Raw genomic sequence first — 216,153 nt, forward strand, 5'->3', positions numbered from 1 at the left:
CATCAGACACTACGGATAGGAGATTTCAATAAAAAAACCCGGGGCAAGCCCGGGCCAGGTGATGGGGATTGGCGCAGCAAAGCCAGAGCTGAGGGCTTTGACAACGGCTTGCGCTGAAAGTTATTTGGACTCAGCCTTCGCTTTTCTGGACGCTTTGCCTTCGAGAAGTTCCAGCAGGGCTTCCATTTGTGCCATCACCCCGCGAACTTCGCCGGCTTCGGGAAGAAGGCCGTCTTCCATGACTCCTTGGTGCATCTCGCGCAGCTCTTGGCGGATGTAGCGCAGGTGGCTCACGACCTGCTCGCGCTTCGATTGCGACATCGGCTACGGGGGAGTTCAACACCCCTTTTACCTCATGGGGGGTCAGCTGCGGCGCGATGGGGCGCGACTTATCGCACCGGCTGCAGCCAGGAGTGTGAAGGTGAGCAGGGCTGAAGGTCGTGCCACGGTGCTGAAAACCACAAGGACAAACAGGCCAATGAGTGGCAGGCGACGCTGCAAAAGCGCAGTGGAGAATAGGGGATTCGAACCCCTGACCTCTGCGGTGCGATCGCAGCGCTCTACCAACTGAGCTAATTCCCCGGTCAGACAACGCTAGCCGGCACGGCCTGCGTCAAACTGCCATGAATGGGGTCTGAGGACGGCTCGATGCTTACGCAGGAACGGCTCGAAGCTTTTGACGAGGCCTCGACGGCCGAACTCGCCCGCCGGCTTGAAGAGGACGATTACCCCTCTCCTTTCGACAGCCTTTCGGATTGGCACCTGCTTCGGGCGCTGGCCATTCACCGGCCTGAACTGATCCTTCCGTACCACCATTTGGTGGACCAAGAACCTTTTGATGAAGACTGAGCAGGCGTCGCCACTGTCGTCGCCACTGTCGTCACCACTGTGCGGGCGGCGTGTTCTAGTGGCCGTCAGCGGCAGCATTGCTGCTGTTAAGACGCCCTTGCTCGTCAGCGCGCTGATTAAGGCCGGCGCTGAGGTGCGCTGTCTTGTGACCACCAGTGGTGCTGCCTTGGTGAGTCCCGTGGCGCTCGCCAGCCTCAGTCGCCATCGCTGCTATCTCGAGGCCGACCAGTGGGACTCCGCCTCATCCAGGCCCTTGCACATCGAGTTGGCGGAGTGGGCGGAGTTGGCCATCGTTGCGCCCCTGAGTGCCAGCAGCCTGTCCCGCTGGAGCCAGGGTTCAGCCGACGGTCTGCTCGCCAGTGTTCTGCTGGCCATGGAAGCTCCTGTCATCGCGGCTCCGGCGATGAATACGGCCATGTGGCGTCACCCTGCGGTGCAACGCAACTGGCAGCAGGTTCAATCCTTCCCTGGGGTGATCCCCCTCGTGCCGGCGTCCGGTCTCTTGGCCTGTGATCGCGTCGGCGATGGGCGCATGGCTGATCCGCTGTTGATTGAGTTGGCGGCTTCGTCTGTATTCAGCCGCGGTTCGGGAATTCCTGACGTGACCCTTGATTGCTCGGGGATGACCGTTCTTGTTTCGGCTGGACCGACGCAAGAGTCGATTGATCCGGCCCGTTTCCTGAGCAACCGCAGCAGCGGCCGCATGGGTGTGTTGCTGGCGCAGGCGGCACGCTTCCGGGGTGCCACCGTTCATCTGGTGCATGGTCCATTGGATCTCCCCGACGCCTGGCTTGAAGGCCTGGAGTGCACTGCGGTGGAGAGTGCCGCCGAACTCGGTTCAACTCTGCAGTTGGCTCAGCCCGGAGCCGATGTGCTCGTCATGGCTGCTGCCGTCGCTGACCTGCGGCGCGATGCCGCTCCCTCAAACAAACTGGCCAAGCAGGATCTTCAGCAGGCTCTTGTCTCCGGTTGGGCAGAAGTGCCTGATTTGCTGTCGAATCTGACCCGCCAACGCTGCCCCGGACAGTTGGTTCTCGGCTTCTCAGCGCTCACAGGCAGCGATGCCCATTTGCTGGAGCGGGCTGAAAGCAAGCGGCTGGCGAAGGGCTGCGATCTGATGATGGTGAATCCCGTGGACCGAGATGGTCAGGGTTTCGGGGACCAACCCAATGGAGGCTGGTTGCTTGGAGATGGCTGGAGACGGGAGCTGCCTGTGACGGCAAAGCTCTCTCTGGCCCATCAATTGGTTGATGCTCTGGTTGAGGCTCGGGATCAGGCCGCGGCGTCGATGGAGTCCTGACCGAGCAGGTCGATGAAGGTGCGCAGCTGAAGACGAGGGATGTAGGGCCAGCCTCCGTTTTTCTCCATTCCCTGCAGAAGTGTGAACAATTTCTGGCGGTTTTCTGGAAGGCTTTGACGAAACGGACCGTCCTGAACGTCGCGATGCAGGGCCTCCAGCTCACGCAGCAGGGTGAGCAGTGCTTCGGGATTTCCCCTCAACTCCTCTGCCAGCTCGCCTAGGGCGGCCATCGCCGGAGCCATCCGTGCCTGGGTCGAATCGGGATCGTTGGATGTCACGCGCTTTCGACAAGTTGTTGAGAGCTGCAAAAGGCTAGCCCTGACGTCATTTTTCGCCCTGTAAGATCCAGATCTGACGGCATTCCGTCCCCATTAGCGTTCAGCCGATCGGCTCCTTCCATGCGCATTCGTCCTCTGCTGGCCGTCGTGCTGGCGCTCTGCCTCGCGTTCTTCACCACGGCCTGCAGTGGCGACAGTGATGCAGTTCAGCGTGGTGGATCCAACGTCACCTACGACGACATCCACAACACCGGCAAGGCCAACGATTGCCCCACGATCGGGGACTCAGCCCGGGGCTCGATTCCTCTGACGGCCGGTGGCAGCTACGAGCTGCGTGAGATCTGCATGCACCCCGTGCAGGTTTATGCCAAGGAGGAGCCCAAGAACATTCGTCAGCAAGCTGAGTTTGTTGAGGGCAAGATCCTCACCCGTTACACCTCCAGCCTCGACTCCGTTTTTGGCGATCTGAAGGTGACGGAATCAGGCCTGCAATTCCAGGAGAAAGGTGGCATCGACTTCCAGCCGATCACCGTTCTGGTGCCCGGTGGCGAAGAGTTCCCCTTCACGTTCTCCAGCAAGTCCCTCAATGCCACTGCTGAGGGCTCGGCTCTGACCACCAGCACCGACTTTGAAGGCACCTATCGCACCCCCAGCTACCGCACCAGCAACTTCATTGATCCCAAGGGTCGGGCTCTGACGACTGGTGTTCAGTACGCCCAGGGTCTTGTGGCACTTGGTGGTGATGACGAACAGCTCGAGAAGGACAACAACAAGCGCTACATCGATGGTGTGGGAACCATGAGCCTCTCCATCACCAAGGTTGATCCTGAAACCGGAGAATTCGCTGGTGTGTTCAGCGCCATCCAGCCCTCCGACTCCGACATGGGTGGTCGTGAAGTGGTCGACATCAAGATCACTGGCGATCTCTACGGCCGTCTTGAAGAGGCTTGATCGAAGTCATCACAACAGGTTGTAAGGGGGCTTAGGCCCCCTTTTTTGTGGCCCATTGCAATCCTCCGGCGATCTGGGAGAATCGCCCGATCTTTCCATGCAGCCATGACCGCCAGTGCTTCAGCTCCTGCCCAGCGATCCGGTGTGATTGCTCCCTACGGCGGAACGCTGGTTGATCTGATGGTGGCCGAGGCGGATCGTGCCGCTGTGAAAGCCACGGCGACCAAAACGATCGAGTGTTCCGATCGCAACGCCTGTGATGTGGAGCTGCTGTGTGTTGGTGGCTTCTCTCCCTTGCGTGGCTTCATGCACCAGGAGGACTACGACGCCGTGGTCAGTGGGCATCGTCTGGCTGCTGGCCAGCTGTTCGGCCTGCCGATCGTGATGGACACCGACCGCGATGACGTGGTGGTGGGCGACAAGCTGCTGCTCACCTACAAGGGTCAGGACTTGGCCGTCCTCGAGGTGGAGGACAAGTGGGAACCCAACAAAGTGGCTGAAGCCAAGGGCTGCTACGGCACCACCTCCATTGAGCACCCTGCGGTTCGGATGATCACGATGGAGCGCAAGCGCTTCTATCTGGGTGGAAGCCTCCAGGGTCTTGCTCTGCCCGAGCGGGTGTTCCCCTGCAAGACCCCTGCTGAGGTGCGTGCAGGCCTGCCCGAAGGTGAGGACGTGGTGGCGTTCCAGTGCCGTAACCCCATTCACCGCGCGCACTACGAACTGTTCACCCGTGCCCTGCATGCACAGAACGTCAGTGACAACGCTGTGGTGCTCGTTCATCCCACCTGCGGTCCCACTCAGCAGGACGACATCCCTGGTGCCGTTCGCTTCCAGACCTATGAACGTCTGGCGGCCGAAGTGAACAACGACAGCATTCGCTGGGCCTACCTGCCCTACGCCATGCACATGGCCGGTCCGCGTGAAGCGCTGCAGCACATGATCATCCGCCGCAACTACGGATGCACCCACTTCATCATTGGCCGCGATATGGCCGGCTGCAAATCGTCTCTCACCGGTGACGATTTCTATGGCCCTTACGACGCTCAGAACTTCGCGAAGGAGTGTGCCCCCGAGCTCACGATGGAAACCGTTCCCTCCCTGAACCTCGTTTACACCCAGGAAGAGGGCTATGTGACGGCCGAGCATGCTGAAGCGCGTGGCCTGCACGTGAAGAAGCTGAGCGGCACCCAGTTCCGCAAGATGCTGCGCGGTGGTGAGGAGATTCCCGAGTGGTTCGCCTTCAAGAGCGTGGTTGAGGTGCTCCGCGCCGCCTGAAGACTGAGAACCCGTTTAACATTCCTTCATCTACGAGGCGACCTGTGAACAAGCGTTGGCGAAATATCGGTCTCGGGGCCCTCTTGGTTCTGGCGATCGTTGTGATTGCACCAGCGTTCTTTGGTGGCGGCGGTGGCAGCCAGCCCCAGGTGAACACCATCCGCTACAGCGAGTTCGTTGAGGCGGTGAAGGATGACCAAATCAGCCGTGTGCTGATTTCTCCTGATCAAGGCACCGCCCAGGTGGTTGAAAACGACGGCCGTCGTGCCCAGGTCAACCTGGCCCCCGATCGTGAGCTGCTCGGTTTGCTGACCGAACACAGCGTTGATATCGCCGTGCAGCCCTCCCGTCAGACCCCTGGCTGGCAGCAGGCTGCTGGAAGTCTGATCTTCCCTCTGCTGCTGCTTGGTGGTCTGTTCTTCCTCTTCCGGCGCGCCCAGGGTGGAGGTGGCGGCAACCCAGCCATGCAGTTCGGCAAGAGCAAAGCCCGGGTTCAGATGGAGCCCTCCACCCAGGTGACCTTCACCGATGTGGCCGGCATTGAAGGGGCGAAGCTTGAGCTGACCGAGGTGGTCGACTTCCTCAAGAACCCCGATCGCTTCACGGCCGTCGGCGCCAAGATCCCCAAGGGTGTTCTGCTTGTGGGGCCTCCTGGCACCGGTAAGACCCTGCTCGCCAAGGCTGTGGCGGGTGAAGCAGGTGTTCCCTTCTTCTCGATCTCTGGTTCTGAGTTCGTTGAGATGTTTGTTGGTGTTGGTGCCAGCCGCGTTCGCGACCTCTTCGAGCAAGCCAAGAAAAACGCTCCCTGCATCGTCTTCATCGACGAGATCGATGCCGTTGGCCGTCAGCGGGGTGCAGGCCTCGGCGGTGGTAACGACGAGCGTGAGCAAACGCTGAACCAGCTCCTGACGGAGATGGATGGTTTCGAGGGCAACACCGGAATCATCATCGTGGCGGCCACCAACCGCCCGGACGTTCTCGATGCCGCTCTGATGCGCCCCGGACGTTTCGATCGTCAGGTCACCGTTGATCGGCCTGACTATTCCGGACGTCTACAAATTCTTGGCGTTCACGCTCGCGGCAAGACCCTCGCCAAGGACGTCGATCTCGACAAGGTTGCCCGCCGGACACCTGGTTACACCGGTGCCGATCTCGCCAACCTTCTCAACGAAGCCGCCATCCTTGCGGCCCGTCGCGAGCTCACCGAAGTGAGCAACGATGAGATCAGCGATGCCATTGAACGGGTGATGGCTGGCCCGGAGAAGAAGGACCGTGTGATGAGCGAGCGTCGCGCTCGCCTGGTGGCCTATCACGAGGCTGGTCATGCCCTTGTGGGCGCTCTGATGCCGGACTATGACCCGGTGCAGAAGATCTCGATCATTCCCCGCGGTAATGCTGGTGGTCTGACCTTCTTCACCCCCAGTGAAGAGCGAATGGAATCAGGTCTCTACTCCCGGGCCTACCTTCAGAACCAGATGGCTGTTGCCCTTGGCGGTCGGGTGGCTGAAGAGATTGTCTACGGCGAAGATGAGGTCACCACTGGTGCATCCAACGACCTCCAGCAGGTTGCGTCCACCGCGCGTCAGATGATCACCCGCTTCGGCATGAGCGATGAGCTGGGTCCTGTTGCCTTGGGGCGCGCGCAGGGTGGCATGTTCCTTGGCCGCGACATCGCTGCGGAGCGTGACTTCTCCGAGGAAACCGCCGCCATGATCGATAAAGAGGTCTCTGAGCTGGTTGATGTGGCCTACAAGCGCGCCACCAAGGTTCTGGTCGACAACCGAGCCGTTCTGGATGAATTGGCTGAGATGCTCGTTGAGCAGGAGACTGTTGATGCTGAAGAGCTTCAGGAGCTGCTGATTAAACGTGACGTCCGGGTCGCCGAATACGTCTGATTTCGATTCGTCTTCCAACCCTTGGCTGGTGCGGCAGGAGCTCTTGGTGGCATCCCTGCAGCATCAGCCTCTTTTGTTGGTGATTCGGCCAGAGCCCGACGACCTCGCGGCTTCAGGCTCTGGTTTGTTGGGCCAGGTGAAGCAGCTTCACGCTGCAGGACTTCGACATCTCGAAGTGGCCTGGGTTGACCAGCCAGGCTGGATGGGGTTCATGCAACGGGTGCAAGACCAATTCCCTGGTCTGAATCTTGGGGCGGCTTCGGTGACGGTCTCCAAGTCGCTCAACGATCTATCGCGGCTTGATCTCAGCTACGCCATGGCACCGTGCTGGTGCCCTGAGCTCGTGGAGCAGGCCAGAGAGCTTGGTGTCTTGCTGGTGCCTGGGGTCTTCAGCCCCACGGAGGTTCACCAGGCCATGCGGTTCGGCTGTCGTGTCGTCAAGCTGTTTCCCGCTGCCAATCTGGGGCCTGGTTACTGGAGCCGCTTGCAGGCGCCCCTTGGCCCCCTGCCCTTCGTGATTGCCGCTGGTGGTCTCGAGGTAAGCGACCTCCCCGTATGGCTGGAGGCTGGGCATGGCGCTGTGGCTCTGGGCCGCAGGGTGGTGGGATCGCCGCCTGCCTTCCAGGCACTTCTCGACTGGTTGCGTCAATCGACAAGCCAGCGTTGACGCCAACGGCTGGTCGACATGCGTCCAAAATGCTACAGATGAGATAGCTATCCAACTGCGTCATGTCGCAGCTCACGATCAAGCTCAGCGACAAGGCCGATGCCCTGATCGCTCAGCTTCAGAAGGAGATTTTCAATCGTCGGCGCAAGAAGGTTTCGGCTGCTGGAGTCGTGGAGACCCTGGTGGAGAGCGGAGCAAAATCGCAGTCTGACAAGCGTTTTGCCACGTCCTGGACGAACCTGATCAAGGACATTGAAAAGGCGGCCAAGCTCTCCTACGCCCATGGCAGCAAGCCATCCACCCTCAGTGATGAGGAGTGGGCCCTGGTGTTGAGTCATCGCAGCCGTGGGAGCACCGGTCGTGCACGCCGGACGGTGAAGAAAACGTTGGCTGCCAAGAAACCAGCTTCAGCCAAGGCTCAGGCCAGCAAAAAGCCCGCCCGCCGCACCCGGACCCGCAGCGCGGCAAAGACGAAAACGGCCGCAGCGGCGGTGAGCTCTAGCTCAGCGGTGAGTTCCGTCTGAACTGATTCAAGGGTGGTGCTCACCAAAGGCTGCATTGCCCCTGCTGCCTCAGCAGGTGATCAGCCAGAACGAGTGCCACCATCGCTTCCACCATCGGTACGGCCCGCGGCAGAACGCACGGGTCGTGCCGTCCTTTCCCAGCGAGTGTGGTGGCCTTGCCATCGGAATCGATGGTCTGCTGCTCTTTGCGGATCGTGGCCGTTGGCTTGAAGGCCACTCGGATCACAATCGGCTCACCATTGCTGATTCCTCCCTGGATGCCCCCGGAGTTGTTGGTGGCGGTCTTCAGCCGTCCATCGTCGGTCGGCACAAAGGCGTCGTTGTGCTCGCTGCCTTTCAACAGCGTTCCATCGAAACCGGACCCAATTTCAAATCCTTTGGTGGCCGGCAACGACATCACAGCTTTGGCGAGGTCGGCTTCGAGTTTGTCGAACACCGGCATGCCCAGACCAATGGCGGGATGGCGCACCACGCATTCGATCACCCCGCCGCAGGAATCACCTTCGCGGCCAATGGCTTCGATGCGCTCAATCATCCGCTCGGCGATCGCTGGCTCGGGACACCGAACGATGTTGGCCTCCACATCACTCAGCTGAACCTGCTGTGGGTCGATGCCGGAGGCTTCGATGGTGTGGATCCGCTTCACCCAGGCCAGGATTTCAGTTCCTGCTGCTTGTTTCAGCAGTTGTTTGGCGATCGCACCTGCAGCGACACGGCCGATGGTTTCCCGCGCTGATGCACGTCCACCACCGCTGCGGGCCTGGATTCCATACTTCGCCTGGTAGGTGGCATCGGCATGGGAGGGCCGAAAGGCGACCGCCATGTCCTTGTAATCCCCGGGCCGTTGGTCCTTGTTCCGCACGACCATGGCAATCGGGGTGCCAAGCGTGGTTTCGCCATCCAGCAGGCCACTGAGAATTTCCACCTGGTCCGCTTCCTTGCGCGGTGTGGTGATGTGGCTTTGGCCTGGCTTGCGTCGGTCCAGTTCGGCCTGAATCGACTCGACGCTGAGGTTGAGCCGTGGTGGACAGCCCTCAACGATGACCCCCACCCCTCCCCCGTGGGATTCACCGAAGGTGCTGATCCGGAAGAGGTCGCCGAAGCTGCTGCCCATGGCCATTGATCGATGCAGTGAGGCTACGAAGCCATCGGTTCAGATCAACTCCGGATGGGGCAATTTCGGACGTTCTGTCGTGGGATGCTGCCGGGCCATTTCGAAATCACAGAACTCAAATCCCGGCCCGACACAACAGCTCATCAACGAGTAGTCACCAAGACTCCGCGCCGCCTGCCAGGTGTTGGCGGGAACCACCTGGATGGGGTTGGACGCCTGCAGAGCATCACGTTGCAGCCCTGTGCCATCGCCCTGGCATTGAAAGAGCTCCAGCGTGGCCCCATCAATGTGCGTCCAGACTTCGTCTCCACCGATCACCCGATGCCAGCAACTGACGGCACCGGCGGGCAGCAAAAACAGAATGGCCGTCAAGGCAGATCGCTCGGCACCGTCCTGTCGTTGAACTTGGTCTGGACTGCGATGCAGCTCTCGGTACCAGCCCCCCTCTGGATGGGGCTTTAAGCCGAGGTGCTGGATCAGGGTTTGCGTTTTTGTCATGGACGTACAGGGCGTCGTCTCATCCGTTTTGGTTGCTTCTTGGCCCGGCTAGTCCACAGGACTGTTCAGTCAATGCCGACCAGCAAAAGCGGTTGATTCTTGTGATGTCGAAGTTGCTTCGCTCCCACACTGCTGAGTTGTAGTAGAGCGTTGCCGAGGTTCAGATCACACTGAGTTGTGCAGAGAGGACCACAGATGGCTCCTCTCTGTTGATGGTTGATTGGATCTCAATTCTGAAAGCACAACAAAAAGCCCCCTCCGAGGAGGGGGCTTTCCGATTCAGTTGATCTGAATCGTTTTGGCTGTTCCAAAGGGAACAGGGTGATTCCAGATCAACCGATGGCAGGAGCCTGCAGAGCCACAGGAGTGGACTCAGCAGCAGCCAGGTCGAGGGGGAAGTTGTGAGCATTGCGCTCGTGCATCACCTCCATGCCGAGGCCGGCACGGTTCAGCACATCAGCCCAGGTGTTCAGGACGCGGCCCTGACCATCAAGGATGGACTGGTTGAAGTTGAAGCCGTTCAGGTTGAAGGCCATGGTTGACACGCCGAGGGCGGTGAACCAGATGCCGACAACAGGCCAGGCAGCCAGGAAGAAGTGAAGGCTACGGCTGTTGTTGAAGGAGGCGTATTGGAAGATCAGGCGACCGAAGTAACCGTGGGCAGCCACGATGTTGTAGGTCTCTTCCTCTTGGCCGAACTTGTAGCCGTAGTTCTGGGACTCAGCCTCGGTGGTTTCACGCACCAAGGAGGAGGTCACCAGGGAGCCGTGCATGGCGGAGAACAGGCTGCCGCCGAAAACACCTGCGACGCCCAGCATGTGGAAGGGGTGCATCAGGATGTTGTGCTCAGCCTGGAACACCAGCATGTAGTTGAAGGTGCCAGAAATGCCCAGGGGCATTGCGTCAGAGAAGGAACCCTGACCGAAGGGGTAAACCAGGAAGACAGCGGAGGCTGCAGCGACAGGTGCGCTGTAGGCAACGCAGATCCAGGGGCGCATGCCCAGGCGGTAGGAGAGTTCCCACTCACGACCCATGTAGGCGTAGATGCCGATGAGGAAGTGGAAAACAACCAGCTGGAAGGGGCCGCCGTTGTACAGCCACTCATCGAGGGAAGCAGCTTCCCAGATGGGGTAGAAGTGCAGGCCGATGGCGTTGCTGGAAGGAACAACAGCACCGGAGATGATGTTGTTGCCGTAGATCAGGGAGCCAGCGACGGGCTCACGGATGCCATCGATGTCGACCGGAGGAGCGGCGACGAAAGCGATGACGAAGCAGATGGTGGCAGCCAGCAGTGTGGGGATCATCAGCACACCGAACCAACCGACATACAGACGGTTGTTGGTGGAGGTGACCCACTCACAGAAGGCCTGCCAGCTGGAAGCGCCGGAGCGCTGCTGGAGGGTGGTGGTCATGAGAACGGAAAGAAATGTTCCCGGAGGAACGGTTTAAGGAAGGGCAGGAGAGCCCTGCCTGATCGGGAGTGTAAAGGAAGTTTGCGCTGTGTGTCGCTGGCTTGATGAAGTTGTTGTGAAGAGGCCCTACGCCCCTTTGGCGGCAGCGCTTGTTAGCGTCCCGAAAGCCTCATGGCAGCTGACGTGGCACCACAACAAGAACGGGTGTTGCTGGTGCGGCTGCCCTGCAATCCGATCTTTCCGATCGGGCCGATCTATCTCGCCGACCATCTGCACAAATGCTTCCCGGAGATGCCTCAGCGCATCCTGGATCTCGCTGCTCTGCCGGTGCTGGATGTCCATCGCGTGCTGGACGCCACAGTTGACCAGTTCCAGCCGACGCTGCTGGTCTTCTCGTGGAGAGACATCCAGATCTATGCGCCGGTCGATGGGCGGGGGGGCAACCCTCTTCAGAATTCGTTCGAGGTCTTCTACGCCCGTAACCCTCTGAAGCGTCTGCATGGAGCCTTGGGTGGGCTGCAGTTAATGAGCAGTCATTACGGCGAGCTGCGCAGGAACCAGCGTCTGGTGCGTCAAGGTTTGAAACGTGCACGCCGCCACCAGCCGACGGCCAGAGCTGTGCTGGGCGGTGGAGCTGTCAGTGTGTTTTACGAGCAACTCGGCAAATCGCTCCCCAAAGGAACGGTGGTCTCTATCGGTGAGGGGGAGCCGCTGCTCGAGAAGTTGATTCAGGGTCACTCTCTCGAGGGCGAACGATGCTTCGTGGTTGGCGAGAAGCCGCGTTCAGGCCTGATCCATGAGCAGCCGGAAAGTCGGCCCAAAACCGCCTGCAATTACGACTACATCGCTTCGATCTGGCCCCAGCTCGACTGGTACCTCGAAGGCGGTGACTTTTACGTAGGAGTTCAGACCAAGCGCGGTTGCCCCCACAACTGTTGTTACTGCGTCTACACGGTGGTGGAAGGCAAGCAGGTGCGCCTTAACCCCGTGGATGAGGTGGTGAAAGAGATGCGCCAGCTGTACGACCGCGGTGTTCGTGGTTTCTGGTTCACCGATGCCCAGTTCATACCGGCGCGGCGCTACATCGAAGACGCCAAGGAACTGCTGCGGGCGATCAAGGCTGAAGGGCTGACCGGCATTCGTTGGGCCGCCTATATCCGCGCCGACAATCTGGACCCCGAATTGGCCCAGCTCATGGTGGAGACGGGCATGAGCTATTTCGAGATCGGCATTACATCCGGCTCGCAGGAGCTCGTTCGCAAGATGCGCATGGGCTACAACCTCCGCACCGTCCTGGAGAGTTGCCGGATGCTGGCGGATGCGGGCTTCCGGGATCACGTGTCGGTGAACTACTCCTTCAACGTGATCGATGAACGACCGGAAACGATCCGGCAGACCGTGGCTTATCACCGAGAGCTGGAGGCCATTTTTGGCGCTGATTTGGTGGAGCCAGCGATCTTTTTCATCGGTTTGCAGCCCCACACCCACCTTGAGCAGTACGGGTTTGATCAGGGTCTGATCAAACCGGGTTACAACCCGATGAGCATGATGCCTTGGACGGCACGCAAGCTGCTCTGGAACCCCGAGCCGATGGGGAGCACCTTTGGCCGGGTGTGTCTTGAGGCCTTTGATTGCAATCCTGCGGATTTCGGTCGCACGGTGATGTCACTCCTCGAAAGGGATTACGGAGTGGCTTCGCTTCAGGACGCTCTTCGTGCTCCGGTGGAAGGCCGCAAGGCGTTGGCAACGGCTGTTCGCTGAATCAGCAGAAGGATCAGCAAACTGAGGATTCCGATGAGTCCGCCCAGAGGATTCGGGGAATGGCCTCCTGGCCCCACCAACCACGGGGGGGCATTGGGCGATAGCTGAAGCAAGCCGTTCTGAAGCAGAAACCATCCAGCGACAAGCCCGCCATGCAGACCGATGCAGCCCCAAAGTGACCCCCGGTCCGATTGACGCTGTCTGGCCAGCACCATTCCCAGTAGAAAAAGGCCGATCAGCAGGCCACCCATGGCCCCCAGCCCCAGGTTGAAGCGTGTGTGAACGAGGCTGAAGATGCCTGCTTGAGCCCAAGCTGCACGACGCGAGCCAATTATTTCTTGCAGTTCCGTCCAGAGCCAGCTGCGGAAAATCAATTCTTCTGCGAAGCCAACGCCGAGGCAGAGCAACACGGCATTCGTCAGCTGAGTTGCATCCACTTCGCCCCGCCAATTTCCCGATCCATCGATCAGAACAACACTCGTGATCACCATCAGCAGCCCTGCGGCAATGAGCAGACCCTTGAGAAGAGCAGCTGCTGGCGCGGGTTGTTTCTGTGGTTTGGCTCCGCGGATGCCCAGGGCCGCCCAAGGCCGTGATTCGGACCACCGCAAGGCTGCCCATCGGGGCATCACCAGGAGGAACAGCACAAAACTCAGCACCGTTCCGGTGAGTGAGAGCTGATCCGTTGGAAGGCCAAGCAGCGTCAGCGGAACAGCGGCAAGCCAGCCCATTGCATAGAGCAGAGGGATGAACAGAACCGTGGGCAGCCAGGCTGGCTGAAGCAGGAGGAACTTGTTCAGCGGTTGCTGCATCGCTCTAGTTCTCAGGCTCGATGGAGCTGGTCAAGCCTTTTGATTTCAGCGTCTCGCAATAGAACTCAGCCGGTTCGATGTCGCAGACGATCACCAATCCCACTCCAGTGTTGTGGGCTTCCAGCATCACGGCCATGCAGTCCTGCTCGCTGAGTTGAGGCACAACCTGCTGCAGGGTGGCCACCACGTATTCCATGGAGTTCACCGGATCGTTGTGGAGCAGCACCTTGTAGCGAGGCGAGCGCTTGCGAACCCGTTCCGGCGCTTTGTCCAGAACAGCTGCACCACCTGGTTTTTGGCTGGGAGAGTCCACCGCCATGGGCATTGATCCGAAGCGGTTGAAATCTAAAGGCAATGCGAACGGGGAGCGGCTCACAGGGCTTTGATGCGGGCCATGGCCTCATCCACATTGGCCCGGCTGTTGAAGGCCGACAAGCGGAAATACCCCTCGCCAGCGGCGCCGAAACCGCTGCCGGGTGTGCCCACCACGTTGGCTTTGTTGAGCAGATGGTCGAAGAAGCCCCAGGAATCCATGCCCTCAGGGGTCTTGATCCAGACGTAGGGAGCGTGTTCGCCGCCATAGACGGTGAGGCCTGCAGCACTGAGTTCGCGACGAATGATCGCGGCGTTCTCCATGTAGAAGCGCACCAAGGCCTTCACTTCGGCCTGACCGGCTTCGGAGTAGACAGCCTCAGCTCCGCGCTGAATGATGTAGCTCACACCGTTGAACTTGGTGCTCTGACGTCGGTTCCACAGGCCCCAGAGTTCCACCGCTTCGCCGTTGGCCGCTTTGCCTTTCAGCCCTTTGGGCACCACGGTGAAAGCACAGCGGGTGCCGGTGAAGCCAGCATTTTTGGAGAAGGAGCGGAATTCGATGGCACAGTCACGGGCTCCTTCGATCTCGAAGATGGAGTGAGGGAGTTCCGGGTCCTGGATGAAGGCCTCATAGGCAGCATCGAAGAGGATCAGTGCGCCATTGGCGCGGGCGTAGTTCACCCAGGCCTGGAGTTGTTGCCGGGTGGCGACGGCACCGGTGGGGTTGTTGGGGAAGCAGAGGTAGATCAGGTCGACCGGTTCACTGGGAATCTGCGCTGCAAAGCCGTTGTCTGCGCTGATCGGTAGGTAGGTCAGTCCCGCGTAGCGACCGATCTCTCCGGCTTCCCCGGTGCGGCCAGCCATCACGTTGCTGTCCACGTACACCGGGTAGACGGGGTCCGTGACGGCCACCTTGTTGCCCTCGCCAAGGATGTCGAGGATGTTGCTGCTGTCGCACTTGGAGCCGTCGGAAACAAAAATTTCCTCGGCATTGATGTCGCAGCCTCGGGCTTGGAAGTCGTTTTTGGCGATGGCCTCCCGCAGCCAGCCGTAGCCCTGTTCCGGGCCATAGCCGTGGAAGCCTTCGGCGGTGCCCATCGCATCGATGGCGGTTTTCATGGCTTCACGGCAGGCCAGCGGCAGGGGTTCCGTGACATCACCGATGCCCAGGCGGATCAGCGCTGCGTCGGGATTGGCGCTGCTGAACGCTTTGACGCGCCGGCCGATCTCAGGGAACAGGTAACCCGCCTTGAGCTTGAGGTAATTGCCGTTGACCTGAACCACGGAACCGGAAGCTATTTCTGCGGGGCATCCTGCCGTGTCGGCAGCTCCATACGATGACCTCAGGAGTCAGGACATCCGACGTGGTCGTCTCATCCCTGGATCAGCCGGTTGATTTCCATGCCCTGGTGGACAGCGGCATCAACAAACCGGCCCGCTACATGGGGCACGAGTTAGGGGTTGAACCACGGGATTGGCAGGCAGCGTCGGTTCGCTGGGCGCTCACCTATCCCGAGATCTATGAGGTGGGCTCCAGCAACCTCGGCCACATCATTCTCTATTCGATCCTCAATGCCGTCCCTGGGCAGTTGTGTGATCGCGCCTATCTCCCGGCGGCCGATCTGGCTGGCCGCTTGCGGGAGCGCTCCCAGGCATTGTTTGCGGTGGAAAGCCGTCGGCCCCTGCCCGCTTTCGACATCCTGGGCTTCAGCCTCAGTTACGAACTGGGCGCCACCAACATCCTTGAGATGCTGGACCTGGCGCAGGTGCCCATCCGCGCCGCTGATCGGGGCGACTTGCCCCTGAGTGATCCTGCAGCACCTCCTCTGATTTTCGCTGGTGGGCCCACCGCCACCAGCAATCCAGAGCCCTATGCCCCGTTTTTCGACTTCATCGCTCTGGGTGACGGTGAGGAGCTGTTGCCTGAAATCGGTCTGGTGGTAGCGCAAGCCAAAGCGGATGGATTGACGCGATCGCAATTGCTGCGGGATCTGGCCCAGGTTCCCGGCGTTTACGTGCCTGCGCTCTATGGAACTGGCGCCGATGGGGTCACCCTCGAGCCGCTTCATCCTGATTTCCCGGCACGGGTTCTTCGCCGTGTGGCGACGCCAATGCCCCACTACGCCATGGGTCTCGTGCCCCATGTGGAAACGGTGCATGACCGTCTCACGGTGGAGATTCGCCGCGGTTGCACCCGGGGTTGTCGCTTCTGCCAGCCCGGAATGTTGACGCGACCGGCTCGGGATGTGGAACCCGAAGCGGTGATCGAGGCAGTGGAGACCGGCATGAAACAAACCGGCTACAGCGATTTCTCACTGCTCTCCTTGAGCTGCAGCGACTATCTGGCGCTGCCGGCGGTGGGGGTGGAGTTGCGCAACCGCTTGGCGGATCAGAACGTCACGCTTCAACTGCCCAGCCAGCGGGTGGATCGCTTCGATGAAGACATTGCCCACATCCTTGGCGGCACGCGGAAAGCGGGCCTCACCTTCGCCCCGGAGGCCGGGACACAGCGCCTTCGCGACATCGTCAACAAGGGCCTCACCGATGACGACCTGCTGCATGGCATCCGCACGGCTATGCAGAACGGCTACCGCAAGGTGAAGCTGTACTTCATGATCGGCCTCCCCGGTGAGACGGATGCCGATGTTCTCGGCATTGCCGAGACCTGCGTGATGCTCCAGCAGCGCTGCCGTGACCTGGGTCGGCTGAACCTGAACATCACGATCAGCAATTTCACGCCCAAGCCCCACACCCCTTTTCAGTGGCACAGCGTCTCCACGGCTGAGTTTGAGCGGCGCCAGGTGCTGCTCAAGGAGGCCTTCAGGCGTTTGCGCGGTGTGAAGGTGAATTTCACCGATGTGCGGCTTTCGGCCATGGAGGATTTTGTGGGCCGCAGCGATCGGCGCCTTGCTCCTGTGATCGAGGCGGCCTGGCGGGCCGGTGCCGGCATGGATGCCTGGTTCGAGTCGCTGGATCGCACCTACGCCGCCTGGACCGGAGCCATCGCGGATGCCGGCCTGGAGGGGCGTTACCGGGAGATGGAGGTGGGGGGCTGGAGTGCTGTGGCTGCGCTGGATCGGGAGGATCTGGAAGCGTTCTGTGCTCAGCCGCTCCCCTGGGATCACATCGACACCGGCATCGACAAAGCCTGGCTGGCGGACGATCTGCAACGGGCTCTGGCAGCGGCGGTTGTGCCCGACTGCTCCTTTGATGGTTGCAGCAGTTGTGGGGTCTGCGGCCCGGATCTCGGGCACAACGTGGTGGTTCCCGCTCCTGAGGTGCCAACCCAGGTGCCGACCCAGGCGCCGCCCAGTGACCGGGTGTGCCGGATCCGGGTGCAATTCGCCAAAACGGGATCGATGGCGCTGCTCAGCCATCTTGATCTGATGCGCATGCTGGAGCGGGCCCTGCGTCGCAGTGCGCTTCCGATCAGCTTCACCGGTGGGTTTCATCCACTGCCGCGGGTTCAGATCGCTTTGGCACTTCCCCTCGGTGCTGAGGCCCAGAGCGAGTGGATGGATCTGGAATTCACCGAGGCCCTGGATCCCAACCACTTCCGCAAGACGCTTCAGCCGTTACTGCCGGAGGGCATTCAGCTGCTGGCGGCAGGCGAGGTCCCCGTCAGTGGCAAGAGCCTTTCGCAAGAACTGACGGGGGCCATTTGGTGTTTTGATCTCGTGCCGCAGGAGCAGGACCCAGCGTCATTGGATTGGAATGCGGCGGTGGATCAGCTCCTGCAGGCCACAACCTTGGTGTGGCACGACACCGATAAGAAGGGCCGCCCTCGGGAACGGGATTGCCGCCCCGCCTTGAAGGCGCTGCAGGTGACGGATCAGAACGCCAATGGATCCGTTCGGCTTCGCTTGGAAGCGGCGGTGGATGAGATGGGTCGAAGCTTGCGCCCTGCTCAGATTCAGTACTGGCTGGCTGAGACCGTTGGTCAGCCCTTGCAGGTGCAACGCTTGGCGCGAGAGGCCCTGCTCCTCAGTGCGCAGTGCTAATTTGGCTACAGAACCGGTGTTTAGTCCATCGGGACCAACCTTGTTCCGGTCTTGTCTGATCCAACACGGATATCGAGGTCCACATCACGGCTTGCACGGTGGTCTTTTTTGGAACCCCCAAGCCTGAGTCATAGGAGTTCTTGCTCCGCAACCTTTTGGTCTTGCTGACCAGCTCAGATCTTTCCATCAACCCGTGAGGGAGAACCGGCAGGTTCCTCAACGGATTTGGCCCTCAATCGGGCTCAACCAGTCCTGTTATGCCCCAGCAAATTGTCATCGCGGAGCAGCTGCGCATCGCAGCAGTGCTGACCGATGAACGCGTTGATGAACTCATCGTCGCGCAGGGTCGTTATCAGATCGGAGATGTCTATTTAGGAACGGTAGAAAATGTTCTGCCAGGTATTGATGCCGCCTTCGTCAATATCGGTGAGAGTGAGAAAAACGGGTTCATCCATGTCACCGATCTTGGGCCGCTGCGTCTGAAGAAAGGTTCAGCAGGGATCACTGAACTTCTGGAGCCTCGCCAGAAGGTTCTGGTTCAGGTGATGAAAGAACCGACCGGCACCAAAGGCCCACGGTTGACCGGAAATCTTGCTCTGCCAGGTCGCTACCTGGTGCTTCAGCCCCATGGCCAGGGGGTCAACATCTCCCGGCGCATCAGTTCCGATGCAGAACGGAACCGACTGCGTGCCCTTGGTGTTCTGATCAAGCCGCCTGGAGCCGGTCTGCTGATCCGTACGGAAGCCGACGGCATCAGCGAAGAGCTGTTGATTGAGGATCTGGAATCCTTGCTGCGCCAGTGGGAGGCGATTCAGCAAGCCGCTGAAACGGCTGCACCGCCGGTGCTGCTCAACCGCGATGAAGACTTCATCCATCGGATTCTGCGGGACCACATGGGTCCGGATCTGGCCCGGGTTGTGGTGGACGATGCCGCCGCTGTGAACCGTGTGAGCAGTTTCCTTGGTGCCGAAGCCGGCAATGTGCTGGTGGAAGCCCACAGTGAACCAAGCGAGTTGCTGGAGCACTACAAGGTCAATGCCGCCATCCGCGATGCGCTGAAGCCGCGGGTTGATCTGCCCTCCGGTGGCTACGTGATCATCGAGCCCACCGAAGCACTCACGGTGATCGATGTGAACTCGGGCTCGTTCACACGATCGGCCAATGCGCGAGAAACCGTTCTGTGGACCAACTGTGAGGCGGCGATCGAAATTGCTCGCCAGCTCAAGCTTCGCAACATCGGTGGGGTGATCATCATCGACTTCATCGATATGGATTCCCGTCGTGATCAGCTCCAGCTGCTGGAGCATTTCACGACAGCCGTCCGTGACGACTCAGCCCGCCCGCAGATCGCACAGCTCAGCGAACTGGGCCTGGTGGAACTCACCCGCAAGCGTCAAGGGCAGAACATCTATGAACTGTTTGGTCGGGCTTGCCCCAGCTGTGGTGGTCTGGGCCATGTGGCCGTTCTTCCCGGCAAAGACCTGCTTCAACCTCTGGCAACGGCCACAGGATTGGTTCGCTCGGCGGCCTCTGCCCGCGCCGAAGTTGTTGCGCCCGGAGAGAGCGGTGGCAATGGCCGGCGGCGGCGCGGTGGTCGAGGGCGTGGCAGTCAGGATGCCGTCCTTCCTGTCGAGACGACCGACACCACTGCCCCTGAGGTGTCGACCCAAGAGGCTCAGGAGCCAGCGACCGCCCGTCGTCAGGACCCTGAATTGGTTGCCGTCCCGATGACCGACGAGCAACAGCAGCTGTTTGGTTGGCTGGGATTGAACCCTGCCCTGTTGCTGGAGGAGCCCCCTGCATCCGACAACGTCGTGGTCCGGGTTGTGCGTCCTGGCGAGGACGAGCAGGAGGTGCTGGAGGCGGCGCGTCAGCAATTGGCGGCCAGTTCCGGACGCCGCCGCCGTCGTGGCGCACGGGGTGGTCGTTCAGGGTCACGCAACGGGGCGAGTCAGCCCACTGCGACTCCTGCCGCTGAGACGCCTGTTGTCGTCACCTCATCCGCCCCGGATGAGTCGGCTCCCCTGATGGTGGAGATCACCCCCTTGGAGGCGGTGACCAACCTGACGATCACCGAGCCAGAACCTGCCCCCATCAGCGAACCGGCTGAGCCCGAGCCTGTGGCCGTGGCGGAAACAGCTGAGCCTGATGAGCCTCGCCGTCGCCGTCGCCGCTCCTCGGCTGTCGCCACGGTCTGAGTCGGATGACCGCGCAGGACTCCCTCCCCCTCGGGCGGGACGTGGCTGGTGTGGACGAAGTTGGTCGCGGTTGCTTGTTCGGTCCTGTGTTTGCGGCTGCTGTTGTGCTCGAAGGCTCAGCCGCTGAAGAGCTGTTGAAGGCAGGGCTGACCGATAGCAAAAAACTGTCAGCCAAGCGTCGGGCTGCTCTGGTTCCGGTGATCCAGTCGCTGTGTGTGGCATCCGGTCTGGGCCAAGCGTCAGCGCGCGAAATTGACGCCTGCGGCATCCGTGTTGCCACGGAACGCGCCATGTTGCGGGCGCTGCAGCGATTGCCGCAGCGCCCTGGGCTCGTGCTGGTGGATGGAAACCTTCCTCTTCGGCTGTGGCAGGGCCAGCAGCGTACGGTGATCGCAGGGGACAGCCGATCAGCGGCCATTGCTGCGGCGAGTGTTCTGGCCAAGGAGGCCAGGGATGCACTCATCCGGCGCTTATCAGCTCGCTTTCCTGGTTACGGCCTTGAGCGCCATGCGGGCTATGGCACGGCGCAACATCGTCAGAGCTTGATGGCCTCAGGCCCCACGCCCCTGCATCGGCACACGTTCTTGAGGCGTCTGCTCGGTTGAGCCTTGCCCGTCGGTTTCCCGGCACCAGCTGCGGTAGTCGTCGATCAGTTGCTGGCCAACCCGGGCTTTGATGCCGATGAGGATGCCACTCAAGATTGATTCGCCCGTTGATTCCAGCACCCGTTTGGGGATCAGCTTGAGCAGCGATGGCTGGCTGACGCTTACCGAAAGATGGGCATGTCCCTGAAGTCCGTCGGGTGTGGACGTCAGCCGTGCTTCCAGGTTCAGGGCGAAGTCATCAACAATCCCCAGACCCTCCAGTTCGCAGTCGAGGGCCTGCATCACCAATGTGTCGCCTTCCATGTGGATCTGGAGAGACACCACGGGTTTCACGTGGAGCTGGAAGACCTGAAGGCTGGTCACCACATAGCGGTAGCGCCCTGACTGCAGGCGTGTGAGCTGTTTGGCGTCCAGCAGGGCCCCGAGGACGCGCTCCTCCTCCAGCAGGTAAGTGGGAAGCCGCTCTGCTCCGGTTCGGACAGGCAGATCAAGCTTTTGACTGGCTTCGAAGGCCAGGGGCATGGTCTTCACCTGACGCGGCATGATCTTATCGAGTCCATCCAGTGCGGCTTCGATGCCTACACGTCTCGCATTCCTTGGCCCAGTCGGGACCTATGGCGAGCAGGCCGCCCGGGTGTTGATCGAACAGGATGCTCTCGAGGATGTCCAGCTCGTTCCCTGCGTGGGGCTCCGATCGGTGGTGGAACAGCTGGCCGGAGGGCAGTGTGATGCAGCCGTTGTCCCGATCGAGAACTCGGTTGAAGGGGGGGTGACAGCGACCCTCGATGCGCTGTGGTCCCATCCGGAGCTTTGTATCCGCAGGGCTTTGGTGCTGCCGATTCAGCACGCTCTGCTGGGGAGTGGGCCGCTCAGCAGAGTCACCGAAGTGCTCTCCCACCCGCAGGCTCTGGCCCAGTGCAGTGGCTGGTTGGCCCAGCATCTGCCCGACGCCTTGCAACTGCCCACCTCATCCACGGCTGAAGCAGCTCGCATGGTGGCGGGCAGTCCCTTCCGTGCTGCGATCGCCTCCCAGACCGCTGCCCGTGAACACGGGTTGGATCAGCTGGCGTTCCCTGTGAACGATGTTGCGGGCAACCGCACCCGTTTTCTGCTGTTGCGTCGTGGCCAGCGAAGTGAGCATGGCGATGTGGCCAGTCTGGCGTTCTCGCTGCATCGCAATGCTCCGGGGGCTTTGCTGGAGGCTCTGGCCTGTTTGGCTGAGCGGGGCTTGAACATGAGCCGGATTGAATCGCGACCCTCCAAACGGGAGCTGGGGGAATACGTGTTCTTTGTGGATGTGGATCTTCCGCCGGCTCCGTCAACGGCTCTGCAGGATCTGATCGCCCAGTTGCAGCCTCTGTGTGAACATCTCGCCCATTTTGGTGCCTACCCCAGCAGTGATTTGAGCGGCTGTTGAGGATCAGCCCTTTCTGATCCGGAAGACGCCGAATTGCATCAGACCGGTGGCGAAGGCCCAGTGCATCAGCAGCAAGGTCGGCGTTTCTCTCAGGCCTTGCAGGACCGCTTTCGGTCCCAGGCTGAGCACCGCCCAGGGGCGTCGGACGCCCTCGATGATCGAGTCAATCCATGAGGGGAGCGTGGCCTGGGTCCAGTCAGCGGTGACGATCTCGCCACGGTTGTGCACGCTGTTGTCGAGGTTCTGGCGGAACCCCTTGATGCTGGCGAATTCAGGGTGGGCCCATTGGTTGAGCAGCTGACGCATTACCCAGCGTTCGGTTCGCGTCATGCCGCCGTCAGATGGATCCCGGCGGTTCCAGTCGGCCACTGCAAGCAGACCCCCGGGTCGCATCACCCGCAGCAGCTCATCGGCATAACGCTGCTTGTCTGGCATGTGGGGACCGGCCTCCACACTCCAAACCGCATCAAAGCTCTGATCGGGCAGTTGAAGATCCAAGGCGTCCATCACCTGGAAGCGGCAGCTCAGGCCTGATGGGGTGAGTTGTGTGGCTCGTTCCACTTGGGCAGGGCTGATGCTGATGCCGAGAACGTTCAATCCGTAATCCCGCGCCAGGATTCGGGCACTGCCACCGATGCCGCATCCGACATCCAGCACCCGGCTGCCGGCGGGGAGTTGGTCCAGACCGCTCCATCGCACCAGCTCGTGGACGAAGGCTTCCTTGGCTTCGCGGAAGTCGCAGGAGCCGGGCGGGGTCCCGTAATGACCGAGATGGACATGCTCTCCCCAGAGCTGCTCCAGCAAACGGTCCTCCGTCCAGGCGTCGTAGGCGGAGGCGACACTCTCCGACGATTCGTAGCGCCGGTCGCGGCGAAGCCAAAGTGCAACTCCGGTGGCGCCAACGGCGCCGGCTACCACTAACAGAGATCCCAACATCACTTCAGATCCATCAACACAGTGCGGGCTGCCAGTTGGCGTCGGGTGTGATCCAACATTTCAAATTGCTGACTCAACCGTTCGTGGGTGTCGGTTAGTTCCAGAAGACTCTGTTGCTCCGAGGCGGCCTGATCCAGATGGGCGCTGATCCAGAAGGAGAGCTCCCGCGGCAGATCAGGCAGATCGTCAGGCAGTTCCACCTCTCGGTTTTGCAGTTTGCTGGTCAGCTGAACGACGTCGCTCAAGGCTTCGCTCACCTTGTCCCGCAGGCTGTTGAGCTGGTCGGTGTCGGCCACGGGCTCATCCTCCAGCCAGCTCACCATCCCTGTTCGGTAGGGCGTTTCCCGCGTGATGTTGAGCAGCCGGAACCGCTGTTGGCCCAGCGAAACGATGTAGCTGCGACCGTCTTCGGTTGTTTGGTGCTGAAGCACCTCAGCGCAGCAACCGATTTCGGCCATTTCGCCGTTCTCGGGGTTGATGCGAACGATGCCGAATCGTTTGTCGGTCTCCAGAACCGTCTGGAGAAGCATCCGATAACGCGATTCAAAAATGTGCAGCGGCAGGAGCTGCTGCGGGAACAACACGACGTCCGGCAGGGGGAACAGGGGAAGCTCCCTCACAGAAAAATCGGACACGAACGCCGTGTTGTAGGCAACTGAATCCTAGGAAAATGAAGTTCTGATCGAACGGATCAGAGCTTCACTTCGATGTCCACACCACTGGGGAGATCAAGCTTCATCAGCGCATCGATGGTTTTGGCCGAGGGGCTGTAGATGTCGATGATCCGACGGTGGGTGCGGGTCTCGAAGTGCTCGCGGGAGTCCTTGTCCACGTGGGGAGAGCGCAGAACGCAGTAGATCTTGCGTTTCGTGGGCAGGGGGATCGGACCGATCGCGGTTGCAGCGGTGTTATCGGCCGTTTCAATGATTTTCTCGCAAGAAAGATCGAGCATGCGGCGGTCGAACGCCTTCAGGCGGATGCGGATCTTCTGCTGAGCGATGGCAGTGGACATAGGAAGGGAGCGAAAAAGCTTCTAGATCGAAGCAGGACTTCAGTTGTCGAGGTTCTGAGAAATGTAGGAGATGGGGGGCTGAGCCCCCCATCTCCTGCCGTGTGGTTCAGCTTGCGCTGATCACTCGATGATCTTGGAGACCACGCCAGCACCGATGGTGCGGCCGCCTTCGCGAATAGCGAAGCGCATGCCTTGCTCGATGGCGACGGGGCAGATCAGCTCACCGGTCATCTGGATGTTGTCACCAGGCATCACCATTTCCACGTTGGAACCGTCTTCCGCGGTGAAGGCAGTGATTTGGCCGGTCACGTCCGTTGTACGGATGTAGAACTGCGGGCGGTAGCCAGCGAAGAAGGGAGTGTGGCGGCCGCCTTCTTCCTTCTTGAGCACGTACACCTGACCCTCGAACTTGGTGTGAGGGGTGATGGAACCGGGCTTCACGAGCACCATGCCGCGCTCGATGTCTTCCTTCTGGATGCCGCGCAGCAGCAGACCAACGTTGTCGCCAGCCATGCCCTCATCGAGCAGCTTGCGGAACATTTCCACACCGGTGACGGTGGTCTTGCGAGTGTCTTTGATGCCGACGATTTCGATCTCTTCGCCGACCTTGACGATGCCGCGCTCGATACGGCCGGTGGCCACGGTGCCGCGACCGGTGATGGAGAAGACGTCTTCCACTGCCATCAGGAAGGGCTTGTCCACTTCCCGCTCAGGCTCAGGGATGCTGGCGTCAACAGCCGCCATCAGTTCCTCGATCTTGGCTTCCCACTCAGCCTCGCCCTCGATGGCCTTCAGGCCGGAGACCTGAACCACGGGGATGTCGTCGCCGGGGAAGTCGTAGCTGGAGAGCAGTTCGCGGATCTCCATCTCCACCAGTTCGATGATCTCTTCGTCATCGACCATGTCGCACTTGTTGAGTGCAACCACCAGAGCGGGAACGCCCACCTGCTTGGCCAGAAGGATGTGCTCCTTGGTCTGGGCCATGGGGCCGTCGGTGGCGGCACACACCAGGATGGCGCCGTCCATCTGAGCGGCACCGGTGATCATGTTCTTCACATAGTCCGCGTGGCCAGGGCAGTCCACGTGGGCGTAGTGACGAGTCTCGGTCTCGTACTCAACGTGAGCGGTGTTGATGGTGATGCCGCGCTCACGCTCTTCAGGGGCGCCGTCGATGTCGGCGTAGTTCTGAACTTCAGCCTGACCCTTCTTGGCGAGCACGTTGGTGATCGCAGCGGTGAGGGTGGTCTTGCCGTGGTCAACGTGGCCGATGGTGCCGATGTTGACGTGGGGCTTGTTCCTTTCGAACTTCTCGCGTGCCATGGGTGTTTAAAGAATCGAGGGTTGGATTTGGAGGAGTTTAGAGATCAGGAATTGCCCTGATTCTTGGAAATGATGGCCTCGGCCACATTGCGAGGAACTTCGGCGTAATTGTCGAATTCCATCGAGAAAATGCCCCGGCCCTGGGTCATGGAGCGGAGCTCGGTGGCGTAACCGAACATCTCGGCAAGGGGCACCTTGGCCGAGATTTTGGACGTGCCGTCTTCGACGGACTGGCCCTCAACCTGACCTCGACGGGAGGACAGGTCGCCGATGATCGAACCGAGGAAATCCTCGGGAGCTTCGACCTCGACCTTCATCATCGGCTCAAGCAGCACAGGGTTGCACTTCTTGACGCCGTCCTTGAAGGCCATGGATCCGGCGATCTTGAACGCCATCTCCGAGGAGTCGACGTCGTGATAGGAGCCATGCACCAGGGTGCATTTCACATCGATGAGGGGGTATCCGGCGATCACACCGGATTCGCAGGTCTCCTTCATGCCCTGCTCGGCGGGCTTGATGTATTCCTTCGGAACGACACCGCCCACGATCTTGTTGACGAATTCGAAGCCGGAGCCGGGCTCGCCCGGTTCCATCTCGATCACAACGTGGCCGTACTGGCCCTTACCACCGGTCTGACGGGAGAACTTGCCCTCGCCACCTGCGGAACCACGGATGGTTTCGCGGTAGGACACCTGAGGTGCGCCGATGTTGGCTTCCACCTTGAACTCACGCAGCATGCGGTCCACCAGGATTTCCAGGTGGAGTTCGCCCATGCCGGCGATCACGGTCTGGCCGGTCTCGGCGTCAGTGTTGACGCGGAAGGTGGGGTCCTCTTCAGCCAGAGCTACCAGGGCCTTGGAGAGCTTCTCCATGTCGCCCTTGGTCTTCGGCTCAACAGCCACGGAGATCACCGGTTCAGGGATGAACAGGGTCTCGAGAACGATGGGATCGTCCTGGGTGCAGAGGGTGTCACCCGTGGTGGTGTTCTTCAGTCCGAGCACCGCACCGAGGTCGCCGGCACGTAGTGCGTCGACTTCCTCACGGTCGTCAGCCTTGAGCACCACGAGGCGGGAGATGCGCTCCTTCTCGCCTTTGGTGGAGTTGAGCACGTAGCTGCCCTTCTCGAGGATGCCGGAATACATCCGAACGAAGGTGAGCTTGCCGTAGGGATCCGCCATCACCTTGAAGGCGAGGGCGCTGAAGGGGGCGTTGTCGTCGGACGGACGCACCGCTTCGCTGCCGTCGGGGAGCACACCCTGGATGGGGGGAACGTCGACGGGGGCAGGGAGGTAGTCGATCACAGCGTCGAGCACCAGCTGCACACCTTTGTTCTTGAAGGCGGAGCCGCAGAGCATGGGCACCAGGCCGTGCTTGAGCACGCCCTCACGGATGCCTTTCTTGAGCTCGTCAACGCTGAGTTCGCCGGTTTCGAGGAAATTCTCGATCAGCGCCTCATCGGTTTCGGCGACGGTCTCCATCAAGGTGTTCCGCCATTCGGCCACCTCATCGGCCATGTCGGCCGGCACCTCGGCTTCTTCGATGTCGGTGCCGAGATCGTTCTTATAGATGTAGGCCTTGTTGGCAACGAGATCGATGATGCCGCTCAGCTCACCTTCAGCACCGATCGGAAGCTGGATCGGAACAGCGTTGGCCTTGAGGCGATCCTTGATCTGGCCGTGAACCTTGAGGAAGTCCGCACCGGTGCGGTCCATCTTGTTCACGAACACCATCCGGGGAACCGAATAGCGATCGGCCTGACGCCAGACGGTTTCCGATTGGGGCTGAACGCCACCAACGGCGCAGAAGACGGCGATCACACCATCCAGCACACGCATGGAGCGCTCCACCTCAATGGTGAAGTCCACGTGGCCAGGCGTGTCGATGATGTTGATCCGATGGTCCTGCCAGGACGTCGAAATGGCAGCTGCGGTGATCGTGATGCCACGCTCCCGTTCCTGGGCCATCCAGTCGGTCACGGCGGCGCCGTCATGCACCTCGCCGATTTTGTGAACCACACCGGAATAGAACAGGATCCGTTCTGTCGTGGTGGTTTTGCCGGCATCGATGTGAGCAGCGATACCAATATTTCTGACGCGTTCCAGGGGGAAGTCGCGGGCCACAGGAAATTCTCCGGGGGTGGGGCGTGAAAAGGCGGGGAGACTCTACAGGCCAGCCATGAACATCTGTGTTGATGGCTGGCCTACGAGGCTCAGTAGCGGTAGTGGGCGAAAGCCTTGTTGGCTTCGGCCATCTTGTGGGTTTCTTCGCGCTTGCGAACGGCGTTGCCAGCCTCGTTGGCGGCATCCATCAGTTCGCCAGCCAACTTCTGGGCCATGCTCCGGCCGTTGCGGGCACGGGAGAAGCTCACCAGCCAGCGCAGAGCCATAGCGGTGCCGCGCTCCTGGCGCACTTCCATGGGCACCTGATAGGTGGCACCACCAACACGGCGGGCGCGCACCTCCACCAGGGGGGTGGCGTTCTTGACCGCTGTTTCGAACAGTTCGAGCGGATCTCCGCCGGTGCGCTCGTTGATCAGGCCGAACGCGTCGGACAGGATCCGTTGCGCTGTCGACTTCTTGCCGTGCTGCATCAGGCGCACCACCATCATCGTGGCGAGGCGGCTGTTGAACTGCGGGTCGGGAAGAATCGGGCGCTTCTCAGCGGCGTTGCGGCGTGACATTAGGGATCAGAACTTGATGGGGATGGGGAAGAAACCGGTGATCACTCCTTCGGAGCCTTGGCGCCGTACTTGGAGCGGGACTGACGCCGGTCTTTCACGCCAGCGGTATCCAGGGTTCCGCGGATGATGTGGTAGCGGACGCCAGGGAGGTCTTTGACACGACCGCCGCGGATCAACACCACCGAGTGCTCCTGCAGGTTGTGACCGACACCGCCGATGTAGGCCGTGACCTCAAAGCCGGAGGTCAGGCGCACACGAGCCACCTTGCGCAGCGCCGAATTCGGCTTTTTGGGCGTTGAGGTGTAAACGCGGGTGCAAACACCGCGACGCTCAGGGCAGGACTTCAAAGCCGGCGACTTGGTCTTGGCCTTGAGGCGTGAGCGCTCAGTGCGGATCAGCTGTTGGATGGTTGGCATCGATGGTCGGTGAGCGGTCGGACTCCCGACCTGATTCGACAATCGACCACGATACCGGGTGACGGTCCCCCCTCAAAGGCGGCTGAATGCACTGCCGCAGGCACAGGGTTCAACCCCATCGCTGTTGCGGATCAGAAAACCACCACCACTGAGGTCGCCGCGGTAGTCCAGGCAAAGGCCTTCAAGCAATTTGAGCTGTTCTGCGGGGGCGTGCAGGGTCACGCCATCGGCCCTTGCGATCGCAACGCCGGCCAGATGTCCTGCCCGGATGCGCAGCACATGTTGTGCGCACTCGCCGGGCGTGAGATCGAGATGCATCTGCCCCGGTGTTCCCGCAACGGCCGCCTGTCGCCCAAGCTCAGCAGCAGCGGCAGCGGTCAGCCGCAGATTGGCAGCCATGCTCAGTTCCTCGGGGCCCCCACTGTCGCAGGTCTCAGAGGGGGATGAGCCCCAGGCCGTTGTGGACTCTCGGGGTGCTGCTTCGGCCATTCATCACGGTGCGTCCGGCCACCACGAGGGTGGTGGAGCTGCCGCCATCCATGTTCAAGGCATCGCGCAGCCCCAGTTGCTGGGCTGCCAGGGCTGTTTCCACAAGGGTGGGATCACTGCCGGCAGCGCCACGCAAGGTCATCAGCCACTGACCGCTCGGCCCCTGGGCCACCACCGTTCTTGGTGCCGCCAAGCTCATGAAGCCCGGGCTGAATCCCTCCTGACGTCCATTCAGCACCACGTTGCCGTTCTGCATCAGCAGTGGACCGCCGCCGAGAACATTGGGTTGTTGCGCGAGGGGGGAGAGTGATCTTTCTGTCACCTGGATCCGATCACCAGGCCGTGCTGGCAGTGGCGTGCGTCCCCGGGCCACCACCAATTCAGCGTCTTTGGGGATGGCGATGCCGCGTTGCAGGCTGTTCTTGTCGACCGTTGCTTCGACGCGGCCGCCGCGAATCAACAGTGCTTCCTCCTCGCCGCTCAGGGCCCGGTAGCGGGGCCCCCATGCAGGTGTGTAGAGGCTCAGCCCCTTCTGGACGTAGCCGCTGTTGAGTGCCATGAGGCTCCAACGGCGACCGTTGTTCACCTGCAGCGTCTGATTCAGACGCAGCCGGCCGAACTGCAGATCCCCTGAGGATCCCCAAGCGATCACACCGCGGTTCAGGATCGGACCGGATAGCCAGACCCCCTGATGCCGCACGGCCCCCAAGGGGAGTTGGTTGATCCGGTTGAAAAAGCCTCCGTTCACTGCGACCAGTGCCCCGGCGGGTTGGGAGAGCTGAGGTAGAAAACGCAGCCCCTGTTGCTGCTCGGCTTTGACCAGAGGCTGAAGGGTGATGCCGAGACGGCTCAGCCGTCCGCCGGCACGGAACACCTGAATGGGTTTCACCCCCACCTTGATGGTGCGTTGCTCCAGGACGAAGCCCCGCCTCAGCCATTCGGCCACAGCTGGGTTGCGGAGGGGGAGACGTGCGCGCTGGACCGGGCGGCGACCACCGGTCTGCACACCATCCAGCACCACCCGCCAAGGGGACGCCAGGCTCAGGCTCCTCAGCTTGGTGGCTTGTCCCTTCAGCACAAGGCCGCCGTGGCGATGCAGCTGTGGCGAGAGCCCCCATGCCTTGAGTTGACGTTGCTGGGTCCGCGACAGCTTGAGCTCCAGCAACAGGTCGTCGTTCAAGCGCTGCACCAGGGCGGGACCGTTCAGGTCCAGCACCAACCGATCGGCGGTTGAACCCTTGCCGCGGCGCAGGTTGTTCACCGTTGGTGGGGGCAGCCGAAGCTCCAAGGTGTTTCCCCTCACTTGGGCGCGGACGCCAGTCGCGGCCAGCCAGTCGCTCACTTCGAGGCCGACTTCATCGCCGAGTGAACGGGTCGCCAATGCGGTCAATGCGACCGTTCGACCAAACCATTCCAGTGCTTCTCCATCGAGACGGGACACCCGCCGGAAACCCAGACGGGATTCCAGAACCTCCAAGGGCAGCCAAAGTTCCTCCGGTTCTGCGTCGCTGCCCCGCCAGAGCCATACCGCTTTGCTGCGCTCTCTCCCGATCAGCACCTCCTCACCGCTCTGGTTCGGCACAGGGCGAAGCTCAGGCGGTGGCGCGGGAAGTGGGGCAAAGGCCAGCATGAAATGCCTTGGCGGAGAGGCGCCTGCCTAGGATCGTCCCTCGAGATGGATTCTGCAGAGCTCGAAGCTGCAGGCCCATGCGATCGTCCGGTTGAGTTCCCTATGTCTGACGCCATCCGTTCCGCTGTCTGGCCTTACTGCGACAGCCCTGCACCCGAGGTTGTTGCGGGCGAGAAGGATGCGTGTGGCGTTGGTTTCCTGGCCCAGCTCCAGGGGCAGGCCAGTCACTGGGTGCTGGAGCAGGCCCTGCGTGGTCTGGGATGCATGGAGCACCGTGGCGGTTGCGGGGGAGATGGCGACTCCGGAGACGGCGCGGGGGTGCTGTGTGAAATTCCCTGGTCGTATCTGAAAGCCGTCTGGCCCGAGGCGGCTGCAGCACGGGGCCTCGGCATGATGTTCATGCCGACCGATGCCAGCCGTCGTGCTGAGGTTCGGGGCCTGTGTGATGAAGAGGCCAAAGCCCTTGGCTTGCAGCCTCTGGGGTGGCGAACGGTGCCCGTCGACCCTGCGGTTCTCGGTCCTTTGGCTCGTGCCACAGCCCCAGTGATCGAGCAGTGGGTGCTGAATGGTGATGCCGACGACGCAAGCTTTGATGGCCAGCTGCTGCGGTTGCGGCGCCGTATCGGTGCCCGTGTGCGGGCCGCTCTGGGTGCTGAGGTGGCCCAGGACGTTTATGTCGCCTCCCTGAGCAGCCGGACGGTTGTCTACAAGGGAATGGTGCGATCCGAGGTGCTGGCGCAGTTCTACGCCGACCTGCAGGACCCACGATTTGAGGTGAGCTTTGCGGTGTATCACCGCCGTTTCAGCACCAACACCCTGCCGCGCTGGCCCCTGGCTCAGCCGATGCGGCTTCTGGGGCACAACGGCGAAATCAACACGCTGCTGGGCAACCTCAACTGGGCCAAGGCTTCAGAAGCCAGCCTCGAGAACGTCTGGGGTGAGGCGGCTGATGACCTGATTCCGGTGGTGAACCCTGCCTTCAGCGATTCCGCCAACCTGGACGCCACTCTGGAATTGATGGTGCGCAGTGGGCGGTCGATCACCGACAGCCTGATCACACTGGTGCCCGAAGCGTTTCGCAATCAGCCCGATCTCGACAGCCGTCCTGATGTGACGGCGATGTACGAATTCAACGCGGGAATTCAGGAACCCTGGGACGGCCCGGCCCTGTTGGTGTTCGCCGACGGCAAGCGAGTGGGTGCAACGCTTGATCGCAATGGGCTGCGTCCGGCGCGTTGGTGCACCACTGCTGACGGCTTCGTGATCATGGGATCGGAGACCGGCGTGGTGGATCTCAGCGGCAAGACGATTGTTCAGAAAGGTCGTCTTGGTCCGGGTCAGATGGTGGCCGTCGATCTTGAACGCGGCGAGTTGCTCGACAACTGGTCGGTGAAGGAAGACGCGGCGCAGCGATTCCCTTATGCCGATTGGCTGCAGAAGCATCGCCGCGGCGTGGCCCCCCAGCCCTGGACCCAGGAACGGCAGGTGGGTGAACTCGATCTGCTGCGGTTGCAGACCGCGATGGGGTTCACCGCCGAAGACTTCGATCTGATCATCGAGGACATGGCTGCCCTCGGCAAGGAGCCGACCTACTGCATGGGCGATGACATCCCCCTGGCGGTGCTCTCCGACAAGCCCCACCTGCTTTACGACTATTTCAAGCAGCGTTTCGCCCAGGTCACCAACCCTCCGATCGATCCCCTGCGGGAAAAGCTGGTGATGAGTCTGGAGATGCACCTGGGTGAGCGCCGGCCCGCCCTGAAGCCCCAGCCGGAAGCTGCCTCCGTCATCCATCTGGAGACGCCCGTTCTGAACGAGGCGGAACTGGCGGCCATCAGTGAGCAGGGTTTGCCCGTCAAGACGGTCTCCACCCAGGTGGCTGTGGAGTCGTGTGCGGGAGGCCTGCAACAGGCCATCGCGGCGCTGTGCAGCGTTGCGGAACAGGTGGTGCGTGACGGAGCCCAAGTTCTGGTGCTGTCCGACCGGGTCGATGGCACGGGGGCGGCTGCCCCGCTGACCCCCACAACGGTGGCGATGCCTGCCTTGCTGGCCGTGGGTGCTGTTCATCACCATCTGCTGCGCCAGAAGCTGCGGCTGCAGTGCTCTCTGGTGGTGGATACGGCCCAGTGCTGGAGCACCCATCACATGGCCTGCCTGATCGGTTACGGCGCCAGTGCCGTCTGCCCCTGGCTCACCTGGGAGACCACCCGCCACTGGCTGGATCACCCCAAGACCAAGAAGCGGATCGAACAGGGCAAGTTGCCCGCCCTGGATGCCAATCAAGCCCAGGCCAATGTTCGTGAGTCGCTGGAGAACGGCCTGCGCAAGATCCTCTCCAAGATCGGAATTTCATTGCTGGCCAGCTACCACGGCGCTCAGATCTTTGAAGCGATCGGCCTGGGAGCGGATGTGGTGGAGACCGCCTTCACCGGAACGACCAGCCGTGTTGCCGGCATGACTTTGGCCGAGCTGGCGAACGAAACGCTCTCGATGCACGCCAAGGCTTTCCCTGAGCTCAACCGCAGCAAGCTCGAATTCATGGGCTTCGTTCAGTACCGCAGTGGTGCTGAGTACCACCGCAACAATCCCGAGCTGTCGAAGGCGCTGCACAAGGCGGTGGCTCAGGGCCCTGGTTACGACCACTTCTCCACTTACCAGGCCTTGTTGGAGAACCGACCGGTGATGGCCCTGCGGGACCTGCTGGAGTTCAAGTTGGCTCCTACCCCAGTGCCCCTGGATCAGGTGGAGAGCGTCGAGAGCATCTGCACCCGCTTCTGCACGGGCGGCATGAGCCTGGGCGCTTTGTCCCGCGAAGCCCATGAAGTGTTGGCCGTGGCGATGAATCGCATCGGCGGCAAGAGCAACAGCGGTGAAGGCGGCGAAGACCCTGCCCGCTTCCAGATCCTCAAGGATGTGGATGGCGAGGGCCGTTCCGCTTCATTCCCCAGCATTGGGGGTTTGCGCAATGGGGACACCGCCTGCTCGGCAATCAAGCAGGTGGCTTCAGGTCGTTTCGGTGTGACGGCGGAATACCTCCGCAGCGGCAAGCAGCTGGAGATCAAGGTGGCCCAGGGCGCCAAGCCCGGTGAAGGTGGTCAGCTGCCAGGACCCAAGGTCGATAAGTACATCGCCTGGTTGCGCAACAGCAAGCCAGGTGTGGCCTTGATTTCACCGCCGCCACACCACGACATCTATTCGATTGAAGACCTGGCGCAGTTGATCCATGACCTGCATCAGGTGCATCCCGCTGCTCCCGTGAGCGTGAAGCTGGTGGCCGAGATCGGGATTGGCACCATCGCTGCTGGTGTGGCCAAGGCCAACGCCGATGTGATCCAGATCTCCGGTCACGACGGTGGCACCGGTGCCTCTCCCCTGAGTTCGATCAAGCACGCCGGCAGCCCCTGGGAACTGGGCCTCACCGAGGTGCATCGTTCCCTGGTGGAAAACGGTTTGCGCGATCGGGTTCTGTTGCGCGCCGATGGAGGCCTAAAAACAGGCTGGGATGTGGTGATCGCTGCCTTGCTGGGGGCGGAGGAATACGGCTTCGGCTCGATCGCGATGATCGCCGAGGGCTGCGTCATGGCTCGCGTCTGTCACACCAATAACTGCCCTGTGGGAGTGGCCACGCAGAAGGAGAACCTGCGCAAGCGTTTCACCGGCATTCCTGAGCACGTCGTGAATTTCTTCTGGTACGTCGCCGAGGAAGTGCGTCAGCTGATGAGCCTGCTCGGCGTCAGCCGTCTCGAGGAGCTGATTGGTCGCACCGATCTGCTCCAGGCCCGCTCGGTTGATCTGGCCAAGACCAAGGGTGTGGATCTCTCCAGCCTGCTGGCCCCGATCAGCGGCGCCGAAGATCGCTCCTGGCTTCGCCACAGCGACGAGGCCCACGGCAATGGACCGATCCTTGAGGATCAGCTCCTGGCTGACGCTGAGCTGATGGCTGCCTTGGAGAACCACGGTTCCATCAGCCGCAGCATCGAGATCATCAACACCGATCGCAGTGTCTGTGCTCGTCTGGCCGGTGAAATCGCCCAGCGCCATGGCAACCGCGGCTTCAAGGGACAGCTCGATCTCACCTTCCGGGGTGCGGCAGGCCAGAGCTTCGGGGCCTTCCTGGTGCAGGGCATGCAGGTTCGTCTGGAAGGCGAGGCCAACGACTACGTGGGCAAGGGCATGAACAGTGGTTGCATCACCCTGGTGCCATCAGACGGTTGTGCTTCTCCGGGTGACCAGGTGATCCTTGGCAACACCTGTCTCTACGGGGCCACCGGCGGTGAGTTGTTTGCCCATGGCCGGGCTGGTGAGCGCTTCGGTGTTCGCAACAGTGGCGCCCGCACGGTTGTGGAGGGAGCTGGTGACCACTGCTGTGAGTACATGACCGGTGGCGTTGTGGTGGTGCTTGGCAGCACCGGCCGCAATGTCGGCGCTGGTATGACCGGTGGAGTGACCTTCCTGATGGATGAGGAGGGGCGTGTCGCTCCTCGGGTGAACCCGGAGATTGTTGAGGTCTGCACCATCACCACCCATGAGCAGGAGTCGCTGCTGAAGGGTCTGCTGGAACGGCATGTGGCGCTCACGGGAAGCGAGAAGGCTGCTGCTCTCCTGGCCGATTGGTCTGCGGCGAAGGGTCGCTTCAAGGTGTTGGTCCCCCCCAGTGAGCGGGAGGCGATGGGATTGGCTGACAAGCAGGCTGTGGCGGCCTAGCGCCGTCCCCAGTCCGTGGCCTGGTTCGTCAAGACCGAAACCTTCACGGCCGTCGCCGCCGCTCTCTCCGTTGAGCAGCGGCGATCCACCCTGGAGGCTCACCGCCATTGGGTTTCAGAGGAAGCTGCAGCAGGCCGCCGTCTACGCAGCGGCTACCTGGTGGATGGTGATCGGCGTCCGGGCGGCGGGGGTTTGTTGATCTTTGAAGCGTCGTCCTATGCCGATGCTCTGGCGTGGGTGCAGAACGACCCGATGATCCGCGATGGCCTCGTGGACTGGCAGGTGCAGGAATGGATCCCCGTCAGCGGGGATGGCTGGCCATGAGCCGTTGCACTTCGCCGGCGTGGTAGCTGCTGCGGGTGAGTGGTGTGCTGACCACCTGGAGGAAGCCCAGCTCCTTTTCGCCCACGGTTCTGTAGGTCTCGAATTGCTCCGGGGTGACAAAGCGGTCGACGGCCAGGTGCTTGGGGCCAGGTGAGAGGTACTGACCGATGGTGACGATGTCGACCTTGTGTTTGCGCAGATCCCGGAGCGTCTCGATCACCTCTTCATCGGTTTCCCCGAGCCCCACCATCAGGCCCGACTTGCTGTAGGCCTTGGGCCATTGGTCCCGCACCCGTTGCAGCAGCTCGAGGGAGCGTTCATAGATTCCCTGGGGCCGCGCCAGGCGGTACATCCGCGGCACCGTTTCAATGTTGTGGTTCAGCACGTGGGGGGCGGCGGCCATCACCGTTTCCAGGGCATCCCAGTTGCCGCAGAAGTCGGGAATCAGCAGCTCAATCGTGGTGAGAGGTGAGCGTTGCTTCACCTGTTCGATGCAGGCCACGAACTGGGACGCTCCACCATCGGCGAGATCGTCGCGGTTCACTGAGGTGATCACCACGTGCTTCAGGCCCAGACGGGCCACTGCCTCCCCAAGCCGTTGCGGCTCGGTGGGATCGAGCTCCCGCACGCTCTTGTCGAAGTCGATGTCGCAGTAGGGGCAGGCGCGGGTGCAGCCGGGCCCCATGATCAAAAACGTGGCGGTGCCGCCTGCAAAGCATTCGCCGATGTTGGGGCAGCTGGCCTCCTGGCAGACCGTGTTCAGGTTCAAGTCCAGCAGCAGGTCGGCCACGGCGCCGATTCGCTCGCGCTGTGGAGCCTTAACGCGCAACCACTCCGGCTTGAGCACGGCGAAGCATCTTCAATCCATGACCCTAGTCGCTGCTGAGATCTGCCTGGATTTCGCTTCACTGCGATCTTTTAAGATTGCAGAGCCGGGATGTGGCGCAGTTTGGTAGCGCACTTCGTTCGGGACGAAGGGGCCGCAGGTTCGAATCCTGTCATCCCGATTCTTGGTTTGCATGGCACTGCCTGGTCTTGATGGAGGCCTGAGCTAGGCCGAAAAAGACCTGGCGCTCATTGGAGACTCGCCCCGGGGTAGCCCCGCGGCGTCACCATCCAGCCATCCTCTGCACGGCTGCTGCTGTTCCCGATCAGAACCAGCGTGAGCATGTCCACGGATTCCGGCTTCAAGCGCTCAAGGCTCGTGAGCTCACGGGATTCCTCTGCGCGGCCCAGCTGCCGCGCCAGCGTCACCGGGGTTGTGGGGGGGCGGTGTTTCAGCAGGATGTCCTTGGCCTGTCCCAGCTGCCAGTCCCGGCCCTTGGAGCGTGGGTTGTACAGAGCGAGCACAAAATCTCCAGCGCCGGCGGCCTCCAGTCGCTTTTCGATCAGGGCCCATGGCGTGAGGCGATCGCTGAGGCTCACGCAGCAGAAGTCATGCATCAGTGGCGCTCCGGCCCGGGCGGCGGCCAGCTGGAAGGCTGAAATGCCGGGATGCACCGCGAAGCTGGGCCGCTCCTGCTCGGGTTGCTGAAGCAGCAGCTCGAGGGCCAATCCCGCCATGCCGTAGATGCCGCTGTCGCCGGAGGAGATCAGAGCAACCTTGGCCCCTTGTTGGGCCAAGCGCAGCGCTTCGGCACAGCGGTCCCATTCCCGGGTGAGCTGGCCATCGAATCGGACCTGATCCGGCCGGCGCAGGGGCTCCAGAAGATCGAGGTAGAGGCTGTAGCCAACCCAGGCGCAGCAATGGGAGAGGGCCGCTTTGGCGTCTCCGCTGAGCAGGGACAGATCCCCTGGACCACTCCCCACCAGGTGCAGCTCGCCCCTCTCTGGCGCGTGGGGGAGGGCCGCCTCGGCAATGGCCACCGTCACGGCACCCTGCTCCCCTGCTGCCGGACGGCTGATTCGCTTGGGCTGGATCAGATGAGCTTGTTCGCCCGCAGCCAGCAAGGCCGCTGCTTCAGCCACCGACGCAGTCCCCATTTCTTGGCGCACCACTTCGGAGGGGTTCGGCACGTCGATGGATGCAAGGGCATGCTCCGCAAAGGTTCGGAACGGCCATGCCCTGGTGCGGCTTAGCTCTTGCAGGGCCGGTTCATCGGATTTCCGCGTTGCGCTGGCGATGCCGGCGATCGCCTCCTCCGCCAGTCCTGCTGTTGCCAAGGCCTCGGCAATGGCCTTCTCCACCAGCGAAACACTGGTGTTGCGTTCACAGCCGATGCCGATCCAGAGCGTTGCTGGATGCCACTGGCAATCACCCTGACGGCGCGCTCCGATCACTAGATCAGCGGCGTCTGGCACCCCCTTGGGATCGATATTGTGCAGCAGGGGATGGCCTTCAGGGCCTCGCCAGGCGGTGGATCCACTGCTCTGGTGAACGCTGATGCTGGATCCCTGGGATTGCCGCACCATCAGATCGCGCCAATGGGCCACCGATCCGCTGCGTTTCCAGCCCCAGCTCTCGCCAAAGGCATCCAAGGGGAGACGTCCCTCATGGGCGCAGGCGCCCGTGATCACCGCCTGCCCGCCGAGATCCATGGCGATTTCCCGGGCGCGTTGTTCGGCCCCTGCGGAATGGCTTCCCAACAGCGGAATGATGAATTCTCCTTTCGGGTCAAGCACCAGAACGGCTGGATCCTTCTCCTTGTCTTGGATCCGAGCTGCAATCAGGCGCGTCACTGCTCCCACGGCGCCCACGAACAACACGACGTTCTCTGCCGTCCAGTGCCCATCAAGGGCGATGCTGATGTCTTGATCGGCTGGCTTGATCCGGTCGATGTGGCCGCGCAGCAGCAAACGCTCCAACAGCGGCATGGCGCTGGGGCTCAGTCCTAGGCCCAGAGCGGGAGCGGCAGATGTGGGGTTCAGGGCAGGAAATCCGGATCAGGGCTTGCGCAAGCGCCCATCGCTGTTGAGCAACTCACGGGCTGATCCTCCCAGGCTGCTGCTTGGCTTCAGCTTGGGTTCCTCGTCGGCTGGCTGCTGAGGCTCCGCTGGCTCCTTCGGGGCGGGAGTGGGAGGAGTGGGCCGAGCAGCTTCTGATTTGGATGGCTTTTCAGCAGGTGGCTGCTCAGCAAGCGGCTGTTCAACAAGGGGTGGCTCAGGATCCTGCTCTTCGTTTTCCTCTGGTGCTGCGGGCTGGGGGGTGGCCTCGGGCTTGGTTTCAACCTCGTCCTTGACGACGGCCTCGGCTTTGAGCTCAGCCTGAGGAAGGTCTCGGGGCTGTTCTGTCGTCTCCTGTTGTTTCTCCTCAGTCTTTTGAGGAGGCTCTGTCGAGGATTCGACCACCTCCAGAACGTCAGGCTCAGGGGAGCCGCTCAGGCGCGCGAGCTGGCTTTCGGTGAGTCGTGGGCGCATCCAGCCCGGCTTGGCACCGTATGCGGCTTTCAGATGAATCAGCTGGTTGTTGAAGACCGGTGTAATTGGCTCGCCCAGCCCATTCAGCAGTTCCATCTGAATGTCGTGGCTGCCTGAGCCGTTCGATCCTTTGAGCCAAAGGGCTTCCTGGTGATCAACCAAAAAGCTGTCCCCATCAATGCTGATGCGGAGTCGCCAGCGTCCATCGCCCTCCCGCAGGTTTTGCAGCGGAGCATTCCAGATCAGCCAATCCACCAACAGGGGTTGCGGGCCCTGCTCTCCGGCTGGTGAGACAGGGACCAGCCAGGGGGCATCACGTTCGGGTTGTGTGCCCTGCAGTTTTTGCCAGAGGTGCACGCGTCCCTGGACTGAGGCCCCCGGTGCTTGAACGGCTTCTCCCCAGGGGTAAGCGGCCCAGGCGCTGAACCGGTGACTGCCCGCCTCCAGGTCATCGATGCGGACCTTCAGGCGGTTTCCATCGCTTTCGCTCAGTCGTAGGGGAGCGCGGTTGTCGATTTGGAGCACCACATGGGGCCCCAGGCCCAATTCGGGGTCGCTGCTGAGGGGCCAGTCGTCGATTTCGAAACGCAGCTCAAGGGCGTCAGAAGAAATGATGCTGTCGTTGCTTGGATCGATCAGTCGCAGGGAGGGGCGGTGCTGTTGCAGGTTCTGGCGCAGCTGTTGCACTGCCCCTGGAGGAGCCACTTCCTGGAGCTTCCCGCTGGGGGCTGAACTCGGCAGCAGTTTGGCAGCGGAACCTGCATCGCGATTGAAGAATCCAGGGCGCGCATGAACAGGTAAGCCGGCACCAAGAAGCAGCACTGCTGCCAGCAGAACAGCCCATATCGACTTCAGGCCAGGGCGACGCATCGGGCATGAACAGATCCGATCATTCTGAACAATCCGCCCTTCACTGTCAGAGTTTTAGTTATTTAGGAAGGAAATATGCGTGAAATTGTATTGCTTACTGCCTGAGATCTTTGTTGTTTCGCTGATTCTCAGCCTTCTGCAGACGCCTGTCGCTGACTGGCTCGCCACGGGATTGAACCTTTGTAACTCAGGGCCCTTTAACCCCCTTCTCCGCCCCTATGCTTCCGCCAGCGGTCCCCTCTTTGGGGCCCCAGCTTCAGTGCAGGCAAGGGGTTTCGACCCCTTTCCAGTACTGACGCCCGAACGCCGATTCCTTGCGAATCCTTGTTCGGGGCCCCGATTGGCTTCGGCCCTTCGGAGGGGTGGCCCACCACCTCGAAACCCGTCCCTCGAGGAACGACTCGATGACCATCAGCCCACCTGAGCGTGGGAGTGACGCGAAAAGCCAGGTCGAGAAGGTTGACAATCCAGCAACCTTCGAGCTGTTCGGTAAGCCCGGACACTTCGACCGAGCTCTCGCGAAAGGTCCCAAAACCACTACCTGGGTTTGGAACCTTCACGCCAACGCTCACGACTTCGACGCTCACACGAGCGACCTTCAAGAGGTCTCTCGGCGGATCTTCTCCGCCCATTTCGGCCACCTGGCCGTCATCTTCATCTGGCTCAGCGGTGCCTTCTTCCATGGCGCCCGCTTCTCCAACTATTCCGGTTGGCTTGCTGATCCCACCCATGTGAAGCCAAGCGCCCAGCAGGTCTGGGCCGTCTTCGGCCAAGAAGTCCTCAACGGCGACATGGGTGCCGGTTTCCAAGGCATCCAAATCACCTCAGGCCTCTTCCAGATGTGGCGGGCCTGGGGCATCACCAGTGAAACCCAGCTCATGGCTCTGGCCATCGGTGCCCTGGTGATGGCCGGCCTCATGCTCAACGCCGGTGTTTTCCACTACCACAAGGCTGCGCCGAAGCTGGAGTGGTTCCAGAACGTTGAGTCGATGCTGAACCACCACCTGGCAGGTCTGCTGGGTCTCGGTTCACTGTCCTGGGCTGGTCACGTCATCCACGTGTCTGCCCCTGTCACCAAGTTGATGGACGCCATCGACGCCGGCCAACCGCTGGTGCTGAATGGCAAGACCATCGCTTCGGCTGCAGACATTCCGCTGCCCCACGAGTTCTTCAATCAGGACCTGCTGGCGCAGCTGTATCCCGGCTTCAGTGCTGGTGTCGGTGCCTTCTTCTCCGGCAACTGGGCTGCCTACAGCGATTTCCTCACCTTCAAGGGTGGTTTGAATCCTGTAACGGGAAGCCTTTGGATGACCGACATCGCCCATCACCATGTGGCGATTGCCGTGATGTTCATCGTTGCCGGTCACATGTACCGGACCAACTGGGGCATCGGTCACTCCATCAAGGAGATCCATGAAGGTCAGAAGGGTGATCCCCTGCTGTTCCCTGCCACCAACGGTCACGACGGTCTTTACGACTTCATGACCAATTCCTGGCATGCCCAGCTGGCGGTCAACCTCGCCATCGGCGGTTCAGTGAGCATCATCGTTGCTCAGCACATGTACGCGATGCCTCCGTATCCGTACCAAGCGATCGATTACCCCACCCAGATCGGGCTCTTCACCCATCACATCTGGATCGGCGGCTTCCTGATCGTTGGTGCCGGCGCTCACGCCGCCATCGCCATGGTTCGCGATTACGACCCCGCCAAGCACATCGACAACGTGCTGGATCGGGTGCTCAAGGCTCGCGACGCCATCATTAGTCACCTCAACTGGGTCTGCATCTGGCTCGGAGCCCACAGCTTCGGCCTGTACATCCACAACGACACCATGCGTGCCCTGGGTCGTCCCCAGGACATGTTCAGCGATTCGGCGATCTCCATTCAGCCGATCTTTGCTCAGTGGATTCAGAACGTGCACGCCGCAGCTGCTGGCAGCACAGCTCCCAACGCCCTCGCGGGTGTGAGTGAAGTGTTCAACGGTTCCGTTGTCGCCGTCGGCGGCAAGGTTGCCGCTGCTCCCATGCCGCTCGGCACCGCCGACTTCATGGTTCACCACATCCACGCCTTCACGATTCACGTGACGGTGCTGATCCTGCTGAAGGGTGTCCTGTACGCCCGTAGCTCCCGCCTCATCCCTGATAAGGCCAACCTGGGCTTCCGCTTCTCCTGCGATGGTCCTGGTCGTGGTGGCACCTGCCAGGTTTCCGCTTGGGACCACGTGTTCCTGGGCCTGTTCTGGATGTACAACTCCCTGTCTGTTGTGATCTTCCACTTCTCCTGGAAGATGCAGAGCGACATCTGGGGAACGGTGAATGCCGACGGTTCCGTCGCGCACATCACCAACGGCAACTTTGCCCAAAGCGCCATCACCATCAATGGCTGGCTGCGTGACTTCCTGTGGGCTCAGGCCGTTCAGGTGATCAACAGCTATGGCTCGAACACGGCCGCCTACGGAATCATGTTCCTCGGCGCCCACTTCGTGTTCGCCTTCAGCCTGATGTTCCTCTTCAGCGGCCGCGGCTACTGGCAGGAACTGATTGAGTCCATCGTCTGGGCTCACAACAAGCTGAAGGTGGCTCCCGCCATCCAGCCCCGTGCTCTTTCCATCATCCAAGGCCGTGCCGTGGGTGTTGCCCATTACCTCTTGGGCGGAATTGCGACCACGTGGGCCTTCTTCCACGCCCACATTCTTGTGGTCGGCTGACCTCACCTGACCTCTCCCTCTAATGGCAACGAAATTCCCTTCGTTCAGCCAGGGTCTGGCCCAGGACCCGACAACCCGCCGTATTTGGTACGGGATCGCCACGGCTCACGACTTCGAGAGCCATGACGGAATGACGGAGGAGCGCCTCTACCAGAAGCTCTTCTCCACTCATTTCGGTCACCTCGCGATCATCGGCCTGTGGGTTTCGGGAAACCTGTTCCACATCGCCTGGCAGGGCAACTTCGAGCAGTGGGTCGCCGACCCCCTGCACGTGCGCCCCATCGCTCACGCAATCTGGGATCCCCACTTCGGTCAAGGCGCCATTGACGCCTTCACCCAAGCGGGTGCTTCCTCCCCGGTGAACATCGCCTACTCAGGCCTTTATCACTGGTTCTACACAATCGGCATGAAGACGAATGCCGAGCTGTATCAGGGTTCCATCTTCATGATGATCCTTTCGGCTTGGGCCCTCTTCGCCGGCTGGTTGCACCTGCAGCCCAAGTTCCGTCCTTCCCTGGCCTGGTTCAAAAACGCTGAATCGCGTCTGAACCACCACCTGGCTGTTCTCTTCGGCTTCAGCTCCATCGCCTGGACCGGTCACCTGGTTCACGTTGCGATTCCCGAAGCCCGCGGTCAGCACGTTGGTTGGGACAACTTCCTCAACGTTCTGCCTCACCCCGCCGGTCTTGGACCCTTCTTCACCGGCAACTGGGGTGTGTATGCCGAAAACCCCGATTCTCTGAATCAGGTCTTCGGTAGTTCCGAAGGTGCCGGCACCGCCATCCTCACCTTCCTCGGTGGTTTCCACCCTCAGACAGAAGCCCTCTGGCTGACGGACATCGCCCACCACCACCTGGCCATCGGTTGCCTCTTCGTGATCGCCGGCCACATGTACCGGACCAACTTCGGTATCGGTCACTCCATCAAGGAGATCCTCGAAACCCACAACCCCCCGAAGGGCACCCCTGGTGACCTCGGCGCTGGCCACAAGGGTCTCTACGACACCATCAACAACAGCCTGCACTTCCAGCTTGGTCTGGCTCTCGCCTCCCTCGGCGTGGTCACCAGCCTCGTGGCGCAGCACATGTACTCGATGCCGTCGTATGCCTTCATCGCGAAGGACTACACGACTCAGGCAGCCCTGTACACCCACCACCAGTACATCGCCATCGCGCTGATGTGTGGTGCCTTCGCCCACGGTGCGATCTTCTTCATCCGTGACTACGACCCCGAAGCCAACAAGGACAACGTCCTGGCCCGGATGCTCGAGCACAAGGAAGCGATCATCAGTCACCTGAGCTGGGTCTCCCTGTTCCTCGGTTTCCACACCCTCGGCCTCTACGTCCACAACGATGTGGTCGTTGCCTTCGGTACCCCCGAGAAGCAGATCCTGGTTGAGCCCGTTTTCGCCCAGTTCGTTCAGGCCGCCTCTGGTAAGGCCATGTACGGAATGGACGTGCTGCTCTCCAACGCCTCCAGCTCCGCCAGCCTTGCTGCCCAGAACATTCCTGGTGAGCACTACTGGCTGGACGCGATCAATGGCAACACCGATGTGTTCCTGCCCATCGGCCCTGGTGACTTCCTGGTTCACCACGCCATTGCTCTGGGTCTGCACACCACCACCCTGATCCTTGTGAAGGGTGCCCTGGATGCCCGCGGCTCCAAGCTGATGCCCGACAAGAAGGACTTCGGCTACTCCTTCCCCTGCGACGGCCCCGGCCGTGGCGGCACCTGCGACATCTCTGCCTGGGACGCCTTCTACCTGGCTGTCTTCTGGGCTCTGAACACCGTGGGTTGGCTCACCTTCTACTGGCACTGGAAGCACCTGGCCATCTGGTCCGGCAACGTGGCCCAGTTCAACGAATCCAGCACCTACCTGATGGGCTGGTTCCGCGACTACCTGTGGCTCAACTCCTCCCAGTTGATCAACGGCTACAACCCTTTCGGCAGCAACAACCTCGCCGTCTGGGCTTGGATGTTCCTCTTCGGACACCTGGTTTGGGCCACCGGCTTCATGTTCCTGATCTCCTGGAGGGGTTACTGGCAGGAACTGATCGAGACCATTGTCTGGGCTCACCAGCGCAGCCCCATCGCCAACATGATGGGTTACCGCGACAAGCCTGTGGCACTGTCCATCGTTCAGGCCCGTGTTGTCGGCTTGGCTCACTTCACGGTTGGCTATGTCCTGACGTACGCCGCCTTCCTGATTGCCTCGACTTCAGGGAAATTCGGTTGATTCCTTCCTGAATTAACCCGCGACGAGTCGTTCCTCGTTTCAAACGTCCCCATCCGGTTCGCCGGGTGGGGATTTTTGTTGTCTGTGCTTCGCAGTGGTTCTGTTGGACCGCGTTGTTGTTCTCGTCTTGCTCTGGGCCTTCTCTAACCTCAGGCCTCGATCGGGATCGGGCTGAACGTGGGCGAATGGGAGCACCTGCAGCGCAACGTTGGTGAGTGGCGCGGCTGGTTCGACAGCCTGGACCGGACACTTCAACGCACCAAGCGTCAGCCCTCCCTGCTCACGCTTAAACCGGCTCCCTCCGGTGTGCCACTGAATCTGACCCTGCTGCTCTGGCCTGAGGGAGCGGGATCGAGTTCTCCCCATCAACCGCCGACCGGCGAGCCTGAAAAGCGGATCGTTCAATGCTTCACGCGGCTGGATCCCGACATGGGGGTCTTCGGTACCGGTAGTTTTTCAAGGGGGACGCTGCACCGCTCCACCTGGACCAAGCTCTATGCCGAGTTCGGGTTCTTGCATGAGCAACGCCGTCATCGCTTGGTGCTGCTTTGGGATGGTGCGGGGCAATTGGATCGGATTGTGCTGATCCGTGAGTTCCTCGTTGGAAGTTCAGCCCTGGAACGTCCATCCCTGGAGCCAGATCAGCTGATCGGCGACTGGCGCTGCGACCACCCTTCGCCAGGGGACAACATCTGTTTTGCCGCAGGCGATCTTGATCGCTGGATCTTTTTGCCGGATGGAGGCGCTTTTCTGGCGCCGGCCCAGATCGATCCGCACCAGCCCTTCAACATCGAAGCGCTTTGGCTGTCGAGTGAAACGCGCCTCGAGCGCATGTCACGTCGCTATTCAGAACTCGGTGCCCTCAGCTCGGTGAACCATCAATTGCTCACCCGTTGAGGTTGGGTTGGCTAGGGGGTGTTGCTTAAGTCAGCCCGGCCTCTGTTGCTGAAGGCAATGTCGAGAGTGCGCAGATAGGTGTGCAGGCCGGCATCCTGAATGGGCAGCACGTAGGCGTCGGCGCCGGATTCGTTGTGGTGGGAGTGCCAGTAGCCGGGTGGGGTCACGAAGGCTGCGCCGGCTGCCCAGTCTTCCCGGTGCCCTTTGCGGATCATTCCGTTCTCATCCAGCTCGGTGCCGATCATCGTGTAGCAACCCGGTTGGCAGGCCACCGCAAAATCAAGGGCGATCGACTGGTGTCGGTGGGGCCGCTGCACCTGGCCTGCGGGGAGGATTCCCAACATGGCCCAGAGGGTGTGGGTGACGGTGCGCGTCTGAGGGAAGGCGTTGTTTCCCAACAGCACACTCACGCGATTGGCGTTGGCTCCGCGGGGATTGCTGGCGATGGCATCCAACTGCGCGCGAGCATCCTCATGGCTGTAGAAGCAGGGTTCGAACACCGGTTTCACGGTGCTCACCCCCAGATAACGAAGCAAGGGGGCATCGTGCACCCAATACAGGCCTGCGTGGGTGTCGCTGATGTGAATGGCTTCACCGCCCGCCGGAAGCACGAACGTGTCTCCCTCGCTCCAGTGAAAAACCTGACCACAGGCTTCAGTTTGTCCATGGCCTCGGGCCACGAAGAACAGCTGACTGGTCGCATCCGCATGGGTGCGCAGGGATCCCTGATCCAGTCGGATGAAGTTGCCGCAGAGCGATGGACCGGTGGCCGGGCCTTCGCAGTGCAAGTCGGCACTTAAATCAAGAGGTTGCAGGGCCGTTCCGGCTTGATCAAAAAAACTGGCCGAAAAGCTGCGGTAGGGGATCGTGCTGATCAGCCCCTGTTGCAGGGGATTGGCTGCTGAGGCGTAATCGAAGAACTGCGCCTGGGAACTGGTTGCCGTTGTCGCCCGTGGGGTGATGGTCATCGTTCCCTCCAGCAGCAGAACCATTGGATCGAGAGCGCACCCTACGCGGTGGGCCTTCGATCGCGTTTCAGCATCAGATAAACGGCAGGGATGGCAAACAGGGACAGCAACGAGGCCACCAGCAGTCCGCTGAACACCACAGTGCCAATGCTGACCCTGCTGGCGGCTCCAGTGCCCTGGGCAAACAGAAGGGGCAGGAAACCCGCCAGAGATGTGACCGCTGTCAGCAGGATTGGGCGCATCCGGTTCACGGCTGCATCCACAACGGCCTCGCGCAGGGCCAGGCCTGCCGCCACCCGCTGGTTGGCGAACTCCACGATCAGAATTCCGTTCTTGGCCGCCAGGCTCACCAGCACCAGGAGTCCCATCTGGCCGTAAACATCCAGTGGAAGGCCCCGCAATTTCAAGCCGATCAGAGCCCCGAGCAGGGCCATCGGCACCGTGAGCAGGATGATCAACGGGTCAATGAAACTCTCGTAGAGAGCGGCCAGCAGCAGATAGACCACCGTCACGCCGAGGGTGAACAGCACCCAGGTCACCTGCTCAGCCCGTTGTTCCTCCAACGCCAGGCCCGTGAAGGCCAGGCCGATGTTGCTGCCTCCAATGCGATCACCGGCCTGGGTGAGGGCATCGATGGCTTCACCGCTGCTCACCGTTGGCGCCGGGATGGCCGTGATACGGATGGCCCGGTTGAGTCCGAAGTGGCGAATGTTGTTAACGCCCTCCTCACGGGTCAGTTTGGCCACGCTGGCCACTGACACCAGCTCACCGCTGCGGTTGCGCACCATCAGCCCGGTGAGGTCTTCCGGCCGACGTCGCTCGCTGCCTTCCAGCTGCAGAACAATCGAGCGGATGCGACCGTCGTTGTAGGTGTCATCGATGTAGCGGCCCCCGAAGGCGGTGCCGATCTCCCGCAGGGTTGCGCCGTAGTCGAGGTCGAGAGCAGCCAGTTGGTCGCGGTCGAGCTCAAGCCGCCAGCGGGGGAAGCTGGCATCAAAGCGGGAGCTCACCCGTTCAAATCGGTCCGTCGCCTTGGCCGTCTGGATGAAAGCGTCGGCGACTTGGCCGAATTGCTCCAGGCTGAGTTGCCCTCCGCTGCGGTCCAGCAGTTCCAGCGAAAGTCCTGATTCACTGCTGAAGCCCCGCACGGTTGGTGGGGTGATCAGCACGACCCTGGCCTCACCAACCCGTTGTTGAATCTTGCGATTGAGACGGCGTTTGATGGCGTTGCTGCTCTGCTCTTTGCCAGGTCGATCCTTGAGTGGCTGGAGGCGCAGGTAAAACGAGCCACGGTCTTCTCCGCTCTGTCCGAAGGAGCTGCCGGCATAAAAGTTGCCGGTGCGCACCAGGGGCTCTTCGCTGACGACCCGTCGGATGTCGTCCATCACAGCCACGCTGCGCTCAAGGCTGGCGCCATCGGGGAGGGTGAAGTAGCCGCGGATCTGGCCTTGGTCGTCATCGGGGATGAACGCCGTTGGCATCACCGCCAAGCCTGAGGCTGTGATGACAAGGCCGCTCAGCAGCACAAGGGCGATGCGTCGCTTGTGCTGCAGCCAGTGCTCGAGTTGTTTCGCGTATCGGGATTGCAGGGTTTGCATGCCCTGCCGAAGCCAACGGCTGAGCTTGCCGATGGCCCCAGGAAGACGGCCGCCCCCTGGGCCCAACACCCGGGCACAGGCCATTGGGGTGAAGCTGAGCGCATTCAGGGTGGAGAACAGGATCGCTCCGCTGATGGCCAGGGCGATCGGTTGATAGAGGCGTCCGATCGATCCAGGAATGAGCAGCACGGGGAGGAACACTGCTGCCACCACCAATGAGGTGGCCACAACGGCCGTTGCCAACTCAGTCATGGCGTCTTCGGCCGCCTGTTCGGGGGGTGTGCCCCGTTCGATGCGTCCGGCGATGTCTTCGCTCACGACGATGGCGTCATCCACAACGATCCCGGTGGCCAACACCAGGCCAAACAGGATCAGGCTGTTGAGATTGGAACCGCTCAGTTTCACCAGGCTGAGGCTTCCCACCAGCGCCACCGGCACGGCAAGGGCAGGGATCAGGGCGAGACGCCAGCGGCCCAGAAACAGCACCAGCACCACCAGCACCAGCAGCACGGCATCGCGCAAGGTGATGAAGGTGCGATCGAGGTTGGCCTGAACCGTGTCGGCCACATCCACGATCATTGAGACCTCGATGCCCGGAGGAAAGCTCGCTTCCAACTGCTTCAGCTTGCGCTTGATCGCCCTGCTCACCTCAAGGGCATTGGCCCCATCGCGCTGGTAGATGCCCACGGCCACCGAACGCTCGCCAGCCAGATTCATGGCCTCGCGTCCGTAGTTGCGCTGTCCGAGGGCAACCCGTCCCACATCCTTCAGGCGCAGCAGCCCGCCGTTGTCGAGCCGGCGCAAGACGAGATTCTCGAAATCCGATTGGCTGCGAAGACGTCCTTCCGCTTCCACCGGAAGGCTCAGCACTTGGCCCTTTGGAACTGGGGCAGCTCCGATGCTGCCAACGGCAGCCAAAACGTTTTGTTCAGCCAGGGCTCGGCTGACATCGCCAAGGGTGAGGTTGGTCTGTTCGAGGCGTTGCGGATCCAACCAGAGGCGATAAGAGAGTTCACTGCTGCCGAAGATCCGCACATCTCCGATGCCTGGTGTGCTGAGCAGCGCGTCGCGAAGGGTCTGGTCCAGCCAGCCCGTGAGAAAGGTGGGGACGTATTGATCCGGCGGGTGGTTGAACCCCAGGATCATCAACAGGTCTTCCGAGGAGCGCCGCACCTGGAGCCCCTGGCGCGTCACGGCCTGGGGCAACCGGCGGCTGGCCAGGTTCACCTCGTTCTGAACCTTGATCGCATTCAGCTCGGGATCACCCGCGTTGAAGCGCAACGAGATGCTGGCGCCGCCCTGCCTGCTGGTTGAGCTGATGCTTTCGACCCCTTCCAGGCCATTCAGCTGTTGTTCCAATACCCGGGTCACGCTCTGCTCCACCACCTCCGGTGAAGCCGCCGGGAAGCTGGCGCTAACACTCACGCGGGTGGGAGCGAGGGGCGGAAGATCCTCCAGTCCCAGGCCGAACAACGCCGTGCAGCCCGCCAAAAGGATCAGCAGGCTGCAGACGACCGTCAGGACCGGCCGCCGAAGAAACGGCTGGGAGATCGACCGCACCGGGGCGTCTCAAATGTGAATGAATCCTGCCAGGAAAAATCCCCCGATCGCCTGCAATCAGGCAACCGGGGGATGAATGATTTTGGTTGGCTGTTTTATTGGATGGTTTCAGCCCACGCTCCAGACACCAGCAGCAATCTTGAACAGTTCCTGCACGTGAACGGTGTTGCAGAGGAACCAGGCGAAAACGGCACCGCCGCAACCACCCAGCCAGAACCCACTGGTGAAGTCAGCCCAGCCGGTGCGGGTGAACAGGTCGGCGGGGGGATTCTCAACCGTCACATCTGCAGGGGGGATGTTGGGTTGCTTGCCTGGCTGGTTGTAGAGCAGGAACAGCAGGCTGAGGATGTGCACGGCGCCGATGGCAGCCAGCAGACCAGCGGTTTGCTGGTACTCAGTGGCACGCAGGGGACCACAGATGGTGAAGGGGCCGTAGAGCAGATAGCCGAAGGCTGCACCAGTTTCCAGACCCCGGAAGTTCGGAGAAATTCCGGGGCGGTACAGGGGCAGGTTGTTGATCAGGCCCTTGATGAAATAGCCGCTGTTGACGGGTGTCGCAAGGTTGCCGACGCAGGGATCAGCAGCAGGAGTGACGGTCATGAGGTACGAGTGCTGAGGGGTTGAAACGGTCCGCAGGTCGCGGTCACTCGGCAGCGGTGATCACTCGACCAACAAGGACGATGAACACTGCGGGGAACACGATTCCGGTGATGGGCACGAAAATCGCAGGCAGCCAGGCAGCAGCGAAATCTCCAGTCATGTCGAGGCCAAAAGCTTCGCAGCTACTGTAAGTAGGACCGTTCTGACGGCCTGCTCTAGGCCCCGACGGCGACATAAAAGTTCAATCCGCATGCAGAACGTTCTCCTCCCCGGTGCCGTCGTGCTGCTCACGGTGGTGCTCTGGTTGCGCAGGAAGCCGGTGAAGCCGATGCTTTCCAGCACGGATGCCAGCCGTGTCGCACAGATCAATCGTGCCCAGTTGGAACTGGTGATTGAGCCCGCTGCTGATGGGGAATTCGCCGATGCTTCCCTGGAGTCCTGGACGGCGCCGAGCAGTCCCTTGGAGCGTCTTGCCCTGGAGCGTCGTCTCAAGGCTGATATGGAGGCTGGACCCGAGGAGCGTTTGCGCGCTGTTCGTTTGGCCGCCCGATGGGGACACCGTTCGGCGCTGCCCCTGCTGCGCCTGGCGCTGCGGGACAGCGATGCGCGAGTGGTGGAAGCAGCTGCCGCTGCGATCGCACCGTTCCGCGGCGCGCCGGCCGCTGCCCCGATCCGTCAGCTGGCTCGGCCGCCGCGCAATGTTTCGCGGATGCGATAAATCGGGCGATTCTGGCTTTCGTGGTAGGTGCGGATCAGTAGTTCGCCCAGCAGTCCGAAGCAGAACAGTTGAATGCCAGCCAAGCCAAGCACCACCGCCAAGGTGAGCAGTGGGCGATTGGCAATGTCGCCTCCCATCACCTTGATCACCAGCAGATAGGTGCTGGTGATCAGGCTTGCGGCGATGGCCAGCAGCCCCCCGAAGCCGAACACGTACATCGGCCGGGTCAGAAAACGCTTCATGAACCAGACGGTGAGCAGATCCATCAGCACACGGAAGGTGCGATCGATCCCGTACTTGCTGCTGCCGAACTGACGCGCCCGGTGGTTCACCTTCACTTCGGTGATCCGTGCACCCTCGATGAAGGCCAGGGCGGGAAGAAAGCGATGCAGCTCCCCATAGAGCCGCATGTCTGAGAGCACCTCGCGGCGGTAGGCCTTGAGGGAGCAGCCGTAGTCATGCAGCCGCACACCGGTTACCCGGCCGATCAAGCGGTTGGCGATCCGGGAGGGAAGTTTGCGCTGGAGGGCGGCGTCCTGGCGCTGATGGCGCCAGCCACTGACGAGGTCATACCCCTCTCGCAGTTTGGCCAGCAGCATGGGGATGTCGGCTGGATCGTTCTGCAGATCTCCATCGAGGCTGACGATCACCTCTCCGCCAGCCACATCAAACCCAGCCGCCATGGCTGCGGTCTGGCCATAGTTCTTGCGCAGCAGTACAGCCACCACTTCGGGCACTTCGGCGCTGAGCTTTGCCAGCACTTTCGCGGTGCGGTCGCTGGATCCGTCGTCGACCAGAACCAGCTCAAACGCCTCATCGGTTGGACGCAGCGCTGAAAGGAGCTGCTCGACCAGATGAGGCAGGCTTTCCTCTTCGTTGTACAGCGGCACCACCACCGAGAGATTCAGGGGTGCACTCATGCCGGTCGCGCTGCGAGTCGCTCAACTTAAGCAGGGGCCCGGTTCATCCGGCAGCCAGCGTCAGGAGAGATGCGATCCGTCATGGCAACGCACCACACGGCCTGCGCCGCGGAATTCAGCCCTGTAGTGGCAAGCCACCGGGTGTTGATCGCTGCTGTGCAAGCTGTCGATGCCGATCCCATTGCGCCCATGGTCCTGGCCTGAGCTGTGGCGGTAGCGGCCCTCGCCGAGATGGATCCCCACATGGGTGCAACGCCGCTGTGTGCCAAAAAACAGCAGATCTCCAGGGCGCAGCAGGCTGTGATCGTCGGGCAGAGCTGCAACAGGTTGGCAGAACCGCTCCTGTTGATAGGCATCTCGCGGAATCCAAATGTCCTGGCTGGCGAAGGCCATCTGCATCAGACCGGAACAATCCATGTCCGGTTCTGTGGTGCCTCCCCAGAGGTAGACATTGGGGCGCTGCTGGGCGGTTTCGCTCCAGGCGAGCACGCTGGGCAGACGTCGTTCAATCTCCGTCGCGCTCAGCGGCGACGGTCGCCAGGCTGCGCATCGCTCAGCTCGCCCCAGAACCGCCTCGAGTTCGAGCCAGCAGCGGTAGCCATCCTCCAGCAGCTGAACAGCGATCCTCTTGGGCTGCCTCTCCAGAATGCGAAAACGGCGTCCACGACAGGCCTGGGTGGTCAGACTCGCGCCGTCAGATCGCGAATAACCATTCACGTCAGCGCACAGCTGCCAACTGGAGCCTGTCTGAATGAGGTCCGGGGCCAGCAGGGTGCCTAACGTCGCCATGGCCCAATCGAATCGCTATGGCGTTCTACCGTCCCGATCCCGCAATGGCGGCTCGGCTTGAGGCGGCCCTCGATGGGCTCGATGCCGACGGTCGCCCGGGGCTGCGCAACAGCCTGGCGATCACCTGGGTGCGGTACGACGAAGCTGCACCGGAGGCGGGTCAGGGCCGTGGTGCTTCCTGGAACCAAGATCGGATCCTCTATCCGGCCAGCGTGGTGAAGCTGTTCTATGCCGTCGCCGTTGAGCAGTGGCTGCAACGGGACCTGATCCCTGAGAGCGACGAATTGCGGCGCGCGATGCGCGACATGATCGGTGATTCCAGCAACGATGCCACGGGGCTTGTGGTGGATCTGCTCACAGGCACCACCAGCGGCCCTGCCCTCCATGGCGAACGCTGGGAGCTTTGGACGCAGCAGCGTCGCTTGATCAATGGCTGGTTGCAGAGCCTGGCCTGGCCGGAACTTGAGGCGGTGAATTGCTGCCAGAAGACCTGGGGTGATGGTCCCTATGGCCGGGAGAAAATGTTCTATGGGGCCGACAACGGCAACCGCAATGGCTTGTCCACGGTTGCGACAGCCCGAATGCTGGAGGCGGTGATGACCGGTGCGGTGGTGTCGCCACCGGCCTGTCGTCGGCTGCAGGGTCTGTTGCGGCGCTCGCTCGATCAAAAGCAGCGTCGCGCTGATCCTGAAAACCAGGTGGATGGCTTCCTCGGCGAAGGCCTACCTGAGGACGCTCTGCTGTGGAGCAAAGCCGGCTGGATGAGTCAGGCCCGTCATGACGCCGCCTGGTTCCGGGAGTCTGAACAGCAGCCGCCCAGCTTGCTGGTGGTGTTCACCACGGGGCCTGATCGCGCCAGGGACGCATCCCTTTTGCCGGAGCTGGCACGGCAACTCAACCTGTTCACCATCTCAGAGGAGCCGGCGGATTGAGTTGATGGACTTGGAACGGAGAGGGAGGGATTCGAACCCTCGACAGAAGTTGCCTCCTGTAACTCCTTAGCAGGGAGCCGCTTTCAACCACTCAGCCACCTCTCCAGCGGCGCACCCAGAGTACCAAGTGCTGGGCAGGTAGTCAGACTTCAACGCGGGGCAGACGTCGTTTGAAACCACAGAGGATCTCCCAGGGAATCGAGCCGCAGTGGTTGCTCCAGCTTTGAGGGCTTAATTCCAGGTCGCCGTCCTGGCCCAGCAGAGTGACGATGTCGCCTTGCTCCAGCTCAGCTGCATCGGTGGCATCCAGCAGGAGCTGGTCCATGGTGATGGCTCCCACCTGAGGCAGCTGGCGATTGCGATGCAAGGCGTGGATGTGCCCGCTGAGGGACCGCAGAACACCATCGGCATAGCCGATCCCCACCACCGCAAGCCGCGTGGGGCGCTGGGTGATGAAGCGATGGCCGTAGCTGACTCCAGTGCCGGCGGGCACGTCGCGGATCAGGCTGACCCGGGCACGAACCGCCAGGGCGGGTTGCAGGGGAATGACGTTGCTCAGATGACTGGCGGGGGCATGGCCGTACAGGGCCAATCCAACGCGCACGAGGTCGTGGTGCAGCTCTCGGTTGAGCAGGGTCCCTGCCGAGTTGGCCAGATGGCGGGTGATGCCGGCACCCGCTTCAGGCAGGGCCGAGAGCATGCTCACGAAGCGCTCCTGCTGGAGGCTGGTCAAGGCATCGTTCGGCTCATCGGCACAGGCCAGGTGGCTGTAGATGCCCTCCAGATTGAGATGTTCCAGGCTCTTCAGCTCCGCCGCGGTCTGATGTCCCTCGCTGAGGGAGCAGCCCAGCCGTGCCATGCCGGTGTCGATCTTCAATTGCACGTCGAAACATCGACCGCTGTCGGCAGCCAGAGCGTTGCAGAGCTGGGCATCCCTGAGGCTGCTCAGGGTGGGCATCAACCGCCAGTGCAGGCAAGTGCGCAGGTCGTCCGGTTCATTGAGGTTGCTTAGCAACAGCACTGGTGCTTCCAGGCCGGCTCGCCGCAGCTCAAGGCCTTCCTGCAGCGTGGCTACGCCAAGGCTGGTGGCTCCCCCCTGAAGGGCAGCCCGTGCCACCGTCTCGGCGCCGTGGCCGTAGCCATCGGCCTTCACCACCGCCATCAGTTGGGTACGAGCACCGAGGTGTTGGCAGAGCGCCCTGGCGTTGGCCCGAATCGCTGCAGGTGAAACCTCCACCCAGGCGCGCTGACGTGGATTCAGCTCCGGAATCACAGGCGGTGCTCGGCGCTACCGAGACAGCTTCACATCGCCGATAGCATGACCATTATTGAGTGAGCTGGCATGGGCCAGGTTCTCGTTCTCAATGCGTCCTACGAGCCGCTCAATATCACCACCTGGAGACGGGCTGTGGTGATGATGCTGAAGGGCAAGGCCGAGAGTCTGGAACACGACCCCTGTCGGCAACTGCGTCAGGGCACCCACCTGCCAACGGTGATCCGCCTGCGCCAGTACGTTCGCGTTCCCTTTCGTCAGCTGCCCCTGACGCGTCGCAACCTCTTCCAGCGGGACAACCACACCTGCCAGTACTGCGGCAGTCGTGACAATCAGTTGTCCATCGACCATGTGATGCCTCGCAGTCGGGGAGGTAGCGACACCTGGGAGAACGTGACCACGGCTTGCCTCAGCTGCAATGTGCGCAAAGGCAATCGAACTCCGAAGGAAGCCGCCATGCCTCTGCGCCATGTGCCGCGGCGACCGGCCAGCAGCCTCAGTTTTGAGGCCCGGCGCCAGATCCATTCCGGTCATCACCAGGAATGGGCGAAGTACGTGATCGGTGCTTGACCGTCAGGCCTCGGCCTGATCGCTCAGCGCTTCGAGTTTCTGACGTTGCTCTTCGGCGATGCAGGCACCAATCAGGTCTTCTAGCTGGCCCTCCAACACAGGTTCCAGGGTGAAGTTTCGGCCCAGTCGGTGATCTGTGGTTCGGTTGTCTTTGTAGTTGTAGGTGCGGATTTTTTCAGAGCGGTCACCACTGCCCACTTGGGCGCGTCGGTCGCTGCTTTCGCGTTCTGCGGCAGCCGCCTGCTCCCGCTCCAACAATTTGGCGCGCAGGATCTCTAGGGCCCGTTCCCGGTTCTGCAGCTGGGAGCGTTCCTGGGTGCAGAACACGCGGATGCCCGTGGGTTTGTGGAGAAGGTCCACAGCTGTTTCCACCTTGTTGACGTTCTGCCCCCCAGCACCGCCTGAACGCGCGGTGCTGATATCGAGATCCTTCGGGTCGAGCTGAACTTCCACGGCATCGGCTTCGGGCATCACGGCCACCGTGGCTGTTGAGGTGTGGACCCGACCCTGGGATTCCGTGGCCGGGACCCGTTGCACCCGATGCACTCCCGCTTCAAATTTCAGTTGGCTGTAGACGCTGTCGCCACGCACCGACAGGATCAGTTCGCGAAACCCGCCCAGGTCGGCCTCGGTGCAGCTGATGGATTGCACGGCCCAGCCCACTTTTTGGCTGTACCGCTCATACATCCGTGCCAGATCACCGGCCCAGAGACAGGCCTCGTCGCCGCCTGCGCCGGCACGAATTTCCAGCATCACACTGCGCTCATCGCGGGGATCCCGCGGCAGCAGAGCCAGGGTGAGCCGCTCTGTCAGCGTTGAGTGCTGTTCCTGGAGGCTGGCCAACTCATCCTGCGCCAGTTCCTCCATTGCAGCGTCACCGCGACTGTCTTTCAGCAGCTGACGTGCGGAATCACGCTCGGATTCGAGCTTCTGGAGTTCCTCGAAGTCGAGCACGAGTGGCTCAAGTCTTGATCGCTCCCGTGCGATCGATTCAAGCCGCTTCGGATCAGCGGCCACATCAGGATCAGCCAGCTGCCGCTCGAGGTTGCGGAAGCTGGCTGTGGCTGTTTCCAGCCGTGTGAACAAGGTCGAGGCGTCCATGCCCCGTTCTCACCCTCAGGCCTTTGACTCGGCCTTGGCAGAGTCGGCACCTTTTTTCTTGGTGCCCATGCCGTACTTCTTCATGAAGCGGTCCACACGACCCTCGGTGTCGAGGATCTTCTGGGTGCCGGTGAAGAAGGGGTGGTTGCCACTCCAGACGTCGACGTGGATCTCCGGCTGGGTGGCGCCTGTGGTCATGACCACTTCGCCGTTGCAGATCACCTTGGCGTCGGGATACCAGGTGGGATGAATGTCGGGCTTTGGCATCGGTAAAAAAATCAGCGCTTGGAGAACTGAGGAGCCTTACGGGCTTTCTTGAGGCCGTACTTGCGGCGTTCCTTGGCACGGGGGTCGCGGCTGAGGTGACCTTCCGTCTTCAGCGGCTTGCGGTTGTCGGCAGACAATTCACACAGGGCGCGGGCTGCACCTTGCTTGATGGCGCCGGACTGACCGGTGAGTCCACCACCGTGAACGTTGACGAGGATGTCGTACTCGCTGCTGAGGCCGAGGGTCTCCAAGGGAGCCTTCACCGCTGCGATGTACGAGGGGTTGTAGTTCAGATAGTTGTCACCGGGACGACCATTGATGGTGATCGTTCCATTGCCGGGGACGAGACGAACACGGGCGACAGAGGTCTTGCGACGACCGGTGCCCCAGTAGACGACGGAGTTGTTGCTCATTGGGCGGATGCGGAGGGGTTGAGCTGAAGAGGCTGGGGCTTTTGAGCGGCGTGGGGATGCTCGGTGCCTTTGTAGACCTTGAGCTTGCGGAACATCTGGCGGCCCAGGGCGTTGTGGGGGAGCATGCCTTTGATGGCCTTCTCCACGATCCGCTCGGGGATCCGTTCCTGCAGAGCTTCGAAGGTTTCCACCTTCATGCCGCCGGGACGACCGGAGTGACGGCGGTACAGCTTCTGCTGGGGCTTACGGCCGGAGACTTTGATCTTCTCGGCGTTCACGACGACGACAAAATCACCGGTGTCCAGATGGGGGGTGAAGCTGGGGTTGTTCTTGCCACGCAGCACGGCGGCCACTTCAGTGGCCAGACGGCCGAGGGTTTGATTCTCAGCGTCCACCACGTACCACTGGCGGTCGATCGAATCAATCGGGGGGAGAGAGGTCTTGTTCATCGCGCCGGCATGCCGGTTCGGTTATGTCCCGCCTGAAGAAGCGGAACTGGGCAAAGGGGTCGGTCCAGAACTGGACCTGACGGGGCTAAAGATCGAGCTTACTCTTCGGCCCTCCAGCTCCAGTGAGTTGGGCAGCTTTCGAAGTAGAGGCCCGTTTATCCCGGCGTTGAGGGTGGACCCGGAGGCGGATCGCTCTCGGCCAGAAAAAACCACGGCTGACAATCGTACCAGCCGGCTTTGGTGAAGATGGGCTCGGCATAGCCAGCCCGAAGCAGGCAGAGGCCCGTGGCCGGCGCCGCCTCTTTCACCTCATGGCGTCGTCGTTCCCTCCAGCGCTGTTCAAAGGCGGCAACACTGAGACGGTGCTCGCCAACGGCCACCAACTGGGCCATCAGCAGGCGAACCATGCCGTACAGAAAACCACTGGCCTGAATCTCAACCCGCAGAAGATCGCCTTGGCGCTCCACGAGCACCTCCTGCACGGTGGTTCGGGCATGGGCGCGACGGCTGCCTGCCTTCATGAAGGCGCTGAAGTCGTGCAGACCAAGCATGCTGCTCAAAGCGTCCCGCATGCGGGACTCATCCAGTCTGTGTTGGTAACGGTGCCAGCTCCAGGGGCTTAAAAACAAATTCGGGCGGCGCCCGTTGTGAATCGTGTACCGGTATCGCCTGTAGGTGGCGGAGTAACAGGCATGCCAATCCAGGGGACGGGCGACGGATTCGCGCACACGAATGGTGCTCGGCAGGCGTCCGTTCAAAGCCGGGGCCCATTTGCGAGCTGGGATCGGGCCACTGCAGTCGAAGTGCACCACCTGACCGGCGGCATGAACGCCTGCATCGGTGCGACCGGCGGCAAAGGTCTGCACCGGTCGGTGCGGATCAAGCTGGGCGATGGCGTCCTCCAGCACGGCCTGAACACTGCGACCGTTGCGTTGGCGCTGCCACCCACAAAACGAAGAACCCTCGTACTGAAGGCTGAGCGCGATCCGCTGAAGGGACGCTGGCTCAGGACCTGCAGACGAGGGTTGGGTGTTCAAACGTCAGAACTGACGTGAGGTCTGATCAGACCAGTTCAATGATGGCCATCTCGGCGTTGTCGCCACGACGGGGAACGGTGCGGGTGATGCGGGTGTAGCCACCCTTGCGATCGCTGTAGCGGTTGGGAGCCTTGTCGAACAGGGCATGCACCAGCTGCTTGTCGTAGATGTAACCCATGGCCCGGCGACGGGAGGCGAGGCTGCCGTCCTTGGCCAGGGTGATCATGCGCTCGGCTTGGTCGCGAAGCGCTTTGGCCCGTGCCTTGGTGGTGGTGACCCGACCTTCGCGAATCAGCTGGGTGGTCAGGGCGCGCAGCATTGCCTTGCGCTGGTCAGCTGGACGTCCCAGCTGAGGAACTCGGCATTGATGACGCATGGTTCTGTCGGTGACGAAGACGAAAAAGGACGTTCAGGCCGTTCTGCAGTTATGCAGAAGTGCGGCTCTGGGGGATGGAGATGCCGATGCGCTCGAGGGCTTCGATCACTTCATCAGCGGATTTGGAACCGAAGTTCTTGATCTCCAGAAGATCCTCGTAGCTGAAGCCCATCAGGTCAGACACGGAGTTGACCTGGGCCCGCTTGAGGCAGTTGTAGGCGCGAACCGAAAGGTTCAGTTCCTCAAGAGGAATCTGTGCTTCCGCCGAGGGCTCGGGTTCAGCAGGAACTTCCTCCACGAGAGTGACCGTGGCCAGCGGCTGGAACAGCTCAATCAATTGATTGGCTGATTGAGCCAGGGCGTCGTCGGGGGTAATGGAGCCGTCGGTGACGATCTCCATCCGCAGGCGCTCGCGGGCCGAACCGCCTTCGGCAACGGCGGTTTCGTCGATGGTGAAGTTGACCCGGGTCACGGGCATGAACACGGCATCGATCTGGAGCAGATCGATGGCACTGGTTTCTTCGTTGTGACGATCCACCGGGCGATAGCCAACGCCGCGCTCGACGTGCACTTCCAGCTCGAGGCTGTGGCCGTCGGCCACGGTGGCGATCGGACGATCGGCGTCCACCACCTGCACCTGAGAGGAGAACTGAAGATCTCCAGCTTTCACTTCAGCGGGACCAGCCACCACGAGACGACCGATCTCGAGTTCGGCCGAACGGCTGTTGACGGTGAGCTCCTTGCAGTTCAGCAGGATGTCGAGAACGTCTTCACGGACCCCAGGAACCGTGGCGTATTCGTGATTGACACCGGCAATCCGGATGGCGGTGACAGCACTGCCTTCCAGCCCACCCATCAGCACGCGACGCAGCGCGTTGCCCAGGGTCGTGGCCTGGCCACGCTCGAGGGGACCGATCAGGAAAACGCCGGACTGGGCGCGATCCTCGGCCACCTGATGCTCAATGCGATCAATCTGGTACTGCAACACGGTCTGAATCGGGGTAAGGGGAGAAACCGGACGGAAATCAGCTCGGTTCAGACGCGGCGGCGCTTGGGCCGGCGGCAACCGTTATGGGGCAGGGGGGTGACGTCGCGAATCAGGGTGATTTCGAGGCCAGCAACCTGGAGAGCACGGATAGCGGTCTCACGGCCTGAGCCAGGACCCCTCACCAGCACTTCGATCTGACGCATGCCTTGGTCAAGGGCGCGACGTGCTGCTGCTTCTGCAGCTGTTTGAGCCGCGAAGGGGGTGCCTTTGCGAGCACCTTTGAAGCCACTGGCACCTGCAGACGACCAGGAAATCACCTCACCGGCGGTGTCGGTGATGGACACGATGGTGTTGTTGAAGGTGCTCTGGATGTGAGCGACGCCGTTCGGGACGTTGCGCTTGGCCTTCTTGGGGCCGGATTTTTTGACGGTTTTAGCCATGGCCGTATGCAGTCAGGGATAAGGATGTAGAGGACTTACTTCTTCTTGCCGGCCACAGTTTTCCGCGCGCCGCGGCGAGTGCGGGCGTTTGTGCGGGTGCGTTGGCCACGAACGGGAAGGCTCATGCGGTGGCGACGGCCACGGACGCAGCCGATGTCCTGCAGGCGCTTGAGGGCCATGCCCTCCTGACGGCGCAGATCGCCTTCGAGGGTGTACTCCTCCATGGCGTTGCGGAGCTTCTGAAGATCTCCGTCCTCCAGATCTTTCACCCGGATGTCGGGGTTCACGCCGGTTTTGGCCAGGATGGCCTGTGAGCGGGTGAGACCAACTCCGTAGATGTAAGTGAGGGACACTTCGATCCGCTTGTCGCGGGGAATGTCAACGCCGGCGATCCGTGCCACGTTCGTTTAGTTGAAAAGGACAGATGCCTCCGAAGTCCTGGAGGCGAGGAATGTTTCAGAACAGCGGGGGATCAGCCCTGGCGCTGTTTGTGCTTGGGGTTGGCGCAAATGACCATGACCTTGCCGTGGCGACGGATCACCCGGCACTTGTCACACATTTTTTTCACTGAGCTGCGCACCTTCATGAGGCGTGGCTCTCCAAATTTCCAAACGGCAACGTTACCATGCCGGTCAACCGAGAACGGAGTCGATCCGCTTGGTGATCTCCTCGACTGTGCCCTGGGCGGGGACGGAAACGAGGAGACCCTTGTCGCTGTAGAAGCGAATCAGGGGTGCGGTTTTCTCGCGGTAAACCTCCAGGCGATTGCGGATCACCGTTTCGTTGTCGTCGGCGCGACCGCGGGCCAACAGCCGTTCAATCAAAACGGCGTCATCCAGCTCCAGCAGAACCACGGCCTGGATGGGTTGCTGTAATTCGGCCAGCAGGGGTTCGAGTGCTTCAGCCTGGGGCACCGTGCGCGGGAACCCATCCAGTAGCCAGCCATCGGTGGTGAGAGCTTTCATCTGGCTTTCCACAATCGCCAGCACAAGGGCGTCGCTCACCAGTTCGCCGCGGTTCATCACCGCTTCAGCTTCTTTGCCCAGATCGCTGCCGGCTGCTACTTCAGAGCGCAGCAGATCGCCTGTGGACAGATGCTTCATGCTGTTGGCATCGCACAGCCGAGCGGCTTGGGTGCCTTTGCCGGCTCCGGGAGGGCCAAGAAAGAGCAAGCGATTTTTCATGGTTGCGTAAGCGTGAGGTGACGTGAACGGAAGGTGCGCTGCCCAGCAGCGCTCACTGGCGAACGAGGCCTTCGTAGCGTTGTGAGATCACATAGGTCTGCACCTGCTTGGCCGTGTCGATGGCCACACCGACAAGGATCAGCAGCGATGTGGCGCCAAGCCCCTGGAAGGTCTGCACATTCGTGGCGCGTTCGACGGCCGCGGGAATGATGGCGACGGCGCCGAGGAACAGACCACCCAGCAAGGTAAGGCGGTTCTGGACTCCTGAGAGATAAGTGGCCGTGGCGCTGCCGGGGCGAACGCCTGGAATCGCCACACCACCCCGTTTCAGGTTGGTGGCGATGTCAGCGGGATTCACCGTGAGAGAGGCATAGAAATAGGAGAAGCCCAGGATCAACGCAAAAAATGTGAGTGCGTATGGCCAGGGGTTCGCTGCCCCAGGATTCAGGGCACTGGCCGCACGGATCAACCACTCACTCTTGGTGAGGTTGGCGATGGTGACCGGCAGGAAAATCAGGGCTGAAGCGAAAATGATCGGCATCACACCGCCGGCATTCAGCTTGAGCGGCAGATAGCTCTGACGCGTGGGGAGCACACCTGCTCCACCCACCTGGCGCTTGGCGCTGACGATGGGGATACGGCGAGCTCCCTCCTGCACGAAGATGATTCCAACGATCGTGGCCAGGAACACCAGCACCAGAACAATGATGCCCAGCACGGTGTCGCGGTCACCGGTTTGAGCGGCTTCGATCGTGGCGCCGAGGGTGCGCGGCAGGGTGGCGACGATGTTCAGAAAAATCACAAGGGAAGCCCCCTGGCCGATGCCTCGCTCCGTGATCACTTCACTCAGCCACATCACCACCATCGAGCCGGTGACCAGGGCCAGTGCCGTCTGAACCACGAAGGTCACTTCGCTCAGACCTTCCACGGCGTATTGGCGCAGGATCATGGCGAAGACGACGCTCTGGACGAGACCCCAACCGAGCGCCACATAACGGGTGATCTGGGCGATTTTGCGTCGGCCAGCCTCGCCTTCATTCTTCTGGAGGTCTTCCAGCTGCGGCAGCGCTGCGGTCAGCAGCTGGAGGATGATCGAGGCGTTGATGAAAGGCAGGATCCCCAGGGCAAAGATGCCCAGGGTGGAGATCCCGCCGCCGGTGAAGATGTCGAGAAAACCGATCAGCTGTCCGCCTTGATCGATGAATTGCTTGAACGCTTCCCGATCGATTCCGGGCATTGGGATGTAAATCCCAAGACGCACCAACAACAGCAGGCCGAGTGTGGTGAGCACGCGACTGCGGAGCCCAGGGTTGGTGATCAGCTGGCCGATCACTTCGGAGGCGTTGGGGTTGCGACCCCGACTGACGAGCATGTCCGGAAGAAAGTGAAGTTGGGCGAAAAGCCAAGAAGCCGCCCGTGGATCGAAATCCAGCGGACGGCTCAGACCCTAGGGCTGACTTGGGGACGAGCCCTTGATTAGTCGAGAATTTCGCAGGTGCCGCCTGCGGCTTCGATCTTGGTGCGGGCCGAGGCGGTGAACGCCGCGGCTTGCACTGTCAGCTTTTTGGCTTTCAGTTCACCGTTGCCGAGCATCTTCAGAGGATGCTTGGGGCTGGTCACGATGCCGTCCTTGACCAGGGAATCCAAGTTGACGGTGCTGCCGTCCTTCAGGTCGTTCAACGCAGAAACGTTGAGCACGGTGAAGAACTTGGGATTCACCAGGGGGAAGTGCTTCAGCTTCGGCACCCGGCGGTACAGAGGCATTTGGCCACCCTCGAAGCCGGGGCGCGTGGGGCGACCCGAACGGGATTTCTGGCCGCGCATACCGAAGCCGCAGCTGGCACCCTGACCAGCGGCGATGCCGCGGCCCTTGCGCAATTTGCGGCGACGAGCGCCCTTGTTGGATTTGAGGGAATCGAGTCGGAGAGTCATCGCGAATCAGGAATAGATCTGTTCGAGGGAGATTCCCCGTTCCTTCGCCGTCTCCTTGTGGGTGCGGAGAAGCGACAGGGCCACCATGGCAGCCCGTGCATTGTTCAGGGGGGTCTTGCTGCCCAGGCGCTTGGCCAGGACATTCTTGATGCCGGCGAGTTCGAGCACTGTGCGGATGGAACCGCCAGCGATCACACCGGTACCAGGGGCTGCAGGGCGGATGAGCACGCTGGCAGCACCATCACGACCATTGGAGAGGGTCGGGATGGAGTTGTGGCGGGTCAACGGCACTTTGACCAGGTGCTTCTTGCCATCGGCAACACCCTTGCGGACGGCACCGATCACATCACCGGCCTTGCCGACGCCAACGCCGACCTGGCCTTTCTCGTTGCCGACAACCACGATGGCCCGGAAGCTCATCTTCTTGCCGCCTTTCACGGTCTTGGAGACGCGGCGGATCTGAACCACGCGCTCTTGCCATTCGGAATCGCGCTCCTGGCCGCGACGGCCACCACGCCGGTCGCCACGACGACCATCACGGTCGCCACGGCCGCGGCGCTGTTCCTGTTGCTGCTGCCCTTCGGCTGCCGCTGGAACGTCGGCCGCACCCGGCACGGCGTTGGGATTGGATTGGGGGGAGGAATCTGTCATGGGTTGAGCAGGAATCAGAACTGAAGGCCCGCTTCCCGGGCGGCATCGGCGAGGGCTTTAATCCGGCCGTGGTACAGATTTCCGCCGCGGTCGAACACCACCTGCTGGATGCCTTTGGCGATGGCGCGCTTGGCGACCAGTTCGCCGACGGCGACAGAGGCGTCGCAGCTGCCAGCCGGAGCCTTGAGGCCGGCGCGCAGCTCCTTGTCAACGGTGGAGGCGGAGCAGAGTGTGCTCTGGGCCGCGTCGTCGATGACCTGGGCGTAGATGTGGTTGTTGGAGCGGAACACGGCCAGACGCGGACGGTCTGAGGTTCCGGTGATGTGACGACGCAGACGCCGGTGGCGTTTTTGCGTCTGCTGTTTGCGGGACAGTTGGGACATGGTGGGTGAAGGGAAGGAACGTCAGGACAAGGCTTATTTCTTGCCGGACTTGCCTGCCTTGCGCAGGATGCGCTCGCCCTCGTACTTGATGCCTTTGCCCTTGTAGGGCTCGGGCGGACGGATGGCGCGGACCTTGGCGGCTTCGTTGCCCACCAGCTCCTTGTCGATGCCGGAGACGATCACCTTGGTGTTGTTCTCCACCTTGAAGGTGATGCCTTCAGGGGCTTCCATCTCGACGGGGTGGCTGTAGCCAGCACTCACTACGAGAGTTTTGCCTTTGACCTGGGCACGGGAGCCCACACCAACGATCTCCAGGGCTTTGCTGTAGCCGTTGCTGACACCCTCGATCATGTTGGCGACGAGGGTGCGGCTCAGGCCGTGGCGCTCACGGGAGATGCGCTTGGTGCTCGTGGGGGAGACCACGATGGTGTTGTTGTCCTGGCTGACGCTGACGCCTTCAGGAAGGGTGCGCTCCAGTTCGCCTTTGGGTCCTTTCACCTTGACGGTGAGACCGTCGAGGGAAACCGTGACCTTTTCAGGGACGGGAACAGGGTTTTTGCCGATTCGTGACATGGTTCAGCTCCGGATCAGTAGACGTAACAGAGCACTTCGCCACCGACGCCCTCACGACGGGCGTCGCGGTCGCTCATCACACCTTTGGAGGTGGAGATGATCGCCACACCCAGTCCGCCGAGGACTTTGGGCAGGCCGCGAGTGTTCTTGTAGATGCGGAGACCGGGCTTGCTGACCCGCTGCATGGAGCGGATGGTGGGCAGCCTGTGCTTGCCGCTGTACTTGAGGGCGAGCACCAGTTCGGTGCGAACGCCTTCACCCTGCTCGCTGATCTCGGAGATGAAGCCCTCCTGCTGCAGCACCTTGGCGATGCTGCGGGTCATCCGCGAAGCGGGGATCTTGGTGGTTTCGTGACGTTTCTCACTCGCATTGCGAATGCGGGTGAGCATGTCGGAAATGGGGTCGTGGTTGGCCATAGGTGTCGACGGGGAGGGCTCAGTTGCTCTGGAACGGCATTCCCATCTCGCGGAGGAGGGCCCGGCCCTCTTCGTCCGAACGGGCAGTGGTCACGATGGTGATGTCCATGCCCCGGATCGCATCGATCTTGTCGAAGGAGATCTCAGGGAAAATGATTTGTTCGCGCACCCCAAGGGTGTAGTTGCCGCGGCCATCGAAACTCTTGGGGCTGACCCCGCGGAAGTCGCGGATGCGGGGCAGCGCCAGGTTGATCAGGCGCTCGAGGAAGGCATACATCCGATCACCACGGAGGGTGACGGCACAGCCGATCGGCATGCCCTGCCGAATCTTGAAGCCGGCGATGGCTTTTTTGGCACGGGTCACAACGACCTTCTGGCCGGTGATCTGCGCCAGCTCATTCACCGAAGCCTCGAGGGACTTGGCATTAGCGGCGGCTTCGCCGAGACCCCGGTTGACGGTGACTTTCACCACCTTGGGGACTTCATGGATGTTGGTGAGGGAGAGATCCTTCTGCAGCTTGGGCTGGATGGTCTCCCGGTAGCGCTTCTTGAGTGACATAACGGGTTGGGGTGCTTCTGGGCGTGGTCAGAAGTCGGGATCAGTCGAGGACTTCACCGGTTTTCTTCAGCCGGCGCTTCTTGGTGCCGTCCTTCTCGACGACGATTTCAACGCGGCTGGCCACCTTTTTGTCGGTGGAATACAGCATCACGTTGGAGGCATGCAGGGATGCTTCCTCCGTCACGATGCGGCCGGTCTCGCCCTCCTGGGTGGGCTTTTCGTGGCGGGTGCGCATGTTCACGCCCTCCACGACGACACGGTTTTCGTTGGGCAGGGTGCGCAGAACGGCACCGGTCTTGCCCTTGTCCTTGCCGGCGATCACCTGAACGGTGTCGCCTTTGCGGATGCGCATCTTGATGCGCTCGGTGGCCTTGGCCTTGGTGGTTGCAGTCGCCATGGTCAGATCACCTCCGGAGCGAGGGACACGATTTTGGTGAAGCTGCGCTCACGCAGCTCACGGGCCACCGGTCCGAAGACGCGGGTGCCTTTCGGGTTTTTGTCGTCGTTGATGATGACGGCGGCGTTGTCGTCGAAACGGATCGAGTTTCCGGTTTCACGACGCATGGTGGCTTTGGTGCGCACCACAACGGCCTTCACCACGTCGGACTTTTTGACGCCCATGTTGGGGGCGGCATCCTTCACGGCGGCAACGATCACGTCGCCCACGTGGGCATAGCGACGGTTGGTGCCGAGGACGCGAATGCACTGAATGCGCTTGGCGCCGCTGTTGTCGGCAACGGTGAGATAGGACTCCTGCTGGATCACTGCTTCACCTCCTGAGCTTCAGCCTTGTTGGCTTCCTCAGCCGCAGCTTTCGGGCTGTGGCTGAGGACCTCGGCGATGGCCCACCGCTTTTGGCGGCTCATCGGACGGGTTTCAGTGATGCGAACGCGGTCACCGACGCGACAGGTGTTGTCTTCGTCGTGAGCCTTGTAACGGGTGGTACGGCTGACCGTCTTTTGATAGATGGGGTGTGGGAAGCGGCTTTCCACCGCGACCACCACCGTTTTTTCCATCTTGTCGCTGACGACGGTGCCGATCCTTTCCTTGACTGCCATGGTTACGGAGTGGGGGATCAGGAGGCGGTGGAGCGCTGGCGCTCCGACTGCACCGTCAGCAGCTGGGCCAGCTTGATGCGGACCTCTTTGAAACGGTGCGTGTTAGCGAGCTGGCGCGTGGCCTGCTGGAAACGGAGTTGGAACAGCTCGCGGCGCAGGCCGTCGATCTGTTCGTTGATGTCCGAATCGGACAGGCTGCGCACATCGGCGGCGTTGGGACGGGCCATGGTCAGGACTCCACGGTGACGGCTTCAGAAGCTGCCGGAGCCTTGGCACCAGCTGACTTCTCCTGCTCATCCAGTTGGATGAACTTGGTCTTCACGGGAAGCTTGTACTGCGCGAGGCGCATGGCTTCCTTGGCGATTTCGGGGGTGATTTCATCACCGCCCATCTCGAACAGGATCCTGCCGGGCTTGATCACCGCCACCCAGAATTCTGGGTTGCCCTTACCGGAACCCATCCGGGTTTCGGCAGCGCGCATGGTGACCGGCTTGTCGGGGAAGATCCGGATCCAGATTTTTCCGCCACGCTTGACGTAGCGGGTCATGGCACGACGGCTGGCCTCGATCTGGCGCGAGGTGATCCAGCCACATTCCTGTGCCTGCAGCGCGAATTGTCCGAAGGCAATGGTGTTGCCCCGGGTGGCGACGCCGCGCATGCGGCCTCGCTGCTGCTTACGGAATTTGACGCGTTTTGGACTCAGCATGGTTCAGGCCTCCTGTTCAACCCTCGTTTGAGCGGTCTTCGAACTGTTGGGGCCGACGGCTGGCCCGGCGCCGGGGGGCGGCACCCACCGGCATGGGCTGAGCCTGTTCGCTCAGCACTTCGCCCTTGAACACCCAAACCTTGATGCCGAGCACGCCGTAGGTCGTGCTGGCCACCTTGGTGGCGTAGTCGATGTCGGCACGCAGGGTGTGAAGGGGCACCCGACCCTCGCGGGTCCATTCCGTCCGGGCGATCTCAGCACCGTTCAGGCGACCGGACACCTGGATCTTCAGACCCAGAACGCCGGCACGCTGAGCGCGCTGCACAGCCATGCGAATGGTGCGGCGGAAGGCCACACGCTTCTCCAGCTGCTGGGCGATGTACTCGGCAAGGAGGAAGGCATCACCGTCGACGCGTTCGACCTCGACAACATTGATCCGCACCTGACGACTGGTGTCGCCGACGGTCTTCTGAATGCCGGAGCGAAGCTCTTCGATGCCGCTGCCTTGACGGCCGACCAGCACGCCGGGGCGTGCGGTCTTGAGTTCAACTTCCAGTTGATCGGCCTTACGGGCGATCAGCACATCGCTGATGCCGGCGGAGCCGTACTTCTTGTGGATGAACTTGCGAATCCGGTCGTCCTCCTGGAGGAGGGCCGGATAGTTCTTGCTGGAGGCGTACCAGCGTGACCGGTGTTCCTGGGTGATCCCCAGGCGCAGACCGGTTGGGTTGATTTTGTGTCCCATTGGGTCAGAGTCCTCGGGGGTCAGGAATCGGTCTGAGCCGCCACAGCAATGCTGATGTGGCAGGTCTGTTTCTTGATCTGGTAAGCCCGGCCCTGGGCGCGGGGGCGATAGCGCTTCATGGAGGGGCCCATGTCAGCGGTCGCGCTCGAGATCACCAGAGATGAGGGGTCGAGACCGAGGTTGTGCTCAGCGTTGGCCACCGCAGACCGGAGCACCTTGGTGATCGGGCCGGTGGAGCGGTAGGGCATGAACTCGAGCATGATCAGCGCGTCGCGATAGGTGCGGCCACGGATTTGGTCGAGCACACGGCGCACCTTCGACACGGAGCCTCGGATGAAGCGACCGTGAGCCTGGGCGGTGGGTGCCGTTTGGGTTGACGATGTCATGGTTTAGCGGCCTCCTTTCTTGTCTCTGATGTGGCCCTTGAAGGTGCGGGTGGGAGCGAACTCTCCCAGCTTGTGGCCCACCATCTGCTCGGTGATGAACACCGGCACATGGGTGCGGCCGTTGTGAACCGCGATCGTGTGGCCGATCATCATCGGCAGGATCGTGGAGGCCCGTGACCAGGTCTTGATCACAGACTTGTCGTCGTTGTCGTTCTGCTTTTCAACCTTGCGAAGCAGGCTGTCGGCAATAAACGGACCTTTTTTGAGTGAACGTCCCATAACGGTTTAAGCAAGCGGATAAGTGATGGTTTGCATCAGGAATCGCGTCCGCCACGGCTCCGCTTGGAGGTCTTGCGACGCTTCCGGAGCACGTATTGGTTGCTGGGTTTGTTCCGCTTGCGGGTCTTGAGACCGAGGGCGGGTTTGCCCCAGGGGGTCACCGGGCCGGAACGGCCGATCGGTGCACGACCCTCACCACCACCGTGGGGGTGATCGCAGGGGTTCATCACACTGCCTCGAACCTGAGGACGGCGACCGAGCCAGCGGCGACGACCGGCCTTACCCAGGCTGGTGTTGCGCATCTCGGAGTTACCGACCTCGCCGAGGGTGGCGTAGCACTCGCGGCGAACCAGGCGAACCTCGGTGGAGGGCAGCTTCAGAGCGACGTAGTCGCCTTCTTTCGCCATCACCTGGGCACTGGCACCGGCGGTACGGACCATCTGGCCACCACGACCGGCGTAGAGCTCAACGCAGTGAACCGCCGAACCGAGGGGCACCGAGGACAACGGCATGGCATTGCCGTTTTCGATCGGGGCATCAGGGCCGGAGACTACGGTCTGGCCCACCTGAACTCCTGCAGGAGCAAGGATGTAGCGCTTCTCGCCATCGGCGTAGAAGAGCAGTGCCAGACGCGCGTTGCGGTGCGGGTCGTAGTGAATCGCGGCCACCTTGGCGGGGACACCGTGCTTGTTGCGACGGAAATCCACCACGCGATAGAGGCGCTTGTGGCCACCACCGCGGTGGCGGCAGGTGATCACACCGCGGTTGTTGCGGCCCTTGCGGCGGTGTTTGGCCACCACCAGGGTCCGCTCCGGCTTGCGGCTGGTGATCTCACTGAAATCAGTGACCACCCGGGTGCGGGTACCGGGGGTGTAGGGGCGGAAATTACGGATTGCCATGACGATTCAGACCCCTCAGGACTCAGGGAAGAGTTGGATCGAGTTGCCCTCCGCCAGGCGCACCACGGCTTTCTTCACCTGGGCACGTTTGCCGGCGAAGCGACCCATGCGACGGGAGCGTCGCGGAGGATTCATGGTGCTGATGCCGGTGACCTTCACATCGAAGAGCTGCTCAATGGCGGCCTTGATGTCGGGCTTTGCGGCGCGGTGGTCCACCTCGAAGGTGTACTGGTTGATTTCGAGGGCGCGGGTGGCCTTCTCGGTGATCAGGGGACGGCGGATCACATCCGCCAGGCGTCCTTGGAAACGTTCAGTCATCGCCGTAGACCTCCTGGATGGTTGCGAGAGCTTCCTCGCCCAGCACCAGAGCATTGGCGTGGAGCAGGTCGAAGACGTTCAGCTGATCTGCGGAGATCAACTTGACTTTCTCCAGGTTGCGCACGGAACGGCGCACAACATCGGAGGGGTTTGTCAGAACGATGAGCACCTTGGAGCCGGCAGCAACACCGAGGCGACCCAGAGCATCTGTGATCTCACGGGTCTTGGGGGCCTCCAGCGAAGCACCGAAGTCCTTCACGACGGTCACATCGTCAATGCGGGCCATCAGCGCGGTGCGCAGGGCCAGACGACGCTCCTTGCGGTTCATCGCAAGGTTGTACGTGCGGGGCTTGGGTCCAAAGATGATGCCGCCGCCGGGTTTCAGAGGAGTGCGGATCGATCCCTGACGGGCCCGACCAGTTCCTTTCTGCTTGTAGGGCTTGCGACCACCACCGCGCACTTCTGAGCGGGTGAGGGTGCTGGCGGTTCCTTGGCGTGCATGGGCCTGCTGACGCAGAACGGCCCGATGCATCAGGTCAACGGCGGTGGTCTCTTTGGCCACCTTCAGGTCCAGGGTTGCCTTGCCGGCTTCCTTGCCCTGCCAATCACGAACGACACAACTGGCCATCACTTACCTCCTTTGGCGGGCTTGGCGCCCACGCGCAAGGCCGGGCGGATGTTGAGCAGCGCACCAGGCTTGCCGGGCACGGATCCCTTCACCACCAGCAGGTTGTGCTCGCTGTCCACCTTGAGGATGGTCAGGCCGCGGGTGGTGATTTTCTTGCCGCCGTAGCGACCGGCCATCCGCTTTCCGGGATAGATGCGGCCCGGGGTCGTACCGGCACCGGTCGAACCGGGCTCGCGGTGGTTCTTCGAACCGTGGGTCATCGGACCCCGGCTGAAGCCGTGGCGCTTCTGGTAGCCAGCGAAGCCGCGGCCGACGGTGTCACCGCTGACGTCCACCTTTTGGCCGGCTTCGAAATCGCCGACGGTGATGGCGCCACCGAGTTCGAGACCTTCAACGCTCTCGACGCGGTATTCGCGCAGATGACGAAGAAGGCCCTCACCGGATTTGTTGAGGTGACCCTGGGCGGGCTTGTTGATCAGCTTCTCGCGGGTTTCGCCAAAGCCGATCTGCACTGCGGAATAACCGTCAGTGTCGTCGTTTTTGAGTTGGGTGATGCGGCAGGGGCCGGCTTCGATCAAGGTGACCGGAACAGCTCTGCCCTGCTCGTCGAAGAACTGGGACATACCCAGCTTCTTCCCGAGGATGCCGATGGACATGGATGGGGAGGAAGCGCCAGCGTGGACAACCACCAGGCGGAGAACCGCATGGGGTCAGGTGCTGATCGATTGGACGCAGACGTGGTTCGAAGCGGAACTCCCGAAGGAGTGGATTCGAATGGGCTAGCGAACGATTCAGCGAGGCTGGGACTTGCATCTGCACGATGTGCTGTTGCAGTTTCCCGACGGAGATCTCCGAAGAAAGCTTCCGTACTGGCCTGGGGATTCGACGCAATCGTCGAATCTGTTCTGCCGACTGGAGGCCCGGCTAGCGGACGGGCACAGAAACACAGAACAAACATCGAACCTACAACACCGACCTTCCCTCTCCCCTGATCCCTCTGCCTGCTGCCAGAATCTCCTCCAATCCCTGTAGCTGCCATGCCTCTGCTTCTCACCGGTCAGGCATTTCGCCGTGATCTCGAAGCCAATGGCTGTCTGGCGGTGCAGGCTCCGCTCGAAGGCGGTGCAGAAACCCGTCTATTAAGACGTCTGCGCGGCGCCGGTTACAGCACCCGCATGACTTCGGCCCGTGGTCTTGGTGATCCGGAGGTGTTTCTCACCCAGAAGCACGGCATTCGTCCGCCCCATCTCGGCCATCAAAGTGTTGGTCGTGGTGCTGCTGTGGGAGAAGTGCAGGAGGTGGCTCCCCAGCTCGGCGACCTGTTTGAAGGTGATGCTCCCGTGGCTCTCTGGCTGCTGGAAGGCCAGGTGCTCTCGCGCTCCGAACTTCTTTCGCTCTGCGATCTCTGCAAGCGCGAACCGCGTTTGCGCATCATCGTGGAGATGGGTGGTGCTCGCAGCCTGCAGTGGGAACCGATGACCACATATCTGAAGGTCTGACGCCTGACGACGCCCTCGTTCAGGGCCGCTGGGTCAAGCTGATCTGTGGAGCAAGCAACCAGGATCTGCCGGCCATTGCCGACCTGACCGCAGTCTTTGCGGCTGTTGGTGTTCATTGCGTTGATGTGGCGGCCGATCCAGCGGTTGCCCTGGCAGCGCGTCGCGGCCTGGACTGGGCTGAGGCGCAAACAGGGCGTCGCCCCTGGCTGATGGTGAGCCTCAGCGATGGCACCGATGCTCACTTCCGCAAGGCCTGGTTCGATCCTGGCCGCTGCCCTGTGGACTGTCCGCGGCCCTGCGAAAGGATTTGTCCGGCGTCAGCGATTCCGCCCGCTGCTGGCATCGACCAGCAGCGTTGTTATGGCTGCGGCCGCTGCCTGCCGGCTTGCCCCCATGGGCTGATTGAGGAGCGCGACCACCGCTTGGCGCCCGAACAGGTGATCTCCCTGCTCCAATCGATTCAGCCCGATGCTGTGGAGATTCACACCGCATCTGGGCATGACGAGGGCTTCGCAACGCTGATCCAAAGCCTTCAGCAGCACAAGGTTCCCTTGCGGCGCTTGGCTGTGAGCTCCGGCTTGGAGGGCCACGGCGTGAAGGCCGATCAGTTGGCTGATTTGCTTTGGCGTCGCTACTCCCGCCTGCGGCAAGCCGGTTACAGACCCCTCTGGCAGCTGGATGGGCGTCCGATGAGCGGTGATGTGGGGGCTGGCACCGCGCGGGCTGCAGTTCAGCTCTGGCGTGCCATGCGAAGTCTGGCCCCGCCGGGCCCGCTGCAGCTGGCCGGTGGTACCAACGCCGCAACGCTGGAGTTCCTGCGTCCGACGGAGCGGCCGGCTGGCATCGCCTTTGGTGGTGTGGCCCGTCGCTTGCTGATGCCTGTGCTGGATGAGGCGCAAACCCGTGGCCTTGCCCTGTGGCAATGGCCCGAGGGTTGGAAGCGTGCCCTCTCCCTCGCGCGTCCATTGGTTGCGCCATGGCTGCAGCGCTCTTGCTAGAAGGCTGAAACGCGCAGATCCCATGGGCACGCAACGGGTCACCGACGATCTGGATCGCCTTCTCGAGCTCCTGCCGGATGCGGTGCAGGAGCAGTTGCGGCCGGAAGAAGCGCGAGAGCAGTTGCTTGAGGTGGTGCTCGATCTGGGTCGGGTTCCAGAAGCTCGTTATCCGGGCCGTGCCCTGGCGTTGGGTTCCACGCCTTTGTCCCGCCAGGATCTAACGGCTGTGGTGGCCAGGCTCGGTCAGTTCGGTGGCGACAACCGGGCGGGAATTGAACGAACGCTTCACCGGATCAGTGCGATTCGCAACCGTCAGGGTGAGGTGGTCGGTTTGACCTGCCGGGTGGGCCGAGCCGTGTTCGGCACCGTTGCCATGGTGCGGGACCTCCTGGATGGAGGGCAGTCCCTGTTGTTGATGGGGCGCCCGGGTGTTGGCAAGACAACGGCGTTGCGCGAGATCGCCAGGGTGCTTGCCGATGAGCTGGAGCGGCGCGTTGTTGTGATCGACACGAGCAATGAGATCGCCGGTGATGGCGACATCCCCCACCCCGCGATTGGTCGGGCCCGCCGCATGCAGGTGGCCAGGCCTGAGCTGCAGCACCAAACCATGATCGAGGCGGTGGAAAACCACATGCCCGAAGTCATCGTGATCGATGAGATCGGCACGGAGCTGGAGGCGCAGGCCGCGCGCACCATCGCTGAACGTGGTGTGGTTCTCGTCGCCACAGCCCACGGCAATGCTTTGGCCAACCTGATCAAGAACCCCACCCTCAGCGATCTGGTGGGGGGCATTCAGGCGGTCACCCTCGGGGATGAGGAGGCCCGGCGGCGGCGCAGTCAGAAAACGGTGTTGGAGCGCGCCGCCGAACCAACGTTTCCGGTGGCGGTTGAAATGCACAGCCGGCAGCGCTGGGCCGTTCACACCGACGTTGCCGCCACCGTGGATCAACTGCTCCGGGGCCTGAAGCCAAGGGTTCAGGAGCGCGAGCTGACGCCTGAGGGGGGCGTTCAGTTGGTGGACCCGCCTCAGGCTTCCGGTTTGCTGCGGCCTCCGTCTCAACGGTCGTTTGCGGATCAGCCGGTTTCCGCTCCCGTGCCCATGCCTGCAGCCAGTGCCCGAGGGGCCAGTGCGGCAGAGGAACCACCTCCGCCGGAGACCAGCGCCGAGCATCTGCAGGTTCTCTGTTGCGGGGTTCCACCTCGTGTTGTGGAGGAGGCCATCCGTTCCCACGGTTGGAAGGCGCGGGTTGTGGAGGACTTGAGTGAGGCTGATGTGGTGTTGAGCGTTCGGCTGGGCCTCAGTCGTCAACCATCACTGCGCCGTCAGGTCAGGGATCTGGGGATCCCGATCTTGGTGATCAAGTCCGACACCCTGCCCCAGGTGACCCGTGCCATGGCACGTCTTCTGCGCCGTCAGGCCACCGAAACAGCCGCAGAGGTCACTCCGCCAGATCGGGCGTCTCAAGATGATGAATTGGCCGCTCTCGAGGAATGCCGGCTTGCGGTGGAACAGGTGGTGATGCCGCAAGGCAGGCCAGTGGAGTTGCTGCCCCGCAGTGAGCGTGTTCTCCGGATGCAGGCCGACCTTGTGCGCCGTTACAGACTGCGCAGTGATGTCTTCGGTGAGGCTGAAATGTCGCGCCTAAGGGTTTTCCCCCGCTGATCGACCGTCGGTTGGTTCGCCCGGTGGATTGACGAAGGGTTGGCTGCTGTGGGTAACTATGTGTACTCCGGTGATCCGCAGGTCGCGGTTCAAACGGATTAATGGGCCGTCGCCAAGTGGTAAGGCAGCGGGTTTTGGTCCCGCCATTCCTAGGTTCGAATCCTAGCGGCCCAGTTTTTGTCCATGAATGATCGCCCCCTCCTGGTCTTCGACTTCGACGGGGTCATCGTTGATGGCATGGCGGAGTACTGGTGGAGTGCTTGGCATGCCTGTCGTCGCCTTGAGGCTGCTCCAGAGGGCTTGACGCCTGATCAGGTCCCTGACGCCTTCCGTCAGCTGCGGCCGTGGGTGCATCACGGTTGGGAGATGGTTCTGCTGGCCGCGGAGCTGCCGGTGCTGAAGCTTCAGGATTGGCTGGACTCCTATGGGGAGGCGCAGGCTTCGGCACTGCAACGGCGTGGATGGCGGCCGGAGCAGCTGCAGGCGGCCCTCGATGACGCCAGAGATCAAGCCGTTCAGCAGAACCGTTCGGCTTGGTTGGCGCTGCATCGACCTTTCCCCGGTCTGGTGGAGCGGCTGCAGCAGTTGGAGGCTGAGGGGGTGGACTGGTCCGTTCTGACCACCAAAACCCAGGCCTTCACAGCTGAACTGCTGAACAGCCTTGGCCTGCATCCTTGGCGCCTGGATGGCCGTGAGGCTGGCGCCAAGCCTCAGGTGCTGCTTCAGCTTCAGCAGCAGCGAAGGCTGTGTGGCTTCGTGGAAGACCGCCGGGCGACGCTGGAGGCGGTGCGCTCAACCCCAGGGTTAGAAAAGTTGCCCTGTTTTCTGGTGAGTTGGGGCTATCTTCGCCCGCAGGATCAGAGCGGTCTTCCGCCTGGGATTGCGTTGCTCCATCCGGATCGCTTTCGGGCCCCCCTGGCGCAATGGCCCTGATTCGTTACGGTACGCTTGTACTACTTGAGACGATTCGGCGCTTCTGTGGCATTGGATCTCTCGTTCCTTAGTTTCAGGTCCTTTTCATGCCTGCAGATATGAAATCCGGAGCTTCCGATCCCCGTTCCTCCGGCGAGAGGGACAAGGCGCTGAATCTGGTGCTGGGTCAGATCGAGCGCAACTTCGGCAAGGGATCGATCATGCGGCTGGGCGATGCCTCCCGCATGCGGGTGGAGACGATTTCCACCGGTGCGCTGACCCTTGATCTCGCTTTGGGTGGTGGATACCCGAAGGGCCGCGTGGTGGAGATCTACGGCCCGGAAAGTTCCGGTAAAACCACGCTCACGCTGCACGCGATCGCTGAAGTGCAGAAGCGTGGTGGTGTGGCGGCCTTCGTGGATGCGGAGCATGCTCTGGATCCCGTTTATGCCGCTTCGCTGGGCGTTGATGTGGAGAACCTGCTGGTCTCTCAGCCCGACACCGGCGAGATGGCGCTGGAGATCGTTGATCAACTGGTGCGATCGGCGGCGGTGGATCTGGTCGTTGTCGACTCGGTGGCTGCCCTCACCCCCCGCGCTGAGATCGAAGGTGAGATGGGAGATCTGGCGGTTGGCGCCCAGGCGCGTCTGATGAGTCAGGCGATGCGGAAGATCACCGGCAACATCGGCAAGTCGGGTTGCACCGTCATCTTCCTCAACCAGCTGCGTCTCAAGATTGGTGTGACCTACGGCAATCCAGAGACCACCACTGGAGGCAACGCGCTCAAGTTCTATGCCTCGGTTCGCCTCGACATCCGTCGGATTCAGACCCTCAAGAAGGGAACAGAGGAATTCGGCATCAGGGCCAAGGTGAAAGTGGCGAAAAACAAGGTGGCGCCACCCTTCCGCATTGCCGAATTCGACATTCTCTTTGGCCGCGGCATCAGCACCTTGGGTTGTCTGCTGGATCTCGCCGAAGAGACAGGCGTTGTTGTCCGTAAGGGCGCCTGGTACAGCTACGAGGGAGACAACATCGGTCAGGGTCGCGACAACACCATCACCTGGATGGAGGAGAACCCGGATGCAACGGCCACCATCGAAACGCTGGTGCGTCAAAAGCTGACGGAGGGCTCTGAGGTGAAGTCGAATTCCATGCGGCCTTTGGCCGCCGCTGCGAAGGCGGCTGCTGACAAGCCCGTTGTGGCAAAGGCTCCGGAAGCCGCCGCCTGATCTCAGGCGGCCTGGGCCAGGGACTGCATGGCGCGGACCTGGCTTTCCTGGGCCAAATCAGCCATCCGCTGCAATTCCTGGATGGCTTCTGCTCCCTCCAGCTTCACCAGTTCTCGGCCGTTGCGGGATTCCACCCAGCTGATGCCGAAGTCGGAGACAAGAAAGCGCACCATGTGGCCATCGCCGATGTCAGCCACAAAAGAAGCTCCATGGCCATCGCGGCCGTCGCCACAGGAATAGCAAGTGGCTGTGAAGCCCGCGCTTTGAAGGCTGCTGGCGAGGGCCTGCAGGCTCATCACCAGGTCTTCAACAACGGATCGATAGTGCTCTGCGAGGCGCGGAAACATAACTGAGTCTCCAATGAGGCCCAGTCTAAAGGTTTTCTTTTGTTTTCGTTTGTTGGTTGAGCCGGTTGCTCAGGGGGTATCCGCAAGCGTCCACCAACCGGCCGCTGGGCCGATGAAGCGCACCGTCACCCAAAGCACCACCATCCCTCCGATTCCAATCCAGGCGCCGCGGGTGGTCACCGCCATGAACTGCTGCGTCTGATTGCGGGTGAGCGGAAGCCAGGACACGACCCGTGGGGAGGTGTCCACAGCTTTGGTGCTGGCTTTGGGTTGACGAGGGGGTAAGCCTTGGGCAGCCCGGCGGCGTGCTTCTCCCATGCACTTCTAAGCGTTGCAGGGAGGCTAAGCGTTGTTCACTCCGGCAGCAGTCGCTGCAATGGAATCCAAGGTTCCAGTCGGTGCAGCACCTGATCACCCCAGCTGCGCCCTCGCAGGCGGCCATCGAGAATGGCCAGGCGACCACCGCTGCGGCGCAGCGGCGCAATGGCGGCAGGGATCAGGCTCAGAGCTTCTGGCAGCAGCAGGGTGCGGAACCAGTCCTCTCCCTGCTGTTTCAGTCGCTCCACCCGAGCCGAGGTGAGCGGATTGTCCAGGCTGGCGATGGGGAGCATGCCGACAATCAGCTGTGCTGGGGCCGGCAGTTGCTCCTGATGCTCCAGCCACCAGTCCCAGTTGCAGGTCACCACGCCATTGCTTTCGGGTGCTGTCGACTCATGCACCACACGGCGTCCGAATTCCGCAGCCAGGGAGCTGGTCAGTTGCCGACGCAGCTGGTCGTCATTGATCAGAACAAGGGTGAGCCCAGCCTGGCCAAGGATGAGCCTTCTGCTCTCCTCCAAGAGATGTTGGGCGTAGATCCGGGTGTTCGGTAGGGGCTGGCGACGCGGGGCATAGACGGGGAGCGGTTCATTCAGCTCCCGTTCCCGCAGTGTTGCCCGCACGTCGGGGACAACGCCGGCCTGTTCAAATTCCAGATCAAGCCTGGCGTTGTCTCCATTGCTGCTGAACATCAGGCAGGGGTGATCCAGCAGAACCCCCCGCAGCAGTTGGAGTGGTTCGAGGGGGGCCAGCTTCCAGCGCCACTGGAGCAGCCGGTGATCCAGTTCAGCCCATTGACTCCACTCAGCCGGGTTGATGCTGCGGAGGTTGTTCCACGGTTCAGGGCTGGCTGGCATCAGCTGGAGCAGGTCACGCAGGGCCTGCCCGGCTGAGCCTTCGAGTCGAACGGCGCCATCGGGCCTCGTGGCATCAGCGAACATCTGCCGGCTCATCCGGTCATGCAGTTCCAGCAATCCGGATTCCGCCTGGGGACAGGCCTGGCGCAGCTCATCCCAGTGCTGATGCTCGATCTCCAAAGTGAGAGCGTTGCGCATCCGCCGGCTCAACTGATCCATCTCCGGGATCAGCAGTTGCCGTTGGCCCAAGTGCCCGTCGCGATGGGCCTGAATCAGCTCGCCAACATCCATCAGCCAGAGCTGTGGTCCCTCCGGAGGGGTCGGTCCCTGCCAGCAGGGGAGCCTCAGGCCCTGGTTACGGAGACGGGGCAATTCCAGCTGGAGCAGACGCCGGCGCTGGGGGGCCGTCAGCACCAGCGCCCCCGCTTCGGGAGCCAGACACAGCGGCACCAGTAGACCGAGCCACCAGCGTTCGCTGCTGCTGGGGGGGAGCTGAACGAGTGTTGTGTCGCGACGCCTCAGGCTTCGTGCCACCAGCCGGCTCAGGGTCAGGTGGTGGGGCCAGTCCGATTCCTCCTGACGAAGCAGGGTTTTGATCTGGTGGTGGGCCTGGGCTTCCAACATCGTCAAACCCTAAGCAGGGTTCCCCTGGCGATTGGTTCATGGCAATCGATCCATCAACATGGCTTCACGACCCTGCGGGAGAGATGGCGTTGCAACCGGGACGTGTGGGGATCGTTGGCCTTGGATTGATCGGGGGATCCCTTGGTCTGGATCTGCAGGCTCGGGGCTGGTCGGTGCAGGGCCTTGTGCATCGTCAGGCCACGGCGGATCGCGCCATGGCCCGAGGGCTGGTGGGTGCGGTGTCGACCGATCCCAGCTGCCTCTCGGATTGCGACCTGGTGATCCTGGCGTTGCCTATTCCCTTGCTGCTGAACCCACCGGATGAGCTCATTGCGGCCCTGCCTGAAGCAGCGGTGATCACCGATGTTGGTTCGGTCAAACAACCTGTGTTGGAGGCTTGGCGCCAGCGGCATCCGCGCTTTGTGGCCAGTCACCCCATGGCAGGTACAGCTCAGGCGGGCGTTGAGGCCGGTGTGCTGGATCTGTTCCGCGGCCGCCCTTGGATCGCGACTCCCGATGCGGCAACAGATCCATCTGCTCTGGCCCAGGTTCGTGATCTGGCCGTCAGCGTGGGCGGCCATTGGCTGACGGCCACCGCGTCCCAGCACGACCAGGCTGTGGCTCTGATTTCCCACATGCCGGTGCTGGTGAGTGCCGCACTGCTGCGGGCAGTGGGCGATGAACGGGATCCGGAGATCCGGCAGCTGGCCATGGTGCTGGCGTCCAGTGGCTTTGCCGACACCAGTCGTGTGGGTGGAGGGAATCCTGAGCTGGGGGTAGCGATGGCATCCACCAACAGGGATGCGGTGTTGCGCGGCTTGGCGGCCTACCGCTGGAGCCTTGAGCAGCTCGAAGATGCCGTGCTCCAGCAAAACTGGTCTCAGCTCGCGTTGGAACTGCGCCGAACGCAGACCCTGCGCCCGGATTTTTTGAGGGCACCTGGGGAAGTCAGCTCCGAAAACTGAGGGGTTGACCCCGTTCGGCCTTGAGCTGCCGGCAGGCATTGAGGGCTGACAGGCTCACCCCCGCTGTGCCCTCGCCCGGATGGAGGCTGTCGCCGCAGAGCCAAAGCCCCGGCATGGGCGTTCGACCTGCCAGGCCGAAGGGGCCGAACCGGCTTGGATGCTGTCCAAGGCCCCCGACCATGCCGTTGGGACGACCCGTCCAGCCGGCAAAGCCCCGTGGTGTTGCAAGTTCAGCGTGCAACCAGGCGTCGTCTTCGAGCGAGAGCCAGCGGTTCAATTCGGCTTGGATCAGGTTCAGCATCTCTGTTTTGCGCTGCTGGTACTCCGGCTCCGGCAAGCGGCACCAGTCACCTGTTGGGGTGAACACGCTGGCAATCAAGGTGGCCTGCCCCTGGGGCGCACGCCCATCGCCCTCGCGGCTGATGGAGACAAACAGAGGCCCTGGGGATGCGCAGCCCCGCTGGAGATGGCCTGGGCAGGAATGTGGCAGTGCATCACGCCGCACCGCTCCGTAGAGCACCAGCGCACCACTCGGTTCATGCAGGTTGTCCAGTCGCTTGCGGTACCCCTGGGGCAGTTGATCCGGTTCGATCAACTCCTGCAGGCACTGGGGCGGCAGGCTGCAGACCACATCACGGCTGCTGCGTTGGTGTTCCGTGCCCTTGCCGGTGCTGATCGTCACCTGCCAACCGGATGAGCTGGGCTGCAGCTTGGTGACCCGATGCTTCATCAGCACCGTTCCGCCGTCGCGCTCAATGGCCGCCACCAGCTGATTGCTCAACACCTGCATCGATCCCTCCAGATGCCAGAGCCCGAGTGGTGCTTGGGCCATATGCAGGACGGTTGCGCCGTACAGCGCCGCCGTGCGATCGGCCGGTTCCTGGGAGTACAGCTTCAGCTGGAGGTCGAGAAAGCGCCGCAGCCGTTGATCATCACCGCAACCGCACAGCCGCAACAGATCGGCGATGGTCAGACCTGTGAACAGTCCCGATGCCAGCGTTGCGGGCCGAAGTGCCCGCAGCAATGTGCCGAGATCCCAGAGGGAGCGCGGCGTCACCACAGGGTCCTGGCTGGCGAACTGCCAGTTGCTGGAATGCAACTGATGGCAAAGGCTCCAGAAGCGCTGGCTGCCGGGGAATTGACGTTCACGCTCGGCGGCCCAGGCGTCCGGGTCATGCCAGAGCGAAATGGGAGGGGAGCCATCGCCCAGGTCGACCACACAACCTGGGTCCAAAAGCTCTGCGCTGGGCAGAGGCATGTCCAGATGCTTCAGCAGTCGCGCATGACTGCCTCCGGGCTCCAATCCAGCCACCTGGGTCGCCCCAACATCGAACACCCATGGACCACGCCGGAATGTTCCCGCACATCCCCCCGGTTGTTGATGCGCTTCCAGCAGCGTGACCTTGACGCCATCGCGGGCCAGGAGTGCCGCTGCGGTTAAGCCAGCGATCCCACCGCCCACCACGATCACGCTGGAATCGCTCACGACGCCCTGAAGAATCGGGCCATGCTGGCAAGACAGGGGGCCTGCTGAGGATGAACAGCGAACTGCGCCGGGATCTCACCGCGAAGGATGGGCCATTGGCGGGGGCTGTGATCACAGACGTCTCCCCTGTTGGTGGGGGCTGCATCCATCAGGCCTGGAAACTTCGCCTCCGTGATGGCCAGGTGTTGTTTGCCAAAATTGGTGGCGCCAGCGCCCTACCCCTGTTTGAGGTGGAGGCGGAGGCCCTCGAGGCCCTGCATGCCCAAGCTGATGCCTCGTTCCTGGTTGTGCCGCAGCCCATCGCTCTGGCAGCACTGCCCCACGGTGCGGTGCTGCTGTTGCCTTGGCTGGATTTTGGTGGCAGCGACCAAACAGCCCTTGGCCGGGGTTTGGCCTTGCTGCACCAGTCGTCGATGGCCTCCAGCCCAGCTCGTTTCGGCTGGCACCGGGATGGCTTCATCGGCGCTGGGACTCAACCCGGTGGGTGGCGTGATGACTGGGGATCGGCCTTCGTGGAGCTCAGGCTGCGCCCGCAGCTCGACATCCTTGATGGGTTGCAGCAGGATTCAACGGACCTCAATCCGTTGTTGCTGCGCCTCGCCGAGCACTTGAACGAGCATCAACCGTGTCCTGCGTTGGTACACGGCGATCTCTGGGGTGGGAATGCTGCCAGCCTCAGCGATGGACGGGGGAGCATTTTTGATCCCGCCAGCTGGTGGGCTGATCGGGAAGTTGATCTGGCCATGACCCGGCTATTCGGCGGCTTCGGTGAAGCCTTCCGCTCGGGTTATCGGGAGGTGATTCCCGAGGCTTCAGGCGCTGACGGTCGGGTGGAGATCTACAACCTGTACCACCTGCTCAACCACGCCAATTTGTTTGGGGGGAGTTATCTGAGCCAATGCCGAGCCAGTCTCAAAGATCTGGCTCGGCGGCTTTGAGGCTCAGCCCAGGTACTCCTTCCGGAGGGTTTGAACACGCTGAACCAGTGCATTGCGCTTGTCGCTGGTGGTGAGGTTCTTCCAGCTCCATTGGCCCACCACGACCACGCCGAGCAGTTCCAGCAGGCCCGGAACGATCGGCAACAGGTTGATCGTGTCGAGGATTCCCTTGATCAGGATCTGGGCAATGATCACGGCAGCAAAGATGCCTACGATCTTGCCGATGCGTCCCATCTGGCTCCAGTCGACCTGATCGAGCGTGTCGTTCACCTTGCCCAGTACGTCGCTGTAGCGCTCAGCGAAGGAGGTGGTGTCCTCCTGCTCAGGGGTTTCGAGAGGTGTCGTCACGGTTGTGGCGGCATCCTTAACTTCAGTGGTGGCGTCACTCATGAGAACGACTAAATCCTTCACAATTTCAGCTGAGCGTATCGGTGCGACGGGGTCTACGCCATCCGTGCTGCAAATTGATCACCGATGCCACACGGATCTGGCCCGGATTTTGTTGGCGCCCCACCCCGAAGAAGGCTGCGCCTTGCTGCTGGGACAACGGACGAATTCAGGCTGTTTGAGGCTGACCACGACCTGGCCCTGTTGCAATGTCTGGGGACGAGGTGCATCCGGTCAGCAGCCTGTCCACGACCGTCGCAGCAGGTTTCTGGTGGATCCGAGGGAGCAGTTGGCAGCCCAGCGATGGGCGCGGGACCGCCATCAACGTTGTCTTGGCGTGGCCCATTCCCATCCGGCGTCGGCCCCCGTTCCCTCGCCCCAGGATCGGCGCTTGGGACAAGCGGAGAGTCTGATGTTGATCCTCTCTGCCTCGCTTGGCCTGCGGGCCTGGTGGCTGCATGGGGACCGCAGCGTGGATGAAATCCCGATTCAGCTCTGGGACACTCAAAACCATGCATGACCACGCGATGCTGAGTGCTGATGAGCGGGGGCGCTACGCCCGCCATCTGATCCTTCCCGAGGTTGGTGCTGCCGGTCAGCTCCGGTTGAAGTCTGCTTCTGTGCTTTGTGTTGGCAGCGGTGGGCTGGGATCCCCTCTGTTGCTGTATCTGGCCGCGGCAGGGGTTGGTCGTATTGGAATCGTGGATGGAGATGTGGTGGAGCTGTCCAATCTCCAGCGGCAGGTGATCCACAGCTCCAGCGGGGTTGGCGGCTCCAAGGCCCGCTCAGCCGCAGCGCGGATCCACGACCTCAATCCCCACTGCAAGGTGGAGGTGCATGAACACATGCTGGATGTGGGCAATGCTTTGGATCTCATCGGTGCCTATGACCTGGTCTGTGACGGCACCGACAACTTCCCCAGCCGGTATCTGATCAACGACGCCTGTGTGTTGCTCGGCAAGCCCCTCGTCTACGGCTCCGTGCAGCGCTTTGACGGCCAGGTCAGCGTGTTCAACCGCACGCCGATGAGCCCCAATTACCGCGATCTGCTGCCGGAACCCCCTCCCCCGGACGCTGTTCCGTCTTGCTCGGATGCTGGGGTGATGGGTGTGATGCCGGGGTTGATCGGTCTGCTTCAGGCCACCGAGGCGATCAAACTGATCACCGGTATTGGTGAGTGCCTGGACGGTCGGCTGTTGGTGGTCGACGCCTTGGCGATGCGATTTCGCGAACTCACCCTCCGCGTTGATCCCGACCGACCAAAGGTCGAGAGCCTGATTGACTACCGCCAGTTCTGCCGTCCGGCGTCATCGGAGATGGAAGCCATCACTGTCATGGAGCTGAAGGCCCTGCTCGACTCCGCTCCAGACGAGATTGCGCTGGTTGATGTGCGCAATCCTTCTGAAGCAGAGGTGGCTTCGATTGAAGGAAGCCACTTGGTGCCGTTGGCTTCGCTGGAGAGTGGTGAGGCGATCGATCGCATTCGCGCATTGGCAGAGGGACGGCGCCTTTTGGTGCACTGCAAGCTCGGGGGGCGCTCTGCCAGGGCCGTTGAGCTGTTGGCCCAGCAGGGCATCGCGGCAACGAATGTGACCGGTGGAATTGATGCCTGGTCTCAGCAGGTCGATCCTGCAATCCCTCGCTACTGAACCTGAGGGTTAGTAATCCACCCCTCGCTTCAGGTCGACGCCCTGTTCGGCGTAGTGCTTGTGGCACACCATTTCGGAATGGATGCTGGCCAGATCGAAATAGGCCGGAGGGTTCTTGCAGCGCCCCGTGATGATCACCTCGGTTTCCGCCGGTTTACGCAGCAGGGTCTGCAGGATCGGTTCGACGGGTAGTAGTTCCAGGTCGACTGTGGGGTTCAACTCGTCGAGGATCACGGTCTTGTAGAGGCCGCTGGAGATGGCGGCCCGTGCGATCTCCCAGGCCCGCTCGGCTTCCACGTAGTCAATCGGCTCCTGCTGGCCCCGCCAGACGATGGCATCGCGGCCGGAGCGGAGGTGGTCCACCAAATGGGGATAGCTCTCGCGAAGGGCAGCGATGGCTGCATCTTCGGTGTAGCCGCTGCCGCCTTTGAGCCACTGCAGGATCAAGACCCGATGGCTCTTGTCCTGGCTGATGCCCCGCCCGATGGCCTGCAGCGCTTTCCCAAGCGCACTGGTTGATTTGCCTTTGCCTTCACCGGTGTAGATCTCAATGCCGCTGCTCACATTGAGAGGCACCACCCGGGTGTCGTTCATGCCCGGACGGCGATGGGCCCGCATCTCGGAGTGGAGGTCGGCCTCACGCACCAACGGGGCGGGTGCAGCCCGACCGGTGATGATGATTTCCATCCCCTCCGGCCGGTTGCTGAGGGTGCGCACCACGTCCTCCAGGTCAAGAAGGCCGAGATCGAGCACAGGATTCAGTTCGTCCAGAACCACCACCGAGTAGAGGGCACTGGCGATCGCGCCCTTGGCGATCACCCAGCCCCGCTGGGCTTCGTCGCGGTCGAACCGGGTGGCTTCATCAGCGGTGAAGTGATCGGCCCTTCCGGTGCGCAGATGGTCGATCAGATGGGGGAAGCCCTGCTGCAGGGCCTCGATAGCTGCGTCCTCGTCGTAGGCCCGTCCGGGGCCTTTGAGAAAGCGCAACAGCAGCACCCTGGTCTGGCGCTGTTCGCATATGCCGAGGCCGATGGTGCGCAGCACAACTCCAAGGGCTGCCTGGCTTTTGCCCTTGCCCTCGCCGTCATAGATGTGCAGCTGTCCATGGCTGCGCTCGCGGCTGTCCGCTGCGGTGACGATGCCGATGCTTCGAGGCATTGGGACAGCTCTTACCGTTGGAGCCTACCTAGCTCAACTGGTTTTCCCCGCTGATGTTTCGGTTGCAGGAGCCTTTGGCGGATCGAGAGCAGCAGCTGCTGGCGAACCTGCGGCAGTGGATGGCAGACCAATCTGCCCTTTGTGTGGCCTATTCCGGTGGAGTCGACAGCACCCTGGTGGCGGCGATGGCTTACGAAGCCCATGGCGATGCCGCTCTGGCGGTAACGGGTGTCTCCCCGGCCCTGGCGCCGCATCTGTTGCGGGAAGCCCGTGATCAAGCCTCCTGGATCGGCATCCCGCATCGGGAGTGTGCGACGGCCGAGTTGAACGACCTTGACTACAGCAGCAACCCCGTGGATCGCTGCTTTGCCTGCAAGCGTGAACTGCACCAGCACCTTCAGCCCATTGCCGCGGCGGCTGGAGACGCGTTGGTGATTGATGGAGTCAACCTTGATGACCTAGGTGATCACCGGCCCGGCATTGAAGCGGCCCGACAGGCGGGGGTTCGCTCCCCCCTGGCGGAATTGTCGATCGACAAAGCAGCGATCCGTGCCCTGTCGAGGGCCCTTGGTTTTCCCTGGTGGGACAAACCGGCGCAGCCCTGCCTGGCCTCCCGTTTTCCCTATGGCGAAAGCATCAGCGCCGAGCGGTTGAAGCGGGTGGGTCAGGCGGAAGCCTGGTTGATCGCCAGGGGATTCAGCTCCGTTCGTGTGCGCTCCCACGGGTTGGCAGCACGGATTGAGGTGCCCAGCGAGCAGATCCGCGCTGTGCTCGCGCTGGCGGAAAGCGAGCCTTTGGTGGAGGCTTTTCGCTCCCTTGGCTTCACCTCCGTCAACCTGGATCTTGAAGGTCTGGTCAGCGGCAAGTTGAACCGCCGCTGATTTCGCCTGGGCCGGATCAGCTGGGGAGCTGGCTTGGCGTTTCCACAGGCTCTCTCACCCCAGTGGCAATGGCCGCAGGTGTTTCACGCAGAAAGCTCTTCAACGCATGGCGTTTCGCTTGAAGCTCACTGCAGAGAATCGCGCAGGCCTGTTCCGGCATGGTGTGGTCACCACAGGTGAACACATCAACCGCGGCGTAGCCGGATTCCGGCCAGGTGTGGATGGAAATGTGGGATTCAGCCAGCAGGGCAAGGCCCGTGACGCCCTGGGGTTGAAATTGATGGGTGATCAGGTTCAGCAGCGTCGCACCAGCGCCTTTGGCTGCTGAGGTGATCGTTGTGCGGATGAATGCTTCGTCGTCGAGCCGGCTCGGATCGCAGTCGTAGAGCTCGAGAATGCAGTGTTTACCGACCATGTCGGTGGCATGAATCTCAGGTGCCCCCCATCCCGGGTTGGGATGCAGTTCAGAGAGGGTCTGCTCCATCAGGCGATGAGAGAAAAACAGGTCCGCCACCTTATCCGATCTTCAGATCGGGTCTCAGGTCTCTTGCGCCGAGAATTTGGGCCTGCTGCTGCCATCCCCCGCCAAAGCCCTCGAGGTGGGTGGCGCTCACCAGGCATTGATGCGATTCGCCCACGGCCTCAAGCAGAAGCTGCTGGCGGGTTGGATCCAGTTCGGCGAGTACATCATCAAGAAGCAGCAGGGGTGGCTCCCCACAGAGCTGGGTCACCAGCTCCAGTTCGGCGAGCTTCAGGCCCAGCACCAGCGACCTCTGCTGGCCTGCGGAGCCAAACCGTCGTGCCGGGCTGCCCCCTAGCAGCAGGGCGATCTCATCGCGGTGCGGGCCCACGCGGCAGCTGCCGAGCCGTTCCTCCTCTCCCCGCTGCTGGCGCAGTTGCTCCTCGATGGCGAGTCGCCAGGGTTCTTCGGCATCCTCCCCGTCGAGCTTGCTGCCGGGTTTGTAGTGCAGTTCCAAGGCTTCTGTGCCCCCGCTGAGGTGGGCCTGCCAGCGTTGGGCGATCGGTTCCAGCCGATGCAGGGCCCGTTGCCGCCGCCGGTGAATTCGGGTGCTCACCAGCGCCATCTGAACGTCAAACGCGTCGAGCAGTGCATGGCGTTCGCCACTGGAGACCTGCCGCTGGCGCCAGAGCTGGCTGCGCTGCCGCAACAACCGGTTCAGCCGTGCCATCAGATCGGCATACACCGGTTCGAGCTGCAGCACGACGCGGTCCAGCCACTGGCGTCGTAGGGCGGGTTCGCCCCGCACCAGATCAAGATCCAGGGCGCTGAAGCCGATGCAGCGCAGCGGACCAATCAGGTCCAGCTGCCGATCCAGCAGCTTGCCGTTCCGTTTGGCCTGACGGCCACCTTGGCGGCGCAGTTCCAGCTCTAGACGATCCCCATCCCCCACGTCGGCCCGGATCAGGGCCTGTGGAGCGTCCCACTGGATCAGATCGCGATCATTGCTGCAGCGATGGGAGCGCAGGCTGCCCAGCAGCTCAACCGCCTCGAGCAGGTTGGACTTGCCAATGCCATTGGGCCCGATCACCAAAAGGCGTGGCTGTGTCAGTTCCAGCTGCAGAACGGTGTGGTTCCGGAAGCCCTGCAGTTGGAGCCTGTGGAGCCGGATGGGTGCTGGGGCGACCAGTGAGTAAGGTACCTGTATCGGGACGGTTGCCGCTCGATATCACTGCGGCTTAAGGCCGATCAGTGGGCATGTAGCTCAGTTGGATAGAGCATCAGATTCCGGTTCTGAGGGTCGGGGGTTCGAGTCCCTCCATGCTCGTGTTTGAACTCAATGTCTCAGCTCAGGCTGAGGCCCATGGCGCGAATGCCATTCGGATCAATCAGGAAACCCTGCTGTTTAAGAGCTTCCAGTGCATCCGCAGGGGCCGAGATTGAAAGGCTGCAGCCCGGCAGATCCCGGCGCAGAATCTGCAGGGCACGATGCACCAGAACGGCGAAAAGGGCCCCTTGGTTCGGCCCTGGTTTGGCGGCGAGGTTCCAAAGATTGGCGTTGAGGGCCAGATCACTGGTGGCCCGCACAAATCCGATCAGTTCCCCTGTTGATTCCTCCAGGATGCTGATCTGCCACAGGCTGCGCTGAAGGGCGAGCTCCCAGCGTTCCTCAGGGTGGGTTGATTCCCCGCAGGACATCAGCAACGTGTTGATCTGCTGGGAGGTGGGAGGGGTTGATGTTTCGAGTCGCGTTCCCTCGGGCAAGGGTGGAATCGAGGGTTGTTGAAGGAACGACAGCACTGTGGATCAGCCGGTGTTGCGCATGCCGGCTGCAATGCCGTTGAGGGTGAGCAAGGCTCCCCGCAGCAGTTCACTGCGGCTGTAGGTGCGGGTGTCTTCGGGGGCGCCTGGCGTCTCACTCATGGGCGGTTGCCGGTTCTGATCCCGCAGCCGCTTCAGCAGCGCAACCTGCAGGAAGCCCAGGGGAACGATGGTGCGGTTGCGCAGATCAACCGACAACTGCAGCCCTTGATCAGCGCCTAGCAGTCTGTTTTGGCCTGTGATTTCCAGAACCAGTTTTCGGGTGAGTTCGTATTCCTTGGCGATCACCTGGAAGATCGCTTCAAAGGCCTCCCGCTGTTCCGGGTGCCCCAGGCTGTTCATGTAGTGATGTGCCAGGTCGAGATCCACCTTGGAGAGGGTCATTTCCACTTTGGAAATGAGCATCCGGAAGAACGGCCAACGTTGATGGAGGCGCCGCAGCAGGTCGAGCTGTTCGGAGTCGCCGCCCACTTCTTCCGATAGCGCCGTGCCGAAGCCGAACCAGCTCGGCAGCAGGAACCGACTCTGGGTCCAGCCGAAGACCCAGGGAATGGCCCGCAGGCTGGAGAGGTCCTTGGCACCGGTTTTGCGTCGGGCTGGTCGACTGGAGATCTGCAGCTTGCTGATTTCCTCGATCGGTGTGACCTGCTGGAAAAACGCCACCAGATCAGGATTGTCGTGAACCAGAGCCCGGTAATGGTCCCGTGAGCGGGTGGCAAGGCGACTCATCAGCTGGTTCCAGCTGGGTGTCGCATCAAGCTGGTTGGTTACCAGGCTGTTCTGCACCACGGCCGTGGTGACGGTCTCCAGGTTGTAGAGCGCCAACTCGGGCAGGCTGTACTTCGAGGCCAGCACTTCACCCTGTTCGGTGATTTTGATTCGCCCCTGCAGTGTGCCGCTGGGTTGGGCCAGGATCGCCTGATAGGCCGGCCCACCACCACGACTGACGGATCCACCGCGGCCGTGGAAGAGGCGAAGCGCCACGTCCTGGCGGCTGGCGAGTTCCTGAAGGGCGATCTGGGCCTGATGAATCTCCCAGTTGCTGGAAAGGAAGCCGGAATCCTTGTTGCTGTCGGAGTAGCCCAGCATCAGCTCCTGCAGCGGCTGCTTTTGCTGCCCCACAACGGGGAGGAGTTCGCGGTAGAGCGGCGTCTTGAACAGACCCTCCATCACCTCAGGGGCCCGTTGGAGATCCTCCACGGTTTCGAACAGCGGCACCACCAACAGGGAGGCCCGTTTGTTGGGCGGGTCTACGAGACCCGCCTCCTTGGCCAGCAGCAAGACCTCCAACAGATCCGATGCCGTGTGGCTCATGGAGATCACGTAGGAGTTGCAGATCCGCGGACCGAACTCCTCCTGGAGGCGCTGCAGCATTCGGAACACCGCCAGCGTCTCGGCCGTCGCTGCCGACCAGCTGGCGGCAGGCGGGATCAGGGGGCGACGGGTCTGTAGTTCCTGCAGGAGCCACGCCATCCGCTCCGTCTCGTCCATGTCCCCATAGGCCTGAGGCAGTTCAAGGCTGCGGGTGAGCTCGTCGATGGCATCGCTGTGGCGGGTGCTCTCCTGACGGATGTCCAGGCTGGCCAGTGAGAACCCGAAGATGTGCACCTGGTGCAGCAGGGTGTCGAGCTGTTCGCAGCTCAGTTCGGTGCTGACGAGGCTGTTGCGCACCAACTCCAGATCGCTGCGGAACTGGTCCACCGAGGTGTAGTGGAGAACCTCAGCGTTACCGAGCCCATCCTTGGGATCGGCCAGCGCCTCACAGGGCATCTGCCAGCCCGCTTCCGACAGTTGGTTGTTGCGGGCGAGGGTGCGCTCCAGTTTTTCGAGCACGTAGCAGAGCTTCAGCCGGTAGGGCTCCAGTCGGTATCGCGCTGCTCTGCGCTCGTAGATCTCAGGGAACCGGAGCCGATCCATCTCGAGCGACTCCAGCAGTGATGGAGCCACCTGACTCCACTGCATGGAGATGCTCAGCTGCTGCCGGAGCGACTGCACAGAACTGATGTAGAGCTCCAGCATCAACTGTCGCTGGTAACAGGCGGTTCGCCAGGTGATCTCGGGTGTGACCGAAGGATTGCCGTCCCGATCGGAACCCACCCAGGAGCCGAAGGTGCAGAACGACGCCTGGGGGACTTGGACATCGGGGTAGTGGCGATGCAGGGCGGAGATCAGCCTCCGGCGCAGTTGCGGCATCGCGTCAAACAACACCTGCTGGAAGTAGTGCAGGGTTGAATCCACCTCGTCGATGACGGTGGGCTTGAACTGGTGGAGTTCATCGGTGCGCCACCACAGGCGGATTTCCTCCTCCAGTTGGTCGCGGCAGTCCTCCCGCAGCTGATGCGCCAGAGGGGCGTCGGATTGAAGTTGCTGGAGCAGGTTGGCCACCCGCCTTTGTTTGTGCCGCACCGTGTGCCGCACGATCTCCGTCGGGTGCGCGGTGAAGACCAGCCGTATATCCAGTTCCCGCAGCAGTTGTTCCACCTGCGCGGGGGGGACGTTCATCCGCCGCAGCCGCTCGAACACCTCTCCAAAGGTGGCTGGATCGGTCTGGTTGGCGAGGGGTGGAGCGAAGGGATCAAAGGCGTCCCGTTGGGCCGCGTCAGCGCTGGAATTGGGTCTAAGGCTGTCGAGATAGCTGTCTTCCTCGATCCGTTGCTCAAGGATGTTGATGAGCTGGAAATACAGCGAAAAGGCACGGGCGGCCGAGATGGCCTCTGAAAGGTCCATGGCCTTGATCAGCTCGACGATCGCCTCGCTCGTGCTGTCGCCATCTCGCCCTCCCATCGAGACGGGGTCGCTGAGTTGTTTGAGCCTCAGCAGGCGTTCGCTCTGCTCCGGTGGGCACTCGCTGCGCAGCACCGACTTCCAGAGGTCTTCAATCAGGTCCAGCCGGTGCTGAAGAAGCTGTCCTGCGCCGGATCCGCCACCGTTCAAACGTGCAGTCTCTTGCTCGGAGACAGGGGTGGTGGACTCGGGCATGAAGTCTCCACGCTGCGACGAACTCGACATGATCATCCCAAACAGGCTTCCCCGGTGGAGATCCGTTCCTCCTCCTCCATCCGCTGGATGCCTTCCTGAAGCAGGTTCTCGATGGATTGCCCCTGGCCATGGGCCGCTTCCCAGCGCATGGCCTGATTGCCATCAACAAGCAGGGAATCCAAGGGCTTCAAGCAGGCGCTGAGCTTGAGCGATTCGGCCAGGGGAGTGAGCTGATCAATCAGCTCCAGCAGCCAGTCTTTGCAGTTGATGGCACGGCCGTCCTGCCAATGCCTGAGTTCAGCATTCAGGCTGGATCGGGCCACAGCGGCGTCGTTGCTGTCGGCGAGCTGGACCAGTTCAGCGGTGCTCAGCGAACTGCTGCTGAGTGGATCGAGGCTTTCGATGTTGTTTTTGAGGGCCAGCAGCCGCAGCTCCAGCAGACAGGTGATCGCCAGCAGCTGATCCGGATTGGTGACCAGATCACAGATCCTTAATTCCAACCGGTTGAGGTCGTAGGGGCGCCGCGGACCATTGGGCCGAACCGACGTCCACAGGTGACGCTCGTTGCGCATGGCACCAGTGTCCAGTTGCTCCTCCACCCACTCGATGTAGTGCTGGTGATCCCTAAAGAGAGGAACCGCAGCGGGGGTGAGCGGGAATTGATGCCATCGCTGGGAGTGGTGGCTTGTGCTCTGCCCATCCAAGAATGGAGAACTGGCACTCAGAGCAAGCAGCAGAGCCGCTTCGCAGCGCACGAGCCGGACCGCTGCAAACAACCAGTTGAGATCGGTGATCCCAAGGTTGATATGGATGCTGGCTGTCACGACCCTGGTGCCATACAGCTGTTCAATCAGCGCGTGATAGGCGTTCTCGGGGTCGGAGCGTTCGAATCGTCTGCTGTCACCCAGGCTCATGGTGCTGCCGGGGAGAAGCGTCAGCTCCCGCTTCTGCAGCCACCGCCGCAGTGTGCGACGGGGAGCGAGCAGCGCCTCGGGCAGTTCGGCGTAATCCCGGATCGGGTCGGTGACGTATTCGAGGTTGCGACTGTCCGGTTCCGTCACAAAGCCAGGCAGGTCCCTGGCCACGTCGGGGGCGACGCCCACGTTGGCTCCATTGCTTCGACCGGTGAACAGTTCAACCTCGAAGCCTTTCAGCAGAAGGGAGTGCGCGGTCATCCCGGTGGATTCAGGCACGCCAGTGCTGTGAGCATTCCCCGGGCTTTGTTGAGGGTCTCCTCAAACTCCGCCGTCGGCTGTGAATCGGCCACAACGCCGGCCCCGGCCTGCACTTTCACCCGGCATCCCCCGCCATCACGGGGTTGCACCACCATGGTGCGGATCGTGATCGCGGTGTTGAGGGCCCCGGCCAGATCAACGGATCCGTACACCCCGGAATAGGGGCCACGGGCGTCGGGCTCCAGCTCGTGGATGAGTTGCATCGCCCGGATTTTCGGTGCGCCGCTCACGGTGCCGGCGGGGAACGCCGCCATCAGCAGATCCCACACGTCGTGCGTCGGGCCCAGGCGTCCTTCGACTTGGCTGACGATGTGCATCACGTGGGAGTAGCGCTCGATCACCATCAGGTCCTGCACGGCCACGCTTCCGGGCTGACAGACCCGGCCGAGGTCATTGCGGCCCAGATCAACAAGCATCACGTGCTCAGCCCTTTCCTTGGGGTCGGCCAGCAGGTCAGCTTCCAGTTCGCGGTCTTCCAGGGGCGTGGCGCCGCGCGGCCGTGTTCCGGCGATGGGGCGAAGGCTGGCGTGGATGCCATCAGCAGCGGGTTCGGCTTGAACCATCACTTCCGGACTGGAGCCAATCAGTTGCCAGTCCCCAAAGTCGAAGAACGCCATATACGGGGAAGGATTCACCATCCGCAAACTGCGGTACAGCTCAAGGGGCGATTGAGGCACCTCGGTTTCCAGGCGCTGACTGATCACCAGTTGGAACACATCGCCAGCTGCGATGTGTTCCTTGGCGGTGTCGACGGCGGCTTCGAATTCATCGCGGCTGCGGTTGGAGCGCACCGCGGGAAGCTCTTTGCTTCTTGCGTCCCAGGTCAGTGGTTTGACGGCCGGCAGAGGTGCGTCCATCCGCTGGCGCAGGGCCTCAATCCGTCCGATTGCGGTTTGCCAGGCCTGCTCCTCATCCGCTCCGTTGGAGAGGTCGCCAAAGGCGACAGCGGTGATCTGGCGTTTCACCTGGTCAAAGATCAGGATCGCGTCCATCAACATCCAGATCCCATCCGGGGGATCGGCAGCAGCGCGGGGATGAACGGCGACGGTGGGTTCGATCCACTGGATGAGTTCGTAACCCCAAACGCCATAGAGCTGCCCAAGCGGAGGGAGGCCCGGCAGGTTGACGCAAGAGTACGGCGCCAGGCAGTCGCGCAGTGATTCGAATGGATTGCCGTTGAAGGTCTCTTCACGACCATCTCGCCAGGTGCGCGTCAGACGATCGTTGCGGGCTGACGCCGTCCAGAGCGGATCGCAGGCGATCACGCTCCAACGCCCCAAGGTTTCACCACCCTCGACCGACTCCAGCAGCACGCCAGGAGGTCTTCCGTCACCCACCTTGATCCAGGTGGTGAGGGGTGTTTCAAGATCTGCGGGCCAACTCTGAGCCAGAGGAATCAGGTTGGCGCCACTGCAAACAGCCTGATGAAAGGCGTCGCGATCGGGACTGAACATGACCTGATCATCGCAGCCGGGACCCGGAGATCATGACCTCCGGGCGTCGGTTTTGAGAGATCAGGCGTCGAAGGTGTTGCGGCCGCTGAACTTGATGTTGGCCGGGTTGACGTTCTGGCCAATTCGACGGGGGTTGTGGCCCACCATGGGACGACCTTCGTTCACCTTTTCGGAGAACACACCATCCTTGGGATGCAGGAACTCGGTGTCACCACCGGGGTAGATCCGGTAGATCTTGTAGTCCTCGATCCGGGGCTTGAATTTCGTGCGCAGCTGGGTGCCGAGGGCGAGGCACTGTTCCTTGCGAGCGAAATACATCAGGTTCTCGCCTGAGTTCATCAGAGCGGCGCCACCGGTGGGCAGCTCAAAAGCTTGCTCTGTCTTGCTGGTCCAGGTGATTGCGTATTTCTCTTCAGTCTCCGCTGAATTCAGAAGGCCGCCAGTGCTGGCGATGTGCTGGGGAAGTTGACCGTTCAACGCCGTTGCTGCCATGGCTGAAAGAATCCACAAGAGCCGTTATGGCTGGAAAGTAGCACCGTCATTGGGGCCTGTTTTGAGCTCCGACAGCAAGCTTCACACCCGTCAACAAACCCATCACTCTGCGGGCGTATGCACCGGGAAAAAAACGGTGATGTCGCGGTCGCGCCTGGGCTGATAGCGGCCTCCCAGGCTGGCCATCATCTGGCGGGTCGCATCCTGGCTTAACTGCAGGCTCCCGGTGCTGGGATCCCAGCTCAGGACGGTGCCCACGTCCTCGCGTTGGGGAGACGGGCCGGCCTCCGTGGCCTGGCTCCTGTCGGGATGCTCCACATGCAGCTGAAGCTTCACCCGTGGACCGGCTGCCTGGAGGTGAAGCGTGAGCTGACTGCCGGAGGGGAGCCCCCTGGTGCTGCGGTCGATCAGACCCCCCAGCATCGGTTCCAGTCGACGGGAGTCACTGAGGATCGCCGGTAGGTCGGCGCTGAGATCCAGCTCCAAGGCGATCCCGCGACGGTTCAGCTGCTTCGTCCAGCTGGGTGCAAGGGCGCTCAGCATGGCCTGCAAATCCGTGCGGGCCAGATTGGCCTCGTTGGGCTCCCGTTGCAGTTCAGCGGCATGGAAGATCAGGCCAAATCGATCGATCTGCTCGCTGCATTCCACATCGATCTGCCGCAAGCGATTCACAACGACATCAGCCAGATCCTTTCGCCGCAGAAGAGAGCGGATCAGTGTTCGGATCGTGGCCAGCGGGGTGCGCACCTCATGGGTGATCGCTTCCAGCAAATTCAGATCTCCATGGCTGGGCGCTTCCGGTGGGCGCTCAGCCTGGATGGGTTGCAGCATCAGCCCAGGGGCTGTGCCGGTGAGCCGCTCCGTCAGACGGGGCCAGAACTGTTCTGACCAGGCTGCATTGCTCTGCAGGGAGCCGATCGATTCGAGCGCTTGGCGCAGCTGCTCGGCCTGCGCTGGTGACTGGTGCTCAAGCCGCCCCCCCAGCTGCACCAGCACATCACTGAGCGTGGCCGGGTCGCATCGCATCAGCAGCTGCCGCTTCTGGGGCGGCCCATGCAGGGCAAGTGCCACCTGGACCTCGGGCGTGATCACCAGCAGCAGTGGGTCATCTCCGTCGTCGGGGCGCAGGGACAAGCGTTGGAATCCCCGCAGGGAACCGGACTCATCGCTGCTGGACCGTCCCGGCAGTGCCGTTGGATGCGGACTCAGTTGATCCAGTTGATCTGGAGCCCACACCCATCCCTGCAGATGTTTCAGCAACTCCGGCTCATAGAGGGCTGGCAGGGGGGCAGCCAGCCAGATGCCGCGTTCCAGGCCTCGCTCAAGCAGGTCCTGTTGCAGGGTTTCCAGGGCAGCCCACCAAAGCCGCCGCACACCAATCTCATCGCAGCGGCCCTGGGGCACGTCCTGTGCCAGCCGTTGCCGCAGGTTGGTGAAGGAGGGGCCGGTCAACGGAGGTGCGACAAGGAGCGACGGCTTTGCCGGACCACCGACAGGCAGAGGCCGAGCGCGATGAAGTTCACCACCATGGCTGAGCGCCCATAACTGAGGAAGGGCAGGGGGATTCCTGTGACGGGGCCCAAGCCGATGGTCATGAAGATGTTGACCACCACCTGGAACATCAGCATCGTGCCGATCCCGATCACCACGAGTGATTCGAAGTCGGTGCGGGCATTGCGTGCGATCTGGAGCAGCCGTGCCATCAACGCGGCAAAGCCAAGAACCACCAAAAGGCAGCCAATAAAGCCGGTTTCCTCACCGAGGGCGCTGAAGATGAAATCGGTGTGTTGTTCAGGGATGAAACGAAGCTTGGTCAGTTGTCCTTGAAGAAGACCTGTGCCCAAGACGCCGCCTGAACCGATGCCAACGGTGCTCTGGAGCAGGTGATAGCCCCCGCCCAATGGATCCTGACTGGGGTCGAGGAACAGCACCAAACGGTCCCGTTGATAGTCCTTCAAACCATGCATCCAGAGCCATGGCGTCACAGCAGCCATGGCGCCGTGGATGGCCAGGGTTGCTGTGGCTGCCAGACGTTTCCAGGGCAAGGAGCGGTATGCGAGAACTCCCATCAGCGGGATCCAGATGGCCATGGCCCAGGGGAGAAGGCCTGAGAGCAGGGCCGTCACCAGCGGTGACAACAACAGAATCACCCACTCGACCGGCATCCCCGACCAATAGAGCATCGTGAGCATCAGGGCGCCGAATACAAGCGATGTGCCGAGATCAGGCTGGATGAACACCAACAGCCAAGGCACTGCAATCACCCCGAGCGGGCGCATCAGATCAACCGGTCGTTCCACCGGGTGTCGCGACAAGACTGCTGCCACGAGCAGGATCGCCGCGATCTTGGCGAACTCCGATGGCTGAACATGAACCCCACCAATGCTGATCCAGCGTTGGGCACCCAGCGCTGTGGTCCCAATCACACGCACCGCCACCAGGCTGATCACCGTGAGGGCGTAGACGGGAACCAAAAGAGGCCGGAGACGCTGCAACGGCAGCCGTTCCAGCCCCAGCGCCAGCAGCACTCCGAAGGCCGCGGTGACCCAGTGGTGATACCAGTCGGCATAGTCCGCCTGGCGTTGGGTGCTGGCGATCAGCACCCCGGCGATGGTGATCATTCCGAGCGGAACACCCCAGAGCACCCACTCCCGGTGCGATCTGCGGCGGTCACGTCGGCTGAACATCGTCAGACGGGCTGGGTGACGGCCTTGAGCACCGCTTCAGCAAGGTTCTTGAACTCAGCGGCGCTGGCGGAGTCGCTGCGGTTGATCACGATCGGTCGTCCCGTGTCACCGCCTTCCTGCACGGGCATTTCCATGGGGATCTGAGCCAGCAGGGGTACGTCGTAATCCGCAGCGAGTTGGGCGCCGCCGCCACTGCCGAAGAGGGCGTAGCGGCAGTCGGGACGGTCCGGAGGAATGAAGGTGCTCATGTTCTCCACCACGCCCAGAACGGGAATGCCCATCTGCCGGAACATGGCGAGCCCCCGTCGCGCATCCTGCAGCGACACCTGTTGTGGGGTGGTCACGATCACAACGCCCGCCATCGGCACTGCCTGGGCCAGGGAGAGCTGTGCATCACCGGTGCCCGGCGGCAGATCAACGATGAGAACGTCCCGCTCACCCCATTCGGCCTGATACAGGAACTGCCGAATGATGCCGTTGAGCATCGGGCCGCGCCAGATCACAGGCTGGTGATCATCGATCAGCAGACCCATCGACACCATGGCGATGCCGCAGGTCTCGATCGGGACAATCCGCTGCTGATCGCCGCTGCCCTGCACCTCAGGTGTTTGGTCAGCGACGCCCAGCATGGTGGGTGCGTTAGGCCCGTAAATATCGGCGTCCAGAAGTCCGACCCGCAGGCCGGTCTGGGCGAGGGCGCAGGCCAGATTGACCGCGACGGTGCTCTTGCCGACGCCGCCCTTGCCGCTGCTCACGGCAATCACCTGGCGCACGCCGGGGATCGACTGGCGTTCCGCCGGCTGACCATGGCCAGCCTGGCCAATGCCCCCTTGGCTTGGCGGTTGGCCGACCTCGATCTGCACGTCGTCAATGCCATCGAGGGCCATCAGAGCTCCCCTTGCTTCGGCCACGATGCGGTCTCGCTGGCTTTGGGCGAAGCCTGGAAGGCTGAGGCGAAACACAGCCCTCGGCGGGGTGATGCGGATTTGTTCGATCCAGCCAAGCTCCAGGGCCGTTTTGCCACTGCCGGCATCTTTGACTTGCTGGAGGGCTTGGTTGGCCTGCTCGACCGGGGTCATCCGTTTCATCAAGGCAAGCCGGATCCTAGGGGCGCCGCCCGTGACAGTCCCTGACGGATGCTTGTCCAGGCCTGGGGTGACCTGGTTAGGTTTCGATGTCTTCAGTCTCTGACACATGGTCCGCTCCCTGATTCGCCGCGTCCTCGGACGCCAGGACGTGGGTGTCAGCAAGGCTCCCCTTGAGCTGCCCCCCAGCGATTCCAGAGAGCGGGCCCGGTCGATGGTGATGGGGCTGCAGGACGAAATCTGTGCGGGCCTGGAAGCCCTCGACGGTGAAGGTCGCTTCGTTGAGGAGAGTTGGGTCAGGCCTGAAGGGGGTGGTGGGCGCTCCCGGGTGATGCGTGAGGGGCGCGTCTTTGAACAGGGCGGCGTGAATTTCTCCGAGGTTCAAGGCGAAGAACTGCCCCCGTCGATCCTCAAGCAGCGTCCTGAGGCCAAGGGGCATCCCTGGTTCGCCACGGGAACCTCGATGGTGCTGCATCCCCGCAACCCCTACATCCCGACCGTTCACCTCAATTACCGCTATTTCGAGGCTGGCCCGGTGTGGTGGTTCGGCGGTGGTGCCGACCTCACGCCCTACTACCCGTTCCTCGACGACGCCCGTCATTTCCATCGCACCCACCAGGCGGCCTGTGATTCAGTTCACCCGGATCTGCACAAGGTGTTCAAGCCCTGGTGCGATGAATACTTTTATTTGAAGCACCGTGGTGAAACCCGCGGCGTTGGCGGCATCTTTTACGACTACCAAGACGCCAACGGCACCCTCTACAAGGGTCAGGATCCCTGCGGGTCTGCTGCTCAGGTGTCGGCTCGCTTGGGAGCTCGGCCGTTGAGCTGGGAGCAGCTGTTCTCCTTGGGGCAGGCCAATGGCAGAGCCTTTCTTCCCGCCTATGCCCCCATCGTGGAGAAGCGCCACCCGATGGCCTATGGCGATCGCGAAAGGGACTTTCAGCTCTATCGCCGGGGACGTTATGTGGAGTTCAACCTGGTGTGGGATCGCGGCACGATCTTCGGCCTGCAGACCAATGGACGCACGGAGTCGATCCTGATGTCTCTGCCCCCGCTGGTGCGTTGGGAGTACGGCTACACCGCCGAGGCCGGATCAAGGGAAGCCCTGCTGACCGAACTGTTCACCAAGCCGCAGGACTGGCTCGGTGATGCCTCGCTGGATGAGCGCTGCCGCCCCCATGGAGCGATCAACTAACTGACGCCTTGAACGAGCGCGTTCACCACGCGCTCGGCCAGGCAATTCACCGTGTGATCTCTGGAGCGTGGATCCCTCAGTTTCGTCTCGAGAGGGGGCTCCAGCATGGCGATTTCAAGAATTCCGATCCCGCGCCGAGGACCGCCAAGGCCTCCGCGGAACAGGCGTGGGTAGCGCCCAAATGCCTGGGCCAGGTTTTCATCGACGACATTCAGTTCGCGCACATTTGGGAGCACCGGAATCAGACCGGAGCCGAAGCCATGGGGCCGGTAGGCATCGAAATGGATCTCCAGGACATATTCACCACGCTCTGAAAAGACCTTGGCCTTCGACCAGTTGGTGCTGGGGTCGTCATCGTTCGAGATGCTGATGGACGGCGGGGTGTAGGCGCGGATGTTCAAGCCACGGGCCTGGCCTTGGCTCACCACAGCGGCCTGAACTTCGCGGTTCCAGAACAGCTCATCGCGAATGCCCGGTTGCATCGGCGGTCGCGTCTGCTGATCCACGGCATATCCAGGGGTTCCTGGACTAGCAGTGCCCTGGGAGTCGGCATGTCCTGCCATGACGACGATTGGCAGGTTGCTCTGCACAGGGCTTCTGCCAACCCAGCTCCCGGGTTTCTTTGTGCGTGGGCCGAGCAAGGGATCTGGCGTGGCGGGCTCAGGACAGGGGGCTGGCTGTTTCGGTGCTGGTTTTTTGCTGGGTTCGGCTGTGCCAAGCCAGTTGTGCTGTTCCGCAGCCTTGGTCATCGCCAGGGTTGCCAGTGACAGGCCTGCGATGGCAAGTCCTGAGGCAAAGCGACGCCGTCGCATCCAGGCCGGCAGACCCATTGTTCAGATGGGGGAGGAGAGCAGGGATCCGTCACTGGCGAGTTGCAGGGTCTCAGCCAGTTCCAGTTCGATGGCGATCAATTCGTCCCGATGAGCCCGCAGACGAATGGCGCTGCCGTCTCCCTCGGGAGCAGGAAGGAGTTGCAGTTCAAGGGCTTCTGTGCGAGCTGCCCGCCGTGTGTAGACAGCTCCTGCCAGAGGGCCGAGGCCAATCAGCAGCAGAGGCCACCAGTGCAGTTGGGGTGCCAGCTGACGCAGGACCAGGCCGAAGCAGGCGGAGCCAGTGGCCGCCAGCACTGACAGCAATACGGCAAGGGGTTGGCTGGAGGCCACTTTCCCCTTGAAGCGGAGCACCTGGCGCTCAGCATCGCCGCCATCCCGGCTCCAGCCGCGCTCTTCCAGCCAAGTGCTGAGCCCGTCAAGCACGGTGATGGGGGGTTGGGGGGACATCACGTCCACCACTGTGGTTCGGTCTTTGCTGGCTGCACGAAGAAAGAAGACCAGACCAATCGCCAGCAGAACAGTCAGCAGGAGGGTGGATTGAAATCCTGCAGGCATGGCATCCCGGTGGTGTTCAACCTTTTTAAGCCTTGCGCCGGCTGAATCGCTTAGTTCAAGGCGAACCGGTGGGAGTCCAGCCAGCTGCGCCAGGGGTGCATCAGTCGCTCGGCTTCGCCGCGTGCATCGGATTCAAGGTGCAGCATGCGCCGCGGCCGTCCGCGGCTCGGGCAGCGTTGGGTGTAACAGCTGATCGAGCCCTGTTGCTCAAGGAACTCCAGGGCCTGTTGCAGCACGGTTTCAGAAAGCCGCAGTTGCGGCTCCTCCTGGATCAGTTTCTGCAGGAGTCCGGAGGGGTAGTTGTCGTCTTTGAGCAAGCACTCGAGGATCCAGCAGACAGCCAGCTCCAGGTCGAGGAACTGCGGCGGCGGCTGATGGAAGTACTGCTCGATGTCTGCCAGACAGGTGCGCGAAGGCTTTCTGCGAGAGAACACAGGCGCGGGACGACTTCACCAATCAAAAGCGATCTCATTTCGAGATTCAAGAGGAGAGTCTTGAGACTTGCTGTGGAGGTGATTGGCCACACTGGCCCTATCCCTTCCTGAAGTCATGGCTGAGAAGTCGTCATCCCCAGCGGAATTCGCCGTCTTTGATCGCGACCTCGATGCAGCTTGGACGGAGCGCTATCTGCAGTCCCCGCGGCTTGCGGTTGATACCGAAGCGATGGGGCTGATCCATGGGCGTGATCGGCTTTGCCTGGTTCAGATCGCCGACGCCGAAGACCGTGTGGCCTGCGTCCGCATTGGCCTGGGCCAGACCGAGGCGCCGAATCTCAAGCGCCTGTTTGAGGCGCTCACGGTGGAGAAGGTGTTTCACTTCGCCCGTTTTGATGTGGCTGCGCTTGCCGCCGGTTTGGGGATCGACGTGAACCCCGTGTTCTGCACCAAGGTCGGCAGTCGGCTCGGCCGCACGTACACCCCCCGCCATGGCCTCAAGGATCTGGTGATGGAATTGGTCGGCGTTGAGCTGGACAAGGGCGCCCAGAGCAGTGACTGGGGCCGGGTGGACGAACTCACGGATGCCCAGCTGGCCTACGCCGCCAACGATGTGCGCTATCTGCTGCCAGCCCGTGAGCGCCTGGAGCAGATGTTGCGGCGGGAAGGGCGCTGGGATCTGGCGCAACGCTGCTTCCAGTGCGTTCCGGTGGTAGCCGAGCTGGATCGGCTGCGCTTTCACCAGATCTTTGAGCACTGAGGTTGGGGCTCAGTCTTCCAGCATGAAATTGCCGTCGCCTTCGCTGTTCTCGAGCAACGCGTCCAGCTGACGGGCGTGGTCACCGTTGTCCTTGTCGAGGGCGGCCAGCATGGATTCAGCCATGGCTCGCCGTCCCTCCACATCGCGATGTCCTTCTCGGGCCGCGGCTTGTTCCACCTGGCGCCGGGCACTGGCGAGGCTGATGCTCAGTCGACTCGCCAACTGGGCACAAAGTTTGACGAGGGTGGGGTCTTGAATCGCGGCCATCGCAACCAACCGAAGATCTTCAGTATCCGTTGAAGCGATCCAGGATCAGGCGTGCCAGCTGATCGCTCCCGCCTGCCGGCCCCATCCGCTGCGTGCCGATTCGTCCCAGGTGGGAGCGGAGTGTCGGGTCGTCCAGGAGGAATTCGAGCCGTCTCGTGAGCTCGGATTCATCAGAGCAGGGACGAACCGCACCCCCCAGCAGGCGGCTCTGACGGCGAGCGAAGCCCGGCTTGAACTGCGGTCCTGGTCCCGGCAGGGACAGGGCCGGAATGCCCAGCCCCACCAGTTGTTCTGTCGCCGTTCCGGCAGTGGCGATGCCGGCTTCTGCCCAGCCAGCCCATTGGTCAAAGCAACCTCGCCCGATCAGCACCAGGCAGGCTCCTTTCACCCAGCAGGCTTCGGCACCCAGTTGGTCTGAAGGCGGAAGGCTGCGTCGAAACCCCAGTTGTTCAAGACTGTTGCTCAGGGCCTTTGCATCGGGTTGGGCGCCCACGGCCACGAGCAGTGCCATCGGCACACGGCCGGGCAGCGCTATGGCACTGCGAACCAACCGCTGCAGGTTTCGCTGGGCCTCCGGCATGCGACTTCCGCAGAGCAGGAGCACTCGGCGGCAGCGGTCCAGGGCTGATGGCAGTGGTTGGACCTGAAGGCCATCCATCATCGGATTGCCCGGCGCAAGGGCGCCCACGCCCTTGCGTTGCAAGCCTCGGGCCGTGAGCCGATCACGCATGGCCACCAGCTGACAACGGCGCGAGCGCATCAGGCGCCATTCCCATGGATCCCACTCACTGCCTTTGAGCCGGTGGTAGCAGTCGCTCTTGGACCGTCCGGGACCGCTGAGCCAGGTGTAGTCGCTTTTGGGAGTGCCGATGAAGCCAAAGGGGGCACCACTGCTCCAGGCCATCAGCAGCGGCAGCAAATCACCCACGGCAACGATGGGTTGGCGCTCATGTCCTAGGCGGCGTACCAACTGCCATTGACTCCAGCTCAGGCTGGGGAGCCCAGCTCTGACGTCTGCCAGCAGACCTCTCAGGCTTTGGTTGCTGAAGCCACCACTGGGCAGGGCCGCTTTTGGCCCCAGGCGTGTCAACCATCCCTGCTGAACAGCAGCATCAAACACCCGTCCGGCACCCACCAGAGGAAGCACGGTCAGGGGGCGTCGCGGTGCGCGCCGATGCACGGCCTGGATGATCCGCAGGGTGATCAGGTCTTCGCCGTGCCCGTTGCAGAGAAACAGCAGTGAGCCAGGGGCGTGGCTGATACGATCCCCTGATGGGGACAGCTGTTCCCGGGCGGCGGCATGGCCAAGTGGTAAGGCAGAGGATTGCAAATCCTTTATCCCCAGTTCGAATCTGGGTGCCGCCTTTGAATCCTCATCACAGTTGAGCCTCCGCGCTCATAGCGGCAACGTTGCGTGAGTGACTCTTGCAGCTCACGGTGTTCGCATCAATCCAGCAACGCCCCTGGGCCATGCGGGTTGCAGGAAGGCCCTTGGGGAGGCCTCTGGCATCAAAGCGAACCCATGACGTGCTGAGCAGGGTTGCGCTCCAGAGGCGTGAATCCACGCGGCAGCCTGAGTTATCGCAGCTGAGCGGACTGCCTTGATCTCCATCCAGGCTGACGAAGCTCAACTGGTAGCTGCCCCCCGTTTCTTGATCGTCTCCGATGAATCGAAGCCGCAGGCCACGGCTTCCGTTCGCGCTGATCTGCAGGCGCTCGCAGGCCAAAGAACGCCCACCGACGACGACGCGGCAATGCGCAGGCCTGTGCTCCAGACGGCCAAAAGCCTGGGCTGGATTGACCGTTGCTGGCACGGCAAGCAGCAGTGGCGCCATCCAGAGATGAATCATCAGTAATCGCTGTCGGCAACGCACATGCCCAGGCAGCGAATGCCATTGCTGGCGGTTCTGCGGCAGTGGTTGCAGAGGATGCGTTCCGCGTCCGCAGTCGATCCCTCCACGGCTTGATCGGTCGATCGCGCAGGTTCCTGCGCGGGGGATGCGGTCATGACGCAACGGGACGGGCTGGTGGCGATCATGGCTGGCAGCAGCATCGCCCTGTTGAACGGCATCGGTTTCGGCACCTGGGCCTGGGGCAACAAGGCGGTTTGGGGATACGACGCCCAGCGGGACGACGCTCGCCTTCGTGCCACGTTTCGTCAGGCCCTCAGCTCTGGGCTCAACTTGATCGACACGGCGGATTCCTATGGAACGGGGAGCCTGAGTGGACGCAGTGAAGCGTTGCTTGGCGACTTCATGGCCGAGTTGCCATCCCTGCGTCGATCCCAGTTGACGGTGGCCACGAAGTTGGCCCCATTCCCCTGGCGATGGGGGCGTCGGGGCTTTGATGCCGCCTTTGAGGCCAGTCGAACGCGGCTTAAGGGGCAGCTTCGGCGGGTGCAGCTGCACTGGAGTACAGCGCGCTACGCGCCCTGGCAGGAGACAGGCCTTCTTGATGGCTTGGCTGATCTTGTTCTGTCTGGCCGGGTTGAGGAGTTGGGCCTGTCCAACCTGGGTCCCCAACGCCTGCTGTTGATCCATCGCCGTCTGTTGGAGCGGGGCGTTTCCCTACGCAGCGTTCAGGTGCAGTGCTCGCTCTTGGCACCTGCGGATGATCAGCTGCGCGAGTTGATTGCCGTCAGCAGGGAGCTTGGCGTGGAGGTGTTGGCCTACAGCCCTCTGGCTTTCGGCGTGCTGGGTTGTGCTCCAGGGTCTGAGGAGAGGCGTCCTGTCACCTGGTTGAGACAACGCCTGTTCCAGCGCCTGCTTCCGGCAAGTCTTGAGTTGCGCAGTGCGATGCAGGCCATCGCGATCGATCGCGGGGCATCGATGGTTCAAGTCGCTTTGAACTGGTGCAGAGCTCTTGGCACAACGCCGATCCCGGGGCTGCGAACTCCAGAGCAGGCCAGGGATGTCGCCGCTGCGCTGCAGTGGTCATTGTCACCGCAGGAGTTTCAGCGGTTGAATGCGGCCCGGCTCCATTGCAGCGAGCGGATGCCCGCCAATCCCTTCCAGAGCCGCTGAGTGTTGTGCTCAGGCCTCTGAGGCGGATTCAGGGGCTGGACTCACCACCACCGGGAGGCTGTCTCCGTCATTGCGAATCGGAACGACTTTGTCTTGCGAGGGTTCCAGGCGAGTGGGGGCTGGGGCAGTGTCCTGCTGTTGGGCACAGGCGGCGAGGGCTTCCTGCAGCAAGGAATCAAAGGTTGCCCCAGGCAGTCGATGCCGGGCGACCTCCAGAAAGGTGCGCGGAAGCGATTCGCCAGCAGCGCTCCTCAGAGCGGGGTTGTTCTGGCGATGTTCCTGCTCGTCCTGAATGGCGCGGATGAACCTGCGCGTGACGTCGCGCTTGGTGGACGCCTTGATCAGGGTGTCGCGCTCCTGAGGACCATGACTGAGCTCCTGCTCCATGTCTTGAATACGCCGTTCGAGGCTTTCCAAAACCTCCTGGGCTTCCTTGCCGATGTGAGCCAGTTGCCCATCCGAAAGGTGGGGCATGTCGGCCACGAACACCTTGCCGTGATCCCGGAGCGTGAGAAAAGTTGGTCGTGGACCCTGCCTGTAGCCCTGTTGCCTGTCCTGGCCTGAAGGCAAAGGACGCCTCGGAGGAACAGGACCTGCAGACGATCGACGGCGCGTAATGCGCTGGGGCTTATCAAAAGGCATTGAAAAAAGATGTATTGACGCCGCTATCGGAAAAGGTTCCGATGTGCTTCAGGCACCCTATTCGATCCCTTCTGGGGTGTGGCCGACTGCATTAAACCTGTCTGAAACTGACGTAATCAGGCGGGAACACCGTCCAGAACAGCGGCGCTGCCTGGGGTGTTGGAGGTCACGTTGCCAATCACCCAAGCCCGATGGTTCTTGCCGCGGCAATGCTCGATCACAGCGGTTTCGCTCCCAGCCGGCACCACCAGGCAGAAACCGATGCCGAGGTTGAACGTGTGCCAAAGGTCTCTTTCGGGAATGTCTCCGGCCTCCTGCAGCCATCGGAACAGGGGTGGTCTTGTCCAGCTGGAGGCATCGATGCGCGCAGAGCAGCCATCCGGCAGGCAGCGCGGCAGGTTTTCCGGGAGTCCTCCGCCGGTGATATGGGCCATGCCGTGGAGCTCGCATCCGCTCTGCAGCAGGTGCTGCACCAGGTCGGCATAAAGGGTTGTCGGCGCCAGCAGGTCGCCGATGAGAGGGCGCTGGTCGTCGCCATACAAGGTGTTCGCTTTGGCGTTGGCCTTCTCCAGCACCTTGCGCACCAGGCTGAAGCCGTTGCTGTGCACGCCGCTGCTGGCCACACCGATCACGCTGTCGCCAGGTTGGATGCGCTGGCCGTCAATGAGCTCGTCCTCTTCAACGACGGCCACACAAAAGCCGGCGAGGTCGTAGCGCCCCTTCGGGTAAAACCCCGGCATCTCGGCCGTTTCGCCGCCGAGTAGGGCGCAGCCGCTCTGCCTGCAGCCATCGGCGATTCCTTCAACGACCTCGGCCATTGCCGATGGCGCTAAGGCCCCGGTGGCCATGTAATCCAAGAAGAAGAGCGGCGCGGCTCCTGAGGTGATCACGTCGTTGACGCACATCGCCACCAGGTCGATGCCCACGCCGTGATGGCTGCCATGCTCCTGGGCCAGCTCAAGTTTGGTTCCGACGCCATCGGTGCCTGAGACCAGAAGGGGCTTGCGCAATCCGGCTGGAAGACGCATCAGCCCGCCAAAGCCGCCAAGGCCGCCGATGACCTCCGGTCGGTGGGTGGCTTCCACAGACGCCTTGATGCGTTGCACGAACGCGCGCCCGGCCTCAACGTCAACTCCAGCGCTCTTGTAATCCATGGAACGAATCCGATGCATTGATCCTGCAATGCCGCGGAACCTGTGCTGATTGGCTTGTCGGCACAGCAGCTGATTGGCTGTGCTTATCGACTGTTCTCTCTCGGCTTATGCCCGGGGGCTTGCGTTCCGGCGTTGATCTGCCAGTCGGCACGCGGTTTAGCGCAAGAGGCGGGCCTGGGTGGCTGTGCCGATCGCTCTGATGGCGCCCAGTTTCTTTCCAAGAGCACCCTTTTTAAGTTCACAACATTCTTTTTTGTGAGGCCTGCCAACGGCCGAGAACTGCGCGCTCAGTTCCCAGTCCTTGGCAACGCCGTTCTGCATGCGAGTCCTCCTGACGTTGGCCACGCTCTCCGGAGCGATCTCAGGCAGTGCGGCCCTCCTGCCGGTCGTGGCCAGTGATTTCCTCTCGGTCAACGGTGCAGAGCCGCTTGACCCTCTGGATCTGGTGGTCGAGCCCCAGGCTTCTGGGCTGCAGGCAACGCTTACTCCGGCGGAGGTCAAACCGGTTCTTGCACCTCCTTCCCCTGAACTCCCCAAGCCGAAGCTGAAGGTCGTTCCAGAAGTGGTGAAGGTCATCACTGGTGAGGCCAGTTGGTACGGCCCCGGTTTTTACGGCAACCTCACGGCCAACGGTGAGGTTTACAAGCGCGGCACGATGACGGCGGCCCACCGCACGCTTCCCTTTGGAACAAAAGTGCGCGTCACCAACCTCTGGAACGGGCGCACGGCCGTGATCCGCATCAACGATCGCGGACCTTTCATTGATCACCGGGTGATCGACCTGGGCCACGGCGCCGCCTCTGACCTGGGACTGACTGCCTCTGGAATTGCCCAGGTCAAGCTTGAGGTGCTGCGCTGAGCTGCGTCGTTCTCTCCACCCAGGCCGAGCTGGAACGCTTCCGGGCCAACCTCGGTGGACCTCTGCAATTCGTGCCCACCATGGGGGGGTTGCACCAGGGTCACGGTGAGCTGATCCGCCTCGCTGCAGGACGGGGTCCTGTGCTCGTGAGTGTGTTCGTTAACCCACTCCAATTCGGGCCAGCTGAAGACTTTGATCGCTACCCGCGAACCCTCGAAGCGGATCGCGATTTAGCCGAACGTTGTGGCGCCCATGCCCTTTGGGCCCCGAGTGTCGTCGCCATTTATCCAAGTGGCCTCCAGTCAGCGGTGACGCGTTCTGCACCTGCTGACCTGCAGCCCCATCTTTGTGGAGCCTCCCGTCCCGGTCACTTTGATGGTGTGGTCACGGTCGTGGCCCGACTGCTGCAGCTGGTGGAGCCGTCCTGCCTTTGGCTGGGTGAGAAGGACTGGCAGCAGCTGGTGATCCTGCGCCGGCTCGTGGCCGATCTTGATCTGGGCGTGGCGGTGCAGGGCGTTCCCACCGTTCGTGAATCCGATGGTTTGGCGTTGAGTTCCCGTAACCAATACCTCTCTTCTGTTGATCGGGCTCGAGCCGCTGCTCTGCCGGCGGCACTGCGTCATGCCGATCCCAGTGATCCTGAGACTTCGGTGCGACAGAGCCTCGCTGAAGCAGGACTTGAAGTGGAGTATGTAGAGAGGGTCGATCCCCGCACCCTTCAGCCCTGTGGCGCTGAAACGGCCATCTCACTGTTGGCCGCGGCGGTGCGTTGCGGGACGACCCGTTTGATTGATCACGTCTTCCTGATGACCCGCCAGCCTCTTGTTGCCATTGATGGCCCTGCCGGTGCTGGCAAAAGCACCGTGACCCGGGCCTTTGCTGAGCGGATGGGGCTGGTTTACCTCGATACCGGTGCGATGTATCGGTCGGTGACCTGGTTGGTGCAACAGAACGGTGTGGACCCGCAGGATGCGGCGTCGATTGCACCGCTGTTGAACGACCTCGACCTTCAGCTGCGGTCGCTGCCCGGTGGTGGCCAGCAGGTGTTGGTGAATGGGCAGGACGTGAGTGACGCGATTCGCTCGCCGGAGGTCACCGCGTCGGTTTCGGCCGTGGCCGCCCACCGTTGCGTCAGGCAAGCGCTGACCGCTCAACAGAAAGCGATGGGTGCCAAGGGTGGTTTGGTGGCAGAAGGCCGCGACATCGGCACCGCTGTTTTCCCGGATGCGGATTTGAAGGTGTTCCTTACGGCCACGGTGGGCGAACGGGCCCGGCGCCGGGCTCTGGATCTGGACCAGCGGGGCTTCCCGGTGCCTGAGCGATCTGAGCTTGAAGCACAGATCGCCGAACGGGATCACCTCGACAGCACCCGTGAAGAGGCTCCTCTGGTGCAGGCGGACGATGCCGTTGAGCTCGTGACCGATGGCATGAGCATCGAGGCTGTGATCGATGCCCTGGTGGGGCAGTTCCGGTCTCGGGTGGCTGAAGAAGCCTGGCCTACGCCGGCGGGCTGAGCTCGTCGAGCAGGTTGGCGCAGGCATCCTCGAGCAGGTCGAGCACATGCTCGAAGCCCGCCTCGCCCCCGTAATAGGGATCCGGCACTTCCGTTTCAGAGAACCGGCCGGCGTAGCTGAGCATGGGCTTGATGCTGGCCGTTGCTCGGGGCCCGGCTTCGCGAGCCAGTCCCTGGACGGCCGCGAGATTGTCGTCGTCCATGGTCAGCATCAGATCGAAACTCGAAAAATCGTCGAGGCTGATCTGCCTTGCTCGGCTGGGGAGGTTGATGCCGCGGCGGTTGGCGGCAGCCTGCATGCGTCGGTCTGCCGGGTTGCCCACATGCCATCCGCCCGTTCCGGCGGAATCCACCAGGAACTGATCACTGAGGCCACGCTCTTCAAGCAGATGCAGGAAGACGCCTTCGGCTGCCGGTGAGCGGCAGATGTTGCCGAGGCAGACGAACAACAGTTTCTGGGTCATCCGGCGTTGAGGCGTTGGAGGGCTTTCAGCGCCCGCAGCTGCACCACCCTGACACCTTCCGCATCGGATGCGAGCTGGTTTAGTGCGGCCCGGCCCTGTTCGGCGAGGTGCGCTGACAAAGCTGCGCTGTTCAAGCGTTGCTCGAGTCCGTAGGCCGCTGCATAACGCACCACCCACTCGTCGTCTCGCACGGCTTTGAGCAGTCCCTCGAAACAGCGCACAAGCTGATCGTGCGCTGCGTCTTCACTGAACTCCAAGTCCGCCAGGCCACGGGTTGCGGAGCGCCGCACGCTCGGAGCGATGTCGGCCTGAAGGGCATGCTCCAGGAGGTCAAGACCCCGTGGATCCCGCAGGGCGGCAATCACCTTCACCACCCATGCCCGTGCGCCGTAATTGCGGGCATCCAGGCTCACCAGAAGGATGGGAATGGTGTCCCGTCCCAGTTGGATCAGCCCCTGTGTTGCCACTGCTGCCACCGCTGGATTGTTGAACCCCAGCACTTTCACGAGCGGCTTGGCGGCCTCAAGGTCGTTCAGTGCACAAAGGGCTTGCGTTGCTTTAACCAGCTCAGGAGTGCTGGTGGCCCGCTCGAGCGTCTGAAGCGCCTGGTCCAATGCTGTGTTGGTCATCAGAGCAGTCCGTCCATTGCGTCGAGAACGTCATTGGGGTCGACGTTGCGTTCCGCCACCTCTCGGAGTGCAACCAACTTGAGGCTGGGTTCCACCGCAGCCGTGCGGATCGAGGGCACGGCGGCAAGCCAGCCGGTGGCGCCGAGGTCGAGCAGCGCGCCGCGGCGCACCAGGGGTTCTGGATGGTTCAGCAGCTTTTTCAGTTCCATACCCCATTGATCAAGTCCGGTCAGCTGCAGCAATGCTCGGCAGGCCGCTGAACGGATCAAGGGCCGAGGGTGCTCCGTGAACGGATGAATCACAGCGAGATTGCTACTGCTGCCATCACCGATGTCACCCAGGGCTTCCAGCAACGCTTCACAGGGTTCATTGAGCAAGGGGGATGAGGGTTGCTCAGCTCCTGCTCCCTCCAATCCACTGGCAAGCAAGGCCCGGATGCCCTCAACAGCCCCACAGCTGCCCATGGCACCAAGCGTGCGGACCACCTCCTCTCGCACGGTGTAATCGTTGGAGTGCAGCAGCGCCAGAAGAGGTTGTTCCGCTCTCATGTCCCTGAGCAGACCGAGGGCACGGATTGCGTTGAGAGCGACACCGCGCTGCTCTGGATCAATCGGCGTGGCATCCAGTGCTTCAAGAGCCCTGAGCAGAAGAGGGATGGCATCGGGATGCTGGCTGCGCATTTTTCCGAGCCACCAGGCGGCGTAGTACTGCGCCGAAGGGTCCTCCGTTTGGCGGAGGTTTTTGATCACCTGCGTTTCACTCAGCGGTTCCATCACACCCAGGCCGATGCCATATCGGCTGTCCAGCTTTCAGTTCGTTTGAACCGGAACGGTCCCGCCACCGAGCCCCAGCAACGCTCATTGGTTTCCGGGTCATGACCGCGATCGAGGGTCGCAAGGGAGTCTCCTTCCAAATGAAAGCTGCTCACCAGCACGGTGTCTTTGCCATTCCGTTGCACGATGCATTTGCAGCCTGGTTCCATGGCGCCGTGGTAGCCGTCTGGCTGTTCGAGCACTTGGTAGTGGCACTCATCCAGGCTGATCAGGTCGCTGTCCTGAATGGCAAGGCGCAGTTGTGGATCAAACGTGGCTCCAGCGAAGCGTTCCGGATCACGGAAGGTGTGATTCCAGAGCTTGATGGCGCCGGAGGCCTGCTCTTCAGCGCGGATCATGCGCAACCGATAGGGATGCTTGGGATCAACGGCATAGGTCTGTTCGAGCAGAATTGACCCTGGATGGAGCTGTATGAGCGGGCGATACCTCAGAAAGATGTGGGCATAGAGGGGTGGATTGTCGAAGGCTTGCTGCTGGTTGCTGTATTCGCCGCAGAGCAGGTTGAGAAAACGCCGAACGTTGGGGGTGATCACAGCGCTCTTATGGGGCCGAAAAAGAACAATAAAAAAAGCCCCCCGAGGGGGGCTTGGAACGCAACGTCGGCTGATCAGATCAGGGCGTTGATGGCGTAATCGATGTAGCTGTTGGCTTCAGTAGCAGCATCGCCGCTGAGGCCGTGGTTGGCCTTGATGTGCTTCAGAGCTTCCACGTACCAGGACGGGGAGAGCTCGAAGGTGCGATTGATCTCGTCGAGACCAGCGATCAGGTAGTCGTCCATGGGGCCGGTGCCACCTGCCACGAGGCAGTAGGTGATCATGCGCAGGTAGTAGCCCACGTCACGGGAGCACTTGGCTTTGCCTTCCGCAGTGGCGGAGTAGTTGGACCCCTCCATCTGGGTGGTGTAGGGGAACTTGGTGTACACGGCCTGGGCAGCGCCGTTCACCAGGGAATCAGCCTTGCTGGTGAGAGCCTTGGCAGCCTCGAGGCTGGCCTTGGCACGGTTGAAGCGACCGGAGGCAGCCTGAACTTCGGTGTTGCTCAGGAAGCGGCCCTGGGAATCAGCTGCTGCAACAGCTTCGGTGAGGGGAGTTTTCATTGATCGTTATGGGAATGAAAGACGTCGAATCCAGGCGCCGATCAGGCGACGGAGGCGGCGGCGCGGTCGAAGTAGGTGCCGATTTCGCTGCTCAGGGAGGCGCAGTCACCAGCTGCGATGCCAGCTTTGTCGTTGACGATGGCCAGAGCGGCGTCCTTCATCAGGTTCACGCCGGCGGCGACAGAAGCACCGGGGGTGCCGAGGGCCAGGTAGGTCTCACGCAGGCCGTTCAGGCAGCGGTCTTCCATCACGGAAGCGTCGCCGGTGAAAGCGGAGTAGGTGACGTAGCGAAGGATGATCTCCATGTCGCGCAGGCAAGCGGCCATGCGGCGGGAGGTGTAAGCGTTGCCGCCGGGGGCGATCAGAGCAGGCTGCTGAGCGAACAGCTGGCGGGCAGCGGAAGCAACGATGGTGGAAGCGTTGCTGGAGATGCGGTTAACGGCATCCAGACGCTTGTTGCTGTCGGAAACCATGGCAGCGAGGGCGTCGATCTCGCTGGTGCTGATGAATTGTCCCCGGGCATCGGCCTGGGCGACAACCTTGGTGAAGGCGTCGAACATGGTTGTTGTTCCTGTGAACTACGTCTGGAAGGGAATTTCAGACTTGGAGGGATGGCAGAAGGCTATTGCCTCGATCCCGACGTCCGCGATTCTGACCAACTGCTCGGGAGCCTCCCGAAAGCTGTTCATAATGCTTAACTCCCTTGCGGCGACAAGGAAGTGGCGGCGGCTTCTTCGAGGTCAAACAGCACGCCGTGGATGTATGACTCCGTCCATTCGCTGCCGTAGAAGCGGGTCAACATGCCGCGAGCCGGATCTTTCTCGGCGCGATAGGCCGTGTAGCGCTTCTGGCCCGAGAGCAGGAGTGCCGCACGCTCATCGTTTACAGCCTGCGCCTCCTCCACCAGCGCTAGGTAGAGCTGGAGGTAGTCCGCGAAGGCCGGACGGATCACGCGGTCAATCAGCGCATCACCTTCTTCCCCCAGCGGGATCCGGGTCCAGAGAAAGGCAGGTGAGAAATACGGCTGTGCCTCGTCAGGGATGGGGCCACCGTCGGGTAGTTCGGCGCGCCAGCGCTCGAACAACGGCATCAGTCGCTGCCAAACCGGTCCCGTGTGATCGGGGTCTGTCTTGTCGACAGGTTGCAGGTCAAGAGCGAGCAGGTGCCCGTTGGGCAGCGTCACCAGATCGGCTCCGAAGAACGGAAGATCAAAACGGCTGCTGGGGTTGATCACGAAATTGAGCACCGATGCAGCGGCACCGGCTTCCACGCAGGCACAGCGCACCTGGCGCAGCTTCTCGGTTGAGCAGGCCCAGGTGGCCGTGCTGACGGGGACGGGTTTCGCCTTGGATCCCGTGCTCCCCTCTTTCTGCAGGAATCGTTCTGCCATCGGATAAGGCTTCGGCTGCAGAGGGGCCAGAGCAGCGACGGCGGTGTCGAGAAAAGGTTGCCAGCGCCATCCAGGGATCTGGACAGGATCAAGACTCGATGTGCGGAGGGGGAGGCTCATGCGGGCTGACTGGCGGGGAAGAGGAATTCGTGCAGGAATCGGTCGGACCAGTCCTTGCCGAAGTGACTGGTGAACAAACCGTGGGCTGGATCGCGTTCAGCGCTGTAGACGTCGTAGGCGTTCTGGAGTCGTTCCACCTCGGATGCCGCCAGTGCTGAATGCCCTTTGGCCTGGTCATGCATTGACCAATAGGCCGAGAGAAAGGCATCGAAAGCTTGGGGAAGCGATCCCTCCGCTTCGTCGGCACCGCCGCGGCAGAACAGCAACCAAGGGGAGAAGTATTGGTTGGGATCGAAGGAGCGCATGGTTTCCTCACCGTTCAGCTCGGGGAACTGCTCGTGCAGCGCCCTGAGTCCTGTGAAGTGCCGCTCCAGGTACTCCTTGTCCTGAATCAGCGGTTGAAAGTCGAGAACGGCCACCAATTTCTGACGGGCGCCGAACCAGAGCAGGTCCACCCCCATGAGCGGGTGGTCAAGGCCGTGTTCGGGATAGGCCACTGAGTTGAGAACCTGCAGGCTGTCGCCGGCATCGAGCCTGGTGACGCGCCAGCGGCGGAAGCCTGGAACATTCCAGAGCCAGCTTTCGATCTTGCCGCCGCTTTTGCTGGATTGGCAGTGTTGCAATCCCTCGGGCACAGCAGAAGGTTGCCCCCCCCGCTCCTGAATGCCCTGATGCAGTTGGTTGAGGAAGGAATCGAACATCAGTGTGTGGTCTCCAGCACGGGTGAGTCAGCGACCTGGCGGGCCTTGTCGGCCATGGCCTTGATGTCGTCGTCGCTGGGGCAGCGCAGTTCAGTGCAGTAAGTCGTCATCGACACCCCATCGAGGCACTGCACGGAACTCACGCGCATGCGCACCTGATCGGTCACGAACCAGCAACGCTCGGTTCCCACGTTCGTGTCGTAGCGCGTCGTGATGGTGAGAACGCCGTCGTCGGCAAAGGCGTAAGTGCTCACCACGGATTTCTTCTCGACGTAACCGACGTCTCGAAGCAAAAAGCCCTTGCGGGGGTTGCCCTGTTCAGGCACATCGACGATCACGGCGGCGTAGTCGTCGTTTCGAACCGCTTTTTTGAGGTTGCTTTCCCACCAGAAGCGGCCTCCACCGGCGGCGCGGTCTGTCGCCACCTGCAGTGCGTCACAGACGCGCTGCACAACGGGGTCGGAGGCATCGAATGGCTCGATCACCAGATTGGAATCAGCCGCTTCATCGTCCTGATGGTCGAGGTGATGAATCGAGCGGCGGTTCAACCAGGTGCCGCGGCTGGCCTTGAGGAAGTCCGCCATGGTCATTGGCGGCTCAAACGACGTCATCGCTCAGGCGTTGGTCATGATCTTTTGCTGCTTGAGCAGTTGCTCCAGCACCTCTTCCAGCCGTTGCAGCTCAGCATGCTCCGCAACAGTGGCGTCAATTCGCTTCTGCGGCAGCTTCAGCTTTTTCCCCATGGCGATCACGTCATCGCGCAGGCGGTTGCGGTACGCCTCGAGTTCGGCAATCGAATCGTTCAGTTCTTGCAGCGTGGGTTCGGCCATCGGTGCTCAGCGGTGGCAAGAGGGTAAGCCGCATCAGGGATCTGCTGGTGATGCCTTTCCTGTGGCCTACTTATTAATAGACGTGGGTTGAAAAACCTGAATGCAAGCCGGAACAGCGCTCTGCTTCCTTGCCAGATGGCCCTATCGCCGCTGGAGAGTTCTGCATCAACTCGCAATATTTGTCGGCTAAGTGACGAACCGTTGCGTGAACAGCCCCCTTCCGCAGGGGTGGACTGTTGACCCAGTTATTTTTTTTGAGCGCTTCGCAGGCCAAGCCTGAAACGTTCAGCTCGATTCTCTTTTTGAGAAAAACGCCGTCGTTTCGCGCCTGGTAGTCGAGAAGCATTCCCTCCCCCTTGTCTGGCTTTCCAATGCTCGACGCATTCTCCCGTTCCGTCGTCAGTGCTGACGCCAAAACTGCGGCTGTCGGTGCTGGCGATATCGCCGCCCTCCGTCAGTACGTTGCTGAAGGCAACAAGCGTCTGGACGCTGTCAACGCCATCACCTCCAATGCCTCCTGCATCGTGTCCGATGCAGTCACCGGCATGATCTGCGAGAACACTGGCCTGATCCAGGCTGGTGGTAACTGCTACCCCAACCGCCGCATGGCTGCTTGCCTGCGTGACGGTGAAATCGTTCTTCGTTACATCTCCTACGCCCTGCTGGCTGGCGATGCATCCGTGCTGGATGACCGCTGCCTGAACGGCCTCAAGGAGACCTACATCGCTCTGGGCGTTCCCACCCAGTCCGCTGCCCGCGCTGTGGCCATCATGAAGGCCTCCGCCACTGCTCACATTGGTGAGACCAACACCCCTGCACTGGGTGGCACCAAGTTCCGCAAGATGGAGACCGCTCAAGGCGATTGCTCCGCTCTTGTTGCTGAGGCTGCCTCTTATTTCGATCGCGTGATTAGCGCCGTCGCCTGAGTCAATCGGGTTTTCCCATTTCCTCAACACCAACCTCCATCTAAAGGATCTCCACGATGAAATCCGTCGTCACCACCGTTGTGACCGCTGCTGACGCAGCCGGTCGCTTCCCCTCCCAGAACGACCTCGAGGCCGTCCAGGGCAACATCCAACGCGCCGCCGCTCGCCTGGAAGCCGCTGAAAAGCTGGCTGCTGGCCTCGACGCCGTGACCAAGGAAGCTGGCGATGCCTGCTTCAACAAGTACCCCTACCTCAAGCAGCCCGGTGAGGCTGGTGAGAACCAGACCAAGGTGGACAAGTGCTACCGCGATCTGGGCCACTACCTGCGCCTGATCAACTACTGCCTGGTTGTCGGCGGCACCGGCCCTCTGGACGAGTGGGGCATCGCCGGCGCTCGTGAGGTGTACCGCACCCTGGGTCTGCCCACCGGTCCTTACGTCGAAGCTCTGACCTACACCCGCGATCGCGCTTGCGCTCCTCGCGACATGAGCCCCCAGGCTCTGAACGAGTTCAAGTCCTACCTGGACTACGTGATCAACGCTCTTTCCTGAGCATCTGTTTCGCGTCACTCATTCATAGGAATCAGGAGGCCGAAAGGCCTCCTTTTTTAATGCTCATGTCGACGGATGTCGTTCAACTTGAATGATGTTCATTGGCAGCAGTGCTCCACTTAGGCTGCAAATAACCCTGCTGTTCAGGGGGCTTTGCAGTTTTTAAGTTCTGATGACTTCGCAGTCGCAGGTTGAACGTCCGGATCTGGATGCGTTGTTCGCGGATCTGGCCCATCCCAACCCCCATCTGCAGACCCAGGCCTATTTGGCGATGGTTGACCATTGGCCAAACGAGTCGATGCCACGCCTAATCTCGCTGTTGGATCAACCCGATGTGTCCTTGCGTCGCGCTGCTGTGCGAGGGCTCGGAGCCTTTGGTGCGACAGCACTGCAACCCCTGGCGGAGCTGTTTGAAGCCAGTACGGATGGCACGGTGCGCGCCAGCTGCGTGAAGGCCTACGCCCAGATTGCATCCAACTACCCGGATCAGACCTTCTCTCCTGCCGCGATGGCTGTGCTGGAGAAGGCACTGTCGGACGACTCTCCCGTGGTGTCGCAGTCGGCGGTGATGGCTCTTGGCCAGGTGGGTGTTCAAGCGCTTCCGTTGCTGATTCAGATCTGCAAGGGAGACAACATCGCCCATGTGCAGTCAGCTGCCATGGCGTTGGCTGAAATTCCCGATCCCAGTGCGGAAGCCTGTCTCAGAGAGGTGCTGGCTGATCCCTCCACCGATCCGCTGTGCCGGCAGATGGTGGAAGCTTCCCTCGGCCGTCTGGAGAGCAGCCGATAAGCAAAAAATACGGGACGAAGGCCCCTCAGCCTTCGTCCCGTAGTTGCGCATGCAGTGCTCGACGCGAACACCACGGATGTGACATTACGTGAACGACGCACGCGTCTGGGTTCAATCGTCGCGGCTGAGCTGATTCACAGCAAGTTTCAGCACCACAGCGACTGACGGGTCGCTTTCCGTCTCCATGCACTCCTCGAGTTGGCTGATCACGGAAGGGTCCTCCAGTTTCATCAGCGATAACGCAGCATTTTTGCGAACCAGTGCCGCTTCGTCCCGCAGGTTCGGCAGCAGCAGTGGGGTGGCCCATTCGCTTTCGTTGAGCTTGCCCATCAGGGTTGTCGCTTCAGCCCGCACGTCTTCATCTGGATCCCTCAGGGCATTGGTGAGCAGTTGACGCGCATCCTCATCACCAAGGTTCTGTATTTGATCCCCGAGGGCGGCGATGGCTGCCGTGCGGATCTGGGCATGGGGTGATTGGGCCGCCTTGCGTAAGGCCTCCGGGGCCCGTGCGCCCACAAAAGCCAGGCCCCAGCTGGCCAGGCCCGTCTGCATCGGGGTGCTTCCGGTGTCCACCAGGATGTCGAGCAATCCGTCAACGGCAGCGGGGCCAATCGCTGCCATGGCGCCAACGGCCGATCCCTGGACGACCGGATCGGCATCGTTAAGCAGGGCCTTCAGGAGAAATGGAAGGGCGCGTTGATCGGAAATCAACGTCAGTGTCTTGGCGGCCGCGCGGCGCACCGTCACGTTCTCGTGGTCGCACATCGCGGTGCAAAGGGCTGGAACGGCAGCACCGCCAACGGTGCCGAGGCTTTCGGCAAAGGTGAGGCGCAGCAGTCCACGCCGGTCTCCCAGGCCGGCCACCATGCGCTCGATTGCCTGGGTGTCACCAGCGAGACGCTCACCCTGACGCAGTTGTTGCTTCAGCTCCTCAGCCAGTTGCTCGGCTTCCTCTTCGCTCAGCTGAATCGTTTCAGGGCTGCTTACGGGAGACATCGATTCGGTCACGGCAAGGCTGAAGCAGCCATTCATTATCCGTTTCTCCCATCGCTAAGGTCACCGGACTGCACTGTTTGTTGTGACCCGATTCGTCCTTTCCCACAACCTGCAGATCCAGGATTCCGCCGTGCCTCCTCTCGCCTTTGATGCCCTGGCCAAGGCGTTGGCGGAGCAGTGCAATTCGGTGACAGCGTCGGAAGCGCTCAGCCACCCGCATTGGAAGATCAGCCTCGAGTCCACGGCGACTCCAGGACAGTTGGCTGAAGAGATCAGTCAGGCCTGGCGAAAGATCCGCGCTGATCAGGGGCAATCCACCGACCATGCCGTCATGGCTCTTGGTGGTCGTAAGGATTCTGAGGGAACGCCCGGCGCCCCGCTTCAGCAGGGCGGCTGGGGTGTGGATGTGGTGGAAACCCGCGATCCAGACGGTTTCCTGCAGGCGATCAATTGGAGTGGACTCACGGCCGGCCGGCCGGCCGATGGCATCTTCCAGGTGATTGATCGCCCGGGCTGACTTCAGCCGCGCTTGCGACGTCCGGCGCGTCTGGCTGGCTTCTTGGCCGCAGCTTTGGGAGCCTCCTCTGTAACGGCGGCCACGGGTGCGGCTGCTGGGGCCGGTGCGCTGGCTTCACCGGAGGCGTAGGAGAACGCCACCGAGTCAATGGCAAGGCCACGGTTGTGCATCGACTGCATGCTGCGGCAGAGCTGTGCAAACGGCACCCGCACTGAGCGTGCCGTCCAAGGGCGCGAACCGGGCTCAATCCCTGTTCGTACAGCAATTGATGTGGCGAGGGTGGGTCCCATGGCAGGCGATGTGACTGCGTTGAAGATGCCGCAGCTGCTGGGATTTTCGAGACTTTCGCAATCTTCCTTACGAGAGCAGTTCCACGCCCTGCGGCCTGTGGGGTCCTGCAGAATTAACCCCCCCAAGAGCGTGCTGCCTTGACCGGAGCTTTTGACAACATCCATCCGGGGCTGTCCCAAGGCGATGCGATCCGCCTGCTGAGCACTCCGCTGGAGGAGCTGGAGTCACAGAGTGATCCCTACATGGCGGCGGCCCATCTGATCAACTTTCCGGGCCCCGAAACGGAAACGGCGTTGATCGCCTTGGTGATGGATCCGGAGCAAGCGCAACCACGCAAATTGGCGCGGCGGAAGGCTGTGGAAGTGCTGGGACGGCTGGGCTGTCAGGAGGCCATGGCTGCCATCGCCAACTGCCTGAACAGCGACGACCCCTATCTGGTTGAGAACTCTGCTTTTGCGCTTCAACAGCTGAACTGCCAAGACGCCTCCGTTCATGAGGCGTTGCAGCAGCTGTTGTCAGACCCCGCCCAGAACCGACGGGTGTTGATTCAGAGCCTTGCCGCGTTGAACGTCTCCGAAGCGGAGCCGTTGATTGCGAGCTTCCAAACGGCTGATCAGCCGGGGGTTCGCGGTGCGGCCATCAGTGCCAGCATCCGTCTGGGTGGCAGCCGTGACCAAGTCTCCGTTCTTGGCGAGCAGACGTTGTTGCCCAATCAGATGGATCGCCAGTCGGCGATTCAGGATGCGATCAATGCAGGAGCAAGGGAGCTTCTGCCTCAGATCCTGCGCGCACCTGTTTCGCCGGTGTTTCGGATGCGGGCGTTGCGTGCGCTCTGGCCTGAGGGTCGGCTGCAGAACGATGGTCTTGATCTGATCGACCTGCTTGATGGCTTGATCGTCGATCGACCGGAAGCCTTGGAACTGGTGCACGCCTACGACCAGCCGCCTTCAGCCGATTTCCTGATTCAGGAATTCTTCGGCACGGATTTCAGTCGTAGTTACCTCGCGCTCCAGACCTTGCAGGACCATTCAGCGGAGCAGCTCTGGCCGGCTCTGGAGCAGCGATGGCATGCCGAGGCCCACAACGACTATGGGGCGCATTACTTTTTCATCCGCCTGTTTTCAAGGATCGGTCCCTGGCCTGATGAGGCCCTCAGCCTGATCGAATTCATCCTTGCGGAGGCCATCACCACACGCCGGCCGCAATTCATGAAATCCAAGCCGGCAGCTGTGTTGGCCATGGCCGGTTTGAAGCTCGTGAAGGATCCAGACACAACGGTGGCGTCATGGCTTGATCCACAAGTGACGCCGTTCTGGGAAGCCCGCTATGCCGCTGCGATGGTGGCGTCTCCCGCGCAGTTGGCGTCGGCCCTGGATGACCCTGAGCCCTTCGTGGCGATGCGTGCGCGAGCCGCCCGCAACGCCACCGCTGGTTGAGCATGAAAAAAGGGGGCGGATGAACCGCCCCCTGCAATGGAGTTCGAATCGAATCTCTCGGCTGAGAATCAGGCGAGGGAGTTGATCACGTAGTCCAGAGCAGCGTTGTACTCGGTCAGAGCCTGGGGGCTCAGGTCACGAGGAGCGCAGCCGTCGTTACGCATTTGGGTGAAACCAGCAACGTAGGTGCCGGGGTCGATGCTGAGGGCCTTGTAGACCTCACGCTGACCGTTGATGGCCAGTTCGTCCAGAGGGCCGGTGCCGCCAACAACCAGGGAGTAGTTGATCAGACGCAGGTAGTGGACGAAGTCGCGCTTGCACTTCTCCTTGCCTTCGGTGGCGCACTGGCGGGGCTGACGGCCGGTGGCACCGTTGGGGTACTGGGTGTAGACGGCGTCGACAGCGCGCTGAGCGATGGCGTCGTAGTTTTGAGCGATCTTCTCAGCAGCCTCGAGACGGGCGGCTGCACGCTGCAGGGAACCCTGCACAGACTCCAGGTCGGAGCTGGTGGGGAAACGGGAGCCGCTGTCTGCGGCGCCGATGACGGTGGTGAGAACGGACTTCATTGATTTAAAAGAAGGTTGTGCTTGAAAATCTCAGGCGGTTCAGCTGATGGCGCTGATCACCATGTCGAAGTAGGAAGCAGCCTCAGCGGAGAGTGCGTTGCAGTCGCCGTCGGTCACAGGCATCTTGCGCTTCTCACCAGTGGTGTTGTTGGTGTTGGTGATGTGCGCACAGGCGGAGGCCTTCATGATGGCCACGGCGCGGGAAGCGGAACCGGAAGGAACGCCCAGAGCGGCATAGGTCTCGCGCAGACCGTTCAGGCAGCGGTCCTGCAGCACGGAAGCGTCACCAGCCAGCAGGGCGTAGGAGACGTAGCGCATGATGATCTCAGCATCACGCAGGCAAGCAGCCATCTTGCGGTTGGTGTACACACCACCGTTGGGGGCGGTCAGGCCGGTGTTCTCGCAGCAGATGCCTGCAACGGAGTCGGACACCACGCAGGAAGCGTTGGCGGTGATGGCGTTCACGGCGTCCAAACGCTTGTTGCCTGCGGCGATGAAAGCCTTCAGGTCGTTCAGCTGAGCGCCACCGATGAAGCTGCCGCTGGAATCAGCGGAAACAGCCTGCCTAGAGAATGCGTCGAGCATAATCAAATGCTTAGGAGAGGGGGGTAGATGCGATGCATCACCCCGGGACCGTACGCCGCCTGCCAAGGCATGGGGGCAATTGCTTCAGGCTTCTCAATACAAATTTGCACTGCAAAAAGAAAGAAAAACGAAAGTGCGAAGTGGCTTCGATTTAAGAAAGAAGGAGTGCCACTTCACGGCAGCTCCACTGCAGCGGCTGCCACGGATGGCTGCGGCCAACCTCCTCCAACATTGATGTTTGATCCCTCAGCTTCAGCCGCAGGCAGCTCCAGGCGCCCGCGATTCGGGACTTCGCATATTGCGGTGCTGTTTCCGCCAGTGCCTCTCGCACCAGGTCGCTGCGTTCATGCAGCTCCAGCAGCCCGGTGCAGCTCGCCAGCAGGTAGTGGACGCCGTAGTCGCTGCCGAGGCTGGAGCGCAACGCATCGATCTGATCGAGTTGCGCTGCCCTGGGCATAGCCATCAAGGCCTTGGCGGCGGCGTACTGGCGGGCTTCGTCCCGATGCTGCAGTCCCTCCTTGATCGCTTCGGGTTCGGCAGCGGTTTCTGGAATGCCGTCCAGATTCAACTGTCTTGGATCGTCCTGAAGCAGCTCCTTCAACAGATCTGACGCATCAGGATCAATGGCGCCCGCTTGGCTGGTGGCCATCTGAAACGCACTCTTGGCGCGCAGGGGCATCGAGACCGGGCAACGGATCAACGGAGCCAGGGCTTCGATCCTGCCCGCATCTCCCAGATCGATCACGGCGGCCCGTCGTCGCCCGGGGTTGTCATCCCGGAGCTGCTCCATAAGCGGTTGGAGGCCTTGCTGGTCGCCCAGCACCCGAACGGCATAGGCATGGGCCGCTCCCGCCACCAGGGGATTGATGTCGTTGCGGCAACGATCGATCTGGCCGCTGGCATCGTTCATGCCCAGGCGGCAGAAGGCCTGAAGCACCGCCCGGCGTTGGTTGTCGGGGCCCTGAAGCGCTTGCAGCAGTGCCGTTTGCTCTTCCTTATTAAGAGGTGTGCCGAGCCGGGCGATGGCATCAGCCGCATTGACGACGGTGGGTTCGTCATCGGCCTGTAGGGCAGCAAGAAGAACAGGAAGTGCTGAGCGGTCTTTGCGTCGGCCCAGGGCTTCGAGGGCCTTGCGCCGGGTGATGCGCTCGTAGAGGTCGTCGGAATCGTTGGCTCCGGCTGCCAGGAGTCTCTGAAGGGACTCGGGGGATTGGCAGGCCCCTAGACGGGTCGCGGCGAGATATTTAAGGCCGGGATTCTTCAGCTCGGCAGGCGGCTTGAGCAACGTTTCCATCGCCGTCTCTTCACTCATTCCAGCGAAAAGAGTGTCGAAGCGTTCGCTCATTGCCGATCAAGAATTTGAAAAATCTGAGGATGGTTCATTTGGCTTATGATCCCGTCCAGCCAAAGCTTAAGCCGAATGGCCGTTGCCGAAAGCGCAGCTCAAGAGATCCGTCGATTTGTTGAATTGCATCAATCCGGATCGGCATTGAATCAAATTGCCTCGCTTGATGATCTCAATGCATTGTTGAAGCAGGCTGAAAGCCCTTTGGCTGCCTCGCTTATCCCGCTTGAGCAGGCGACGCGTCCCCCCAAGATTCTGGTGGACTCGGGCGTAACAGAATCAAAGGTGCCCTGGCGAATTCTTCAGTGCCCGGGCGGTCCTTTGGTGCTGCAGATGATCTGTGAAAAGATTAATTTTGCCCTCTGGATTCAGGAGTGTTGATGATGGCTAACTCTGAACTTGAGCGTTTCGTCCAGGCAATTGCTGATGATCACGGGCTAGCAACGGGAATCAAGACGCTTGGCTCCCATTACGACATCGTTGCCTACGCCAACATCCGTGGATACTCGATCACCTTGGCGGAATGGGGGAGATATCTGGCCATGGATTGGTTGCAGACCTCCGATGCCGATCTGGCCTCCGTTCACCGGGCCGATTCAGCCCATTGGAGCTGGGCGTTCCGTCAATTGTCCCGCTGGCGAGCGCTGTTGATGGATGGTGCTGAATCTGAGGGCATGCTTGGCCCCGCAGATTTTGCAGTGACCCGGGATCAGTCCGTTGCCCAGCCGGCCAGTGTCCCGGCACCCACCCTGACGGATGCAGAGAAAGATGCGGCTTTGGCGTCGTTCATCCAGCTGGTGAAAACACGGCCTGATCTCAAGGACCAGGTGAAATCAGCACGGAACCAAGATGAGGTGATTGGCTTGGCCCAAGCCCAGGGTTTTGCGATTGATTCGCTCACGCTGTTGCGGAGTTGGAGTCAGGTGTCTGACTTCAGCAAACCCACCTGGTTTGGCTGGTTTGATGATTGATCGCTTCAGCTGATCTCCGCATAGCGGGTGCGCGTGGTGCCGCGTTTGGCCCAATAGGTCACCAATGACTCACCACCGGGCCTGGGAACTGATGCTGTGGCGCGAAGGATTTTGAAGGTGCGCCTTGGCCCCATCGGCCAGTTCCCGGCAGCTGCAATTTTTCGCACGCGTCCACCGATGGCTTCAATGCAACGCTCGAATTTTTCGAGGTGGGTTTGATCCACCGTTTCAAAGATGAAATCGGTTCCTTCGCAAATCAGATGCTGCGACCGGATCCAGGTTTTCAGTTGTTTCTCGGCCTCAATTGCAGACATCGTCTAGCCGCTCAGACGAGGAGGTTGCTCACCACTGGAGCCAGTTCTGGTCCAGCTCGTTTCCGAGGTGAGCCACACGTTTGAACCGCAGCGGCCCGTGTTCGGAGCCCCAGCGCTGCTCTTCCGTGTCGGGGTCAAAGCCTCGATCGCGACTGATCCAGTCTGTGGCGTTGACATCCACTTCACTGACCAAATACGTCAGCCGGCCATCCCGGGGAACCATGCAGTTCTTGCCGGGCTCCACTTCACCCAGGTATCGACCGGACTCAACCTCACGAAAGTGCATCCCACAGCCACAACGTGGTTTCAGGGACTCAGGCTTGAGGCTGTTGAGGAGTTCAGGGCGTTGGCCTGCACCCGCCAGCCGGATGGGATCAGCGAATCCGTAGTTCTCAACGATGAACGTCTCACCCTCGGCCGGGAGCAATCGATGAATGCCTTGGCGGTAGGGCCGCCAAGGATCATGGTCATAACTTTGCTCTGAATAAAATCCAGGTGCCTTCAACACATCCCAGGGAAGCGGGCGAAAAAAGATATTGATATGAGCGAAATCCTTGGGATTCTCCTGAGACTGTTGAAGATTGCTGTAATGCCCTGCGAGCGTCTTGGCGAAGAGGAGCAGAGCATCGTTGTTGTCTGACATTGGCGTGGGATCAGTTGCTCAGGCGCCGCACTTCAGAAGCGAAGGACGTTTGCAACACACCTGATCCAGCCGATGTGCGCAGCACGGAGGAGCGGCAGCGAACATGCTCCGAGACAAACCAGATGCGTTCCTCGGCGATGGATTGCTCGTATTGGGTGGTGAGCAGAAATGTTCCGTCGCTGAGAAAGCTGTAGCTCGATTCTGCTGGCGCTGCTTCTGCATAGCCAACACTCCGCAGCAGAACTCCTTTGCTGTCATCGCTTGGAATGGGCACAATCAGGCATGAACCGGATGACACCTCATTGGGATCATCAGGTTCCCAATCGCTTTCGGCGGCCCAGGTCATTCGAAATGGTGCCGAAACCTCTGATCCTTCACTCAGGCTCGACGATTGAATTAAGTCGTTGATCTCTTTATCGGAAGCGTCAATCCGTGATATCTGAACTTCACTGAGGACTTCTTCAAATTGCTGAAAAGCGAGGGAGTGGCCGGATCGCATCGATCGCCACGTTCCCTCGCTTTGAGCAACAAATTGCTCGATGTTCATTTGGTGCTGGAGTCGGTCTCAGCCTTCAGATCAGGACGGCTGTTCTGCACCATGTTCACCATGGAGTCGATCATCATCGACATGGCAACAGGAACGGAGGACAGGGAAGACTGAAAGCCCTGATTCGATCCCGGCTGGCTGTTGGTGGGTTGACGAAGGATGGGCATGATTCAAATGCTGGCGGTTTCAGGAGACGAAATCTCCCTGGATTCACCGATTGGGTCCAGACGTTTCAGGCACCAATCATGACGGACTGATCCGGCCGAAAGGGCCGGATCAGCACAAGGATTAAGCGTTCGCAATAGAAAGAATGTTCCCGCCCTGAGCCTGGATGCTCTGAATGGTGCGGGACAGGGAGGCGTAGCTCACCACCGAGCGCTGGGAAGAGCGACGCACGGCACCCAGTTGAACGCGGGAGGTCCAGAGGATGGTGAAGCTGTTGCCGCCGCCCACCACTTTTCTGGTGCCAGCTGCCGAGGGATTCGTATTGGAGGCCAGGCTCACCTGCAGCACAGAGGCTTGATTGGCATCGAAGCCAGCGAAGCCAGGATCCATGGCCTGGTTGCGCTGGTAGGCCACGGTGCTTTCGCCGTCCACGCTCGTTTGGGTACGGGCGTAGGGAACCGAGTCGATGCCGAAGTTGTTCAGATACTCGTCGCTGTAGGTGTAGCTGGCGATTTCGGCTTCGAAACCTTCGTCGGCCAGGCGACGCACGTGCTCACTGATTTCAGCCTGATCCCGGGGAGGACGGCCCAGCAGGTGCTTGAAGTTCAGTTCAACGAAGCGGTAGGGGTTGTTCGTCTCAAGGAACAGCCGCCGGTAGCTTTCCGACTGAGCCAGTGCTGTGACCAGACCCTGAACAGTGAGGTCGCCGTTGATGAAGAGAGCTTCGATGGAGGGCTGAACGTCCAGCTCCATCAGGTGGCGGTTGCCGAAGACCTGCCGGTACACGGCACGAATGATGTCTTCAGCGTGGCTGCGATCTTGGTTGGCGGGTGTGGCCAGGGTGGCAGTGGTCATGGGTTGAGGGGAGTTGCGTCGAAAGGGGCCGGCACCGGAGTGAGGGTGATGGGCCCCTTGAGGGAAGGGGTGGTGTGAAGCGGGTCGTGATGACCCGCGCCATCACATCACTTCGGTAATGGAGACGATCCGGCCGCCGCGGGCGTGGATGTACTTCATCTGGCTGCTCATGTCCTTACCGGAGACGAGATAACTCGCATTCGGCGTGCGCTGGCGTCCGCCGCGCGGCTGAGCTTCCACCACGATGCGGAAGCGCTTCGTGGTGGCGGCAGGAGATCCGGCCACAGCGCCGTTCCGGTTGGTCCGGGTCGTGGTGGTTCTCCAGCCACTGGGGACGGAGTTGGTGGCCACGGAGGTGACCAGGGATGCGCTGTTGAGGACGGAGTCGCTGGCTGCGAAGCCTTCTGCCAGGGAGAGGTGGCGGTTGAAGGCCACCTGAGCTCTGCCTTGTTCGCTGAGGATGCGCATGTAGGGCACCGTGTCTTCACCGAAGGTGTTCTGGTACTCAGCGCTGTCGAGGTAGCTGTTGATCTCTGCCTCGTAGCCGTCGTTGGCCAGGATCTGGATGTGCTCACTCAGTTCCGCCTGAGACTTGGGTGCCCGGCCCAGGAAGTGCTTGAAGTTGAGCTCAACGAAGCGGTAAGGGGCGTTCGTTTCAAAGAAACGGCGGCTGTACTCGGGGGAGAGAGCGATGGCGCGTACTAGCTCTCTGGTGCTCAGATAGCCCTCGGCGAAACGGCTCTCAGCCGACATCGCCCGTTCGGACTCCATCAGATGGGGGTTGCCCATCACCTGGCGGTAGGTGGCGCGAATCAGACCATTGATCTGATCGGCGGTGTCACCCGGGCAGCGCTGGAACACTTCCTGTTCCCGTTGACCCAGGCCGAAACCGACGTAAGCGTCGTTGCGGATCGGGGTGGAATCTCCACCATCACTGCTGGTCCGCTTCTTGGCAGCGAATTGCGCATTGCTGCCCAGGCCGCTGGGCTGAGCGCCGCCGGTGAAGCTGGCTCCGGAAGGCAGCTGGATGTAGGCCGTGGTGTTGCGTGCCAAGCCATTGGCAAGCTGGCTGCGGCTGCCGACGGCGCTGTCGCTGATGGCGAAGCCGCGCTCGAGCGTCGCCATGCGGGCGAAGCTGTTGTTGGGGATGCCAGCGGCGGACGTGAACGAGCGGGTGTAAGGCACCACGTCGTCACCGAACACTTCCGCGTATTCAGCCCCATCGACGATGAAATCGATCACGGCCTCGTGGCCACCACTCGCCAGCAGTGAAATGTGAGCCGACATCTCGGCCTGATCCACGGGTGGCCGGCCCAGCAGGTGCTTGAGGTTCAGTTCGATGCCGCGCTGAGGCGCAACACCCTCGAAAAAGCGGGCTTTGTAGAAGGAGGTTTTGGCCAGGCCGCGAACGAAATCGCGGGTGCTGAGCTCGCCATTGCCATAACGGGCTTCCAGCTCAGCGGAACGCTCGTTGTCCATCACATGGGCGTTGCCGTAAACCTGGCGGTAGGCAGCACTGATGGCTGTGGCCAGGGCTGCGGAGTCGTCCGGTGCGTAGCGCTGAGCAGTCACGCCATGGGGGCAATCCTCATGATTGCGAGGCCCGATGGCGATCTTCATCGAAGCGCAGGATTGGCGCAGGAATTCACCGTTGCTCAGGGCCGCTTTGGCAGATGCGTTGCGGGTCCGGCTGAAGGAGACGGGAGCATCGTTGAGGGAAGCGGCGCCGAAGCCTTGTGAGGCAGACATTGGGAGGGGGGAGGTGAGGGGAGGGAAGGTGTTGCCGAATGCGGTTTGATCAGAGGCGGTGTGCTGGCGTCATGCGCGAACGCGCTTGCACCCGCCTGCTGAACAGGAAGCAGCGTCAGTTCACGGGAGTGATGCTGGCGATCTTGCCGCCTTCGGCATGGATGCGTTTGAACTGCTCAGAGAGCTTGTCGAAGGGCACGAAGTACACCCGGTTGGAGCGGGTGTAGCGGGAGATCCGGCGCACGTTGTTGGCGCTGTAGCCGGTGACTTCCACCCTGTAGGTCTTGCCCTGTTCGCCTGCACCCACGCCATGGCGGGTGGGGGCGTCCTGCAGGTTCTTGGAGGGACGGAAGCTCCAGCCGGTGGCTTCGATGGAGGAGGGGGGAACCACCGCCATCGGACGGTTCTGGTAGGCGTTGCCGCCGAGCTTGCTGCTGATCCCGGAAAGATCGCCTTTCAGGCTGCTGCTGCTGTTACCGCGCAGAAGCTGGAAGCTCCAGGTGAATTCCTGCAGGGTGGTGCAGGATTCGGTCTTCCAGCCCCGCTGGAAGGGAACGGTCCATTCGCCGAACGTGTCCTGGTAGTCGGAGCAATCCAAGAAGCTGTCGATGTCGGCTTCGTAGCCGTGGCTGTCGAGCCGTTCGGCGTGAGCACGCATCTCATCGAAGTCCACCGGGGCGCGACCCAGCAGGTGGCGGAAGGCCAGCTCGATGTAGCGGTAGCGGGAGCAGGCGTCGAAGAAGCGATCGCGGTACAGCTCGCTCTTGGCGATGCGGCGCACCAGCTCTCTCACGCTGATCTCACCCAGCTTGAACTGGGATTCGGCGACGAGCTGTCGCTCGCTCTCCATCACGTAGGCATTTCCCAGCACCTGCTTGTAGACGGCGCGGATGATTTGTTCCTTCTTGGCGTCGTCATCACCAGGGATGAGTTCAAGAGGAGCTTCGCTCTCTTGCGAGAAACGCTCGACCCCGAGAAGAGAGGCAGGACCGAAGGGCATGGACAACCTGACGTGTGCGTCACGCCATGGTCATTCAGAAGTGGTGGCCTGGAACGGGTTCTTTATAAAGCTCAATCAAATGTGTCCGAATGTTGCGTGACATGACGATTCGGTCCCTGGTGTTCGGGTGGTGGATCGGCGTAATCCGCTTCAGGACAGGGATTCGAGGCTGTCGCGGGTCGTGCTCCGCGTCAGGGCGTTCCAACAGTCGAGTTCTTCGAAGGAGCGGGCCAGAAGCGCATCACGCTGCCCGCTCAGCCCAGTCGTGAGCGAGAAATCGGCGCCTTTGATCGATTCCGCGCTCTCCAGGCCTGCCTCGGAGAGGTCAGCACCACGAAAGTCGGTGAAATCCAGCTGGCATGTGCCAAAGCGGGCCCCACGGCACATGGCGCCTCGCAGGATCGCGTGGCGGAGATCCGATCCCACCAGGCGAACGTTGTCCAGCAGGGCGCCACTCAGGTCAGCCCCACTCAGATAGGCCCCCATCAGCACGGCACCGCGTAGATCCATCCCCCGCAGATCGGTGCTGTTCAAGAAGACGCCACTCAGCTTGGCTTTGGGGCCAACGGCCCCGCTGCTGAGCAGATCAAAGCCCTCCGGCACGCGGGTGCTGGCGTCGTAGCGCGCCAGGCGCAGGTCGGCTCCTTCCAGCTGGCAGCTGGAGAGGTCGGCGCCCCTGAGATCAGCGCGACAGAGGTTGGCGCCCCGCAGGTCGCCCTTTTCAACGGTCACCCCCCTCCAATCGGCGCCCCGGGCATCAACCGCGCCATCCAGGGACCCTGAGGCCAGGGTTTGTTCCGGCGGCTGCCAGCTGTCCAGATTCAGGGGGGTGGAAAGCGCCGTCAAGGAAATCAGCTGCGAAGCATCGAGAAGGCGATGGTAAGGACCACACGGCCCAGCTCGAATCCGCCGACAACAGCCAGGCCCAGCCAGAGCTTGAGGGCGAAGGCAGGAGGTTGGCCATTGACCCAGGCCGATGACATCTCCAGCTGCTGCATCTGAGCGGCCTGGTCGCTGGGAGCTCGATCCTGCAAGGCATCGCGCCAGTCGGCCCCGTAGCGCGGGAATTGCTGGTAAATCGGGGTCTCGCCCAGGGATCGACCCGGCAACACCCGCGAGCGTTGCTGAGGAACCAGGTCGTAGCCGAAGCTCTCCATGTATTCAGGGCTGTCGAGCACCGCGTCGACAAAGGCTGTGAAGCCCTTTTCGCCGATCACGATCGACCAGGCGCGGCGTTCGGCGTCGCCATGGGTCGGGCGGCCGAGCACCCGTCCCACCACCTGATCCACCATCCGGTAGTTGGAGCTGCACTGGTAATAGCCCTGCTGGAAGCGTTCCGAGAGCAGCAGGCCTCGGATGAAATCCCGCACCGTGATGTTGCCGCTGCGGAGTTGTGATTCCAGGAATGGTTCGCGATCACTGCGCATTGCATGGAAGAAGACCTGGCGGTAGGCCTGTTCGATCACGGCATCCATGTCGCTGCGGTTGGTGTCGTCACCTGCAGCAGAGGAGGGATAGAGCTGGCTCTGAACGGTGCTGTTGTCTCCGGCGAGATTGCTCACCCGACCGTTCTGCGTGCTGAGCGGGTACCCAAGGAGCGGGATGGCCATGGCGTGCGCCGTGAGTAGAAATACTTGCCGGAAATCTTCCCTTGAACAAACCGTTTTCAGGCCAGCCGCTTATCAGCTCTTAACTGCAGTTTTGTTGAGCTGATCTCTCAGGTGTTGGAAGCAGTCGCTGATCAGCTGCTGTTCGTTCGATCGTGAGACCCCTTCCAGCCCAAGCTTTTTGAGCTGAACGAGGGCGATGTTCATCCCCTCGATGGGCACGTTCATTCGTCTGTACAGCTCTCTCAGGGCGGCCATGCCGCTCGGGTTTGTAAAGCAGCTCTGGTTGCAGGCCACCGCGTAGATGACCACGCGTAGAAAGTTCCAGCAGTCCCGCCAGCAGGCCTCTGCCCTGTCCTGAGGGTGAAGAGCTCCGCCCGGTTGCACCAGATGCGGTTGGGTTGCAAGCAGCTGTGCCCGGGCCTGGTTCACCAGGTGATCCGATCGTTGGATCAGGCTGCTGGGGAGCGACTGATCAATGCCGGAGGCCTGGCAGATCGTGGCGAGCTCCTCACTCGTGAGCTGGCGTTGGGCTTGATCAGCACGCTCAAGAATGCGGCGTGTGGCCTGCGGCAAATCTTGGTTGAGGCTCAGCCCTTGAACCTGGGCGGTCTGCACCAGGGTTTTGAAGTCGGTGTTTTGAAGGTTCAAGGTTTAACGCTGGCCACCGGTGTGGCAATCAGCCAGCCGTGGCGTTCCAGGTAAAAAGCCCACACCAGGTCGTCCCCCAGGCCAGGACAACGGCTGATGGCTGCTTCCGTGAGTTCAGTTGGTACCCCCAACTGCGTTAACAGCCAGCCGACGGCGTCTGGGCTTGATGCCGTCGCTGTGCGGATGGCAGATCCCACCACCCAGGTCAGGCGGGTGTCCTTGAGGTCTCCATTGCTTTCTTCGCAAGCCAGCAGAAGGTTGGCCGCCGTGGTGTGTTGATCAAATGTCTCCTGCCAGAGCGCGATGTTTTCATCTCGGAGGTTGATCCGAAAACAACCGTCTCCCACCGGTAGATCCAGCTCACCGCTGCTGCCGGCCTGGTTCTGCAGGGTGGCAATTCTCGGATCTGCCAGTGCGCTCATCGAGAAACGCCGATCAACTCGAATGTAACCAGTGTCCAGGAATTTCCTCGACCCAGTCAGCGGTTCGTGGGAATCGACATGGATCGGCTGTCATCCCCCAGGGCTCCTGTCAGGAGTGGGTGTTGGAGGGCGCCTCTGAGGATTTCTTTTTCAGCACACCGGTGATGGTGGCTAGAGCAAACATTGCCAGCAGAGCCAAGCCCAAGGTAAGGCTGGCGCCCTGAGCGGCGCCTGCTCCGACGGCCACGAGGATCGAATCGCTGATCAGCACGCTGATCAGCAGTGCCGGAGCGAATAGACGCCAGTGGGTGCGGCTGATTCCGATCGCATAGCTGAGGAAATCAAACAGCCCGGTCATCAGCAGGCCTGTCATCAAGAAGAAGTTGCCCTCAAGCTGGTTCTTGCTGAAGCCATCGATGCGTTTCATCGCGCTTGCCCCCACCAGACGGCTCACCGGTCCGCGTCCCCAGCGGCGGGCAATGAAGAAAGCCGCGCTGCAGAACACCAGGTCCGAAAGGATGATCGTGAGGTAGCCCGCTTTGAAGCCCAGCAGCGAGCCGGCCAGGAGGGAATACACCGAACTGGGCAGCGCTGGCAGGATGATGCTCACGCCCCGCAGCAGGAACAGGCCGAGTGGGGCCCAGATGCCCATGTCATTCACGGCGCTTTGCAGCGGTGCGATGCCGTATCGCTGCAGATAAACGACGGCAACAATGAAGATGGCGATCCAGGCGCTGACCTTCAGCCCCGTCTTCAGCCTGGACATCTCTTCAACCGCTCGAAAGCCCTGGGGAATGTAGGCCAGTCGTGGCTTTTCCCAGAGCCGTGGACACGAAGCTCAGCATCGATACCATCAGCGAAATTTCTCAACACGAGGCCAGCCCGGTGACCACCACCTCCCCGCGCACCGCGTTCGAGCAACAGCTGTGCACCCATCTGCTCAGTCTCAGTGAGGTGGTGGAAACGCTGGCGGATCGGTTGATGGAGCTGGAGACGCGGTTGGTCGCCGTTGAGGGCCAGCAGCTGGAAGATGCGGAGATCGCCGCGGTCAGTGATGACGCCGGTGAACTGCTCCTGGCCAGCGAAGAAAAGGTGCGGATGCTTCGGGATCGTCTGAGCCCAGGCGAGGTGGTGGAGCTTCACGCTGATTCCCACGCCGAGGAGGCCTCAGCAGAGCACGATCACGACACTCCAGAAGCTCCTGAAATGGAGATGGGGGGGATAGATGACGACCGAGTCGAGGATGAGGCCTTCAGTGATGAGCCCCTCAGCGATGACACGGAATATGTGGATGATCCCCAGATCGATTTGCTCTCCGCCTGATCAGGCCAGTTCCAGCAACCTGATCCGGAAGGCAGCCACCTGGCGTGCCATGTCTGGGGAACTGATCAGGAAGGGGTGATCAGCCATCGCCTCGAGCACGGCTTCGAGATGCTCTTCCTGGCTGAGTTCAGCCTTGTTGCTGCTTCGCAGTTGCTTCCAGGTGCGGTCAAACACCATGGCAAAACTGTCCGCGTTATCGAAAACCCGATCTGTGCCTGCATCTGGAGAGATGAATGACACGGCAGTTTTGGCATCAATGTGATGCCAGGACCCAGATTTGAACTGGGGGCGTTGCGACAATTTGCCCCTTTAAGCGCTCAATCTGTATAGCAGCGATACTAAAAATGCCCTTTTTGGGCGTTTTTGCTTGCTGCTCCCATACCGCTCCCATACCATCGGGATGATTTGCGGTAGGTCCGAACCACTCCTGGAAGGTGTTTCGGTAGGGGAACTCTATGGGACGGTCGCTGCCACAGGAATGGATAGACGGCACCCTTCACACCCTCAACGTGGTGCGCGACCTGGGGGGCAAAGGGAACATCCCCCACACCTCTCTATCGATCGTCCGTCAGAAACCCAGCGCGAACAGCAGAAAGACCAAGAACCTCCAGTGGCGCTTCCTGCCGGAGAAAGCAGATGACCCTCGTCCGTTTGCTGGCAAAACCAATCGGGGGCGGGGAAAGCGCATTTATATAGAAGGCACTTGCGGGACCACCGACCCCTGGGAAGCAGCAAAGGTCGCGGTTGCTGCCTCTCAAAAGAAGTGGCAGGACCTCCTCTCACAGTCCCAAGTGCGGGAAGTGGAGAAGCAACACGCTCTGTCGGTCTATTGGGAGCGTTGGTATGCCAAGGCGGAACTGGAACCACGGAACAACCGAAGTCGTTGGTTGAGCGATAAGCGGAACCTTTGGAACGGGACCACAGGCATAGGCGTTCAACCCTGGGCGACGGTCAAAAGCATTCAGGCGATCACGAGCAACGACTTTTTGGAGTTCTTCCGTCTCGTCAGGGAGAACTGTGAAGCGAAGGGCAACTCAGGAGAAGAGACCAGAAGGCAATACAAGACCCTTATCCGCAACCTGTTCAAAGAGGCGAAGGCAGATTTTCCCGCTCTGTCATGCCCTGAGTTCCCTGCGATAAAGAAGAGCGTGCGTCAGAAGAGGCACTTCACCCATCAGGAGTGGGAGCAATTGGTTCGCGTTGCCGCCGAACTGTCTGGTGGTGCTGCTCGCCGGTCTCTGACGGCGGAGGAATATCGGGAACTGCCTTGGACCCCGACGAACCGTCAGAACTCACGCAACTGGGTTGATTTGTATGACGCGCTCCACTTGGAGTGGTTCTATTACCTCCGAAGTGAAGATGCTCCTCGGTTGAGAAGTGAGTGGTTCAGCGAGCAACTGACCGATGCGGGAGAACCACAAGTCATCTGCTTCCTTGAGAAAACGAAGGGTGACAGGGACAAGCACGACACCTATGCCTACCGACCAGATGCGTTGGAGAACATCCGCCGCATTCTCAAGAGGAAACCACAGGGGTGGTTGAACTTTCCCCACATCAAGAGAACGGAAGGCAGCGAAAACGAAAGCAACGTTGGAGAGACGATCAACTTCCTTCTCAAGAAGGTGTGTGAGAAGGCAGGAATCTCAACCAAAGGGATTGATTGGACTACCTGTCGCCATACCGCATTCCGGTTGACCTTGGAGGACTACCCAGAACTCGGGACCACGCAATACATCCGGGATTTTGCGGACAACGGGCATACGTCGCCAAAGATGCTGGAGGAGCGTTATTTGCGCTTTATCCAGCGTGAGAAGACAGCAGCAAAGGCGCGGGCAGCAATCACTCCAGGAAAGTGGTCGCTAATCAGCAGAAAGAAGAATTAAGAGCAATTAATTTAATTACGCTCTGGCGCCAATTAAAACTTGACTCGATATTAATTAACCTGTAGAATTACCTTTGTAGAGGTTGATGGGGAGTTTCTAGGTTCTTGTGTCCTTTATGTCTCAATTGTTACGTTAGATGTTAGTCAAACTTCTTAGATACATAACTAGGTTTGTGACCTTTGATCTCAAGGGTGTGTCTAAATAGGTTCTAAAGGGATGCAAACACACTGGAGACCATGAACGAAGTGAGTATTCCCTGAAGGGGAATGAATTAAATGTCCAAATAAATATAGTTGGGTTCTCCATTTAAGACTGCAAGAGAACTGAAAACCCGACCACGACTAGGAGGTCCCAATAAATCAACCACCAACGCAACGCCTAATTGCCCCCAGACGAACATGATGCGTAAACCAAATAGTCAGAGATTTAACATGACCTATACCAAGAGAGAAGCACCAATCTTGGTTCCAATTGAGCACAAACTTTGTTCTGAACTGGGACTTGATCGCTCTGAACTCCATAAGACGGCAATCAAGGAGTTCTGGAACCGCCGTCAGCAATCCACCTTGGCGTTGATTTGAGGTGGGTATGGCGAAGTCAGTGAAAGTCAGCGATGTCCATTACCAGATGCTTGTCGATGTCGGGAAGCGTTGGCGGATGAAACCAGATGACCTGGTGAAGGAACTGATCCAGGAGACCTACACAAACAAGACCAAGAGGAAGTGATGAATGGCATTCACAAGAGGTATTTGGATCGCACTACAAGAAGGACCTTCGATAGGTCCACGGAGATCTACGGGCAGACGCTTTGGTGATTAAGCACCACCGATATTTGCCGTAGGCGCTTTTTTAATCACTGCCTTCCAGTGATCGAGATGTAATTACATCAAACTCCTGAAGAAGAGCGTACGCATCCTCGAACCGCTCAGCATCTCTGAGTTCTTGGACCTTGTGATTCCACCAGATTCCAGTGTCGATAATTGCTTGGAGTTGTTCAGGTGAGGGGTTAAACCCTGATCCTCCAGACATAAAAGTCCTTCTGATTTCACGGAAGAGTATCTGCTGAGAGAAGAAAAGCAAGTAAATGAGGATAAAGGAAGATTTACCTATGGATCTAATCTTTGGGATGGATATGATCGGTTTCTTCTGCTTAATTTTGGGTCCTGTGCTGCCTCCAGAGGAGGTGCATTCATAAGAGGTATTGGACCACTCCCAATGTTGAATTTAAGAGATCTGAAGGAGTTGGATTAGGTCTGATAATTCGTCTATCTGAGCAGGTTGTTTGTCCCTGTTATCAACAAAGGTCACCTCATACCCCTCGTAGTTCTTCATTAAATCCAGTTCGACGACGTCTCCGTTCAGGAACATCCGTACGTTGATCCCCCAGTCAGCGCACTGAACCAGGAGTGACTCCACCTTGTCCTCCTTCAAGTCGGTTAGGAGAGAGCGGATGGTTTCTTCGGTTTGCGCTGCGTCCATTGGTCCCTCGGGTGTCAGGGAATATCCGCGGAGTCTGAATCCAGAGGCAGGGGACTGGAGTTCATAGTCGTTCCGTCTGCCCCTTTTGACTCCTTTTCTGCTCTGGTCAATCTCTCCACCAGGTTCAGGGTGTCGTGAGGGGACAAATCACCGTCATCGCCCCACTTGAGACTGGAAAGGTCAGGCGGGCACATGAGGGGTAAGGCAACTATGTGCGCAACCTAAGGACGTGAGATCCCTGTTGTGCCAATGCTCCCCGAAGATTCATGGAAGAAATGCTGAATTGAGTGTCCTTGCGATACCGAACTGGTTGGGGATGGTTTTAACCGCGCAGAACCCGACCACCCAGGCATTGCGCAGAGATGGTCCAGAACCCCGCCGCTGCTTTCAGGAGTTCTCGATTTGGAGCGAACTCCTCTGTTCGCCAAAAAAAGAGCGCATTGTCTAACCCAACAAAAATCACTCGATTGACGTCCTGGGGTTTGGGGACTCGCTTGTGTGGGTTCCATACAAGGTCGTTCTCAAACAGCAGAGCAGTGCCTGAATTGGCGGCGTCCTGGGTGAAGAACGACCAAGTGGTTTGGCGGTATTGCTTGGGTTTGCTGGACATAAATATTCCAAGTCGTTTGTCGTCCTGGATCAGAACTCCTCGAAGTGCAGTAGGGGTTCGCTCTTCCAATCGAATGGAAATGGTGGGGACCTCTTCGCTGATTACTTCGCAGACCAAGGGCAGTGGTACTGCACTCGCAGGCATCGCTGACAGAAGCAGAAGGAGTAACGCCCTCATTCGCTGCCCTCTTGGGATGCTCAGTACGTAAGTTGTAACCCCCACTACAACGTTCTTTACACTTCTCCACACCTTTTTCCACAGAAACTCTTAACGCCAAGATTTGCTCTGATGGTGCTCTGAGGCACAGATCCTTCCGGTCGTCAGGCGAAGACTGAGCGCCGCATCTTTTGGTTAATGAGGGATGGGCACTGGAGAGAAGGTGATCACGCACATCCCTTCAGTAGTACGCAATGTGTGATCTGCGGTAGGGCATTGCAGTTGCCTTCATCGTTTGCCCTTGATGAGGTGACTTGTACGAACTGCCGCCTAAGGCAAAAAAAAGTCGTTGAGGAGTGGGGCGACTAGTCACCTGCCAGCACCTCGTTGATTCGGTCTTCGAGCGTCCTGTCCTCATCGGCAGGAGCAATGGCATCACCAGTTGCCCTGAGTAGGTCAGCAGTTATCTGCCTCGCGTCTTGGTTGGTGAAGAGGAGGAACCCCAGACCAACACCCAAAAGAATCTTCAGCACGGCACCTCTTCCTGTTGCTGAATGATCCGACGAACCATCGATGTCGTCATCCCCATTACTGACGCGATGGTTCCGTATCCATCTCCTCTCTGGCGCATCTCCACCACTGCTGCCGCCTGTTGTGGCGTGTAGTTCCTCTTCCTGCCGAACTTCACCCCTCTGTTCTTGGCGACTTCTCTGCCTTCGGCAGTGCGTTTTTTGATGCCCTTGAGTTCCATTTCAGCGGCGTAACCCATTACGCCCACCACCAACTTCACCAACTCCTCAGGCATCGAGGCAGTGTCCAGGCGTCCATCCAGGGTCTTGATCGCCACCCCGCGTTCGATCAGACCGTTGACCTGAACAAGCATTTCGACCATTGAGCGCCCAAGACGATCCAGTTCGTGGATCACCAGGGTGTCCCCATCACGGAGACCGTCCAGGCACTTGCTCAGTTCAGGTCGATCTCCATAAGCGGAGGTTCCAGTGATCTGGTCCCCGTAAATCCGATCGCACCCTGCTTCCTTCAGCGACTTCTGCTGCCGCTCGCTGTCCTGCTCAGTAGTGCTGGTCCTCCAGTAACCCCAGATCGCCATGACTGCCCTGTCGAATCTCTGCTGAAATTATAGAGCAATTCGACAGGGTATTTCGACAGGGTAAGAACGTAGTTGTGATGGTTTTTCGTCTGATCTGTCGGAACTTGTAAGTTTCGACACCCATCAGGACTTCTTCCGTTTTCGCGCTTGACCAAGCCCGGTCATCCGTGACTAAAACAGATGTACTACTAACGGAGGGTTCATGGCAGAGGGTTGGTTGATCGACGCCAATGACCATTGGGTCTGGCGCTTCCACAGGGACAACTCCGCTTGGGTCAGAGATCCGAAGGTCTTCATTGACCGAGGGCGATCAATGCCTGAAGGACCACCACTGCTCAAGGAGCGTCGGTATCTGAGGAAAGATGCCGCAGAGCAGTTGTGGAAGTCACTCCAGACCCAGGGATGGAAGAAGACGACTCCCTTATGGGGTGCGACTGTCGAACCCTGAAGGTGTCTCCGCCACCTAAATCCCAATCCAGTAAAAATTGCTGCCGCTACCCATATGGCGGGTGCCTACAACCTCAAAAAGGTGTTGCCCCGCCATGTCTTACAGAGACGCCAACCACCTCAAATCAACCTTCCAGCGGGAACTTTGGAGTGAAGCGGGGACTTGGTTGCTGGAGAGGACGCAAACGCTTTGGGATGGCGGGATGCCCGATGAAGCATCGGCGCTCTATTCAGAGTTCTCCAGAGGTCCTGCTCTGGGCGAATGACTGTGTGCCTTAGGGGATACATAAAGCGGTAGTTCCGCTCATGCCCAGGTGCTCTGACCCGCCTTAGAATAGGGATGAGGTCAGAGACCGCTGAAGCAGTAAAACCAGGTCTCAACGACCTTCAGGGGGGCACCGCTTGCCCCCCTTTCAAATGCGCTCTTCTACGGATGGCAGCAGGTCCGTAGCGGGGCGAGCATCCGTTCAACCTTCTTCGGAAGGGTGAATGCGTCATCGAGGGAGGGACTAGGGAACCCTCCTTTTTCTTGGTTGCCTCACGCCAGGGACTTTTTGTCGTGACGGCGACGACCCGTAGGTATTTATTCCGTCATCTTCGGTTCGTTCCCTTCGGTGAGGGGACGATGCGTCGTACGGGGAGGGATTAGGGACCCTCCTTTTTTTTGGCAGTTCGTAAACGGCGCCCACGGCACCGCCGTTGGTTTTAAGAGGGTGTTTTCGCTGGAACGACAGCACCTTCGACGCATACGTCCCCTTTAGTGGCGGCATTCCCTGCCGCCTTTTTTATTGCTTGCGGGCGACCGAACCATGAACGGTCCTCACCACCTCTTCTGACGGTTCTCCTGCTCCTCCTTAAGAGTCCTTAGGCAAGGGAATCACTCCTCCTCATCAAGGATTCCTTGTAGAGCAAACAACTTGTCTTGCTCCTCTTCCCCGACAATCACATGGACTGATGTGCCGTCAGGTAGGGAGTAGTCCGCAGTAATAACGGCATCGGGGTGGACTCCCAAAGAGACCTTCTGACCTTCCAAAAGCATGTAGCAGTGGGAGTTCATGCCTGGAAGGGGAGTTGCTCCACATGCTTGGTGGAGATAGGAAATGGAGCACCCAAAGCACAAACAACTTCACAGGTGTTCGCAACGAACAGCACGGGTCGTTGGGGAATCTGTGTCTGACCGTCCCCTTTCTCAATGCTTACGGGGGACCGAACCATGAACGGTCGCCACTACCTCTTCTGACGGTTCTCCTACTCCTCACGGGAGAGCACCAGGAGGAAGGTGATGGGGAGAAGAACGAGAGGGCGGGACCTCTGGGGTGGGTTGGCACTCCAGGGGTCTTTTTTTGCCCTTGGGTAGGGGAAATCTGGGGACCTTTCCCCGCCCGACCGAAAGGACGTGCTCCCCTGCTGCTCCCCTACCGTTTCGGCAAAATCCAATTGGGTGCTTGAGGCACTAAAAAGGCACGTAACAACATCAGATATGGTGCTTTCACGTGCCTTTTAAGGCGTTTTCGGGAAATGCCAGGACCCAGATTTGAACTGGGGACACGGCGATTTTCAGTCGCCTGCTCTACCAACTGAGCTATCCCGGCGCGCCGCCGAAGCGACATCGGAATCTTAAATCACCGCCTGCGCTCCCTTGCGGGGGTTCGTCCCAGGCAGATCAATCCAGCCACGCGGTGGCCAGCAGCTTCAAGGGCCTGACGGGCAGCCAAAGCGGTGGACCCGGTCGTGAGGATGTCGTCAACGAGCCAGACCGAGCTGTGGGGTCCTTGATTGTCCATGGGGAAGGCCTGGAACGCCCCGATCAGGTTGGTTTGGCGTTGGCGTCTGTTCAGATGGTGTTGGCTCAACCCGGCACGGGTGCGCTGCAGCAGCTCTGCCGTCGGCCGGCCCAATCCCAGGGCCATGCGCTGCGGCAGGGGGTTGGATCGTTGCTGCTTCCAGCTTGGAATCGGCACCAGCACGGCTGTTGCAGGCAGGGTGAAGCGCTCAGGCAGCAGCTCAACCAAGGCCGCAAGCGCTTTGCCTTGGTGCTGTTGACGCAGCTTCAGCAGCAGCTGGCGCAAGTGGCCTGCGTAAGGCCCGAGAGCGCACCACGGCAAGGGCAGCAAGCCCTTGAGCCCCTCACAAGGGAGAGCAAGGGCATCGAGGCACGTGGTGCAGGGAGCCGTCGGCGGCAGTGGGCTGTCCCAAGGTCCATCGCAGATCGGGCAGCGGGGCTCGATCAGAAGGGTTTGGGCAAAGCTCAGGAGCGCGCGATGCACAGCAGGTGGGTCGCTGCAACGAGCGTTCCCCTGTTGGGCTGAATCCCTCCGAGATCAAGCGCCTTCTTTGGGCATCGCCCGCAGCATGGCCACCAAGGTGCGGTGGGCGTCTTCGCTGTCGGTGAGGGTGTGATCAAAGGCAATGCTGACGCTGGCGCCATCCACCTCCAGTTCCATGGTTTCTGCTTTTACAGACACCATGCGCGCTGCAGCGGGATTGCTGACGCCGCCGTAGTGCTTGGCGTAGGCGAGCACCGCTTCGGCATGGTCGTCGTTCATGTGTTTGCAGATCCGTGTGCTGACGGCATCAGTGAGGGGGTCTGCAGGCATTGGGATCAAACAGGTGAGTGCAATCTTTGCAGTGATCGGCTCAAGCGAAGCGCTCGATCAACAAAAGGCCGAGGCGAATACCACTGAATCCCACGTACCCGGCCAGAACGACGAAAAGGCCGATGGCCAGACCATCGCGGAGCTTGGTGGGCATGGGGGTGGGGCGTGATGCCGGAATTCTCACCCGACCAGGGCCTGTTGGGCCAGTCGCGCCACCCCTGCAGCAGGGGGAGTTTGGCAACTCGTTACGGCGCAGCCGAGGCGGCGTTCCCGCAGCCGTCGCCATTGGGGATTGCGCGCTCCACCGCCGATGCTGATGATCCGCCTGGGTGCAGCAGCACCCAGCTCGTTCAGGCGCTGCCAACCCTGCGCTTCGATCTCGGCGAGACCTTCCAGCAGTCCATGCAGATAAAGGGCATCGCTCACCGGCCGTGGTTCAAGCACCGGCAGCAGCTCTGGATCATCCACAGGGAAACGTTCCCCCGGGGCGGGAAGCGGCCGCAGGCGGAGTCCGCTGTCGGTGTTCGGGTTGATCTGGCGGCTCAGTTCGCTGAGTTGGTCGTCGCTGTAAAAACGCCGCAGCACACCGGCCCCTGCATTGGAGGCACCTCCACAGAGCCAGCGTCCCCCCACGCGATGGCTGGTGACGCCCGGGGCGTGCAGGGGCGTCTCGGTGAAGCACTTCATCACCAGGGTGGTGCCCAGCACGGTGATCCCATCTTCGGGACCGGGATCGGCGGCGAGCACGGCGGCATTGGAATCCGTTGTGCCAGCAACGACGATCAGATCGTTCTCCAGGCCCAAGGCCTTGGCCTGCTCCGGTGCGATCGTCCCGAGAATGCTGCCGCTAGGACGGATTTCAGGCAGTGCCTGCCGCCAGGGCTGTTCGGCAAAACGGTCTGGCCAGCTGTTCGTGATCAGATCCCAACCCAGGCGCAGGTTGTTGCCTTCTTCTCCCCAGCGCCAATCGTTCAACAGCCATCCGCTGATCCAGTCGGCCTGATGCCGCAGCAGGATCGCCTCGCCATGGCAGTTGAGGAGCCGCAAGGCCCGGGCCAAGCTGCCGCTGCAGCTGGCGGCCGGACTACCGGGATCCACCAAAGGCTGCAGGGCTGACTGCAGCTCAGGGCAGCTCTGGGAGTAGGCCAGTGCTTTCCCCAGTGGGGAACCATCGCGATCACAGGCCAGCAGCGTGCCGGAGGTGCCATCCACGGCGAGTGCTTGCAGCCGGGATCGCAGCTGGGCTGGGATTGCCCTGATCAGATCCCCACAGCCTTCGCGCCAGCTGTGGGGGTTGGCGAAGTCTCCGCCGTAGGCCTGGGATCGGCTGTCGAGAACCGCGCCGTTAGCGGCAACAACGGCTGTGCGGATTCCGCTGGTGCCCAGGTCGATTCCGAGCACCAGCGGTGAATCCGTCATGGCTTCAGGCCGCGGCGACCTGCTTCAGCTCCTGGCTTTTCGCTGTCACGTCTTCCCAGGGGGCGTTGAGGTCGTTGCGCCCGAAATGGCCGTAAGCCGCAGTGTCCTGATAGAAACGGCCGCCCCGTTGCTGGGGCAGGTTGCGCAGGCCGAAGGTCTCGATGATGGCGCCGGGGCGCAGATCGAAGTGCTCCTGCACTAAGGCGGTGAGCGCATCGTTGGCCAGTGCGCTGGTGCCGAAGGATTCCACCAGGATCGAAACGGGCTTGGCCACGCCGATGGCGTAGCTCAGCTGCACTTCGGCCCGTTCGGCGAGCCCTGCGGCCACAAGGCACTTGGCCACGTAGCGCGCGGCGTAGGCGGCCGAACGGTCCACTTTGGTGGGGTCCTTGCCGGAGAAAGCACCACCGCCGTGGCGGGCATAGCCGCCGTAGGTGTCCACGATGATCTTGCGGCCGGTGAGACCGGCATCGCCCTGAGGGCCGCCCACCACGAACTTGCCGGTGGGGTTCACCAGATACTTGGTGGCCTCGCGGGAGGGCTTGAGGGCCAGATCGGCGGTCGCCGGCTCCACCACATGGGTCCAGAGGTCTTCGGTGATGCGCTCGCGGATGCCCTGCTCATCACTGATCCCGTCCACTTCAGCGGTGTGCTGGGTGGAGATCAGGATCGTGTCGATCGAGACGGGCTTGGCGTTTTCGTAGACGACGCTCACCTGGGTTTTGCCATCGGGAAGCAGGTAACCCAGGGTTCCGTTGTGGCGCACTTCGGCCAGGCGGCGCGACAGCCTGTGGGCCAGGCTGATCGGCAACGGCATCAGCTCGGGCGTCTCGTTGCAGGCGTAGCCGAACATGATTCCCTGGTCGCCGGCTCCCACCAGATCAAGGGGATCACCGGCGTGGTCGTCGGCCTCGTTCACGCCCTGGGCGATGTCGGGGGACTGTTGGTCGAGGGCCACCAGCACCGCACAGCTGTTGGCATCGAAGCCACCGGCCCGGGCGCCGCTATAACCGATCTCCTTGATCACGTTGCGCACCAGGTGGATGAAATCCACCTGCGCCTTGGAGGTCACCTCACCGGTGATCATGCAGAGGCCGGTGTTCACAACGGTCTCGCAGGCCACACGGCTGGCGGGATCCTGGGCCAGCAGAGCATCCAGAACGGCGTCGCTCACCTGGTCGCAGATCTTGTCGGGATGCCCTTCGGTTACGGACTCAGACGTAAAGACGTAACGGCTCATTCGGCGCTCCAGATCGGGCGACTTTACGAGTTGGTGCTTACGGAGAGGTGATCCCAGCTGTGGAGGAGATGCTGGGCTGATGGCAGTTCCGGAGCACGCTTCCAGCCATCGGTGAAGCCGATCACGCCGCCGATACCGGCTTCGAGGGCCATCTGAAGGTCGGTCTCCGCATCGCCAACCAAGGCACACCGTTGGGGTGGCAGGCCAAGCCTGTCGCACAGCTCCAGAACAGCCTGTGGATCGGGTTTGCGCGGATGGTCATCAGCACTCCAGATGCCAGCAACGCCTGCGCCGAGCTGATGGTGACCCAGGAAGTCTTCAATGCCTGAATGGGTGTCGTTGCTGATCACAGCAGCGATGACGCCCTGCTGGTGCAGGTTCCGCAGCAGTTGCCCAGCCCCGTTGATCAACGGGCTTGGGGTTGTGTCGATCAGGCCCTCCTGGTCAACTGCGTCGAAGCAGGTGTGGGCCAGGGAGAGAGCCTGGGGCCATGAGCAGCCCAACAGGCAGAACACCGTTGCAGTCGAGGCGATGTTGTCCTGCCTGGAGGCAACCGCCAGTGTTCCGCCGGGATCGAGCATGCCGTGGTCAACACCAAACGCTCTGCTCAGGGTGTGGCTCAGCTCAGAGGGGTTCATCGCAGGTGCTTGTTCCTTAGCAACCTTGACGGCTTTGTTGATGCGTGCGTCTGCTAAGGCCAGCAGATGCGGCTCGCTATGGGAAAGGGTGCCGTCCTTATCGAACAGCACCCCTTGGAAATTGCCGATGGGATGTCCCTTCAGCAGCAGTTGGGCCATCAGGCTCAGATCATCATGGAGCTGATCGGATCTTCGCCCTCTTCGGCCTGCTCCATCAGCATCTGCTTGTAGCGAGCAGCCATTTCCTCGGCTTTTTCGAACACCTTCTGGGGGTCGGTCAGCATGTCGCCGGGTTCGGGCTCAAGAGCCTTCGTGGACAACGAAATCCGGCCGCGCTCGGCATCCAGATCGATGATCATCACTTTCATCTGATCATTCACGTTCAGCACCGAGTGGGGGGTCTCGATGTGCTCGTGGCTGATCTCGGAAATGTGCAGCAGACCGCTCACACCACCGATGTCGATGAAGGCGCCGTAGGGCTTGATGCCGCGGACGGTACCCACCACAACTTCGCCCACTTCCAGGCGATTCATCTTCCGCTCCACCAGGGCGCGGCGGTGGCTGAGCACCAGGCGGTTGCGCTCTTCGTCCACCTCGAGGAACTTCAGAGGCAGGAAGTCGGCAACCAGTTCTTCCTTCGGCTTGCGGGTGCTGATGTGGGATCCGGGGATGAAGCCCCGCAGACCTTCAACACGTACCAAGGCACCACCACGGTTGGTGGCAAACACTTCGGAGTAGATGGTGGCGTCTTCCTTCTGGAGCTGGCGGACCCGCTCCCATGCCCGCTGGTATTCGATCCGACGGATCGACAGCGCCAGCTGACCATCCTCGTTCTCCTCACTCATGATGAAGAACTCACGGATTTCGCCGGGGGCGAGCACGTCGCTCAGACCCTCGACCCGGTTGATCGACACCTCTTGCAGAGGCATGAAGGCAGCCGTCTTGGCGCCGATGTCGATCATGGCGCCCTTCGATTCCAGGGCGAAGACCGTGCCGTTGACGATGTCGCCAGGCTTGAAGTTGTAGTCGTACTTGCTGAGGAGAGCCGCGAACTCATCCAGGGTGAATCCGGCGTCGTCCAGGCTGCGGCTGGCGGCGCGGCTGCTTGGATCATCCGCGGTGGGGACGTCTTCAGGAATGCTCAGATCCTCACCTTCAAACGCCTGTTCGGCGGCGGCGGTTTCTGCAGAGGCTTCTGTGGCGTTCGCGTCCTGAACCTGATCCTGGATCTGATCTTCTGTCGGAGTCGCAGACATGGGGGGCTGGCGGTCTACCTCAGGTGGGTAGTTCGAAAAAAATCGCATGGAACGCCCGCCGACGTTTCACGGAGAACTACTGACTTTACAGACCGGACCGACGGCGTTTTCAGCGCAGCGATGCTGCGCATTGCTTCAACGATCCGATTCAGTGCACTAGTTCAACGAACTGTGGCCAGATGGTTCTGTTCCTGATCGGCGTTCATTGTTTCCAGGGTCGACACGAAGTCGTCAATCCCACGGAACTGGCGGTAGACGGATGCGAACCGGATGTAGGCCACTTCGCTGATCTGTTTGAGATCCCTCAGCACGAATTCACCGATCTCGGTGCTGCTCACTTCCTTGCCGGTGCGTTGCTGAAGTTTCAGTTCGAGTTCTTCCACGAGGGATTCGAGCCGAGAGGTGTCCAAGCCCGTTTTCTCGCAAGCCCGATTCAAGCCGTGCAGCAACTTGCTGCGACTGAAGATTTCCCGGTTGCCGTTGCGTTTGATCACCGTGATCGGAACGGTCTCCACCCGTTCATAGGTGGTGAAGCGAAATTCACAGTTGAGGCATTCACGCCGTCGTCTCACGCTGCGTCCACCATCCGCTGCCCTGGATTCGAGAACGCGACTATCTGTGTTTTGGCAGGAGGGGCACTGCATCCCCGATGGCATCTATTAGTTGCACCAACTGTAGACACTGATTTGAGACTTGAGAAGGGCCTTGTGGACATCAGTCTCATTTGAGGATTGCGTCCACGGCTGTTGCTGACGTGAGACTGCTGTGATCCGCTCGCACAGACGAGACCGGCTTGCGACGGTGGGTGATGGAAAGCATGAAAAAACCCCGCCGAGGCGGGGTTTTGGGAGATCAAATCACTTACCGATTTTCGGCGGATCGCGGAAGGCGATTGCGAAGAAGAGGGTGGCAATCGCAAGGGTAAGGATGAGGACGTAAGCGAAGCTTTCCATCGTGTTGTTCCTAGAGGGCGATCAGTTGAGGGGAGTTCCAGCGGGGGGAACGTAGCCCTCGGGCAGGCGACGGGTGGACTTGTCGCCCAGTTTTTGGAACAGGCCGAATTCCACCTGATCGCCGAGGTCGGGATCAATACCAGCGAACACGTCGCGGTACAGGGTGCGGGCACCGTGCCAGATGTGGCCGAAGAAGAACAGCAGCGCGAAGGTGGCGTGGCCAAAGGTGAACCAGCCGCGTGGCGAGCTGCGGAACGTGCCGTCAGAGTTGTAGGTCTCACGGTCGAAGTCGAAGGCTTCACCCAGCTGAGCCTTACGGGCGAGACGCTTCACGTCGGCAGGGTCAGTGAAGGTCTGGCCATCCAGTGCTCCACCGAACACCTTGGCGGTCACGCCCTGTTGTTCGAAGGAGAACTTTGCTTCCGCACGACGGTAGGGAATGTCGGCACGGACGATGCCTTGCTCGTCTTGCAGAACGACAGGGAAGTTTTCGAAGAAGTTCGGCAGACGGCGGACTTCGAGGTTGCGACCTTCTTTGTCGCTGAATGCGATGTGACCAACCCAAGCGGTTGCCAGACCATCACCGTTCACCATCGGACCCACACGGAACAGACCGCCCTTGGCAGGGCTGTTGCCGACGTAGTCGTAGAAGGCGAGCTTCTCAGGGATGGCCTCGAAGGCTTCTTCCTGGGTAGCGCCATCGTCCATCGCGGTTTGTACGCGACGGTTGATCTCAGTCTTGAAGTAGCTCTGATCCCACTGGTAACGGGTGGGGCCAAACAGCTCGACAGGAGTCGCAGCAGAGCCGTACCACATGGTTCCAGCCACGATGAAAGCGGCGAAGAACACAGCTGCGATGGCGCTGGCCAGAACGGTTTCGATGTTGCCCATCCGGAGCGCTTTGTAGAGACGCTCGGGCGGACGCGTGGTGATGTGGAAGATGCCGGCAATGATGCCGACGATGCCAGCAGCAATGTGGTGGGCAACGATTCCACCGGGATTGAAGGGGTTGAAACCTTCGGGTCCCCAAGACGGTTGAACCGCCTCTAGATGACCGGTAAGTGCATAAGGGTCAGAGATCCACATTCCTGGACCGAAGACGCCAGTGAGGTGGAAAGCGCCGAAGCCGAAGCAGCCGAGTCCAGCGAGAAGCAGGTGGATGCCGAAGATCTTCGGCAGGTCGAGAGCAGGCTCGCCGGTGCGCGGGTCCTGCCAGATCTCAAGATCCCAGTAGGTCCAGTGCCAGATGGCGGCCAGCATCATCAGGCCGGAGAAAACGATGTGAGCGGCAGCGACGCCCTCGAAACTCCAGAAGCCGGGATCAACACCCGTTTCACCGGTGATGCTCCATCCACCCCAGCTGCCAGTCACGCCCAGGCGGGACATGAAAGGCATCACGAACATGCCCTGACGCCACATCGGGTTCAGGACAGGATCAGACGGATCGAAAATGGCCAGCTCATAGAGAGCCATGGAGCCGGCCCAGCCGGCTACGAGGGCTGTATGCATGAGGTGCACAGCCAGAAGGCGGCCCGGGTCATTAATGACAACGGTGTGCACCCGATACCAGGGCAATCCCATGGGTCAGGTTCGGGGGACAAGACTGCTTATGCAGTCAGACATGGGCGATCGTAAGGGCTTCAGTCCATAGGGCGGGGGAAAAGTGACCTGCCCGCAACGGTCAGTGACATGAAAGTCTGGACCCTGCTGTTCACAAAACGCAATGCTTCAGCCCATGATGGGGATTGGTTGCTTGTGAGCTCATGCCCGTTATCCGGTTTGTTCGCGAAGGGCGTGATGTGGAGTGTTACCCCGGTGAGAATCTGCGTGAGGTGGCCCGTCGCGAGGGGATCGAGCTCTACGGCCTGAAGGGGCAGCTGGGCAATTGCGGAGGGTGTGGTCAGTGCATTACCTGCTTCGTTTCCGTGGTGGACGAAGACAACGCCGATGCGCTGACGGCACGCACTGCCGTCGAAGACAGCAAGTTGCGCCGTCGACCCCAGGAGTGGCGTCTGGCATGCCAGGCCCTGGTGGAGAAGTCCGTCATGGTTCTCACCCGGCCTCAGGTGAGGCTCGCCAATGCCGATTCGAGATTGGCTGCGGCCAGGCAGGCCCCGCTGCCGGCGGGTCCCACGGCATGGCCAGCGCCTCCGGCCAGTGAGCTCGATGAGGAGGAGCAGGATGGGGGCGATGGCGACGGCCGAGATGCCAAGGCTGCTACCGCCGGTGACGAGGCCTAGGGCAGACGCTCCCCAGGCCTCTTGTCGGTGATACCTTCGCCTGGATCCCTCCAACGGCCATGGAAACCAACGATCTCGGATTCGTCGCCAGCCTCCTCTTCATCCTGGTTCCGGCGATCTTCCTGATCGTGCTCTACATCGGCACGCAGAACAACGAGGCCTGATTCAGCCTTGTTCAGGCTCACGCACCAGCAGCACAGGGGCTGGTGCGTGCACTCGGATGTAGTCGCTGACTGATCCGCCCAGAAGCTTGTCCAAATCCACCAGTCCTCTGGCGACAAGAGGACGTCGGTCCTGAGAGGCGATGACCACCAGGTCGGCGTTGCATTCCGATGCAGCCAGGCAAACGCTGCGACCGATGTCCTTCCCTTCGGTGTGGATAGCTTTCATGTCGACGCCGAAACCCCTGGCCCGCTGAACAGCGGAGTCAAGAACCTCGTCTGCTTTTGTGCGGCCTCCCCGGGACGGTGCTGACTCCTGACGTACGACATGGACACCGGTGAGGGTGCCGCCGGGGATTTCACGCACCAGTTCGCAGGCCGTGCGTAGAGCGTCGTCCCCAACGCCTGTTCCGTCGATCGTCACCATCACGCGGTTGACATGCTTGACGTAGAGGTCATCCCGCACCAGCAGCATCGGCCGCGTGGACAGTTGAAAGACGTATTGGCTGGTGCTGTTGGCCAGGATCGATTGAAGCCGTCCCAGGCCGCGGGATCCCATCACGATCAGGTCGGCCTGAACCTCATCGGCAACCTTGAGCACGGTCTGCTTGGTGTCGCCCTCGCGAATCAAGGTGCTCACGCTTGATGGGCTCAGGCCCATGCGCGTGATTGCGCTGTTCAAGAGGTTTTCTGCTTCGTCGCGATGGCCGTCGGATTGCGACTTGCTTTGCTCCGACACCACATGCAGCAAATTGATTTTTGCGGCCTTCAGGCTGGGAATGTCCTGGAGCATCCGGATCATTTCCTCGACGTGACCCTTGCCCGAGTCGGCAATTAGAAGGTTCCTGAACACAGGGAGATGAAGCAGCCTCTGCGGAAGCCTATGGGTGGTTGCCTCCGTGGAGAGAAGCTGATGTCACAGCGTTACGCGGATCATGTACACCCTGAACAAGCGTGTGCTGCCACAGCACACCGATTACGCCGGTGTGATGTGGCATGGGGCCTATGTGCAGTGGCTTGAGGAGGCCAGGGTTGAGGCCCTCCAGGCTGCGGGCCTTGGCTATGCCGCCATGACCGCGATGGGTGTCGATATGCCGGTGGTGTCCCTTCACCTGGATTACCGCAAGCCACTCCGGCACGGCGACGAAGTGTGTGTTGAAAGCCGATGCCCTGGTCAGCAGGGGGTGCGCTGGCCATGGATCTCACGCTTTGTCTGCGGAGACGCGGTGGTTGCGGAGGCGTCGGTGAATCTGGTGATGGTGCGTGAGGGGCGCGTGCTCAGGCGCGTGCCGGCGCAGCTGCAGGAGGTGATGGATCAGCTGGTGCGCCAATCGCTCTGAATCGAACCCTGAGCCACCGCTGCCGTGCTAGTGCACATGTACTTGCTCGAGGCTGGTGCGGGGGTGGTGGCTCTGGACCTGTTGCCCTGGCTTGGGCAACGCCCGCATGGCTGATCTGCGCAGGCTTTGCCGCGACCAAGCCATCGGCCCTGATCAGCTCTGGGGGTGGCCGATCGAACGCTTGGGCCAGGCGCTGGCTTGGCCGGCGCACTGTTTGCGCGACGTTGAGCGTTACAGGTTCGAGCACGGGGCTGCTCCGAAGCTTGACGTGCCTGCTTGTGCCCTTTTGCCGGGTGATCCTGGTTGGCCTCCTGGCTTGGATGATGTGCACTCACCCCCTTCCGGGCTCTACGTCGAAGGGGATCGATCGCTGCTTCGGCACATCCATGCCCGCACAGCCATCGCAGTGGTGGGCACGCGTTCCGCCTCGGACCATGGTCTTTCCATGGCTGAAGAACTGGGCCGTGGTCTGGCCGAGGCGGGTTGGCCCGTCCTTAGTGGTCTTGCGGAAGGGATTGATGCTGCAGCCCATCGCGGCTGTTTGGCCAGAAACGGTGCACCCATCGCGGTGTTGGGGACACCCTTGGACCGTGTCTATCCAGCCCACCACCGATCGTTGCAACAGCAGGTCGGCAGGCAAGGGCTGTTGATCAGTCCGAGTCGGTCCGGCTGCCGTGTGCGCCCAGGGCACTTCGCAGCGCGGAACCGTTGGTTGGTGGCCTTTGCCCAGGCGCTCGTGGTGGTGGAGTGTCCGCAACGCAGCGGAGCATTGATTTCGGCCCGCTGGGCGAGCCGGATGCAGTGCCCTATATGGGTGGTTCCGGGGGATGCCCGCCGTTGGTCCTCTCGGGGCAGCAATGCCCTGCTTCGCGATGGTGCGACTGCCTTGATTCACCCTGAGGATCTGCTCGCTTCCATTGGCGAGGGCCCGTTGAGGTCAGAGGAGTCACGCGGCAAGCATCAACGGTTGATGAAGGCCATTGGCTCAGGGGCGACCTTTGATCAGCTGGTGCTTCTTTTGCAGTGCTCCCCCGCTGAGCTGGCCCCCCAGCTTTTGGCGCTCGAATGTCGGCGCGAACTGCTGTGTGAATCTGGATTGCATTGGCGCAAGCCTCGGCCTTGAGAGACTGCACAACCGTTGCCGGCACTGATGTGTTGCAGTGGCGGCGCCGACAACTCGCCCGGGGTGGCACCGCGGCTGATCTGGATTGGCTGCTTGATCTGGCCGCTGGTCTTCGTTGGGCCAGCCTGCAACGGCTGTTGCTGGACCCCACGCGCACCGTCGCCCTGGAGCAGTCCCTTGAGGTGCTCTCTGAGCTGTGGGAGCGTCACCTTCATGGGAATGTTCCCCTCCAGCACCTGGTTGGGCTCTGTCCCTGGCGGGATGTGCTGCTTGAGTCGTCGCCTGCCGCCTTGATTCCCCGTCAGGAAACGGAACTGCTGGTGGATCTGGCCATGAGCCAGTTTAAAGCCACCCCTCCCGCTCGTTGGGCTGACCTCGGCACTGGTTCAGGAGCCATCGCTGTGGCTCTGGCCCGTGCCTGGCCCACGGCACCAGGGCATGGCGTTGACCTCAGTTCCGATGCCTTGCAGTTGGCAGAACGCAATCTTGAGCGTTGCGCCCCGCATCACAACTGTTCGCTGCACCTCGGGTCGTGGTGGTCTCCCCTCAAGAGCTGGTGGGGAAGCCTGGATTTGGTGGTCAGCAATCCTCCATACATCCCCAGTGCTGTGGTTGACGGTCTTGAGGCTGTGGTGCGTGACCACGAACCTCACTTGGCGTTGCTTGGGGGAGCAGATGGCTTGGATGCGATCCGCACGGTGGTGGATGGCGCCCTAATGGGGCTGTCGCCCGGAGGTTGGCTTCTGCTCGAACACCACCACGACCAGAGCGCTCAGGTGACGCAGCTGCTGCGGGATGCCGGCTTGGTGGAGGTCAGAGCGGCCGCTGATCTTGAGGGGACCCTCCGCTTTGCGCTTGCTTGCAAACCTGCCGCATCAAGCTGATGCAACGCCTGCGATGAAGGAAGGATTCATGCCTGCTCCGGTTCTGGCCGCCTCCGACCTGGCGCTGCTGCTTCGTGCCGGTGAAGCCGCCATCATTCCCACCGACACGCTGCCGGGCCTGGCGGTGCTTCCCGATCAAGCCCAGACCCTCTGGCTCTTGAAATGCCGACCAGCCGATAAGCCCCTCATTTTGATGGGTGCATCCGTCAATGACTTGCTCCAAGAGGTTGAGGGGCCCTGCCATCGGGAGGTTGAAGCTTTGGCTGAGCGCTATTGGCCTGGAGCGCTCACGCTGGTGTTGCCTGCCCGTGATGGTGGTGCGGGCCGGTATCTCAACCCAGGTGGAACAACCCTGGGCTGCCGCATTCCGGCCTGTGAGCAGACCCGCGCGCTGCTTCAGATCAGCGGGCCGTTGGCCACCACCAGTGCCAATCGCTCCGGTGAACCCGCCAGCACGACCGCAGCAGAGGCGGCTCTGGTTTTCCCTGATGTCGCGCAGCTGGGTCCCCAGCCCTGGCCTCAACCCTCGGGCCAGGCCAGCACGGTGTTGGTCTGGGTGGAGGAAGGACGCTGGCGCCTGGTGCGCCGGGGTGCTGTGATTCCAGCAGGGGTTGAGGTGCTCGAGTGATCTCGCTTGTTGGGTTCTGCCTGCTGGTGATGGCCTTGCTTCATTGGGTGCTGGAACCCCTTGAAGCGGTCTTCACCTGGACGCTTCAACTGAATCTTCTCCCCTGGTTGTTGGGGGTGTTCTTCATCTGGCTGCTGGCGGGCGAATCAGACCGCAGTACGTCGCCCTGATCCAGATCAAGCCGGCTAACGGATTTGAACCGATGGCCTTCGCTTTACAAAAGCGCTGCTCTACCGCTGAGCTAAGCCGGCATGGGCTGCATCGTACCGGCTGCCAGGCGATTCAAGGCGGGGTCTTGATCGCTAATCAGCCAAAGCACCAGCTCGAGTCGATTGCGACATCCGCTTTTCCGGAGTGCCCTGCTGATGTGGCATTCAACGGTGCGATGACTGATCACCAACCGCTGGGCGATGGCTCGGTTGTTGAGGCCTTCGAGGAACAACAGCACCACCCGCTGTTCAGCGGGGGTGAGGAGGTTCGGGATTCGAGGTTTCAAGCTTGAGCAGGTTGCTGCTCAGAGGGTTCCACCTTGGCGGGTTGGGCGATCGGGCGACGGATCGGCAGGTTCGCCACCAGGGCGGTGACGCGATCTTCCGTCTCGAGGCTCACATCACCTTCAGCGAGGTCGATCTCCACGTAGCGGGCCACCACTTCGAGGATCTCGCGCCGCATTTGTTCGAGCAGCTCCGGATTGAGGTCGCTGCGGTCGTGGGCCAGCACCAACTGCAGCCGCTCTTTGGCTGTTTCTGCACTGGCGGGCTGACGGCGCAGGAGTTTGTCGATGAATTCCTTGAGTGTCATCGCCTCAGAAAATCCGGGTTTGCATCAGCTTGCGCATCCTGGCGCGGAGGCCGCGGCGGGCCTGGGAGGGGTCCATCAGAGGAATGTCTTCACCCTGAAGCCGTTGAGCGATGTTGCCGTAGGCCTGGGCCGCTGGGGACGACGAATCACTCAGGGTCAAGGGTTCACCGCGGTTGGTGCTCACGATCACCTGTTCGTCTTCAAAAACAAGCCCCAGAAGAGGTAACGCCAGGATGTCGGTGACGTCGTCCACCGAAAGCATTTCCTGATTCGACATCATCTTCGGCCGCACCCTGTTGAGCACGAGCTGCACAGGCTGCACGCCCTGGGTGTTTAGAAGCCCGATCACCCGATCAGCGTCCCGCACGGCGGCCACTTCCGGGGTGGTGATCACCACTGCTTCTCGAGCTGCGGCCGCGGCATTTTTGAATCCGTCCTCGATGCCTGCCGGGCAGTCGATCAACACGTAATCGAACTGGCGTTCCAGCAGCGCAACGATGGCCTGCATGTCCTTGGGCTTGAGCCACTCGAGCATCCGAGGGTTGCCCGCAGGGAGCAGGGCCAGATTGGGCTCCTGCTTGTGCTTCACCAGGGCTTGCTCCAGCCGGCAGGTCTCGGCCAACACCTCCTGAGCGGTGTAGACGATGCGGTTCTCCAGGCCCAGGAGCAGATCGAGGTTCCTCAGACCGAAGTCCGCGTCAAGAACCACGGTCTTGGCGCCTTGGCGGGCAAGTGCGATCCCAAGGTTTGCCGTGGTCGTTGTTTTTCCGACACCGCCTTTGCCAGAACAGATGAGGATGGTTCGGGTCGTCGACACCAGGGTTCTGCTTTGGTGCGGCCAGAATAATCTGGCTTTTGGGCCTGACAACGACGTCAGCGTTTTTGAAAGCTCTGGATGACGGCGGGTTCAATGGCGATCACGCCATCCTTGAGCTCGGCCTGTTCGGCCAAACCCGCCTGGGGCAGATCCTCGGGGCCTCGGGCGACAACGTCAGCAATCCTCAGTTGCAGTGGCCGCAGCTGCAGGGCAACGATTTTCGCGGTTGTTGACCCCTCACATCCGGCATGGGCCACGCCCCGCAGGCGACCCCACACCAAAACATCAGCGGCTGAACTGATCCGCGCTCCGGGATTCACATCGCCATAGAGAAGGATGGTGCGCTCGCTTTGGAGATGGTCGCCGGAGCGCAGGGTTCCGTGATGAAACAACAGCTCGGAAGGGGCTGCCGTCACAGGATTGGGCTGGAGTTCACGGCTGGACGGCGTGTTGGACCGGCTTGCGTCCAGTCCCAAGGCTGAAGCACTCACAACCGTCTCGGCGGCCTGGCCGGTGATGCGTCCGAGTTGATGGCCTGCCTCGCTCACGGCGGCGCACAAATCAGCGAGGTCGCTGCAGGTCAATACCCAGTCCCCGCAATCGAGATCAACAATCGGCTGGGAACACCTGCTCAGCAGATCCGGCAAACGATCCCTCCAGTGATCCAGGCGCTGGTCGGGAAGCCTCAAGGTCATGGCTGCTTCACGCTGCTGCTGCTCGGGGCCATTCAACGTCCATCTCCTGCCTTAGTTCGTTGCTGATGTCGCGGGGGTGAATCAACCAGGAGGTTGCCGCCGGGGTCGCCAGACTTGCGACAAGGGGAGAGGCTTTCTCCAGGGCTTGGAGTTGTTGCCCGTCCCAGAGGCGCAAGCCGCCTCGATAGGGGTGGTACCCGCGCAGCTGTTGATGACGCAATCCGCAGCAGAGTTCAGGGTCGTGGCCATGACGATCGGCCAGACGCCTTGCTGTTGCGAGCAATTGCAGTTGATCCGCCGGGGAAAGATGTTCAACGGCCGTTGCTTTGAGCAGGCGTCGATCCAGGAAACGCCCACTCAGTTCAGCCAGGGCTGCTGGCGCTTCGGCTTGCCAACGCTGGAGGTGGTAGCCGGTGCGTTGGTCATCGTTAGCGAGGAAGTCCTCCAAGCGGATCTGGTCTGGTTGCCAGAGCCAGGTGGCCATCACCTCATCAGCCCACACCTGGTCAGGACCCAGTTGTCGTGCCGTCAGGATCAGTTTTTCCAGCAGCCAGTTGCACACCACATTCAACCGGTGGTTGTAGACGCTCCTGTACATGAGGTTTCTCACCACCAGGTAGTGCTCCACAGCCATCAGACCCTTGGGATGAATGGCCATGTCCCCGTCAGGGGCCAGGGTCAGTGCTCCCAGGATGCGGTCGAGATCCAGTTGCCCGTAGCGCGTTCCGGTGCTGTAGCTGTCGCGCAGGAGGTAATCCAGTCGGTCGCAATCCAGCTGACTGCTGACCAGGTGTTTGATCAGGGGGTGAGGGCTGCGTCCATGCTCCAGCAGGTTCGCCACCGCCTCAGCCGTGCCGGATGCATGGCTCTCCAGACAGTCATGGATCTCTGGGTGATGCCGGATCACCCGCGCTGACCACGCTTCATGGTGCAGGCCAAACATCTCTTCGCCGGTGTGGCTGAGGGGGCCATGGCCAATGTCATGGAGCAAAGCAGCTCCGTAGAGCAGCCCCCGATACGTCTCCAACTCGGGTGCCAACGGCAGCATCCGCTCAAACGCACGGCGTGCCAGATGAAAGACCCCCAGCGAGTGGGTGAATCGACTGGATTCAGCGCTGTGAAAGGTGAGGTAGGCCGGACCCAGCTGGCGGATGCGTCGCAGGCGCTGGAATGGCGCCGTGTCCACCAGGTCCATCACGATTCCCTCGGCTGGGGCTTGGCGGTCAAGACCAATGCCGCGATGCAGAGGGTCGTGATAGGTCCGCTGACTCATGCCTCGGTCTCGTCAGCGGGTTGTTCCAGCAGGGCCTCCATCCATTGCTCAGCTTCCGAGAGCCAGCGATCACCGTCACCGCCGGGGTTCAGGGGTTCCGGATCTGACAACCCACGATCGGGAGCGATGCCTTCCCCTTGAATGTCCCGTCCACTCGGTGTCACGTAGCCAGCAACGGTCACGGCGAGACCGCTGCCATCACTGAGGTTTGTCAGCGTTTGAATCAGCCCTTTGCCGAACGTCTGTCCTCCGAGAAGCGTGGCGCGTTCGTTGTCCTGGAGGGCGCCAGCCAGGATTTCACTCGCACTGGCCGTCCCTCCGTTCACGAGGGTGACCATCGGTCCGTCGTACACCGTCTGGAGACTGGCCTGGATGGTGTCATTGATGCCCTCGCGGTTGCGGGTTTCAACGATGGCGCCACCGGAAAGGAAGTCGTCGGCGACCGCCAATCCAGCGCTCACCAAGCCGCCTGAGTTGTTGCGGAGGTCGAGCACCAATCCTTCGATCTCCTTGTTCTGCAGCTCTGTGATGGCTTCTTTCACCTGTTCGGGAACTCCCTCGCTGAACTGGGTGATCCGCAGATAGCCAAGGGTGTGACTGCCGCTGCGCAAGCGCCTTGTGCGCACCGGTCTGAGGTCCACGCTGCGGCGTTCCAGGGTCAGCTCGTTTGTTTCTCCGCTGCCGTTGTCCAGCGTCAGCACCACCTGCGAACCCACGTCTCCGCGCAGCGCTGCCACGGTTCCCTCCAGACCCAGATCCACCACGTCCTTGCCGTCAACAGACAGCAATTGCGTGCCACTGGTGATCTCCGCCTCGCCGGCGGGTGAACCCTCGAGGGCAGATATCACCACAACACCATTGCTGCTTTCATCCGGCCCGAGTTGCAAGCCCACACCACTGAGGCTGCCGTTGGTGCTGTTCTTCAGCGCCGTGTAGTCCTCTGGACGAAGCAGCCGCGTGTAGGGGTCGCCCAGCTGAGCCAGCATCGATTCGATGGCTTCATAGGCATCGTTGCTGCTCTCGATACTGCGTTCCATGGCCTTCTGCCGTTGACGCTTCCAACGCACCGCATCAAGTTGCTCTGGGTTCCAAAAGCCCTGGTTCACAAGCCGCCAGCTGTCCACCACGAGCTGTTGTGTGTCGCTAAGTGCAACGGCTGTGCAGGCGCTGCCCAGCACCAAAAAGCAGCAAAGAGACGCTGCGATCAGTTGCCTCAGCACCTGAAAACCTTTGCGCCGCAGCCAGTCTGAAAGATCGTTAACAGTTGGATACATCGCGGTGGGTTCGCCTCAGTGGCAGAAGCGTGCTCAGTAGACTTTCGCAACTCGAGCCCGCTTGTGCATGGCGAACTCATCACCGGTTTACGACTGGTTCCAGGAACGTCTGGAAATCCAGGACATTGCTGACGACATTGGTTCCAAGTACGTGCCCCCCCACGTCAACATCTTTTATTGCCTGGGGGGCATCACGTTGGTGTGCTTCCTGATCCAGTTCGCGACTGGGTTCGCGATGACCTTCTATTACAAGCCCACTGTTGCTGAGGCTTACAAGTCGGTCGAATACCTGATGACCGACGTCAGCTTCGGTTGGCTGATCCGCTCTGTGCACCGCTGGAGCGCATCAATGATGGTGTTGATGCTCATCCTGCACGTGTTCCGTGTGTACCTCACCGGCGGCTTCAAGCGTCCCCGTGAGCTCACTTGGGTCACCGGTGTGACCATGGCAGTCATCACCGTGTCCTTCGGTGTGACCGGTTACTCCCTTCCCTGGGACCAGGTTGGTTACTGGGCAGTGAAGATCGTTTCCGGCGTCCCTGCTGCCATCCCTGTTGTTGGCGATTTCATGGTGGAACTGCTTCGCGGTGGCGAAAGCGTTGGCCAGGCCACGCTTACTCGCTTCTACAGCCTTCACACCTTCGTGATGCCCTGGCTGCTGGCGGTGTTCATGCTCATGCACTTCCTGATGATTCGGAAGCAGGGCATTTCTGGTCCCTTGTGATCTGCGTTCCTACTGTTCCCTCAACACCTGGACTAAACGATGCACATTCTCAAGAAGCCTGATCTCTCTGATCCCAAGATGCGGGCCAAGCTCGCCAAGGGCATGGGTCACAACTATTACGGCGAGCCTGCCTGGCCTAACGATCTCCTCTACATCTTCCCGGTGGTGATCCTCGGCACCATCGCCTGCGTGGTTGGTCTGGCCGTCCTGGATCCAGCCATGCTCGCTGACAAAGCTGATCCTTTCGCCACCCCTCTGGAAATTCTTCCTGAGTGGTACCTCTACCCCGTTTTCCAGATTCTGCGGGTTGTTCCCAACAAGCTTCTGGGTATTGCTCTGCAAACCCTCGTTCCCCTGGGTCTGATGCTTGTTCCTTTCATCGAAAGCTTCAACAAGTTCCAGAACCCTTTCCGTCGTCCCGTGGCGATGACTGTCTTCTTGACCGGAACCCTGGTCACCATCTACCTCGGTATTGGTGCAGCACTTCCGATCGATAAGTCCCTCACCCTCGGACTGTTCTGATCCGTTCTTCGAGAACAGCTCATGGACCCCGGCTCGTCGAGCTGGGGTTTTTTTGTGCCATGGCTGCGGTGGTTCGTCAGTGACCCATCGATTCGTCGAGGTTGAGCATCAGCACGTCGTCTGGGTTGACGTGGAGAAAGTGGTGCATCAACAGAAAACCAACGATGGTCCAGGTCTGATAGGTGCGTGATTGCTGTCCAACCCAGGTTCCTGTGGGGCCATCGAAATATTCAGCCCACTGCTGACGTGGCAGTTGGTTGAGATGGCTCCAGTAGCACTCGTCCAACAGCGTTTTCATTTGCCCCATCAGCAACACGTCGGCCTGTGGATTCAGCCGTTCGTGCAGAAGGATGGATGCACCAAAAAACCAGAGCAGGCTCGGCCAGTGGCCACCGTTGTGATAACTCCAGGGCCAGTTCTTGGGGTCGGAGCCCGTTTTGTTCTCCCATTCCACGCCCTCCATGGGGGGATGACAGATGCGCATCGGCATCTGGGCCATGAGGTGGTCACGGTTGTGCAGCACCAGTCGGAACAGGGCCCGTTGCTGTGGCGCGGTCAGCAACCCGAACAGCGATGCCAGGGAATTTCCTAAGGAGTAGAAGCGGAAATCCGGGCGTCCGGTCCGCATGTTGCCGATCATGTAACCGCCACGGTTCTCGAGCCAGTCCTGCAACCAGTCGGGGATGACCTGGGGTTGAACGTTGAATTCGTTGTGGTGCTGGTTTTCGCCGTACTGCTCCGTGGGGCGTCGCCGAAGCACTTGCATCGTTTTGCTGGTCACCCAGTAGTGCTTCAGCAGGAACTGCCGCAAGTCATGGGTCCATTGCCGGCTCAGCCGCAATCGTTCCCCCAGAAGAACGCTGTTCTCGTGGCGTTGGCAGAGTTCCATCAGCCCAACGCAGCTGCGCAGCGCTGCGAAGAGCAGCACCTCCACTTCCAGTGGAGCGCCCCACACGTCCATGGGGCGATCAATCATGAACGCGCAGTCGGGAACGAACAGCACCGGTGTGCCCTCGAAGCTGGGGTGAAGAACCAGATCGAGCAGCAGTTGCAAACCGCGTTGCACTTCCGGACTGCGACCGAAGTCGACGTCCCCACTGCGTTTGACGTAGATCCAGCAGAGAATTGGCCACCAGAGGCTTGCATCCACCGAGGTGATGCGACCGATCGAGCGCTGGCCATAGTCAGCAACCAGTTCTCCCTCTTCCTCCACAAAGCTGGTGGGGAAGACACCGCGGGTTTGAACGTTGGTGCTTTGGAGCTGAAGGCTGACGCTCAAAAACTGCTTCACGATGGCGAAGCGGCCTTCCAGCATCAGGTAGATCATCACGGGAACGTTGTCCCGCAGGAAGATCTCGCCGTAGTTGAGGGCGTCGTCAGCGCGGCGATGTTCCATCGCGGCAACGCTGCCGGCGAGTTCCCCTTGTACGCCAATGAGCGTGGCTTCGAAGTGTTCCCGTGCTTTTTGCAGCACTTGCTCTTCGTTTGAGTTGGGGCGGAAACGCTGGCTTTGTTCGGTGAAACGCGTTGGCATCGCGGTGACCTCCAACTGAAACGTAGTTCTGGCAATGGGTTTCGCCAGTGGAAGCAACCCTTCAGATCTTCAAGGGGGCTTGCCCATTGCGACAGCGGGGGATGTGGTGTTATGGTTTTGTCTTGCGCGGGAGCCGAGAGGCGAGCGCGCAAGCCGAAGCGCTTGAGGCGAAAGTCTTGATGTGTCTGAGGCGGCTTACGAGACCAAGAGGGAGCGATCCCACGGTGTTGTAAGTTCTTCAAGCGGTCGCGAGAGGCCGCGATGACCAACCAACCGATCTCCTGAGAGGGAGTGAGGAACAGTCTGGTCGCACCTGGACAATTGAAAAGTTTAGGAACTGACGCTTTCATCGCGTTTGGTTCTGAGCCGAACCGAGAGGTGAGGTGAGGAGCCGAATGAAAGAGCGATGAAGGTGTGAGGTCCCGTCAAAAAATTTCGTTGCGCTGAAGCAATTCGCTGCAACGAGAGGGTTTTCACGAGCTCTCTTGTTGCCGGTGTGCGAATTGTGGAGCAACAACCGGATCTGAGATCCCGGAAAGTCATTGATAGAGAAATCTAGAGATGCACTCTTAAGAACCCTTTTGTGTCAGCGAAAGGAGGCCTCAACTGTTGCCAGTTTTAACTGAGTAATGGGTGACGCAAATCATTTTGAGGACGTGAAAACGTCTAAGAGGAAATGATCTACAACGGAGAGTTTGATCCTGGCTCAGGATGAACGCTGGCGGCGTGCTTAACACATGCAAGTCGAACGAACCTTCGGGTTAGTGGCGGACGGGTGAGTAACGCGTGAGAATCTGCCCTCAGGAGGGGGACAACAGCTGGAAACGGCTGCTAATACCCCATATGCCGCGAGGTGAAATGAATTTCGCCTGAGGATGAGCTCGCGTCTGATTAGCTAGTTGGTGTAGGTAATGGCTCACCAAGGCATCGATCAGTAGCTGGTCTGAGAGGATGATCAGCCACACTGGGACTGAGACACGGCCCAGACTCCTACGGGAGGCAGCAGTGGGGAATTTTCCGCAATGGGCGAAAGCCTGACGGAGCAACGCCGCGTGAGGGATGAAGGCCTCTGGGCTGTAAACCTCTTTTATCAAGGAAGAAGATCTGACGGTACTTGATGAATAAGCCACGGCTAATTCCGTGCCAGCAGCCGCGGTAATACGGGAGTGGCAAGCGTTATCCGGAATTATTGGGCGTAAAGCGTCCGCAGGCGGCCCTTCAAGTCTGCTGTTAAAAAGTGGAGCTTAACTCCATCATGGCAGTGGAAACTGTTGGGCTTGAGTGTGGTAGGGGCAGAGGGAATTCCCGGTGTAGCGGTGAAATGCGTAGATATCGGGAAGAACACCAGTGGCGAAGGCGCTCTGCTGGGCCATCACTGACGCTCATGGACGAAAGCCAGGGGAGCGAAAGGGATTAGATACCCCTGTAGTCCTGGCCGTAAACGATGAACACTAGGTGTCGGGGGAATCGACCCCCTCGGTGTCGTAGCCAACGCGTTAAGTGTTCCGCCTGGGGAGTACGCACGCAAGTGTGAAACTCAAAGGAATTGACGGGGGCCCGCACAAGCGGTGGAGTATGTGGTTTAATTCGATGCAACGCGAAGAACCTTACCAGGGTTTGACATCCTGCGAATCTCTTGGAAACAGGAGAGTGCCTTCGGGAACGCAGTGACAGGTGGTGCATGGCTGTCGTCAGCTCGTGTCGTGAGATGTTGGGTTAAGTCCCGCAACGAGCGCAACCCACGTCTTTAGTTGCCAGCATTTAGTTGGGCACTCTAGAGAGACTGCCGGTGATAAACCGGAGGAAGGTGTGGATGACGTCAAGTCATCATGCCCCTTACATCCTGGGCTACACACGTACTACAATGCTACGGACAAAGGGCAGCAAGTTCGCGAGGACAAGCAAATCCCATAAACCGTGGCTCAGTTCAGATCGTAGGCTGCAACTCGCCTACGTGAAGGCGGAATCGCTAGTAATCGCAGGTCAGCATACTGCGGTGAATACGTTCCCGGGCCTTGTACACACCGCCCGTCACACCATGGAAGTTGGCCACGCCCGAAGCCGTTACTCCAACCCTTGTGGAGGAGGACGTCGAAGGTGGGGCTGATGACTGGGGTGAAGTCGTAACAAGGTATCCGTACCGGAAGGTGCGGATGGATCACCTCCTAACAGGGAGACAACACAATGATTTTGATGCCTGAGTGCTTTTATTCTTAGGCCGAAATCCTGTCACCTTAGGTCGATCGGTACCTCAGCTTTGAAGTCAAGGATCAGCAGCAATGTTGATTGCTTGATGGAGATTTTCAGTTCCTAAACTTTGTCTAGGTCACACCCCAAAAGGGATGAGACTCCTGGGCCATTAGCTCAGGTGGTTAGAGCGCACCCCTGATAAGGGTGAGGTCCCTGGTTCAAGTCCAGGATGGCCCATTCGGTGTTGGGGGTTTAGCTCAGTTGGTAGAGCGCCTGCTTTGCAAGCAGGATGTCAGGAGTTCGAGTCTCCTAACCTCCACTGACCGAACTTGATTCCCATCTCCAATTTTTTGGAGTTGAGCTCGATTGGAGTGTGATTTAGATGTGTCCGCTGGATGACCCCAGCTTCCTGTCATTCCAAGTTTCAGATTTTAAGTCTTGAATTTGGTTGATAAGATGCTGGGCTCGGATCAAATGATCAAGCAATTGATGATTTGATTTGAAGTTCTAGCAGAACCTTGACAACTGCATAGGTGAGTCTGGAAAAAACAAAGCATCTTACAGATGCATTGTTTTGAATCTGATCTTCCGAAAGGGAGATTGGATCTAGAACAATGAAAATTCTTTTGAGCAAGAGCCGAGACTCTTAAACGTTCTTTGGTTGGTGTCGAGCCAATCAGAGTTTGATCTTGTTTTTAGCAATAAAAACTTGAGAATCTGCTTTCAACGGCGGTAAGCGTTTAGGAGGTTAATTGGTCAAGCTACAAAGGGCTCACGGCGGATACCTTGGCACACAGAGGCGATGAAGGACGTGGTTACCTGCGATAAGTCTCGGGGAGCTGGAAGCACGCTTTGATCCGGGAATTTCCGAATGGGGCAACCCTTAATACGGCCAGCTGAATCCATAGGCTGGCACGAGCCAACCCAGCGAACTGAAACATCTTAGTAGCTGGAGGAAAGGAAAGTAAAAACGACTCCCTAAGTAGCGGCGAGCGAACGGGGAAGAGCCTAAACCGATACTTTCGAGTATCGGGGTTGTGGGACAGCAACGTGTATCAGGGAAGTTAGGAGAAGTGCTTGAATGGCACGCCACAGAGGGTGAAAGCCCCGTAACCGAAAACTGAACTGAGCTAGCTGTATCCCGAGTAGCACGGAGCACGTGAAATTCCGTGTGAATCCGCGAGGACCACCTCGTAAGGCTAAGTACTACTGTGTGACCGATAGCGAAACAGTACCGCGAGGGAAAGGTGAAAAGAACCCCGGGAGGGGAGTGAAATAGAACATGAAACCGTGAGCCTACAAGCAATGGGAGCCCTACTTATAGGGTGACCGTGTGCCTGTTGAAGAATGAGCCGGCGACTTATAGGCACTGGCGGGTTAAACCGGAAATGGTGGAGCCATAGCGAAAGCGAGTCTGAATAGGGCGTTTGTCAGTGTTTATAGACCCGAACCCGGGTGATCTAACCATGGCCAGGATGAAGCTTGGGTGATACCAAGTGGAGGTCCGAACCGACTGACGTTGAAAAGTCAGCGGATGAGCTGTGGTTAGGGGTGAAATGCCAATCGAACCCGGAGCTAGCTGGTTCTCCCCGAAATACGTTGAGGCGTAGCGTCTCGTGCTCCAGCAGGGGGGTAAAGCCACCATTTCGGTGCGGGCTGCGAGAGCGGTACCAAATCGAGATGAACTCTGAATACCCTGTGTGTAGCGAGGCAGTCAGACTGTGGGGGATAAGCTCCATGGTCGAGAGGGAAACAGCCCAGACCGCCAGCTAAGGTCCCCAAATCAACACTAAGTGATAAAGGAGGTGGGATTGCATAGACAACCAGGAGGTTTGCCTAGAAGCAGCCATCCTCAAAGGAGTGCGTAATAGCTCACTGGTCGAGCGATCCTGCGCCGAAAATGAACGGGGCTAAGTGTTGTACCGAAGCTGCGGATTTTTATGGTAGGGGAGCGTTCTATGTGGGGCGAAGCGTTAGCGTGAGCGGGCGTGGACTGCATAGAAGTGAGAATGTCGGCTTGAGTAGCGAAAACATGGGTGAGAATCCCATGCACCGAAACCCTAAGGGTTCCTCCGGCAGGCTCGTCCGCGGAGGGTTAGTCTGGACCTAAGGCGAGGCCGAAAGGCGTAGTCGATGGATAACAGGTCAACATTCCTGTACCGGTCATGTTTTGGGAAGAGGGACGGAGAAGGCTAGCCAAGCCAGATGTTGGTTACTGGTTCAAGCGTTCGAGGCGTTGAGGAGCGGTGAAAACGTTCCGAGCTGAGGCGTGAGTACGAGCTGCTACGGCAGCGAAGTTGGTGACGTCAAGCTTCCAAGAAAAGCTCTATACCCGTTAAGGCATGACTGCCAGTACCCGAAACCGACACAGGTGGGGTGGTAGAGAATACCGAGGTGCGCGAGGTAACTCTCTCTAAGGAACTCGGCAAAATGGCCCCGTAACTTCGGGAGAAGGGGTGCCACCGCAAGGTGGTCGCAGTGAAGAGGCCCTGGCGACTGTTTACCAAAAACACAGGTCTCCGCTAAGTCGCAAGACGATGTATGGGGGCTGACGCCTGCCCAGTGCCGGAAGGTTAAGGAAGCCGGTCAGCGTAAGCGAAGCTGGCGACTGAAGCCCCGGTGAACGGCGGCCGTAACTATAACGGTCCTAAGGTAGCGAAATTCCTTGTCGGGTAAGTTCCGACCCGCACGAAAGGCGTAACGATCAGGGCGCTGTCTCGGAGAGAGGCTCGGCGAAATAGAATTGTCTGTGAAGATGCGGACTACGTACACCTGGACAGAAAGACCCTATGAAGCTTTACTGTAGCTTGGTATTGTGCCCGGGCTCTGAATGCGCAGGATAGGTGGGAGACGTTGATCTCATGGTTGCGGCTATGAGTTAGTCACTGGTGAGATACCACTCTTTCAGAGCTAGGGTTCTAACGTTCACCCGTTATCCGGGGAGCGGACAGTATCAGGTGGGCAGTTTGACTGGGGCGGTCGCCTCCTAAAAGGTAACGGAGGCGCACAAAGGTTTCCTCAGGCTGGTTGGAAATCAGCTGACGAGTGCAAAAGCAGAAGGAAGCTTGACTGTGAGACCTACAAGTCGAACAGGGACGAAAGTCGGTTTTAGTGATCCGACGGTTCTGAGTGGAAGGGCCGTCGCTCAACGGATAAAAGTTACTCTAGGGATAACAGGCTGATCTCCCCCAAGAGTTCACATCGACGGGGAGGTTTGGCACCTCGATGTCGGCTCATCGCAACCTGGGGCTGAAGTCGGTCCCAAGGGTTGGGCTGTTCGCCCATTAAAGCGGTACGCGAGCTGGGTTCAGAACGTCGTGAGACAGTTCGGTCCATATCCGGTGTACGCGCAGGAACATTGAGAGGATTTCTCCCTAGTACGAGAGGACCGGGAGGAACGCACCTCTGGTGTACCAGTTATCGTGCCAACGGTAAACGCTGGGTAGCCATGTGCGGAGTGGATAACCGCTGAAAGCATCTAAGTGGGAAGCCCACCTCAAGATGAGTGTTCCCATGGGGTAACCCAGTAAGGTCACGGGAAGAACACCCGTTGATAGGCTCTACGTGGAAGTCCAGTAATGGATGCAGCGGAGGAGTACTAATAGACCGAGGGCTTGACCAACATTTTGGTTCTTGCCTGAAGACTCATTTCTTTGTTTGATTCAGACGTGCAGCTTTAGTTGCAGATCCTATGCAGTTCTCAGGGTTCATCCCTTGAGAATGTTTATCTATCCTGGTGTCCATGGCGGTGTGGTCCCACTCCGATCCATCCCGAACTCGGTTGTGAAACGCATCAGCGGCGACGATATTTGGGGGGTAGCCCCCTGAGAAAATAGCTCGATGCCAGGTAAAACATTCTCCAAATAGGTTGATGATGTGCTGATTGCTGAAGCGATCACCATCACCACCCGCGAAAAAGCCACCTCACCATGAGGTGGCTTTTTTGTTGGCTATTGTTCTGCTGCCAGGTGAGCACTTACCTCGTGGAGTGATTGAACAACCGTGTGATCTCGTGGGTCACGGTCAGGGTTGCCGTCGCGAAGGCTGAAGAGTGTGTGCATTCCTGCCGAACGAGCGGCGTCGCACTCGGCGCCGTTGTCACTCACAAACCAAATCTTGTTGGGCGAGCTGTGGAGCTGCTCGGCGATGGTTTTGTAGCTCTCCGCGGATTTTTTTGGGCCGGTGTGGGTGTCAAACCAGTGGCTGAAGAATTTTTCAAGGTCACCCGCAGGGCTGTGCCTGTAAAGCAGTTTTTGAGCTTGAATGCTGCCCGATGAATAGACGGATAGCGTTAATCCTTGCTCGCGCCATTCACGCAGGCATTCAGAAGTTTCTGGAAACAGTTGAGATTTGAGCTCTCCATTTTTGTATCCGTGTTCCCAGATCTTTCCCTGTAGATCTTTGAGTGCTGTTGACTTTTTGTCGATGCTAATCAGGTGTTTGAGGTATTGAATTAATCCGTCTATCTCCTCGGCTTCCCCTTTTGTAACCTGCTGTTTGATCTGGATGCTTTCGGTGGATCGGTCATCCAGCCATTCCTTCTTGGCGGCTTGGATTTGCTCATTGTCAGGGCTCTTGTCCCAGTGTTGTTTGATGTAGTGGCTCAGTTCTTGCTTGGCGAAGGGGAACAAAACGTCGCTGACAAAGCTCACTGGGCATGTTGTCCCTTCGATGTCGAGCAGAAGATGTTGTCGATTCTTCATTGATCTCCAATCTGCATTTGGGTCAATCTCACCTTCAATAGAAATTCCAGGATTTCCAGGTGTCGTTTGCTTGCATCCAGGTCAGCCCCCCACGCGTAAAGGCCGTGCCCGGCCAACAGAAACCCGTAGGGCGATGTTTCTAGAAAGGGTGCGACTGCCTCGCGCAGCTCATCCATCGACTGACTGTTGCTGATCACGGGGATGGTGATGCTGCTGGCGTGGGTGTTGATTCCGATCAGGCCTTTCTGCATTTCCCAGCCCTCCAAGACAATCCCTCCTGTGTTTTCGTAATGGCGGGATAACACCGTTCCGGGAACGGAATGGGTGTGCAGTACAGCTCCAGCTTGGGTTGCTTCAACAATGCGTAGATGCAGCGCTGTTTCGGCACTGGCTTTTCCTTTGCCCGTTAAAACCTTGCCTTGCCCATCCACAACAATCAGCTGATCGGCAGGTACCTGCCCCTTGTCAACACCACTGGGTGCCATGAGCAACTGCAGGGGCTGATGCTGCAGCACCATGCTGAAGTTCCCTCCGGTGCCATCGCACCATCCGCGTTGGTGGATGCCCCGCATCACCTCAGTTAATCGTTCACGCTGGGTTTGGTTTGCGGTCACAATCCGCTGATCCCTCCGTCTTCTATACAGGACACAGCGGCCCACGTGCATTGACGCTTCCCCCCAGTTGCCGCTGGATCGGTGATCACCTGGAGTTGCTGGATCAGCGACACCTTCCCGCTGCTGTGGTCTTCATGCAATTGCACCGATGGCAGGAGGTTGCTGAGGCGATTTCCTCCATGGCTGTGCGTGGTGCACCCGCGATCGGTATCGCGGCGGCCTGGGGGGTTGTTCTGGCGGCACGCTCCGGAGATGACCTCCCCACTGCGATCCGAGGTCTGCGTGCATCACGGCCAACCGCCGTCAACCTCGCCTGGGCCCTCAATCGGATGCAGGCGGCCCTGGGGTCCGCCGCTCCAGTTGATGTTGATGCGCTCGCCGGTGTGGCCGCTGCGCTTCAGCAGGAGGATCGTCTCCTGACCCAGCGGCTGGTGGATCATGGCGTTTCCCTGTTGGCTCAGGGCTGCCGTGTCCTGCACCATTGCCACACGGGTGCGATCGCTACGGGAGGCGTTGGTACCGCCCTCGGAGTGATTGCAGCCGCCCATGCCCGTGGCCTGCTGTCCCATGCCTGGCTGGATGAAACGCGTCCCCGCTTGCAAGGGGCTGCTCTCTCTGCCTGGGAATTGGCTTGTCTCGGGGTTCCCTGCACCGTGATTGTTGATGGAGCGAGTGGATTGCTGATGCGCCGGGGTGAAGTGGATGCCGTGATGGTGGGCTGTGATCGTGTTGCTGCCAATGGCGATGTTGCCAACAAGATCGGCACTTACAACCTGGCGCTTGTGGCCCGAGCCCACGGCATTCCCTTTTATGTCTGCGCACCTGGCAGCAGCATTGATCGAGCGACGGTTGATGGGGACGCGATCACCATTGAGGAACGCGATGCAGAGGAGATCACCCACGCAAAGGGAGTGGGCATCGCGGCTCCTGGGGCCCAGGCCTGGAACCCAGCCTTCGACATCACTCCGGCTCATCTGGTGACAGGTTTCATCACCGAATTCGGCGTGCTTCGTCCTCCCTATCGGGAGGTTCTCTCTGCGCTTCCGCTGCCCAATCAGCTTTGACAGGTCGGGCACCAGTGGGTGCTTCGGCCCGACAGCTTCTCCCTTTGAATGGGCGTTCCACAGCTGCGGCAGGGTTCTCCTCCACGTCGGTAAACCCAGGCCTGGCCTCCATAGTTGCCATTTACCCCCTCGAGATCGCGGAAATCACTGAAGGTGGTGCCACCGGCTCCAATGCTGATGGTGAGAACATTCACCAGGGCATCCCGCAACCTCTCCAGTTGTTTGAGCTCCAGCTGCCCTGCGGGCGTGAAAGGGGCGATGCCTGATGCGAAGAGGGATTCATCCGCGTAGATGTTGCCCGCTCCAGCCACCAGGGCTTGATCCAACAGCGCTGTTTTGATCGGTCGGCTGCTGCCCTTGAGTTTCAGCTTCAGATAACTGGCGGAGAAGTCGGTGCTGAAGGGTTCAGGCCCGAGTCGCGTTAAGCCTGTGATCACCTCTTCCATCGGTTGGCCCGGAGGAACCCACCACATTTCTCCGAAGCTGCGCACATCCACAAAGCGCAACTCATGCTCTTTTGAGTTCCAGAAGCGAACACGGGTGTGTTTGCACGGTTCTGAGGGCTGCTCATGCCATTGGAATTGGCCGGTCATGCGCAGATGCACACCCCAAACACCTCCTTCGGGCTCCAGGGCTGCCATCAGATATTTCCCTCTGCGCTGCCACTGCCCCACCGTCATTCCGCAGAGGCCAGCTACAAACTCATCAGGACCTCCAGGGCTGGCAATGGCCCTTGGCCTGCAGACTTCAACCTGCGCGATTTTGAAGTCGACAAGACGGTCTGCCAGTCCCCGACGGACCGTCTCGACTTCAGGGAGTTCAGGCAACGGCCTCAGGCCGGCTCGAGTTCCGCTTCGGCGAAATTATTGGTGTTGATACCACCGTCAACGCCCTGCAGGCCGCTGTAGTTGACCTTTTCGAAGCGAACGACAACGGGGTAGCGGATTCCCGAGGTGTCGATGGAGGCAACGGTGCCAACTTCGTTGAACCAGTAGGACTCAGGACGCTTGATGCGCACCTTGGCGCCGCGGGTGATCGCCATCGCTGGGCATAAGGAGATGCAATCGGAGCGTATCTCGTGGAATGGAGGGTGATGACCGCTGCGTCACAGAATGTCGTCCCTTCGTCGTCGGCGTCCCTTTGACCAGTTCCATCGCCCTTGATCCAGATCCGTCGCTGCTTCAGCTGGATTTGCCGGACCCGGAGCAGGACGACATCAGCACGATGGAATTTCTGGCTCGGCTGGAACAGGCCTGGGCCGTCTGCGACCGCTTTGATCTCCAGACCGAGATCTGGCGCGGTCGCATCCTCCGCGCTGTGCGGGACAAGGAGAAGCGCGGCGGTGAAGCCCGGGGCGCTGGATTTCTGCAGTGGCTGCGGGAGCGGGAAATCAGCAAGACCCGTGCCTACGGCTTGATTCAACTGGCGGAATCCGCCGACAGCATGCTCAGCGACGGCACCTTGGAAGAGAGCAGCGTCAATCAGTTCTCCAAGCGGGCCTTTATGGAAACCGCTCAGGCGGTTCCCGAAGTGCAGCTGATGATTTCCGAAGCCGCCAACGAGGGGCAGGAAATCACCCGCAAGCAGGTGCGCCGCCTCACGGATGAATTCACGGCGGCCACCAGCCCTTTGCTGCCGGAGGAAATTCGTCAGCGCACCCAGGAGAACCTGCTGCCACCCCGTGCGGTGGCCCCTCTGGTGCGGGAACTGGCCAAGCTTCCTGAGCCGCAGCAGGAAGATCTGCGCAAGGTGCTCCGCGATGAGCCTGAACTCGACCGGATCAAGGACGTCACCAGCACAGCACGCTGGATCACCAAGGCAACCGAGTCGGGTGTTGCCGTGCGGGCTTTCCAGCAGGGGGAACTGGACCTGGACCGCGCCATGCAGGAGGCCCAGCGCTTGGATGCCCTCGGCCTGCTGGCTGATGCAGTGGGCCAGGCCCAGGCCCTTGAGTCGGCGGTGCTGAAGCTGCACACCTCCTGGCGGCGCTTGGGGGGGCTTCAGGAGCGGCTCTGGGTTGAAAGCGGAAGCAGCACGCCCTACCTGCGCGATGTGCTGAATGCTCTGCAGACCCTCAGCGGCGCCACCATGCGGGTGTCCTTGGGAGAGCTCGCGGGTGGCAAACGGGTGCGGCTCCAGCTGGTGGAGGAGTCCCCCGATCAATTGGATCCGCCACCGCTGGCCTGACTCCAGATCTTGTGCTCGATAATCTGAAGCCTCCACATCTGGTGTGTTCTGGCTTCGCTCGAGCGTGCACTGCAGACCCACTTCGGCTGGGATGGCTTCCGCCCCGGGCAACGGCCCGTGGTGGATGCTGTGCTGGCTGGCAAGGACGCGCTGGCGGTGCTGCCCACCGGCGGAGGTAAATCGCTCTGCTATCAGCTGCCGGCCCTGGTGCGCGAGGGCCTGGTGGTGGTGATCTCACCGTTGGTGGCGCTGATGGAGGACCAGGTGATGGCCCTGCAGCGACGGGGAATCGCTGCGGCTTGCCTGCATGCCGGACTCGAGCCAGCTCGACGACAGCAGGCGCTGGAGCAGCTGCAGGACGCCACGCTGCGTCTGCTCTACATCGCGCCGGAACGACTTCAGGGTGAGCAGACCCGGCTGATGCTGGAACGTCATGCCAGGGAGGGCCGACTGGTGGCACTGGCGGTGGATGAAGCCCATTGCATCAGTGCCTGGGGGCATGACTTCCGCCCCGATTACCGCCGCCTGGGTCAGATCCGCAGGCTCTGCCCGGGAGTGCCGATGCTGGCCCTCAGCGCGACGGCTGCCCCAAGGGTGCGAGCCGACATCATTCGCCTGCTGGATCTGCGTCGCCCGCTCGTGCAGGTGAGTTCGGCCCGCCGGGACAACCTCCACTACACGATGCAGCGGCGCCCCAGGGATCCCATGCCGCAGGTGTTGGAGGAACTGGAGACGTCCCGTGGTGCTGCGCTGATCTACGCCCGCACCCGTCGTTCGGTGGAGCAGTGGGCGGAACGTCTGACTGACCAAGGGGTTGCCGCAACGCCGTATCACGCCGGTCTGGATCCGGAGACCCGCCAGCAGGCTCTGAAGCTGTTTCTTGAGCACGAGCGGCCCGTTCTGGTGGCGACGGTGGCCTTCGGCATGGGCGTTGACCGTGGCGATGTGGGCCTGGTGCTTCATCTCGATCTGCCGGCCACACCTGAGGGCTATCTGCAGGAATCGGGCCGCGCCGGCAGAGACGGCAAGCCGGCCCATTGCCAGGTGCTGTTTTCGCCGGGTGATCGCACCAGCCTGGGCTGGGCCATGCGGGCCTCGACCCGGGGCAGCGATTCCCTGGAGGACCGTCGTCGCCTGGACCTGGCACAGCAGCAGCTGCGTCGCATGGAGGCCGTCGCCGAAGGTGAAATGTGCCGTGAACAGGCGTTGCTGCTGGCTGTCGGCGAGTTGGTGGGTCCCTGTGGTCGCTGCGATCGCTGCGTGGAGTCCCCCAAGCGACGCGACTGGTCAGCTCAGGTGGAAACGCTCCTGGCCCATCTGGCCGAGCAGGACGGGACGGAGATGCGTCGCCTTGGAGAGCACCTGGCTCTGCATGAACCTGGACGCCATGACCGCTGGACCTGGTTGGCCCGTCGGCTCGTGCAAGAGGAGTTGATCCAGGAAAGCAACGACGGTGCTCAGCGGCTTTATCTCCGCGAAAGCGGCCGGAGATTCCTGGATTCCCCCTGGCCGCTCGACTACGCCGCCTGATTCAGATCAGGCCTTGAGCTGACAACGGTCCTTCACCAGGTCTTTTTCGAAGCGGCTCTTCGGTGCTTCCCAGGTTTTCCAGCTCCCATCGGCACCGGTGGCATTGATCTTCTTGGCGGAACAGTTCACAGCCAGATAAAGAGCCTGCCCCTGGGCATTGAGGGTGGGCACCACTTGACTGCCACCCATGGCTTGCCAGTTGCCCCAGTCCACCTGGAGCGGGCCATAGGTGCGCCAGTCAGCCGATTTGGCCAGGGTCTGCTTGGGCTTGGCGGTCTCGACCTGCTTGGCCTTGACCACCGGTTTTTTGGCCTGAACCGGTTTCGTTTGCACTGTTTTGATTTGGACGGCCTTGGTTTGGACGGGCTCGGCCTTGGCTTGAACCGGTTTCGTTGTTGCCGGCTGCGCCTGGGTGGTAATGGGTGTCTGGAGGGAGGGATCGGTCAGGTAGAGACGCGTGCCCACCTCCACTTTGTTGGGGTCAATCAGCTGGTTGATGCTGATCAGGCTGGCCACCGGTAGCTTGTAGGCCTTGGCGATCTGCGTGAGGGTCTGCCCTTTGGCAACAGTGTGTTCCGTGGCTCCTGGGATCGGGGTCACAGCCACCGGCTTGAAGGCCGGACGGGGCATCACGGCATTGCTCGGAAGTCGCAGGGTCTGGCCGACCTCAACGTGGTTAGCGTTGCGCAGGTTGTTGAGGGCCATCAGGTCGCGACTGCGGACCTGGTATTGGTTGGCAATGCTGCTGAGGGTTTCACCGCTGTTGACGCGATGGCGGCCCGAGCCTGCAGTCACGGTGGGGCCTGGCACCTGCAGACGGCTCCCGGCTTGAACAAGGTCTGGATTGCGGATCCCATTCATCCGCATCAACGTGCCAACGCTCACCCCGTAGCGGTTAGCGATATCTGAAAGTGTTTCGCCGGACCGCACCGTCACCGAGGCTGCCGTGGCTGACAGGGGGAACCAGGCCGTCAGCAGCAGGGCGGCAAGAGCGGTACGGCGCATTCGTCTCCGGCAGATGCCCGCAAGATACGGTGCCTGGGGTAAAGCGCCAGCCCCCCAGAGCACCTGCTGCAGAAGGGATGTGCAGGTGATGAGTGCGCCTTATCCCGCCAGCCGCTTCAGCAGGTTGAGATCCACCTGGTAGGGCGGGTAGCGCAGCTTGAAATCAAAGCGGAAGGGGCGCTTGAGCACCGCCTTGTGGTGGCTGAACGTGTCGAAGCCGCTTTGGCCGTGGTAGCTACCCATCCCGCTGGCACCGACGCCGCCGAAGGGCAGTTGAGGCACTCCGGCTTGCATCACAACATCGTTCAGGCAGACACCACCTGAACTGGTGGTGGTGAGCACCTGCTGTTGCTGGGCCTCATCACCGCCGAACAGGTACAGCGCCAACGGTTTGGGGCCTTGGCGGATCTCCTGAAGGGCTGTGGTGAGGTCCTCGAGCACCAGCACCGGCAGGAGAGGGCCGAACAGTTCCTCGGCCATCAGCGGATCATTGCGGTCATCCACACGAATCACGGTGGGGGCGATGCGCCGCTGCTCCCGACTGATTTCGCCTCCGATCAGGATGCGCCCATCCGCTCTGGCGGTCTCCAGCAGCTGCTCCAGCCGATTGAACTGGCGTTCATTGATGATCTGCCCCAGCTGATTCGAGTTGAGGGGATCGGCGCCATACATCTCCGTTCGGGCCTCCTCCATCGCCTTCAGCAGCGGTGAACGCAGGGCGGGTTGCACCAGCAGATGGTCTGGAGCGATGCAGGTCTGGCCGGCATTGATCCCCTTGCCCCAGATCAAGCGACGTGCCCCCACCGTGAGGTCGGCCCCCTCAAGAACGATGGCGGGGCTCTTGCCCCCCAGTTCCAGGGTCACTGGCGTGAGATGGGCAGCGGCCCCCTCCAGCACCTTCCGGCCGATGCTGCCGCCACCGGTGAAAAAGATGTGGTCGAAGGGCATGGCCACCAGGTTGGCTGCGACTGCACCATCTCCCTGCACCACCTGCACCACATCAGGCTCGAAGTGTTGAGGGATCAGCCGTGCAATAAGGTCCGCGATGGCACTGGCGTGTTCCGAAGGCTTGAGCACGGCCGTGTTGCCAGCAGCCAGGGCACTGATCAAGGGCCGCAGCGTCAGTTGAAAGGGATAGTTCCAGGGGCCGATGACCAGAACGCACCCGAGTGGTTCCGGCACAACCTTGGCCTGGCCGGGGCGCAGTGAGAGCGGGACAGCCACGCGGCGCGGGCGCATCCACCGCTCCAGCTGCCGGCCGGTGAGCTTGAGCTCCTGTCGCAGGGCCACCAGCTCAAAAAAAGCTTCGGTGGGTGGTTTGCCGAGGTCGGCGGCGAGGGCCTCGAGCACCTCCGATTCGTGCTCCTCCACCAGGGCGGAGAGCCGTTGTAATTGCTCCCGGCGCCAGGTCAGGGGACGGGTCAGCCCAGCTCCCACGAGCTCCTTCATCCGGCTCAGTTGCGTTTGGGTGAGGGCCACAGGGCTGACGATCAGGCCAGTCGGGTCTAGCAGTGGTGAATCTGCAACCGGGGGATGACCCCAGCGCTTCCGTGGTGGTCAGGAACGGTCATCTACCAGCTGATCGTTCGCAGCTATTCCGATGGGAATGGCGATGGCACCGGTGATTTCAAGGGGCTTGCGGCGCGGTTGCCTTATCTGCGCTGGCTGGGGGTCAACACCCTCTGGTTGACTCCGATCTATCCCTCCCCCCTGCGGGATGGGGGCTACGACATCACCGATTTCACCGGAATCCATCCGGACCTGGGGGATCTCTCCTCCTTCCATCGGTTCCTCACGGCGGCCCACAGCCAGGGCATGCGCGTGATTTTGGACCTGGTGCTGAATCACACCAGTGACCTGCATCCCTGGTTCCAACGGGCCCGCTGGGCTCCCAAGGGCAGTCCTGAACGGGATGTGTACGTCTGGAGCGACGACCCCAAGCGCTATGCCGAGGCACCGGTTCTGTTCCGGCATTTCGAGGCTTCCAATTGGGAGTGGGATCCGGTTGCCGAGCAGTACTACCTGCACCGTTTTCTGCGTCATCAACCCGATCTCAATTACGAGAACCCCTGGGTGCAGGACACGATGCTGGACGTGGTCGACTTCTGGCTGGATCGCGGCGTTGACGGGTTCCGTTTGGATGCGGTTCCGTTCCTGTTCGAGTCAGAGGGCACCCGCTGCGAGGGGTTGCCGGAGACCCACGCCTTCCTCAAGCGATTGCGGGAGCGGGTGGATGCCCATGGCCATGACGTGCTCTTGCTGGGAGAGGCGATTCAGCCGGTGGAGGAGGCCGCTCCGTATCTGGCGGATGACGAACTGCATGGAGCGTTCAACTTCGTACTCACCGCCCATCTGTTTGCAGCCATTGCCAGTGGCCGCACCCAGCAGCTCGGGGAGTGTCTGATGCAAGCCGAGCAGGCGGTATCTGGTGCTCGCTGGGCCCTGCCCCTGCGCAATCACGATGAACTCTGGTTGGGGGATGGCCATCTCATCAGCGATGAGGTGATTCAGACCATCCGAGTGGGTCTGCCCCAGGGGCAGGGGCACTGGTTGAACTGGGGCATCAACCGACGCCTGGCCCCGCTTCTCAATGGCGATCCACGTTCCAACCGGTTGCTGCATGGGCTCCTCTACAGCCTTCCAGGGATGCCCTGCCTGTACTACGGCGATGAACTGGGCATGGGCGACTGGCCCGGTCTGCGGGACCGTGATCCCAACCGCACGCCGATGGCCTGGACGCCGGCCCGCAACGGTGGCTTCTCCACGGCCCCCGATCCGCTGTTGGTGCTGCCACCGATCACCGCTCCCGGCTACGACTACCGCGTGGTGAATGTGGAGGTGCAGAAGCAGCTGCCAGGGTCGCTGCTGAATTGGCACCGGCGCATGCTCACCTGCCGCCGTCTGCTGCCAGCTCTGCGGCATGGAAGCTTCCGGTTGTTGCACAGCCCTCACCCCGGAGTGCTGGTGTATCTCCGCTGCACCGAGGCGATGACGGTGCTCGTGGCCGCCAATGTCACCGCAGCCGGAGCCTCGCTCAGTCTGGATCTTTCGGAGTGGGCTGGCGAGCGCACCCGTGAGGTGATGTGGGGTTGTGAATTCCCCCCTGCTTCACCGGAGTGGTTTGTGAACCTTCCGCCCTATGGGTTCAACTGGTGGTTGATCGGAGAAGTGGAGCCCGCAGCCACGCCCTCCTGATTCAGTAGCTCCTCCACCTGGGGCCGGAGTCGTTCGGCCTCGTTCAAATCCACCATGGCCAGACGGCAGCGGCGGGCCAGCACATCGCTGCTGCTTCGCGCATGTTCCCGCTGAATCGAATGGTCCAGTTCTGCGCCGCAGAGGGGGATCACTGGGCTGAGCGGCTCGCGTCGGCTGGGCTCGGCACGTTCGATTAAGGCCACGGCCTCCAATCCATAGGTGCCCTGGAGATGCGCAACTTGAGCGCCCAGTAGAGCGGTTTCGGGCAGCAGGGATTGGAGTTGTTGCTTCTGGCGTTGGAGGCCGAGCTGGGTGGCCTCCAGCGACTCCGCTGCACCCCGCAAGGGCATTGCTTCAGGGGTGGGCAGCGCCTTCCCTAGCTGGCGTTCCACCGCGGTCAGGGTGTCTTCAGCCATCGGCCGGCAGGTGGTCCATTTGCCCCCCATCACGCTCACCAGGCCGCAGGCCAGGGTTTCCACCTCGTGCTCTCGGACCACACGGCTGCTGTCCATGCCCTGGTCCGCTGGCTTCAGCAATGGTCGTCCCCCCGCCCATCGGCTGCTCACCTGCGGATGCTGGAGCTGGGGAAACCAATCACGCACGTAGTTGAGCAGGTAGGCCTCCTCCTCTGCAGAAGGGGATGTGGCGTTCTCCTTGGTGCAGGCTTCATCCGTCGTCCCCACCAGGGTGCGGCCGTGGAAGGGGAGCATGAACAGCACGCGTCCATCCGCGGTGGATGGCACCAGAAGCCCAACCCCTTCCGGGCAGAGGTTCTGCTCCAGCACGATGTGGGCCCCACGGCTGGTGAGCAGCCTTGGGGGAGCATCAGCCTCCGCCATCTGGCGGATCTCATCCGCCCGGATGCCCGTGGCATTCACAAATGCTGAGGCGCACCAGCGTTCCCGTTGGCCTGTGGCGGATTCACTGATGGCGGCCTTGAGCTGGCCCGCGCCGTCGGTCTCCAGCTCCACCACCCGGCAACGGGTGCGCAGGGTTGCCCCCCGTTGTTCGGCGGTGAGGGCCAACAGCAGGTTGAGGCGTGCATCGTCGAACTGCCCGTCGCTGTAGGCCACGCCGCCTTGACACGGCTTCAGCAGAGGCAGGGCCTGACGCATCTTCTGCTGGGACAGCAGTCGGCTGTGGCCGATGCTTCGTTGACCGGCCAGGGCGTCGTACATCCCCAGACCGAGTCGGTAGTAGGCCTGTCCCCAGAGCTGTTGTGTGGGCAGTGCCAGCTCGAGTCGTTGGGCCAGGAACGGTGCCTGGGTCAACCAGTGGCTCCGTTCGAGCAGGGCTTCCCGCACCAGCCTCAGCTGGGCCAGGTCCAGAGTTTTAAAGGCCAGCTCCAGGTAGCGCACCCCGCCATGGAGCAGCTTCGTGCTGCGGCAACTGGTGCCACCGCCGATGTCTCCGGCCTCGAGCAGGGCCACGCTCAGCCCCCGTCGTGTTGCCTCATAGGCCACGCTGGCACCGCTGGCACCGGCGCCGATGACCAGCAGGTCCACTTGGTGATCAGTCATGCCACCCCAGGCTTCTGGAGACTGCGTCTTGCCAGCGTGTGCGCCAGCGGTCGCGCTGGGATGCATCCATCTGCGGGTGGAACAGTTCCGCTCCGTCCCTCCGTGCGCTCGCAAGCTGCTCCAGGTCGCCGATCACCCCTGCCTGGAGGCCTGCGAACAGCGCCACCCCCCGGGCGGTGCTCTCGAGGCTGGCGGGTCGCCGCACCGTCAGACCGGTGCAATCCGCCTGCGCCTGCAGCAAAGGATCGGAGGCCGCGGCGCCACCATCCACCGCCAGTTCACCCAAGCCGCTCCCGAGGGCCTGTTCGGCAAGCTCCACCAATGTCGCTACCGACAGGGCGATCCCCTCAAGTGCAGCGCGGGCGATGTGACCGCGGCCGCTGTCACGGGTGAGGCCCACCAGAACACCGCGTGCCTGGGGATCCCAGTGCGGTGTTCCCCAGCCGGTGAAGGCGGGCACGAGCATCACCCCCCCTGAATCCGGCACCGAACGCGCCAGTTCGTTCACCTGGGGGGCTTGATCAATGATCTGCAGCCCATCCCGGAGCCACTGGATGACGGTGCCGGCGTTGAACAGACTTCCCTCAAGACAAAAGCTGGGTGTTCCAGCGGCATCCGTCCAGCCGAGAGTGCTGAGCAGCCCTGCATCTGAGCGGCGGACGACATCGCCGGTGTTGATCACCAGAAAAGCCCCCGTGCCGTAGGTGCACTTCCCTTCTCCGGGCTGCAGACAGAGCTGGCCCAGGGTGGCGGCCTGCTGGTCGCCGAGCATGGCCTGGATCGGCAAGCCTGCAAAGGGAAGGTCCACAGCCAGGCGCCCGAATTCTCCGCGGCAGGGCAGCAGTTCGGGTAGAGCGCTGGCGGGGAGCCCTGTGGGCTCTCGGAAGTCATCCACCCAGTGCTGCTGCTCCAGGTCCATCAGCAGCGTTCGGCTGGCATTGCTCATGTCACTGCCGTGGCGCTGGCCGCCGGTGAGTTGCCAGAGCAGCCAGCTTTCCACCGTGCCGAAACAGAGGTCATCGCTGGCTGCGGCAGCCTGGGCGTCGTCGTAGTGGTCGAGCATCCAGCGGATCTTGCTGGCACTGAAGTAGGGGTCGAGCAGCAAACCGGTGCGCCGGCACCACTCCTGCTCCAGTCCCTGCTGCTTCCAGGCGTCGCAGATGGCGGCGGTGCGGCCGTCCTGCCAAACAAGGGCCGGTCCGCAGGGGAGGCCATTGCTGCGGCGCCAGAGCACGGTGGTTTCCCGTTGGTTGGTGATGCCGCAGCTCACCACCGCTTTGCGCTGCCCCTCACTGAGCTTCGAATCCAGCTGCACCAGGGCCTGCCGCTGGCTGGTCCAGATCTCGATCGGGTCCTGTTCCACCCATCCATCGGCGGGGTAGGAAATCGGCAGCGGTGCACTGGCGCTGACCACCAGATCCCCTGAGCTGCTGAACAGCGCGGCTCTGGAGCTGCTGGTGCCCTGATCGAGGGCCAGAAGGAGAGGCTGTTCAGCCATGGCCAAGGTCTTTCTCTCCTGCTAGCCAGGAGATGGCTGACTGCAAAGGTTTTGGCAGCGACCACACCGTTTCGCGATCCCCCCGCCTGGGTGGCGGACGCGGTGATCTATCAAATCTTTCCCGACCGTTTTCGCCGCAGTGGCCGCGTCGCTGCGCAGCGCCATCTCGCTCTGAAGCCCTGGGGTGCGGACCCTTGCGAGGAGGGATTCCAGGGCGGGGATCTCTACGGCGTCATCGACGCTCTCGATCGGCTCCAAGCCATGGGCATCACCTGCCTCTATCTCACGCCGATCTTCAGCTCAGCCGCCAACCATCGGTACCACGCCTACGACTATTTCGAGGTGGATCCCCTGCTGGGGGGCAATACAGCACTCACGGACCTGATCGATGCTGTGCATCAGCGCGGCATGAGGTTGGTTCTGGATGGGGTGTTCAACCACTGCGGCCGCGGCTTTTGGGCCTTTCATCACGTGGCGGAAAACGGTGCGGATTCGCCGTACCGCGATTGGTTCCATGTGCACCGATGGCCCCTGCAGCCCTATCCCGCCCCTGGCGAGGACTGCGGTTACGACGGTTGGTGGGCCTTGCCAGATCTGCCCAAGTTCAACCATGCCAATCCTGGGGTTCGGGAGCATCTGCTGGCGGTGGGCCGTCACTGGCTCGAGCAGGGGATTGACGGCTGGCGTCTCGACGTCCCTGCCGAGGTGCCGGCGGACTTCTGGGTTGAGTTCCGGCAGATGGTGCGGGCGACCAACCCGGAGGCCTGGATTGTTGGCGAGGTGTGGGGTGATGCGACCCCCTGGCTGCAGGGCGACCACTTCGATGGGGTGATGAATTACCGGCTGGGATGGAGCAGCCTTTGCTGGGCCGCCGCTGAAGCGTTGCGGCAGGACTACCGCAATTCCGACTATCCCCTCGACCCCCTGGATGGGCAGGCTGTGTTGACCATCTGGACGACCACAACGCGTTCCTACCGGGAGGGCGTGAATAGGGCCCAGATGAATCTGCTCGACAGCCACGACGTGCCCCGTGCACTTCACAGCCTCAACAACGACGTTGCGGCCCTGAAGTTGGCCCTGCTGCTGCTCTTCCTTCATCCGGGAGCGCCGTGCATTTATTACGGCACGGAAGCTGCCCTGGCGGGTGGTCCTGAACCGGGCCCCTCCAGCGGTCCTGGACCGGCCTGCCGCGAGGCCTATCCCTGGAATGTTCCCTGGAGTGCTGATCTGCGCCCATTCATCCAGTCCCTCGCAGAACTCCGCTCTGCCCATGGGGTCTTGCGCAGGGACGGTCTGCGCTGGTCAGCCCCAGGGGCGGACGTGCTGGAGGGTGTTGCCGATGGCCTGCGGGTCGTGATCAACCGCAGTCGCTCCAACTCTGTGCCCCTGACAAACGATCAGGGTCTCAGTTGCGTCTGGACGCTGGGCACTGTCGACTGCCGTTCTGTTGGCCCGCAATCGGCGGCTGTTTTGGGGTCGTAACCCCTCTCCCCTGGTGCCGAGGGGAGGAAGTAAGCCCTTGTCGAGACTTGAACTCGAGACCTCTCCCTTACCAAGGGAGTGCTCTACCGCTGAGCTACAAGGGCATGTGGAGGATGGGCCGGGTTGGATTTGAACCAACGTAGGCAGAGCCAGCGGATTTACAGTCCGCCCCCATTAACCACTCGGGCACCGACCCGAACCACACCGCAAGAACTTACCAGTCGGTGTGTCCTTCTCCACGATCTCGATACGATCGGCCGAGCTGAACCGATCTCCAGCCATGCACGTTCTGCTGCTGAACGGTCCGAATCTGAACCTGTTGGGCCAACGTGAGCCTGGGATCTATGGCCATTCCTCCTTGGCGGACATCGAAGCGGCGCTGACGCGGGAGGCGGAGCAGGAATCTGTGCAGCTGGACTGCTTTCAGAGCAATTTCGAAGGTGCCCTGGTGGATCGGATTCACCAGGCCATGGGCCGATGCGATGGGATCTTGATCAACGCCGGGGCCTACACCCACACGTCCATTGCCATCCGTGATGCCCTGGCTGGCGTCGCGATTCCCTATGTGGAATTGCACCTCAGCAACACCCATGCCCGGGAAAACTTCCGCCATCACTCGTTTCTGGCTGAGCGCGCTGTGGGTGTGATCTGTGGTTTCGGCCCCGCTAGCTACAGCCTTGCCTTGAGCGGATTGCTCAGCCACCTGCGCCGGAACGCATGACCACCACTGCTCCACTGCAAACTGTTCCTTCGAAGACAGTCCCCTCGAAGGCAGTCCCTTCGAAGACAGTGGCGTCGATCCGCTGGTTGGCCGCACCCACCAGCTGGAGCTGGGTGGAGCAGGCCAACGCCCATCCGATGGAGGTGCTGATCGATCACGCCCACTGCGAACGCAAGGCTGCCGGAGCTGCGGTGCAGATGATGTTCCGTTACCTCTGCGAACCGGGTCTGGGTGAAGCCCTCAGCCCTCTGGCGCGGGAAGAGCTGGAGCACTTTGAGCAGGTGCTGGCCTTGATCAAGGCCCGGGGGCGTTACCTGGAACCGCTGCCTTCCCCGGGCTATGGCGCTGATCTGGCCCGGCAGATCCGTAAAGGTGAGCCGCAGAGAATGCTCGACTCCTTCCTGGTGGCGGGTCTGATCGAAGCCCGCAGCCATGAGCGCATGGCCCTGCTGGCGGAGCACAGCCCGGATACTCAGTTGCGGGAGCTTTACAGCGATCTGTTGGCGAGTGAAGCCCGCCACTTCGGCCTGTACTGGGTGTTGTGTGAGCAGCGCTACCCGCGGGAGCTGATCGTTGAGCGCCTCGAAGTGCTGGCCCTGGCCGAAGTGAAGGCGCTGGAAGGGCAGTTAGAACGCCCTGAAGACGTGCGGATGCATTCCTGTGGTGTGGATGCCCCACAGATCAGCAGTCAGATCAGCAGTCAGATCAGCTGAGCCGCCTCCTGCAAGGCGTCCAGCCTGGATGGCCGAAGCACCCCCTCCACGCCAAATTGCCGCAGCCGTTGTTCGAGGGTGTCGTTGGCTCCGGCGATCAACAGGATGCGGCCCGCTGATCGTGCTTCCTCCACCATGCGCTCGATGGCCAGGGTTGCGGTGACACCGATGCGGGACACGTCCGTGAGGTCAAGGATCAGAACCCTGTAGCTCTGGATCAATCCCATTCGGGCACTGATTCCCTTGGCGGCGCCAAAGCTCAGAGGGCCGCGCAGCCGGAACAGCATCAAGGCCTTGCCGCAGCGCAGGATCAGGGCTTCCTCCTCCGGGGAGAGATTGGCGTGCAGTGCATCCGTGGCATCGGAGGGGTTGTCTTCCTCCATCCCTTCCAGTTGGGACCGCGTGATCGCATCAACGGTCAACAGGTTGGCCACGAACATCCCCACCAAAACGCCCCAGATCAGATCCCAGAACACCGTCATCAACAGCACGGCGTACATCAGTGCAGCCGTTTTCGCCGACAGCCGATGGGCGCGGAGCAGAAAGCCCCAGTCGATGATGTCGAGCCCGACTTTGATCAGGATTCCCGCCAGCAGCGCCGTGGGGATCTGCGCCGAAAGGGAGCCTGCCCCCAGCAGCACAAGCAGCAGCACCAGGGAATGGGTCATGCCCGACCAAGGCGTCTGACCACCGGATTTGATGTTGATCACCGTTCGCATCGTGGCTCCGGCACCGGGAAGGCCTGAGAGAAACCCGGCCGCGGTGTTGGCGATGCCCTGGCCGATCAGCTCACGGTTGGAGTCATGGTTGGTTTGGGTGATGTTGTCGGCCACCAGGGAGGTGAGCAACGAGTCGATCGCCCCGAGCAGGGCGAGAACCATGCCGGCTTTCACCAGCTCCGGCAGGTGCTGACTGAAATCGGGAACCACCAGTTGCAATCCCCCCTCCGGGATGGCTCCGATCCGGGCGATGGGTTCAAGGCCCAGCTCCAGCAGTCGGTTGTCGTTGAACAGCAGCAGCGACAACGGCGTCACAATCAGCAGCGCCAGCAGAGGCGTTGGCACCCATTGGCGGATCCGCAGGGGGGTCAGAAACACCACAGCGAGTGTCATCAATCCAACGGCGAGCGCGGCTGGATTCCAGCTGGGGGACTCAATCAGCGAACTCAGGGACGCAACCACGCCGCCCCCGGTGCTCATCCCGATGAAGGGTCCAAGTTGCAGCACAAGGATGATGAAACCGATTCCCGACATGAAGCCGGAGACCACCGAGTAGGGCACTAGGGTGATGAAGCGCCCCAGCCGCAATACCCCGAGCAGGGTTTCGAACACACCACCGATCACCACAGCGGCCATCACCAACGGCAGCATCTCGCCGGCATTGAGATCACTACCGATGCCGATGGCGGCCAGGCTGGAGACGATGCCCGCCACGGTGACGCTCATGGGTCCGGTGGGTCCGCTCACCTGGGCGGGAGTTCCCCCGAGCAAGGCCGCCAGGAATCCGGTGACGATGGCGCCATACAGGCCGTAGATGGCGCCGCCTGGCCCCAGAGCGGCATTGCCGAAGGCCAGGGCAAGGGGCAGCGCCACCACGGCGGCCGTCAATCCTCCGAGAAGGTCGCCTCGGATGTTGCGTTGATGCAGGCCGTGAATCAGTGCCATCTCAGTTCAGACCACTCCAGCGGCTCAAGGCTTCCAGGGACTGAACTCCCACTTTTTGGCGCCCATCGGGGAGAACCCAGGTGGGATAAGCCCGGATCTTTGCGGTGTTGCAGGCTTCGGCTTGCTCCGGCAGCTGCTTCGGCTTGCGGCATTCCACGTAGGTCACGTCCGCTCCGGCCTGTTTGCCGAACAGGTTCATCTGCTTGAAACAGGCCGGGCAGGTCCAGGCGCCGTAAAACTTGGCCCCCATCGCCTTCAGATGCTGCGTCAGTTCGAGGGCCTGGTGGCTTGAATCGTGCAGGGGCTCTCCGATCGTGCTGGCCCAGGGAGCGGCCGAACCAGGCGGGCCACCAACAGCTCCGCCAGCTGCGACCAGCACGGATGCCAGCAGGGATGAAGCCATGCTCCTCATGCTGATGCAGTGGTTGGCCTGAAGCTAGGTCGCATTCAGGCGTTCGGGCTTCCCTCCATGCGGAAGCAACAACGCAAGCCCTGTTGCGGTGAAACTGGGACCACCACTGGATGGGTATGGCAGGCAGCGGATACAAGGACTATTTCCAGGTGCTCGGTGTTGATCGCAGTGCCGATGCCAATGCCATCAAGAAAGCCTTTCGCAGCCTGGCGCGCCAATACCACCCTGACGTCAACCCCGGTGATTCCCAGGCTGAAGCGCGGTTCAAGGAGATCAGTGAGGCCTACGAAGTGCTCTCCGACCCCGAGAAGCGGCGGCGTTATGAGCAATTCGGCCAGTACTGGAACCAGGCCGGTGGCATGGGCGGGGGAGCCGCACCCGGCATGGACGTCGACTTCGGTCGCTACGGCAATTTCGACGATTTCATCAACGACCTGTTGGGCCGTTTCGGTGGTCCAGGCGGCGGTGGCTTCCAAGGGGGTGGTTTCCCTGGGGGCGGATTTCCCGGCGGGGGATTCGCAGGGGGCGGTTTCCCGCGTGGTGGCCAGGCTTCACGCCCTCCGGTGAATCTCGATGCCGAAGCATCGGTGAATGTGACCTTTTCAGAGGCCTTTCGCGGTGGTGAACGCAGCCTCTCGGTGAACAACGAGCGCGTTCAGGTGCGCATTCCTGCTGGAGTGAAGAACGGCTCACGGCTGCGGTTGAAGGGCAAGGGCAACCTTCAACCGGGAACCGGACGGCGGGGCGATCTCTACCTCAACCTCAAGATTCAGGACCACCCGATCTGGCGCCTGGAGTCGGATCAGCTGCGTGCCGATCTCCCCGTCAGCCTCGATGAACTGGCCCTTGGAGGCATGGTCTCGGTGATGACGCCCGATGGTGAGGCCCAGGTGAGCATTCCGGCCGGCACCGCCCCGGGCCGCAGTCTGAGGCTGAAGGGCAAGGGCTGGCCGTCGAAGACCGGTCGCGGTGATCTCCTGCTCACGCTGACGCTGGCCATGCCTGCCTCGTGGAGTGAGGAGGAGCGTCGGTTGTTGGAGCAACTGCGTGCCAATCGCACGGCCCATCCACGTCAAGAGTGGCTTCGTTCGGCGGCCCTCTGATCGGGTGACCCTTACGATCACATCTTGTGTTTGGGTCTGATGGAGCTCACCTACCGCCCCCGTCGTCTTCGGCGTACGCCCGCCCTACGCGCCATGGTGCGTGAGCACAGCCTTTCGGCTGCAGACTTCATCTATCCCCTCTTTGTGCATGAAGGCGCTGAGGTGGAGCCAATCGCTGCCATGCCTGGTGCCAGCCGTTGGAGCCTTGCGGCCCTCACCGGCGAAGTGCAGCGTGCCTACGACCTTGGGGTGCGTTGCATCGTTCTCTTCCCCAAGGTGTCTGAGGGACTGAAGACCGAAGACGGGGCTGAGTGCTTCAACGCCAATGGCCTGATTCCACGGGCGATCCGCCAGATCAAGGAAGCCATCCCCGAGATGGCGATCATGACCGACGTCGCCCTGGATCCCTATTCCTGCGATGGTCATGACGGGATCGTCAGCCAGGACGGCGTGGTCCTCAACGACGAGACGATTGAACTGCTCTGCAAGCAGGCCGTTGTGCAGGCTGAAGCGGGCGCTGATCTGATCGGTCCCAGCGACATGATGGACGGCAGGGTCGGTGCCATCCGGGAAGCCCTCGACGACGAAGGCTTCGAACATGTGGGCATCATCAGCTACACGGCGAAGTACTCCTCCGCGTACTACGGCCCCTTCCGTGAGGCTCTCGATTCCGCTCCCCGTGCCGCCGGCAGCAAGCCGATCCCCAAAAACAAAGACACTTATCAGATGGATCCCGCCAATGCTCGGGAAGCCATCACCGAAGCCCAGCTCGATGAGCAGGAGGGCGCCGACATCATGATGGTGAAGCCAGGTTTGGCTTATCTCGACATCATCCACCGACTGCGCGAGGAGTCGGAACTCCCCATTGCTGCCTACAACGTGAGTGGTGAGTATTCGATGGTGAAGGCCGCGGCGGAGCGGGGCTGGATCGATGAAAAGGCCGTTGTGCTGGAGACGTTACTGAGCTTCAAGCGCGCCGGTGCTGATCTGATCCTCACGTACCACGCCTGCGATGCAGCGGCTTGGTTGAAGGAGGCTTGATCCGATGGCAACAGCCGATCAACCCAAAGGTGTGGATCGTCTCGGTCACGTTGCGATCCGTGTTGAGAACGTCGATCGGGCTGTTGCCTTCTACACCGATCTGGGCATGCGTCTGGTCTGGCGTGCCAACGACTGGTGCTATCTGGAAGCCGGGGAAGGTCGCGATGGACTCGCCTTGTTAGGCCCGGATTACAAAGCCGCTGGCCCACATTTCGCCTTCCATTTCCGCGATCGTGCGGAGGTGGATGTGATTCACGACCGTCTCAAGGCGCAGGGTGTGCACGTTGGTGCCGTCCATGACCACCGCGACGGCACGGCGTCTTTTTATCTGAAAGATCCGGAAGGCAACTGGCTCGAAATGCTTTATGAACCCCCCGGTGGCATCCCCTCCAACTGCAACTGACTTGAGTCAAGGGGCGGACCGGGCTCAGCAGGAAACCCTTGAACTGCTGGAGTGGCATCGGGTCTGTGACCATCTCAGCGGCTTTGCCAGCACCGGCATGGGTCGTGATGCGGCCCGGGTTCAACCGCTGCCCGCCAGCCTGGAGGAATCGAAACAGCGCCTGGCCGAGACGGTTGAAATGGCGGTGCTCGATGACCTCACTGAGGGGGGGCTCAGCTTCCGCGGTGTGCGGAATCTCGAGCCCGTTGTGCTGCGCTGCAGCAAGGGAGGTGTGGCCTCCGGTGAAGAGCTGCTGGCCGTTGCGGAGACTTTGGCAGCGGCCCGTCGGCTGCGCCGTCAGATCGACGACCCCGAGCTGCGCCCGGTGTGCACCGCGTTGATTGAAACGATGGTGACGCTGCCGGAGTTGGAGCAGCGGCTCAAATTTGCGCTCGAAGAGGGCGGCCGCGTCGCTGATCGCGCCAGCTCGGCATTGTCGGCGCTGCGGCATCAATGGAACGGTCTGCGCCAGGAACGTCGCGACAAACTTCAGGAGCTGCTGCGACGCCTGGCCCCATCCCTGCAGGACAGTGTGATCGCCGAGCGTCATGGCCGTCCTGTCCTGGCGGTGAAGGCCGGTGCGGTGAGCCAGGTGCCGGGTCAGGTGCACGACAGTTCGGCCTCAGGCAGCACCCTCTTTGTTGAACCCCGCTCGGTGCTCACCATGGGCAACAAGCTTGTGGAGCTCGAGTCCCGCATCCGGGATGAGGAACGCAAGGTGTTGGCGGAGCTGAGTGCTCTGGTGGCTGAAGAGGCGTCCGCCCTCAACCAGGTGGTGGCCGTGCTGCGCGCGCTTGATCTTGCGCTGGCCCGTGGACGTTACGGCCGCTGGCTTGGTGGCGTTGAGCCTCAGCTTGAGGCGGCAGCGGAGGCTCCGTTTCGCTTTTCAGGTCTGCGACACCCACTCTTGGTGTGGCAGCACAAACGGGCGGAGGGGCCGCCCGTGGTTCCCATCTCGGTGGAGGTGTCGCCGGAGCTGCGGGTGGTGGCGATCACCGGGCCGAACACCGGTGGCAAAACGGTCACCCTGAAAAGCATTGGCCTCGCTGCATTGATGGCACGCGCCGGCATGCTTTTGCCCTGTTCGGGGCAACCTTCCCTGCCCTGGTGTGCCCAGGTGCTGGCGGACATCGGAGATGAGCAATCCCTCCAGCAGAGCTTGTCCACCTTCAGTGGTCATGTGAAGCGGATCGGGCGCATTCTTGAGGCGCTGCAGCGCGGTGGTTCTCCAGCCCTGGTGCTCCTGGATGAGGTGGGTGCTGGAACGGATCCCAGCGAGGGAACGGCCCTGGCCACGGCTCTGCTCAAGGCTCTTGCGGATCGGGCTCGGCTCACGATTGCCACCACCCACTTCGGTGAACTTAAGGCCCTCAAATACGACGATGCTCGTTTTGAGAATGCCTCTGTTGCTTTCAATCCTGAGACCTTGTCCCCCACCTATGAATTGCTGTGGGGAATTCCAGGACGCAGCAATGCACTGGCAATCGCGACGCGCCTTGGGCTCGATTCGGATGTGCTTCACCAGGCCCAGCAGCTGTTGGCCCCAGGGGGTGATGGTGAGGTGAACAGTGTGATCCGTGGCTTGGAGGAGCAACGGCAGCGCCAGCAGGCCGCGGCAGAAGACGCTGCAGCGCTCCTGGCACGCACGGAGCTGCTGCACGAGGAGTTGCTGCAGCGCTGGCAGAAGCAAAAGCAGCAGACCGCGCAACGCCAGGAGCAGGGCCGTCAACGCTTGGAGCAGTCGATCCGTCAGGGCCAGAAAGAAGTTCGCACGCTGATTCGCCGGCTGCGCGATGAGCGCGCGGATGGGGAAACCGCGCGAAAGGCTGGGCAACGGTTACGCAGCTTGGAAGACCATCACCGCCCAACCCCTGAACGGCGTGCACCCAAGCCGGGTTGGCGTCCGTCTGTGGGGGATCGCGTGCGCTTGCTCGCCCTCGGCAAGGCTGCAGATGTGTTGGCCATCACCGATGACGGCCTTCAGCTGACGGTTCGTTGTGGGGTGATGCGCACCACGGTGGATCTGGCGGCGGTGGAAAGCCTGGATGGGCGTAAGCCGGAGCCGCCTCCAAAGCCGGTGGTGAAGGTGCAAGCCCGTTCCGTCGGAGGCGGCGGTGCACAGGTGCGCACCAGTCGCAACACCCTTGATGTGCGTGGCATGCGGGTGCATGAGGCCGAAGCGGCGGTTGAGGAATGCTTGCGCAGTGCCAATGGGCCGGTTTGGGTGATCCACGGCATCGGCACGGGCAAGCTCAAGCGCGGCCTGCGCGCCTGGCTGGACACGGTGCCCTATGTGGAACGGGTGACCGATGCTGAGCAGGGGGACGGCGGACCGGGCTGCAGCGTTGTCTGGGTGCGCTGAGCTGTTTCAGGAGCTTCAGTGGCTAACGGATGGCTTCACCATCCGCATTAAACAACCGCCAGCCTGTGGGGTCAGGGTCGAGGTGGATGGCATCGCCGGCAGTGATGTTGATCTCCGTTGAAGCTCTGACCTGGATGAGTTCATCACCATCCAGGAGCCGACAGGTGAGGATCTGCTCATTGCCCAGACGCTCGCAATGGCTTACCTCGGCTTGGAGATTCCGGTTTGTTGCCGGTGCCAGATGCCAGTGTTCAGGCCTCAATCCTGCGGTGATGTGTTGGCCTTCTCGTTGAAGTAAAAGCTCGACCATTGCGCCTTCAACCTGAATGCGCTTGTTCCCCAGAATCAGAGTTGCATTGGGTCCCACCGTGACGGGCAACAGGCTCATCGCTGGGCTGCCAATGAACTGGGCCACGAAGATGTTTGAGGGCCATCTGTACAACTCCATGGGGGTCCCGAGCTGCTGCAGGCGCCCTTGGTTCAACACCGCGATGCGGTCCCCCATGGTCATCGCTTCCACCTGGTCGTGGGTCACATAAACCGTCGTTGTTCCCAGTTCTCGCTGCAGTTCGACGATTCTTTGGCGCGTGCTCGTTCTGAGTTTGGCGTCGAGATTGCTCAGTGGTTCGTCCATCAAAAACACCTCAGGATTGCGCGCCATGGCGCGTCCGAGGGCGACCCGTTGTTTCTGTCCGCCGGACAGTTCCTTTGGCCTTCGATCGAGCAATTCCGTGAGTTCCAGAGATCTGGCAACGGTGTTCACCCGGGCTTCGATTCGTTCTTCTCTGACCGACCGCACCCTCAGTGGTTCGGGTAAGGCGCGCGTGGCTCGAAAGGCCTGATCTTGGATGCGCTGGACGGTTGATCTCGCCTGGCTTCTGCGCAGTCCGAAGCTGAGGTTGTCCCGCACGCTGAGATGCGGGTAGAGCGCATAGCTCTGGAACACCATGGCGACGTTGCGGCGCGCTGGCGGCACATCGCTGATGGGCCGGGCCCCGATTCTGATTTCGCCGCTGGTGGGGCTGTCGAGACCAGCGAGCAGTCGCAGCAAGGTGCTTTTGCCGCACCCCGAGGGACCGACCAGCACCAAAAACTCGCCATCGTTGATCGTCAGATTCAACTGACGAATCACTTCAACGGGATCACCGCCGCCGCGTCCTGGGAAGGTCTTGCTGAGGTCTTCGAAACGGACGCCGGCCAACGACAGAGCTGCAGCGGCTGAATCTTAGGGTTATGGATTGGATTGAGCCGGCAGCACCGTGCAGTTCATCGATCAGGCACGGATCACGGTCCGAGGCGGGCGCGGCGGCGATGGCATCGCTGCATTTCGCCGTGAAAAGTATGTGCCCGCTGGAGGTCCCTCCGGGGGTGACGGCGGGTGTGGGGCTCCAGTGGTTCTCGAGGCCGACAGCAACCTGCAAACCCTGCTCGATTTCAAATACAAACGCCTGTTCGCCGCTGACGATGGGCGACGCGGTGGTCCGAACAAATGCACCGGTGCATCAGGGAAAGACCTGGTGATCAAGGTGCCTTGCGGCACGGAGGTACGCCATCTGCGCACCGGCATTCTTCTGGGAGACCTCACCACCCCGGGTGAGCGTCTCACCGTTGCCTTCGGTGGGCGAGGTGGTTTGGGCAACGCCCATTACCTGAGCAATCGCAACCGCGCTCCGGAGAAATTCACCGAGGGCCGTGAGGGTGAGGAATGGCCCCTGCAGCTGGAACTCAAGTTGCTGGCTGAGGTGGGCATCATTGGTCTTCCCAATGCCGGCAAGAGCACCTTGATCGCCGTGCTGTCGGCAGCGCGACCCAAGATTGCCGATTACCCCTTCACCACGTTGGTCCCCAACCTTGGAGTGGTGCGCCGTCCCAGTGGAGATGGAACCGTGTTCGCGGATATTCCAGGCTTGATTGAGGGGGCCGCCCAGGGCGCTGGTCTTGGCCACGACTTTCTGCGTCATATCGAACGCACCCGTCTGCTGATCCACCTTGTGGACGCAGGATCCGAGGATCCCGTGGCTGACCTGAACGTCGTCCAGCAGGAGCTGGAGGCCTATGGCCATGGTCTGGTTGATCGGCCACGTCTGTTGGTGATCAACAAACAGGAGTTGGTGACAGAAGAGGATCTCCCCAGGTTGCGGCAAGACCTTGAAGCGGCGAGTGGTCGTCCCGTGCTGTGCATTTCAGCCGCCATGGGAACCAACCTCGATCAGTTGCTGGCCGAAACCTGGGCCGAGCTCGGAGTGTGAGCTGATGCTCCAGACAATCTTCATGTGATCAGCCACACCGATGCTTGTGGCCTGATCGCGGGGGAGTCATAACGGGAATGTCTCTCCCATGACATGACCTTTTACACCTGTCTGGACAACAAGGGCGACGTGATTGCCCGGTGCCAAACGAAAGAGGATGTTGCTGTGCTTCAACGCATGGGACGCCCGATCGCTGAAGTGAAGGCAATGCGTAAGGAGGAGGCTGTCGTCTGCAGCCTGACCGGCAGCCCCTCCGACTACAACGAGGACTACTGAGCCCTCGTTGGATATACGTCGCTGGTTGGATCAGTCGTCGTAGACGCGGCACTCATCGGCATCGGGATTGGCCTCGCAATGCAGCTCGAGCGAAGTGGGGTCGTGGCTGTCGCCGGGGTGGTGTTCCTTGTATTCCTCCAGCGACTTCAGCTCATCGGTGAGGTGACGAACCTTGGCCTCGTCTCCAGCTGCTTTGGCAGCTTCGATTTCGGATTGATCCTTCTGGATGTGTTCGTCGATGGACTTCATGAATACAGACCGTGGCCTGGCAGCACCTTACGGCGGTTCATCGGTTTTGGAGTGGTGGAATCCCACCCCATCACCATCCGATAACGCTGATTTGAAGTGGCGGTAGCCGTGGCTACAAGCACAGCTCCAGATCGTTGATCAGGGCGCCAATTCGCTGAGTTCCAGCCAGCGTTCTTCCGCTTGTTCAATGCGGGTGATGATCTGAGCCAGATCGAGACTCAGCTTGGCCATATCAGCGCCTTCCCGGGTCATCTGCTGTTCCAGCTCTTCTTTCTTCAGCTCCAGTTCAGGCAGCTGTTGATCAAGCGCCGCAAGCTCCTTGTTCTCCTTGAAGTTGCGCCGCCGCGGACCGTTGCTCTTGGTCTGGCGGTTCCGCTCTGGTTTTGGTGTGGAGGGTTTGCTCGCCTGGCTTTGGCTGCGTTCCTCCTGGCGCTGCTGCTCCAGAAACGCGCTGTAGTTCCCTTCAAAGCGATTGAGCCGTCCTTGGTCGAAACAGAACAGACGATCAACCGTACGATCGAGGAAGTAACGGTCGTGGGAAACAACGATCACGCAACCTCGGAAGTCCTCAAGAAAATCCTCCAGAACGCTGAGGGTCTGAACATCCAGATCGTTGGTGGGTTCGTCCAACAGCAACACGTTGGGCGCCTGGATCAGCATTCGGCAGAGGGTGAGGCGGCGGCGCTCGCCTCCCGAAAGCTTGGCCAAGGGGCTGTGCTGCTGGGCCGGTGGAAACAAAAAGCGTTCTAGAAGCTGGGATGCGGTGACCTGTTCACCCCCCAGATCGATCCGGCTGGCGGCTTCTTCCACGAACTCGATCACTTTGCGATCGAGCCCTTTGCCTTCGTTGAAGGCTTCGGTGTGCTGGTCCAGGTAACCGATGTGAACGGTCTCCCCAAGCAGCAGGCTGCCCTGGGTTGGCTCGCGCCGTCCGGCGATGAGATCAAGCAGGGTGGATTTGCCGCTGCCGTTGGGGCCGATGATGCCGATTCGGTCTTCAGGGCTGAAGCTGTAGCTGAAGCCATCGAGGAGTGGGCGACCGCCCCCGCTGCCATCGGCTGTGACCCCAACGGCTTCCGCTTCGATCACCTGTTTGCCGATGCGCCGGCTGATGCCGGTCATCTCCAGCTTTGCTTTGGCCTGATTGGGTTTCTGCTCGCGCATCGCTTCGATGCGTTGCAGTCGCGCCTTCTGTTTGGTGCTGCGGGCCTTGGGGCCCTGGCGTAGCCAGGCCAACTCGCGGCGAAGCACGCTTTTGAACTTGGCCGCTGAGGCTGCTTCTGAGGCTTCTTCTTCCGCTTTGTGCTGCAGAAAGGTGCTGTAGTTCCCCTGATAAGTGCGGGCCTGGCCTCGGTCCACCTCCACCATCCGCCGCGTCACCCGATCGAGCACGTAGCGGTCATGGGTGACCAGCACCAGAGCCCCGGGGTAGCGATCCAGCCAGCTCTGCAGCCATTCCACTGCAGCGGCATCGAGATGGTTGGTGGGCTCATCCAGCAGCAGCACATCGGGGCAGGCCACCAGGGCTGATGCCAGACCCACCCGTTTGCGGTATCCGCCGGAGAGGTCGTCGACCGGGCGCTGGAGATCGCTGATGCCCAATTTCTGCAGCACTTCCCGGCATTGCTGCTCCAGGCTCCAGGCGTCCTCTTCATCCATCCGTTGGCTGAGCTGACCCAGCTCCGCCATCAGTGCTTCATTGCTGGGGTCTTCCGCGATGGCGTCGCTGAGGGCGCTGAAGCGCACCAGCAGATTCCGTTTGGCACCACAGCCCTCCAGCACCTGCTCCAGCACCGTGAGCCCCGGAGTGATCCGGCTCTCCTGACCAACCAGCTCCACCCGAAGCCGCGGCGAACAGCGGCGTTCCCCTTCCCCGAGCGGTTCTTTCCCTGCCAGAACCTTCAACAGGGTGGATTTGCCGGCGCCATTGGGTCCGATCAGCCCGAGCCGTTCTCCTTCAGCGATGTGGAGATCGAGATCGGAAAAGAGGGTGCGGATGCCGAAATCCTTGGCCGCACTCACCAGGCTGATCAGACTCACGGCGTGCCAGCAGGCAATTGACCGTCCAGATAAGCAAACACGCTCTTGTCGCCCACATCCGCTGCTGCCTCCATGCCGAATTTGCGCAGGGCCAGCAGCACCAGCAGCAACGCTGCAGCTTCCAGTAGAGCCAGGCAGAGGGGACCATTGATCAGTCCCACCAGATGCCCCAGCAGCGCTGCCGGCAGCAGCAGGGTGAGACCAATGGCTTCGGGCCGTTGGAAGCAGAAAAACTCCTTGAAGCCGGTTCCCGCCAGGGCGGCAAACAGCGGCCCGATGGCCAGGATCCACAGCGGCTGGTCCCGCAGGGTGGAGAGCACTTCGGTGGGGCCGGCCTGCAGCAGCAGGGCCCCCCAACCGATGCAACCGCTTAGCCAGAACAGTTGAAGGGCGCGGTGCAAGGGACGGAGATAAATGTGAATCCAGCGCAGCGCCAGGCCCAGGGCTGTGGCCATCGGCAGCACCCAGAGCCATGCCCAGGGGCTATCGGTCTGCCACCACTGCAGCACCCCTGCAGCCAGGCTGAGGCCGGTGATCAACAGGGCGATCCGGTAGGAACGCACCTCCTGGCGATCGGTAGCGGTGATCGAGTAAGGGCCGTAGACACCTTCAAAGGTTGGATCTGCGCTGGTCATCCCGACGCCGCCGTGCTGTTCACCAGTGTGCTCAGGTCAGGACCGGCTGGAACGATGCCGCCGGGATTGAGGGGGAACAAGGCACCGAAGTAGTCGTTTCGCCAGGCGTTGCCGTCGCAGGTGTCCGCAACGCCCGGCAAGGCGTAAAAGCGTTGTCGCCATGCCCAGAGGTGTGGGTAGTGCCAGAGCGGCTGTCGAGTGCAGCCGAACAGGGGGGCATACACCAGCTCCCAGCGGATCAAGGTGGGGAACAGCCGCACGTCCGCCAGGGTCAGTGCTTTTCCGCACAGCCATGGACCATTGGTTTCGAGGCTTTGCTCCACCGCATCGAGGGCGGCGAAGAGATCGGCTTCAGCGCGGTCGTAGGCCGCTTGGTTGCGGGCGAAACCGCAGCGGTACACCCCATCGTTGATGGCCGGTTGCAGCCGCTGCTGCCAGGCCTGGATCCTGTCGGTTGCTTCTGCCGGTGCCAGGTCCACAACCGCGTCTTGATGGGGCCAGTGGTTCAACAGGTCCACCAGTGGTGCACTGTCATTCCCCAGCAGGGTGCGCGTCTTGGGATCCACCAGCACAGGCACGGTGGCCCGGTAGCTGGGGGGAGCGCCGCAGTGCTGATACAAATCCAGCAGCGTTTTGCACCCCTCCCAGGCTGGATCGAGGGCCCAGCGTCCAGCGTCGTGATCCGCCCGTGCCATCACGAGGGTGACGCTGTCGTGCAGATGGCGCAGCTGATGCACCAGCCAGGTGCGATGGGCCCAGGGGCAACTGCGCCCGATCACCAGCATTGACCGTTGGCCTGCGCTGCGCTGGAGCAGGTCTTCGGGGTTTAAAGCCGGCGGGGTGAGTGGATCGCTGCTTGGGCGGGTGTAATTGCCGGCCGCATCGGCTGGGCCCAGCCCACCCATGAGCCGTTGCCATTGCCATCGCCAACTGCGACGGGCGGCCGTGACCACGACAGGTGGGATCGACATGGCGCGGTTTGGATCGCTTTCATCCTCGCTGTGACTCGTGCTTCAGTCAGAACTTGGTTCGCTGTGGTCCATGAGCAGCTGTGGCGTTCTAGTGGTGGCCGGCACCCACGGCAATGAGGTCAATGCCCCTTGGTTGCTGCAGCAGTGGCAGGCCAACCCTGATCTGATCAACGCTGCTGGCTTGGCGGTGCAGAAGGTGATCGGCAACCCGGAAGCGTTGCGCCGTCGCTGCCGCTATGTCGATCGTGACCTCAACCGCTGCTTCCTCCCGGAACAGTTGGAGCAGGGGGCCCCCGGCTTGGAGTTTCAGCGTGCTGGGGAACTCCTGCGCTTGCACGGCCCGAGCGGTGAGAAGCCCTGTGCTGTGGCCATCGATTTGCACAGCACCACAGCGGCCATGGGCAATTCCCTGGTGGTGTACGGCCGGCGTCCCGCTGATCTCGCCCTCGCGGCTTTGGTGCAGGGATCGCTCGGCCTGCCGATTTATCTGCACGAAGCCGATGCTCAGCAGACCGGCTTCCTTGTTGAATCCTGGCCCTGCGGCCTGGTGATCGAGGTGGGCCCTGTGCCGCAAGGTCTGCTCAATGCCCGGGTCGTTGAACAGACCCGTCTTGGCTTGGAAACCTGCCTGAGAGCCTTGGATCAGGCACATCAGGGCTTGGCCCGGCTGCCGGATGCTCTGGTGGTGCACCGTCACCTGGGGAGTCGGGATCTTCCGAAGGCGGAGAACGGAGAGCCTCAGGCCCTTGTGCATCCCGAACTGCAGGGCCGCGATTGGCAGGACATCAGCTCAACCCAGGCGATGTTCCGTGCTGCGGATGGCACCGATCGTGGTGAAGCGTGGGTTGAGGGGGAGATTCCGGTGTTTGTGAATGAAGCGGCCTACGCGGAGAAAAGCATTGCTTTCTCCCTCACGCGCCGGGAGGTGTGGCCCGTGCAGCCCACCTGGCTGCCGGCCTTGCAGCAGCTGCTCTCTGCGGCCTAACCGCAGGCCCAAACACCTTTCCCTTCTTGAGAGCAGATCAGATTGCTTCTCTGACCATCCGCCCAGTACATCCGCAATCGGTCGTCCTCGGTGCCGATCCGCAGGGTGAGGGATCGCAGCGGACCGGCCGGGGTTTTGCTGTCGGCATCGCCGCCGGGCAACTTGATTTGTTGCAGCTCCTGCTCCAGTTGGTTGATGCGTTGTTCCAGCTGTTTGATCGAAGCGCTTGCGTTTGGTTGGTCGCCGCTTGAGCTCACCAGTCCACAGCTGGTGAGACCAACCGAGGTCAGCCCTAGACAAACCAGAGGAATCAAACGCTGCATGGGCCTGTGCTGATTGGCCCCAGCCTCTCAACAGAACTGCCCCTGGGCCAGACGTTCACTCCAATACACGGTGGCGCCTTGAGCCTCCAGCTCCAGTCGCCTGTGGCGGGCCTGGCTCAGAGGAACGGTTTCCTCCAAGCGGTGGCCGGCTTGCATCCAGCGGATCAGAACCAAAAGCGCCTTGGTGAGTCTCATGAATCTTAAGTCTTTCGAAAGCATCGCTTTCCTCGTCTGGGGTGCTTAAGCGTTGGTTTCGCAATCTGTGGACACACAGCGCAAACTTCCTTTACACTCCCGATCAGGCAGGGCTCTCCTGCCCTTCCTTAAACCGTTCCTCCGGGAACATTTCTTTCCGTTCTCATGACCACCACCCTCCAGCAGCGCTCCGGCGCTTCCAGCTGGCAGGCCTTCTGTGAGTGGGTCACCTCCACCAACAACCGTCTGTATGTCGGTTGGTTCGGTGTGCTGATGATCCCCACACTGCTGGCTGCCACCATCTGCTTCGTCATCGCTTTCGTCGCCGCTCCTCCGGTCGACATCGATGGCATCCGTGAGCCCGTCGCTGGCTCCCTGATCTACGGCAACAACATCATCTCCGGTGCTGTTGTTCCTTCCAGCAACGCCATCGGCCTGCACTTCTACCCCATCTGGGAAGCTGCTTCCCTCGATGAGTGGCTGTACAACGGCGGCCCCTTCCAGCTGGTTGTTTTCCACTTCCTCATCGGCATCTACGCCTACATGGGTCGTGAGTGGGAACTCTCCTACCGCCTGGGCATGCGCCCCTGGATCTGCGTTGCCTACAGCGCACCTGTCGCTGCAGCCTCCGCTGTCTTCCTGGTTTACCCCTTCGGTCAGGGTTCCTTCTCTGACGCAATGCCCCTGGGCATTTCTGGCACCTTCAACTACATGCTGGTGTTCCAGGCTGAGCACAACATCCTGATGCACCCCTTCCACATGCTGGGCGTCGCAGGTGTTTTCGGCGGCAGCCTGTTCTCCGCCATGCACGGCTCCCTGGTGACCTCCTCCTTGGTGCGTGAAACCACCGAGGCTGAGTCCCAGAACTACGGCTACAAGTTCGGCCAAGAGGAAGAGACCTACAACATCGTGGCTGCCCACGGTTACTTCGGTCGCCTGATCTTCCAATACGCCTCCTTCAACAACAGCCGTAGCCTTCACTTCTTCCTGGCTGCCTGGCCTGTTGTCGGCATCTGGTTCACCGCCCTCGGCGTGTCAACCATGGCCTTCAACCTGAACGGCTTCAACTTCAACCAGTCCATCCTTGATGGTCAGGGCCGCGTCCTGAACACCTGGGCTGATGTGCTGAACCGTGCCGGCCTCGGCATGGAGGTGATGCACGAGCGCAATGCTCACAACTTCCCCCTCGACCTGGCTGCTGCTGAGTCCACTCCTGTGGCTCTGCAGGCTCCTGCCATCGGTTGATCTGGAATCACCCTGTTCCCTTTGGAACAGCCAAAACGATTCAGATCAACTGAATCGGAAAGCCCCCTCCTCGGAGGGGGCTTTTTGTTGTGCTTTCAGAATTGAGATCCAATCAACCATCAACAGAGAGGAGCCATCTTTGCGTCAGGCTCTGATGGCTAGACATGGGCACTCCCGTGCTCCTCTGATGACCTGCGGCGACATCTTTCGGATCATCATTGCCCTGTTCATTCCCCCTCTGGGCGTCTTCACTCAGGTGGGATTGACGCAGCCCTTTTGGATCAACCTGGTGATCTATCTCTTTGCCGTTGGCGGCCTTGGGCTCCCAGTCTTGTTTGGTATGTGGCCAGCCGCTGTGGTTCACGCCCTGTTTGTCATCCTGACCCGCAAATAAATCGCGTTTCAGCAATCTGGCTCTGAACAGATTTCAGCTTCGGCCGAGTTTCCTTCTTCATCTTTCGGTTCATCTTCAAGCACCTGTGCCGGTGTAAGGCCTGTGTCCGCATCATTGAAGATTTGCTCGAGGTCAACCTCAAGGTCCACTTCATTGCCTTACACCACGCTCACGTTGATGAGTTGCACCTGCATCTGCAGTTCAAGGCCAGGGAATTGGCCTGCAAGTCTGCTGTTGATCGTGTCTTGAATGTTCTGAACCTGCTTGTAACTCGGCAGCTTGTGGTCGAGTGATCGCACCACCACCAGGAAGCTTGGGGCTTGATTTTGTTCCCAGTAGTCGGGCCAGGCGAAGACGACCTTTTCCAGTTCCACGGCGTCGTTGGCACCAAAGGTCAACGTTTATTCTTGAGGTAGTAGCGGATCTCCGATTCAATCTGTTTTTGGGCCACCTCCCGATTGAGCCTGTATCGGTATTTGCTCATACCTCCCATACAGTTTTTGACCCACCAGCACGGCCAAACCCAATGCCAACAGCACGGGTAAGCGTGAGCGGCGGCGGCGCCTGAGTTTGTCGCGGAAGTACGGCTCACGAATCGCCAGCACCGTGATCCCGCCAATCAGAATTCCAAGCAAGTTGGCGGCATAGAGCAGTGCAGGACCCTGGGCGCTGCTGATGTCTGGTCCGGAGCGCATCAATCCCATCACGCACACCGGCGGCACCAAGGCCACGGCAATCGCCGTGCAGGCCATCGAACTCACGGCCCCAGGGTTGACCTTGGCGTAGGTCGCGATGGCACCTGCCGCCGAGGCGATTCCCAGATCAAATGTGTTGGGCTCAAGCCGGGCGACGATCTGTTCCGGCAAGGCCTCGACCACAAGCAAGCCCTGACTGCGTGCGATGAGGCCCAATCCCATCGACAGGATCAAGGTGATCCCTGCTCCGGCGAAAAGGGTGATCAGTGATCGTGACAACAGCCTGGCCTGCCCGATCAGGATCGCGAACACCGCCACCCGCAGCGGCAGGATCCACGGCGCCACAACCATGGCCCCAATGATCACCGCATTGTTGTCGGCGACCAAACCCAGGCTGGCGCCAACCGTCAGAACGATGAAGGATTCGTTCAGCCGTGCTTCGCCGTCGTAACTGCGGCGCAGTTCTTCGAGACGATCTTTGTCTTCGAGAAGCGATTGTTGATCAACAACCACGGCTGGCGTTGGTTCAGCTGCGTCGCCCCACAATTACTGGAGGTGTGCTGGCGTTGCTGCCAGGAAGGGCCGGTACCACCTCCGTTTGCCCATCCCATTTGTCGAGGAAAAGCTTGTAAAGCACCTGATCGTCGAGGCTGCGATTGAGGGTGTCGTAGCGCAGGGCTTCCTGCTCAGCGATTTTCACTTCGGTCTGGGCGCGGAGCAGTTGCTGCTCTGCGATCTGTTTCTGTTCAATGGCAGCGCGATATTCCTCGGCGATCTGCAGGCCTGTGAGGTCGAGACCGCGCACTTCCACGTAATCAAATTTGTCGAGTTCTTCGGCGACCGTGCGCTCCACCAGGGCGGAGATGTCGTTCCATTCGGTGGCAATGGTGACCAGCTCGTACTGGGAGAAGACCGACTTCAGGGCTTTCAGCAATGACGGCTGAATGATGCGGGGGTAGATCTCCCGGTCGTTGCCGGCGATCGTTCTGTAGATCCGTCCGGCTTCGTTGGGGCGAACGGCGTATTTCACGGTTGCGGTGGCTTCGATCACCTGGAGGTCTTTGGTGAGGGTGGCAAATTCCTCCGGTTTGACCTGGGTGCGCACATCAAAGGGATACACCGATTGAATGAACGGCACCTTGAGATTGAGGCCCGGAAGTCTCGAACCTCCGCTCACCTTGCCCAAGGTGGTGACCACAGCAACCTTGCCGGCCGGAACGATGAACAGAGCCTGCCCCAATAACAGCAGCACGCTGAGAACGACGGCAACCACCACGGCGAGGCTATTGGCTGGATCGTTGATCCGTCGTGGGGTTTGCATGATGGGCCGAGATCCTGACTCGATGATGTCGGGTTTGCTCGTGCGCCGTTGGCTTAAGGACCGGTTCTCCGCCAAACCGACATCATCAGGATCCGACGGATGCCTAGTTCAACCAAAGCGATTTAAAGGCTCTTGGGTATGAATCGCGCAGGCTCATCGAGGTTTCGCGGATGAAGGTGATGCACGCCTTGGATCCGTCGAACACTTTCGCTTTGATCATCATCTGCATGGCTTGCTGAAGCGTTTTTCCTTGTCCCAGGCTGGTGTCGATGATCTTTACTGCTTCGGCCGGTTCACAAGGACCCAGTTCAAGAGCGCCTGCTGAAGACGGGACCATGCTCAGAGCAATCGCTAGTAGCAGCAATCTGTTCAGGGCACGCATCTGGTCGAGATCTCTGTTGCTGCACGGAGCCTATGGCGTGGATCTGAGTCTTGCCTGACAAAGTTGTTGTTTTGATTTCACTGGCTTGGGCCAGACCTGAAGCAGTTTCTCCAGTTCACTGAGATGAGTCAGAACCGTGAGCAAAGTTGTGCAGATGTGGCTTGCCTCTTCTGCATGGACATGCTCCTTGGCCATGTGAGTTCTGCAGACAGGGCTGCCTTGTCATGGGAGAAGGCATAAAAAAACCTCCGTTAAACGGAGGAATAAGCCAAGTAATCCCCATCACCCGGCTTTTCAACAAGTGTAGTGCTTCTCGTCAAGTTTGTGCAGCTGATCCACCAGATGTGGTGGATTGAATTTCACAAAACACCGCTTGGCATCATCTTATCCACAGGAAGGTGGAAAACTTTGGCGGCCCGTGTTGTCGCCATTTCTTCAAAAGGCCTGCAATCACTGGTTCGTTCGGGTAGGCTGTGGATATCCCCATCACCCGGCCGCCCATATGAGGCGGCTTTTTTGTGCCTGGGCTGCCAGTGTGGTCCCGTATTCCACAAGCCCTATGACGGTGAACCGGGAGCAGGCCAGGGATGCGCTGGCGACACTTCTCGAGGTTTTCGCGGGGCCGAACTACTCGGGCGCATTGCGTGATGGTGATCTCACCACCCGCCTTGAGCGATGCACGGGCTGGGTGAAGGCTGAAGCCTCTGAGGCGGCATCTCTGATCGAATCATGCGTCCCCCATGGCAAGCCGATGCTTGCTCAGGCTCAGCAACGCCTGGCTGTTCTGGAATCGTTGAAAACGTTGCAGGCTGTTGCCGTCAACCATTTCGGCTCCCTCGACGATCCCAGCTAAGGCGCGTCAGTCGCGACGCAGCCAAGGCGAAGCATTGCTGAACCAGTCGCCGAGATCATCTTCTGGATGCTCAGGGTCGTCTGGATGACGTCGCCCCAAGTCGAGATCGGCCATCAAGCCGTCGAGGCCTTGTTGTGTGCCTTCCCGTTGAAAGCGTTGCGCTCTGCTCACCCACGTGCTCACGCTGCGATCGCGTTCGGCAAATTTTTGAAGGTAGACGCGTTCTTGGAGTGACACGAACTCGCCCTGCGCTAGGCGGCCGCAGATGTTTTGCAGTTTCAGGCGTGTCGACGTGGTCAGCATGATCGGTTCACCTTTTTCAGGTGATAGGGAGTTCCGTCCTTGCCGTCAGTGGCCCAAGGCACCATTTGTTGCACGGGTGCATGGCCTGGTTTTCATATCCTGACGGGATGGATCATGAGGAAACCCAGAGCCTGACGCCGATTGCATCGGACTCGCCTTGGCTGGAGCGTTGTGGCACCTTGTTGCGTCCGCAGAGCGATCCTGCATTGTTCGGTTCAGCGGACGCAGACCTGTATTTCGCTGCAGATGCTCAGCCGCGCTTTTACGTGATGCGGATCCGCCGCCGGCCTCCTGTGCTCAAGTCGATGACGCGGCACTATCGCGTGAGTCAGTGTCTGGGATCTGCCGATGCCCAGCCCTGGTGGCTGGCCATGGCCCCTTCAACGGATTCCGGCTGTCCGCCCCCCGCTTCCTCGATCGCTCTGATCAAGTTTCAGGCCGGTGAAGCCTTCAAGCTGCATCCGGGAACGTGGCATGCAGGCCCTTTTGTTCAGGAGCAATCAGCGCTTTTTTTCAACCTTGAATTGAGAACGACCAACGAAGACGACCACAATTCGCTCGCATTGGCGCACCTTTTGCGGTTGAACTTGATTTAATTGCCTCTGGCTGTAACGGGATGAACAGCGCAACTCGGCTTGGGTGCCCTATATTTATTTTGTAGCAACCGCTACAAGCGTTCACTTCGCTACACAGCGAAGCGCAGTTCGACTCAGGGCATGGAACGGGGCCTGAGCTTTCTACGAGGAACACTATGAATGCTCTTCAGCTTCTGAAGGAGCGTGAGCTGCGCGTGCAGCTCCGCAACAGCTCCAAAAAGGCCGTGGCACGCGGATCTGAATCCGGCGACTACACCTCTGCACATCTCTCCCCCGTCAAGCTGGCGAAAGAGAAGGTGGCTCCAACTCAGTTGAAATACCGAGGAGTGACCTACGAGGCCATGCGTGCCAATTGGCTCTGACTCCTGTTTCACTCAAGAGATGAAGCCCCACTTCGGTGGGGCTTTTTGTTTGGATGGACTGATCGTGTGTGCAAGTCGACAGTGGCCTTTGATGTTGCGACCACCGGGTCAATGTCGTATCTGGATGTAAGGGATCAACTGCCATCGATTGACCCAGAAAATCTTTCCCCGCAGGACGTTCTGACCATTCTCCTGCATCTGTTCCAGCAGCAGCCCGGGTTCGTTGACCGTGGCCATGAGGTCAACAATAAAGAGACAGCTTGGGTGAATGGCTTTCTCTTTCGTCTTCAAAATGATGCCTCAGCTGAGCGTCTTTTTATTGAGGAAGTTGGTTCAAGTGTCGACAAAATCTCGGCTTTGCGCTGATTACAACAGCTGATCAAGCGATCCCAACGAGTTTCTGTTGATCCTGCACAGAACGCACGTGCTCCTCGAGCCTTTGTTCAGTTCGAGTCAGGCGCATGTTTGCGGTTCAAGAGCTAACAGTTGATGGTTGGTCCAATCGTGCCGAACACGCTTCCAAAGACAATGCCTTCTGGCATGCCCGTGCCCGTAGTGATGCTGATGGGCACACGTATCGCCTGATCAGCGAGGAAAAGCACGTTGTCTGCCTGCTCACCAGTCGTGGGTCTGAGTGCTGGGAGCTCGACTGATCTGCTGCTCTGCTCGCCCTGTTCAGGCATGATCGGTGGATGACCGACGACACGCAGCAAACCCATCCGCTTTACGCCATCGATCGTGACCAGATTGATGCTGTGTTGGGTCATGGGGACGAACCAGGCCCGCAGCAGTTGACAACGATTGCTGCATTATTTTCGCGATATGCGGATTTTCCTGGAGCTGAAGATATTCGTGATGATCTGCAGAAATGTCTCACGCTATGGGGACTTTCGCGCGACGAGTTGAACCTCAAGACGCGTCAAATCTGGGAGAGTGGCTGGCGGCCTGGGCAGGATCCTGGGGCTGAAGGTGTTGGTTCCGGGGCCGATGTGGAGGATGCAGATGCTTGATGCTTGCCTGCAAGGCTCTTCCCTTAACTGTTTAAACGTGAGCCCGAGATGAGAGAGGGCTGGTGTTGTTTCATGGGTGATCAGCCAAAGAGGAAGGCCGCCCTTCCCGGTGGAAAGACGGCCTAACTCGCTCGTTTGTGCATCGTTCAACCCATCACTTCAGCTAGGAAAAGAAAGGGTCGAAGCGTCTGGCTCGAGGCGCCCTGGGGCCATGGGCTCGAGGTGTTGGGTCGTTTTCTCCGAGGGCACCTGAGACGGTGCAAGTGGAGCGTCGATTGGCGTGGCGGACCATTGCGTGCCCACCAAAGGACCAACCCAGGTCATTGTTGAGACTGTTGGAGCAGGGGCCAGAAAGTCAGTCTGCTTCTACGGTCTGCTGGGGTGGAGTGTCGTCCGTCATGGGCTCCTCCGATCTCGATGCCCATAGTTTTGTGCCTTTAGGGCACAAAGTCATCAGCATTAAGGCGCATTGCCTTGAGGGCTTGAACGATCGATTGTTGGGATGGCGTGCCTTTCAGTTGGTTTCAAGCCTCGGGCTGGTTGTCGACGCCCCTTGATGCCCGCTCTTCCGCTGTGAGGTATTCCTCGATGAGGGGGGAGTGTTCACCCCGCTGAACGGCGCTGATCTCCCGTTCGATGTTCTGAATGAACAGCTCGTTCCCGTTCCGCTTGGCCACCGCAAGCACACGCTCGAGGCGTTCCAGTTCCGCCTGCTGCTCGTTATTCATGCCATAGAACGTCAGTTATTCCCCACGCTGGCAGGGTTGGATCAAGAACGCCGAACAAGCTGGCCTGACGTGTTGCTGAGCTCGATGGGTTGTGCTCTGAGGCTGAGGTCAAAACCCGCTTATGCAGCCTCTGATTCCTCCTCCTCATACAAAGCCTTGAGCTGATCGAGCTCAACCATCAGATATTGAATTTCAAGCCAGTCCGTCGAGAGGTCAATGGCGGTTTCCAGGCGGTCAATCTGACGCTTGAGAAGCTCCGGCATTCCGCCATCTGGCTGCATGGCTCCCATGTAACCGCGCATAACGCTGGATGCAAGACGATTGCTGACGACGATTGAGGGAAGGGCTTGCAGCGATCTATCCCGCCGTGTTTGCCCTCACAGACAAGCTGTTTGGCCTGTGGGAATGTTCGTTGGCTTCAACACCTTCCATGACCTTTTTGATGCACTGGTCGTTCAAGACCGGCTACCACGAAATTGCTGCTAAGAAGTTCCTGGCAACGGGTGCGCCTTTCCCCGAGTGCAAGTCCTGGAAGCGTTGGCACGCACCGGGCTCCGTTGAGGGCTGGATTCTCGTGGAGGCAGATAACGCCGATGCCTGTTACGAGCATGCCGCTGAGTGGGCCGAGTGCCTCGACTGGGAGGTCACCCCGGTGCTGTCAGATGAGCAAGCTGGCCCCCTGATTGCCAAGGCCTACAGCTGATCGTTTGATCTGATCGGTGCCCCTCGCACTCCGGGGGGCTCCACAACCCGTTTGAACCATTCCGAGACGTATTCGTTGGAGTGGCTTCGTCGTACACGCCCCCTGATGGATTCGAACCATCGACCGACTGCTTAGAAGGCAGTTGCTCTATCCAGCTGAGCTAAGGGAGCAAACGCCCACATCTTGGCAGGCTGCTTCGAGGCGGGCTGGATTTGGAAGCCTTGCGCCACCTAAGGTGATGGGCTCTTGATCGGCATCCATGGCCCCGCGTCGTCTCAGCGACAGCGAGAAGCAGGATCTGGTCGGTCGTTACAAGGCCGGCGAGTCAACATCAGCTTTGGCTGAGGCCTTTGGCTGCAGCCCCAACACCGTGAGTCGCACGGTGAAAGCACTGTTGCCAGCTGATGCTTATGCCGCGCTGAAGGCCAGCAGGCAAAAAGGGCTGGCGACCCCTCCCCCGCCAACCGTCACTCAGGCGGAAGAACCAGAGGTTGACTCCCTTAAGGAAGACGACAGCAGCCTGGCTCTTGATGACGCCGATGATTTCGGCGAAGACTCTGAGGAGGAGCTCGCCGAAGACGATGACAACGGCAGCGTTGAAACATTCACGGAGCTTGTTCCCCTGCTTGGGGTGGGAAATCTCAGCGATCGCCCATTGAATCAAGCCCAACCGTTCAGTGTCGACCTGCTGCCGGACAGCGCCTACATGCTCGTCGACAAGGTGGTCGAGCTGGATGCGCGCCCCCTCAAGGAGTTCCCCGAATTGGGCCTCCTCGACGATGCCGAACAGGAACGTCAGGGGTTGTGCCTGTTTGCCAGCCCCCGTGCAGCCAAGCGCCAGTGCGGGCGTAGTCAGCGGGTGATCAAGGTTCCCGATACGGCTGTGTTTCAGCGCACCAGCAGTTACCTGTTGGCCCGGGGCATTACACGACTGGTGTTGGACGGAACCTTGATTGCGCTGGATGCCTGAGCACTGCCGCTGATTGCTCTTACCTGATTGCTCTCAATCGAAGCGATCGCGTTGATCGGGAAGCAAAACGGCCGTTGCGGTTCCGCCGCTGATCACCCCGATCACCATCGCAATCCCCACGAGAAAACCCGTAGGAAGAGGCACTGAGCGTTGTCCTCCGAGCTGGAGCGCGTGGCGATCCTGCAGGTTCTGGGCTCCAAGGCAGAGCAGCAGCAGCAGCAGCAGGCCACCGCCAAAGCTGATCAGCAGAAGACGCAGGCGAATCAACACAGCACAACCGTCGACGGGCTCAGTTTGACGTGCCCTGGTGCAAGAGGGCATACAGGCGTCGTCTGGACAGCCCTGTGGTCTGGGCCAGTTGCCGTGCAGCGTCACTGGCGCTTGCACCCTCGTCCTGTAACGCCTGCAGCTGCCTGAGCAGGTCGTCGTCGTCGGGTTCTTCGACGTTCTGCGACGGTGCTCCCCCCAGCACAACCGTGCATTCCCCTTGGGGCGGGTGCTGCTGAAAGTGCAGCAGGGCACGATCCACCGTTGGCCCCACCTGTTCTTCATGGCGCTTGGTCAGTTCCCGTGCCACCTGCAGAGGACGGTCTCCTCCGCAGTGGTGCTGGAGTTCCTCGAGCAACGTGATCAGGCGGTGCGGCGCTTCGTACAGCACCGTTGTGCGGGGTTCATGGCTGATGGCTTCGAGGCGGGCCCGCCGTTCCTTGCCTTTGGCCGGCAGAAATCCTTCGAAGCAGAAGCGTCCGCTGGGCAGGCCGCTGCTCACCAGAGCAGTGGTGGCGGCGCAAGGGCCAGGGATGCAGATCACGGGATGGCCGGCCTGGTGCGCTGCGGCCACCAGCTCTTCACCGGGGTCGCTGATGCCCGGCAGCCCGGCATCACTGATCACCGCCAGGCTTTGACCCTCCGCCAGCAGATCCAGCAGTTGGGGCACGCGGGTGCGGGTGTTGTGCTGATGAAAGGACAGCTTGCGGCCGCCCGCTCCAAGGCTGCTGAGCAGCTGTCCGCTGTGGCGGGTGTCTTCACAGGCGATCACATCCACGCTGCGGAGCAAGTCACGAGCGCGTGGTGACAGGTCCCCCAGATGACCAATGGGAGTGCCCACCAGATAAAGGCTGCCGCCGCTTGGTTCATCCCGCTGCATCACAATGGCGAGCGCCTCTGTTGATCATGATGCCCAGCTCTGCCGTCCTCCCCGCTGGCGTTGACAAGGAGGCTCTGCTAACGGAATTGCGTCGCCTGAGTTGGGGTGCCGCCGACATCCTGCGGGCCTATGCCCGCGGCGAGCAGCCTCCGCATGGTTTCCCCAAGGCGTTGAGTGTCGATGAAGGCGGAGAGGGCCCTGTGTCTGCGGCTGATCTGGCCGTGAACAAGTGGTTGCTGGATGGACTGTCGGCCGCGTTCCCCAAGGCCGACTGGACGCTGCTCAGCGAGGAGACCGCCAAGGAGCAGCTCACGGAAGGCCAACCGCTGCCGGCGGAGTGGCTGTGGATTCTCGATCCCCTGGATGGCACGAAGGATTTTCTGCAGGGCACAGGCGAATACGCCGTTCATCTGGCCCTGGTGCGCGACAAGCGGCCGGTGATCGGCGTTGTGCTTCTACCGGAAGCCGATGAACTTTGGATCGGCATCGTTGGTGAGGGTGCCTGGTGTGAAGACCGTCAGGGTGAGCGTTCGCCAGTTCGCTTCAGCGACAGAACCGAGGTTTCAGATCTGATCCTGGTGGCCAGCCGCAGCCACCGCGACGACCGTTTGGTCAAGCTCATTGATGCCCTCAATCTCGGCGGTTCCAAAGCCGTGGGCAGCGTTGGCTTCAAGGTGGCCACGATCCTGAGAGGCGAAACCGACCTCTACGTTTCCCTCTCCGGCAAGAGCGCTCCCAAGGATTGGGACATGGCTGCTCCGGAGGCGGTGTTGCTGGCGGGCGGTGGTCGTTTCACCCATGCCGATCAGGCCGACCTCACCTACAACACCGGCGATGTGCGACAGGCTGGCTGTCTGATCGCCAGCCATGGAAAAGCCCACGCCGAGCTCGGAGAGCGTGCGACGCGGGCCATGGCCGAGATCGATCCCGGCTTTCAGGTCTGAGACCTGATCAGCTGAGCGGTGCCACCGGGGTGGGTTGAGGCTCCACTTCGGAGGCATCGCCGGCCTGGGGCACGCCCCTCAGGGTGAGGTTGATGCGGCCGCGGTTGTCGATTTCGCGCACCCGCACGGTCACCTCGTCGCCCACCTTCACCACGTCTTCGACCTTCTCGACGCGAGCTTCGGAGAGCTGCGAGATGTGGATCATGCCTTCCTTGCCCGGAAGGATCTCCACAAAGGCGCCGATCGGGATGATCCGGGTGATCGAACCGGAGAACACCTCACCCTCGTTCACCTTGCGGGTCAGGCCTTCGATGATCTTCTGGGCTTCTTCAGCCGCAGCACCATCGTGGGAAGCGATGGTCACGATGCCGCCGTCCTCGATGTCGATCTTGGTGTTGGTGCGCTCGGTGATGCCCTTGATCGTGCGTCCACCGGGGCCAATCACGGTGCCGATCAGCTCTGGATCAATCCGGAAGCTGAGCAGACGTGGGGCATGGGGAGACAGGTTGTCCCGAGGGGTGTCGATCGCCTCGAGCATCTTCTCGAGGATGTGGAGCCGTGCCGGACGTGCCTGGTTGACGGCTTCAGCCACCGTCTTCACCGAAAGGCCGGTGATCTTCATGTCCATCTGCAGGGCGGTGATGCCCTTCTCGCTACCGGCCACCTTGAAGTCCATGTCGCCGAGGAAGTCCTCGATGCCTTGGATGTCGGTGAGGATCCGCACCTCATCGCCCTCTTTGATCAGACCCATGGCTGCGCCACTCACCGGAGCCTTCAGCGGCACGCCGGCATCCATCAGCGACAGGGTGCTGCCGCAGACGGAACCCATCGAGGTGGAGCCATTGGAGCTGAGCACTTCGCTCACCACGCGCACCACGTAGGGGAAGGTGTCCTTCTCGGGAAGCACCGGAAGAATGGCGCGTTCGGCCAGGGCGCCATGGCCGATCTCACGACGACCTGGGGAGCGCATCGGCCGCGTTTCACCGACGGAGTAGGGCGGGAAGTTGTAGTGGTGCAGGTACAGCTTCTCGGTGTTGGGATGGAGGTCGTCCATCTCCTGGGCATCGCTGGGGGTGCCCAGGGTTGCGGTGGAGAGCACCTGGGTGAGTCCGCGTTGGAACAGACCAGAACCATGCACCCGGCGCGGCAGGACGCCGGCCATGGCGCTGATCTGGCGAACCTCGTCGAGGCCGCGTCCATCCACACGCTTGCCGTCTTTGAGAATCTGCTGGCGCATCAACTTCTTGGTCAGCGCCTTGAAGCTGTTGCCGAGCAGTTTCGGGCTGCTGGCCAGGGTTTGGCGAACGGCGTGGTCGTCCTTGAGACCTGCGATGGTCTCGGACACCTCGCCCTTCACCGTTTCCAGGGCTGTGTCCCGCTCGTCCTTGCTCTGATCAAATTTGCTGAGGACAGCGCTGATCGCCTTGGTGCACTGCTTCTCGAGATAGGCAGGAACGGTGCTGTCTTCCTCCGGCTTCTCCGGCTTCACCTGGGTGATGCCCAGATCCTTCAGCAGCTGTTCCTGTGCCTTGATCAGTTCGCAGATCGCTTCGTAGCCGAAATCAATCGCCTCGATCACGTCTTGCTCGGGCAGCTGGTTGGCGCCGGCCTCAACCATCACCACGCCGTCAGGGGTGCCGGCGACCACCAGGTCCAGATCACCCCGTTCGATCTCCCGATAACTCGGGTTGAGCACGAAGTCATCCCCGAGCAGACCCACCCGCACGGCGGCCATCGGGCCGTTGAAGGGGATGCCTGCCAGCAGCGTGGCAATCGATGCACCCGTCACCGCAAGAACATCAGCGGGGACCCGCTCATCAAGGGACAGGCAGGTGGCCACCACCTGCAGGTCATCGCGCAGCCAGCTGGGGAACAGTGGCCGCATCGGGCGGTCAATCAGTCGGGCCGTGAGCGTGGCCCGTTCGGGGGGGCGGCTCTCACGACGCATGTAGCTGCCGGGAATGCGGCCAGCTGCATAAAGCCGCTCCTCGTAATCGCAGATCAGCGGCAGGAAATCAATGCCTTCTCGTCCGCCTGAACGGGTTGCGGTCACAAGCACGGCGGTGTCGCCACACTCCACCAAGACGGATCCTCCCGCCTGAGGGGCGAAGCGCCCGGTGGTCAGTCGAATCTCGCGTCCGTCAAAGGAGATCGACTGGGTTTGTCCTTGCACGACGTCTTATGTCCTTTTGTCAATCCCAAGTCTGACATTTCATGGCTGCTCTTCACAAGAAAGGGGAGGCCAAGCCTCCCCCTCACGACGCCATGGCGACAAGCTGATCACCAGCTGGACTTGACCACGCCGGGGAGTTCACCTTTGTGGGCGCGCTCACGCAGCTGGTTACGGCAGAGACCGAAATCGCGATAGACGCCGCGGGGCTTGCCGGTGGCCCAGCAGCGGTTGCGCACACGGATGCGTGCGCTGTTGCGGGGCAGAGCTTGAATCTTGCGATGGATCTCCAGGCGATCCATCGGATCTTCGGCTGCGTTGAAGGCTGCCATCAGTGCTGCGCGCTTGGCCGCATAGCGCTCAACCGTTTTCTTGCGCTTCACATCGCGAGCGATCATCGACTTCTTGGCCATGCAGCTGAGGGCAGCGAGTGAACGAATCGTCAACGATACATGGGCGCCATCACCCTCCTAGCGACCCATCAATTGCTGGACCACCGGCAGCTGGCTGGTGTCACGCACGATCAGCACAAGCGTGAGCCCCACCAACAAAAGAAAACCGGATTGCACGAAGGCCATTTGGATCCGTTCGGACACCGGACGCCCCCGAACGGATTGAATCGCCAGCATCATCATCTGCCAGCCATCGAGCAGCGGCAGCGGCAGTGAATTGAGCACCGCCAGATTGATGGAGATCAGGGCTGAGAAGAGCACCAACCCGGATCCCCCCTGCTGGCTGAGCTGAGCTCCCATCTCAACAATCTTGACGGGGCCACTCACCTGCCCCGCCGTGGCGCGGAAGTTGGTCAGGAGGCCGGCGTAGCCACGCACGGTTTGCTGCAGCATTTGGCTGAATTGCGAGCCGGTGGTGAGCACCAGTTCACCGGGATTGCGCACGGGGCGCATCTCCCCACTGATGTTGGCCTGCAGCTGGGCGCCGATTTTTCCTGTGCCCTGTTGATCGTCGGGGATGAGTTCAAGGCTGGACGTCTCGTCTCCTCGCTTTCGCTCCACACGGATGGCTCGCTCGGGTGCTGCTTTCACATCCCGAACCATCGCTTCAACGCCCCGTTGTCCGGCGGCAAGGGGTTGGGCATTCAGGCTGAGGATCTGGTCACCGGCACGAAGCCCGGAGCGGGCGGCAGCGCCACCCGGTTGCACCTGCACCACCAGAACCCCCGGATCCGGCGCGGCGGGAACGCCGACAAACGCTGCCTGAGCGAACAGCACCATCAGTGCCAAGGCCAAGTTGGCCAACACCCCCGCAGCCACCACCAGGGCTTGCTGGGGGATGGGCCGGTTGCGCAGCAGATCCGGATCATCAGCCGGGATCGTGCTCTCCTCATCGTCGTCAGGGAAGGCGACGAAACCACCCAGGGGCAGCAGCCGCAGGGCGTAGGTCACCCCACGCCGTTGCCTTTTGATCAGGGCCGGGCCAAAGCCAATGGAAAAACCGCTGACGCGGATGCCCTGGAGCGTGGCAGCGAGGAAATGGCCGGCCTCATGCACCACGATCAGCAGGGCGAGCACCAGAAGGGCGGCCAACACGTTCATATGTCCGTCAGGAGTCCAGTCGGATCATTCTGGCTGGAGTCGCTCGCGGCCGACGTAGGGCACCAGCGCTTTGGGCAGCAGGACGCTGCCGTCGGGCTGTTGGCCGTTTTCCAACAGGGCCGCCATGGTTCTGCCGACGGCCAGGCCACTGCCATTCAGGGTGTGAACCAACTTTGTGGCCTTGCCTTCCTTGGTGCGGATGGAGGACCGTCGCGCCTGGAAATCGCCACAGACGCTGCAACTGGAGATTTCCCGGTAAGCCCCCGCCCCCGGCAGCCACACCTCAAGGTCGTAGGTCCGGCGGGCGGAAAAGCCGAGGTCGGCGGTGCAGAGGTCCAAGACCCGATAGGGCAGCTCCAGCGCCTGAAGCACGGCCTCTGCATCGGCCGTGATCTGTTGGTGCGCCTCTTCGGAGTGATCGGGGTGCACAAACCAGTACAGCTCCACCTTGTTGAATTGGTGCAGGCGGATCAGGCCACGGGTGTCGCGGCCATAGCTGCCGGCCTCACGGCGGAAGCAGGGGCTGTAGGCGGCGTAGCGAAGGGGCAGTTGATCTGCCGGGATGATTTCGTCCCGGTGCAGGGAGGTCACGGGCACCTCAGCGGTCGGTGTCAGCCAGAGGTCGTCCTCCGCGCAACGGAAGCTTTCCTCAGCGAACTTGGGTAGTTGTCCTGATCCGGTGAGGCTGGCGCTGTTCACCAGCACAGGGGGCAGCACCTCGCGGTAGCCCTTGCTCGTGTGGAGGTCGAGCATGAAATTGA

The 216,153-nt window shown here is 61.1% G+C and carries 239 protein-coding genes, 13 tRNA genes and 3 rRNA genes (1 of these 255 running past the window's edge); 87 read left to right on the top strand and 168 right to left on the bottom strand.

The window, feature by feature from the left end; all coding sequences use genetic code 11:
- Positions 1-120: 120 nt before the first annotated feature.
- Together SynM161_RS01415 and SynM161_RS01420 are read right to left on the bottom strand one after the other, a co-directional pair.
- Positions 121-321: a hypothetical protein gene (locus SynM161_RS01415; protein ID WP_011363323.1), complete on the bottom strand. Its 201-nt coding sequence runs from the start codon at positions 319-321 to the stop codon at positions 121-123.
- A 188-nt stretch (positions 322-509) separates the two neighbouring features.
- Positions 510-582: transfer RNA gene (locus tag SynM161_RS01420), tRNA-Ala, on the bottom strand.
- A gap of 45 nt (positions 583-627) precedes the next feature.
- On the opposite strand from SynM161_RS01420, the gene SynM161_RS01425 reads away from it, so the two are divergent.
- Both SynM161_RS01425 and coaBC read left to right on the top strand, forming a co-directional pair.
- A complete protein-coding gene (locus SynM161_RS01425) occupies positions 628-849 on the top strand; it encodes a DUF2555 domain-containing protein (RefSeq protein ID WP_114988156.1) in 222 nt (73 codons plus the stop codon).
- Entirely contained in the window at positions 839-2,149 is a 1,311-nt protein-coding gene (coaBC, locus tag SynM161_RS01430) for a bifunctional phosphopantothenoylcysteine decarboxylase/phosphopantothenate--cysteine ligase CoaBC (RefSeq protein WP_186541776.1), read from the top strand. The genes SynM161_RS01425 and coaBC overlap by 11 nt, the downstream gene beginning before the upstream one ends.
- Here the strand turns inward: coaBC and SynM161_RS01435 are convergent.
- Positions 2,122-2,427: a hypothetical protein gene (locus tag SynM161_RS01435; protein WP_186541777.1), complete on the bottom strand. Its 306-nt coding sequence runs from the start codon at positions 2,425-2,427 to the stop codon at positions 2,122-2,124. The two genes, coaBC and SynM161_RS01435, sit on opposite strands and share 28 nt — an antisense overlap.
- 120 nt (positions 2,428-2,547) lie before the next feature.
- Between SynM161_RS01435 and SynM161_RS01440 the strand changes: the two genes are divergently transcribed.
- The 5 genes from SynM161_RS01440 (at position 2,548) to SynM161_RS01460 (ending at position 7,742) form a co-directional block, all read left to right on the top strand.
- Positions 2,548-3,378 (top strand): photosystem II manganese-stabilizing polypeptide, encoded by an 831-nt coding sequence (locus SynM161_RS01440; protein WP_186496953.1) that lies wholly within the window; start codon positions 2,548-2,550, stop codon positions 3,376-3,378.
- Positions 3,379-3,483: 105 nt separating this feature from the next.
- On the top strand, positions 3,484-4,656 hold the full coding sequence (sat, locus tag SynM161_RS01445) for a sulfate adenylyltransferase (protein ID WP_115009528.1): 1,173 nt from the start codon (positions 3,484-3,486) through the stop codon (positions 4,654-4,656).
- Between the two features lie 44 nt (positions 4,657-4,700).
- Positions 4,701-6,551 carry an ATP-dependent zinc metalloprotease FtsH gene (gene ftsH / locus SynM161_RS01450; RefSeq protein WP_006851961.1) on the top strand — a complete coding sequence of 617 codons (1,851 nt, stop codon included), beginning with the start codon at positions 4,701-4,703 and terminating at the stop codon, positions 6,549-6,551.
- Positions 6,523-7,218 carry a bifunctional 4-hydroxy-2-oxoglutarate aldolase/2-dehydro-3-deoxy-phosphogluconate aldolase gene (locus SynM161_RS01455; RefSeq protein WP_186541778.1) on the top strand — a complete coding sequence of 232 codons (696 nt, stop codon included), beginning with the start codon at positions 6,523-6,525 and terminating at the stop codon, positions 7,216-7,218. The genes ftsH and SynM161_RS01455 overlap by 29 nt, the downstream gene beginning before the upstream one ends.
- Before the next feature lie 62 nt (positions 7,219-7,280).
- Entirely contained in the window at positions 7,281-7,742 is a 462-nt protein-coding gene (locus SynM161_RS01460; RefSeq protein ID WP_186541779.1) for a hypothetical protein, read from the top strand.
- A 19-nt stretch (positions 7,743-7,761) separates the two neighbouring features.
- Here the strand turns inward: SynM161_RS01460 and aroC are convergent, their stop codons facing one another.
- The 3 genes from aroC to psbA (SynM161_RS01475) form a co-directional block, all read right to left on the bottom strand.
- Positions 7,762-8,856 (bottom strand): chorismate synthase, encoded by a 1,095-nt coding sequence (gene aroC, locus SynM161_RS01465; RefSeq protein WP_114988184.1) that lies wholly within the window; start codon positions 8,854-8,856, stop codon positions 7,762-7,764.
- 39 nt (positions 8,857-8,895) lie between these two features.
- Positions 8,896-9,354, bottom strand: a complete 459-nt coding sequence (locus tag SynM161_RS01470) for a cupin domain-containing protein (protein WP_186541780.1) — start codon at positions 9,352-9,354, stop codon at positions 8,896-8,898.
- 332 nt (positions 9,355-9,686) lie between these two features.
- Entirely contained in the window at positions 9,687-10,766 is a 1,080-nt protein-coding gene (gene psbA, locus SynM161_RS01475) for a photosystem II q(b) protein (protein WP_115131219.1), read from the bottom strand.
- 171 nt (positions 10,767-10,937) lie between these two features.
- On the opposite strand from psbA (SynM161_RS01475), the gene SynM161_RS01480 reads away from it, so the two are divergent.
- Positions 10,938-12,527 (top strand): photosystem II high light acclimation radical SAM protein, encoded by a 1,590-nt coding sequence (locus tag SynM161_RS01480; protein ID WP_186541781.1) that lies wholly within the window; start codon positions 10,938-10,940, stop codon positions 12,525-12,527.
- On the opposite strand, the gene SynM161_RS01485 is transcribed toward SynM161_RS01480, so the two are convergent.
- The 3 genes from SynM161_RS01485 to SynM161_RS01495 are packed head-to-tail and all read right to left on the bottom strand — an operon-like array spanning position 12,467 to position 14,938.
- A complete protein-coding gene (locus SynM161_RS01485; RefSeq protein WP_186541782.1) occupies positions 12,467-13,339 on the bottom strand; it encodes a CPBP family intramembrane glutamic endopeptidase in 873 nt (290 codons plus the stop codon). The genes SynM161_RS01480 and SynM161_RS01485 overlap by 61 nt on opposite strands.
- 4 nt (positions 13,340-13,343) lie before the next feature.
- Positions 13,344-13,664 (bottom strand): ATP-dependent Clp protease adapter ClpS, encoded by a 321-nt coding sequence (clpS, locus tag SynM161_RS01490; RefSeq protein WP_186542351.1) that lies wholly within the window; start codon positions 13,662-13,664, stop codon positions 13,344-13,346.
- Positions 13,665-13,711: 47 nt separating this feature from the next.
- Positions 13,712-14,938, bottom strand: a complete 1,227-nt coding sequence (locus SynM161_RS01495) for an LL-diaminopimelate aminotransferase (RefSeq protein ID WP_186541783.1) — start codon at positions 14,936-14,938, stop codon at positions 13,712-13,714.
- A gap of 53 nt (positions 14,939-14,991) precedes the next feature.
- On the opposite strand from SynM161_RS01495, the gene SynM161_RS01500 reads away from it, so the two are divergent.
- The 3 genes from SynM161_RS01500 to SynM161_RS01510 all read left to right on the top strand — a co-directional run bounded on the left by SynM161_RS01500 (position 14,992) and on the right by SynM161_RS01510 (position 20,458).
- Complete coding sequence (locus tag SynM161_RS01500; protein ID WP_186541784.1) at positions 14,992-17,655, top strand: TIGR03960 family B12-binding radical SAM protein; 2,664 nt, start codon at positions 14,992-14,994, stop codon at positions 17,653-17,655.
- A 257-nt stretch (positions 17,656-17,912) separates the two neighbouring features.
- Positions 17,913-19,853: an Rne/Rng family ribonuclease gene (locus SynM161_RS01505; protein WP_186541785.1), complete on the top strand. Its 1,941-nt coding sequence runs from the start codon at positions 17,913-17,915 to the stop codon at positions 19,851-19,853.
- Positions 19,854-19,858: 5 nt separating this feature from the next.
- On the top strand, positions 19,859-20,458 hold the full coding sequence (locus SynM161_RS01510; RefSeq protein ID WP_186541786.1) for a ribonuclease HII: 600 nt from the start codon (positions 19,859-19,861) through the stop codon (positions 20,456-20,458).
- Here SynM161_RS01510 and SynM161_RS01515 read toward each other — a convergent pair.
- Complete coding sequence (locus SynM161_RS01515; protein ID WP_115080443.1) at positions 20,405-21,001, bottom strand: DUF1997 domain-containing protein; 597 nt, start codon at positions 20,999-21,001, stop codon at positions 20,405-20,407. The genes SynM161_RS01510 and SynM161_RS01515 overlap by 54 nt on opposite strands.
- A gap of 31 nt (positions 21,002-21,032) precedes the next feature.
- Here SynM161_RS01515 and pheA point away from each other — a divergent pair, with 31 nt between their 5' ends.
- Complete coding sequence (gene pheA / locus SynM161_RS01520) at positions 21,033-21,875, top strand: prephenate dehydratase (RefSeq protein WP_115132374.1); 843 nt, start codon at positions 21,033-21,035, stop codon at positions 21,873-21,875.
- Between the two features lie 3 nt (positions 21,876-21,878).
- Here the strand turns inward: pheA and SynM161_RS01525 are convergent, their stop codons facing one another.
- The 9 genes from SynM161_RS01525 to SynM161_RS01565 all read right to left on the bottom strand — a co-directional run bounded on the left by SynM161_RS01525 (position 21,879) and on the right by SynM161_RS01565 (position 30,358).
- Complete coding sequence (locus SynM161_RS01525) at positions 21,879-22,811, bottom strand: methyltransferase domain-containing protein (RefSeq protein WP_186541787.1); 933 nt, start codon at positions 22,809-22,811, stop codon at positions 21,879-21,881.
- The gene (locus SynM161_RS01530; protein WP_114987187.1) at positions 22,811-23,446 is read right to left on the bottom strand and encodes an LON peptidase substrate-binding domain-containing protein; all 636 of its coding nucleotides are present in this window, start codon (positions 23,444-23,446) and stop codon (positions 22,811-22,813) included. Before SynM161_RS01530 ends, SynM161_RS01525 begins: the two co-directional genes overlap by 1 nt.
- Before the next feature lie 56 nt (positions 23,447-23,502).
- Positions 23,503-23,823, bottom strand: coding sequence for a 30S ribosomal protein S10 (gene rpsJ, locus SynM161_RS01535; RefSeq protein ID WP_011363346.1), 321 nt, complete (start codon positions 23,821-23,823; stop codon positions 23,503-23,505).
- Between the two features lie 120 nt (positions 23,824-23,943).
- Positions 23,944-25,143, bottom strand: a complete 1,200-nt coding sequence (gene tuf / locus SynM161_RS01540) for an elongation factor Tu (protein ID WP_114987190.1) — start codon at positions 25,141-25,143, stop codon at positions 23,944-23,946.
- A gap of 44 nt (positions 25,144-25,187) precedes the next feature.
- On the bottom strand, positions 25,188-27,263 hold the full coding sequence (gene fusA, locus SynM161_RS01545; protein ID WP_186541788.1) for an elongation factor G: 2,076 nt from the start codon (positions 27,261-27,263) through the stop codon (positions 25,188-25,190).
- Positions 27,264-27,352: 89 nt separating this feature from the next.
- Positions 27,353-27,823 (bottom strand): 30S ribosomal protein S7, encoded by a 471-nt coding sequence (rpsG, locus tag SynM161_RS01550; protein ID WP_006849937.1) that lies wholly within the window; start codon positions 27,821-27,823, stop codon positions 27,353-27,355.
- 41 nt (positions 27,824-27,864) lie between these two features.
- Positions 27,865-28,239 (bottom strand): 30S ribosomal protein S12, encoded by a 375-nt coding sequence (gene rpsL, locus SynM161_RS01555; RefSeq protein WP_006850614.1) that lies wholly within the window; start codon positions 28,237-28,239, stop codon positions 27,865-27,867.
- Between the two features lie 72 nt (positions 28,240-28,311).
- Complete coding sequence (locus SynM161_RS01560; protein ID WP_114987195.1) at positions 28,312-28,638, bottom strand: iron-sulfur cluster assembly accessory protein; 327 nt, start codon at positions 28,636-28,638, stop codon at positions 28,312-28,314.
- A gap of 34 nt (positions 28,639-28,672) precedes the next feature.
- The gene (locus SynM161_RS01565) at positions 28,673-30,358 is read right to left on the bottom strand and encodes a phosphodiester glycosidase family protein (RefSeq protein WP_186541789.1); all 1,686 of its coding nucleotides are present in this window, start codon (positions 30,356-30,358) and stop codon (positions 28,673-28,675) included.
- Between the two features lie 102 nt (positions 30,359-30,460).
- Between SynM161_RS01565 and gltB the strand changes: the two genes are divergently transcribed.
- Both gltB and SynM161_RS01575 read left to right on the top strand, forming a co-directional pair.
- Entirely contained in the window at positions 30,461-35,062 is a 4,602-nt protein-coding gene (gltB, locus tag SynM161_RS01570; protein WP_186541790.1) for a glutamate synthase large subunit, read from the top strand.
- A gap of 15 nt (positions 35,063-35,077) precedes the next feature.
- Entirely contained in the window at positions 35,078-35,386 is a 309-nt protein-coding gene (locus SynM161_RS01575; protein WP_186541791.1) for a YciI family protein, read from the top strand.
- Here SynM161_RS01575 and lipA read toward each other — a convergent pair.
- The gene (gene lipA, locus SynM161_RS01580; RefSeq protein ID WP_186541792.1) at positions 35,364-36,233 is read right to left on the bottom strand and encodes a lipoyl synthase; all 870 of its coding nucleotides are present in this window, start codon (positions 36,231-36,233) and stop codon (positions 35,364-35,366) included. The two genes, SynM161_RS01575 and lipA, sit on opposite strands and share 23 nt — an antisense overlap.
- 86 nt (positions 36,234-36,319) lie before the next feature.
- On the opposite strand from lipA, the gene SynM161_RS01585 reads away from it, so the two are divergent.
- Positions 36,320-36,393: transfer RNA gene (locus tag SynM161_RS01585), tRNA-Pro, on the top strand.
- Between the two features lie 67 nt (positions 36,394-36,460).
- Here SynM161_RS01585 and cobJ read toward each other — a convergent pair.
- A complete protein-coding gene (gene cobJ, locus SynM161_RS01590) occupies positions 36,461-38,200 on the bottom strand; it encodes a precorrin-3B C(17)-methyltransferase (RefSeq protein WP_186541793.1) in 1,740 nt (579 codons plus the stop codon).
- A gap of 69 nt (positions 38,201-38,269) precedes the next feature.
- Positions 38,270-39,613, bottom strand: coding sequence for a hypothetical protein (locus SynM161_RS01595; RefSeq protein ID WP_186541794.1), 1,344 nt, complete (start codon positions 39,611-39,613; stop codon positions 38,270-38,272).
- A gap of 404 nt (positions 39,614-40,017) precedes the next feature.
- On the opposite strand from SynM161_RS01595, the gene psaA reads away from it, so the two are divergent.
- The 3 genes from psaA (at position 40,018) to SynM161_RS01610 (ending at position 45,454) form a co-directional block, all read left to right on the top strand.
- Positions 40,018-42,321: a photosystem I core protein PsaA gene (psaA, locus tag SynM161_RS01600; RefSeq protein WP_115010450.1), complete on the top strand. Its 2,304-nt coding sequence runs from the start codon at positions 40,018-40,020 to the stop codon at positions 42,319-42,321.
- A gap of 22 nt (positions 42,322-42,343) precedes the next feature.
- Positions 42,344-44,557, top strand: a complete 2,214-nt coding sequence (psaB, locus tag SynM161_RS01605; protein WP_114987216.1) for a photosystem I core protein PsaB — start codon at positions 42,344-42,346, stop codon at positions 44,555-44,557.
- A 177-nt stretch (positions 44,558-44,734) separates the two neighbouring features.
- Positions 44,735-45,454 carry a DUF3598 family protein gene (locus tag SynM161_RS01610; RefSeq protein WP_255441846.1) on the top strand — a complete coding sequence of 240 codons (720 nt, stop codon included), beginning with the start codon at positions 44,735-44,737 and terminating at the stop codon, positions 45,452-45,454.
- A gap of 11 nt (positions 45,455-45,465) precedes the next feature.
- Here SynM161_RS01610 and SynM161_RS01615 read toward each other — a convergent pair whose 3' ends face one another.
- From SynM161_RS01615 to SynM161_RS01630, 4 genes are all read right to left on the bottom strand, one after another.
- On the bottom strand, positions 45,466-46,446 hold the full coding sequence (locus SynM161_RS01615) for a cupin (protein ID WP_255441847.1): 981 nt from the start codon (positions 46,444-46,446) through the stop codon (positions 45,466-45,468).
- 17 nt (positions 46,447-46,463) lie between these two features.
- Positions 46,464-49,580 carry an efflux RND transporter permease subunit gene (locus SynM161_RS01620; protein ID WP_186541795.1) on the bottom strand — a complete coding sequence of 1,039 codons (3,117 nt, stop codon included), beginning with the start codon at positions 49,578-49,580 and terminating at the stop codon, positions 46,464-46,466.
- 108 nt (positions 49,581-49,688) lie between these two features.
- Positions 49,689-50,180, bottom strand: a complete 492-nt coding sequence (locus SynM161_RS01625) for a photosystem I reaction center protein subunit XI (protein ID WP_011363361.1) — start codon at positions 50,178-50,180, stop codon at positions 49,689-49,691.
- Positions 50,181-50,223: 43 nt separating this feature from the next.
- Positions 50,224-50,340, bottom strand: coding sequence for a photosystem I reaction center subunit VIII (locus tag SynM161_RS01630; protein ID WP_006851672.1), 117 nt, complete (start codon positions 50,338-50,340; stop codon positions 50,224-50,226).
- A 90-nt stretch (positions 50,341-50,430) separates the two neighbouring features.
- On the opposite strand from SynM161_RS01630, the gene SynM161_RS01635 reads away from it, so the two are divergent.
- Positions 50,431-50,898 carry a HEAT repeat domain-containing protein gene (locus SynM161_RS01635; RefSeq protein ID WP_186541796.1) on the top strand — a complete coding sequence of 156 codons (468 nt, stop codon included), beginning with the start codon at positions 50,431-50,433 and terminating at the stop codon, positions 50,896-50,898.
- Here SynM161_RS01635 and SynM161_RS01640 read toward each other — a convergent pair.
- Both SynM161_RS01640 and SynM161_RS01645 read right to left on the bottom strand, forming a co-directional pair.
- Positions 50,856-51,818, bottom strand: coding sequence for a glycosyltransferase family 2 protein (locus tag SynM161_RS01640; protein ID WP_186541797.1), 963 nt, complete (start codon positions 51,816-51,818; stop codon positions 50,856-50,858). The genes SynM161_RS01635 and SynM161_RS01640 overlap by 43 nt on opposite strands.
- Positions 51,819-51,878: 60 nt before the next feature.
- Positions 51,879-52,607, bottom strand: a complete 729-nt coding sequence (locus tag SynM161_RS01645; protein ID WP_186541798.1) for a C40 family peptidase — start codon at positions 52,605-52,607, stop codon at positions 51,879-51,881.
- A gap of 17 nt (positions 52,608-52,624) precedes the next feature.
- On the opposite strand from SynM161_RS01645, the gene SynM161_RS01650 reads away from it, so the two are divergent.
- Positions 52,625-53,539 (top strand): serine hydrolase, encoded by a 915-nt coding sequence (locus SynM161_RS01650; RefSeq protein ID WP_186541799.1) that lies wholly within the window; start codon positions 52,625-52,627, stop codon positions 53,537-53,539.
- A gap of 16 nt (positions 53,540-53,555) precedes the next feature.
- Here the strand turns inward: SynM161_RS01650 and SynM161_RS01655 are convergent.
- Positions 53,556-53,644 (bottom strand) — tRNA-Ser (locus SynM161_RS01655).
- A 37-nt stretch (positions 53,645-53,681) separates the two neighbouring features.
- Positions 53,682-54,812 (bottom strand): alanine racemase, encoded by a 1,131-nt coding sequence (alr, locus tag SynM161_RS01660; RefSeq protein WP_186541800.1) that lies wholly within the window; start codon positions 54,810-54,812, stop codon positions 53,682-53,684.
- A 69-nt stretch (positions 54,813-54,881) separates the two neighbouring features.
- Between alr and SynM161_RS01665 the strand changes: the two genes are divergently transcribed.
- Positions 54,882-55,382, top strand: a complete 501-nt coding sequence (locus SynM161_RS01665; protein ID WP_114987236.1) for an HNH endonuclease — start codon at positions 54,882-54,884, stop codon at positions 55,380-55,382.
- A gap of 3 nt (positions 55,383-55,385) precedes the next feature.
- Here the strand turns inward: SynM161_RS01665 and prfA are convergent, their stop codons facing one another.
- The 30 genes from prfA to rplC all read right to left on the bottom strand — a co-directional run bounded on the left by prfA (position 55,386) and on the right by rplC (position 71,826).
- Positions 55,386-56,483 (bottom strand): peptide chain release factor 1, encoded by a 1,098-nt coding sequence (prfA, locus tag SynM161_RS01670; RefSeq protein ID WP_186541801.1) that lies wholly within the window; start codon positions 56,481-56,483, stop codon positions 55,386-55,388.
- A 15-nt stretch (positions 56,484-56,498) separates the two neighbouring features.
- Positions 56,499-56,750, bottom strand: a complete 252-nt coding sequence (rpmE, locus tag SynM161_RS01675) for a 50S ribosomal protein L31 (RefSeq protein WP_006851595.1) — start codon at positions 56,748-56,750, stop codon at positions 56,499-56,501.
- An 11-nt stretch (positions 56,751-56,761) separates the two neighbouring features.
- On the bottom strand, positions 56,762-57,163 hold the full coding sequence (rpsI, locus tag SynM161_RS01680) for a 30S ribosomal protein S9 (protein ID WP_006849745.1): 402 nt from the start codon (positions 57,161-57,163) through the stop codon (positions 56,762-56,764).
- On the bottom strand, positions 57,160-57,612 hold the full coding sequence (rplM, locus tag SynM161_RS01685; RefSeq protein WP_114987243.1) for a 50S ribosomal protein L13: 453 nt from the start codon (positions 57,610-57,612) through the stop codon (positions 57,160-57,162). Before rplM ends, rpsI begins: the two co-directional genes overlap by 4 nt.
- Positions 57,613-57,767: 155 nt before the next feature.
- Positions 57,768-58,649, bottom strand: coding sequence for a tRNA pseudouridine(38-40) synthase TruA (truA, locus tag SynM161_RS01690; protein WP_186541802.1), 882 nt, complete (start codon positions 58,647-58,649; stop codon positions 57,768-57,770).
- 25 nt (positions 58,650-58,674) lie between these two features.
- Positions 58,675-59,025, bottom strand: coding sequence for a 50S ribosomal protein L17 (gene rplQ / locus SynM161_RS01695; RefSeq protein WP_186541803.1), 351 nt, complete (start codon positions 59,023-59,025; stop codon positions 58,675-58,677).
- A gap of 49 nt (positions 59,026-59,074) precedes the next feature.
- Positions 59,075-60,013 carry a DNA-directed RNA polymerase subunit alpha gene (locus SynM161_RS01700; protein ID WP_114987249.1) on the bottom strand — a complete coding sequence of 313 codons (939 nt, stop codon included), beginning with the start codon at positions 60,011-60,013 and terminating at the stop codon, positions 59,075-59,077.
- Positions 60,014-60,060: 47 nt separating this feature from the next.
- A complete protein-coding gene (gene rpsK / locus SynM161_RS01705) occupies positions 60,061-60,453 on the bottom strand; it encodes a 30S ribosomal protein S11 (RefSeq protein ID WP_006850182.1) in 393 nt (130 codons plus the stop codon).
- Between the two features lie 35 nt (positions 60,454-60,488).
- Positions 60,489-60,854, bottom strand: a complete 366-nt coding sequence (gene rpsM, locus SynM161_RS01710; RefSeq protein ID WP_006850466.1) for a 30S ribosomal protein S13 — start codon at positions 60,852-60,854, stop codon at positions 60,489-60,491.
- Between the two features lie 71 nt (positions 60,855-60,925).
- Entirely contained in the window at positions 60,926-61,039 is a 114-nt protein-coding gene (gene rpmJ, locus SynM161_RS01715; RefSeq protein ID WP_006850859.1) for a 50S ribosomal protein L36, read from the bottom strand.
- A gap of 46 nt (positions 61,040-61,085) precedes the next feature.
- Positions 61,086-61,637, bottom strand: a complete 552-nt coding sequence (locus SynM161_RS01720) for an adenylate kinase (protein ID WP_186541804.1) — start codon at positions 61,635-61,637, stop codon at positions 61,086-61,088.
- 52 nt (positions 61,638-61,689) lie between these two features.
- Positions 61,690-63,009, bottom strand: a complete 1,320-nt coding sequence (gene secY, locus SynM161_RS01725) for a preprotein translocase subunit SecY (RefSeq protein ID WP_115010466.1) — start codon at positions 63,007-63,009, stop codon at positions 61,690-61,692.
- A 104-nt stretch (positions 63,010-63,113) separates the two neighbouring features.
- A complete protein-coding gene (gene rplO, locus SynM161_RS01730; RefSeq protein ID WP_115010467.1) occupies positions 63,114-63,569 on the bottom strand; it encodes a 50S ribosomal protein L15 in 456 nt (151 codons plus the stop codon).
- 6 nt (positions 63,570-63,575) lie between these two features.
- The gene (gene rpsE / locus SynM161_RS01735; protein ID WP_011363379.1) at positions 63,576-64,220 is read right to left on the bottom strand and encodes a 30S ribosomal protein S5; all 645 of its coding nucleotides are present in this window, start codon (positions 64,218-64,220) and stop codon (positions 63,576-63,578) included.
- A gap of 14 nt (positions 64,221-64,234) precedes the next feature.
- Positions 64,235-64,603 carry a 50S ribosomal protein L18 gene (rplR, locus tag SynM161_RS01740; RefSeq protein WP_114987264.1) on the bottom strand — a complete coding sequence of 123 codons (369 nt, stop codon included), beginning with the start codon at positions 64,601-64,603 and terminating at the stop codon, positions 64,235-64,237.
- 33 nt (positions 64,604-64,636) lie between these two features.
- Positions 64,637-65,176, bottom strand: a complete 540-nt coding sequence (gene rplF / locus SynM161_RS01745) for a 50S ribosomal protein L6 (protein ID WP_114987267.1) — start codon at positions 65,174-65,176, stop codon at positions 64,637-64,639.
- Positions 65,177-65,190: 14 nt separating this feature from the next.
- Entirely contained in the window at positions 65,191-65,592 is a 402-nt protein-coding gene (gene rpsH, locus SynM161_RS01750; RefSeq protein ID WP_006850769.1) for a 30S ribosomal protein S8, read from the bottom strand.
- Positions 65,593-65,611: 19 nt separating this feature from the next.
- Positions 65,612-66,151, bottom strand: coding sequence for a 50S ribosomal protein L5 (gene rplE / locus SynM161_RS01755; protein WP_006851706.1), 540 nt, complete (start codon positions 66,149-66,151; stop codon positions 65,612-65,614).
- A gap of 40 nt (positions 66,152-66,191) precedes the next feature.
- Positions 66,192-66,548 (bottom strand): 50S ribosomal protein L24, encoded by a 357-nt coding sequence (gene rplX / locus SynM161_RS01760; RefSeq protein ID WP_006852039.1) that lies wholly within the window; start codon positions 66,546-66,548, stop codon positions 66,192-66,194.
- Positions 66,549-66,550: 2 nt separating this feature from the next.
- On the bottom strand, positions 66,551-66,916 hold the full coding sequence (rplN, locus tag SynM161_RS01765) for a 50S ribosomal protein L14 (protein ID WP_006851211.1): 366 nt from the start codon (positions 66,914-66,916) through the stop codon (positions 66,551-66,553).
- Positions 66,913-67,209: a 30S ribosomal protein S17 gene (gene rpsQ / locus SynM161_RS01770; RefSeq protein ID WP_006850241.1), complete on the bottom strand. Its 297-nt coding sequence runs from the start codon at positions 67,207-67,209 to the stop codon at positions 66,913-66,915. Before rpsQ ends, rplN begins: the two co-directional genes overlap by 4 nt.
- Before the next feature lie 17 nt (positions 67,210-67,226).
- A complete protein-coding gene (gene rpmC / locus SynM161_RS01775) occupies positions 67,227-67,436 on the bottom strand; it encodes a 50S ribosomal protein L29 (RefSeq protein WP_115010469.1) in 210 nt (69 codons plus the stop codon).
- Positions 67,437-67,438: 2 nt separating this feature from the next.
- The gene (gene rplP, locus SynM161_RS01780; protein WP_006851743.1) at positions 67,439-67,915 is read right to left on the bottom strand and encodes a 50S ribosomal protein L16; all 477 of its coding nucleotides are present in this window, start codon (positions 67,913-67,915) and stop codon (positions 67,439-67,441) included.
- A 16-nt stretch (positions 67,916-67,931) separates the two neighbouring features.
- A complete protein-coding gene (gene rpsC, locus SynM161_RS01785; protein ID WP_186541805.1) occupies positions 67,932-68,660 on the bottom strand; it encodes a 30S ribosomal protein S3 in 729 nt (242 codons plus the stop codon).
- 20 nt (positions 68,661-68,680) lie between these two features.
- The gene (gene rplV / locus SynM161_RS01790; RefSeq protein ID WP_114987273.1) at positions 68,681-69,046 is read right to left on the bottom strand and encodes a 50S ribosomal protein L22; all 366 of its coding nucleotides are present in this window, start codon (positions 69,044-69,046) and stop codon (positions 68,681-68,683) included.
- Between the two features lie 3 nt (positions 69,047-69,049).
- Entirely contained in the window at positions 69,050-69,325 is a 276-nt protein-coding gene (gene rpsS / locus SynM161_RS01795; RefSeq protein ID WP_006849645.1) for a 30S ribosomal protein S19, read from the bottom strand.
- A 35-nt stretch (positions 69,326-69,360) separates the two neighbouring features.
- Positions 69,361-70,224 (bottom strand): 50S ribosomal protein L2, encoded by an 864-nt coding sequence (rplB, locus tag SynM161_RS01800; RefSeq protein ID WP_006851794.1) that lies wholly within the window; start codon positions 70,222-70,224, stop codon positions 69,361-69,363.
- 15 nt (positions 70,225-70,239) lie between these two features.
- Complete coding sequence (locus SynM161_RS01805) at positions 70,240-70,542, bottom strand: 50S ribosomal protein L23 (RefSeq protein ID WP_006850625.1); 303 nt, start codon at positions 70,540-70,542, stop codon at positions 70,240-70,242.
- Positions 70,535-71,170, bottom strand: coding sequence for a 50S ribosomal protein L4 (gene rplD / locus SynM161_RS01810; RefSeq protein ID WP_114987276.1), 636 nt, complete (start codon positions 71,168-71,170; stop codon positions 70,535-70,537). The genes SynM161_RS01805 and rplD overlap by 8 nt, the downstream gene beginning before the upstream one ends.
- Positions 71,170-71,826: a 50S ribosomal protein L3 gene (gene rplC / locus SynM161_RS01815; protein ID WP_186541806.1), complete on the bottom strand. Its 657-nt coding sequence runs from the start codon at positions 71,824-71,826 to the stop codon at positions 71,170-71,172. Before rplC ends, rplD begins: the two co-directional genes overlap by 1 nt.
- Positions 71,827-72,207: 381 nt before the next feature.
- Between rplC and SynM161_RS01820 the strand changes: the two genes are divergently transcribed.
- The 6 genes from SynM161_RS01820 to recA all read left to right on the top strand — a co-directional run bounded on the left by SynM161_RS01820 (position 72,208) and on the right by recA (position 77,471).
- Positions 72,208-72,669, top strand: a complete 462-nt coding sequence (locus SynM161_RS01820) for an NAD(P)H-quinone oxidoreductase subunit N (protein ID WP_115010549.1) — start codon at positions 72,208-72,210, stop codon at positions 72,667-72,669.
- Complete coding sequence (locus SynM161_RS01825; RefSeq protein WP_186541807.1) at positions 72,636-73,667, top strand: LdpA C-terminal domain-containing domain; 1,032 nt, start codon at positions 72,636-72,638, stop codon at positions 73,665-73,667. The genes SynM161_RS01820 and SynM161_RS01825 overlap by 34 nt, the downstream gene beginning before the upstream one ends.
- 22 nt (positions 73,668-73,689) lie before the next feature.
- A complete protein-coding gene (locus SynM161_RS01830) occupies positions 73,690-75,330 on the top strand; it encodes an AAA family ATPase (protein WP_186541808.1) in 1,641 nt (546 codons plus the stop codon).
- 102 nt (positions 75,331-75,432) lie between these two features.
- Positions 75,433-75,504, top strand: a tRNA-Gln gene (locus tag SynM161_RS01835).
- 9 nt (positions 75,505-75,513) lie between these two features.
- Entirely contained in the window at positions 75,514-76,263 is a 750-nt protein-coding gene (locus tag SynM161_RS01840) for an HAD family hydrolase (protein ID WP_186541809.1), read from the top strand.
- An 86-nt stretch (positions 76,264-76,349) separates the two neighbouring features.
- Positions 76,350-77,471 carry a recombinase RecA gene (recA, locus tag SynM161_RS01845; RefSeq protein ID WP_115132346.1) on the top strand — a complete coding sequence of 374 codons (1,122 nt, stop codon included), beginning with the start codon at positions 76,350-76,352 and terminating at the stop codon, positions 77,469-77,471.
- Positions 77,472-77,473: 2 nt separating this feature from the next.
- Here recA and SynM161_RS01850 read toward each other — a convergent pair whose 3' ends face one another.
- The 3 genes from SynM161_RS01850 to SynM161_RS01860 all read right to left on the bottom strand — a co-directional run bounded on the left by SynM161_RS01850 (position 77,474) and on the right by SynM161_RS01860 (position 79,617).
- Positions 77,474-77,818 (bottom strand): DUF1815 family protein, encoded by a 345-nt coding sequence (locus SynM161_RS01850; RefSeq protein ID WP_186541810.1) that lies wholly within the window; start codon positions 77,816-77,818, stop codon positions 77,474-77,476.
- A 69-nt stretch (positions 77,819-77,887) separates the two neighbouring features.
- Positions 77,888-78,136, bottom strand: a complete 249-nt coding sequence (locus SynM161_RS01855) for a DUF2839 domain-containing protein (RefSeq protein WP_115010475.1) — start codon at positions 78,134-78,136, stop codon at positions 77,888-77,890.
- A gap of 35 nt (positions 78,137-78,171) precedes the next feature.
- On the bottom strand, positions 78,172-79,617 hold the full coding sequence (locus SynM161_RS01860; RefSeq protein WP_186542357.1) for a helicase: 1,446 nt from the start codon (positions 79,615-79,617) through the stop codon (positions 78,172-78,174).
- Between the two features lie 83 nt (positions 79,618-79,700).
- Between SynM161_RS01860 and SynM161_RS01865 the strand changes: the two genes are divergently transcribed.
- Positions 79,701-80,582 carry a prephenate/arogenate dehydrogenase gene (locus tag SynM161_RS01865; RefSeq protein ID WP_186541811.1) on the top strand — a complete coding sequence of 294 codons (882 nt, stop codon included), beginning with the start codon at positions 79,701-79,703 and terminating at the stop codon, positions 80,580-80,582.
- Here SynM161_RS01865 and crtD read toward each other — a convergent pair.
- Positions 80,566-82,068 carry a C-3',4' desaturase CrtD gene (crtD, locus tag SynM161_RS01870; protein WP_186541812.1) on the bottom strand — a complete coding sequence of 501 codons (1,503 nt, stop codon included), beginning with the start codon at positions 82,066-82,068 and terminating at the stop codon, positions 80,566-80,568. The two genes, SynM161_RS01865 and crtD, sit on opposite strands and share 17 nt — an antisense overlap.
- Before the next feature lie 50 nt (positions 82,069-82,118).
- Between crtD and SynM161_RS01875 the strand changes: the two genes are divergently transcribed.
- Complete coding sequence (locus tag SynM161_RS01875) at positions 82,119-83,006, top strand: fructosamine kinase family protein (RefSeq protein WP_186541813.1); 888 nt, start codon at positions 82,119-82,121, stop codon at positions 83,004-83,006.
- Positions 83,007-83,009: 3 nt separating this feature from the next.
- Here SynM161_RS01875 and SynM161_RS01880 read toward each other — a convergent pair whose 3' ends face one another.
- Positions 83,010-83,396: a CAAD domain-containing protein gene (locus SynM161_RS01880; RefSeq protein WP_114987298.1), complete on the bottom strand. Its 387-nt coding sequence runs from the start codon at positions 83,394-83,396 to the stop codon at positions 83,010-83,012.
- On the opposite strand from SynM161_RS01880, the gene SynM161_RS01885 reads away from it, so the two are divergent.
- A complete protein-coding gene (locus SynM161_RS01885; RefSeq protein ID WP_186541814.1) occupies positions 83,395-83,913 on the top strand; it encodes a M67 family metallopeptidase in 519 nt (172 codons plus the stop codon). The genes SynM161_RS01880 and SynM161_RS01885 overlap by 2 nt on opposite strands.
- Positions 83,906-85,042: a molybdopterin-synthase adenylyltransferase MoeB gene (gene moeB / locus SynM161_RS01890; protein WP_186541815.1), complete on the top strand. Its 1,137-nt coding sequence runs from the start codon at positions 83,906-83,908 to the stop codon at positions 85,040-85,042. Before SynM161_RS01885 ends, moeB begins: the two co-directional genes overlap by 8 nt.
- A gap of 9 nt (positions 85,043-85,051) precedes the next feature.
- On the opposite strand, the gene SynM161_RS01895 is transcribed toward moeB, so the two are convergent.
- Entirely contained in the window at positions 85,052-86,200 is a 1,149-nt protein-coding gene (locus SynM161_RS01895) for a cob(I)yrinic acid a,c-diamide adenosyltransferase (RefSeq protein WP_186541816.1), read from the bottom strand.
- A 53-nt stretch (positions 86,201-86,253) separates the two neighbouring features.
- Here SynM161_RS01895 and larE point away from each other — a divergent pair, with 53 nt between their 5' ends.
- Positions 86,254-87,081 carry an ATP-dependent sacrificial sulfur transferase LarE gene (larE, locus tag SynM161_RS01900; RefSeq protein ID WP_186541817.1) on the top strand — a complete coding sequence of 276 codons (828 nt, stop codon included), beginning with the start codon at positions 86,254-86,256 and terminating at the stop codon, positions 87,079-87,081.
- A 16-nt stretch (positions 87,082-87,097) separates the two neighbouring features.
- Here the strand turns inward: larE and speD are convergent, their stop codons facing one another.
- Positions 87,098-87,565 carry an adenosylmethionine decarboxylase gene (speD, locus tag SynM161_RS01905; RefSeq protein WP_115010551.1) on the bottom strand — a complete coding sequence of 156 codons (468 nt, stop codon included), beginning with the start codon at positions 87,563-87,565 and terminating at the stop codon, positions 87,098-87,100.
- Positions 87,566-87,596: 31 nt separating this feature from the next.
- The gene (gene recF / locus SynM161_RS01910) at positions 87,597-88,691 is read right to left on the bottom strand and encodes a DNA replication/repair protein RecF (protein ID WP_244272457.1); all 1,095 of its coding nucleotides are present in this window, start codon (positions 88,689-88,691) and stop codon (positions 87,597-87,599) included.
- Positions 88,692-88,794: 103 nt separating this feature from the next.
- Here recF and SynM161_RS01915 point away from each other — a divergent pair.
- A tRNA-Arg gene (locus tag SynM161_RS01915) sits at positions 88,795-88,868 on the top strand.
- Positions 88,869-88,885: 17 nt separating this feature from the next.
- On the opposite strand, the gene SynM161_RS01920 is transcribed toward SynM161_RS01915, so the two are convergent.
- From SynM161_RS01920 to SynM161_RS01955, 8 genes are all read right to left on the bottom strand, one after another.
- Complete coding sequence (locus SynM161_RS01920) at positions 88,886-89,341, bottom strand: N-acetyltransferase (protein ID WP_186541818.1); 456 nt, start codon at positions 89,339-89,341, stop codon at positions 88,886-88,888.
- A gap of 6 nt (positions 89,342-89,347) precedes the next feature.
- Complete coding sequence (gene ppc, locus SynM161_RS01925) at positions 89,348-92,377, bottom strand: phosphoenolpyruvate carboxylase (protein ID WP_370593093.1); 3,030 nt, start codon at positions 92,375-92,377, stop codon at positions 89,348-89,350.
- The gene (gene gshA / locus SynM161_RS01930) at positions 92,374-93,516 is read right to left on the bottom strand and encodes a glutamate--cysteine ligase (protein WP_186541819.1); all 1,143 of its coding nucleotides are present in this window, start codon (positions 93,514-93,516) and stop codon (positions 92,374-92,376) included. Before gshA ends, ppc begins: the two co-directional genes overlap by 4 nt.
- On the bottom strand, positions 93,513-95,030 hold the full coding sequence (locus tag SynM161_RS01935; protein WP_186541820.1) for an anthranilate synthase component I family protein: 1,518 nt from the start codon (positions 95,028-95,030) through the stop codon (positions 93,513-93,515). The genes gshA and SynM161_RS01935 overlap by 4 nt, the downstream gene beginning before the upstream one ends.
- A 60-nt stretch (positions 95,031-95,090) precedes the next feature.
- Positions 95,091-95,522 carry a photosystem I reaction center subunit II PsaD gene (locus SynM161_RS01940; protein WP_011363412.1) on the bottom strand — a complete coding sequence of 144 codons (432 nt, stop codon included), beginning with the start codon at positions 95,520-95,522 and terminating at the stop codon, positions 95,091-95,093.
- Positions 95,523-95,624: 102 nt separating this feature from the next.
- Positions 95,625-96,974, bottom strand: coding sequence for a sensor histidine kinase KdpD (locus tag SynM161_RS01945; protein ID WP_186541821.1), 1,350 nt, complete (start codon positions 96,972-96,974; stop codon positions 95,625-95,627).
- Positions 96,971-98,209, bottom strand: a complete 1,239-nt coding sequence (rodA, locus tag SynM161_RS01950) for a rod shape-determining protein RodA (RefSeq protein WP_186541822.1) — start codon at positions 98,207-98,209, stop codon at positions 96,971-96,973. The genes SynM161_RS01945 and rodA overlap by 4 nt, the downstream gene beginning before the upstream one ends.
- Before the next feature lie 2 nt (positions 98,210-98,211).
- Complete coding sequence (locus tag SynM161_RS01955; RefSeq protein ID WP_186541823.1) at positions 98,212-99,288, bottom strand: Mrp/NBP35 family ATP-binding protein; 1,077 nt, start codon at positions 99,286-99,288, stop codon at positions 98,212-98,214.
- A 115-nt stretch (positions 99,289-99,403) separates the two neighbouring features.
- On the opposite strand from SynM161_RS01955, the gene hemF reads away from it, so the two are divergent.
- Positions 99,404-100,492 (top strand): oxygen-dependent coproporphyrinogen oxidase, encoded by a 1,089-nt coding sequence (hemF, locus tag SynM161_RS01960; RefSeq protein ID WP_186541824.1) that lies wholly within the window; start codon positions 99,404-99,406, stop codon positions 100,490-100,492.
- Here hemF and SynM161_RS01965 read toward each other — a convergent pair.
- The 3 genes from SynM161_RS01965 to SynM161_RS01975 are packed head-to-tail and all read right to left on the bottom strand — an operon-like array spanning position 100,489 to position 102,314.
- Positions 100,489-101,322, bottom strand: a complete 834-nt coding sequence (locus tag SynM161_RS01965; protein ID WP_186541825.1) for an N-acetylmuramoyl-L-alanine amidase — start codon at positions 101,320-101,322, stop codon at positions 100,489-100,491. The two genes, hemF and SynM161_RS01965, sit on opposite strands and share 4 nt — an antisense overlap.
- 3 nt (positions 101,323-101,325) lie before the next feature.
- Complete coding sequence (locus SynM161_RS01970) at positions 101,326-101,880, bottom strand: cofactor assembly of complex C subunit B (protein ID WP_186541826.1); 555 nt, start codon at positions 101,878-101,880, stop codon at positions 101,326-101,328.
- A gap of 50 nt (positions 101,881-101,930) precedes the next feature.
- Entirely contained in the window at positions 101,931-102,314 is a 384-nt protein-coding gene (locus SynM161_RS01975; RefSeq protein ID WP_186541827.1) for a Pex protein, read from the bottom strand.
- Positions 102,315-102,429: 115 nt separating this feature from the next.
- Between SynM161_RS01975 and SynM161_RS01980 the strand changes: the two genes are divergently transcribed.
- Positions 102,430-103,074, top strand: coding sequence for a ribonuclease D (locus SynM161_RS01980; protein WP_186541828.1), 645 nt, complete (start codon positions 102,430-102,432; stop codon positions 103,072-103,074).
- Positions 103,075-103,083: 9 nt separating this feature from the next.
- Here SynM161_RS01980 and SynM161_RS01985 read toward each other — a convergent pair whose 3' ends face one another.
- Positions 103,084-103,341, bottom strand: coding sequence for a hypothetical protein (locus SynM161_RS01985; protein ID WP_006850096.1), 258 nt, complete (start codon positions 103,339-103,341; stop codon positions 103,084-103,086).
- A 19-nt stretch (positions 103,342-103,360) separates the two neighbouring features.
- Entirely contained in the window at positions 103,361-104,581 is a 1,221-nt protein-coding gene (locus tag SynM161_RS01990) for a lipid-A-disaccharide synthase-related protein (protein ID WP_186542369.1), read from the bottom strand.
- A gap of 54 nt (positions 104,582-104,635) precedes the next feature.
- Here SynM161_RS01990 and SynM161_RS01995 point away from each other — a divergent pair.
- Positions 104,636-104,706, top strand: a tRNA-Cys gene (locus tag SynM161_RS01995).
- Positions 104,707-104,717: 11 nt separating this feature from the next.
- Here the strand turns inward: SynM161_RS01995 and SynM161_RS02000 are convergent.
- Both SynM161_RS02000 and SynM161_RS02005 read right to left on the bottom strand, forming a co-directional pair.
- A complete protein-coding gene (locus SynM161_RS02000; RefSeq protein ID WP_255441862.1) occupies positions 104,718-105,191 on the bottom strand; it encodes a hypothetical protein in 474 nt (157 codons plus the stop codon).
- Entirely contained in the window at positions 105,191-105,349 is a 159-nt protein-coding gene (locus SynM161_RS02005; RefSeq protein ID WP_170950470.1) for a hypothetical protein, read from the bottom strand. The genes SynM161_RS02000 and SynM161_RS02005 overlap by 1 nt, the downstream gene beginning before the upstream one ends.
- On the opposite strand from SynM161_RS02005, the gene SynM161_RS02010 reads away from it, so the two are divergent.
- Positions 105,348-106,364, top strand: coding sequence for an aldo/keto reductase (locus tag SynM161_RS02010; protein WP_186541829.1), 1,017 nt, complete (start codon positions 105,348-105,350; stop codon positions 106,362-106,364). The two genes, SynM161_RS02005 and SynM161_RS02010, sit on opposite strands and share 2 nt — an antisense overlap.
- A 9-nt stretch (positions 106,365-106,373) precedes the next feature.
- On the opposite strand, the gene SynM161_RS02015 is transcribed toward SynM161_RS02010, so the two are convergent.
- Together SynM161_RS02015 and purM are read right to left on the bottom strand one after the other, a co-directional pair.
- Positions 106,374-107,006: a histidine phosphotransferase gene (locus SynM161_RS02015; RefSeq protein ID WP_114987317.1), complete on the bottom strand. Its 633-nt coding sequence runs from the start codon at positions 107,004-107,006 to the stop codon at positions 106,374-106,376.
- A gap of 116 nt (positions 107,007-107,122) precedes the next feature.
- On the bottom strand, positions 107,123-108,160 hold the full coding sequence (gene purM, locus SynM161_RS02020) for a phosphoribosylformylglycinamidine cyclo-ligase (protein ID WP_186541830.1): 1,038 nt from the start codon (positions 108,158-108,160) through the stop codon (positions 107,123-107,125).
- Positions 108,161-108,479: 319 nt separating this feature from the next.
- Here purM and SynM161_RS02025 point away from each other — a divergent pair, with 319 nt between their 5' ends.
- Entirely contained in the window at positions 108,480-109,019 is a 540-nt protein-coding gene (locus SynM161_RS02025; protein WP_186541831.1) for a septal ring lytic transglycosylase RlpA family protein, read from the top strand.
- Positions 109,016-110,533 carry a bifunctional pantoate--beta-alanine ligase/(d)CMP kinase gene (locus tag SynM161_RS02030; RefSeq protein ID WP_186542378.1) on the top strand — a complete coding sequence of 506 codons (1,518 nt, stop codon included), beginning with the start codon at positions 109,016-109,018 and terminating at the stop codon, positions 110,531-110,533. The genes SynM161_RS02025 and SynM161_RS02030 overlap by 4 nt, the downstream gene beginning before the upstream one ends.
- Here the strand turns inward: SynM161_RS02030 and SynM161_RS02035 are convergent.
- From SynM161_RS02035 to SynM161_RS02085, 11 genes are all read right to left on the bottom strand, one after another.
- Entirely contained in the window at positions 110,517-110,996 is a 480-nt protein-coding gene (locus SynM161_RS02035; RefSeq protein ID WP_186541832.1) for a low molecular weight protein-tyrosine-phosphatase, read from the bottom strand. The two genes, SynM161_RS02030 and SynM161_RS02035, sit on opposite strands and share 17 nt — an antisense overlap.
- Entirely contained in the window at positions 110,993-111,625 is a 633-nt protein-coding gene (locus SynM161_RS02040) for a HEAT repeat domain-containing protein (RefSeq protein WP_186541833.1), read from the bottom strand. Before SynM161_RS02040 ends, SynM161_RS02035 begins: the two co-directional genes overlap by 4 nt.
- The gene (locus SynM161_RS02045; protein ID WP_186541834.1) at positions 111,625-112,398 is read right to left on the bottom strand and encodes a HEAT repeat domain-containing protein; all 774 of its coding nucleotides are present in this window, start codon (positions 112,396-112,398) and stop codon (positions 111,625-111,627) included. The genes SynM161_RS02040 and SynM161_RS02045 overlap by 1 nt, the downstream gene beginning before the upstream one ends.
- On the bottom strand, positions 112,398-112,991 hold the full coding sequence (locus tag SynM161_RS02050; protein ID WP_186541835.1) for a chromophore lyase CpcT/CpeT: 594 nt from the start codon (positions 112,989-112,991) through the stop codon (positions 112,398-112,400). Before SynM161_RS02050 ends, SynM161_RS02045 begins: the two co-directional genes overlap by 1 nt.
- Before the next feature lie 74 nt (positions 112,992-113,065).
- Entirely contained in the window at positions 113,066-113,554 is a 489-nt protein-coding gene (cpcA, locus tag SynM161_RS02055; RefSeq protein WP_115010503.1) for a phycocyanin subunit alpha, read from the bottom strand.
- Between the two features lie 41 nt (positions 113,555-113,595).
- Complete coding sequence (locus tag SynM161_RS02060) at positions 113,596-114,114, bottom strand: phycocyanin subunit beta (protein WP_114987333.1); 519 nt, start codon at positions 114,112-114,114, stop codon at positions 113,596-113,598.
- Between the two features lie 134 nt (positions 114,115-114,248).
- Positions 114,249-115,064, bottom strand: coding sequence for a phycoerythrobilin:ferredoxin oxidoreductase (locus tag SynM161_RS02065; protein WP_186541836.1), 816 nt, complete (start codon positions 115,062-115,064; stop codon positions 114,249-114,251).
- On the bottom strand, positions 115,061-115,765 hold the full coding sequence (locus tag SynM161_RS02070) for a 15,16-dihydrobiliverdin:ferredoxin oxidoreductase (protein WP_186541837.1): 705 nt from the start codon (positions 115,763-115,765) through the stop codon (positions 115,061-115,063). Before SynM161_RS02070 ends, SynM161_RS02065 begins: the two co-directional genes overlap by 4 nt.
- A complete protein-coding gene (locus tag SynM161_RS02075; RefSeq protein ID WP_255441865.1) occupies positions 115,765-116,376 on the bottom strand; it encodes a phycobiliprotein lyase in 612 nt (203 codons plus the stop codon). Before SynM161_RS02075 ends, SynM161_RS02070 begins: the two co-directional genes overlap by 1 nt.
- A 3-nt stretch (positions 116,377-116,379) precedes the next feature.
- On the bottom strand, positions 116,380-116,595 hold the full coding sequence (locus SynM161_RS02080) for a hypothetical protein (protein WP_186541838.1): 216 nt from the start codon (positions 116,593-116,595) through the stop codon (positions 116,380-116,382).
- Positions 116,596-116,668: 73 nt separating this feature from the next.
- Positions 116,669-116,941: a hypothetical protein gene (locus tag SynM161_RS02085; protein ID WP_186541839.1), complete on the bottom strand. Its 273-nt coding sequence runs from the start codon at positions 116,939-116,941 to the stop codon at positions 116,669-116,671.
- Between the two features lie 25 nt (positions 116,942-116,966).
- Here SynM161_RS02085 and cpeB point away from each other — a divergent pair, with 25 nt between their 5' ends.
- From cpeB to SynM161_RS02100, 3 genes are all read left to right on the top strand, one after another.
- The gene (gene cpeB / locus SynM161_RS02090) at positions 116,967-117,521 is read left to right on the top strand and encodes a class 1 C-phycoerythrin subunit beta (protein ID WP_186541840.1); all 555 of its coding nucleotides are present in this window, start codon (positions 116,967-116,969) and stop codon (positions 117,519-117,521) included.
- A gap of 56 nt (positions 117,522-117,577) precedes the next feature.
- Positions 117,578-118,072, top strand: a complete 495-nt coding sequence (cpeA, locus tag SynM161_RS02095; protein ID WP_011932400.1) for a class 1 C-phycoerythrin subunit alpha — start codon at positions 117,578-117,580, stop codon at positions 118,070-118,072.
- A 172-nt stretch (positions 118,073-118,244) separates the two neighbouring features.
- On the top strand, positions 118,245-118,862 hold the full coding sequence (locus SynM161_RS02100; protein WP_114987348.1) for a HEAT repeat domain-containing protein: 618 nt from the start codon (positions 118,245-118,247) through the stop codon (positions 118,860-118,862).
- Positions 118,863-118,973: 111 nt separating this feature from the next.
- Here SynM161_RS02100 and SynM161_RS02105 read toward each other — a convergent pair whose 3' ends face one another.
- Entirely contained in the window at positions 118,974-119,858 is an 885-nt protein-coding gene (locus SynM161_RS02105) for a HEAT repeat domain-containing protein (protein WP_255441866.1), read from the bottom strand.
- Positions 119,859-119,940: 82 nt separating this feature from the next.
- Here SynM161_RS02105 and SynM161_RS02110 point away from each other — a divergent pair, with 82 nt between their 5' ends.
- Positions 119,941-120,375, top strand: coding sequence for a DUF2656 family protein (locus tag SynM161_RS02110; RefSeq protein WP_186541842.1), 435 nt, complete (start codon positions 119,941-119,943; stop codon positions 120,373-120,375).
- Between the two features lie 2 nt (positions 120,376-120,377).
- Here SynM161_RS02110 and SynM161_RS02115 read toward each other — a convergent pair whose 3' ends face one another.
- Complete coding sequence (locus SynM161_RS02115; protein WP_186541843.1) at positions 120,378-120,665, bottom strand: hypothetical protein; 288 nt, start codon at positions 120,663-120,665, stop codon at positions 120,378-120,380.
- A 138-nt stretch (positions 120,666-120,803) separates the two neighbouring features.
- On the opposite strand from SynM161_RS02115, the gene SynM161_RS02120 reads away from it, so the two are divergent.
- Positions 120,804-122,102 carry a HEAT repeat domain-containing protein gene (locus SynM161_RS02120; RefSeq protein ID WP_186541844.1) on the top strand — a complete coding sequence of 433 codons (1,299 nt, stop codon included), beginning with the start codon at positions 120,804-120,806 and terminating at the stop codon, positions 122,100-122,102.
- A gap of 68 nt (positions 122,103-122,170) precedes the next feature.
- Here SynM161_RS02120 and mpeA read toward each other — a convergent pair whose 3' ends face one another.
- The 3 genes from mpeA to SynM161_RS02135 form a co-directional block, all read right to left on the bottom strand.
- A complete protein-coding gene (mpeA, locus tag SynM161_RS02125) occupies positions 122,171-122,668 on the bottom strand; it encodes a class 2 C-phycoerythrin subunit alpha (protein WP_043695066.1) in 498 nt (165 codons plus the stop codon).
- Between the two features lie 39 nt (positions 122,669-122,707).
- A complete protein-coding gene (locus SynM161_RS02130; RefSeq protein WP_186541845.1) occupies positions 122,708-123,253 on the bottom strand; it encodes a bleomycin hydrolase in 546 nt (181 codons plus the stop codon).
- A 151-nt stretch (positions 123,254-123,404) separates the two neighbouring features.
- A complete protein-coding gene (locus SynM161_RS02135; protein WP_370593098.1) occupies positions 123,405-124,565 on the bottom strand; it encodes a HEAT repeat domain-containing protein in 1,161 nt (386 codons plus the stop codon).
- 108 nt (positions 124,566-124,673) lie between these two features.
- Between SynM161_RS02135 and SynM161_RS02140 the strand changes: the two genes are divergently transcribed.
- Both SynM161_RS02140 and SynM161_RS02145 read left to right on the top strand, forming a co-directional pair.
- Entirely contained in the window at positions 124,674-124,979 is a 306-nt protein-coding gene (locus SynM161_RS02140) for a hypothetical protein (protein WP_186541847.1), read from the top strand.
- A 2-nt stretch (positions 124,980-124,981) separates the two neighbouring features.
- A complete protein-coding gene (locus tag SynM161_RS02145; protein ID WP_186541848.1) occupies positions 124,982-125,569 on the top strand; it encodes a Nif11-like leader peptide family natural product precursor in 588 nt (195 codons plus the stop codon).
- Positions 125,570-125,574: 5 nt separating this feature from the next.
- On the opposite strand, the gene SynM161_RS02150 is transcribed toward SynM161_RS02145, so the two are convergent.
- From SynM161_RS02150 to SynM161_RS02205, 12 genes are all read right to left on the bottom strand, one after another.
- On the bottom strand, positions 125,575-125,883 hold the full coding sequence (locus tag SynM161_RS02150; RefSeq protein ID WP_185186247.1) for a CpeR family transcriptional regulator: 309 nt from the start codon (positions 125,881-125,883) through the stop codon (positions 125,575-125,577).
- 28 nt (positions 125,884-125,911) lie between these two features.
- The gene (locus tag SynM161_RS02155; protein ID WP_186541849.1) at positions 125,912-126,526 is read right to left on the bottom strand and encodes a chromophore lyase CpcT/CpeT; all 615 of its coding nucleotides are present in this window, start codon (positions 126,524-126,526) and stop codon (positions 125,912-125,914) included.
- A 10-nt stretch (positions 126,527-126,536) separates the two neighbouring features.
- On the bottom strand, positions 126,537-127,073 hold the full coding sequence (locus tag SynM161_RS02160; RefSeq protein ID WP_186541850.1) for a phycobiliprotein lyase: 537 nt from the start codon (positions 127,071-127,073) through the stop codon (positions 126,537-126,539).
- On the bottom strand, positions 127,070-127,240 hold the full coding sequence (locus SynM161_RS02165) for a hypothetical protein (RefSeq protein WP_186541851.1): 171 nt from the start codon (positions 127,238-127,240) through the stop codon (positions 127,070-127,072). Before SynM161_RS02165 ends, SynM161_RS02160 begins: the two co-directional genes overlap by 4 nt.
- Before the next feature lie 121 nt (positions 127,241-127,361).
- Positions 127,362-128,093, bottom strand: coding sequence for a phycobilisome rod-core linker polypeptide (locus SynM161_RS02170; RefSeq protein ID WP_186541852.1), 732 nt, complete (start codon positions 128,091-128,093; stop codon positions 127,362-127,364).
- Between the two features lie 102 nt (positions 128,094-128,195).
- Entirely contained in the window at positions 128,196-129,842 is a 1,647-nt protein-coding gene (locus SynM161_RS02175; protein WP_186541853.1) for a phycobilisome rod-core linker polypeptide, read from the bottom strand.
- A 115-nt stretch (positions 129,843-129,957) separates the two neighbouring features.
- The gene (locus SynM161_RS02180) at positions 129,958-130,842 is read right to left on the bottom strand and encodes a phycobilisome linker polypeptide (protein ID WP_186541854.1); all 885 of its coding nucleotides are present in this window, start codon (positions 130,840-130,842) and stop codon (positions 129,958-129,960) included.
- A gap of 150 nt (positions 130,843-130,992) precedes the next feature.
- Positions 130,993-131,688, bottom strand: coding sequence for a pentapeptide repeat-containing protein (locus tag SynM161_RS02185; protein WP_255441867.1), 696 nt, complete (start codon positions 131,686-131,688; stop codon positions 130,993-130,995).
- A gap of 5 nt (positions 131,689-131,693) precedes the next feature.
- Positions 131,694-132,452 (bottom strand): phycobilisome rod-core linker polypeptide, encoded by a 759-nt coding sequence (locus SynM161_RS02190; RefSeq protein ID WP_115010521.1) that lies wholly within the window; start codon positions 132,450-132,452, stop codon positions 131,694-131,696.
- Positions 132,453-132,524: 72 nt separating this feature from the next.
- Positions 132,525-133,100 carry a phycobilisome polypeptide gene (locus tag SynM161_RS02195; protein WP_186541855.1) on the bottom strand — a complete coding sequence of 192 codons (576 nt, stop codon included), beginning with the start codon at positions 133,098-133,100 and terminating at the stop codon, positions 132,525-132,527.
- A complete protein-coding gene (locus tag SynM161_RS02200; protein WP_186541856.1) occupies positions 133,097-133,522 on the bottom strand; it encodes a hypothetical protein in 426 nt (141 codons plus the stop codon). Before SynM161_RS02200 ends, SynM161_RS02195 begins: the two co-directional genes overlap by 4 nt.
- A 109-nt stretch (positions 133,523-133,631) precedes the next feature.
- Positions 133,632-134,288: a TVP38/TMEM64 family protein gene (locus SynM161_RS02205; protein ID WP_115010524.1), complete on the bottom strand. Its 657-nt coding sequence runs from the start codon at positions 134,286-134,288 to the stop codon at positions 133,632-133,634.
- A gap of 119 nt (positions 134,289-134,407) precedes the next feature.
- Between SynM161_RS02205 and SynM161_RS02210 the strand changes: the two genes are divergently transcribed.
- Complete coding sequence (locus SynM161_RS02210; protein ID WP_255441868.1) at positions 134,408-134,845, top strand: hypothetical protein; 438 nt, start codon at positions 134,408-134,410, stop codon at positions 134,843-134,845.
- Here the strand turns inward: SynM161_RS02210 and SynM161_RS02215 are convergent, their stop codons facing one another.
- Positions 134,846-135,085, bottom strand: a complete 240-nt coding sequence (locus tag SynM161_RS02215) for a hypothetical protein (protein ID WP_114987387.1) — start codon at positions 135,083-135,085, stop codon at positions 134,846-134,848.
- A 215-nt stretch (positions 135,086-135,300) separates the two neighbouring features.
- Here SynM161_RS02215 and SynM161_RS02220 point away from each other — a divergent pair, with 215 nt between their 5' ends.
- Positions 135,301-136,728 (top strand): hypothetical protein, encoded by a 1,428-nt coding sequence (locus SynM161_RS02220; protein WP_186541858.1) that lies wholly within the window; start codon positions 135,301-135,303, stop codon positions 136,726-136,728.
- Between the two features lie 1,801 nt (positions 136,729-138,529).
- On the opposite strand, the gene SynM161_RS02225 is transcribed toward SynM161_RS02220, so the two are convergent.
- On the bottom strand, positions 138,530-138,961 hold the full coding sequence (locus SynM161_RS02225; RefSeq protein ID WP_186541859.1) for a hypothetical protein: 432 nt from the start codon (positions 138,959-138,961) through the stop codon (positions 138,530-138,532).
- Between the two features lie 538 nt (positions 138,962-139,499).
- Positions 139,500-140,081 (bottom strand): recombinase family protein, encoded by a 582-nt coding sequence (locus tag SynM161_RS02230; protein WP_186541860.1) that lies wholly within the window; start codon positions 140,079-140,081, stop codon positions 139,500-139,502.
- Positions 140,082-140,283: 202 nt separating this feature from the next.
- On the opposite strand from SynM161_RS02230, the gene SynM161_RS02235 reads away from it, so the two are divergent.
- Positions 140,284-140,529 carry a DUF1651 domain-containing protein gene (locus SynM161_RS02235; protein ID WP_186541861.1) on the top strand — a complete coding sequence of 82 codons (246 nt, stop codon included), beginning with the start codon at positions 140,284-140,286 and terminating at the stop codon, positions 140,527-140,529.
- A 1,518-nt stretch (positions 140,530-142,047) separates the two neighbouring features.
- Here the strand turns inward: SynM161_RS02235 and SynM161_RS02240 are convergent.
- From SynM161_RS02240 to psbB, 10 genes are all read right to left on the bottom strand, one after another.
- Positions 142,048-142,120: transfer RNA gene (locus SynM161_RS02240), tRNA-Phe, on the bottom strand.
- 30 nt (positions 142,121-142,150) lie between these two features.
- Entirely contained in the window at positions 142,151-142,795 is a 645-nt protein-coding gene (locus SynM161_RS02245) for a ComF family protein (protein ID WP_255441869.1), read from the bottom strand.
- A 54-nt stretch (positions 142,796-142,849) separates the two neighbouring features.
- A complete protein-coding gene (locus SynM161_RS02250; protein ID WP_011363472.1) occupies positions 142,850-143,125 on the bottom strand; it encodes a DUF2470 domain-containing protein in 276 nt (91 codons plus the stop codon).
- A gap of 180 nt (positions 143,126-143,305) precedes the next feature.
- Positions 143,306-144,544: an FGGY-family carbohydrate kinase gene (locus SynM161_RS02255; protein WP_186541862.1), complete on the bottom strand. Its 1,239-nt coding sequence runs from the start codon at positions 144,542-144,544 to the stop codon at positions 143,306-143,308.
- Between the two features lie 4 nt (positions 144,545-144,548).
- Complete coding sequence (gene metK / locus SynM161_RS02260; protein ID WP_186541863.1) at positions 144,549-145,784, bottom strand: methionine adenosyltransferase; 1,236 nt, start codon at positions 145,782-145,784, stop codon at positions 144,549-144,551.
- A gap of 23 nt (positions 145,785-145,807) precedes the next feature.
- Complete coding sequence (locus SynM161_RS02265) at positions 145,808-146,581, bottom strand: HAD family hydrolase (protein ID WP_186541864.1); 774 nt, start codon at positions 146,579-146,581, stop codon at positions 145,808-145,810.
- A 5-nt stretch (positions 146,582-146,586) separates the two neighbouring features.
- Positions 146,587-147,678: a 30S ribosomal protein S1 gene (locus SynM161_RS02270; protein WP_186541865.1), complete on the bottom strand. Its 1,092-nt coding sequence runs from the start codon at positions 147,676-147,678 to the stop codon at positions 146,587-146,589.
- A 161-nt stretch (positions 147,679-147,839) separates the two neighbouring features.
- A complete protein-coding gene (nrdR, locus tag SynM161_RS02275; protein WP_186542393.1) occupies positions 147,840-148,322 on the bottom strand; it encodes a transcriptional regulator NrdR in 483 nt (160 codons plus the stop codon).
- 213 nt (positions 148,323-148,535) lie between these two features.
- The gene (locus SynM161_RS02280) at positions 148,536-148,631 is read right to left on the bottom strand and encodes a photosystem II reaction center protein T (RefSeq protein ID WP_011128841.1); all 96 of its coding nucleotides are present in this window, start codon (positions 148,629-148,631) and stop codon (positions 148,536-148,538) included.
- Between the two features lie 21 nt (positions 148,632-148,652).
- Positions 148,653-150,212: a photosystem II chlorophyll-binding protein CP47 gene (gene psbB / locus SynM161_RS02285; RefSeq protein ID WP_186541866.1), complete on the bottom strand. Its 1,560-nt coding sequence runs from the start codon at positions 150,210-150,212 to the stop codon at positions 148,653-148,655.
- 182 nt (positions 150,213-150,394) lie between these two features.
- Here psbB and SynM161_RS02290 point away from each other — a divergent pair, with 182 nt between their 5' ends.
- Together SynM161_RS02290 and psbM are read left to right on the top strand one after the other, a co-directional pair.
- Positions 150,395-150,871, top strand: coding sequence for a 2Fe-2S iron-sulfur cluster-binding protein (locus SynM161_RS02290; RefSeq protein ID WP_115080260.1), 477 nt, complete (start codon positions 150,395-150,397; stop codon positions 150,869-150,871).
- A 59-nt stretch (positions 150,872-150,930) separates the two neighbouring features.
- The gene (gene psbM / locus SynM161_RS02295) at positions 150,931-151,035 is read left to right on the top strand and encodes a photosystem II reaction center protein PsbM (RefSeq protein ID WP_025362091.1); all 105 of its coding nucleotides are present in this window, start codon (positions 150,931-150,933) and stop codon (positions 151,033-151,035) included.
- A gap of 1 nt (position 151,036) precedes the next feature.
- Here the strand turns inward: psbM and SynM161_RS02300 are convergent, their stop codons facing one another.
- The gene (locus tag SynM161_RS02300) at positions 151,037-151,885 is read right to left on the bottom strand and encodes a universal stress protein (protein ID WP_186541867.1); all 849 of its coding nucleotides are present in this window, start codon (positions 151,883-151,885) and stop codon (positions 151,037-151,039) included.
- An 82-nt stretch (positions 151,886-151,967) separates the two neighbouring features.
- Between SynM161_RS02300 and SynM161_RS02305 the strand changes: the two genes are divergently transcribed.
- From SynM161_RS02305 to SynM161_RS02325, 5 genes are all read left to right on the top strand, one after another.
- Complete coding sequence (locus SynM161_RS02305) at positions 151,968-152,372, top strand: thioesterase family protein (protein WP_186541868.1); 405 nt, start codon at positions 151,968-151,970, stop codon at positions 152,370-152,372.
- 91 nt (positions 152,373-152,463) lie between these two features.
- Positions 152,464-153,495, top strand: a complete 1,032-nt coding sequence (locus tag SynM161_RS02310) for a DNA-processing protein DprA (RefSeq protein ID WP_370593099.1) — start codon at positions 152,464-152,466, stop codon at positions 153,493-153,495.
- The gene (prmC, locus tag SynM161_RS02315; protein WP_186541869.1) at positions 153,474-154,379 is read left to right on the top strand and encodes a peptide chain release factor N(5)-glutamine methyltransferase; all 906 of its coding nucleotides are present in this window, start codon (positions 153,474-153,476) and stop codon (positions 154,377-154,379) included. Before SynM161_RS02310 ends, prmC begins: the two co-directional genes overlap by 22 nt.
- 13 nt (positions 154,380-154,392) lie before the next feature.
- Positions 154,393-155,007, top strand: coding sequence for an L-threonylcarbamoyladenylate synthase (locus SynM161_RS02320; protein WP_255441870.1), 615 nt, complete (start codon positions 154,393-154,395; stop codon positions 155,005-155,007).
- Positions 155,004-155,177 carry a hypothetical protein gene (locus tag SynM161_RS02325; RefSeq protein ID WP_170952057.1) on the top strand — a complete coding sequence of 58 codons (174 nt, stop codon included), beginning with the start codon at positions 155,004-155,006 and terminating at the stop codon, positions 155,175-155,177. Before SynM161_RS02320 ends, SynM161_RS02325 begins: the two co-directional genes overlap by 4 nt.
- A 9-nt stretch (positions 155,178-155,186) precedes the next feature.
- Here the strand turns inward: SynM161_RS02325 and SynM161_RS02330 are convergent.
- The 7 genes from SynM161_RS02330 to ctpZ form a co-directional block, all read right to left on the bottom strand.
- Positions 155,187-155,258, bottom strand: a tRNA-Thr gene (locus SynM161_RS02330).
- On the bottom strand, positions 155,249-155,503 hold the full coding sequence (locus SynM161_RS02335; RefSeq protein ID WP_186541870.1) for a response regulator transcription factor: 255 nt from the start codon (positions 155,501-155,503) through the stop codon (positions 155,249-155,251). Before SynM161_RS02335 ends, SynM161_RS02330 begins: the two co-directional genes overlap by 10 nt.
- Positions 155,500-155,808 (bottom strand): cell division topological specificity factor MinE, encoded by a 309-nt coding sequence (gene minE, locus SynM161_RS02340; protein ID WP_006851856.1) that lies wholly within the window; start codon positions 155,806-155,808, stop codon positions 155,500-155,502. The genes SynM161_RS02335 and minE overlap by 4 nt, the downstream gene beginning before the upstream one ends.
- 4 nt (positions 155,809-155,812) lie before the next feature.
- Positions 155,813-156,625 carry a septum site-determining protein MinD gene (gene minD, locus SynM161_RS02345; RefSeq protein ID WP_006849989.1) on the bottom strand — a complete coding sequence of 271 codons (813 nt, stop codon included), beginning with the start codon at positions 156,623-156,625 and terminating at the stop codon, positions 155,813-155,815.
- Between the two features lie 56 nt (positions 156,626-156,681).
- On the bottom strand, positions 156,682-157,320 hold the full coding sequence (gene minC / locus SynM161_RS02350) for a septum site-determining protein MinC (protein WP_186542402.1): 639 nt from the start codon (positions 157,318-157,320) through the stop codon (positions 156,682-156,684).
- Positions 157,321-157,327: 7 nt separating this feature from the next.
- Entirely contained in the window at positions 157,328-158,593 is a 1,266-nt protein-coding gene (locus SynM161_RS02355) for an HD domain-containing protein (RefSeq protein WP_186541871.1), read from the bottom strand.
- Positions 158,590-159,867 (bottom strand): carboxyl-terminal processing protease CtpZ, encoded by a 1,278-nt coding sequence (gene ctpZ, locus SynM161_RS02360; RefSeq protein WP_186541872.1) that lies wholly within the window; start codon positions 159,865-159,867, stop codon positions 158,590-158,592. Before ctpZ ends, SynM161_RS02355 begins: the two co-directional genes overlap by 4 nt.
- Before the next feature lie 67 nt (positions 159,868-159,934).
- Between ctpZ and petB the strand changes: the two genes are divergently transcribed.
- Positions 159,935-160,591 (top strand): cytochrome b6, encoded by a 657-nt coding sequence (gene petB / locus SynM161_RS02365; protein WP_011363493.1) that lies wholly within the window; start codon positions 159,935-159,937, stop codon positions 160,589-160,591.
- Between the two features lie 39 nt (positions 160,592-160,630).
- Positions 160,631-161,113, top strand: a complete 483-nt coding sequence (gene petD, locus SynM161_RS02370; protein ID WP_006851144.1) for a cytochrome b6-f complex subunit IV — start codon at positions 160,631-160,633, stop codon at positions 161,111-161,113.
- A 76-nt stretch (positions 161,114-161,189) separates the two neighbouring features.
- Here the strand turns inward: petD and SynM161_RS02375 are convergent, their stop codons facing one another.
- Positions 161,190-162,647 (bottom strand): glycoside hydrolase 100 family protein, encoded by a 1,458-nt coding sequence (locus SynM161_RS02375; protein WP_186541873.1) that lies wholly within the window; start codon positions 162,645-162,647, stop codon positions 161,190-161,192.
- 683 nt (positions 162,648-163,330) lie between these two features.
- Between SynM161_RS02375 and SynM161_RS02380 the strand changes: the two genes are divergently transcribed.
- From SynM161_RS02380 to rrf, 5 genes are all read left to right on the top strand, one after another.
- A 16S ribosomal RNA gene (locus SynM161_RS02380) occupies positions 163,331-164,816 on the top strand.
- A 184-nt stretch (positions 164,817-165,000) separates the two neighbouring features.
- Positions 165,001-165,074: transfer RNA gene (locus tag SynM161_RS02385), tRNA-Ile, on the top strand.
- A gap of 9 nt (positions 165,075-165,083) precedes the next feature.
- Positions 165,084-165,156: transfer RNA gene (locus SynM161_RS02390), tRNA-Ala, on the top strand.
- Positions 165,157-165,591: 435 nt separating this feature from the next.
- Positions 165,592-168,459 (top strand): 23S ribosomal RNA (locus tag SynM161_RS02395).
- 110 nt (positions 168,460-168,569) lie between these two features.
- Positions 168,570-168,686, top strand: a 5S ribosomal RNA gene (gene rrf, locus SynM161_RS02400).
- The 16S, 23S and 5S rRNA genes sit together here with 2 tRNA genes alongside, the layout of an rRNA operon.
- Positions 168,687-168,787: 101 nt before the next feature.
- Here rrf and mtnC read toward each other — a convergent pair.
- Both mtnC and mtnB read right to left on the bottom strand, forming a co-directional pair.
- Positions 168,788-169,540 (bottom strand): acireductone synthase, encoded by a 753-nt coding sequence (mtnC, locus tag SynM161_RS02405; RefSeq protein ID WP_186541874.1) that lies wholly within the window; start codon positions 169,538-169,540, stop codon positions 168,788-168,790.
- Positions 169,537-170,205, bottom strand: coding sequence for a methylthioribulose 1-phosphate dehydratase (gene mtnB, locus SynM161_RS02410; protein ID WP_186541875.1), 669 nt, complete (start codon positions 170,203-170,205; stop codon positions 169,537-169,539). The genes mtnC and mtnB overlap by 4 nt, the downstream gene beginning before the upstream one ends.
- Here mtnB and mtnA point away from each other — a divergent pair.
- The gene (gene mtnA / locus SynM161_RS02415) at positions 170,205-171,218 is read left to right on the top strand and encodes an S-methyl-5-thioribose-1-phosphate isomerase (protein WP_186541876.1); all 1,014 of its coding nucleotides are present in this window, start codon (positions 170,205-170,207) and stop codon (positions 171,216-171,218) included. The genes mtnB and mtnA overlap by 1 nt on opposite strands.
- Here the strand turns inward: mtnA and SynM161_RS02420 are convergent.
- Together SynM161_RS02420 and SynM161_RS02425 are read right to left on the bottom strand one after the other, a co-directional pair.
- Entirely contained in the window at positions 171,209-172,045 is an 837-nt protein-coding gene (locus SynM161_RS02420) for a DNA-formamidopyrimidine glycosylase (RefSeq protein ID WP_186541877.1), read from the bottom strand. The two genes, mtnA and SynM161_RS02420, sit on opposite strands and share 10 nt — an antisense overlap.
- 5 nt (positions 172,046-172,050) lie before the next feature.
- Positions 172,051-172,260, bottom strand: coding sequence for a photosystem I reaction center subunit IV (locus SynM161_RS02425; RefSeq protein ID WP_006851563.1), 210 nt, complete (start codon positions 172,258-172,260; stop codon positions 172,051-172,053).
- A 41-nt stretch (positions 172,261-172,301) separates the two neighbouring features.
- Here SynM161_RS02425 and SynM161_RS02430 point away from each other — a divergent pair, with 41 nt between their 5' ends.
- Together SynM161_RS02430 and SynM161_RS02435 are read left to right on the top strand one after the other, a co-directional pair.
- A complete protein-coding gene (locus SynM161_RS02430; protein ID WP_370593100.1) occupies positions 172,302-173,405 on the top strand; it encodes a hypothetical protein in 1,104 nt (367 codons plus the stop codon).
- A 69-nt stretch (positions 173,406-173,474) separates the two neighbouring features.
- Entirely contained in the window at positions 173,475-174,935 is a 1,461-nt protein-coding gene (locus SynM161_RS02435; RefSeq protein WP_186542404.1) for an ATP-dependent DNA helicase RecQ, read from the top strand.
- A 6-nt stretch (positions 174,936-174,941) separates the two neighbouring features.
- Here the strand turns inward: SynM161_RS02435 and SynM161_RS02440 are convergent, their stop codons facing one another.
- Positions 174,942-175,940: a LysM peptidoglycan-binding domain-containing protein gene (locus tag SynM161_RS02440; RefSeq protein ID WP_186541878.1), complete on the bottom strand. Its 999-nt coding sequence runs from the start codon at positions 175,938-175,940 to the stop codon at positions 174,942-174,944.
- Positions 175,941-176,039: 99 nt separating this feature from the next.
- On the bottom strand, positions 176,040-177,419 hold the full coding sequence (locus SynM161_RS02445; protein ID WP_186541879.1) for an aldehyde dehydrogenase family protein: 1,380 nt from the start codon (positions 177,417-177,419) through the stop codon (positions 176,040-176,042).
- Between the two features lie 54 nt (positions 177,420-177,473).
- Here SynM161_RS02445 and SynM161_RS02450 point away from each other — a divergent pair, with 54 nt between their 5' ends.
- Positions 177,474-179,135 (top strand): alpha-amylase family protein, encoded by a 1,662-nt coding sequence (locus SynM161_RS02450; RefSeq protein WP_186541880.1) that lies wholly within the window; start codon positions 177,474-177,476, stop codon positions 179,133-179,135.
- Here the strand turns inward: SynM161_RS02450 and SynM161_RS02455 are convergent.
- On the bottom strand, positions 179,078-180,655 hold the full coding sequence (locus tag SynM161_RS02455) for a glycerol-3-phosphate dehydrogenase/oxidase (RefSeq protein ID WP_186541881.1): 1,578 nt from the start codon (positions 180,653-180,655) through the stop codon (positions 179,078-179,080). The two genes, SynM161_RS02450 and SynM161_RS02455, sit on opposite strands and share 58 nt — an antisense overlap.
- A complete protein-coding gene (glpK, locus tag SynM161_RS02460) occupies positions 180,648-182,153 on the bottom strand; it encodes a glycerol kinase GlpK (RefSeq protein WP_186541882.1) in 1,506 nt (501 codons plus the stop codon). The genes SynM161_RS02455 and glpK overlap by 8 nt, the downstream gene beginning before the upstream one ends.
- A 51-nt stretch (positions 182,154-182,204) precedes the next feature.
- On the opposite strand from glpK, the gene SynM161_RS02465 reads away from it, so the two are divergent.
- Complete coding sequence (locus tag SynM161_RS02465) at positions 182,205-183,635, top strand: glycoside hydrolase family 13 protein (protein WP_186541883.1); 1,431 nt, start codon at positions 182,205-182,207, stop codon at positions 183,633-183,635.
- A gap of 32 nt (positions 183,636-183,667) precedes the next feature.
- On the opposite strand, the gene SynM161_RS02470 is transcribed toward SynM161_RS02465, so the two are convergent.
- Positions 183,668-183,739, bottom strand: a tRNA-Thr gene (locus SynM161_RS02470).
- A gap of 10 nt (positions 183,740-183,749) precedes the next feature.
- Positions 183,750-183,831 (bottom strand) — tRNA-Tyr (locus SynM161_RS02475).
- A gap of 84 nt (positions 183,832-183,915) precedes the next feature.
- Here SynM161_RS02475 and aroQ point away from each other — a divergent pair.
- Together aroQ and SynM161_RS02485 are read left to right on the top strand one after the other, a co-directional pair.
- A complete protein-coding gene (gene aroQ, locus SynM161_RS02480; protein ID WP_186541884.1) occupies positions 183,916-184,356 on the top strand; it encodes a type II 3-dehydroquinate dehydratase in 441 nt (146 codons plus the stop codon).
- Positions 184,353-185,069, top strand: a complete 717-nt coding sequence (locus tag SynM161_RS02485; RefSeq protein WP_186541885.1) for a tRNA-(ms[2]io[6]A)-hydroxylase — start codon at positions 184,353-184,355, stop codon at positions 185,067-185,069. The genes aroQ and SynM161_RS02485 overlap by 4 nt, the downstream gene beginning before the upstream one ends.
- Here the strand turns inward: SynM161_RS02485 and SynM161_RS02490 are convergent.
- Together SynM161_RS02490 and SynM161_RS02495 are read right to left on the bottom strand one after the other, a co-directional pair.
- Complete coding sequence (locus tag SynM161_RS02490) at positions 185,057-186,733, bottom strand: SulP family inorganic anion transporter (protein ID WP_186541886.1); 1,677 nt, start codon at positions 186,731-186,733, stop codon at positions 185,057-185,059. The genes SynM161_RS02485 and SynM161_RS02490 overlap by 13 nt on opposite strands.
- Position 186,734: 1 nt before the next feature.
- A complete protein-coding gene (locus SynM161_RS02495) occupies positions 186,735-187,136 on the bottom strand; it encodes a vitamin K epoxide reductase (RefSeq protein ID WP_186541887.1) in 402 nt (133 codons plus the stop codon).
- A 125-nt stretch (positions 187,137-187,261) separates the two neighbouring features.
- On the opposite strand from SynM161_RS02495, the gene SynM161_RS02500 reads away from it, so the two are divergent.
- The 4 genes from SynM161_RS02500 to SynM161_RS02515 are packed head-to-tail and all read left to right on the top strand — an operon-like array spanning position 187,262 to position 192,093.
- Positions 187,262-188,248: a DnaJ C-terminal domain-containing protein gene (locus SynM161_RS02500; RefSeq protein ID WP_186541888.1), complete on the top strand. Its 987-nt coding sequence runs from the start codon at positions 187,262-187,264 to the stop codon at positions 188,246-188,248.
- A gap of 39 nt (positions 188,249-188,287) precedes the next feature.
- Positions 188,288-189,289: a porphobilinogen synthase gene (hemB, locus tag SynM161_RS02505; protein ID WP_038557395.1), complete on the top strand. Its 1,002-nt coding sequence runs from the start codon at positions 188,288-188,290 to the stop codon at positions 189,287-189,289.
- 4 nt (positions 189,290-189,293) lie between these two features.
- Positions 189,294-189,692 (top strand): VOC family protein, encoded by a 399-nt coding sequence (locus SynM161_RS02510; RefSeq protein WP_115010309.1) that lies wholly within the window; start codon positions 189,294-189,296, stop codon positions 189,690-189,692.
- A complete protein-coding gene (locus tag SynM161_RS02515) occupies positions 189,655-192,093 on the top strand; it encodes an endonuclease MutS2 (RefSeq protein WP_255441873.1) in 2,439 nt (812 codons plus the stop codon). Before SynM161_RS02510 ends, SynM161_RS02515 begins: the two co-directional genes overlap by 38 nt.
- A 22-nt stretch (positions 192,094-192,115) precedes the next feature.
- On the opposite strand, the gene SynM161_RS02520 is transcribed toward SynM161_RS02515, so the two are convergent.
- Positions 192,116-193,294, bottom strand: a complete 1,179-nt coding sequence (locus tag SynM161_RS02520; protein ID WP_186541890.1) for an ABC transporter ATP-binding protein — start codon at positions 193,292-193,294, stop codon at positions 192,116-192,118.
- Between the two features lie 58 nt (positions 193,295-193,352).
- Here SynM161_RS02520 and cgtA point away from each other — a divergent pair, with 58 nt between their 5' ends.
- Both cgtA and SynM161_RS02530 read left to right on the top strand, forming a co-directional pair.
- Complete coding sequence (gene cgtA / locus SynM161_RS02525; RefSeq protein ID WP_115010312.1) at positions 193,353-194,342, top strand: Obg family GTPase CgtA; 990 nt, start codon at positions 193,353-193,355, stop codon at positions 194,340-194,342.
- A 93-nt stretch (positions 194,343-194,435) separates the two neighbouring features.
- The gene (locus SynM161_RS02530) at positions 194,436-194,618 is read left to right on the top strand and encodes a hypothetical protein (RefSeq protein WP_114988937.1); all 183 of its coding nucleotides are present in this window, start codon (positions 194,436-194,438) and stop codon (positions 194,616-194,618) included.
- 30 nt (positions 194,619-194,648) lie between these two features.
- Here SynM161_RS02530 and SynM161_RS02535 read toward each other — a convergent pair whose 3' ends face one another.
- The 4 genes from SynM161_RS02535 to SynM161_RS02550 form a co-directional block, all read right to left on the bottom strand.
- A complete protein-coding gene (locus tag SynM161_RS02535) occupies positions 194,649-194,867 on the bottom strand; it encodes a CP12 domain-containing protein (RefSeq protein ID WP_186494643.1) in 219 nt (72 codons plus the stop codon).
- Between the two features lie 138 nt (positions 194,868-195,005).
- Positions 195,006-196,907: an ABC-F family ATP-binding cassette domain-containing protein gene (locus SynM161_RS02540; protein ID WP_186541891.1), complete on the bottom strand. Its 1,902-nt coding sequence runs from the start codon at positions 196,905-196,907 to the stop codon at positions 195,006-195,008.
- Positions 196,904-197,542: a DUF2301 domain-containing membrane protein gene (locus SynM161_RS02545; protein ID WP_186541892.1), complete on the bottom strand. Its 639-nt coding sequence runs from the start codon at positions 197,540-197,542 to the stop codon at positions 196,904-196,906. The genes SynM161_RS02540 and SynM161_RS02545 overlap by 4 nt, the downstream gene beginning before the upstream one ends.
- Positions 197,539-198,513, bottom strand: coding sequence for a glutathione S-transferase C-terminal domain-containing protein (locus SynM161_RS02550; protein ID WP_186541893.1), 975 nt, complete (start codon positions 198,511-198,513; stop codon positions 197,539-197,541). Before SynM161_RS02550 ends, SynM161_RS02545 begins: the two co-directional genes overlap by 4 nt.
- A gap of 70 nt (positions 198,514-198,583) precedes the next feature.
- Here SynM161_RS02550 and SynM161_RS02555 point away from each other — a divergent pair, with 70 nt between their 5' ends.
- Entirely contained in the window at positions 198,584-199,498 is a 915-nt protein-coding gene (locus SynM161_RS02555; protein ID WP_186541894.1) for an aspartoacylase, read from the top strand.
- Here SynM161_RS02555 and SynM161_RS02560 read toward each other — a convergent pair.
- Together SynM161_RS02560 and SynM161_RS02565 are read right to left on the bottom strand one after the other, a co-directional pair.
- Positions 199,495-199,821, bottom strand: a complete 327-nt coding sequence (locus tag SynM161_RS02560) for a hypothetical protein (protein WP_186541895.1) — start codon at positions 199,819-199,821, stop codon at positions 199,495-199,497. The two genes, SynM161_RS02555 and SynM161_RS02560, sit on opposite strands and share 4 nt — an antisense overlap.
- Positions 199,822-199,848: 27 nt before the next feature.
- Positions 199,849-200,016 (bottom strand): hypothetical protein, encoded by a 168-nt coding sequence (locus tag SynM161_RS02565; RefSeq protein ID WP_170950919.1) that lies wholly within the window; start codon positions 200,014-200,016, stop codon positions 199,849-199,851.
- 165 nt (positions 200,017-200,181) lie between these two features.
- On the opposite strand from SynM161_RS02565, the gene psbA (SynM161_RS02570) reads away from it, so the two are divergent.
- Together psbA (SynM161_RS02570) and SynM161_RS02575 are read left to right on the top strand one after the other, a co-directional pair.
- Positions 200,182-201,261, top strand: coding sequence for a photosystem II q(b) protein (psbA, locus tag SynM161_RS02570; RefSeq protein WP_115131219.1), 1,080 nt, complete (start codon positions 200,182-200,184; stop codon positions 201,259-201,261).
- Positions 201,262-201,448: 187 nt separating this feature from the next.
- A complete protein-coding gene (locus tag SynM161_RS02575) occupies positions 201,449-201,655 on the top strand; it encodes a YqaE/Pmp3 family membrane protein (RefSeq protein WP_186541896.1) in 207 nt (68 codons plus the stop codon).
- Between the two features lie 158 nt (positions 201,656-201,813).
- Here SynM161_RS02575 and SynM161_RS11980 read toward each other — a convergent pair whose 3' ends face one another.
- The 4 genes from SynM161_RS11980 to SynM161_RS02590 form a co-directional block, all read right to left on the bottom strand.
- Entirely contained in the window at positions 201,814-202,053 is a 240-nt protein-coding gene (locus SynM161_RS11980) for a hypothetical protein (RefSeq protein WP_255441874.1), read from the bottom strand.
- 33 nt (positions 202,054-202,086) lie between these two features.
- The gene (locus SynM161_RS02580; RefSeq protein WP_255441875.1) at positions 202,087-202,863 is read right to left on the bottom strand and encodes a DUF389 domain-containing protein; all 777 of its coding nucleotides are present in this window, start codon (positions 202,861-202,863) and stop codon (positions 202,087-202,089) included.
- 13 nt (positions 202,864-202,876) lie between these two features.
- A complete protein-coding gene (locus SynM161_RS02585) occupies positions 202,877-203,671 on the bottom strand; it encodes a prohibitin family protein (RefSeq protein ID WP_186541897.1) in 795 nt (264 codons plus the stop codon).
- A 103-nt stretch (positions 203,672-203,774) separates the two neighbouring features.
- Positions 203,775-204,053, bottom strand: coding sequence for a hypothetical protein (locus SynM161_RS02590; protein WP_186541898.1), 279 nt, complete (start codon positions 204,051-204,053; stop codon positions 203,775-203,777).
- Between the two features lie 559 nt (positions 204,054-204,612).
- Between SynM161_RS02590 and SynM161_RS02595 the strand changes: the two genes are divergently transcribed.
- Entirely contained in the window at positions 204,613-204,906 is a 294-nt protein-coding gene (locus SynM161_RS02595) for a hypothetical protein (RefSeq protein WP_115161532.1), read from the top strand.
- A 6-nt stretch (positions 204,907-204,912) separates the two neighbouring features.
- Here SynM161_RS02595 and SynM161_RS02600 read toward each other — a convergent pair whose 3' ends face one another.
- Positions 204,913-205,209: a hypothetical protein gene (locus SynM161_RS02600; protein ID WP_186541899.1), complete on the bottom strand. Its 297-nt coding sequence runs from the start codon at positions 205,207-205,209 to the stop codon at positions 204,913-204,915.
- Positions 205,210-205,316: 107 nt separating this feature from the next.
- Between SynM161_RS02600 and SynM161_RS02605 the strand changes: the two genes are divergently transcribed.
- The 4 genes from SynM161_RS02605 to SynM161_RS02620 all read left to right on the top strand — a co-directional run bounded on the left by SynM161_RS02605 (position 205,317) and on the right by SynM161_RS02620 (position 207,177).
- Positions 205,317-205,805, top strand: coding sequence for a hypothetical protein (locus SynM161_RS02605; RefSeq protein ID WP_255441876.1), 489 nt, complete (start codon positions 205,317-205,319; stop codon positions 205,803-205,805).
- 155 nt (positions 205,806-205,960) lie between these two features.
- Positions 205,961-206,167 (top strand): hypothetical protein, encoded by a 207-nt coding sequence (locus SynM161_RS02610; RefSeq protein ID WP_114988190.1) that lies wholly within the window; start codon positions 205,961-205,963, stop codon positions 206,165-206,167.
- A gap of 81 nt (positions 206,168-206,248) precedes the next feature.
- Positions 206,249-206,533 (top strand): hypothetical protein, encoded by a 285-nt coding sequence (locus SynM161_RS02615; RefSeq protein ID WP_255441877.1) that lies wholly within the window; start codon positions 206,249-206,251, stop codon positions 206,531-206,533.
- 326 nt (positions 206,534-206,859) lie between these two features.
- Positions 206,860-207,177 (top strand): DUF3288 family protein, encoded by a 318-nt coding sequence (locus SynM161_RS02620; RefSeq protein WP_186541901.1) that lies wholly within the window; start codon positions 206,860-206,862, stop codon positions 207,175-207,177.
- A gap of 524 nt (positions 207,178-207,701) precedes the next feature.
- Here the strand turns inward: SynM161_RS02620 and SynM161_RS02625 are convergent.
- Together SynM161_RS02625 and SynM161_RS02630 are read right to left on the bottom strand one after the other, a co-directional pair.
- Positions 207,702-207,905 (bottom strand): hypothetical protein, encoded by a 204-nt coding sequence (locus SynM161_RS02625; protein ID WP_114988289.1) that lies wholly within the window; start codon positions 207,903-207,905, stop codon positions 207,702-207,704.
- Between the two features lie 119 nt (positions 207,906-208,024).
- Positions 208,025-208,195 (bottom strand): hypothetical protein, encoded by a 171-nt coding sequence (locus tag SynM161_RS02630; protein ID WP_255441878.1) that lies wholly within the window; start codon positions 208,193-208,195, stop codon positions 208,025-208,027.
- 140 nt (positions 208,196-208,335) lie between these two features.
- Between SynM161_RS02630 and SynM161_RS02635 the strand changes: the two genes are divergently transcribed.
- On the top strand, positions 208,336-208,608 hold the full coding sequence (locus SynM161_RS02635) for a DUF3303 domain-containing protein (protein WP_114988194.1): 273 nt from the start codon (positions 208,336-208,338) through the stop codon (positions 208,606-208,608).
- A 96-nt stretch (positions 208,609-208,704) separates the two neighbouring features.
- Here the strand turns inward: SynM161_RS02635 and SynM161_RS02640 are convergent.
- Positions 208,705-208,778: transfer RNA gene (locus SynM161_RS02640), tRNA-Arg, on the bottom strand.
- 89 nt (positions 208,779-208,867) lie between these two features.
- Here SynM161_RS02640 and SynM161_RS02645 point away from each other — a divergent pair.
- Complete coding sequence (locus tag SynM161_RS02645; RefSeq protein ID WP_114988216.1) at positions 208,868-209,578, top strand: helix-turn-helix domain-containing protein; 711 nt, start codon at positions 208,868-208,870, stop codon at positions 209,576-209,578.
- Positions 209,579-209,611: 33 nt separating this feature from the next.
- On the opposite strand, the gene SynM161_RS02650 is transcribed toward SynM161_RS02645, so the two are convergent.
- Together SynM161_RS02650 and rsmI are read right to left on the bottom strand one after the other, a co-directional pair.
- On the bottom strand, positions 209,612-209,848 hold the full coding sequence (locus SynM161_RS02650; protein ID WP_186541902.1) for a hypothetical protein: 237 nt from the start codon (positions 209,846-209,848) through the stop codon (positions 209,612-209,614).
- Between the two features lie 19 nt (positions 209,849-209,867).
- The gene (rsmI, locus tag SynM161_RS02655; protein ID WP_186541903.1) at positions 209,868-210,725 is read right to left on the bottom strand and encodes a 16S rRNA (cytidine(1402)-2'-O)-methyltransferase; all 858 of its coding nucleotides are present in this window, start codon (positions 210,723-210,725) and stop codon (positions 209,868-209,870) included.
- A gap of 26 nt (positions 210,726-210,751) precedes the next feature.
- Here rsmI and SynM161_RS02660 point away from each other — a divergent pair, with 26 nt between their 5' ends.
- Positions 210,752-211,669: a 3'(2'),5'-bisphosphate nucleotidase CysQ gene (locus SynM161_RS02660; protein ID WP_186541904.1), complete on the top strand. Its 918-nt coding sequence runs from the start codon at positions 210,752-210,754 to the stop codon at positions 211,667-211,669.
- Between the two features lie 7 nt (positions 211,670-211,676).
- On the opposite strand, the gene SynM161_RS02665 is transcribed toward SynM161_RS02660, so the two are convergent.
- The 4 genes from SynM161_RS02665 to serS all read right to left on the bottom strand — a co-directional run.
- Complete coding sequence (locus SynM161_RS02665; protein WP_186541905.1) at positions 211,677-213,842, bottom strand: polyribonucleotide nucleotidyltransferase; 2,166 nt, start codon at positions 213,840-213,842, stop codon at positions 211,677-211,679.
- 107 nt (positions 213,843-213,949) lie between these two features.
- Positions 213,950-214,252, bottom strand: a complete 303-nt coding sequence (rpsN, locus tag SynM161_RS02670) for a 30S ribosomal protein S14 (protein WP_011363576.1) — start codon at positions 214,250-214,252, stop codon at positions 213,950-213,952.
- 57 nt (positions 214,253-214,309) lie between these two features.
- Positions 214,310-215,392, bottom strand: coding sequence for an RIP metalloprotease RseP (gene rseP / locus SynM161_RS02675; RefSeq protein ID WP_186541906.1), 1,083 nt, complete (start codon positions 215,390-215,392; stop codon positions 214,310-214,312).
- Between the two features lie 24 nt (positions 215,393-215,416).
- A protein-coding gene (gene serS, locus SynM161_RS02680; protein ID WP_186541907.1) for a serine--tRNA ligase crosses the window boundary here: on the bottom strand, positions 215,417-216,153 show its 3' portion. The gene runs 541 nt beyond the window's last position; only the last 737 of its 1,278 coding nucleotides appear in the window; its start codon lies beyond the right edge, outside the window — the gene reads right to left on this strand; its stop codon occupies positions 215,417-215,419.

It is taken from the genome of Synechococcus sp. M16.1 (genome assembly GCF_014279895.1).
Lineage (GTDB): Bacteria > Cyanobacteriota > Cyanobacteriia > PCC-6307 > Cyanobiaceae > Parasynechococcus.

What these genes read in the sequence shown, in the direction of transcription:
- SynM161_RS02060 (WP_114987333.1), bottom strand. Translation starts at nt 114,114, where the DNA reads ATGTTCGACGCCTTCACCAAGGTTGTCGCCCAGGCCGATGCCCGGGGA.
- moeB (WP_186541815.1), top strand. Translation starts at nt 83,906, where the DNA reads ATGCATGACCACGCGATGCTGAGTGCTGATGAGCGGGGGCGCTACGCC.
- psaA (WP_115010450.1), top strand. Translation starts at nt 40,018, where the DNA reads ATGACCATCAGCCCACCTGAGCGTGGGAGTGACGCGAAAAGCCAGGTC.
- SynM161_RS01820 (WP_115010549.1), top strand. Translation starts at nt 72,208, where the DNA reads ATGCCTCTGCTTCTCACCGGTCAGGCATTTCGCCGTGATCTCGAAGCC.
- rpsE (WP_011363379.1), bottom strand. Translation starts at nt 64,220, where the DNA reads ATGACAGATTCCTCCCCCCAATCCAATCCCAACGCCGTGCCGGGTGCG.
- SynM161_RS02175 (WP_186541853.1), bottom strand. Translation starts at nt 129,842, where the DNA reads ATGTCTGCCTCACAAGGCTTCGGCGCCGCTTCCCTCAACGATGCTCCC.
- SynM161_RS02105 (WP_255441866.1), bottom strand. Translation starts at nt 119,858, where the DNA reads ATGTCTCCCGTAAGCAGCCCTGAAACGATTCAGCTGAGCGAAGAGGAA.
- coaBC (WP_186541776.1), top strand. Translation starts at nt 839, where the DNA reads ATGAAGACTGAGCAGGCGTCGCCACTGTCGTCGCCACTGTCGTCACCA.
- SynM161_RS02150 (WP_185186247.1), bottom strand. Translation starts at nt 125,883, where the DNA reads ATGTCTGCAATTGAGGCCGAGAAACAACTGAAAACCTGGATCCGGTCG.
- SynM161_RS02155 (WP_186541849.1), bottom strand. Translation starts at nt 126,526, where the DNA reads ATGTCAGACAACAACGATGCTCTGCTCCTCTTCGCCAAGACGCTCGCA.
- SynM161_RS02635 (WP_114988194.1), top strand. Translation starts at nt 208,336, where the DNA reads ATGACCTTTTTGATGCACTGGTCGTTCAAGACCGGCTACCACGAAATT.
- SynM161_RS01855 (WP_115010475.1), bottom strand. Translation starts at nt 78,136, where the DNA reads ATGGGAGAAGCACGCCGCCGGGCTGCCCAAGGCTTACCCCCTCGTCAA.
- SynM161_RS01415 (WP_011363323.1), bottom strand. Translation starts at nt 321, where the DNA reads ATGTCGCAATCGAAGCGCGAGCAGGTCGTGAGCCACCTGCGCTACATC.
- SynM161_RS01505 (WP_186541785.1), top strand. Translation starts at nt 17,913, where the DNA reads ATGCCCCAGCAAATTGTCATCGCGGAGCAGCTGCGCATCGCAGCAGTG.
- SynM161_RS01595 (WP_186541794.1), bottom strand. Translation starts at nt 39,613, where the DNA reads ATGCGTCGCCCTGGCCTGAAGTCGATATGGGCTGTTCTGCTGGCAGCA.
- SynM161_RS02005 (WP_170950470.1), bottom strand. Translation starts at nt 105,349, where the DNA reads ATGACCGCATCCCCCGCGCAGGAACCTGCGCGATCGACCGATCAAGCC.
- rplF (WP_114987267.1), bottom strand. Translation starts at nt 65,176, where the DNA reads ATGTCACGAATCGGCAAAAACCCTGTTCCCGTCCCTGAAAAGGTCACG.
- cpcA (WP_115010503.1), bottom strand. Translation starts at nt 113,554, where the DNA reads ATGAAAACTCCCCTCACCGAAGCTGTTGCAGCAGCTGATTCCCAGGGC.
- SynM161_RS02000 (WP_255441862.1), bottom strand. Translation starts at nt 105,191, where the DNA reads ATGATTCATCTCTGGATGGCGCCACTGCTGCTTGCCGTGCCAGCAACG.
- SynM161_RS01865 (WP_186541811.1), top strand. Translation starts at nt 79,701, where the DNA reads ATGGCGTTGCAACCGGGACGTGTGGGGATCGTTGGCCTTGGATTGATC.
- SynM161_RS01875 (WP_186541813.1), top strand. Translation starts at nt 82,119, where the DNA reads ATGAACAGCGAACTGCGCCGGGATCTCACCGCGAAGGATGGGCCATTG.
- SynM161_RS01840 (WP_186541809.1), top strand. Translation starts at nt 75,514, where the DNA reads ATGAATGATCGCCCCCTCCTGGTCTTCGACTTCGACGGGGTCATCGTT.
- rpsJ (WP_011363346.1), bottom strand. Translation starts at nt 23,823, where the DNA reads ATGTCCACTGCCATCGCTCAGCAGAAGATCCGCATCCGCCTGAAGGCG.
- rpsG (WP_006849937.1), bottom strand. Translation starts at nt 27,823, where the DNA reads ATGTCACGCCGCAACGCCGCTGAGAAGCGCCCGATTCTTCCCGACCCG.
- rpsN (WP_011363576.1), bottom strand. Translation starts at nt 214,252, where the DNA reads ATGGCCAAGAAGTCGATGATCGCTCGCGATGTGAAGCGCAAGAAAACG.
- SynM161_RS02645 (WP_114988216.1), top strand. Translation starts at nt 208,868, where the DNA reads ATGGCCCCGCGTCGTCTCAGCGACAGCGAGAAGCAGGATCTGGTCGGT.
- SynM161_RS01850 (WP_186541810.1), bottom strand. Translation starts at nt 77,818, where the DNA reads ATGTTTCCGCGCCTCGCAGAGCACTATCGATCCGTTGTTGAAGACCTG.
- SynM161_RS02600 (WP_186541899.1), bottom strand. Translation starts at nt 205,209, where the DNA reads ATGCTGACCACGTCGACACGCCTGAAACTGCAAAACATCTGCGGCCGC.
- cpeA (WP_011932400.1), top strand. Translation starts at nt 117,578, where the DNA reads ATGAAATCCGTCGTCACCACCGTTGTGACCGCTGCTGACGCAGCCGGT.
- SynM161_RS02280 (WP_011128841.1), bottom strand. Translation starts at nt 148,631, where the DNA reads ATGGAAAGCTTCGCTTACGTCCTCATCCTTACCCTTGCGATTGCCACC.
- rsmI (WP_186541903.1), bottom strand. Translation starts at nt 210,725, where the DNA reads ATGCAGCGGGATGAACCAAGCGGCGGCAGCCTTTATCTGGTGGGCACT.
- SynM161_RS02235 (WP_186541861.1), top strand. Translation starts at nt 140,284, where the DNA reads ATGGCAGAGGGTTGGTTGATCGACGCCAATGACCATTGGGTCTGGCGC.
- rpsH (WP_006850769.1), bottom strand. Translation starts at nt 65,592, where the DNA reads ATGGCCAACCACGACCCCATTTCCGACATGCTCACCCGCATTCGCAAT.
- rplM (WP_114987243.1), bottom strand. Translation starts at nt 57,612, where the DNA reads ATGAACAAGACCTCTCTCCCCCCGATTGATTCGATCGACCGCCAGTGG.
- secY (WP_115010466.1), bottom strand. Translation starts at nt 63,009, where the DNA reads ATGCTCGTCAGTCGGGGTCGCAACCCCAACGCCTCCGAAGTGATCGGC.
- minC (WP_186542402.1), bottom strand. Translation starts at nt 157,320, where the DNA reads ATGACCTTGAGGCTTCCCGACCAGCGCCTGGATCACTGGAGGGATCGT.
- SynM161_RS02250 (WP_011363472.1), bottom strand. Translation starts at nt 143,125, where the DNA reads ATGCCTGCAGACCCCCTCACTGATGCCGTCAGCACACGGATCTGCAAA.
- SynM161_RS01525 (WP_186541787.1), bottom strand. Translation starts at nt 22,811, where the DNA reads ATGTTGGGATCTCTGTTAGTGGTAGCCGGCGCCGTTGGCGCCACCGGA.
- rpsK (WP_006850182.1), bottom strand. Translation starts at nt 60,453, where the DNA reads ATGGCTAAAACCGTCAAAAAATCCGGCCCCAAGAAGGCCAAGCGCAAC.
- SynM161_RS01565 (WP_186541789.1), bottom strand. Translation starts at nt 30,358, where the DNA reads ATGCTGGCCTTTGCCCCACTTCCCGCGCCACCGCCTGAGCTTCGCCCT.
- SynM161_RS02205 (WP_115010524.1), bottom strand. Translation starts at nt 134,288, where the DNA reads ATGTCCAGGCTGAAGACGGGGCTGAAGGTCAGCGCCTGGATCGCCATC.
- speD (WP_115010551.1), bottom strand. Translation starts at nt 87,565, where the DNA reads ATGGAGCAGACCCTCTCTGAACTGCATCCCAACCCGGGATGGGGGGCA.
- rpsL (WP_006850614.1), bottom strand. Translation starts at nt 28,239, where the DNA reads ATGCCAACCATCCAACAGCTGATCCGCACTGAGCGCTCACGCCTCAAG.
- psbA (WP_115131219.1), bottom strand. Translation starts at nt 10,766, where the DNA reads ATGACCACCACCCTCCAGCAGCGCTCCGGCGCTTCCAGCTGGCAGGCC.
- SynM161_RS01985 (WP_006850096.1), bottom strand. Translation starts at nt 103,341, where the DNA reads ATGGCCGCGATTCAAGACCCCACCCTCGTCAAACTTTGTGCCCAGTTG.
- psbM (WP_025362091.1), top strand. Translation starts at nt 150,931, where the DNA reads ATGGAAACCAACGATCTCGGATTCGTCGCCAGCCTCCTCTTCATCCTG.
- sat (WP_115009528.1), top strand. Translation starts at nt 3,484, where the DNA reads ATGACCGCCAGTGCTTCAGCTCCTGCCCAGCGATCCGGTGTGATTGCT.
- prfA (WP_186541801.1), bottom strand. Translation starts at nt 56,483, where the DNA reads ATGGACGCCTCGACCTTGTTCACACGGCTGGAAACAGCCACAGCCAGC.
- SynM161_RS02230 (WP_186541860.1), bottom strand. Translation starts at nt 140,081, where the DNA reads ATGGCGATCTGGGGTTACTGGAGGACCAGCACTACTGAGCAGGACAGC.
- SynM161_RS01615 (WP_255441847.1), bottom strand. Translation starts at nt 46,446, where the DNA reads ATGGTTCTGCTGCTGGAGGGAACGATGACCATCACCCCACGGGCGACA.
- SynM161_RS02560 (WP_186541895.1), bottom strand. Translation starts at nt 199,821, where the DNA reads ATGCAGCGTTTGATTCCTCTGGTTTGTCTAGGGCTGACCTCGGTTGGT.
- SynM161_RS01460 (WP_186541779.1), top strand. Translation starts at nt 7,281, where the DNA reads ATGTCGCAGCTCACGATCAAGCTCAGCGACAAGGCCGATGCCCTGATC.
- SynM161_RS01885 (WP_186541814.1), top strand. Translation starts at nt 83,395, where the DNA reads ATGAGAACGACTAAATCCTTCACAATTTCAGCTGAGCGTATCGGTGCG.
- SynM161_RS02040 (WP_186541833.1), bottom strand. Translation starts at nt 111,625, where the DNA reads ATGACCAACACAGCATTGGACCAGGCGCTTCAGACGCTCGAGCGGGCC.
- SynM161_RS02305 (WP_186541868.1), top strand. Translation starts at nt 151,968, where the DNA reads ATGTACACCCTGAACAAGCGTGTGCTGCCACAGCACACCGATTACGCC.
- rplV (WP_114987273.1), bottom strand. Translation starts at nt 69,046, where the DNA reads ATGACATCGTCAACCCAAACGGCACCCACCGCCCAGGCTCACGGTCGC.
- SynM161_RS01480 (WP_186541781.1), top strand. Translation starts at nt 10,938, where the DNA reads ATGGCAGCTGACGTGGCACCACAACAAGAACGGGTGTTGCTGGTGCGG.
- SynM161_RS02075 (WP_255441865.1), bottom strand. Translation starts at nt 116,376, where the DNA reads ATGACGTCGTTTGAGCCGCCAATGACCATGGCGGACTTCCTCAAGGCC.
- rpsC (WP_186541805.1), bottom strand. Translation starts at nt 68,660, where the DNA reads ATGGGACACAAAATCAACCCAACCGGTCTGCGCCTGGGGATCACCCAG.
- SynM161_RS02490 (WP_186541886.1), bottom strand. Translation starts at nt 186,733, where the DNA reads ATGGCACTGATTCACGGCCTGCATCAACGCAACATCCGAGGCGACCTT.
- rpmJ (WP_006850859.1), bottom strand. Translation starts at nt 61,039, where the DNA reads ATGAAGGTGCGCAGCTCAGTGAAAAAAATGTGTGACAAGTGCCGGGTG.
- SynM161_RS02375 (WP_186541873.1), bottom strand. Translation starts at nt 162,647, where the DNA reads ATGCCAACGCGTTTCACCGAACAAAGCCAGCGTTTCCGCCCCAACTCA.
- SynM161_RS01440 (WP_186496953.1), top strand. Translation starts at nt 2,548, where the DNA reads ATGCGCATTCGTCCTCTGCTGGCCGTCGTGCTGGCGCTCTGCCTCGCG.
- clpS (WP_186542351.1), bottom strand. Translation starts at nt 13,664, where the DNA reads ATGCCCATGGCGGTGGACTCTCCCAGCCAAAAACCAGGTGGTGCAGCT.
- SynM161_RS02545 (WP_186541892.1), bottom strand. Translation starts at nt 197,542, where the DNA reads ATGACCAGCGCAGATCCAACCTTTGAAGGTGTCTACGGCCCTTACTCG.
- SynM161_RS02065 (WP_186541836.1), bottom strand. Translation starts at nt 115,064, where the DNA reads ATGAGCCTCCCCCTCCGCACATCGAGTCTTGATCCTGTCCAGATCCCT.
- SynM161_RS01425 (WP_114988156.1), top strand. Translation starts at nt 628, where the DNA reads ATGGGGTCTGAGGACGGCTCGATGCTTACGCAGGAACGGCTCGAAGCT.
- SynM161_RS02035 (WP_186541832.1), bottom strand. Translation starts at nt 110,996, where the DNA reads ATGACCCAGAAACTGTTGTTCGTCTGCCTCGGCAACATCTGCCGCTCA.
- SynM161_RS02485 (WP_186541885.1), top strand. Translation starts at nt 184,353, where the DNA reads ATGACCACCACTGCTCCACTGCAAACTGTTCCTTCGAAGACAGTCCCC.
- nrdR (WP_186542393.1), bottom strand. Translation starts at nt 148,322, where the DNA reads ATGCAGTGCCCCTCCTGCCAAAACACAGATAGTCGCGTTCTCGAATCC.
- rplQ (WP_186541803.1), bottom strand. Translation starts at nt 59,025, where the DNA reads ATGCGTCATCAATGCCGAGTTCCTCAGCTGGGACGTCCAGCTGACCAG.
- rpsQ (WP_006850241.1), bottom strand. Translation starts at nt 67,209, where the DNA reads ATGGCAGTCAAGGAAAGGATCGGCACCGTCGTCAGCGACAAGATGGAA.
- rplB (WP_006851794.1), bottom strand. Translation starts at nt 70,224, where the DNA reads ATGGCAATCCGTAATTTCCGCCCCTACACCCCCGGTACCCGCACCCGG.
- SynM161_RS02495 (WP_186541887.1), bottom strand. Translation starts at nt 187,136, where the DNA reads ATGGCTTCATCCCTGCTGGCATCCGTGCTGGTCGCAGCTGGCGGAGCT.
- SynM161_RS01625 (WP_011363361.1), bottom strand. Translation starts at nt 50,180, where the DNA reads ATGACCGTCACTCCTGCTGCTGATCCCTGCGTCGGCAACCTTGCGACA.
- rpsI (WP_006849745.1), bottom strand. Translation starts at nt 57,163, where the DNA reads ATGAGCAACAACTCCGTCGTCTACTGGGGCACCGGTCGTCGCAAGACC.
- petD (WP_006851144.1), top strand. Translation starts at nt 160,631, where the DNA reads ATGCACATTCTCAAGAAGCCTGATCTCTCTGATCCCAAGATGCGGGCC.
- SynM161_RS02575 (WP_186541896.1), top strand. Translation starts at nt 201,449, where the DNA reads ATGACCTGCGGCGACATCTTTCGGATCATCATTGCCCTGTTCATTCCC.
- rplE (WP_006851706.1), bottom strand. Translation starts at nt 66,151, where the DNA reads ATGTCACTCAAGAAGCGCTACCGGGAGACCATCCAGCCCAAGCTGCAG.
- cpeB (WP_186541840.1), top strand. Translation starts at nt 116,967, where the DNA reads ATGCTCGACGCATTCTCCCGTTCCGTCGTCAGTGCTGACGCCAAAACT.
- SynM161_RS02290 (WP_115080260.1), top strand. Translation starts at nt 150,395, where the DNA reads ATGCCCGTTATCCGGTTTGTTCGCGAAGGGCGTGATGTGGAGTGTTAC.
- SynM161_RS02180 (WP_186541854.1), bottom strand. Translation starts at nt 130,842, where the DNA reads ATGCCCTTCGGTCCTGCCTCTCTTCTCGGGGTCGAGCGTTTCTCGCAA.
- rplC (WP_186541806.1), bottom strand. Translation starts at nt 71,826, where the DNA reads ATGTCCATCGGCATCCTCGGGAAGAAGCTGGGTATGTCCCAGTTCTTC.
- SynM161_RS01860 (WP_186542357.1), bottom strand. Translation starts at nt 79,617, where the DNA reads ATGTTGGAAGCCCAGGCCCACCACCAGATCAAAACCCTGCTTCGTCAG.
- psbB (WP_186541866.1), bottom strand. Translation starts at nt 150,212, where the DNA reads ATGGGATTGCCCTGGTATCGGGTGCACACCGTTGTCATTAATGACCCG.
- mtnB (WP_186541875.1), bottom strand. Translation starts at nt 170,205, where the DNA reads ATGCACGTGGGCCGCTGTGTCCTGTATAGAAGACGGAGGGATCAGCGG.
- SynM161_RS02170 (WP_186541852.1), bottom strand. Translation starts at nt 128,093, where the DNA reads ATGACCACTGCCACCCTGGCCACACCCGCCAACCAAGATCGCAGCCAC.
- hemF (WP_186541824.1), top strand. Translation starts at nt 99,404, where the DNA reads ATGGTCCGCTCCCTGATTCGCCGCGTCCTCGGACGCCAGGACGTGGGT.
- SynM161_RS01650 (WP_186541799.1), top strand. Translation starts at nt 52,625, where the DNA reads ATGGCGTTCTACCGTCCCGATCCCGCAATGGCGGCTCGGCTTGAGGCG.
- rpmC (WP_115010469.1), bottom strand. Translation starts at nt 67,436, where the DNA reads ATGGCCCGTCCCAACGCCGCCGATGTGCGCAGCCTGTCCGATTCGGAC.
- SynM161_RS02100 (WP_114987348.1), top strand. Translation starts at nt 118,245, where the DNA reads ATGACTTCGCAGTCGCAGGTTGAACGTCCGGATCTGGATGCGTTGTTC.
- mpeA (WP_043695066.1), bottom strand. Translation starts at nt 122,668, where the DNA reads ATGAAGTCCGTTCTCACCACCGTCATCGGCGCCGCAGACAGCGGCTCC.
- SynM161_RS02555 (WP_186541894.1), top strand. Translation starts at nt 198,584, where the DNA reads ATGAGCAGCTGTGGCGTTCTAGTGGTGGCCGGCACCCACGGCAATGAG.
- SynM161_RS01485 (WP_186541782.1), bottom strand. Translation starts at nt 13,339, where the DNA reads ATGCAGCAACCGCTGAACAAGTTCCTCCTGCTTCAGCCAGCCTGGCTG.
- SynM161_RS02270 (WP_186541865.1), bottom strand. Translation starts at nt 147,678, where the DNA reads ATGTCTGCGACTCCGACAGAAGATCAGATCCAGGATCAGGTTCAGGAC.
- SynM161_RS02425 (WP_006851563.1), bottom strand. Translation starts at nt 172,260, where the DNA reads ATGGCGATCACCCGCGGCGCCAAGGTGCGCATCAAGCGTCCTGAGTCC.
- SynM161_RS02045 (WP_186541834.1), bottom strand. Translation starts at nt 112,398, where the DNA reads ATGGAACCGCTGAGTGAAACGCAGGTGATCAAAAACCTCCGCCAAACG.
- SynM161_RS02130 (WP_186541845.1), bottom strand. Translation starts at nt 123,253, where the DNA reads ATGCTCGACGCATTCTCTAGGCAGGCTGTTTCCGCTGATTCCAGCGGC.
- ctpZ (WP_186541872.1), bottom strand. Translation starts at nt 159,867, where the DNA reads ATGTATCCAACTGTTAACGATCTTTCAGACTGGCTGCGGCGCAAAGGT.
- SynM161_RS02255 (WP_186541862.1), bottom strand. Translation starts at nt 144,544, where the DNA reads ATGACGGATTCACCGCTGGTGCTCGGAATCGACCTGGGCACCAGCGGA.
- SynM161_RS02010 (WP_186541829.1), top strand. Translation starts at nt 105,348, where the DNA reads ATGACGCAACGGGACGGGCTGGTGGCGATCATGGCTGGCAGCAGCATC.
- SynM161_RS01880 (WP_114987298.1), bottom strand. Translation starts at nt 83,396, where the DNA reads ATGAGTGACGCCACCACTGAAGTTAAGGATGCCGCCACAACCGTGACG.
- SynM161_RS02160 (WP_186541850.1), bottom strand. Translation starts at nt 127,073, where the DNA reads ATGAACATCGAGCAATTTGTTGCTCAAAGCGAGGGAACGTGGCGATCG.
- rplO (WP_115010467.1), bottom strand. Translation starts at nt 63,569, where the DNA reads ATGACTCTCCGACTCGATTCCCTCAAATCCAACAAGGGCGCTCGTCGC.
- SynM161_RS02620 (WP_186541901.1), top strand. Translation starts at nt 206,860, where the DNA reads ATGACCGACGACACGCAGCAAACCCATCCGCTTTACGCCATCGATCGT.
- SynM161_RS01895 (WP_186541816.1), bottom strand. Translation starts at nt 86,200, where the DNA reads ATGCCTCGAAGCATCGGCATCGTCACCGCAGCGGACAGCCGCGAGCGC.
- psbA (WP_115131219.1), top strand. Translation starts at nt 200,182, where the DNA reads ATGACCACCACCCTCCAGCAGCGCTCCGGCGCTTCCAGCTGGCAGGCC.
- SynM161_RS02080 (WP_186541838.1), bottom strand. Translation starts at nt 116,595, where the DNA reads ATGGCCGAACCCACGCTGCAAGAACTGAACGATTCGATTGCCGAACTC.
- SynM161_RS02535 (WP_186494643.1), bottom strand. Translation starts at nt 194,867, where the DNA reads ATGAAGTCCATCGACGAACACATCCAGAAGGATCAATCCGAAATCGAA.
- SynM161_RS02355 (WP_186541871.1), bottom strand. Translation starts at nt 158,593, where the DNA reads ATGAGTCAGCGGACCTATCACGACCCTCTGCATCGCGGCATTGGTCTT.
- SynM161_RS01560 (WP_114987195.1), bottom strand. Translation starts at nt 28,638, where the DNA reads ATGGCTGCCAATCTGCGGCTGACCGCTGCCGCTGCTGCTGAGCTTGGG.
- SynM161_RS02070 (WP_186541837.1), bottom strand. Translation starts at nt 115,765, where the DNA reads ATGTTCGATTCCTTCCTCAACCAACTGCATCAGGGCATTCAGGAGCGG.
- rplX (WP_006852039.1), bottom strand. Translation starts at nt 66,548, where the DNA reads ATGGCGACTGCAACCACCAAGGCCAAGGCCACCGAGCGCATCAAGATG.
- SynM161_RS02025 (WP_186541831.1), top strand. Translation starts at nt 108,480, where the DNA reads ATGCGAGTCCTCCTGACGTTGGCCACGCTCTCCGGAGCGATCTCAGGC.
- SynM161_RS02590 (WP_186541898.1), bottom strand. Translation starts at nt 204,053, where the DNA reads ATGCGTGCCCTGAACAGATTGCTGCTACTAGCGATTGCTCTGAGCATG.
- recA (WP_115132346.1), top strand. Translation starts at nt 76,350, where the DNA reads ATGCCTGCAGATATGAAATCCGGAGCTTCCGATCCCCGTTCCTCCGGC.
- SynM161_RS02190 (WP_115010521.1), bottom strand. Translation starts at nt 132,452, where the DNA reads ATGGCCATCCCGCTCCTTGGGTACCCGCTCAGCACGCAGAACGGTCGG.
- SynM161_RS02605 (WP_255441876.1), top strand. Translation starts at nt 205,317, where the DNA reads ATGGATCATGAGGAAACCCAGAGCCTGACGCCGATTGCATCGGACTCG.
- SynM161_RS01805 (WP_006850625.1), bottom strand. Translation starts at nt 70,542, where the DNA reads ATGACTGAACGTTTCCAAGGACGCCTGGCGGATGTGATCCGCCGTCCC.
- ppc (WP_370593093.1), bottom strand. Translation starts at nt 92,377, where the DNA reads ATGATCATGTCGAGTTCGTCGCAGCGTGGAGACTTCATGCCCGAGTCC.
- SynM161_RS01635 (WP_186541796.1), top strand. Translation starts at nt 50,431, where the DNA reads ATGCAGAACGTTCTCCTCCCCGGTGCCGTCGTGCTGCTCACGGTGGTG.
- SynM161_RS02200 (WP_186541856.1), bottom strand. Translation starts at nt 133,522, where the DNA reads ATGAGCGCACTGGCAGATCCGAGAATTGCCACCCTGCAGAACCAGGCC.
- pheA (WP_115132374.1), top strand. Translation starts at nt 21,033, where the DNA reads ATGCCTACACGTCTCGCATTCCTTGGCCCAGTCGGGACCTATGGCGAG.
- SynM161_RS01630 (WP_006851672.1), bottom strand. Translation starts at nt 50,340, where the DNA reads ATGACTGGAGATTTCGCTGCTGCCTGGCTGCCTGCGATTTTCGTGCCC.
- glpK (WP_186541882.1), bottom strand. Translation starts at nt 182,153, where the DNA reads ATGGCTGAACAGCCTCTCCTTCTGGCCCTCGATCAGGGCACCAGCAGC.
- metK (WP_186541863.1), bottom strand. Translation starts at nt 145,784, where the DNA reads ATGAGCCGTTACGTCTTTACGTCTGAGTCCGTAACCGAAGGGCATCCC.
- SynM161_RS01935 (WP_186541820.1), bottom strand. Translation starts at nt 95,030, where the DNA reads ATGTTCAGTCCCGATCGCGACGCCTTTCATCAGGCTGTTTGCAGTGGC.
- SynM161_RS02610 (WP_114988190.1), top strand. Translation starts at nt 205,961, where the DNA reads ATGAATGCTCTTCAGCTTCTGAAGGAGCGTGAGCTGCGCGTGCAGCTC.
- SynM161_RS02145 (WP_186541848.1), top strand. Translation starts at nt 124,982, where the DNA reads ATGGCTAACTCTGAACTTGAGCGTTTCGTCCAGGCAATTGCTGATGAT.
- SynM161_RS02530 (WP_114988937.1), top strand. Translation starts at nt 194,436, where the DNA reads ATGACCTTTTACACCTGTCTGGACAACAAGGGCGACGTGATTGCCCGG.
- SynM161_RS01515 (WP_115080443.1), bottom strand. Translation starts at nt 21,001, where the DNA reads ATGCCGCGTCAGGTGAAGACCATGCCCCTGGCCTTCGAAGCCAGTCAA.
- rpmE (WP_006851595.1), bottom strand. Translation starts at nt 56,750, where the DNA reads ATGCCAAAGCCCGACATTCATCCCACCTGGTATCCCGACGCCAAGGTG.
- aroQ (WP_186541884.1), top strand. Translation starts at nt 183,916, where the DNA reads ATGCACGTTCTGCTGCTGAACGGTCCGAATCTGAACCTGTTGGGCCAA.
- SynM161_RS02220 (WP_186541858.1), top strand. Translation starts at nt 135,301, where the DNA reads ATGGGACGGTCGCTGCCACAGGAATGGATAGACGGCACCCTTCACACC.
- SynM161_RS02500 (WP_186541888.1), top strand. Translation starts at nt 187,262, where the DNA reads ATGGCAGGCAGCGGATACAAGGACTATTTCCAGGTGCTCGGTGTTGAT.
- rseP (WP_186541906.1), bottom strand. Translation starts at nt 215,392, where the DNA reads ATGAACGTGTTGGCCGCCCTTCTGGTGCTCGCCCTGCTGATCGTGGTG.
- SynM161_RS02660 (WP_186541904.1), top strand. Translation starts at nt 210,752, where the DNA reads ATGATGCCCAGCTCTGCCGTCCTCCCCGCTGGCGTTGACAAGGAGGCT.
- SynM161_RS02550 (WP_186541893.1), bottom strand. Translation starts at nt 198,513, where the DNA reads ATGTCGATCCCACCTGTCGTGGTCACGGCCGCCCGTCGCAGTTGGCGA.
- mtnC (WP_186541874.1), bottom strand. Translation starts at nt 169,540, where the DNA reads ATGAAGAATCGACAACATCTTCTGCTCGACATCGAAGGGACAACATGC.
- gshA (WP_186541819.1), bottom strand. Translation starts at nt 93,516, where the DNA reads ATGACCGCGCACTCCCTTCTGCTGAAAGGCTTCGAGGTTGAACTGTTC.
- SynM161_RS01940 (WP_011363412.1), bottom strand. Translation starts at nt 95,522, where the DNA reads ATGGCAGCAACGGCGTTGAACGGTCAACTTCCCCAGCACATCGCCAGC.
- rplR (WP_114987264.1), bottom strand. Translation starts at nt 64,603, where the DNA reads ATGTCCCAACTGTCCCGCAAACAGCAGACGCAAAAACGCCACCGGCGT.
- SynM161_RS01830 (WP_186541808.1), top strand. Translation starts at nt 73,690, where the DNA reads ATGGGCACGCAACGGGTCACCGACGATCTGGATCGCCTTCTCGAGCTC.
- rplD (WP_114987276.1), bottom strand. Translation starts at nt 71,170, where the DNA reads ATGGCCAGTTGTGTCGTTCGTGATTGGCAGGGCAAGGAAGCCGGCAAG.
- SynM161_RS02430 (WP_370593100.1), top strand. Translation starts at nt 172,302, where the DNA reads ATGGAGGGTGATGACCGCTGCGTCACAGAATGTCGTCCCTTCGTCGTC.
- rodA (WP_186541822.1), bottom strand. Translation starts at nt 98,209, where the DNA reads ATGTTCAGCCGACGTGACCGCCGCAGATCGCACCGGGAGTGGGTGCTC.
- SynM161_RS02625 (WP_114988289.1), bottom strand. Translation starts at nt 207,905, where the DNA reads ATGAATAACGAGCAGCAGGCGGAACTGGAACGCCTCGAGCGTGTGCTT.
- minE (WP_006851856.1), bottom strand. Translation starts at nt 155,808, where the DNA reads ATGACACTCAAGGAATTCATCGACAAACTCCTGCGCCGTCAGCCCGCC.
- petB (WP_011363493.1), top strand. Translation starts at nt 159,935, where the DNA reads ATGGCGAACTCATCACCGGTTTACGACTGGTTCCAGGAACGTCTGGAA.
- SynM161_RS02595 (WP_115161532.1), top strand. Translation starts at nt 204,613, where the DNA reads ATGACGGTGAACCGGGAGCAGGCCAGGGATGCGCTGGCGACACTTCTC.
- gltB (WP_186541790.1), top strand. Translation starts at nt 30,461, where the DNA reads ATGTCTGACGCCATCCGTTCCGCTGTCTGGCCTTACTGCGACAGCCCT.
- SynM161_RS02115 (WP_186541843.1), bottom strand. Translation starts at nt 120,665, where the DNA reads ATGGGACCCACCCTCGCCACATCAATTGCTGTACGAACAGGGATTGAG.
- SynM161_RS02165 (WP_186541851.1), bottom strand. Translation starts at nt 127,240, where the DNA reads ATGCCCATCCTTCGTCAACCCACCAACAGCCAGCCGGGATCGAATCAG.
- SynM161_RS01980 (WP_186541828.1), top strand. Translation starts at nt 102,430, where the DNA reads ATGGCTGAGAAGTCGTCATCCCCAGCGGAATTCGCCGTCTTTGATCGC.
- SynM161_RS01500 (WP_186541784.1), top strand. Translation starts at nt 14,992, where the DNA reads ATGACCTCAGGAGTCAGGACATCCGACGTGGTCGTCTCATCCCTGGAT.
- rpsS (WP_006849645.1), bottom strand. Translation starts at nt 69,325, where the DNA reads ATGGGACGTTCACTCAAAAAAGGTCCGTTTATTGCCGACAGCCTGCTT.
- SynM161_RS02565 (WP_170950919.1), bottom strand. Translation starts at nt 200,016, where the DNA reads ATGAGACTCACCAAGGCGCTTTTGGTTCTGATCCGCTGGATGCAAGCC.
- SynM161_RS01720 (WP_186541804.1), bottom strand. Translation starts at nt 61,637, where the DNA reads ATGAAAAATCGCTTGCTCTTTCTTGGCCCTCCCGGAGCCGGCAAAGGC.
- SynM161_RS02135 (WP_370593098.1), bottom strand. Translation starts at nt 124,565, where the DNA reads ATGAGTGAAGAGACGGCGATGGAAACGTTGCTCAAGCCGCCTGCCGAG.
- SynM161_RS02015 (WP_114987317.1), bottom strand. Translation starts at nt 107,006, where the DNA reads ATGCCTTTTGATAAGCCCCAGCGCATTACGCGCCGTCGATCGTCTGCA.
- SynM161_RS02455 (WP_186541881.1), bottom strand. Translation starts at nt 180,655, where the DNA reads ATGACTGATCACCAAGTGGACCTGCTGGTCATCGGCGCCGGTGCCAGC.
- SynM161_RS02630 (WP_255441878.1), bottom strand. Translation starts at nt 208,195, where the DNA reads ATGGGAGCCATGCAGCCAGATGGCGGAATGCCGGAGCTTCTCAAGCGT.
- psaB (WP_114987216.1), top strand. Translation starts at nt 42,344, where the DNA reads ATGGCAACGAAATTCCCTTCGTTCAGCCAGGGTCTGGCCCAGGACCCG.
- purM (WP_186541830.1), bottom strand. Translation starts at nt 108,160, where the DNA reads ATGGATTACAAGAGCGCTGGAGTTGACGTTGAGGCCGGGCGCGCGTTC.
- SynM161_RS01970 (WP_186541826.1), bottom strand. Translation starts at nt 101,880, where the DNA reads ATGCCTGCAGGATTTCAATCCACCCTCCTGCTGACTGTTCTGCTGGCG.
- aroC (WP_114988184.1), bottom strand. Translation starts at nt 8,856, where the DNA reads ATGGGCAGCAGCTTCGGCGACCTCTTCCGGATCAGCACCTTCGGTGAA.
- SynM161_RS02320 (WP_255441870.1), top strand. Translation starts at nt 154,393, where the DNA reads ATGAAGGAAGGATTCATGCCTGCTCCGGTTCTGGCCGCCTCCGACCTG.
- hemB (WP_038557395.1), top strand. Translation starts at nt 188,288, where the DNA reads ATGGAGCTCACCTACCGCCCCCGTCGTCTTCGGCGTACGCCCGCCCTA.
- cobJ (WP_186541793.1), bottom strand. Translation starts at nt 38,200, where the DNA reads ATGCCGCTGTTGGAGCGTTTGCTGCTGCGCGGCCACATCGACCGGATC.
- SynM161_RS01645 (WP_186541798.1), bottom strand. Translation starts at nt 52,607, where the DNA reads ATGGCGACGTTAGGCACCCTGCTGGCCCCGGACCTCATTCAGACAGGC.
- SynM161_RS02225 (WP_186541859.1), bottom strand. Translation starts at nt 138,961, where the DNA reads ATGCCTGCGAGTGCAGTACCACTGCCCTTGGTCTGCGAAGTAATCAGC.
- SynM161_RS01640 (WP_186541797.1), bottom strand. Translation starts at nt 51,818, where the DNA reads ATGAGTGCACCCCTGAATCTCTCGGTGGTGGTGCCGCTGTACAACGAA.
- SynM161_RS01510 (WP_186541786.1), top strand. Translation starts at nt 19,859, where the DNA reads ATGACCGCGCAGGACTCCCTCCCCCTCGGGCGGGACGTGGCTGGTGTG.
- SynM161_RS01965 (WP_186541825.1), bottom strand. Translation starts at nt 101,322, where the DNA reads ATGGGTCTGCCGGCCTGGATGCGACGGCGTCGCTTTGCCTCAGGACTT.
- SynM161_RS01470 (WP_186541780.1), bottom strand. Translation starts at nt 9,354, where the DNA reads ATGACAAAAACGCAAACCCTGATCCAGCACCTCGGCTTAAAGCCCCAT.
- SynM161_RS02140 (WP_186541847.1), top strand. Translation starts at nt 124,674, where the DNA reads ATGGCCGTTGCCGAAAGCGCAGCTCAAGAGATCCGTCGATTTGTTGAA.
- SynM161_RS02515 (WP_255441873.1), top strand. Translation starts at nt 189,655, where the DNA reads ATGAACCCCCCGGTGGCATCCCCTCCAACTGCAACTGACTTGAGTCAA.
- tuf (WP_114987190.1), bottom strand. Translation starts at nt 25,143, where the DNA reads ATGGCACGCGAGAAGTTCGAAAGGAACAAGCCCCACGTCAACATCGGC.
- larE (WP_186541817.1), top strand. Translation starts at nt 86,254, where the DNA reads ATGTTTCGGTTGCAGGAGCCTTTGGCGGATCGAGAGCAGCAGCTGCTG.
- SynM161_RS02085 (WP_186541839.1), bottom strand. Translation starts at nt 116,941, where the DNA reads ATGCTTCTCGACTACCAGGCGCGAAACGACGGCGTTTTTCTCAAAAAG.
- SynM161_RS02510 (WP_115010309.1), top strand. Translation starts at nt 189,294, where the DNA reads ATGGCAACAGCCGATCAACCCAAAGGTGTGGATCGTCTCGGTCACGTT.
- rplP (WP_006851743.1), bottom strand. Translation starts at nt 67,915, where the DNA reads ATGCTGAGTCCAAAACGCGTCAAATTCCGTAAGCAGCAGCGAGGCCGC.
- SynM161_RS02265 (WP_186541864.1), bottom strand. Translation starts at nt 146,581, where the DNA reads ATGGCCCAACTGCTGCTGAAGGGACATCCCATCGGCAATTTCCAAGGG.
- SynM161_RS02450 (WP_186541880.1), top strand. Translation starts at nt 177,474, where the DNA reads ATGACCCCAGCGCTTCCGTGGTGGTCAGGAACGGTCATCTACCAGCTG.
- SynM161_RS02585 (WP_186541897.1), bottom strand. Translation starts at nt 203,671, where the DNA reads ATGCAAACCCCACGACGGATCAACGATCCAGCCAATAGCCTCGCCGTG.
- SynM161_RS01665 (WP_114987236.1), top strand. Translation starts at nt 54,882, where the DNA reads ATGGGCCAGGTTCTCGTTCTCAATGCGTCCTACGAGCCGCTCAATATC.
- SynM161_RS02440 (WP_186541878.1), bottom strand. Translation starts at nt 175,940, where the DNA reads ATGCGCCGTACCGCTCTTGCCGCCCTGCTGCTGACGGCCTGGTTCCCC.
- SynM161_RS01955 (WP_186541823.1), bottom strand. Translation starts at nt 99,288, where the DNA reads ATGACCCCGGTCGAGCAGGCCAACCAAGCCCTCCAGCAAGTCAAAGAT.